This window comes from Streptomyces sp. NPDC127038, assembly GCF_042725875.1.
Taxonomy (GTDB): Bacteria; Actinomycetota; Actinomycetes; order Streptomycetales; family Streptomycetaceae; genus Streptomyces.
In genome coordinates this window covers 57672-229640 of the sequence record NZ_JBHXDQ010000005.1, presented here as the reverse complement: position 1 = coordinate 229640, position 171969 = coordinate 57672, and the positions used below count along the sequence as shown (strand labels likewise).

General features: G+C 72.9%; 149 protein-coding genes, 2 pseudogenes and 1 riboswitch (1 of these 152 cut by a window edge). Of the genes and pseudogenes, 51 read left to right on the top strand and 100 right to left on the bottom strand.

The window, feature by feature from the left end; all coding sequences use genetic code 11:
- Positions 1-17: 17 nt before the first annotated feature.
- From ACFWI4_RS06250 to ACFWI4_RS06235, 4 genes are all read right to left on the bottom strand, one after another.
- A complete protein-coding gene (locus ACFWI4_RS06250) occupies positions 18-386 on the bottom strand; it encodes a DUF6479 family protein (protein WP_385396752.1) in 369 nt (122 codons plus the stop codon).
- A gap of 112 nt (positions 387-498) precedes the next feature.
- Entirely contained in the window at positions 499-1317 is an 819-nt protein-coding gene (locus ACFWI4_RS06245; RefSeq protein ID WP_387191528.1) for a methyltransferase domain-containing protein, read from the bottom strand.
- A gap of 38 nt (positions 1318-1355) precedes the next feature.
- Positions 1356-2690, bottom strand: a complete 1335-nt coding sequence (locus ACFWI4_RS06240; RefSeq protein ID WP_387191526.1) for an MFS transporter — start codon at positions 2688-2690, stop codon at positions 1356-1358.
- A 522-nt stretch (positions 2691-3212) separates the two neighbouring features.
- Positions 3213-3824 carry a LysE/ArgO family amino acid transporter gene (locus ACFWI4_RS06235; protein WP_387191524.1) on the bottom strand — a complete coding sequence of 204 codons (612 nt, stop codon included), beginning with the start codon at positions 3822-3824 and terminating at the stop codon, positions 3213-3215.
- A gap of 66 nt (positions 3825-3890) precedes the next feature.
- On the opposite strand from ACFWI4_RS06235, the gene ACFWI4_RS06230 reads away from it, so the two are divergent.
- On the top strand, positions 3891-4811 hold the full coding sequence (locus ACFWI4_RS06230) for a LysR family transcriptional regulator ArgP (RefSeq protein ID WP_385396744.1): 921 nt from the start codon (positions 3891-3893) through the stop codon (positions 4809-4811).
- A 191-nt stretch (positions 4812-5002) separates the two neighbouring features.
- Entirely contained in the window at positions 5003-7543 is a 2541-nt protein-coding gene (locus ACFWI4_RS06225) for a SpoIIE family protein phosphatase (protein WP_387191521.1), read from the top strand.
- Between the two features lie 87 nt (positions 7544-7630).
- Here ACFWI4_RS06225 and ACFWI4_RS06220 read toward each other — a convergent pair whose 3' ends face one another.
- The gene (locus tag ACFWI4_RS06220; RefSeq protein WP_387191519.1) at positions 7631-8617 is read right to left on the bottom strand and encodes an aldo/keto reductase; all 987 of its coding nucleotides are present in this window, start codon (positions 8615-8617) and stop codon (positions 7631-7633) included.
- 72 nt (positions 8618-8689) lie between these two features.
- Positions 8690-9355 (bottom strand): NUDIX domain-containing protein, encoded by a 666-nt coding sequence (locus ACFWI4_RS06215; RefSeq protein WP_387191550.1) that lies wholly within the window; start codon positions 9353-9355, stop codon positions 8690-8692.
- 107 nt (positions 9356-9462) lie between these two features.
- Between ACFWI4_RS06215 and ACFWI4_RS06210 the strand changes: the two genes are divergently transcribed.
- Complete coding sequence (locus ACFWI4_RS06210) at positions 9463-9816, top strand: hypothetical protein (RefSeq protein ID WP_339127531.1); 354 nt, start codon at positions 9463-9465, stop codon at positions 9814-9816.
- Between the two features lie 71 nt (positions 9817-9887).
- Here the strand turns inward: ACFWI4_RS06210 and ACFWI4_RS06205 are convergent, their stop codons facing one another.
- The 5 genes from ACFWI4_RS06205 to ACFWI4_RS06185 form a co-directional block, all read right to left on the bottom strand.
- Positions 9888-10769: a universal stress protein gene (locus ACFWI4_RS06205; RefSeq protein ID WP_387191517.1), complete on the bottom strand. Its 882-nt coding sequence runs from the start codon at positions 10767-10769 to the stop codon at positions 9888-9890.
- Positions 10770-10957: 188 nt separating this feature from the next.
- The gene (locus tag ACFWI4_RS06200; protein WP_385396735.1) at positions 10958-11998 is read right to left on the bottom strand and encodes a LacI family DNA-binding transcriptional regulator; all 1041 of its coding nucleotides are present in this window, start codon (positions 11996-11998) and stop codon (positions 10958-10960) included.
- A 63-nt stretch (positions 11999-12061) separates the two neighbouring features.
- Positions 12062-14554 carry a glycoside hydrolase family 3 C-terminal domain-containing protein gene (locus ACFWI4_RS06195; RefSeq protein ID WP_387191514.1) on the bottom strand — a complete coding sequence of 831 codons (2493 nt, stop codon included), beginning with the start codon at positions 14552-14554 and terminating at the stop codon, positions 12062-12064.
- A gap of 47 nt (positions 14555-14601) precedes the next feature.
- Positions 14602-16350: a discoidin domain-containing protein gene (locus tag ACFWI4_RS06190; RefSeq protein WP_387191512.1), complete on the bottom strand. Its 1749-nt coding sequence runs from the start codon at positions 16348-16350 to the stop codon at positions 14602-14604.
- A gap of 121 nt (positions 16351-16471) precedes the next feature.
- Positions 16472-17566, bottom strand: a complete 1095-nt coding sequence (locus ACFWI4_RS06185; protein WP_387191510.1) for a DUF1996 domain-containing protein — start codon at positions 17564-17566, stop codon at positions 16472-16474.
- 427 nt (positions 17567-17993) lie between these two features.
- On the opposite strand from ACFWI4_RS06185, the gene ACFWI4_RS06180 reads away from it, so the two are divergent.
- Entirely contained in the window at positions 17994-19823 is a 1830-nt protein-coding gene (locus ACFWI4_RS06180) for a coagulation factor 5/8 type domain-containing protein (protein ID WP_387191508.1), read from the top strand.
- 66 nt (positions 19824-19889) lie between these two features.
- Here the strand turns inward: ACFWI4_RS06180 and ACFWI4_RS06175 are convergent, their stop codons facing one another.
- The 6 genes from ACFWI4_RS06175 to ACFWI4_RS06150 form a co-directional block, all read right to left on the bottom strand.
- Positions 19890-20519, bottom strand: coding sequence for a hypothetical protein (locus ACFWI4_RS06175; RefSeq protein ID WP_385396725.1), 630 nt, complete (start codon positions 20517-20519; stop codon positions 19890-19892).
- A gap of 135 nt (positions 20520-20654) precedes the next feature.
- On the bottom strand, positions 20655-22499 hold the full coding sequence (locus ACFWI4_RS06170) for a GMC family oxidoreductase N-terminal domain-containing protein (protein ID WP_387191506.1): 1845 nt from the start codon (positions 22497-22499) through the stop codon (positions 20655-20657).
- Positions 22496-23878 carry a hypothetical protein gene (locus ACFWI4_RS06165; protein WP_387191504.1) on the bottom strand — a complete coding sequence of 461 codons (1383 nt, stop codon included), beginning with the start codon at positions 23876-23878 and terminating at the stop codon, positions 22496-22498. Before ACFWI4_RS06165 ends, ACFWI4_RS06170 begins: the two co-directional genes overlap by 4 nt.
- The gene (locus ACFWI4_RS06160; protein ID WP_387191502.1) at positions 23875-24561 is read right to left on the bottom strand and encodes a FadR/GntR family transcriptional regulator; all 687 of its coding nucleotides are present in this window, start codon (positions 24559-24561) and stop codon (positions 23875-23877) included. Before ACFWI4_RS06160 ends, ACFWI4_RS06165 begins: the two co-directional genes overlap by 4 nt.
- Positions 24562-24680: 119 nt before the next feature.
- Positions 24681-25808, bottom strand: coding sequence for a sulfite oxidase (locus tag ACFWI4_RS06155; protein ID WP_387191500.1), 1128 nt, complete (start codon positions 25806-25808; stop codon positions 24681-24683).
- A gap of 33 nt (positions 25809-25841) precedes the next feature.
- Positions 25842-26504: a TetR/AcrR family transcriptional regulator gene (locus ACFWI4_RS06150; protein ID WP_387191498.1), complete on the bottom strand. Its 663-nt coding sequence runs from the start codon at positions 26502-26504 to the stop codon at positions 25842-25844.
- 126 nt (positions 26505-26630) lie between these two features.
- Between ACFWI4_RS06150 and ACFWI4_RS06145 the strand changes: the two genes are divergently transcribed.
- Together ACFWI4_RS06145 and ACFWI4_RS06140 are read left to right on the top strand one after the other, a co-directional pair.
- On the top strand, positions 26631-27194 hold the full coding sequence (locus ACFWI4_RS06145) for an NAD(P)H-dependent oxidoreductase (protein WP_387191496.1): 564 nt from the start codon (positions 26631-26633) through the stop codon (positions 27192-27194).
- A gap of 124 nt (positions 27195-27318) precedes the next feature.
- On the top strand, positions 27319-27996 hold the full coding sequence (locus tag ACFWI4_RS06140; protein ID WP_387191494.1) for an AIM24 family protein: 678 nt from the start codon (positions 27319-27321) through the stop codon (positions 27994-27996).
- Positions 27997-28061: 65 nt separating this feature from the next.
- Here ACFWI4_RS06140 and ACFWI4_RS06135 read toward each other — a convergent pair whose 3' ends face one another.
- The 3 genes from ACFWI4_RS06135 to ACFWI4_RS06125 all read right to left on the bottom strand — a co-directional run bounded on the left by ACFWI4_RS06135 (position 28062) and on the right by ACFWI4_RS06125 (position 32425).
- Positions 28062-29858 (bottom strand): M4 family metallopeptidase, encoded by a 1797-nt coding sequence (locus ACFWI4_RS06135; protein WP_387191492.1) that lies wholly within the window; start codon positions 29856-29858, stop codon positions 28062-28064.
- 294 nt (positions 29859-30152) lie between these two features.
- A complete protein-coding gene (locus tag ACFWI4_RS06130; RefSeq protein ID WP_387191548.1) occupies positions 30153-31223 on the bottom strand; it encodes a polyprenyl synthetase family protein in 1071 nt (356 codons plus the stop codon).
- Between the two features lie 122 nt (positions 31224-31345).
- Positions 31346-32425 carry a tetratricopeptide repeat protein gene (locus tag ACFWI4_RS06125; protein ID WP_387191491.1) on the bottom strand — a complete coding sequence of 360 codons (1080 nt, stop codon included), beginning with the start codon at positions 32423-32425 and terminating at the stop codon, positions 31346-31348.
- 342 nt (positions 32426-32767) lie between these two features.
- On the opposite strand from ACFWI4_RS06125, the gene ACFWI4_RS06120 reads away from it, so the two are divergent.
- The gene (locus ACFWI4_RS06120) at positions 32768-33649 is read left to right on the top strand and encodes an aminoglycoside phosphotransferase family protein (protein WP_387191490.1); all 882 of its coding nucleotides are present in this window, start codon (positions 32768-32770) and stop codon (positions 33647-33649) included.
- Between the two features lie 18 nt (positions 33650-33667).
- Here the strand turns inward: ACFWI4_RS06120 and ACFWI4_RS06115 are convergent, their stop codons facing one another.
- A complete protein-coding gene (locus ACFWI4_RS06115) occupies positions 33668-34507 on the bottom strand; it encodes a helix-turn-helix transcriptional regulator (protein WP_387191489.1) in 840 nt (279 codons plus the stop codon).
- A 102-nt stretch (positions 34508-34609) separates the two neighbouring features.
- Between ACFWI4_RS06115 and ACFWI4_RS06110 the strand changes: the two genes are divergently transcribed.
- Together ACFWI4_RS06110 and ACFWI4_RS06105 are read left to right on the top strand one after the other, a co-directional pair.
- A complete protein-coding gene (locus ACFWI4_RS06110) occupies positions 34610-35317 on the top strand; it encodes an SDR family oxidoreductase (RefSeq protein WP_387191487.1) in 708 nt (235 codons plus the stop codon).
- Positions 35318-35375: 58 nt separating this feature from the next.
- Complete coding sequence (locus ACFWI4_RS06105; RefSeq protein WP_387191485.1) at positions 35376-36002, top strand: alpha-ketoglutarate-dependent dioxygenase AlkB; 627 nt, start codon at positions 35376-35378, stop codon at positions 36000-36002.
- An 18-nt stretch (positions 36003-36020) separates the two neighbouring features.
- Here the strand turns inward: ACFWI4_RS06105 and ACFWI4_RS06100 are convergent, their stop codons facing one another.
- The 3 genes from ACFWI4_RS06100 to ACFWI4_RS06090 all read right to left on the bottom strand — a co-directional run bounded on the left by ACFWI4_RS06100 (position 36021) and on the right by ACFWI4_RS06090 (position 39414).
- Complete coding sequence (locus tag ACFWI4_RS06100; RefSeq protein WP_387191546.1) at positions 36021-36647, bottom strand: TetR family transcriptional regulator; 627 nt, start codon at positions 36645-36647, stop codon at positions 36021-36023.
- On the bottom strand, positions 36644-38089 hold the full coding sequence (locus tag ACFWI4_RS06095) for an MFS transporter (protein WP_387191544.1): 1446 nt from the start codon (positions 38087-38089) through the stop codon (positions 36644-36646). Before ACFWI4_RS06095 ends, ACFWI4_RS06100 begins: the two co-directional genes overlap by 4 nt.
- 119 nt (positions 38090-38208) lie before the next feature.
- On the bottom strand, positions 38209-39414 hold the full coding sequence (locus ACFWI4_RS06090) for an FAD-dependent monooxygenase (RefSeq protein WP_387191483.1): 1206 nt from the start codon (positions 39412-39414) through the stop codon (positions 38209-38211).
- Positions 39415-39763: 349 nt separating this feature from the next.
- Between ACFWI4_RS06090 and ACFWI4_RS06085 the strand changes: the two genes are divergently transcribed.
- Complete coding sequence (locus tag ACFWI4_RS06085) at positions 39764-40177, top strand: tyrosinase cofactor (protein ID WP_387191481.1); 414 nt, start codon at positions 39764-39766, stop codon at positions 40175-40177.
- Between the two features lie 33 nt (positions 40178-40210).
- A complete protein-coding gene (locus tag ACFWI4_RS06080; RefSeq protein WP_387191479.1) occupies positions 40211-41035 on the top strand; it encodes a tyrosinase family protein in 825 nt (274 codons plus the stop codon).
- 41 nt (positions 41036-41076) lie between these two features.
- On the opposite strand, the gene ACFWI4_RS06075 is transcribed toward ACFWI4_RS06080, so the two are convergent.
- A complete protein-coding gene (locus ACFWI4_RS06075) occupies positions 41077-41784 on the bottom strand; it encodes a ribonuclease H (protein ID WP_387191476.1) in 708 nt (235 codons plus the stop codon).
- A 68-nt stretch (positions 41785-41852) separates the two neighbouring features.
- The gene (locus ACFWI4_RS06070; protein WP_387191475.1) at positions 41853-42650 is read right to left on the bottom strand and encodes a VOC family protein; all 798 of its coding nucleotides are present in this window, start codon (positions 42648-42650) and stop codon (positions 41853-41855) included.
- Positions 42651-42809: 159 nt separating this feature from the next.
- On the opposite strand from ACFWI4_RS06070, the gene ACFWI4_RS06065 reads away from it, so the two are divergent.
- Both ACFWI4_RS06065 and ACFWI4_RS06060 read left to right on the top strand, forming a co-directional pair.
- On the top strand, positions 42810-43826 hold the full coding sequence (locus ACFWI4_RS06065; RefSeq protein WP_387191542.1) for a zinc-binding alcohol dehydrogenase family protein: 1017 nt from the start codon (positions 42810-42812) through the stop codon (positions 43824-43826).
- 175 nt (positions 43827-44001) lie between these two features.
- The gene (locus tag ACFWI4_RS06060) at positions 44002-45198 is read left to right on the top strand and encodes a PP2C family protein-serine/threonine phosphatase (protein WP_387191473.1); all 1197 of its coding nucleotides are present in this window, start codon (positions 44002-44004) and stop codon (positions 45196-45198) included.
- 31 nt (positions 45199-45229) lie between these two features.
- On the opposite strand, the gene ACFWI4_RS06055 is transcribed toward ACFWI4_RS06060, so the two are convergent.
- A complete protein-coding gene (locus ACFWI4_RS06055) occupies positions 45230-45712 on the bottom strand; it encodes a VOC family protein (RefSeq protein ID WP_387191471.1) in 483 nt (160 codons plus the stop codon).
- Positions 45713-45980: 268 nt separating this feature from the next.
- On the opposite strand from ACFWI4_RS06055, the gene ACFWI4_RS06050 reads away from it, so the two are divergent.
- On the top strand, positions 45981-46634 hold the full coding sequence (locus tag ACFWI4_RS06050) for an ATP-dependent Clp protease proteolytic subunit (RefSeq protein WP_387191469.1): 654 nt from the start codon (positions 45981-45983) through the stop codon (positions 46632-46634).
- A gap of 1 nt (position 46635) precedes the next feature.
- On the top strand, positions 46636-47238 hold the full coding sequence (locus ACFWI4_RS06045; protein ID WP_387191467.1) for a ClpP family protease: 603 nt from the start codon (positions 46636-46638) through the stop codon (positions 47236-47238).
- Positions 47239-47268: 30 nt separating this feature from the next.
- Here ACFWI4_RS06045 and ACFWI4_RS06040 read toward each other — a convergent pair whose 3' ends face one another.
- Positions 47269-47754, bottom strand: a complete 486-nt coding sequence (locus ACFWI4_RS06040) for a helix-turn-helix domain-containing protein (RefSeq protein WP_387191465.1) — start codon at positions 47752-47754, stop codon at positions 47269-47271.
- Positions 47755-47846: 92 nt separating this feature from the next.
- Positions 47847-49175, bottom strand: coding sequence for a DUF6777 domain-containing protein (locus ACFWI4_RS06035; RefSeq protein WP_387191463.1), 1329 nt, complete (start codon positions 49173-49175; stop codon positions 47847-47849).
- Between the two features lie 220 nt (positions 49176-49395).
- On the opposite strand from ACFWI4_RS06035, the gene ACFWI4_RS06030 reads away from it, so the two are divergent.
- Complete coding sequence (locus tag ACFWI4_RS06030) at positions 49396-50691, top strand: streptophobe family protein (protein ID WP_387191461.1); 1296 nt, start codon at positions 49396-49398, stop codon at positions 50689-50691.
- 129 nt (positions 50692-50820) lie between these two features.
- Here ACFWI4_RS06030 and ACFWI4_RS06025 read toward each other — a convergent pair whose 3' ends face one another.
- From ACFWI4_RS06025 to ACFWI4_RS06010, 4 genes are all read right to left on the bottom strand, one after another.
- A complete protein-coding gene (locus ACFWI4_RS06025; RefSeq protein ID WP_387191459.1) occupies positions 50821-51819 on the bottom strand; it encodes a serine/threonine-protein kinase in 999 nt (332 codons plus the stop codon).
- Between the two features lie 34 nt (positions 51820-51853).
- A complete protein-coding gene (locus tag ACFWI4_RS06020; protein ID WP_387191457.1) occupies positions 51854-52666 on the bottom strand; it encodes a hypothetical protein in 813 nt (270 codons plus the stop codon).
- 6 nt (positions 52667-52672) lie between these two features.
- Entirely contained in the window at positions 52673-55015 is a 2343-nt protein-coding gene (locus ACFWI4_RS06015; protein ID WP_387191455.1) for an FHA domain-containing protein, read from the bottom strand.
- 68 nt (positions 55016-55083) lie between these two features.
- On the bottom strand, positions 55084-55494 hold the full coding sequence (locus ACFWI4_RS06010; protein ID WP_387191453.1) for a hypothetical protein: 411 nt from the start codon (positions 55492-55494) through the stop codon (positions 55084-55086).
- A gap of 358 nt (positions 55495-55852) precedes the next feature.
- Here ACFWI4_RS06010 and ACFWI4_RS06005 point away from each other — a divergent pair, with 358 nt between their 5' ends.
- Positions 55853-56230 carry a nuclear transport factor 2 family protein gene (locus ACFWI4_RS06005; protein ID WP_387191451.1) on the top strand — a complete coding sequence of 126 codons (378 nt, stop codon included), beginning with the start codon at positions 55853-55855 and terminating at the stop codon, positions 56228-56230.
- 157 nt (positions 56231-56387) lie between these two features.
- On the opposite strand, the gene mgrA is transcribed toward ACFWI4_RS06005, so the two are convergent.
- Positions 56388-57380: an L-glyceraldehyde 3-phosphate reductase gene (gene mgrA / locus ACFWI4_RS06000; RefSeq protein WP_387191449.1), complete on the bottom strand. Its 993-nt coding sequence runs from the start codon at positions 57378-57380 to the stop codon at positions 56388-56390.
- 165 nt (positions 57381-57545) lie between these two features.
- Here mgrA and ACFWI4_RS05995 point away from each other — a divergent pair, with 165 nt between their 5' ends.
- A complete protein-coding gene (locus ACFWI4_RS05995; RefSeq protein WP_387191447.1) occupies positions 57546-58439 on the top strand; it encodes a LysR family transcriptional regulator in 894 nt (297 codons plus the stop codon).
- A gap of 45 nt (positions 58440-58484) precedes the next feature.
- Positions 58485-58994 carry a DUF664 domain-containing protein gene (locus ACFWI4_RS05990; protein ID WP_387191445.1) on the top strand — a complete coding sequence of 170 codons (510 nt, stop codon included), beginning with the start codon at positions 58485-58487 and terminating at the stop codon, positions 58992-58994.
- Here the strand turns inward: ACFWI4_RS05990 and ACFWI4_RS05985 are convergent.
- Positions 58982-60046 (bottom strand): adenosine deaminase, encoded by a 1065-nt coding sequence (locus ACFWI4_RS05985; protein WP_387191443.1) that lies wholly within the window; start codon positions 60044-60046, stop codon positions 58982-58984. The two genes, ACFWI4_RS05990 and ACFWI4_RS05985, sit on opposite strands and share 13 nt — an antisense overlap.
- Positions 60047-60137: 91 nt before the next feature.
- Entirely contained in the window at positions 60138-60530 is a 393-nt protein-coding gene (locus ACFWI4_RS05980) for a VOC family protein (protein ID WP_387191441.1), read from the bottom strand.
- Between the two features lie 296 nt (positions 60531-60826).
- Here ACFWI4_RS05980 and ACFWI4_RS05975 point away from each other — a divergent pair, with 296 nt between their 5' ends.
- Both ACFWI4_RS05975 and ACFWI4_RS05970 read left to right on the top strand, forming a co-directional pair.
- The gene (locus ACFWI4_RS05975; RefSeq protein WP_387191439.1) at positions 60827-61636 is read left to right on the top strand and encodes a phosphatase PAP2 family protein; all 810 of its coding nucleotides are present in this window, start codon (positions 60827-60829) and stop codon (positions 61634-61636) included.
- Positions 61524-62747, top strand: a complete 1224-nt coding sequence (locus tag ACFWI4_RS05970) for a sodium-dependent transporter (RefSeq protein ID WP_387191437.1) — start codon at positions 61524-61526, stop codon at positions 62745-62747. The genes ACFWI4_RS05975 and ACFWI4_RS05970 overlap by 113 nt, the downstream gene beginning before the upstream one ends.
- Before the next feature lie 141 nt (positions 62748-62888).
- Here the strand turns inward: ACFWI4_RS05970 and ACFWI4_RS05965 are convergent, their stop codons facing one another.
- The 3 genes from ACFWI4_RS05965 to ACFWI4_RS05955 form a co-directional block, all read right to left on the bottom strand.
- Positions 62889-63497, bottom strand: coding sequence for a hypothetical protein (locus tag ACFWI4_RS05965; RefSeq protein ID WP_387191435.1), 609 nt, complete (start codon positions 63495-63497; stop codon positions 62889-62891).
- Between the two features lie 62 nt (positions 63498-63559).
- The gene (locus ACFWI4_RS05960; protein ID WP_387191433.1) at positions 63560-64927 is read right to left on the bottom strand and encodes a phospholipase; all 1368 of its coding nucleotides are present in this window, start codon (positions 64925-64927) and stop codon (positions 63560-63562) included.
- Positions 64928-65038: 111 nt separating this feature from the next.
- Positions 65039-65860 carry an alpha/beta fold hydrolase gene (locus tag ACFWI4_RS05955; RefSeq protein WP_387191431.1) on the bottom strand — a complete coding sequence of 274 codons (822 nt, stop codon included), beginning with the start codon at positions 65858-65860 and terminating at the stop codon, positions 65039-65041.
- Positions 65861-66081: 221 nt separating this feature from the next.
- Positions 66082-66174, top strand: a riboswitch (TPP riboswitch).
- Between ACFWI4_RS05955 and ACFWI4_RS05950 the strand changes: the two genes are divergently transcribed.
- The 3 genes from ACFWI4_RS05950 (at position 66166) to gndA (ending at position 70126) form a co-directional block, all read left to right on the top strand.
- Positions 66166-67566 (top strand): purine-cytosine permease family protein, encoded by a 1401-nt coding sequence (locus tag ACFWI4_RS05950; protein WP_387191429.1) that lies wholly within the window; start codon positions 66166-66168, stop codon positions 67564-67566. (Overlaps the previous riboswitch by 9 nt.)
- Before the next feature lie 72 nt (positions 67567-67638).
- A complete protein-coding gene (thiD, locus tag ACFWI4_RS05945; protein ID WP_387191427.1) occupies positions 67639-68439 on the top strand; it encodes a bifunctional hydroxymethylpyrimidine kinase/phosphomethylpyrimidine kinase in 801 nt (266 codons plus the stop codon).
- A 244-nt stretch (positions 68440-68683) separates the two neighbouring features.
- Entirely contained in the window at positions 68684-70126 is a 1443-nt protein-coding gene (gene gndA / locus ACFWI4_RS05940) for an NADP-dependent phosphogluconate dehydrogenase (RefSeq protein ID WP_387191425.1), read from the top strand.
- A 100-nt stretch (positions 70127-70226) separates the two neighbouring features.
- Here gndA and ACFWI4_RS05935 read toward each other — a convergent pair whose 3' ends face one another.
- From ACFWI4_RS05935 to ACFWI4_RS05915, 5 genes are all read right to left on the bottom strand, one after another.
- On the bottom strand, positions 70227-71684 hold the full coding sequence (locus ACFWI4_RS05935) for a hypothetical protein (protein ID WP_387191423.1): 1458 nt from the start codon (positions 71682-71684) through the stop codon (positions 70227-70229).
- Between the two features lie 57 nt (positions 71685-71741).
- Positions 71742-72479 carry a pyruvate formate-lyase-activating protein gene (pflA, locus tag ACFWI4_RS05930; protein WP_387191421.1) on the bottom strand — a complete coding sequence of 246 codons (738 nt, stop codon included), beginning with the start codon at positions 72477-72479 and terminating at the stop codon, positions 71742-71744.
- The gene (gene pflB, locus ACFWI4_RS05925) at positions 72476-74734 is read right to left on the bottom strand and encodes a formate C-acetyltransferase (RefSeq protein WP_387191419.1); all 2259 of its coding nucleotides are present in this window, start codon (positions 74732-74734) and stop codon (positions 72476-72478) included. The genes pflA and pflB overlap by 4 nt, the downstream gene beginning before the upstream one ends.
- Before the next feature lie 173 nt (positions 74735-74907).
- On the bottom strand, positions 74908-75348 hold the full coding sequence (locus ACFWI4_RS05920; RefSeq protein ID WP_387191417.1) for a pyridoxamine 5'-phosphate oxidase family protein: 441 nt from the start codon (positions 75346-75348) through the stop codon (positions 74908-74910).
- A gap of 226 nt (positions 75349-75574) precedes the next feature.
- Positions 75575-76465 (bottom strand): pyridoxamine 5'-phosphate oxidase family protein, encoded by an 891-nt coding sequence (locus ACFWI4_RS05915; RefSeq protein WP_387191415.1) that lies wholly within the window; start codon positions 76463-76465, stop codon positions 75575-75577.
- 264 nt (positions 76466-76729) lie between these two features.
- Between ACFWI4_RS05915 and ACFWI4_RS05910 the strand changes: the two genes are divergently transcribed.
- Positions 76730-77323 carry a hypothetical protein gene (locus tag ACFWI4_RS05910; RefSeq protein ID WP_387191413.1) on the top strand — a complete coding sequence of 198 codons (594 nt, stop codon included), beginning with the start codon at positions 76730-76732 and terminating at the stop codon, positions 77321-77323.
- Between the two features lie 206 nt (positions 77324-77529).
- On the opposite strand, the gene ACFWI4_RS05905 is transcribed toward ACFWI4_RS05910, so the two are convergent.
- The 4 genes from ACFWI4_RS05905 to ACFWI4_RS05890 form a co-directional block, all read right to left on the bottom strand.
- Positions 77530-78414 carry a universal stress protein gene (locus tag ACFWI4_RS05905; RefSeq protein ID WP_387191411.1) on the bottom strand — a complete coding sequence of 295 codons (885 nt, stop codon included), beginning with the start codon at positions 78412-78414 and terminating at the stop codon, positions 77530-77532.
- A gap of 245 nt (positions 78415-78659) precedes the next feature.
- Positions 78660-79280 carry a hypothetical protein gene (locus ACFWI4_RS05900; RefSeq protein WP_387191409.1) on the bottom strand — a complete coding sequence of 207 codons (621 nt, stop codon included), beginning with the start codon at positions 79278-79280 and terminating at the stop codon, positions 78660-78662.
- Positions 79281-79483: 203 nt separating this feature from the next.
- Positions 79484-80305, bottom strand: coding sequence for a universal stress protein (locus ACFWI4_RS05895; RefSeq protein WP_387191407.1), 822 nt, complete (start codon positions 80303-80305; stop codon positions 79484-79486).
- 209 nt (positions 80306-80514) lie between these two features.
- Positions 80515-81363: a universal stress protein gene (locus tag ACFWI4_RS05890; RefSeq protein WP_387191405.1), complete on the bottom strand. Its 849-nt coding sequence runs from the start codon at positions 81361-81363 to the stop codon at positions 80515-80517.
- A gap of 277 nt (positions 81364-81640) precedes the next feature.
- On the opposite strand from ACFWI4_RS05890, the gene ACFWI4_RS05885 reads away from it, so the two are divergent.
- A complete protein-coding gene (locus ACFWI4_RS05885; protein ID WP_387191403.1) occupies positions 81641-82105 on the top strand; it encodes a cyclic nucleotide-binding domain-containing protein in 465 nt (154 codons plus the stop codon).
- 148 nt (positions 82106-82253) lie between these two features.
- Positions 82254-82958 carry a response regulator gene (locus ACFWI4_RS05880; RefSeq protein WP_387191401.1) on the top strand — a complete coding sequence of 235 codons (705 nt, stop codon included), beginning with the start codon at positions 82254-82256 and terminating at the stop codon, positions 82956-82958.
- Between the two features lie 36 nt (positions 82959-82994).
- Here ACFWI4_RS05880 and ACFWI4_RS05875 read toward each other — a convergent pair whose 3' ends face one another.
- Both ACFWI4_RS05875 and ACFWI4_RS05870 read right to left on the bottom strand, forming a co-directional pair.
- Positions 82995-85379, bottom strand: coding sequence for a glycoside hydrolase family 65 protein (locus ACFWI4_RS05875; protein WP_387191399.1), 2385 nt, complete (start codon positions 85377-85379; stop codon positions 82995-82997).
- Positions 85380-85509: 130 nt separating this feature from the next.
- On the bottom strand, positions 85510-87894 hold the full coding sequence (locus ACFWI4_RS05870) for a phosphoketolase (RefSeq protein ID WP_387191540.1): 2385 nt from the start codon (positions 87892-87894) through the stop codon (positions 85510-85512).
- Positions 87895-87981: 87 nt separating this feature from the next.
- Here ACFWI4_RS05870 and ppk2 point away from each other — a divergent pair, with 87 nt between their 5' ends.
- Positions 87982-88785, top strand: a complete 804-nt coding sequence (gene ppk2 / locus ACFWI4_RS05865; protein WP_385396614.1) for a polyphosphate kinase 2 — start codon at positions 87982-87984, stop codon at positions 88783-88785.
- A gap of 5 nt (positions 88786-88790) precedes the next feature.
- On the opposite strand, the gene ACFWI4_RS05860 is transcribed toward ppk2, so the two are convergent.
- The 6 genes from ACFWI4_RS05860 to ACFWI4_RS05835 all read right to left on the bottom strand — a co-directional run bounded on the left by ACFWI4_RS05860 (position 88791) and on the right by ACFWI4_RS05835 (position 93097).
- Entirely contained in the window at positions 88791-88961 is a 171-nt protein-coding gene (locus tag ACFWI4_RS05860) for a hypothetical protein (RefSeq protein ID WP_387191397.1), read from the bottom strand.
- A 5-nt stretch (positions 88962-88966) separates the two neighbouring features.
- The gene (locus tag ACFWI4_RS05855) at positions 88967-89989 is read right to left on the bottom strand and encodes a zinc-dependent alcohol dehydrogenase (protein ID WP_385396610.1); all 1023 of its coding nucleotides are present in this window, start codon (positions 89987-89989) and stop codon (positions 88967-88969) included.
- A 57-nt stretch (positions 89990-90046) separates the two neighbouring features.
- A complete protein-coding gene (locus ACFWI4_RS05850; protein ID WP_387191394.1) occupies positions 90047-90952 on the bottom strand; it encodes a universal stress protein in 906 nt (301 codons plus the stop codon).
- 139 nt (positions 90953-91091) lie between these two features.
- Entirely contained in the window at positions 91092-91433 is a 342-nt protein-coding gene (locus ACFWI4_RS05845; RefSeq protein WP_387191392.1) for a hypothetical protein, read from the bottom strand.
- 99 nt (positions 91434-91532) lie between these two features.
- Positions 91533-92744, bottom strand: a complete 1212-nt coding sequence (locus tag ACFWI4_RS05840) for an RNA polymerase sigma factor (protein WP_387191390.1) — start codon at positions 92742-92744, stop codon at positions 91533-91535.
- A complete protein-coding gene (locus ACFWI4_RS05835; RefSeq protein ID WP_387191388.1) occupies positions 92744-93097 on the bottom strand; it encodes a YciI family protein in 354 nt (117 codons plus the stop codon). Before ACFWI4_RS05835 ends, ACFWI4_RS05840 begins: the two co-directional genes overlap by 1 nt.
- A gap of 101 nt (positions 93098-93198) precedes the next feature.
- Between ACFWI4_RS05835 and ACFWI4_RS05830 the strand changes: the two genes are divergently transcribed.
- Positions 93199-94272 carry an acyl-CoA dehydrogenase family protein gene (locus tag ACFWI4_RS05830; RefSeq protein ID WP_387191386.1) on the top strand — a complete coding sequence of 358 codons (1074 nt, stop codon included), beginning with the start codon at positions 93199-93201 and terminating at the stop codon, positions 94270-94272.
- Here ACFWI4_RS05830 and ACFWI4_RS05825 read toward each other — a convergent pair.
- From ACFWI4_RS05825 to ACFWI4_RS05815, 3 genes are all read right to left on the bottom strand, one after another.
- The gene (locus ACFWI4_RS05825; protein ID WP_387191384.1) at positions 94262-95404 is read right to left on the bottom strand and encodes an LLM class flavin-dependent oxidoreductase; all 1143 of its coding nucleotides are present in this window, start codon (positions 95402-95404) and stop codon (positions 94262-94264) included. The two genes, ACFWI4_RS05830 and ACFWI4_RS05825, sit on opposite strands and share 11 nt — an antisense overlap.
- A 46-nt stretch (positions 95405-95450) precedes the next feature.
- Positions 95451-96005 (bottom strand): NADPH-dependent FMN reductase, encoded by a 555-nt coding sequence (gene ssuE, locus ACFWI4_RS05820; RefSeq protein ID WP_387191381.1) that lies wholly within the window; start codon positions 96003-96005, stop codon positions 95451-95453.
- A 735-nt stretch (positions 96006-96740) separates the two neighbouring features.
- Positions 96741-97223 carry a hypothetical protein gene (locus ACFWI4_RS05815; RefSeq protein WP_385396594.1) on the bottom strand — a complete coding sequence of 161 codons (483 nt, stop codon included), beginning with the start codon at positions 97221-97223 and terminating at the stop codon, positions 96741-96743.
- 249 nt (positions 97224-97472) lie between these two features.
- On the opposite strand from ACFWI4_RS05815, the gene ACFWI4_RS05810 reads away from it, so the two are divergent.
- On the top strand, positions 97473-97640 hold the full coding sequence (locus ACFWI4_RS05810; RefSeq protein WP_387191379.1) for a hypothetical protein: 168 nt from the start codon (positions 97473-97475) through the stop codon (positions 97638-97640).
- A gap of 39 nt (positions 97641-97679) precedes the next feature.
- Here ACFWI4_RS05810 and ACFWI4_RS05805 read toward each other — a convergent pair whose 3' ends face one another.
- The gene (locus tag ACFWI4_RS05805) at positions 97680-99821 is read right to left on the bottom strand and encodes an MMPL family transporter (RefSeq protein WP_387191377.1); all 2142 of its coding nucleotides are present in this window, start codon (positions 99819-99821) and stop codon (positions 97680-97682) included.
- Positions 99822-99957: 136 nt separating this feature from the next.
- Positions 99958-100404 (bottom strand): MarR family winged helix-turn-helix transcriptional regulator, encoded by a 447-nt coding sequence (locus tag ACFWI4_RS05800; protein ID WP_387191538.1) that lies wholly within the window; start codon positions 100402-100404, stop codon positions 99958-99960.
- Between the two features lie 344 nt (positions 100405-100748).
- Here ACFWI4_RS05800 and ACFWI4_RS05795 point away from each other — a divergent pair, with 344 nt between their 5' ends.
- The 3 genes from ACFWI4_RS05795 (at position 100749) to ACFWI4_RS05785 (ending at position 104731) form a co-directional block, all read left to right on the top strand.
- Positions 100749-102275, top strand: coding sequence for an SDR family oxidoreductase (locus tag ACFWI4_RS05795; RefSeq protein ID WP_387191375.1), 1527 nt, complete (start codon positions 100749-100751; stop codon positions 102273-102275).
- Positions 102276-102368: 93 nt separating this feature from the next.
- Positions 102369-103742 carry a cryptochrome/photolyase family protein gene (locus ACFWI4_RS05790; protein WP_387191373.1) on the top strand — a complete coding sequence of 458 codons (1374 nt, stop codon included), beginning with the start codon at positions 102369-102371 and terminating at the stop codon, positions 103740-103742.
- Positions 103743-103951: 209 nt separating this feature from the next.
- Positions 103952-104731, top strand: coding sequence for a DUF4142 domain-containing protein (locus ACFWI4_RS05785; RefSeq protein ID WP_387191371.1), 780 nt, complete (start codon positions 103952-103954; stop codon positions 104729-104731).
- Between the two features lie 164 nt (positions 104732-104895).
- On the opposite strand, the gene ACFWI4_RS05780 is transcribed toward ACFWI4_RS05785, so the two are convergent.
- The gene (locus tag ACFWI4_RS05780) at positions 104896-105942 is read right to left on the bottom strand and encodes a MerR family transcriptional regulator (protein ID WP_387191369.1); all 1047 of its coding nucleotides are present in this window, start codon (positions 105940-105942) and stop codon (positions 104896-104898) included.
- 113 nt (positions 105943-106055) lie between these two features.
- Between ACFWI4_RS05780 and ACFWI4_RS05775 the strand changes: the two genes are divergently transcribed.
- The 3 genes from ACFWI4_RS05775 (at position 106056) to ACFWI4_RS05765 (ending at position 108082) form a co-directional block, all read left to right on the top strand.
- Positions 106056-106649 (top strand): sigma-70 family RNA polymerase sigma factor, encoded by a 594-nt coding sequence (locus ACFWI4_RS05775; RefSeq protein WP_387191367.1) that lies wholly within the window; start codon positions 106056-106058, stop codon positions 106647-106649.
- Between the two features lie 99 nt (positions 106650-106748).
- Entirely contained in the window at positions 106749-107333 is a 585-nt protein-coding gene (locus tag ACFWI4_RS05770; RefSeq protein ID WP_385396578.1) for a sigma-70 family RNA polymerase sigma factor, read from the top strand.
- On the top strand, positions 107330-108082 hold the full coding sequence (locus ACFWI4_RS05765; RefSeq protein WP_387191365.1) for an anti-sigma factor domain-containing protein: 753 nt from the start codon (positions 107330-107332) through the stop codon (positions 108080-108082). Before ACFWI4_RS05770 ends, ACFWI4_RS05765 begins: the two co-directional genes overlap by 4 nt.
- 153 nt (positions 108083-108235) lie before the next feature.
- On the opposite strand, the gene ACFWI4_RS05760 is transcribed toward ACFWI4_RS05765, so the two are convergent.
- The 5 genes from ACFWI4_RS05760 to ACFWI4_RS05740 form a co-directional block, all read right to left on the bottom strand.
- Positions 108236-109042, bottom strand: coding sequence for a DUF1295 domain-containing protein (locus ACFWI4_RS05760; protein ID WP_387191363.1), 807 nt, complete (start codon positions 109040-109042; stop codon positions 108236-108238).
- Positions 109039-110307 (bottom strand): class I SAM-dependent methyltransferase, encoded by a 1269-nt coding sequence (locus ACFWI4_RS05755; protein WP_387191361.1) that lies wholly within the window; start codon positions 110305-110307, stop codon positions 109039-109041. Before ACFWI4_RS05755 ends, ACFWI4_RS05760 begins: the two co-directional genes overlap by 4 nt.
- On the bottom strand, positions 110304-111035 hold the full coding sequence (locus ACFWI4_RS05750) for a DUF1365 domain-containing protein (RefSeq protein ID WP_387191359.1): 732 nt from the start codon (positions 111033-111035) through the stop codon (positions 110304-110306). Before ACFWI4_RS05750 ends, ACFWI4_RS05755 begins: the two co-directional genes overlap by 4 nt.
- On the bottom strand, positions 111032-112357 hold the full coding sequence (locus tag ACFWI4_RS05745; protein ID WP_387191357.1) for an NAD(P)/FAD-dependent oxidoreductase: 1326 nt from the start codon (positions 112355-112357) through the stop codon (positions 111032-111034). Before ACFWI4_RS05745 ends, ACFWI4_RS05750 begins: the two co-directional genes overlap by 4 nt.
- A 189-nt stretch (positions 112358-112546) precedes the next feature.
- Positions 112547-114082 carry an AMP-binding protein gene (locus ACFWI4_RS05740; protein WP_387191355.1) on the bottom strand — a complete coding sequence of 512 codons (1536 nt, stop codon included), beginning with the start codon at positions 114080-114082 and terminating at the stop codon, positions 112547-112549.
- Positions 114083-114240: 158 nt separating this feature from the next.
- On the opposite strand from ACFWI4_RS05740, the gene ACFWI4_RS05735 reads away from it, so the two are divergent.
- Positions 114241-114813 carry a GNAT family N-acetyltransferase gene (locus tag ACFWI4_RS05735; RefSeq protein WP_387191353.1) on the top strand — a complete coding sequence of 191 codons (573 nt, stop codon included), beginning with the start codon at positions 114241-114243 and terminating at the stop codon, positions 114811-114813.
- 29 nt (positions 114814-114842) lie between these two features.
- Here the strand turns inward: ACFWI4_RS05735 and ACFWI4_RS05730 are convergent, their stop codons facing one another.
- Positions 114843-116297 carry an APC family permease gene (locus tag ACFWI4_RS05730; protein ID WP_387191351.1) on the bottom strand — a complete coding sequence of 485 codons (1455 nt, stop codon included), beginning with the start codon at positions 116295-116297 and terminating at the stop codon, positions 114843-114845.
- Positions 116298-116415: 118 nt separating this feature from the next.
- Between ACFWI4_RS05730 and ACFWI4_RS05725 the strand changes: the two genes are divergently transcribed.
- Positions 116416-117615, top strand: a complete 1200-nt coding sequence (locus ACFWI4_RS05725) for an ROK family protein (RefSeq protein ID WP_387191349.1) — start codon at positions 116416-116418, stop codon at positions 117613-117615.
- A 78-nt stretch (positions 117616-117693) separates the two neighbouring features.
- On the opposite strand, the gene ACFWI4_RS05720 is transcribed toward ACFWI4_RS05725, so the two are convergent.
- Positions 117694-119145, bottom strand: a complete 1452-nt coding sequence (locus ACFWI4_RS05720; RefSeq protein WP_387191347.1) for a hydrolase — start codon at positions 119143-119145, stop codon at positions 117694-117696.
- A gap of 217 nt (positions 119146-119362) precedes the next feature.
- Between ACFWI4_RS05720 and ACFWI4_RS05715 the strand changes: the two genes are divergently transcribed.
- Positions 119363-119626, top strand: a complete 264-nt coding sequence (locus ACFWI4_RS05715) for a GlsB/YeaQ/YmgE family stress response membrane protein (protein ID WP_385396556.1) — start codon at positions 119363-119365, stop codon at positions 119624-119626.
- Between the two features lie 467 nt (positions 119627-120093).
- On the opposite strand, the gene ACFWI4_RS05710 is transcribed toward ACFWI4_RS05715, so the two are convergent.
- The 7 genes from ACFWI4_RS05710 to ACFWI4_RS05680 form a co-directional block, all read right to left on the bottom strand.
- Positions 120094-120870 carry a GNAT family N-acetyltransferase gene (locus ACFWI4_RS05710; RefSeq protein ID WP_387191345.1) on the bottom strand — a complete coding sequence of 259 codons (777 nt, stop codon included), beginning with the start codon at positions 120868-120870 and terminating at the stop codon, positions 120094-120096.
- Positions 120871-121036: 166 nt separating this feature from the next.
- A complete protein-coding gene (locus ACFWI4_RS05705) occupies positions 121037-122365 on the bottom strand; it encodes an MFS transporter (RefSeq protein ID WP_387191343.1) in 1329 nt (442 codons plus the stop codon).
- Between the two features lie 445 nt (positions 122366-122810).
- Complete coding sequence (locus tag ACFWI4_RS05700; protein ID WP_387191341.1) at positions 122811-123761, bottom strand: catechol 2,3-dioxygenase; 951 nt, start codon at positions 123759-123761, stop codon at positions 122811-122813.
- Positions 123762-123770: 9 nt separating this feature from the next.
- Positions 123771-124859: a 4-oxalomesaconate tautomerase gene (locus ACFWI4_RS05695; protein WP_387191339.1), complete on the bottom strand. Its 1089-nt coding sequence runs from the start codon at positions 124857-124859 to the stop codon at positions 123771-123773.
- Positions 124860-124925: 66 nt separating this feature from the next.
- On the bottom strand, positions 124926-125636 hold the full coding sequence (locus ACFWI4_RS05690) for a 4-carboxy-4-hydroxy-2-oxoadipate aldolase/oxaloacetate decarboxylase (RefSeq protein ID WP_385396546.1): 711 nt from the start codon (positions 125634-125636) through the stop codon (positions 124926-124928).
- Positions 125633-126415 carry a PIG-L deacetylase family protein gene (locus ACFWI4_RS05685; protein WP_387191336.1) on the bottom strand — a complete coding sequence of 261 codons (783 nt, stop codon included), beginning with the start codon at positions 126413-126415 and terminating at the stop codon, positions 125633-125635. The genes ACFWI4_RS05690 and ACFWI4_RS05685 overlap by 4 nt, the downstream gene beginning before the upstream one ends.
- Before the next feature lie 75 nt (positions 126416-126490).
- Positions 126491-127141, bottom strand: a complete 651-nt coding sequence (locus tag ACFWI4_RS05680; protein WP_385396542.1) for a GntR family transcriptional regulator — start codon at positions 127139-127141, stop codon at positions 126491-126493.
- A gap of 249 nt (positions 127142-127390) precedes the next feature.
- Here ACFWI4_RS05680 and ACFWI4_RS05675 point away from each other — a divergent pair, with 249 nt between their 5' ends.
- Complete coding sequence (locus ACFWI4_RS05675; protein WP_387191334.1) at positions 127391-127825, top strand: cupin domain-containing protein; 435 nt, start codon at positions 127391-127393, stop codon at positions 127823-127825.
- A 129-nt stretch (positions 127826-127954) separates the two neighbouring features.
- Here ACFWI4_RS05675 and ACFWI4_RS05670 read toward each other — a convergent pair whose 3' ends face one another.
- From ACFWI4_RS05670 to ACFWI4_RS05650, 5 genes are all read right to left on the bottom strand, one after another.
- A complete protein-coding gene (locus tag ACFWI4_RS05670) occupies positions 127955-129025 on the bottom strand; it encodes an Ldh family oxidoreductase (protein ID WP_387191332.1) in 1071 nt (356 codons plus the stop codon).
- Positions 129026-129045: 20 nt separating this feature from the next.
- Entirely contained in the window at positions 129046-130779 is a 1734-nt protein-coding gene (locus ACFWI4_RS05665) for a thiamine pyrophosphate-dependent enzyme (RefSeq protein WP_387191330.1), read from the bottom strand.
- Between the two features lie 12 nt (positions 130780-130791).
- Complete coding sequence (locus tag ACFWI4_RS05660; protein WP_387191328.1) at positions 130792-131652, bottom strand: amidohydrolase family protein; 861 nt, start codon at positions 131650-131652, stop codon at positions 130792-130794.
- A 137-nt stretch (positions 131653-131789) separates the two neighbouring features.
- Positions 131790-133022: an L-2-hydroxyglutarate oxidase gene (lhgO, locus tag ACFWI4_RS05655; protein WP_387191326.1), complete on the bottom strand. Its 1233-nt coding sequence runs from the start codon at positions 133020-133022 to the stop codon at positions 131790-131792.
- Between the two features lie 43 nt (positions 133023-133065).
- Positions 133066-134520, bottom strand: coding sequence for an aldehyde dehydrogenase family protein (locus ACFWI4_RS05650; protein WP_387191324.1), 1455 nt, complete (start codon positions 134518-134520; stop codon positions 133066-133068).
- A gap of 283 nt (positions 134521-134803) precedes the next feature.
- Between ACFWI4_RS05650 and ACFWI4_RS05645 the strand changes: the two genes are divergently transcribed.
- The gene (locus ACFWI4_RS05645) at positions 134804-135091 is read left to right on the top strand and encodes a putative quinol monooxygenase (protein ID WP_387191322.1); all 288 of its coding nucleotides are present in this window, start codon (positions 134804-134806) and stop codon (positions 135089-135091) included.
- A 72-nt stretch (positions 135092-135163) separates the two neighbouring features.
- Here ACFWI4_RS05645 and ACFWI4_RS05640 read toward each other — a convergent pair whose 3' ends face one another.
- The 12 genes from ACFWI4_RS05640 to ACFWI4_RS05585 form a co-directional block, all read right to left on the bottom strand.
- Complete coding sequence (locus tag ACFWI4_RS05640) at positions 135164-136186, bottom strand: methionine synthase II (cobalamin-independent)-like protein (RefSeq protein WP_387191320.1); 1023 nt, start codon at positions 136184-136186, stop codon at positions 135164-135166.
- Between the two features lie 3 nt (positions 136187-136189).
- Positions 136190-136663 (bottom strand): heme-binding protein, encoded by a 474-nt coding sequence (locus ACFWI4_RS05635; RefSeq protein WP_387191318.1) that lies wholly within the window; start codon positions 136661-136663, stop codon positions 136190-136192.
- The gene (locus ACFWI4_RS05630) at positions 136660-137442 is read right to left on the bottom strand and encodes an alpha/beta fold hydrolase (protein ID WP_387191316.1); all 783 of its coding nucleotides are present in this window, start codon (positions 137440-137442) and stop codon (positions 136660-136662) included. Before ACFWI4_RS05630 ends, ACFWI4_RS05635 begins: the two co-directional genes overlap by 4 nt.
- A gap of 53 nt (positions 137443-137495) precedes the next feature.
- Positions 137496-137867, bottom strand: a complete 372-nt coding sequence (locus ACFWI4_RS05625; RefSeq protein ID WP_387191314.1) for a VOC family protein — start codon at positions 137865-137867, stop codon at positions 137496-137498.
- Entirely contained in the window at positions 137864-138664 is an 801-nt protein-coding gene (locus tag ACFWI4_RS05620) for a fumarylacetoacetate hydrolase family protein (protein ID WP_387191312.1), read from the bottom strand. The genes ACFWI4_RS05625 and ACFWI4_RS05620 overlap by 4 nt, the downstream gene beginning before the upstream one ends.
- Positions 138665-138669: 5 nt before the next feature.
- Positions 138670-140118, bottom strand: a complete 1449-nt coding sequence (locus ACFWI4_RS05615; protein ID WP_387191310.1) for an NAD-dependent succinate-semialdehyde dehydrogenase — start codon at positions 140116-140118, stop codon at positions 138670-138672.
- A 130-nt stretch (positions 140119-140248) separates the two neighbouring features.
- Positions 140249-141169 carry a VOC family protein gene (locus ACFWI4_RS05610; RefSeq protein WP_387191308.1) on the bottom strand — a complete coding sequence of 307 codons (921 nt, stop codon included), beginning with the start codon at positions 141167-141169 and terminating at the stop codon, positions 140249-140251.
- 111 nt (positions 141170-141280) lie between these two features.
- On the bottom strand, positions 141281-142201 hold the full coding sequence (locus tag ACFWI4_RS05605) for a LysR family transcriptional regulator (RefSeq protein ID WP_387191306.1): 921 nt from the start codon (positions 142199-142201) through the stop codon (positions 141281-141283).
- A 141-nt stretch (positions 142202-142342) separates the two neighbouring features.
- Positions 142343-143308, bottom strand: a complete 966-nt coding sequence (locus ACFWI4_RS05600; RefSeq protein ID WP_387191304.1) for a sugar ABC transporter substrate-binding protein — start codon at positions 143306-143308, stop codon at positions 142343-142345.
- A gap of 109 nt (positions 143309-143417) precedes the next feature.
- Positions 143418-144431, bottom strand: a complete 1014-nt coding sequence (locus ACFWI4_RS05595; RefSeq protein ID WP_387191302.1) for an ABC transporter permease — start codon at positions 144429-144431, stop codon at positions 143418-143420.
- Entirely contained in the window at positions 144428-146005 is a 1578-nt protein-coding gene (locus tag ACFWI4_RS05590; RefSeq protein ID WP_387191300.1) for a sugar ABC transporter ATP-binding protein, read from the bottom strand. Before ACFWI4_RS05590 ends, ACFWI4_RS05595 begins: the two co-directional genes overlap by 4 nt.
- Complete coding sequence (locus ACFWI4_RS05585; RefSeq protein WP_387191298.1) at positions 146002-146592, bottom strand: carboxymuconolactone decarboxylase family protein; 591 nt, start codon at positions 146590-146592, stop codon at positions 146002-146004. Before ACFWI4_RS05585 ends, ACFWI4_RS05590 begins: the two co-directional genes overlap by 4 nt.
- Positions 146593-146795: 203 nt before the next feature.
- Between ACFWI4_RS05585 and ACFWI4_RS05580 the strand changes: the two genes are divergently transcribed.
- Positions 146796-147200, top strand: coding sequence for a cupin domain-containing protein (locus ACFWI4_RS05580; protein ID WP_387191296.1), 405 nt, complete (start codon positions 146796-146798; stop codon positions 147198-147200).
- Positions 147201-147382: 182 nt separating this feature from the next.
- Here the strand turns inward: ACFWI4_RS05580 and fusA are convergent, their stop codons facing one another.
- Complete coding sequence (gene fusA, locus ACFWI4_RS05575) at positions 147383-149485, bottom strand: elongation factor G (RefSeq protein WP_387191294.1); 2103 nt, start codon at positions 149483-149485, stop codon at positions 147383-147385.
- Between the two features lie 485 nt (positions 149486-149970).
- On the opposite strand from fusA, the gene ACFWI4_RS05570 reads away from it, so the two are divergent.
- On the top strand, positions 149971-150720 hold the full coding sequence (locus ACFWI4_RS05570) for an MBL fold metallo-hydrolase (protein WP_387191292.1): 750 nt from the start codon (positions 149971-149973) through the stop codon (positions 150718-150720).
- A 209-nt stretch (positions 150721-150929) separates the two neighbouring features.
- Positions 150930-151985 (top strand): UDP-glucose 4-epimerase GalE, encoded by a 1056-nt coding sequence (galE, locus tag ACFWI4_RS05565; protein WP_387191290.1) that lies wholly within the window; start codon positions 150930-150932, stop codon positions 151983-151985.
- A gap of 88 nt (positions 151986-152073) precedes the next feature.
- Here galE and ACFWI4_RS05560 read toward each other — a convergent pair whose 3' ends face one another.
- Complete coding sequence (locus tag ACFWI4_RS05560) at positions 152074-153879, bottom strand: glycoside hydrolase family 15 protein (RefSeq protein ID WP_387191288.1); 1806 nt, start codon at positions 153877-153879, stop codon at positions 152074-152076.
- 191 nt (positions 153880-154070) lie between these two features.
- Between ACFWI4_RS05560 and ACFWI4_RS05555 the strand changes: the two genes are divergently transcribed.
- From ACFWI4_RS05555 to ACFWI4_RS05545, 3 genes are all read left to right on the top strand, one after another.
- Positions 154071-154820, top strand: a complete 750-nt coding sequence (locus ACFWI4_RS05555; RefSeq protein WP_387191286.1) for a TetR/AcrR family transcriptional regulator — start codon at positions 154071-154073, stop codon at positions 154818-154820.
- Positions 154821-155157: 337 nt separating this feature from the next.
- On the top strand, positions 155158-159657 hold the full coding sequence (locus ACFWI4_RS05550; RefSeq protein WP_387191536.1) for an aminotransferase class I/II-fold pyridoxal phosphate-dependent enzyme: 4500 nt from the start codon (positions 155158-155160) through the stop codon (positions 159655-159657).
- On the top strand, positions 159654-160394 hold the full coding sequence (locus tag ACFWI4_RS05545) for a class I SAM-dependent methyltransferase (protein WP_387191284.1): 741 nt from the start codon (positions 159654-159656) through the stop codon (positions 160392-160394). Before ACFWI4_RS05550 ends, ACFWI4_RS05545 begins: the two co-directional genes overlap by 4 nt.
- Positions 160395-160462: 68 nt before the next feature.
- On the opposite strand, the gene ACFWI4_RS05540 is transcribed toward ACFWI4_RS05545, so the two are convergent.
- Positions 160463-161320 (bottom strand): GNAT family N-acetyltransferase, encoded by an 858-nt coding sequence (locus tag ACFWI4_RS05540; protein ID WP_387191282.1) that lies wholly within the window; start codon positions 161318-161320, stop codon positions 160463-160465.
- A gap of 456 nt (positions 161321-161776) precedes the next feature.
- Positions 161777-162583, bottom strand: coding sequence for a chaplin (locus tag ACFWI4_RS05535; protein WP_387191280.1), 807 nt, complete (start codon positions 162581-162583; stop codon positions 161777-161779).
- A 252-nt stretch (positions 162584-162835) separates the two neighbouring features.
- On the opposite strand from ACFWI4_RS05535, the gene ACFWI4_RS05530 reads away from it, so the two are divergent.
- A complete protein-coding gene (locus tag ACFWI4_RS05530; protein ID WP_387191534.1) occupies positions 162836-164410 on the top strand; it encodes an alpha/beta hydrolase in 1575 nt (524 codons plus the stop codon).
- A 91-nt stretch (positions 164411-164501) separates the two neighbouring features.
- A pseudogene (locus ACFWI4_RS05525) lies at positions 164502-166069 on the top strand (FMN-binding glutamate synthase family protein).
- A gap of 42 nt (positions 166070-166111) precedes the next feature.
- Here the strand turns inward: ACFWI4_RS05525 and ACFWI4_RS05520 are convergent.
- Positions 166112-167374 carry an arginine deiminase gene (locus ACFWI4_RS05520; protein WP_387191278.1) on the bottom strand — a complete coding sequence of 421 codons (1263 nt, stop codon included), beginning with the start codon at positions 167372-167374 and terminating at the stop codon, positions 166112-166114.
- Positions 167375-167408: 34 nt separating this feature from the next.
- A complete protein-coding gene (locus ACFWI4_RS05515) occupies positions 167409-168827 on the bottom strand; it encodes a basic amino acid/polyamine antiporter (protein ID WP_387191276.1) in 1419 nt (472 codons plus the stop codon).
- Positions 168828-169040: 213 nt separating this feature from the next.
- Here ACFWI4_RS05515 and ACFWI4_RS05510 point away from each other — a divergent pair.
- Positions 169041-170055: pseudogene (locus ACFWI4_RS05510) on the top strand (Gfo/Idh/MocA family protein).
- Between the two features lie 346 nt (positions 170056-170401).
- A complete protein-coding gene (locus ACFWI4_RS05505) occupies positions 170402-171868 on the top strand; it encodes a PP2C family protein-serine/threonine phosphatase (RefSeq protein ID WP_387191274.1) in 1467 nt (488 codons plus the stop codon).
- Between the two features lie 93 nt (positions 171869-171961).
- Here ACFWI4_RS05505 and ACFWI4_RS05500 read toward each other — a convergent pair whose 3' ends face one another.
- Positions 171962-171969 carry the 3' portion of a hypothetical protein gene (locus tag ACFWI4_RS05500; protein ID WP_385396516.1) on the bottom strand. The gene runs 1495 nt beyond the window's last position, so the window shows 8 of its 1503 coding nt (coding positions 1496-1503); its start codon lies beyond the right edge, outside the window; its stop codon occupies positions 171962-171964.

Here is a 171969-nt window from a genome sequence, read left to right as displayed (position 1 = left end):
GCTCCCTCACGTCCCGGTCAGGTCCTGCCGGGTCCGCCGCTGCCGAAGGACCCGCTCGATCCCGGTTGCCAGCGCTTGCGGTGCTGGTCGTCGGCGTGTTTGGTTCCCGCGGAGTGAAGGTTGTACGGCATCAGCCGCTCGCTCTCGTCCGCAGCGTGCGGGACCTCGTCGGGTTCCCGCATCTCGCGCTCCTCGTGCACCGCCCCGGTCTCGGGCAGCCTCGGCTGCTCCTCGGCGGTGGGCGGGCGCGATTCCAGGTTCCGTACCCGGATGCCCATCCGGACGGCCCAGACGAGCGCGCCTGCGATGATGAGGCCGCCTATGAAGGCGGCGCCCGCGTTCAGCGATGAACTCGCTGCGATCAGATCGTGGCTCGCGGTGTACATGGTGTTCGCGTACCCCCAATACCAGGGGAAATCTGCGTACTGGCCCGTCAGCGACGGCCATTCCATTGTATTCCGGATCAATCCGGACGCTACGCCGCGAACCCGCGCCCGGTCATTCCGGGCGGTGCGCCACGGCCCCGAACATCGTCACGGACATGTGCAGGCCGCCCTGCCGAGCGGCCTCGGTGAGCTCCTCGTACAGGCGGTCGCGCTGCGACTCGACGATGAGTCCGCGGTTCAGCGCCGAGTCGCCGAGCATGCGGATCAGCGGCCAGGCGACCGACTTGTGGTCCTGGAGCAGGGCCTGCGATCCGCGGTCGTCGATCACGAGTCCGGCGGCCGTCAGACGGCCCACCAACTTGCGTCCCGAGTAGGGGTCGGCGGCCGCGGACAGCGCGCCGGTGGTGAGCGCGGCGATCGTGTCGGGGTCGCCGGGGTGCAGGATCGTGGTCGCCCAGTCGGTGTCCAGCAGGGCGACCCGGCCGCCGGGCCGCAGCACGCGCGCTATCTCGAAGACGGCCTTCTCGGGCTCCACGAGGTGCTGGAGCACCCGCTCGCACCACACGACGTCGACGGTGGCGTCGGGCAGCGGCAGGGAGAGGGCGTCGGCGTCGGCGAACCGCGCGGCGCTGCGCTCCTCGGTCCCCCGCTGTTCGGCCACGGCACGCAGCCCGGGGTTGGGTTCGATGCCGAGCACACGGCCGCGCGGGCCCACGGCCGCCGCGAGACGCCGGGTCTGCGATCCGGTGCCCGCGCCGATGTCGAGCGCCCGCTCTCCGGGTCGTACGGCCAGTGCCGCGTGCGCCCATGAACGCAGGCGCTGCACACCGTCGTTGACGTCCTGGGCATCGAGGGCGCCGACGAGACGGGATGTGCTGTCCGCGCTGACGTTCTGCGCGTGGAAGGCCGACGTTGGCCGCGTGTCCACCATGGCGGTCACTCTAGAACCACCATGGTCGTTTTTCAGATTCAGATTGTGTAACGCCTCAAGGCCGGTGTGACAAAAGCGAGCACAAGCACCGCCACGATCACCAGGAGGCCTCCGCCGGCGACCGCGGCGGGTGCTCCGAAGGCCGAACCGGCCGTCCCGTGCAGGACGTCCGCGACGCGCGGGCCGCCCACGACGACGACGGTGAAGACGCCCTGGAGCCGCCCGCGCATCTCGTCGGTGGCGGCCGAGAGCAGGATCGCGCCGCGGAACACCATGGAGACCATGTCGGCGACCCCGGCGGCGGCGAGGAACGCGACGGCGAGCCACAGGCTGCCGCTGAGGCCGAACCCGGCGACGGCCGCGCCCCAGGCCGCGACGGAGACGATGACCATCAGCCCGTGCCGGCGGGCGCGGGAGAAGGTGCCCGACAGCAGTCCGCCCAGGACCGCGCCGACGGGGACCGCCGCGAACAGCAGTCCGAGCGCGAGGCCTTCCCCGTAGGAGCCGTACGTCTCGGCGGCGAGCTGCGGGAAGAGCGCGCGGGGCATGCCGAACACCATGGCGATGATGTCCGCGAGGAAGGACAGCAGCAGCACCTTGTGCAGGGCGATGTAGCGGAAACCGGCCACCACTTCGCGCAGGCCCGCGCGCTGGGAGGCGGCCTTCGCCAGGGGCGGCAGCGCGGGGAGCCGCAGGACGGCCCACACGGTGACGCACAGGGCGAGGGCGTCGATCAGATAGAGCTCGGGCAGTCCGATCAGGGGGATCAGCGCGCCGGCGAGCATCGGCCCCGCCACCGAGCCGGTCTGCATCACGGTCGCGCCCAGCGCGTTTGCGGCGGGCAGTTCGTCCTCGGGGACGAGCCGGGCTATGGAGGCGCTGCGGGCCGGGGAGTTGAGTCCGAAGAACGCCTGCTGGAGGGCGAGCAGGATCATCAGGACGGGCACCGAGTCCAGCCCGGAGACGGCCTGGGCCCAGAAGAGCAGCGAGGTGACGGCTATGCCGGTGTTGGTGACGAGGAGCAGCTTGCGGCGGTCCATGCTGTCGGCGATCGCGCCGCCCCACAGGGCGAAGACCACCAGGGGCAGCAGGCCGGCGAGGCTCGCGTAGCCGACCCAGGCCGAGGAGCCGGTGATGTCGTAGATCTGCTTGGGCACGGCGACGGCGGTGAGCTGGCTGCCCACGGAGGTGACGGCGGTCGACGTCCACAGCCGGCGGTACGCGGGGCGGCGCAGCGGCCGGGTGTCCATGGCCCAGCGGCGCCATCCGGATCGGTCCGGCGGTTCCGCCTCCGCGTTCCCGCCGGGCGCCGCGGCGCCGCTGTCCGTGCTGCTCTGACTCGTGTCCACGCTCATCCTGGTTGCTCGATACATCTTTCGATCCGGGGATCACTATGGCCGAGCGTGGGCGGCTTGTGTCCCCCGGGGGACCGATTTGATGCACGGGGCGCGCGGGACCGCGCCTGCGGGAGGGCCGTACGACCGCTGCGGGCGGTTGGTGCACCACGCCTGCGGGAGGGTCGTACGACCGCTGCGGGCGGCCGGTGCACGGGGTCCGGCGGCGCCCGGCCTTCGCGGTCCGGTCCTCGGGGGCCGGTCTACGGGGTCCGTCCACCGGGTCCGGTCCACGGAATCCGGCCACCGGGTCCGGTCTACGGAATCCGGCCACGGGGTTCGCCTACAGGGGCCGGTGGACAGGTCCGGCGAACCGGGCGGGCCCGAGGCGGGCGCCTTGCCGTCGCTCGGGCGCCGGCGGTCAGACGCGGGCGCCCGGACGCCGGAGGCAAGGCGCGGGCGGTCAGGGGCTGGCGATCAGGCGCCAGCGATCAGGCGCGGGCGGGCCGGGGCGGGCGATCGGGCGCCAGCGATCAGGCGCGGGCGGGCCGGGGCCGGCGGTCAGGCGCCGGCGATCAGGGTGGCGCCCATCGCGATCATCGTCACGGCGACGAGGCCGTCCAGTACCCGCCAGGCGCCGGGCCGGGCCAGCAGGCGGCCGAGCAGCCGCGCGCCGAAGCCGAGGGCCGCGAACCAGCACAGGCTGGCGAGCGCCGCGCCCAGTCCGAACGTCCAGCGCAGCGACCCGCGGCCGGCGGCCAGCGAGCCGAGCAGGAACACGGTGTCGAGGTAGACGTGCGGATTGAGCCACGTCAGGGCGAGGCAGGTGAGGACGGCCCGGCGCCGGGAGCCGGGGGATCCGGTCGCCGCCCGCAGCGCCGAGGGCCTCAGCACCCGCCGGGCGGCGAGCACCCCGTAGACGACGAGGAAACCGCCGCCGACCAGTCCGACCGCGGTGAGCGCGGCGGGCCAGGCCACCACCACCGCGCCGACCCCGCCGACCCCGAGCGCGATCAGCAGCGCGTCGGACAGGGCGCAGATGCCCACCACGGCGAGGACCGCGTCCCGGCGGACGCCCTGGCGCAGGACGAAGGCGTTCTGCGCGCCGATGGCGACGATGAGGGAGAGTCCGGCACCGAACCCGGCGGCCGCCGCGGCAAGAGCTGCTGTCATGCCTTCGACCCTAGAAAGAGGATCACCGGAAATACAGCTAAAGATTCTTACGTATCATTAGCTCCCGTGATGGCGGAACTCCCCCTCGACCAGGTCCGCACCCTGCTCGCGGTGGTCGACGAAGGCACCTTCGACGCGGCGGCCACGGCCCTGCGGGTGACGCCCTCCGCGGTGAGTCAGCGGGTCAAATCACTCGAACAGCGCACCGGCAGGGTCCTGGTGACCCGCACGAAGCCGGTGCGCCCCACCGAGTCCGGCGAGATCGTGGTGCGCTTCGCGCGCCGGCTCGCCCGCCTGGAGCGCGACGCCCACGCCGAGCTCGGCATGTCCGGAACCGGTGAGCCCACCCGGCTGCCGATCGCGGTGAACGCCGACTCCCTCGCGACCTGGTTCCTGCCGGCACTCGCCCGCGTGCCCGCCGGGCTCCGGCTGTGCTTCGAACTGCGCCGCGGGGACGAGGACCACACCGCCGCCCTGCTCCGCGAGGGGTCGGTCATGGCCGCCGTCACCTCGTCGCCCGACCCGGTCACGGGCTGCTCGGTACGCGCCCTGGGGCGGATGCGCTATCTGCCCGTGGCGAGCCCCGGCTGCGCCGAGCGGTGGCTCGGGACCGCCGCCGGCACGCCCCTGCGCGAGCTGATCGGCTCCGCCCCCGTGGTGGCCTTCGACCGCGACGACGACATCCAGGACGACTTCGTCCGCTCCCTCTCGGGCGGTCCCGGGGCGAGCACGCTGCGCCACTTCGTCCCCACCTCGGAGGGCTTCGTCGACGCCGTGGCGGCCGGGATGGGCTGGGGCATGGTGCCCGAGGTCCAGGCACGGCCGCTGCTGCGCGCCGGGACGCTGGTGCGTCTCGCCCCGGAGAGCGGAATCGACGTACCGCTGTTCTGGCAGCAGTGGAAGCTCGATTTCCCGGCCCTGGCCGCGGTGGCCGAGGCGGTGGCTGCCGTCGCCGCCGAGCGGCTGCGGCCCGCGCGGGCCGCTTGAATCAACGGCTTCCGGACGGGTCCCGAACCCGGCCCGAGCCGGTATGGTCACGCCCGGCGGATTCCGGCACGGCCGGGAGGAACGGCCTCACCTCCTGGTGCCGCGGAGGACGCCGAGGTGCGGTGAACGTCCCGAGAGGCGCATTCTTGCTGTGTTGCCCCGCCTGGCGGCGGGCGGACGAGGGCAGATCGATGACAGGGAGCGCCGAGCGTGAGGGCCAGGCGCCGGACAGCCTGACCTCCTTGCTCAGTGACGCGGTGACGGACGCGATCCGGGCCGCCCGCGGTTTCGCGGGGGGCGTGTACTTGCGTTCCCGCACGCCCGGACTGCTGCGCCTGGCCGTGCTCGCGGGCCTGCCGGGCCCCCTGTTCCGGCCCTGGTCACGTATGCACGTCGACCGGCCGTTCCCGGTCGCGGACGCCCATCGGCTCGGCGTCGAGGTGCTGCTCGCGGATCCGACGGAGACGATGCGCCGCTATCCGCAGCTCGCGGCCGGGCTGCCGTTCCAGTTCGGATCGCTCTACGTTCCGGTGGTGGGCGACTCCACCTCGTACGGCGTCCTGACGGTCCTGCGCCCGCCCGCCTCGGACGCCACCGAGGTCCTGCCGGACCGCGACCGGATGACAGCGGTCGCGGCGGGCCTCGGGGCCGCCCTGGCCCGGCTCGACAAGGAGGGGAAGGACGTCCTGTGGGACGGCGATCCGCTCGGGACCAGGCCGCCGGTCGACGGCCGGTCGACGCGGTCCGTCGGGGGCTTCACCTGGGATCCGGGCAACGGCAGGCTGGTCGCGGACGACACCCTGTGGGAGCTGCTCGGCATCCCCCAGGAGGACTTCGCCGGGACGCCCGAGGCCTTCGCGGACGCCCTCGCCCACGACGAGCCCCGACTGCTGCTTGCGGCCCTGCGCGAGACCGCAGCGGGCCGTCCCCCGCCCCATCCCCTGCCGGTCCGCACCGGCGGCGGTGGACTGCGGCTCCTCGAACTGTGGACCGCGGGAGAGACGGACACCCCTCCGTTCCGGGTCAGCGGCGCCCTCGTCGACCCGGGGCCGGGGCCGGCCGCGGACGGCGCGGCCGATCAGCTCCCCGAGGGCGTCTTCGCCATCGACCGGATCGGGCTGATCACCTACGCGAACCCGCGGGCCGCCCACCTGCTCGGCCGCCCGCGCGCCGAGCTGCTGGGGCGGCTGCTGTGGGACGTGGTGCCCTGGATGGACCATCCCGCCTACGAGGATCATCTGCGCAGCGCGCTGCTCTCCCCCGACCCGGTGCACTTCCGGGCCCGCAGCCCGCTGGGAAACGGCACCTCGACGAGCCCCGGACAGCCGGCGGGCACCTGGCTGAGCTTCTCCGTCTACCCCGGACCCCGCGGGGTGACCTGCAAGATCACCCCGCTGGGGCGGGGCCCGGACGCGACCGGGACCACGGCGTTCGACGTGGAGACGACCCAGGCCGTACGGGCCGAGGTCGAGGCACCCGACACGGCGATCTCGGGCGCGGCACCGCAGTACCGGCCCATCGTCCTCGCGATCGCGCTGACCGAGGCGGTGACCGCGCGGCAGGTGTCGGAGGTGGTGATGCGCGAGCTGCTGCCCGCCTTCGGCAGCCGCCGCCTGGCCATCTACCTCCTCCAGGACCGCCGGCTGTACCTGGCCTGGGAGACCGGCTTCCCGCAGGGGTTCCTCGCCCCCTTCGACGGGGTCGGCCTGGACGTCAAGCTGCCCGGGGTCGAGACGCTCACCAGCGGGCGGGCGCTCTTCTTCGAATCGATGGAGCAACTGGCCGCCGCCTATCCCGGCGTCGCCCTCGACGCCACCGTCGGAGCCCGGGCGTTCCTCCCGCTGATCGCCTCCGGGCGCCCGGTCGGCTCCTGCATCCTCGGGTTCGACCGGCCCCGGACCTTCACCACCGAGGAACGCACCGTCCTCACCGCGCTCGCCGGACTGATCGCCCAGTCGCTGGAGCGGGCGCGGCGCTACGACAACGAGGCGGCGCTCGCCCGCGGACTCCAGGAGGCGCTGCTGCCGCACCGGCTGTCGGCGCACCCCCTCGTCCAGACGGCGGGCCGCTATCTGCCGGGCACCGTGGGCATGGACGTGGGCGGCGACTGGTACGACGTCGTCGAGGCCGGCGACGGACTCGCGCTCGTCATCGGCGACGTACAGGGCCACGGTGTCCAGGCCGCCGCGACCATGGGACAGCTCCGCAGCGCCGTCAGGGCGTTCGCCCTCGGGGACCATTCGCCTGACGAGGTGATGAGCGGCACCAACCGGCTCCTCATCGACCTCGACCCGGGCCAGTTCGCGAGCTGCTGCTACGTCCGGGTGGACCCGTCGACGGGTGCCGCGCAGGCCGCCCGGGCCGGGCATCCGCAGCCGCTGCTGCGCCATCCCGACGGCCGCACCGAGGTCCTGGACCTGCCGGGCGGTGTGGTCCTCGGCGTGGACCCGCACGCCGACTATCCCGTCACCGACCTGGTGCTGGAGCCCGACGCGGTGCTGGCGCTGTACACGGACGGGCTGGTCGAGCGGCCCGGCACGGACATCGACGAGGGGGTCGAGGCCCTGCGCGCGACCCTGGCCGAGGCGGGGCCCCCGCGGCACCTCACCGCGGGCGGTCCCTCCCTGTCCCGCGCCGCCGACCTGCTCACCGCGGAGGCCCGCAAGGCCAACGAGCGGCCCGACGACATCGCCCTGCTGCTCACCACGCTGAGGCCGCCCCGCGGGGACTGACCGGCGGGAGCCCACCGGGAGCGGACGGCGGGCCGCCCTCGGGGGCCGCGCGCGGCGACGGGCCGTCCGCGGGCCCGTCGCGATCCGTCAGTGGACCGCGTCCAGACGGGCCCGCTGCTCCGCGTCGAGCTCCAGGTCCACCGCGGCCAGGTTCTCCTCCAGCTGGGCCACCGACGAGGCACCGGCCAGCGGGATCACCGGCAGCTCGCCGCCGATCTGCCAGGCCAGCACGACCTGGTTGAGGGTCGCCCCCGTCTCCTTCGCCACGTCCCGGAGCACGGCGAGCCGGGCGGTGTTGCCCGGGTGGTCGTGGTCGGACGGCAGCGGCTTGTCCCGCCGTCCGTAGGCGCCGCCCAGCAGCGGCGAGTACGCGACGAGGACCAGTCCCGGCTCCGCCCCCATATAGCTGAGGAGCTCTCCGGTCGCGGCCCCGAGACCGCCCTCGGGGAAGAGCCCGCTGGGCACGTCGGAGCGCGGGCGCAGCAGGCTGTGGTGGTACTGGAGGACCTCGTAGCCGGGCAGTCCGGACGCGGCGGCCAGGGCGCGGGCCCGCTCCACCCGCCACACCGCGTGGTTGCTCACCCCGAGGAGCCCGACGCTGCCCTCCTCGACGAGTCCGGCGAACGCCCGCACGGTGTCGGCCGGTTCGACGGTGCGGTCCTCTATGTGCGCGTACAGAAGGTCGATCCGCTCCACCCCGAGGCGTTCCCGGCTCCGCTCGGACGCCTCACGGATCACCTTCGCGGACAGGCCCTCGGGGTTGTCGACGAAGCCGGTGCCCGGGGCCAGCGGGCGGGCGCCGAGCTTGGTGGCGATGACGATCTCGTCGCCGACGCCCCGGCTTCGCCGCCAGCGTCCGAGCAGTTCCTCGCTCTGACCGCCCTGGCCGCCGTCGGTCCAGAAGGCGTAGTTGTCGGAGGTGTCGATGAAGTTGCCGCCGGCCTCGACATAGCGGTCGAGCACGGCGAACGACGTCTTCTCGTCGGTCAGCGAGCCGAACAGCATCGCGCCGAGCGCGAGCACGCTCACCTCCCTGCGGGTCCCCGGGTCCGTGCCGATCGTGCGGGTACGCATGGTGTTCCCTCCCGTCCGGGCCCGAAGTCCCCGGGCCCGGACGGGAGTCTGGCCGTTGGAGCGCTCTTGAGGTCAAGCCTTGGCGAACGGCCCCTCCAGAGCGGCCCACTGCAACAGCATGATGGTCTTGGCGTCGGCGATCTCCCCGGTGCGGATCATCGACAGGGCTTCGCGGAAGGGCAGTTCGACCGTCTCGATGTCCTCCCCCTCCTCGTCGAGTCCGCCGCCCTCGTGGGTGCGGGTGGACGGACCGTAGGAAGCGGCGTAGAAACTCACGCGTTCGGTGACCGAACCCGGGCTCATGTAGACGTCGAAGACGTGCTCGACCTCCCCGACGGTGTGCCCGGTCTCCTCGATCACCTCGCGCCGGACGGCGTCCTCGGGATGCTCGTCGTCCTCGTCGAGGAGGCCGCCCGGTGTCTCGACCAGCATCCCGTCCGGGTGTCCGTTGACGTACACCGGATACCGGAACTGCCTGGTCAGCAGCACGGTTTCACGCTCGGTGTCGTACAGCAGGAGAGTGGCCCCGTTGCCCCGGTCGTGGGTCTCGCGCTCCTGGGTGCTCCAGGTCCCGTCGGCGAGCCGGAGGTCGAAGGTGGTGGTCCGCTCCACGTACCAGTGACAGGACAGGAGCGTGACGTCGCGGATCCTGACCCGGGGGTTGCCCGTCAGATCGAGGCCCGTCCGGTCGAGCCCGGTGCGGCCCCGGCGGTCCGGGGTGTCGATGCCGGCGGTCATCGCGCGCGGGCCGGGCGTGAGCGGGAGTTGTCGTTCATCGGCCCTGTCTACCATCCCGAGACCAAGATCCTGGTCACAGCGGGGCTTCGCCCGTTTAGGCTCACCGCATGGAACAGACGGAGATCATCCTGCGCGCCATCGGCGTGCTCACCGAGACCAACGCCATGGTGCGCAGGATCGCCCAGGACGAGGAGGCCGGGGTCGAGTCGGCCGAGAACAATCTGGGCGCGCTCGTCACCGAGGTGTTCCCGCGCGTCGAGGTGCCCGGGGACGCCGGACCCGCGGAGGCCGGACAGGCGGTCGCGGACGCCTATCTGCCCGCCGCCATCTCCCTGGTGGGCGCCTTCGCCTTCCTCTTCTCCGAACTCGCCGATCTGCACGACTCCGGACGGACCGACGTCTCGACGGCGGATCTGCTCCAGGACCTCGCGTTGCGGATGTCCCGGGCCGACAACACCTAGCCGCTGCCGGGCCCGGGGGCGGACCGTGGCGTACGAAGGCCTCTCCCCCGGGCGGCCGGCGGCCCGGCCGGTCAGACGTGGGGGACGACCGCCACCGGGCAGGGCGCGTGGTGCATCACCGCGTGGGCCACCGAACCGATCCGCGTGCCCACGCCGGAACGGTCGGCCCTGCGGCCGACGACCATCAGCTGCGCCCGGTCGGAGAGGGACAGCAGGACCTGGCCCGCGCTGCCCATCTCGATGTGCTGGGTGACGGGCACCTCCGGATACCGCTCGCGCCACGGCTGGAGCGCCTCGACGAGCGCCTTGCGTTCGTACGGCTCCAGGCCGCCGGCCTCGTCCAGCATCTTGAGCGAGCCGGGGCTGTAGGCGAACACCGGCGGCAGGTTCCAGGCCCGTACGGCCCGGAGCGACGCGCCACGGGCCGCCGCCGTCTCGAACGCGAACCGCAGCCCGGCCGCGCCGTCCTCGGGACCGCCCTGGTGGCCGACGACGATCTCACGGCCGCCCGCCTCGTCCCCTGGCCGGTCCTCCGAACGCACCAGCACGACCGGGCAGGGCGCCTCGGCGATCACCCGCTGCCCGACGGAACCGAGCAGGAAGCCGACGAACGCGCCGTATCCGCTCGATCCGAGGGCCAGGATCTCCGTGCCGGCCGCGACGTCCAGAAGGGCCCGCACCACGTCACCGCCGTCGGAGTCGATCACGTCGACCGTCACCGGCAGGCCGGCGTGCCGCTCGGTGACCGTGCGTGCCGCGTCCTCGATCATGCAGTGGGCCCAGCGCGCCTGGTCCTCCCGGTCGCCGCCGCCGACCATGTCGTGCGGCGGCCAGTGCCAGGCGTACACCACCCGCAGGGGCGCACCCCGGCGGACGGCCTCCCGGCCCGCCCAGGCCAGCGCCGCCCTGCTCTCGGGTGATCCGTCCACGCCCACGGTGATCGGGTGGGTCATCCGCCTGCCTTCCGTCGCCGTCCGCCCGGCCGGCCGGGCTCGTCCATCCTGACCGGTCCAGTGTCCGCCACCGGCGGCTGCGACGGTCGCCCGGCGGGGCGCGCCGGACGGGCCGGGCCGCCCTCCCGGACGGGGCCGGCCTCACTCCCGTACGAGCCCGGCCGCGAGCTCGGACGGGGCCGGCCGTGCTACGCCGAGGCGCGGACCACGAGTTCCGGGTCGAAGATCAGCGAGGTGGGTTCGGTGCGGTCGCCCCGGATGTGCTCGTCGAGGAGGGCGGCCATCGCCGCCGCCATCTCCTCCACCGGCTGGCGCACCGTGGTCAGGGGAGGCCGGCAGGTCACGGCCACGCTGGAGTCGTCGAAGCCGACGACCGCGACGTCGTCCGGCACCGCTCTGCCGCGTTCCCGCAGCAGCTGGCACACGCCCTGGGCCATCAGGTCGTTGGCGGCGAACACCCCGTCCACGTCCGGGTGTTCGGCCAGCAGTCCGGACATCGCCGCCATCCCGCTGTCCAGCGTGAACCCGCCCTCGGCGACCGGGACGTAGGGGTGTCCGCCGCGGGCCATCGTGTCGCGGAACCCGGCGAGGCGGTCCTGGCTCGCGGCCACGCCGAGCGGCCCGGTGACGGTGACGATCCGGCGGCACCCCCGGTTCAGCAGGTGCTCGGCCGCCAGCCGGGCGCCCTCACGGTGGGCCAGGTCGACGTAGCTGAGCCGCACCGGGCGGGAGGGCCTGGCGAAGAGGACGGCGGGCAGACCGGCGTCGGCGAGCAGCGCGGGCAGCGGGTCGTCGGCGTGGGTGGACACGACGAGGGCGCCGTCGGCACTGCCCTGCCGCAGGTCGGCCAGCACCTGGCTCCTGGTCTCGGGCGATTCGGCGAACATGAGGAGCGGGTGCATCGAGCGCGGACGCAGGTAGCCCACCACTCCGCTGACGACCCGTCCGAAGAAGGGGTCCGCGAACACCCGTGCGGCGAAGGCGTTCTGCTCCTCCTCCGGGGTGTCGCCCGCGCCGGAGACGATCAGCGCCACCGTCTGGCTGCGCCGGGTCACCAGTGATCTGGCGGCCCGGTTGGGCGCGTAGCCGGTGCGCTCGACGGCCCTGCGCACCACCTCCTGGATCCCGGGGTCGACGTTGCGGACCCCGTTGATGACCCGGGACACGGTCGCGCGGGAGACTCCTGCCACCCGCGCGACATCCTCCAGCGTGGGAGCCTGTCTGCTCATGGCGGCACCCTAACGAACCGGCGCCGCCCGGGGATAGAGCGCTCTCCCCCGGACGCCCGGTGCTCAGCCCGGGGTACGGACCACCACGGTGGCGCTCAGCGGCAGATCGCCCGCGGAGCGGCCGGCGAGCACCCGGCGGGGGCCGGGCCGTGTGTGCCAGGCGTGCTCGTCCTCGTCCCAGTGGCGCAGCGCGCGGGCCGGGATCCGCACCGGGGCCGTGACCCGTTCGCCCGGCGCGGCGCTCACCGGGGTGTACCCGGCGAGTCGGCGGTCCGGCGAGCCCGGGTGTCCGGCGAGGTACACCTGGACGACCTCGCGTCCGGGGCGCGGGCCCGTGTTGCGCACCTCGACCCACACCGTGAACGGCTCGCCGGGCGCGATGGGGGCGGGGACGGTCAGCCCCTCGTACGCCCAGGTGGTGAAGCCGAGTCCGTGCCCGAACCAGTAGGCGGGGGCGCGGTCGTGGCGGGCCCAGGCCCGGTGGCCGATGTACGGGCCCTCGGTGTAGTCGAGGTGTCCGTCCTCGGGCCGGGTGCGGGTGACCGGGGCGTCGGCGAGGGCCGCCGGCCAGGTCGTGGGAAGCCGGCCGCCGGGCTCGGTCCGGCCGAACAGGACGTCGGCGAGGCCCGTGCCGCCCTCCTGACCGGGGAACCAGGTCAGCAGCACGGCTCCGGCCCGTGCGCGCCAGGGCAGTTCGACGGGTCCGCCGCTGTTGACGACGACGACCGTGCGCGGGTCGACGGCGGTGACCGCGTGGACCAGTTCGTCCTGGCGTCCGCCGAGCCGGAGGTCGTCGCGGTCGCGTCCCTCGCACTCGCCGTGCTCGGTCGTGCCGACGACCACGATCACGGCGTCCGCCTCGCGGGCCGCCCGGACCGCTTCGGCCAGGGCCTTGGCGTCGTCGGGGCGGGGCGGCGCGGCGGTGACGACGGTGGCCCGGCCGGTCCCCGGGGCGAGTTCACGGCGCGCCACCACCCGGACCGCACGGCCCGCCGTGAGGTGCACGGGCACGTCGCGGACGGGCGGGTTCACATGGACGACCGCCGGATCGTCGGTGTCCTTGTCGAACTCCCCCTCCAGTACGAGGCGTTCGTCGACCGTGACACTCATGCGGCCGAAGCCGCCGACGCCGAGCGTCCACGGCCCGGACGTTCCCGGGAGCAGGAGCGCGGCGATCTCGACGGTGTGCGCGCCGGGTGACAGCGGCGGCTCCAACTGCCTCCCACTCAAGCGGTGTTCGGAGTGCAGCGGGCGCCCGGCCCGGTCGAGCACCCGCAGCCGGACGCCTGGGCGGCCGGAGTCCGGATCGGTGCACAGGGCCGTGGTCAGGGGTGCCGCGGGCGCGTCGGTCGAGGGGCCCGGCACGTGCAGGAGGCGTACGCCGTCGCCGAGTGCCGCCGTGATGCCGTCCAGCGGGGTGACGACCCGCTCGGGGAAGACCCCCGCGCTGCCGCCGCCCTGCACCCGCGGCAGGCCGGCGTGCGCGCCGATCACCGCGACGGTGCGCAGCCGGGCGGGATCGAGCGGGAGCACACCGCGGTCGGCCAGCAGCACGGTGCTCGCGGCAGCGGCCCGCCGCAGCAGGGCACGGTCGGCCTCGTCCGGGCCAGTAGCGGAGGCGGGGGTCCGGCCCTCCGCACCGGGCTCCGCGCCGGGCACGGCAGCCGGTCCGGCGACATCGTCCGGCTCCCCGAGCGCGCCGCACGCGGCGGCCAGGCGGAGCAGGCGTCGCACCTTGTCGTCGACGGCGGCCCGCGGGACGCGCCCCTCCTCCACGGCCCGCACCAGCGCCTCGCCCCAGGCGCCCTCGGGCCCGGGCATCACGAGGTCGAGGGCGGCCCGCGCGGACGGCTCGCCGGCCCGGACCGCGCCCCAGTCGGAGACCACCACCCCGTCGAAGCCCCACTCGCTCTTGAGCGGGTGCTCCAGCAGCGGACTGGCGGTCATCGTGGCGCCGTCGACGCCGTTGTACCCGGCCATCACGACCCTGACGCCGGCCTCGACGGCCGCCTCGAACGGCGCCAGGTACACCTCCCGGAGCGCCCGTTCGGACATCCGGACGTCGACGGTCAGCCGGTCGGTCTCGGAGTCGTTGGCCACGTAGTGCTTGGCAGTGGCGGCGACTCCGCCGGCCTGGATTCCCCGGATGAGCGCGGCACCGGTGCGGCCGGTCAGTTCGGGGTCCTCGGAGAGGCACTCGAAGTGCCGGCCGCCGAGCGGGGTCCGGTGGAGGTTGAGCGTGGGCGCGAGGACCACGTCGACCCCTTTGCGGCGCGCCTCGGCGGCGAGAAGGCCGCCGAGGCGCTCAACCAGTTCCTCGTCCCACAGGGCCCCGAGCGCGGACGCCGAGGGCAGCAGCAGGGCGGGGTCGCGCTCGTCCCAGGACTGCCCGCGCACCCCGGCCGGGCCGTCCGAGAGGACCATCTCCCGCAGCCCCAGGGCCGGTTCGGCCCGGGTGCGCCAGGTGGTGGCGCCGGTCAGCAGCCGGACCTTCTCGTGGAGGGTGAGTTTCCCGAGGAGCGCCTCGCGCTCCGCCTCGCCGTCGGTCCCGCGCACGCCTGCGGCCCCTTCCGTGGGAGAGCGCTCTCCCTCGGTGTCGTCGTTCAGTTGTAGATGCCGAACTCGTAGAGCGAGTAGCCCCAGCCGGTGCCTCGGGCCGTTCCGTCGACCCGTACGTAGCGGCCGGTGCCGGACACGTCGAGGTCGTCGACGCCGCCGTTGCCGTCGGTGACCGTGCGCACGGTGGTCCAGTTCTGCCCGTCGTCCGAGGTCTGGAGGGTGTAGGCCTTGGCGTACGAGGTCTCCCAGACCAGCTGGACATGGCGGAACGAGGTGCGGGTGCCGAGGTCGACGCTCAGCCACTGGGGATCGCTCCAGTCGCTGGCCCAGCGGGTGTTCAGGCTGCCGTCGACGGCGTTCGCGGCGGTGCAGGGACAGTCCCCGCCGCCGGTCTGGAACGAGGAGGCGGTCACGGGCCTGCCGAGGGCGATGTCCGTGCCGCTCGGCGTGGGCGGCACCACCCGCACGGAGCGGGTCTCGACGCCGACGTTGCCCCTGCCGTCCTTGACCTTGACGTAGAACTTCCACACCCCGGGCCGGTCCGGGGCGGTCACCCTGAGCCGGCCGCCGCCCAGGTCGGTGAAGGGCAGCGGGTTCAGCTGTTTGCCCTGGTCGATGTACATGCTGTTGTCCAGCACCTCGTACGTGACGGGATCGCCGTCGGGGTCGGTGGCCTTGACCGCGAGGGTGAGGTCGCGCCCGGCCGGAACCTTGCCGGCGTCCCCCTCGACGGTGAGGTCGGTGATGACCGGCGGGGTGTCGTCGTGGGAGGTGTCCCCGCCGTACGCCCGCTTCACGGCGTAGTACGAGAGGCGTTTCTCGCCCGCGGGCAGCAGGTTGAACCAGATGCCGCCGAAGTCGTACTCGGTGCCGTAGTGGAACATCGTGGCGCCGAGCGCGACGCCCTTGTGCCCGGTGACGCAGTTCCAGGCCCGGGTGTACCCGTCGGCCTTGGCCCGGTCGGTGGGTTCGACGGGGACGCCGTTCGTGTCGTCCGGGACCTCCCACTCGCCCGCGGGCCCGGTCTCGGTCACGATGTAGGGCTTGGTGTAACCGCCCTGCTCCCAGGCGGACTTCACATCGCAGACGGCGTTGTAGGCGTTCACGGCGTACAGGTCCAGGTCGGGCGCGTTCTTCTTGTAGTAGGGCCAGGCGCCGGTCCACGCGTCGGTGGAGGTGACCGGGTGGTTGGGGTCGACGGCGTGGATCTTCTTGGCGATGTCGTTCACCAGCGTGGTGTAGGCGTCCCGCTGGCGCTCCAGTTCGGCGCCGCTGTAGCAGTTCTGGAGACCGAGCACGGATTCGTTGCCGACGTCCCACATCAGGACGCCGGGGTTGTCCTTGTAGGTGGCTGCCCACTGGGGGAACTCGGTGAGCACCTGGTTCCTGTACGCGGTGTCCGTCAGGTAGTTGACACAGCCGCCGCTGCCGGGGCCGCCGCCGGGCTGGAGCCAGAAGCCGGCGATCACCCTGATGCCCTGGGCCGCCGCCGCGTCGAACAGGGGTTGGCTGGAGGCGTCGGTGCCCCAGGTGCGCACGGTGTTGACGCCCATCGACCTCAGGTCGGGCATGTACCGCGGCGCGTCGGCCACGGCGGGGCCCCAGGTGAGGCCCTTGATCCGGTACGGGCTTCCGTCGACGGTCAGTTGCCAGTTGCCCTGCGAGCCGGTGACCTCGACGACGCCGCCGGCGGCCTGGGCGCGCTGGGCGGGCAGCACGAGTGCCGCCGCGGCGAGCAGGCCCGCGGTGAGCGGCGCCATGACATGGCGCCGGGTGGTTCGGGATCCGGTCATGAGAGTCCGTCCGGGGTACGGGTGTGGGGATGCGGGTGGGGGTGGGGCCGTGACGAGGGGCGGGTGGTCCCGCCGGTCCGCGGTGCTGCGGACCGGCGGGACGCGTCGGCGTCGCCGCGCGTCAGGGAAGGCGGTAGTTCGCGTCGAGTACCGCGCCCGCCTCGGGGTGCGTCTGGTCGTAGCCGCGGGCGTCGCACTGGAGTCCTCCGACGACACAGTGGTCGACGAGCGCCTTCAGCGTCGGCGGGTCCCACGCGTCGAAGAAGTCGTAGTGGAAGGAGTAACCGGCGCCGCTCGAAAGCCTGACCTGGGACATGTCACCGTTGACCGGGAAGGCCATCTTGAACTCGATCATCGGCAGGGCGACCGGGTGGTCGTCCGGGCAGATGTTGTCGTTGGTGCCGGGGTTGACCACCGGATACGCCATGTGACTCTGGTGGTTGGGGGTGTCCAGGTACTTGCCGTCCCAGCAACTGGGCGCCTGGAAACGGATGTTGAGCTGGACGTCGGCGGTGCTCGGACACTGCTGCGGGAAGTCGACGTTGAAGTAGCTGGCGCCGCACTCCCATCCCTCGACGAACCCCCGGTGGTTGCGGAAGTCGGCCGTGGACTGCATCGGGCTGCCGACCACGAAGCGCAGTCCCTTCGGGAAGGGCCGCACGCTGGTGTAGTCGGTGACCCCGGCCTTGTAGTAGATGACCTGCGGCCCCACCGGCAGGACGGGGTTGCCGCCCTTCAGAAGCGTCGGCATCCAGTACGCGGACTTGTCGCCGGGCGCCCTGCAACTCGTCGAACCGGCGTCGAGCGAGGCGGTGGTGCTTCCCGCGTCCGTCGTGGTGTTGCCCAGGAAGGTGTGGTCGTGGGACTTGCCCGGCTGGCCCGGATAGACGATCGGGTCGTCGGGGCGGGTGCGCGTCACCGAGCAGTTGGCCTGGAACTCGTGGAAGTACCGGTGCGCGGGCTCCGCCTTGGACGGGACCACCCCGGTCACCTGCGGGTTCGCCGGGATGTAGCCGTCGCCGTCCGGGTCCTCAGGCGAGGAGAGCGTGGAGAGCGGCATCGCGTGCGCCGCGTGGACGGTCGTCGCGCCTGCCGCGGACGCCGCCGGGCCGGGCGCGGGGTCGGCGCTCATCGCCACTCCGGCCAGGCCGAGCGAGGTCAGCACCAGCGCGCCGGACATCAGCATTCCTGAGAGGATCTTCGATCTCCGTGCCATGGAGACCTCCTGCCACGTCGATGGGGACGGTGGGGGTCGGACGGCCGGGCGGCGCCGGGCACGGCGCCGCCGGACCGTCCGCGTGACGGTCCATCACATGTGCCGAGGAAATGGGAGAGCGCTCTCCCGTCGAGGAGTGTTGTGGCGGCCGTGCGCGAGTGTCAAGGGAACCGACGAAGGATCACGAAGCCGTTCCGCGCTCACCTCTTGAACACAATGACGGGGCTTCAGGAGCCGGGGAATCGAGCTGATTCCCCTACGAAATCGGGTGAACCAACGCCTGGTTGCCCTCTCCTTGCGCAACAACCTCGGGGACTCCGGTCACAACTCTTGACGCGTCGTTCACCTCGCTGAAGCATGCATCGGCGAGAGAGCGCTCCCCCGCACCTCCCACCGTTCACTTCCTGAACCAGGAGAGTCGCCCCCCATGTCTCAAACCCCCACAGACACCCCGGACTCCGGCCGTTCCCCCCTCGCGCGGCGCACCGTCCTCGGAGCGATGGCGGCCGGAGCGGCCGCGCCCGGACTGCTCGCCCTGTCGTCACCGGCGTCCGCCTCCCCCGCGGAGCCGGCCGCCCCGGCCGTGGCGTCCGCCCGGAAGGCTGCGGCACTTCCCGGCGGCGGCGATCTGGGCCCGAACGTCATCGTGTTCAGCCCGTCGACGGCGGGCATCCAGGCGAAACTCGACCAGGTCTTCCGGCAGCAGGAGTCGGCGCAGTTCGGCAACGGCCGCTACGCGTTCCTGTTCAAGCCCGGCACGTACAGCGGGCTCAACGCCCAACTGGGCTTCTACACCTCGATCGCCGGCCTCGGCCTGTCACCGGACGACACGACCATCAACGGCGACGTCACGGTCGACGCGGGCTGGTTCAACGGCAACGCCACCCAGAACTTCTGGCGTTCGGCGGAGAACCTCGCCCTCAGCCCGGTCAGCGGCACCAACCGGTGGGCGGTCGCGCAGGCCGCTCCGTTCCGTCGTATGCACGTCAAGGGCGGCCTCAACCTCGCGCCCGACGGCTACGGATGGGCCAGCGGCGGCTACATCGCCGACAGCCGGATCGACGGGTCCGTCGGACCGTACTCGCAGCAGCAGTGGTACACCCGCGACAGTTCCGTCGGCGGGTGGGTCAACGCCGTCTGGAACATGGTGTTCTCCGGCGTCCAGGGCGCGCCGGCGCAGTCCTTCCCGAACCCGCCGTACACCACGCTCGACACCACACCGGTCTCGCGCGAGAAGCCGTTCCTGTATCTCAGCGGCAGCGAGTACAGGGTGTTCCTGCCGGAGAAGCGCGTCAACGCGCGCGGCACGACCTGGGGGAACGGCACCCCGCGCGGTACGTCGCTGCCGCTCGCCCAGTTCTACGTGGCCAGGCCCGGCGTCACCGCCGCGACCCTGAACGCCGCGCTCGCGCAGGGTCTGCATCTGCTGCTGACGCCGGGGATCTACCACCTGGACCAGCCGATCCAGGTCAACCGCGCGGGAACCGTCGTCCTCGGGCTCGGCTACGCGACGCTGATCCCCGACAACGGGGTCACCGCCCTCAGGACGGCCGACGTGGACGGCGTCCGGCTGGCCGGCTTCCTGATCGACGCCGGCCCGGTCAACTCCCCCACCCTGCTGGAGATCGGACCCGCCGGGGCCTCCGCCGACCACTCGGCCGACCCGACCACCGTTCAGGACGTGTTCGTACGGATCGGCGGGGCCGGCGCGGGGAAGGCCACGACCAGCATGGTCGTCAACAGCCGCCACACGATCATCGACCACACCTGGGTGTGGCGCGCCGACCACGGCACCGGCGTCGGCTGGGAGACCAACCGGGCCGACTACGGCATCCGCGTCAACGGCTCCGACGTCCTGGCCACGGGGCTGTTCGTCGAGCACTTCAACAAGTACGACGTGCAGTGGTACGGCGAGCGGGGCCGCACGATCTTCTTCCAGAACGAGAAGGCCTACGACGCACCGAACCAGGCCGCGATCCAGAACGGGAGCGTCAAGGGGTACGCGGCCTACAAGGTCGGCGACGCGGTGACCGCCCACGAGGGCTGGGGCCTGGGCAGCTACTGCTACTACGACGTCGACCCCACGATCGTCCAGCACCACGGGTTCGCGGCGCCGAACCGGCCCGGCGTGAAGTTCCACGGCCTGCTGGTGATCTCGCTCGGCGGCAACGGGCAGTACGAACACGTCGTCAACGACACCGGGGCGCCGACCTCGGGCACCTCCACGGTGCCGTCGACCGTGGTCTCGTATCCCTGACGCGTCCCGTGAGCGGGCTTCCGGGAGATCGTTCCCTGGAGCCCGCTCACGCGGGTGCGCCGTCCGTCAGTAGCGCTGGGCCTTGACGAGCACGGGGGTGAGCTGGGGCTGCGCGGGCTGCCGGCTGATCACGACCGGCTGCGCCTTCTTGCCGGGTGCGAGGTTCTCCTTGCCGACGTACGCCGTCTCGACGACCTTGCCGTCGGGGTTCTTGAAGTCGACCTGCACGGCGTACGAGGCCGTCTTGCCGCTGTTGTTGGTGATGGTGACGAGCACCGCGCGGAGTCCGCCGGTCTCCGAGGTCGGCAGGCCGGTCATCTTGACCTCGGACGTCGCGTTGCCGCTGCCCTGGACGTTCTTCAGCTGCTTCTCCGCGGTGGCGGAGGCGCGGGCGGTGTCGGCGGAGACCGAGGCCGCGAACTCCGAGGCCCTGGCCGAGACCGAGGCGGCGGCCGAGGACGCCTGCGCGCTCGCCGACCCGATGATCGAGGAGGCCGCCGAGGCGATCGCGGACGGCGGGGTCCCGGTGAAGTTCGACGCGTTCGGCGGGGTGGGCCGCGGGGTGACGGAGGCCGTGGAACTGCCGCCGCCGTTGTCCGAGCTGCACGAGACGAGCGCGGATCCGCACGCGATCGCGGCCAGCACGACAGCGACCCGCCCGGATCCGCTCCGGCCGTGGGGAACACGTCTGCTCATGGGGCTCGCCTCTTCCTGCCGTACGGGGGCACGGGGGCTCGTCCTCTTTTTCCTGCCGTACGGACTCCCTCATGCTCCGTGCCGCGCCCGGGCACGGCGAACCACGGGGGCCCATTGGGGTGGCACGCGCCCGGATCAGCCCCCGTGGCCCGCCCCGTCGAGCCACGCGTCCGTGACCGCGAGGGCCGCGGCCATGATGCTCAGCTGCGGGTTGACCTCCGGGCAGCCCGGCAGGACCGAGCCGTCCGCGACCAGGACCCCGCGGACACCGCGGAGCCCGCCCTCGGGGTCGGCGGGTGCCCGCTGGGGATCGGCTCCCGCGGCCACCGTGCCCGTCGGGTGGAACGCGGACACATGGAGGTCGCGCGGGCCCACCGAGGTGAGCAGTTCGTCGAGCGCGTCCAGTGAGCGGGCGCGGGGGGCGCGGGGGATCCCGGTCAGGACCTCCGTCGCCCCGGCGGCGAACAGCAGCCGGGCCATGGCGCGGACGGCGGTCATCAGGCGGTCGCCGTCGCGCGGGTCGAGGTCGTAGCGGACGAGCGTGCCGTTCCGGCTGCCGACCCGCCCGGAGGGGCGGTCGGCGATCATGGCGCCGAGGGTGGCCAGATGGTCCGACGCCTCCAGTTCGGCCCGCAGTTCCCGGCCGAGGCCGGGCAGGACGAAGCTGCTCATGCCGGGCGGGCTCGCGGTCGCCTCGACGAGGATTCCCTGGGCGTGGAGTTCCTCGACGCCCACGCTCTGGAGCACGCCCCGCCAGGCCGTCACCGGTTCGGTGAAGCGTCCGGCGACGCTGGTGGCCGGGTGCACGCTGAGGTTGCGGCCCAGACGGGGGTGTCCGCCGAGGCCGGAGCGGCGCAGCAGCGGCGGGGTCCGCAGGGCGCCGGCCGCCGTCACGACGAGGGGGCTGAGGATCTCCAGCCGGCTGCCGTCGGGGCGGTGTGCCCGGACCCCGGCGGCGCGGGGCGGGCCGGGCACGTCGTGGTCGAGGAGGATGCGGTGGACCCTCGCGCCGGTGACGATCCTGGCGCCGGCGGCGCAGGCGTCGGGCAGGACGGAGAGCTGGACGCTCTGTTTGGCTCCGGTGGGGCAGCCGACGACGCACTGGCACGAGCCCTTGCAGCCGGGGGCGTTGCGGCGCAGCGGGGCGGCCCGCCAGCCGAGGCGTCCGGCGCCCGCGAGGGCGAGCAGACCGTTGCCGCCGAGGACGTCGAGGGGCTGTGGTGCCACGCGCAGGGTGCGTTCGACCTCGTCGAGGAGGGGCCCGAAACGGTCGGCGGGCCCGAAGCCGAAGGTGTCGCGCCAGCGGGCGAGGACGTGGTCCGGGGTGCGGTAGCAGGTGCCGGAGTTGACGACGGTGGTGCCGCCGACGGCCCGGCCGGTCGGCAGCAGGACCGGTGGTCTCCCGAGGGCCACGGTGGCGCCGCCGTCGCGGTAGAGCTCGGTGAACCGGTCCAGGGGAGCCCTGCGGGCGAAGGAGGCCGTCGGGTGGTGCCTGCCCTCCTCCAGGACGAGGACGCTCAGTCCGGCGCGGGCGAGGGTGCGCGCGGCCATGGCGCCGCCCGCCCCTGAGCCGACGACGACCGCGTCGGCGGTGGTACGGGCGGGCCATTCCTCGGCCGGGACGCAGTCGAGGGGCGGATCCGCGGGGGCGGGTGAGGAGGCGGGCGCGGTCCAGGTCCGTTCGGTGCCGGCGGCCAGCAGGACGGGGACCTTCAGGAGGTCGAGGAGCGGGGCGAGCCGGGGCCGGGATGCCAGTGAGCCGAGCACGGCCTCGCGTTCGTCGGGGCGGAGCGCCACCAGGCGTCGTCCGGTGCGGACCAGGGCGTACGTGTCGAGGGCGGCCGCGGCGGTGCGCACCCCGGCGCGGGCGGGGCCGGGCAGTGCGGCGAGCACGGAGTGGAGGCGATGCGGTACCCGGGCGGGCCACGCGGTGGTGCCGTCGTCGGCGAGGAGCGCGGCGACGAGCCCGTCGGCGGTCACCGTTCGCCCGCCTCGGCGTGCGCGGTGCCGTCGAGGGTCCAGGTGGCTTCGGGGCGCCAGCGGCCCCACCAGCGTTCCAGGACGACGCGGGCGTCGGCGGACTCGCTGTTGCGGCAGAGGGCGCGGGCGCCGTCCGGGTCGCGGTACTCCAGGGTGAGGGTCCGCTCGGGGGGCTGGTGGACCTCGACGCGGATGCGGCGCAGGGCCGTCCGGCCGGTGACGGTCCAGGTGGGCAGGCCGAAGGAGGCCCGGAAGCGTCCGCCTCCCAGCAGGCCGATCGCCGGGCGTTCCGGCCGCCGTGGCCAGGTGCGGCCGTCGCGGCGCAGGCGCAGGAAGACGAGCGGGGGGAGGCGGCGCAGCGCCGGCCGGGTCGAGACGGCGGCGACGATCTCCAGGACGTCTCCGTCCCCGAGGTCGGCGTGCAGCCAGGACCAGCGGTGCGCGTTGCCGTGGCCGTAGATACGGGCGGACGCTCCGGGTGCGTCGCGCAGGTGCAAGGTCGTTCCCCCGTACGAGAGTTCGCCCTCGTAGGTGGCGCGGGCGGCCGGCAGCATCTGGGCCGCGGGCAGGAGGGGGCGGCGCCAGGACCAGCGGGGGAAGGTGAACAGCGGTGGCCCTTGGGGCTGTTCGAGGAGTTTCCAGTGGAAGTCGCCGGCGCTGCCGGTGAGCCGGCCGGGCGTGTGGGTGACGTCATCGACCGTGAATCCGTCGGCCGGCCGGGTCCAGGGGACGGGTCCGAAGCGGGTGTGCCGTACCTCGCCCTCGCGGGGGAAGACGGCGGCCCAGCCATGGGCGAACGGCTCGGATCCGTCGGCGGGGGCGGTGAGTTCGTGGTGCAGCCAGACCCCGGTGCCGGTGGCCGGGTCGGTGAGGGTGGTGTACCAGACCTCGGTGCGGCCCGGGGCTCCGTTCCAGCGCGGGGCCGTGTGCTCCGCGGAGTCCTCGCGGCGCGGGAAGCGGAAGCCGAGGAGGAAGGGCAGAAGGCCGGTGGCCAGGGGGAAACGCAGCACCCCTGCGCCCACCCGCGCCCCGTCCTCGTACAGGGTGAACGGCAGCACGGTCATCGAGGTGAGCGGGCGGCGGGGGGTCACCGACTTCCAGCCGTCCAAGGTGAGTCGGCGCCCTCCGGCGGTGAACGCGAGGCGGTAGCGGATGCGTCGCCGGGCGATCGGTGACACCTCCAACTCGCCCTCGGCGCGCGGGTCGTCGGCGCGGCCGGCGATGCGTACGCGGCCGGTCAGGCGGGCCGTGGTGGTCCGGTGCGGCAGCAGCACGCGGTCGGCGGTGGCGCGCAGGTCGAGCCGGACGCGCCGCTCCCCCGGTTCCGCGTCGAGGCGGACGGTTCCGAGCATCGTCTCCGTGAACTCCGTGCCCCTCACGCGAGGCCCTCCAGCATGATGCGTTCCGTCTCCCGCAGATAGGTTCCGGCCGCCTCGCGGGCGCGGCGGGCGTCCCCGGCGGTGACGGCCTCCACGACCGGTGCGAGCCTGCGGTGGGCGGTCTCGGGGTCGGTGAAGGGGCCGTTCAGCAGGGTGCGGACCGGCAGGTAGGCGTTGAACAGCGTGTTCGTGAGCAGGACGTAGACGCGGTTGCCGGTGGCGCGGGCCAGGGCGCGGTGCACCTCGACATCGGCCAGCTGGACCGCGTCGGCGCCCTCGGCCCGTGCCACGGCCGCGAGCAGCGCGCTCAGTTCGGCGCGCTGGGCGCGGGTGGCGCGCTCGGCGGCGCGCTCGGCGATCGACGCACCGACCCCGCGCCGCACTTCGAACACCTCGTGCACCCAGGCGGAGTCGTGCCGTACGAGCATGGGCAGGAGGTCCGCTCCGCCGAGGCGGGCGAAGTCCCGTACGCGGGTGCCCACTCCGTGCCGGGTCTCCAGCAGACCGGCCTGTACGAGTCGTCCGAAGGCGTGCTTGAGCGTGGTGCGGGTGACGCCGTACCCGTCGGCGAGGCGCCGTTCCGGAGGGAGGTAACTCCCCGCCGGATGACGGCCGTCGAGGATGTCGGTGCGCAGTCGGTCCTCCAGGACGTCCACGATGGTCTCGCGGGGCAGAGCCTCCACGTTTCCCCCTCCGGGCCGATGGCTGAGTGGATGAGCCACTGAACCAGTCGCGGCCGACCGGGGTCAACCCCTTCAACCCGGCTTGCCGCAAAGCGAGTTGCCTCTCGCTCAGGGCGGCTTCAGCTCTCGCCGTCGGCATCCAGGCACAGCACGGGGACCCGTTGGACGAGGTTGTTCACGAAGCCGCCGCGGTTCCACGGCTGGTCGAGCGGCTGGGTGCGTCCGTCCGCGTCGGTGGCGCGTGCGCTCAGGACGTGCCGGCCGGGGGTCGCCGTCCAGGTGCGGTGCCAGGCGCGCCAGGCCCAGCGATGGGTGCCGGGCGGGTCCAGGCGGGCCGGGTGCCACGTGCGCCCGTCGTCGGTGCTGACCTCCACCCCGGTCACCGGCGCGCATCCCGACCAGGCCCGTCCGGTCAGGGTGACGGCGCCCGGGCGGACCGCCCGCTCCCTCGACATGAAGTCGGGGAAGCCCGGCGGGGCCAGCAGCGCGCGCGGGGCGATCCGGGTGACGGGCTCGCCCTCCTCCGCGGCCTCCTGCCGGAGCCGGTAGGCCACCGCCTGCTGGAACCCCCGGAACGGCGCGGGCGTCACCGTGATCTCGCGGAGCCACTTGACCTGCGCCATGCCGTACCAGCCCGGCACCACGAGCCGCAGGGGGTGCCCGTGCTGCGGTGGCAGCGGGGCGCCGTTCATCGCGTAGGCCACCAGGACCTCGGGCTCGTCGCCGAGCGCCACGTCCAGCGGGAGGGCGCGCTGGTAGTCCTGCTCGACCCCGCGTTCGACGCCGTGGTCGGCTCCGGTGAACACCACGTCCACCGCGTCCGGTTCGACCCCGGCCTCGGTGAGCAGCACGCGCAGCGGCACACCGGTCCACTCGGCGGTGCCCACCGCCTCCACCAGCCAGGGCTGGCTCACCGGCCGGGGCGTCAGCAGCGCCCGCCCGTTGCCCGCGCACTCCATGGTCACCCGCTGTCTGACCGCGGGACCCGCCTTCAGTTCGTCGACCCCGAGGTGCAGGGGGCGCCGTACCCGCCCGCCGATCGCGAGCCGCCAGTCGGACGCGTCCGCGTACGGGATGTCGTAGTGGGTCAGCACGTAGTGCAGCCCGGGCGGTGTGACCTCGTACCGCAGGGCCTCCAGCGGCAGTCCGTGGTTCCGGGCGGCGAGGGCCAGTTCCTGGGTGCTGATGCCCTCGTCCGGGCGGGCCAGCCGGGCGGGTGCGCTCATGTCCTCGAGGCGTTGCCCCATGGGTCCATTGTCCGCCCGCCGGGGGCCGGGCGCCTAGGCGGGAGGGGCCCCGACGCTGCGGTTCACCAGGTCGCGCCAGCCGGCCTCCAGGCGCTCGGCGGGCATGCCGCGCTGGCGGGTGAGGTGACCGATCAGCGCGGGGTCCAGGTAGCCCATGAGGATCTGGGCGACGAGCTCGATGTCCGTGTCCGGTCCCGGGTTCGTCTGCCGCAGCAGCATGCACACGTGCATGAAGCGGACGCGGTACGGCGCCGAGGCGAAGCGGCGGGTGACCTCGGGTTCGGCGGCGAGGTACAGATCGAGCCGTTCCGCGGTCAGGCGCAGGGCCTGGCATCCGAAGGCGTGCAGGCGCTCCACCGGAGGGGCTCCCGGCCCGAGCGGGGCCGGACCGCTGATGAACGCGTCCTGGAAGCTCTTCTCGGTGTGGTCGAGCAGCGCCATCAGCAGCCCGGTGCGGTCGCCGAAGCGCCGGAAGACGGTCCCCTTGCCCACGGCCGCCGCGCAGGCGACGCCTTCCATGGTGAGCCTGGCCACTCCCTGCTCCTCGACCAGCCGCGCCGCGGCCTCCAGCAGGCGCGCGCGATTACGGGCCGCGTCGGCGCGCAGCGGGGCGTCCTCGGGCGCTGTGAGCTGCATGAGGACGGGCTCGTCGAACGATTCCGGTCGCCCCGGGAACGGCGGAGATGGCTGGGACATGAAGCCAGCGTAACGGCATCCGAGGACAACTGGACTGCGGTCCGCTTGAGTGATAGACCTTAAGCGGACTTCGGTCCGTTTTATTACGGCAGTGTTTCAGCGTTTCCAGCCCCCCAGGAGATTTCCATGTCCGTACGCATCCTCGCGCTCGTCGGCAGCCTGCGCGCCGGTTCCCACAACCGCCAGCTCGCCGAGGCGGCCGTCAAGCTCGCTCCGGAGGGCGCCGAGGTCGAGATCTTCGAAGGCCTGGCCGAGGTCCCCTTCTACAACGAGGACATCGACGTCGAGGGCGACGTCCCCGCCGCCGCTGCCCGCCTTCGCGCCGCGGCCGGTTCGGCCGACGCGTTCCTGCTCTTCTCGCCCGAGTACAACGGCACCATCCCGGCCGTCCTGAAGAACGCCATCGACTGGCTGTCCCGCCCGTACGGCGCCGGCGCCTTCACCGGCAAGCCCGTCGTCGTGGTCGGCACCGCGTACGGCCAGTTCGGCGGCGTGTGGGCGCAGGACGAGGCCCGCAAGGCCGTGGGCATCGCCGGCGGCACCGTGCTGGAGGACGTCAAGCTCTCCGTCCCCGGCTCCGTGGTCCGCTTCGCCGAGACGCACCCCGCCGACGACGCCGAGGTCGCGGAGCAGCTCTCCGAGGTCCTGAACCGGCTGCACGGCCACGTCGAGGCCCCTGCCGCCGCCTGACGACCCGTTCCTGGGCCGGTCCGGTCACCCGGGCCGGCCCTCGGCGTGTCGTGACTCGGTCACCGTACGTCCCAAGATCGCCACGGCTCTGGCGGAGCGTCACCCTCCGCGACAGGATGCCCGCATGAAGAGCGATCTCTTTTCCAGCGACCACATGGTGCAGCCGGCCGTGGCGGCGGGCATGACCGTCCAGAACGCCAAGTCCATCAAGTACACAGTCCAGGGCGAGATGTTCGCGCGCCAGGGCGCGATGGTCGCCTACCGGGGCAGTCTCCAGTTCGAGCGCAAGGGCCAGGGCGTGGGCGGCATGCTCAAGCGCGCGGTCACCGGTGAGGGACTTCCGCTGATGACCGTCCGCGGGCAGGGCGAGGCCTGGTTCGCGCACGAGGCCCAGAACTGTTTCATCGTGGGCATCGAACCCGGCGACGTGTTCACCGTCAACGGCCGCAACGTGCTGTGCTTCGACGCCTCCCTGTCGTACGAGATCAAGACCGTGAAGGGCGCCGGCATCACCGGCGGAGGCCTGTTCAACAGCGTCTTCACCGGCCACGGCAGCCTGGGCCTGATATGCGAGGGCAACCCGCTCGTCATTCCCGTCTCCCACCAGCAGCCGGTGTTCGTCGACACCGACGCGGTCGTCGGCTGGACGGCGCAGCTGCGCACCTCGCTGCACCGCTCGCAGTCGATCGGCTCGATGATCCGAGGAGGCTCGGGCGAGGCGGTGCAGCTGAAGCTGGAGGGCGAGGGCTGCGTCGTCGTTCGCCCCAGCGAGGCGACGCCCCAGAAGACGCAGCAGCACTGACCCGGGAAACGCCGCAGGGGCCCCGCCGGACGGCGGGGCCCCTGTGCCGTGCTCCGGACCGGTGGTCAGTGACCGGCGGCCGGCGGGGCCGGAGGAGCCGGGGTGTTGGCCGCCGTCACGTTGACGGCGGCCCACGCCGCGTCCACCGTCCTGTACTCGGTGCTGTTCGCGCCGTACATGTCGGTGGCGGCCTTGAGCGTGGCCGTCCGGGCGTCGTGGAAGTCGGTCGTGGAGACCATGTAACGGGTGAGCGCCCGGTAGAAGATGGCGGTGGCCTTGGTACGGCCGATGCCGGTCACCCGCGAACCGTCGAACGTCGGCGAGTCGTACGTCACGCCGTTGATCGTCTTGCGTCCGCTGCCCTCGGCGAGCAGGTAGAACGCGTGCGAGGAGACGCCGGAGCCGGCGTGCACCTCGGTGTCGTACGCGGCGGGCGACCAGTAGTCGATCGTCTCCTCGAGCCGGTCGAGGGACGGGTGGTCGAGGCGGCGCAGGAACTTCTGGGCGAGGCCCAGCTTCTCCCCCACCAGGTAGTTCGGCGGGTTCTTCGGGTTGTTCGCCGAGAACTCGACGTTCGAGCCGAAGATGTCGGCCAGCGACTCGTTCAGCGCGCCGGGCTCGCCGAACTGGTTGCCGTCGTTGTCCACGCGGGTGGGTTCGAGGGCCGCGGTCGCGTCGACGACGCCGTGGGTCAGCTCGTGGCCGGTGACGTCGAGGACGACGAGCGGCTTCTTGAACAGATCGCCGTCCCCGTCGCCGTACAGCATGCAGCCGCACGTCGAGTCCCAGAACGCGTTGCCGACCTTGCTGCCGAAGTGGACCATTCCCTTGGCACCGGCGCTGTTGTTCTTGATGCCCTTGCGGCCGAAGGCCTTCTTGTAGAAGTCCAGGGTCTGGGTGATGCCGTACTGGGCGTCGACGGCGGCGGTGGTGCGGGCCGAAGTGGTGCCGGTGCCCCACTTGTTGTCGCCGTCGGTGAACGCCTTGCCCCGCGCGAAGGACTCCAGCTCCTGGCCCTTGGCGTCCCGGGTCTCGGTGTTCCACCGGGTCGGGTCCTTGAGCAGATAGCTGGTCCGCGCGGTCCGGGTGGTGGTCAGCGCCACCTTGCCCGCGAACAGGGAGGCGCCGCTGCCGGTGGCGGTGGCCGGGTAGTGGCCGGCGGCGGCGCTCGTGAGACCGGACGGCGCCGCGGCGGGGGACGTGCCGGTCTGCGGGGTCGCGCTCTCGCCGCGCTCGCGCAGCGCGGCGGCCAGGGACGGTGAGATGAACTCGTCGCTGTTCGGGGTGTTGCTGCGGATCCGGCCGGTACGGGCGTCCACGACGACCGTGCTCGACTGCCCCGCCTGCGTGGTGTCGCTGTCCGTCACGAGCACCTGGTAGGCGAGGGCGGCGGCGCCGTCGCGGGCGTCGACGACGAGCTGGGCGGTGCCCGCGTCGCCCTTCGCCACGGTCTCGGCCTTGCGCTCCGCCTGCTCGGGCGTCAGCTGCGCCTCGACGGTGGACGGCTTGACCACGTGGTCGGCGGCCCGGGTCACGCCCAGGTACTCGCCGCGCCTGCCGAGGTGGACGACCAGGTCGCCGCCGAGGACCGGGAGGCCCCGGTGGGTGCGGACGAAGCGGACGTGCTGCTTTCCGTCCGGGTCCGTCATCACGTCCTTGGCCCGCAGGGTGTCGCCGTCGGTGACACCCGTGGCCGAGGCGTGCGCGAACGCCGCCGCCCTGGCCGCGGCCACCGGCGACGCGGCCTGGACCGCGGCGAGGGCGGGGCCGCCGGGCGCGGACGCGAAGGCGGTACCGGGGATCGTGGCGGCCGTCGTCACGGCGACGGCTATCGCCACACGGCGTATGTGGGGTCTACGCACAGAGTTCCTTTGCACAGGGGCGGCCGGGGTCACCAACCGCCTTACGGCGCGATGCTGTTGCGCACCACGGGGGCTGTCGGTTCCCGACCGGACAGATGTGCGGGGGAATGGGACGGTTGCCTGAAGAGGCCGATCTTCGTACGCATGTGACCGAGGTCGCACGGATCCCGCCCGGTCCGTGGCCGGAACGGACCGTGCCGAGTGCGGGACCGGGGCGAGGGCGGGACCGTGCCGAGGACGGGAACGGGGTGCACGAGGGCTCGGGGGCGCGAACGGATCGGGGGCGCGAACGGATCAGATGGTGCGGTCGGCGAGGGCGGACAGCATCAGGTGGAGTTCCGCGGCGGGCCCGGGGGCGAGCGGCAGTCCCGCCAGGAGCGTGTCCGCCGCGGCCAGATGGCGGCGCGCCTCGCGCACGGCGGCCGCCCGGCCCCCGGCCCGCTCGACCAGGGCCGTCGCGCGGCGGACTCCCGCCTCGTCCAACTCGTCCGAGAGCTCCAGGAGTTCCTCCAGTTCGCCGTACCCGGCCCCGCCGAGCGCCGCGAGGACCGGCAGGGTCTTCTTGCCCTGCCGCAGGTCGCTGTGGACGGGCTTGCCGGTGACCGACGGATCGCCCCAGATGCCCAGCACGTCGTCGGCGATCTGGAAGGCGACACCGAGATGGCGTCCCGCGCGGTCCAGGACGGTCACCGCCCGGTCCGGCGCTCCGGCCAGCCGGGCGCCCAGAGCCAGGGCGCAGCCGAGCAGCGCTCCGGTCTTGCGCTCGGCCATCGCCTCGTACTCCGCCTGACCGACCGCGCCGGGACCGGTCCAGGGCCGGTCGGCGAACAGCAGGTCGTCCGCCTGGCCGCGGACCAGATCACCGAGCGCGGTGGTCAACTGCCGCACGGCGGAACCGGCTTGCGGGGTGAGGGCCACGGTCTCGACGGCGAGGGCGAACAGCCCGTCGCCCGCGAGGACGGCCGGGCCGGTGCCGTACGCCTTCCACACGGCCGGGCGTCCGCGGCGGAGCGCGTCACCGTCCATGATGTCGTCGTGGAGCAGGGAGAAGACGTGCACGAGTTCCACCGCGACGGCGGCGGGCACCCCCGCGCGGGCCGGACCCGAGACGATCTCCGCCCCGAGGACGGCGAGAGCCTGCCGCACTCCCTTGCCCCGGCCGTGGGCGGCAGGGGCGCCGCCGACCTCGCAGTGGCCGAGCGCGTACCGGGCCATCTCGGCCAGCCAGGGATGCAGTGTGCCGATCGCCTCCGACAGGGCGGGGGTCACGAGTTCGCGGCAGCGGCGCAGGACCTGGGCGGCGTCCGGCGCGGAGTCCGGGTCGGCCGGCGCCGTCCGGAAGTCCATGGCCTTCGGGGAGTCCATGGCCTTCGGAGAGTCCGCGTCCGTCGGGGAGTCCGCGTCCGTCGGTATCGGCGGGACGCTTCGGACGTGCGGAACCGGGGGAACCGGCGGATCGGGAAAGATGCCGAGGGCCGTCGACGTCATCACGCGGCCTCCGTCCGGCCGGTCCCGGCCGTCGCCCCGGGCTCGGTCCCCGCTCGCGCCAACCCGAGCTCCGTCCGGGCCCGTTCGACCATCCGGTGGGCGTGCCGCAGCCCGATGCCGTCCAGCAGCACAGCCAACTCGTCCAGGTCGGCGGCGGTTTCGGCGGCGTCACGGCCGAGGCGGGCGAGGGACTTGACCAGTCCGAGGCGGGACAGGGCCGTGCCGCGCGGCTCGCTCATCGCCTCGAACTCCGCGAGGGCACCCGCGTACACCTCGCGGGCCTGCTCGTAACGCCCGGCGCGGTAGAGGACGTTGCCGCGCATCTTGTGGTTGTAGGCGAGCGCGCCGGACAGGTTCATCGCGCGGCAGGAGACCTCGGCCTCGCTCAGCAAATCCAGTGCGCGGCCGGTGTCGCCGTCGCGCACGGAGACGATGTCCGCGAGTCCGCGCAGTGCCCAGGCGTGGCCACGGCGGTCCTCGGCGCCGGCGGCTATCCCGGCCGCCTCCTCGAACATCGCGTAGGCGGTGTCGTACGCGCCGGTGTTGCGGTGGATCTGGGCGATGCCCTCCAGGGCCCAGACCGTGTGCCGGGCCTCGCCGCGCTTGCGGGCCTCGGCCAGCAGCTGCTCGTGCAGCGACGTCACGGCGGCGTAGTCGCCCTGGATGCGGCCGGTCTCCGCCATGCCGGCCAGGGAGTAGCCGCGCACCACGACGTCCCCGGCCCGTCCGCCGAGTTCGGCGGCCAGCCGCAGCAGCCGCCACGCCAGCGGGAACGCTCCGCGCTGGCGGGCCAGGGTGCCGCCGCTCCACAGCGCCCACGCCATCGCGGCGCCGTCGCCGGCCTCCCGGGCGCTGCGGTAGCTCGCCTTCCAGGCACGGTCGGCGTCCGCCACCTGTCCGAGGCGCCGGTGCGCCTCGGCGACCGCGAGGCCGGAGCGGGCGGCCTCGGCGCGGGCCCCGGCGCGCTCGGCGGCGCGCAGCTGTTCGGTGCCCGCCGCGAGGACGTCGGTCAGCGAGGAGTTCACCGACAGGGTGGTCAAAGAGCCCTGGTATTCAGGGGCGAAGGCCTTGCCGTACATGAGTGCCTTTCCGTCCGCCACCGTCGGCCCGTGCGGGGGGACCGGCCCGGTGGTGATGCTGTAGTCGACTCCTTGGAGGCGGTGACGTCCGGCGATCAGCTATACACTCAGCGTATACACGGCATGTATACGCAAGGGGTATAGCGCGCCCGGCCGTCATCCGCGAAGGGATGCTCCATGGGGGACCGCGTGCCACGCGCCCGTTGCCGATCAAGACGGCGATCGGGCACGGGAGGTTGCCTGCCGGCCGCAAACACGTTGCACGGCGGCCGGGAAGGAACCCAGGATGGCGAAGACGCACCCCATCTCACGGAAGGCAGGCCCGCGTTGGCCCCACCCCTCATGCGCGCAGGTGAGAGGCGGATCGGCGGTTCGCTCGTACGGCGTCTGCTGGCCGAGCAGTTCCCCCGCTGGGCCCGACTGCCGCTGAGACGGGTGCCATCGGCCGGAACGGTCAACGCCCTCTACCGCCTCGGCGACGACCTGGTCGTCCGTCTCCCGCGGATCGCGGACGCCGCCGAGGACGCGGCCAAGGAGTTCGCGTGGCTGCCGCGGCTCGCCGCGGCGCTCCCCTTCCCGGTCCCCGAGATCGTCGGCCTCGGCACCCCCACCCCCGGCTACCCCTGGCACTGGTCCGTCCTGCGCTGGCTCGACGGCGACGCTCCGGTGCCCGACGCCCTGACCGACGCGCGGCAACTGGCCGCCGATCTGGGCGTGTTCGTCGCCGCGCTGCGCGAGATCGACCTGCCCGGCGGTCCGCCCGCCTACCGCGGCACGCCGCTGTCCGCGGTGGACGGCGGGACGCGCTCGGCGATCGCCGACCTGCGCGGCAGCGTCGACACCGGCGCCGCGACCGCGGCCTGGGAGGAGGCGCTGGCGGCACCGCGGTGGACGGGGCCGCCGCGCTGGCTCCACTCGGACCTGATGCCGATGAACCTGCTGGTCCGCGAGGGCCGTCTGGCGGCCGTCCTCGACTTCGCCACGTTCGGCACCGGAGATCCCGCCTGCGACCTCATCCCGGCCTGGAACCTCCTGCCGGCCGCGGCGAGGCCCGTCTTCCGGGACGCGGCCGGGGCCGACGACGCGGGCTGGGCACGGGGACGCGGCTGGGCCCTGTCCATGGCGCTCGTCCAACTCCCGCACTACCGCGACACGAACCCGGCGATCGCGGCCAACGCCACCCGCGTGATCCGCGAAGTGCTGGCGGAACAGCGGGACTCGTGACCGGAGGGCGCCGCGCACTCACTCCACGAGGGCCTGCGTCCCCAGGACCCCGAGCAGGGCGACGCGTTCGGCGTCCTCGGTGCCGGGCTCGGCCGTGTAGACCATGATCCGCAGGTCGCTGCCCGCGACGCTGAGCACATCGCAGTCCAGGGTCACGGCGCCGACCTGGGGATGGTCGATCGTCTTGCGGGACGCCTCGTGACGGGCCACGGACCCCGACTCCCACAGCTCGGCGAACCGCACGCTGTTCGCGCACAGCTCGTCGATGAGCTGCCCGAGGCGCCGGTCGGTCGGATATCTGCTAGCGGTCGCGCGCAGGTCGGCCACCAGCGTCGCCTCGAAGGCGCGCCGCTCCCGGGGAGTGTGCCGCACCCGGCCGGCGGGGCCGACGAAGTTGCGCCACACCCCGTTGCGCTCGTTGCCGCGCCATCCCGAGGGGTCACCCAGCAGGGCCGCGTACAGCGGGTTGGCCAGCAGCAGCGTCCAGGCCGCGTCGTACACCGCCACCGGTGTCTCGCTCAGCCGGTCGAGCAGACGGTGGACACCGGGCGTGATGTGGGCCGGCACCATGCCCCGGCCGGGCGGCACCAGTCCGGCCACCTGGAAGAGGTGCTCGCGTTCGGCCGCGGACAGCCGCAGCGCCCGGCCCAGGGCCTCGACGACCTGCTCCGAGGGGTGGGCCGCCCGCCCTTGTTCGAGGCGGGTGACGTAGTCGACCGAGATACCGGCGAGCAGGGCCAGCTCCTCGCGGCGGAGTCCGGCCGCGCGCCGGTTGCCGCCGCCGGGCAGCCCGACGGCCTCCGGCGTGACCCTGTCACGCCAGCGTCGCACCGTCCGCCCGAACTCCGTGTTCGCCATGCCACCCACTGTGCACCCCCGCGGCCGGACCTGCCTGGTACCCGCGGTCCCAGGAAGACCGGACTGCTGGCTGTGCCCGGCGGGCGGCCGGATCCTGGACCCATGACCACCACACTCATCACCGGAGCGAACAAGGGCCTCGGCTACGAGACGGCCCGCAGGCTCGTCGCGGCGGGCCACACCGTCTACGTGGGCAGCAGGGACGCGGAGCGCGGCCGGCTGGCGGCGCGGCGGCTCGGGGCGCGCGCCGTCGTCATCGACGTCACCGACGACGCGTCCGTCGCCGCCGCGGCGAAGACCATCGAGGCCGAAGGCGGGCTGGACGTCCTGGTCAACAACGCCGGCATCGAGGGACGCGGCGAGGGGAACAGCGTGATCGGCCCGGCGGACGTGTCCGCGGACATGATGCGCGAGCTGTTCGAGACGAACGTCTTCGGCGTCGTCCGCGTCACCCACGCCTTCCTGCCCCTGCTCCTGCGGTCCCCGGCCCCGGTCGTGGTGAACCTCAGCAGCGGCCTCGCCTCGCTGGCCCGGATCAGCGACCCGGCGGGCCCGACCCACTTCTACCCGGGCCTCGCCTATCCGGCGTCCAAGGTCACCGTCAACATGATCACAGTGCAGTACGCGAAGGCGTTCCCCGGCATCCGCGTCAACGCCGTCGAGCCGGGCTACACCGCCACCGACCTGAACGGGAACACGGGCACCCAGACCGTGGAGGAGGGCGCCGAGATCATCGTACGGATGGCGTCCGTCGGGCCGGACGGACCGACCGGCGGCTTCTTCGACGCGTCGGGCCCCGTGCCCTGGTGACCCCGCCACCCACCCACACAATGGAACATCTATTCGATTCTGGGAGTAGGCTGGCCCCATGGCCATGCACCTCCAGGGCTCGCTCTTCGACCAGACCGACGAACTCCGTCTGGGTTCCCTCGACGGGCTCCGCCGCACGACGCTGGGCGACGGGGCCTGGATCGACCTGCTGCCGGGCTGGGTGAGCGGGGCCGACGCGCTCTTCGCGCACCTCGCCGCCGAGGTCCCGTGGCGGGCCGAACGACGCCAGATGTACGAGCACGTGGTGGACGTTCCCCGGCTGCTCGCGTACTTCCGCGCGGACGATCCGCTGCCGCACCCGCTGCTCGACGAGGCCAGGGACGCCCTCTCGGCGCACTACGCCGGGGAACTGGGCGAGCCGTTCAGCACGGCGGGGCTCTGCTGCTACCGGGACGGCCGCGACAGCGTGGCCTGGCACGGGGACAGGATCGGCCGGGGCGCCCGCGAGGACACGATGGTCGCCATCCTGTCGGTGGGCGCCCCGCGCGATCTCCTGCTGCGGCCGCGCGGCGGCGGGGACACCGTCCGGCGGCCGCTGGGCCACGGCGACCTCATCGTGATGGGCGGCTCCTGCCAGCGCACCTGGGAACACGCGATCCCCAAGACGGCGAGGGCCACCGGACCCCGGATCAGCGTCCAGTTCCGGCCCGTCGGGGTGAGCTGACCCGCGGGGCGTGGCCGGTCACGGGGCGAGCTGGGCCTGCACGGCGGGCGCGTACCGCTCGACGATGTCGTCGACGGAGGTGCCCCGCAGATGGGGGCCCCGCGCGATCCCGTACATCACACCGAGGCCGAGCAGCGTGCTCACGGCGAGTTCGGCGCGCAGCCCCGCGTCCCGGCCGCTCAGCCGTCCGGCGAGACGGTCGCTGACCTGGGCGCGGAAGTTGGCCCGCAGGATCTCGCCCTGCTCCCCCTGGAGCGGGGCGAAGACGATCCTCAGGACGGGGTCGGCGCCGCGCTGGGTCTGCCCTTCGAGGAGGTGGCGGACCATGTGCCGGCCGAGCTCCTCCAGCGGCGCGTCCAGCAGGGCGTCGGCGTCGGACTCGAAGGACATCACGCGGGCGAACAGCGCGTCCTTGTTGCCGAAGTACTTCAGGATCAGCGGCGCGCTCACCCCGGCCCGGTCCGCGACCGCCTTGAGCGTGATGTCCGCGTGCGCGTGCCGGGCCAGCAGATAGCGGGCCGCGCGCAGGATCTCCGCCTTGCTCGCCTCGGCGTCGCGGCGGGGGGCGGGCGCGGCCTCCTGGTCACGGGGCTCGGCGGCCGGCGACGCCGTGAGACCGGAGTGCGGGGTGGTCACGGTGCTCAGGCTCCTTCGAGGGCCTCGTCGCGGGTCGCGCCGGTGGGGCGGCGGGTTCCGGGGGTCGCGCGCGAGGCGGGGTCGGCGGGAATCGACAGTGCGGCGGCACAGGCCACCAGTGCGACGGTACCCGCCATGACGAAGGCCAGCAGATAGCCGTGCAGGGTCGGCACCGGGGCGCCCGCGACGAGACTCGTGTGGTGCACGAGCACGGCGGCCACGGCGGCGCTGCACACGGCCTGCCCGATGGTGCGCATCAGGACGTTGACCCCGTTGGCCGAGGCGGTCTGCCCGGCGGGCACGGCGCGCAGGATCAGGGTGGGCAGCGCGGAGTAGGCGAAGGTCGTGCCGATCGAGCAGACCGTGGCGCCGAGGATGATCGCCCACAGGTCGCGGCTGTCGGCGATCCGCAGGACGTACCCGGAGGCGATGATCGCCGTGCCGAGGGCCAGGGTGATCCGGGGGCCGCGGGCCGCCGAGATGCGGGCCGAGACGGGCGAGAGCAGCAGCATCGTCACCCCGCCGGGCAGCAGGCACAGACCGGTGGCCACGATGGACAGGCCGAGCCCGTAGCCGGTGGCCTTGGGGGCCTGTACGAGCTGCGCGGTGACCAGCGAGTTGCCGTAGAAGGAGAAGCCGGTCAGCAGCGCGGCGATGTGGGGCAGGGCGACGCGCGGACGGGCGGCGAGCTTGAGGTCGACGAGGGGGCGCTCCGCGCGCAGCTGCTGGCGCCACCACAGCGCGAGGATCGCGGCGCAGCCGGCGAAGAGCCCGAGGATCCGCGGGCTCGACCAGCCCCAGGTGCCGCCCTCGGACACGGCGAGCAGCAGGCACACGAGACCGGCGGCCAGGCCCAGCGCGCCCAGGGTGTCGAAGCGGCCCGGCTCGCGCACGGGCGACTCGCGCACCGCCCACCAGGCCAGGGCCGTGCCGAAGACGCCGAGCGCGGTCGTCGCCCAGAACATGACGTGCCAGTTGTAGTACTGCACCACGAGGGCGGCGAGCGGCAGGCCGAGGGCGGCGCCGATGCCGACGGTGGAGCTCATCAGCGCGACGGCGGAACCCGTGCGCTCCGGCGGCAGTTCGTCGCGCAGGATGCTGATCGAGAGCGGGACCACGGCGGCGGCCGCGCCCTGAAGCGCCCGCGCCACGATCAGGACGCCGATGTCGGAGGTGAGCGCGCACATCAGCGAGCCGACCGTCATCATCCCGAGGGCCATGAGCAGCACGCGGCGCTTGCCGTACATGTCTCCGGCGCGGCCGAGGACGGGGGTGAGCACCGCTCCGGCGAGGAGGGTCGCGGTCACCATCCAGGAGACCGCGCCGGCCGAGGCGCCCGTCAGCCGGGGCAGATCGGGCAGCAGCGGGACGACCACCGTCTGCATGACGGCCATGAGGATCCCGCCGAACGCCAGGACAGGTATCGCGAGCCGCTCGCGCAGGGCCACCATCGGCACTCCAGAAGTAGACGTGAAAAAGAGGTGAATGACCATTCACCTTATCGGTGAATGGCCATTCACCCCAAGCGGAGTCCAGTTCCCGAGCGCCGTCGGCACGGCCGCCCGTACGGCTACCGCCGGTGGGCGCGGGCCTGCACCCCGCGGGCGACCTTGGGGCCGAGCCAGCGCTTGAGGCGGCGCAGCGCCTCCAGCCGGCCGGCCGCCCGGTCGACGCGGTAGTAGAGCTGCGGCGGGACGTACGGCAGCAGCGGTGAATGGCGCTGTCCGAGCAGGGCGAACATCTGGGCCGGCGGAAGCCCGATGTAGCGGGGCAGGTTCTCGTACCAGCGGGCGCTGTGGCGGGCCGCGCTCTGCACCGGAAGGAGCTCGGCCCTGCGTTCGCGCCCATAGCGGGTCAGGGCGGTGTCGAGGTCCTCGTGCTCACGCAGCGCCCGCGCCAGGGAGATCGCGTCCTCCAGGGCGAGGGTGGTGCCGGCGCCGATCGAGTAGTGCGTGGTGTGGGCCGCGTCGCCGAGCAGGACGAGGTTGCCCCGGTGCCAGGTGCGATTGGTCAGGGTGCGGAAGGTGAGCCACTGGGCGGCGCCGTCGGGCTGCGCCCGGCCGATCAGCCCGTGTCCGTCCAGCAGGTCCGCGAAGAGCTTCTCCAGCAGCGCGAGCCCCTCGGCCTCGCCCGCGGTGTCGAGCCCGAGGCCGCGCCAGGTCTCCGGGGAGCACTCGACGACCAAGGTGCTGCGGTCGTCCCCGAACCGGTAGGCGTAGCACCAGATCCAGCCGTGGTCCGTCTCCACGAAGGAGAAGGTGAACGAGTCGAAGACCTTGGCCGTGCCGAGCCAGACGTAGTGGTTGCGGCCGTGGACGATCTCGCTGCCGAAGTGGTCGGCGTGACGCTCGCGCAGGGCGCTGTTGACCCCGTCGCCCGCGACGACGAGGTCGGCGTCGGGCAGCCGGTCGGCCGTGATCTCGCTCTCGTACAGCACGCGGACCCCCAGGGTCCGGGCCCGCTCCGCGAGCAGGTCGAGCATCCGGCGGCGGCCGATGCCGAATCCCTCGTCCCCCGGGGCGACGGTCGTCCGGGCGCCGACATGGGCGACGCCTTCCGTCCAGCTCACCGAGTTCTCCCGGACGGCGAGCGCGGACGCCGGGTCGCCCTCGCGCAGCTTGTCGAGCAGGGCCGCCCAGTACGTCACGCCCCAGCCGTAGGTGGATCCGGCCGGGTTCCTCTCGTGGACGGTGATGTCATGGGACGGGTCCTGGAGCTTCATCAGGATCGAGAAGTACAGGCTTGCGGGTCCGCCACCGACGCACGCGATCTTCACGCGCACTCCCCTATGTTGCACAATGCGGTCAATTGATCACGAAGAGTAGCAGGGGGGAGGATGCGGGTGTCGCGGCGGCGGATCACGCCAGATCGCGGGCGTGAACCACGCCACCCGTCGGCGCCTTCGACAGCAAGATCATCACTACGGGACCCTCCCGCCGGAAGATCTCCTTCCGCGGGCGCGCGGCGACCACCCCCGACAGCAAGATCATCTTCGTTCAATCCTGTACGGCATATACGGGATTGTCCGGATCCCGGCCAACCGACATGCGGCGATTTCTCCTGCTGTTTGACGACCCGATAGGCATATCGGGTCATCGACACAGCTGATCACAGGAGGTCTCCGCATGCCGGAGCTCACTCGCCGCCGCGCCCTCGGGGCAGTCGGCGCCCTCGCCGCGGCCGCAGGCGCCCAGACCCTCGCCGCTTCCTCCGCGTCCGCGGCACCCGCCGGACCGGCCGCCGCGCCGCGGTCCATGGCAGGACACCATCACGACGGCCCGGAGCCCTTCGACGAGGTCTTCCAGGGGCGGCGCATAGAAGGCCGCCCGACGACCGGCGGCGGTCACCATCACATGGAGCACATGGGGGGCTACGCCGTGTTCATCGACGGCGCCGAACTGCACGTGATGAGCAACGCCGACGGCAGCTGGATCAGCGTCGTCAGCCACTACGCGCCGGTGCCCACCCCGCGCGACGCGGCCCGCGCCGCCGTCGTGGAGCTCCAGGGCGCGCCGCTCGTGCCCCTCGTCACCAACTGAACCACCCCGTAAGCAGATCGTGGAGTCCCGCACATGACCGTACGCAAGAACCAGGCGACCCTGACCGCCGACGAGAAGCGCCGATTCGTCGACGCGCTGCTGACGCTGAAGCGCAGCGGAAGGTACGACACCTTCGTCACCACGCACAACGCGTTCATCCTCGGCGACACCGACAACGGCGAGCGGACGGGCCACCGTTCACCCTCGTTCCTGCCCTGGCACCGCAGATTCCTGCTGGAGTTCGAGCGGGCGCTCCAGTCCGTCGACCCCTCGGTGGCACTGCCCTACTGGGACTGGAGCACCGACCGCACCGCGCGGGCGTCCCTGTGGGCGCCCGACTTCCTCGGCGGCACCGGACGCAGCCTGGACGGCCGGGTGATGGACGGCCCGTTCGCCGCCTCCGCGGGCAACTGGCCGATCAACGTCCGTGTCGACAGCCGCACTTACCTGCGCCGGTCACTGGGGACCGGCGTACGGGAACTGCCGACCCGGGCCGAGGTGGACTCCGTGCTCGCCATGGCGACGTACGACATGGCGCCCTGGAACAGCGGCTCGGACGGCTTCCGCAATCACCTCGAAGGCTGGCGGGGCGTCAACCTCCACAACCGGGTGCACGTCTGGGTCGGCGGCCAGATGTCCACCGGCGTCTCCCCCAACGACCCGGTGTTCTGGCTCCACCACGCCTTCATAGACCGGCTCTGGGCCCAGTGGCAGCGGCGGCACCCGGGATCCGGCTACCTCCCGCTCGCGGACACCCCGGACGTGATCGACCTCGGCGAGACGATGAAGCCGTGGAACGACACCCGCCCGTCCGATCTGCTCGACCACACCGCGTACTACACCTTCGACGCCGTGTGAGTCCGGCCGCACGGCCGTGACCGCCGGATGCGCCGGAGGTGTCAGGCCCCGCCCTGCGCCTCGGACCGGCACTCCGGGTGGCCCCAGCCCTGGGCGTTCTTCGCGATGGGCTCGCCCGCGGCATAGGAACGGCCGCACACGCAACGGCCGTTGAACTTCGCCTTGATGGTCCGGCTCGACGTGCTCTTACGGGCGGTCCCGGCCGCGGGACGACGGCGGGCGGCGCCCGCGACCGCGGGGGTGTCGGGGGAGGCGGGCGGCTCCGGGGAGCCGAGGTCACTGCCGGCAGGCCGCTGCACCACCGCGGCCTGGCTGGCGGCACGGTCGGCGAAGTCGTTCAGCCGGTCGCCGTCGACCTGGTGGGCGGGGACGTAACGGAACTCCACCGAGCGGCCGGTGAGGAGTTCGTCGATCCGGGCGACCAGTTCCTGATTGGCGACGGGCTTGCCCGCGGCCGTCTTCCAGCCCTTGCGCTTCCAGCCCGGCAGCCAGGTCGTGACGGCCTTCATCGCGTACTGGGAGTCCATCCGGATCTCCAGCGGAACGTCGGCGGCGACCGCCGTCAACAGGCGTTCCAGGGCGGTCAGTTCGGCGACGTTGTTCGTCGCCGTGCCCAGCGGTCCGGCCTCCCAGCGGGTGGGGGCCTCGTCCCCGTCGGCGACGACCCACGCCCATCCGGCGGGTCCCGGGTTTCCCTTCGAAGCCCCGTCACAGGCGGCAACAACGCGTTCAGGCATGACCCCGATCATGCCACGCCCCGGCCGGGGCCCGCGCACGGGCGCGGGCCCCGGTCACCTCCGAAGGCACCGGACGTGCGTCAGGACACGTCCGCCATCCCGGGCATCTCGCCCTGCGTCGTCTTCATGTCGATCACGGAGAACGACGCGCCCTGCGGGTCGCTCAGCGCGGCGAACCGGCCGAACGGGCTGTCCATCGGCCCGAAGCGCAGCACCGCGCCCCGGGCCGTCGCCTTGGCCACCGCGTCGTCGCAGTTCTCCACGCCGAAGTAGACGTTGACGTACGAGGGCACCTCGGGCGGGAAGTCGTCCGTCATCCGCATCCGGCCGAGGACCGGGTTGCCGCCGATGTTGAAGACGCGGAAGTCGACGGCGTCGTCCTGCACCTGCTGCGCGGTGAAGGGGAAGACGGCCGGGAAGAACGCGTCGGACTTCTCCGGATCGCGGGTGAACACCTCGGCCCACGCGTACGCGCCGGGATCGCCGATCGACTCGAAGCCCTCGTGGACCCCCGCCTGCCAGACGCCGAAGACGGCACCGCCGGGGTCACGGGCCAGCGCCATCGTGCCGAAGTCCCCGACCTGCATCGGTTCCATCAGCACCTCGCCGCCCTCACTCCTGATCTTCTCGGCGGTCGCGGCGGCGTCGGGCGAGGCGAAGTACAGACACCAGGCGGACTGGCCCTCCTGGCCGGGCATCGGCGGCACCACGGCGGCCACCGCCTTGCCGCCGGAGTAGGCCTGCGTGTAGTTCCCGTACTCCGAGGACGCCTCGCCGAACGTCCAGCCGAGCACGTCCCCGTAGAAGCTCTTGGCACCTTCGACATCGCTGAACATCGCGTCCGCCCAGCAGGGCGTTCCTTCAGGCTGTACGGCCATGACCCGGTCTTCTCCTGTCCGGTGAGCGGTTCCTGTGCGGTGAACGGTTGCGCGGTTCACGCTAACCAGCCTTCGGGCAGGCCGCGCGCCGAAGCGCCGGCCCCGCAGGACACTGGAGAGCGGGCCGATCCGGCGGACGACGGGACGGGGCACGGGATGATGCGGGCGTGGGAAGTGGTCTCACCGGGGCCGGTCGAGGACGAGCCGCTGCGCCTCGCGGAGCGACCCGTACCGGTGCCAGGACCGGACGAACTGCTGGTGCACGTCCGCGCCTGCGGGGTGTGCCGCACCGATCTGCACGTCACCGAGGGAGACCTGCCGGTGCGCCGGCCGCGCGTGACACCGGGCCACGAGGTCGTCGGTGCGGTGGCGGCGGCCGGTGACGCGGTGAGCGGCTTCGCGTCCGGTGACCGGGTCGGGGTCGCCTGGCTGCGCCGCACGGACGGTACCTGCGGGTACTGCCTGCGCGGGTCCGAGAACCTGTGCCCGGCGTCCGAGTACACCGGCTGGGACGCCGACGGCGGCTACGCGGAGTACACGACGGTGCCGGCCGCCTTCGCCCACCGGCTGCCCGAGGGCGTGGACGACGTCGCCCTGGCTCCGCTGCTGTGCGCGGGCATCATCGGCCACCGGGCGCTGCGCAGGGCCGCGCTGCCGCCGGGCGGCCGGCTCGGGCTGTACGGGTTCGGCGGCAGCGCCCATCTGTGCGCGCAGCTCGCGCTGGCCGAGGGCGCCACCGTGCACGTGCTGACCCGCGATCCGGCCGCCCGCCGGCTGGCCCTCGCGCTCGGAGCCGCGTCCGCGGGCGGGGCGTACGACGCGCCGCCCGAGCCGCTGGACAGCGCGATCCTGTTCGCGCCGGTCGGTGATCTGGTCCCGGTGGCCCTGCGGGCGCTGGACCGGGGCGGTGTCCTGGCCGTCGCCGGCATCCACCTGACCGACGTTCCGCCGCTCCGCTACGAGAGCGACCGGTTCTACGAGAAGGAGCTGCGCAGCGTCACCGCGAACACGCGCGAGGACGGTAGGGAGTTCCTCGCGCTCGCGGCCCGGTACGGCATCCGGGCCACGACCCACGCCTATCCGCTGGAGCGGGCGCCGGAGGCACTGCGGGACCTGAAGGCGGGCCGGTTCGACGGCGCGGCGGTGCTCGTGAACGACCGCGCGCCCCGGACCTGAGCATGCGGGCCGGCCACCGCCGTGCGTGGATGGAGCCAGGGTGTGCTGCGGTGGAGGTGCGATGGCGGGCCGGGGCGGCGACGGAACGACGGATCCGGCGACACCGGACCCCGGGACCCCGCGCGCGACGACACCGGGAACGGGGGCACCCGGGGCGCAGGCACATGGTTCAGATGTGGTCGGGGACAGGGTGTCGGCCCGGGTGTTCGAGGATGCCGTCGAGGCCATCGGGACCACGCTGGACGAACGCGGCACCTGCGAGGAGCTCGTGGCGTTCGTGTGCCGGCGGCTCTGCGAGGCAGCCGCCGTGGACCTGCTGCCCACGGACGTGCCGGCCGGCCGGCGCTCACCCGACGCCTTCGCCCGCGCCGCCACCGGTGGCCGCACCCGGCTGCTCACCCCGCCGGACGGCCCGCGCCCGCTGTCGGTCCGGGCCCTCGACGAGGGCCGCCCGATCGCCGCCTCGCTCGACCTGTCCGCCCGGACACCCCGGCAGGTCGCCGCCGTACCGCTGCTCGCCCACGGACGCCGTTACGGGGTGCTCCTCGCCGTCCGGCAGGGAGCGCCGTTCACCGGCACCGACCTGGCCGTCGCCCGGCACGCGGCGCGCCTCGCGGCCGTGCACCTCGGGCACTCCCGGCGGCACGCGTCCCTGCGCGGCACGGTCATGGACCTCCAGCGGGCCCTGCTCGCCTCGCCCGGCCGACCGCATCCGAACCTCGACCTGGCCACCCGCTATCTGCCCGCGGGCGGCGGCTCCCTGGTGGGCGGGGACTGGTTCGAGACCGTTCGGCTGCACTTCGGGCGGACCCTGCTGGTCGTGGGCGACGTCATGGGCCACGGTCTGGACGCGGCCGTGGACATGACCGCGTACCGCTCGATGCTGCGCTACGTCGCCTCCACGGACCTGCCGCCCCACCGGGTGCTGCGCCGGCTGGACACGGCCGTGTCCGAGGACGGCACCCGGCGTCCGGCCACGTGCCTGCTCGTCCGGGTCGATCCGGCGCGCGGCACCGCGGTGATCGCCGGTGCCGGGCATCTGCCGCCCGTCGTGTTCGCCGGTGACGGCACGGGCGAGCTGCTGCCCCTGCCGGTGGGGCCGCCCCTGGGCACGGGGCTCGGCGGCTACCAGCAGGTGGTCCGCCGGCTGTCCCCCGACGACACCCTGGTGATGTTCACCGACGGCCTCGTCGAGCGCCGGGACGAGGACATCGACGAGTCCCTCGCGCGGCTGGCCGCCCTGCGCCTGCCCCCGGGCGCCGGGGTCGACGAGCTGCTCGACGAGGTGCTCGCCAAGCTCGACGCCCGCCACGCCGAGGACGACGTGGCGGTGCTCGCGGCCCGGATCCGCTCGCGCGCCCATCCCGCCTGAACCGGCCCGGAACCCCTCTCGGAGCCGCCGCTCACTCCCCCGCGTGCGCCCGTTCCAGGGCCGCCATGTCCAGCTTCGTCATCTTGTACATCGCCTCGGCCGTACGGGTGGCCTTCTCCGTGTCCGCGTCGCCCAGCAGCTCGATCAGCCCGTCGGGGACGATCTGCCAGGACAGTCCGTACTTGTCCTTCATCCAGCCGCAGGGACCCGCCTGGCCGCCGTCCTCGATGAACTTGTCCCAGTAGTGGTCCACCTCCTCCTGGCCGTAGCAGTGGATCTGGAACGAGATCGCCTCGTCGAACGTGAACTGCGGGCCTCCGTTGACCGCGACGAACTTCTGGCCGTTGGCCGTGAACTCGATGGCCAGCACGGAACCGGGCGTCCCGGGCCCGGCCTCGGTGTAGTGGCCGATCCGGCCGATCCGGGAGTTCTTGAACATCGAGACGTAGTACTGCGCGGCCTCCTCGGCCTGGCCGTCGAACCACAGACAGGTGGCGAATCCATCGGCGGGCATGTCTACCTCCTCGGGCGGAAAGCGTCGTCTCCCCTGTCGACCGATCCTCGTCCGAAAACTCATCGGCCGCTCGCTCACGCCCCCGCCCGCGAGGAGTCGGGTCCGCCGGTCGCCTGCATCCGGGCCTTCTTCCGCCGCCTCCGCGCGGACGCCCGACCGCTCTGCCGACGGCGAATCTGCCGCGGGCCGAGAATTCCCGTCCGGCGTCCGCCCCGGAACGACAGTGGAGTCGGCGGCGACACCCGCCGCGTCACGACCAGGAGGACCCATGACACCGCTCATCACCGGCCGGTACCCGGACCGCTCGCCGCGGGCCGAGGAGGGCGACACCCCCGTGACCCGCTACGACGACCATCTGGCCGCGCAGTTGCTCGCCCAGCGGATCGTCTTCCTGGGCACCCAGGTCGACGAGGTCTCCGCGAACCGCGTGTGCGCCCAACTGCTCCTGCTCTCCGCCGAGGACGCGCGCTCCGACATCAGCCTGTACATCAACAGCCCCGGGGGTTCGGTGACCGCCGGACTCGCCATCTACGACACCATGCGGCTGATCCCCAACGACGTCTCCACCCTCGCGATGGGATTCGCCGCGAGCATGGGGCAGTTCCTGCTCAGCGTGGGGGCGGCCGGCAAGCGCTTCGCCCTGCCGAACGCGCGGATCATGATGCACCAGCCGTCCGCGGGCATCGGCGGCACCACCGCCGACATCGAGATCCAGGCGCAGAACCACGAGTTCACCAAGCGGGCCATCGAACGCATCACCGCGGAGCACACGGGCCAGAGCGAGGAGACGATCTCCAGGGACGGTGACCGGGACCGCTGGTTCACGGCGGAACAGGCCAGGGAGTACGGCATGGTCGACCGGGTCGTGGAGTCGCTCGCCGACGTCCGCCCGGCCGCGGCACGGCGACGGACGGGGCTCTGACATGGGGACGTACACGATTCCGAACGTCGTCGAGCGGACACCGCAGGGCGAGCGGTCGTACGACGTGTTCAGCCGGCTGCTGTCCGAGCGGATCATCTTCCTCGGCACCGAGATCGACGACGGGGTCGCCAACGTCGTCATCGCGCAGCTCCTCCATCTGGAGTCGTCGAGCCCGGAGAGCGAGATCGCGATCTACATCAACTCGCCCGGGGGATCGTTCACTTCGCTGATGGCCATCTACGACACGATGACCTTCGTCCAGGCGCCGGTCTCGACGTTCTGCGTCGGACAGGCCGCCTCCACGGCCGCCGTGCTGCTGGCCGGGGGCGACCCCGGGCGCCGGTTCGTGCTGGAGCACGCGCGGGTGCTGCTCGGCCAGCCCGCCAGCGGCGGCCGTCAGGGCACCGTGTCGGACCTCAGCCTCCAGGCCAAGGAGATGCTGAGGATCCGCGCGCAGGTCGAGGAGGTCCTGTCGCGGCACACCCACCACGACGTCGCGACGCTGCGCGCGGACATGGACCGCGACAAGATCTTCACCGCGCGGGAGGCGGTGGAGTACGGGCTCGCGGACGAGATCCTGAGCCGCCGGCTGGCCGTGGTCTGACCTCGGCCGCTCCCCCGGCGGCGACGGGCTTCAGGCGGCCAGGCACATCCCGTCGTACCGCGAGGCCGAGGAGGGGGCCGACCCGGCGCGGCTCCGGACGGACGGGCGGGAGCGCCGGATCAGGTCCCGCTGGGCCAGCGACAGCAGGTCACCCAGGCCGAGGCCCAGGGCGCGCGCGGCCGCGGCGAGGACCTCGGAGGACGCCTCCTTGCGGCCGCGCTCCACCTCCGAGAGGTAGGGCATGGAGATCCGGGCCGCCTCGGCCACGTCCTTGAGCGTGCGTTCCTGGGCCTGCCGTTCGCGCCGCAGGACGTCGCCGACCAGGTCGCGCCACAGCGGTTCCCGGGCCGGGGAAACGGGAGCGGGAGCGGCGGGGGCCGCGGGTCCCCGGCGCGGCGCGAGCGCCGGCGGGCGGGGCGCCCGGTCCGGGGCCTGCGGCGCCGTCGTGCGGGAGGGCCCGGCCGCGGCCGGGCGCAGGGGGATGACGCGGGCTTCGTTCGTCACGTGGTCGCTCACCCCTTCAGCCTAGGAGCGCCGCACGGCACGGCAAGGGACCGGCGTTCCGCTCTCGGTGAAGCGGACGGAACGCCGGTCGCCCCGGGGGATGTTCAGGACGCGGGGGCCTCCGCGGACGGACCCGCGGAGGACGCCGGCCCCGAGGCCGGAGGCGCCTCCGACGCGGGGGACGCGGGCTGGCTGGAGGGAGGCTCCGGAGGCGCCGAGGACGGCGGGGCGGAGGAGGGCGGTTCGGAGGAGGCGGAAGAGGTCGACGGTGACGAACTCCCGGACGACGGCGAGGTCGCGGTCGACGGGCACGGGCTTCCGGACCCCGGCTTCGAGCCGCCGGGCGAGACGCACGGTGAGGCGGAGCCCGAGACACTGGCCGAGGGCGAGGGGTTCACCGGCGGGTGGGTCTTCTTGTCCTTGTGGACGTCGTTGCCCCGGTGCCGGGCGATCCACTCGTTGTTCTCGGGGTCGTAGAGGACGAACACGTTGATGACGGTCGTCGAGGGTGCCACGACCACGACGTCCCTGGAGCGGTACCCGGGCCACGAGTCGCCCGTCGCCTTCGGGGTGCCCTTCTGCGCGACCGGCGGGAGGAGCGGGTTGCCGCAGGCGCAGCGCACCCGGGGCACACCGCGGGAGTCCACGAGCACGGCGGTGCCGGTCTGGAGGACCGACTGGAAGCTGGTGGGCGCGCCGTTGCGGTAGCCGTGGTTGGTGACCCGGGTGTCCAGGCGCAGTTGTACGGGCGTCAGCGAGCGCAGGTAGGCGGGGACCGCGTCCGGCTGGATGCCCTCGACCGACGCGAAGGCCTTGTTCTTCGCCGGGTCCGCGGTGAGCACGCTGATCTGCTTCTCCACGTCGCAGCTGGACACGTCGCGCGTGCCGCCGTAGAGGCCGGGCGCGTTGCCGCTCACGGCGACGGTGGCGTTGGCGGGTGCCGAGGTGGCCGGGGTCGCGGGGTTCGTCGGTGCGGCGGACGTGTCGTTGGCGGTCGACTCGGTGAACGGGTCGGGCCCCGCCTTGTCCGCGGACTGGAGGAAGACCTCGCTGCCGGCGTTCTTCGTCCCGCCGCCGTTGTTGGTGAAGACCAGTCCGAGGATCACGGCCGCCGCCACGACCCCGGTGATCAGCGCGACCCGCGGCGCCGAGCGCCACCAGGGCCGGTCGGGTCCCCCGCCGCCCGGCTGCCCGGGTCCGGGTGCCGCGCCGCCGGGTCCCTCGGGACCGCCCGCGCCACCGCCGCCCGTACCGCCCCCTCCGGTGCCACCGCCACCCGTGTCACCGCCTCCGGCTCCCGCGCCCGAGGCGCCGCTCGGCGGGCCGGCGGGCGGGACGTCGACGGGCTGGGTGGGGCTCGGCTGCGACGGGCCCGACAGCGGGCCCGAGGGCGGTCCGGTGGGACGGCCGGAGGACGGAGGTTCGACGCTCACGAGCTCTTCTTCCCGATGGAGGGGATGCCACGGCACCGAAGTGAAGTGCTGCTGGGCCGCAGTGCTTATGGGCCGTTTTCTTCCACAACGCACCCATTGTGTGCCCCGGTCCGCCGGTGCCCGCAAGCCGACGCGGTCGGCCGGTCGACCCGTGCCCGCATGCCGACGCGGTCGGCTCTCCCGAGGGGCGGACGCTGTCGGCGCTGCTTAGCGTGGCACCGTGAGCCCCCCGACACCGTCCGCCCACCCGGCCGACACCAGCGGCGCGCGTCCGGCCGCCCGGCACGGCTGGATCCAGGCCCTCGTGGCCGTCCTGGCCGGTCTGGTCCTCATGGGCGTGGTCGCCGCGCTCGGCCTGTGGGCGTCCGGCGCCACCGGCCTCCCCGACAACGCCTATCCACGGGTGGTCGCCGCCACCCTGGTCACGGCGGTCGGCGGCACCGTCGAGTTCACCGGCAACGCGGGAGCCATCGCCGAGACGAAGGCGGGCCTGACGGTCGTCCCGCTCTCGGTGACCCTGACCGGGGCGCTGGCGCTCGGGGCGGGCTTCCTGCGCCCGCTGCGGCACCGCGCGGTGGCCGGGGCTACGGAGCTGGCCGGCTGGGCCGGACGGATGGCCGTCCTGTGGCTGCTCGTCCTGATCGGACTGACGCTGGCGGCCCGCCAGAACTTCACCGTCGACCTGGGGAACGGCACCATCGGTGCCATCGGTGACCTGTTCGGCGCAACGCCCGAGGTGGGTTTCAAGGCGGCCGTGGCGCCGACCCTGTTCTTCGGGGTGCTCTGGCTCGCCGGTGTCTTCGTGATCGCGCTGCTGGTCTCGCGGGGCGCGGCGCTCCCGGCCCGGCTGCTGCGCTTCCAGGAGTCGGTGCGGCCGGCCGCGTACGCCATGGTGGTCCTGCTGCTGACCTGCGTGGGGCTCGGCGTGGTCATCGGACTGGTGGTGGCGGCGACCCGCGGGCATCCGGCCGAGACGTTCGCCGTGATGCTCCTCGGGCTGCCCAACGTGGTCTGGCTCGCGTTCACCATCGGGCTCGGCGCCACCTGGAACGGGCGCGTGGACGGGCCCTTCGGGCTGCCGATGCCGCATGTCCTCGACGAGGTGCTGCGCACTCCGGACGTCTCCGAGCTCAACCTCGGCTCGCTCGCCGACTACGACAGCCGGATCTGGTGGCTGGTGGCCGTCGACGCCGTCCTGCTGCTGGGGGCCGCGTTCCTGATGGCGGCCCGCTCGCCCGCCCGGACGCGGGCCTGGCAGCACGCCGTGCACATGGCGGTCGCGCTGGCGCTGACCGTGCTGATGATCTGTCTGCTCGGCCGGGTCTCCGCGCACTACGGCCTGTCGATCCTCGGTCTCGGCGACATCGGCGGGGGCCTGAAGGGCGAGCTGTTCCTGAACCCGCAGGTGTGGGGCGCCCTCGGCCTCGCCGTGCTGTGGGGGCTGGTCACCGGCTTCCTGGGCGCGCTGCTGGCCAACGGCGTCCGGCGCAAGGGAGCGGTCGGCCCGGACGCCTGACGGCGCGACGCCCCCTCACCGCAGGAACATCGCGCGACGCCCGCTCACCGCAGAACCCCCCGCGGCGCCCGCTCGGTGCCGGAACACCCCGCGGCGCCTCTCCGTGCCGGAACACCCCGCGGCGCCCGCTCAGTGCCGGAACACCGGCCTGGCCCACACCGGCGGCTCCGGTACGGGGCCCGGGCCGCCCCGGACGGCCCCGGTCTCCGTGCCCGTCCCTGTGCCGCCCCCGGTCACGGGACCGCGTGCGGCGATCCGCAGCGCGCTGACGAACGCCAGGCACGAGTCGTACCGGTCGTCGGGGCTCTTGGAGAGCGCCTTGGCGAGGACGGCGTCGACCGCGTCCGGGATGTCGGACCGTACGCTGCTCAGGGCCGGCGGCCGGTCGTACTGGTGGGCCCACAGCAGTGCCATGTCGTCGTCGCGCTGGAAGGGCGGGTGGCCGGCCATCGTCTCGTAGACGACGCAGCCGAGGCTGTAGACGTCGCAGCGGCCGTCGACCGGCTTGCCGGAGATCTGCTCCGGGGCCACGTAGTCGAGGGTGCCGACGAACTGCCCGACGCTCGTGAACCCGGTCAGCGACAGGGACTTCTTGGTGAGCCCGAAGTCCGTCAGATAGACGTGTTCGGGGTGGTCGCTGTCGGTGCCCTGGGCGACCAGGATGTTGCCGGGTTTCACGTCCCGGTGCACCAGGCCGTGGTCATGGGCGGCGTCGAGCGCGGAGGCGACCTGGATGCCGATCCGGGCGGCCACCGTGACCGTCATGGGTCCCTCGCGGTCCAGGAGATGACGCAGGTCGCGTCCGGCGACGTAGCGCATGGCGATGTAGAGGACGCCGTCCGTCTCGCCCGCCTCGAAGACGGGCACGATGTGCGGATGGTCGATCGCGGCGGCCACCCGTGACTCGTGGGTGAAGCGGCCGCGGAAGGTGTCGTTGCGGGCGAGTTCCGGGGCGAGGAGCTTGAGGGCGACGGTGCGGTCCAGGCGCAGGTCCTTGGCCTGGTAGACGACGGCCATTCCGCCGCGCCCGATCTCCCGCTCGATCCGGTAGCCCGCGATCTGCCGTCCGATCAGCTCGGAGGGCCGCCCGGAGAACGGGCTGGTGTCCGGCCCGGGCGACCCGTCCATCAGCCGTCACCCCGCCCGCGCCCCGCGCCGGACATCAGTCCTCGCCCCGGTCGTCGCCCCGGTCGTCGCCGTCGAAGGTGACCAGGCGGGTGGGCTCGTGTCCGCCCGGGGGCCCCTCCGGAGGTCCGCCGGGCGCGCCGTCCGGCGTGGACCCGCGCACGATCCGCGTCGGCTCCGCCCGGTACCCGCCCGCCGTGGCCGGCCCCCGGGTCCCGCTCGGTTCGGGCACCCGGTCCGGTTCCGGCACCCGGTCCGGCACCCGCGGCTCGTCCCGGTCCCCGGTCGCGCCGTCCTCCGGGACCGCGTCCCGGGACGGTTCCCGTTCCTCCTCCGGCCGGTTCGTCGTCTCGCGTCGCGCGGTGGAGGGGGTGCGTTCGGCGGCGAAGGTGCTCAGCCGGGTCCCGTCGCAGTACACCCACCGCTCGTGCTCGCCGTCGTACAGCCACATCGACTCGCCGTCGACCACCACCCCGATCCGGCTGCCCTGCGTACGGGCCCGGAAGTTCTCGGCCTCCAGCCGCCCGGACGCCAGTTCCTCCGCCGCCTGCCGGTAGTCGGTGAGCGCCTGCTCGACGCGGGCCAGCAGCGGGCGCGGGTCGGCCGTACGGGCGAGCGGCCGGGTCGCCACCGGGGGCACCTTCGGTACGGCGATCAGCAGCCGGCCGTCGACCCAGGCCGACCAGCCGTTGGCGCAGACGACCCGCCCCCAGTCCCCGAGCCGGTCGACGAGTTCGACCGGCAGGAGCGCGTCGAGGGGAACGGTGGGCCGGGAGGGGTCGGGCGACTCCCAGGCGGGCAGCCCGTCCTGCGGGACGACGTGCGTCGGACGGAAGCCGGGGCTCGTCATCGGCGGCTACTTCCGCATGACGGCGGGCTCGTGCCGGCGCAGCAGCAGGGCCACCAGCCAGCCGAAGACGACGGAGAGCACGACGAGCATGCCCATGTTGAGGAGCCACACGCCGGTGGAATGCCGGAACATCGGGTCGCCGGTGAGCTCGCCGGGCACGATCCGGGCGAGGCCGATGGTCCCGGCCATGGCGCCCAGGGCCCAGCGCGAGGGCACCAGCCAGGACAGCTGCTCCAGGCCGGGCACCCCGTGCAGTTTGAGCAGGGCGCCGCAGAAGACGACCTGGACGATGGCCAGCAGGACCAGCAGCGGCATCGTCACCTCCTCCTTGCGCACCACGGCCGACACGAGCAGGCCGAGCATCATCGCGGTGAAGGCGAGCAGGGCCACGGCCAGCGTGATCTCCAGGAGCGGTGGCATCAGCACGCCCTTGCCGCCCGGCGCCTTGAGGTCGACGCCGAAGAGGGCGACGAGGGTGAGCACGACGGCCTGGAGCACGGTGATGGTGCCGAGGACGACGACCTTGGACATCAGGTACGCCGATCTGGACAGGCCGACGGCCCGTTCCCGCTGGTAGATCGTGCGTTCCTTGACGAGTTCGCGCACGGCGTTGGCCGCTCCGGTCAGCACGCCGCCGACGCACAGGATGAGCAGCGCGTTCATCGCCGTGTCCTGGGTCAGTTTGCCGCCCGCCAGGGCCCGCGCCATCGCGCCCATCACGAACGGCAGGGCGATCATGATGGCGAGGAAGGTCCGGTCGGCTCCGAGGGCCGCGGCGTAACGGCGGACCAGCGTGCGCAGCTGGGAGCCCCAGCTCTGGGCCTTGGGCGGCGGTCCGACGAGCGCGCCGGTGGCCGCGTCCGGCAGCTTCGGCTGCACGGTCGACTTGTCGATGTACTGACGGTGGAACGGCGAGTCCTTGTACTCCCCCGCCCAGTCCCGGTCCGTGTCGCGCTCGAAGGCCTCGAACGCCTCGGGCCACTGCCGGTAGCCGAAGAAGGGCAGGGTGTCGTCGGGCGGTCCGTAGTAGGCGACCTTGCCGCCGGGCGCGAGGACCAGGAGCCGGTCGCAGACGTCGAGGCTGAGCACGCTGTGGGTGACGACGATGACGGTGCGGCCGTCGTCGGCGAGGCCGCGCAGCATGTGCATCACCGAGCGGTCCATGCCGGGGTCGAGTCCGGAGGTCGGTTCGTCGAGGAAGAGCAGGGACGGCTTGGTGAGCAGTTCGAGGGCGACGCTGACGCGCTTGCGCTGGCCGCCGGAGAGGCTGTGGATGGGCTGGTCGGCGCGTTGCACCAGGCCCAGCTCGCCGATCACCTCGTCCACCCTGGCCCGGCGCTCGGCCTTGGCGGTGTCCTGCGGGAAGCGCAGTTCCGCCGCGTAGGTGAGCGCGCGCCGGACGGTGAGCTGGGCGTGCAGGATGTCGTCCTGCGGGACGAGGCCGATGCGCTGGCGCAGTTCGGCGTAGTCGCGGTAGAGGTCTCGGCCGTCGTAGAGCACGGTGCCGTGATCGGCGGGCCGCTGTCCGGTGAGCGCGTTCAGGAGGGTGGACTTGCCGGCGCCGCTGGGGCCGACGACGGCGAGCAGACATTTCTCGCCGACGGGGAAGGACACCTGGTCGAGCAGGGTCTTGCGGCCCCGGTCCACCTCGACGACGAGATCCTGCACGTCGAGGGAGACCTCGCCGCTGTCGACGTACTCCTGGAGCTGGTCGCCCACGAGGCAGAACGCGGAGTGTCCGATGCCGACGATGTCACCCGGTGTGACGAGGGCGCGCTCGACGGGCTGGCCGTTGAGGAACGTGCCGTTGTGGCTGCCGAGGTCGGCGATCTCGTACGTCCCGTCGGGCCTGGCCAGCAGTTCGGCGTGGTTCCTGGAGACGATCAGGTCGTCGATGACGAGGTCGTTGTCGGGGGCGCGGCCGATGCGGACCGTGCGCGAGGGCAGGGGCCGTACGGTGGTCGGCTGCTTGAACGTGCTGGTGGCGGCCGGCATGGACACGGCCGAGGGGCGCTCGGCGGCGGGTGGGGGGCGGCGGACGAGGACGGCGCGCGGGCCGTCGGCGGGACTGCCGAAGCGGATCACGCTGCCGGGTCCGACGCCCCATTCGTGGACGCGCCGGCCGTCGGCGTACGTGCCGTTCGTGCTGTTCTCGTCCTCCAGCGTCCAGTGATCGGCCGAGGGCCGCAGCACCGCGTGGTGCCACGAGACCCGGACGTCGTCGATGACGACGTCGCACAGCGGATCGCGTCCGACGTGGTAGTCGTGGTTCGGACTCATCACCGTCGAGCCCGCCTCGGTTTCGAGGACGAGCTCGGGTGCGGTCGCCGCGACCGGCCTCTCTGCCATGCCAGAATTCTAACGATTCGCCCAGATGTGTGCCTGATCAGCGCCCGGCGGCCGGGGCGCCACGGGGGTCAGGCGGCGGAGGTGCCGAGCACGGCGGCGGTCCGGTGCATGCGCAGGGCGTCCACCGACTCCGCGAGCAGTTCGTACTCGGTGGTGTCGTCACTGGTGGATACACGGACCAGTTTTCCCGCCGCCAACTCCTCGGCCACCAGCTCCTGTTGATCCGAGTCGCCGCACCAGGCCCGCAGCATCGAGGGGACGTCCGGGACGCTCTCCCCCACCGGCGCGATGGAGTTGGGGGGAAAGGCGGGGTCCTCGGGCTGCGGATCGAGCCGTTCGGCCATCCAGGCGGCCCGGTCCCGCATCCACCACAGGGCCAGCGCGAGCGTCGGGGCGCGGTAGGTGCCCAGGGGTACGCCGACTCGCCGACCGCCGCACATGCCGTACGCGGTGACATGGCACAGGAATTCGTCGTGCACGTTTCTTCCCCCAGTGGCGTCGCTCGTCGGCGGTCCGGCCCTCGCTCTCCGTGCGGCTCATGGGCATCGCTCCGTGCAATTGCACAGGCATGGCTGAATTGCCCTACTGATTGAGTATCGCCACTACTGACACTCTGTCACCATGTGAATTCAGCCAGTCTCTTGGCATATTCACCGCGGCGGGTGGCCGAAAGGACACCGGCGGCCTCCGGGCCCCGGGGGCGTGGCATGACCCCTGAGGTAATCGACGCCCCGCGCGGTGCCCGTCACAGTGGTCACAACGCGTCCCGGAGCCGAACTCGGGGCCGGGACGCGGACCTTGACCATGGATACGTTCCCCGATGGAGGCTGGTTCACCATGTCCGCGAACACCGACCGCTACGAGACCGCCGTCGCCGCCTACTTCGAGGCCTGGAACGCGGACGGGCGGGACGCTCTGACGAAGGCGGTGGGCGCCGCCTGGGCCGCGGACGGCACGTACACCGACCCGCTCGCCGAGGCCCGCGGGCACGAGGGGATCGCGGACGTGATCGGCGCCGTGCACGAGCAGTTCCCCGGATTCGTCTTCCGTCCGCTCGGCGCCGTCGACGGGCACCACGACACGGCCCGGTTCGGCTGGGAGCTGGTCGACGCACGGGACGGCTCGGCGCCCGTCGCGGGGTTCGACGTGATCGTCCTGGACGACGAGGGCCGGATCCGCAGCGTGCTCGGCTTCCTGGACCGCGTCCCGGCCTGACGCGCCGGGGCGCCGGGTGCGGCGGGCGCCCCGCCGGCCGAACGGGGCGCGGGCTTCCGACCCGTGCCCGGCCCGACGCGCCGGGGCCCCTGACGCGCACGGGGTACGCGTCAGGGGCCCCGGTGTCCGGGCGCCGGCGCGGCCGGTCCCGTACCCGCTACGCCTTGGCCACCGCGTCGATCCGGGCGAGCTCGTCCTCGGTGAAGTCCAGGTTGCCGATGGCCTCGACGCTGTCCTCCAGCTGCCGCGGGCTGCTGGCACCGACCAGGGCCGAGGTGACCCGGCCGCCGCGCAGGACCCAGGCCAGCGCCAGCTGGGCCAGCGACTGACCGCGGCACTTGGCGATCTCGTCCAGGGTCCGCAGCCGGCCCACGAGATCCTCGGTGACCGTGTCCGCGCTCAGGAACGGGCTGTCGCTCGCGGCCCGCGAGTCCTCCGGGATGCCGTTCAGATAGCGGCCGGTGAGCAGGCCCTGCTCCAGCGGCGAGTACGCGATGGACCCCACCTGGAGCTCGTCGAGCGTGTCCAGCAGGCCCTCGTCCTCGGGGCGGCGGTCGAGCATCGAGTAGCGCGGCTGGTGGATGAGCAGCGGGGTGCCCAGGTCGGCCAGGATCCGGGCGGCCTCACGCGTCTGCTCCGCCGAGTAGTTCGAGACGCCGACGTACAGCGCCTTGCCCTGCTGGACCGCCGAGTGCAGGGCGCCCATCGTCTCCTCCAGGGGAGTCTCCGGGTCGGGGCGGTGCGAGTAGAAGATGTCGACGTGGTCGAGGCCCATCCGGCCCAGGCTCTGGTCGAGCGAGGACAGCAGGTACTTGCGCGAGCCCCATTCGCCGTAGGGGCCCGGCCACATCAGATAGCCGGCCTTGGTCGAGACGATCAGCTCGTCGCGGTGGTGCGAGAAGTCCGCCTTGAGGGCGTCGCCGAGGGCGGACTCGGCGGCGCCGGGCGGCGGGCCGTAGTTGTTCGCCAGGTCGAAGTGGGTGACGCCGAGGTCGAAGGCACGGCGCAGGATCGCCCGCTGGACGTCCACGGGCCGGTCGGGGCCGAAGTTGTGCCACAGACCGAGCGACAGCGCGGGCAGCTTCAGGCCGCTGCGTCCGGTGCGCCGGTAGGGCATGTCCGCGTAACGGTCGGGGTGCGGGGTGTACAACGCGTACTCCTGGGAGGCCGGGGAAAACAGGCTGCCTCCACTCTCGCGCGCCCCCGGGCCGGCGGTCCAACGGGAGGATCGGATGGCATTGAGCGATCCCGCTTCTCAATCGGTCCCGGTGCCCTCCGTCCGGAGCCTTCCGTCCGGCGCCTACCCTTGCGTCCCATGGAACTGCGTCATCTTCAGCACTTCGTCGCCGTCGCCGAGGACCGGCACTTCACCCGGGCGGCGGAGCGGCTCATGGTGTCGCAGTCGGGGCTCTCCTCGTCGGTCAGGGCGCTGGAGCGGGAGCTCCGGGCGCCGCTCTTCGTCCGTACGACCCGCCGGGTCACCCTCACGGAGGCCGGCCGCGCCCTGTTCGTCGAGGCCGAGCGGATCCTCGCCCAGGTGCGTTCGGCGCAGGACGCCGTGGCCGCCGTCCAGGGTGTGCTGCGCGGCACCCTCTCCCTCGGCACCGAGCAGTGCATCGCCGGGGTGCACAGCCCCCGGCTGCTGGCCGCGTTCCGGCGGCGGCATCCGGACGTGGAGATCCGGCTGCGCCAGGCGGGTTCCGAGGCGCTGGCCGAGGACGTCGCGGCGGGCCGGCTCGACCTCGCCTTCGCGGTACGGACCCGGGCCGACTCCGAGCACCTGCGGTCGGTCCCGCTGACCAGTGAGCCGATGACCGTGCTGTGCCACCCGGGGCACCGGCTCGCGACGGCCGCCGTCGTCACGCCGGGGGAACTGGGCGCGGAGGCCTTCGTCGACTTCCACCCCGACTGGGGTCCGCGGCGCACCACCGACGCGGCGTTCACGGCGGCGGGGGTGCAGCGGACGGTGGCCCTGGAGGTCAACGACGTCCACAGCCTCCTGGAGCTCGTCCACGAGGGTCTCGGGGTGGCCGTCGTACCCCGCCACTTCGGTCACAAGCCGGAGGCCCGCGATCTCACCGCGCTGCCGTTCAAGGGCGTCACGGAGACGTCGTACGAGACGGTCGCGATGCTGCCGCCGACGGCGGCCACGAGCCCGGCCGCACGGGCCCTGATGCTGCTGCTCGAATCTCCCGGGGAAGACGCCTGACCCGTTGCGGGCGCAGGGACGGCCGCGATGCGCGATGGTGGTCCCATGCTTGCCAAGGACATCATCGTCGACGGATTCGGCCGCGTCCGGGAAGAGGTCCACGCCGCTGTCGGCGGCCTCGCGCCCGAGGTCCTCAACGCCCGCCCCGCCGAGGACGCGAACTCGCTCTCCTGGCTGGTCTGGCATCTCACCCGGGTGCAGGACGACCACGTCGCCGACGCGGCCGGGACCGAGCAGGTGTGGTTCACCGGGGACTGGGGCAAGCGCTTCGGGCTCGACCTGCCACGGGCCGACACCGGGTACGGGCACACCTCGGCGCAGGTCGCCCGGGTCCGGGTGGAGTCGGGCGACCTCTTGCTCGGCTACCACGACGCCGTCCACGCGCGGACCCTCGAGTTCGTCGGCGGACTGGCCGCCCAGGACTTCGAGCGGGTCGTGGACGAGCGCTGGGACCCGCCGGTGACCCTGGGCGTGCGCCTGGTCAGCGTCCTGTCCGACGATCTCCAGCACGTCGGACAGGCCGCCTACGTACGCGGGCTGGTTCAGACGCCGTAGCCCGGGAGGACGACGTCCTCGATGAGGGCCCTGCGCTCGTCGAACGGGATGAAGGCGCTCTTGACCGCGTTCACCGTCACGGTCCGCAGGTCCTCCAGGCCCCAGCCCGCCTCCTCCACGAGCAGCGACATCTCCCGGGTCATCGTCGTCCCCGACACCAGCCGGTTGTCGGTGTTGAGGGTGACGCGGAAGCCCAGGTCGCGCAGGGCGGTGATGGGGTGTTCGGCGATGGACGTCGCCGCGCCGGTCTGGAGGTTGGACGTCGGGCACATCTCCAGGGCGATGCGGCGGTCACGCACCCAGCCCGCGAGCCGGCCCAGCTTGCCGTCCACGATGTCCTCGGTGATCCGGACGCCGTGGCCGATGCGCTGGGCGCCGCAGACCTGGAGCGCCTGGTGGATGCTGGGCAGACCGTGCGCCTCGCCGGCGTGGATGGTGAACGGGACGCTCTCGCGGCGCAGGTGCTCGAAGGCGGCCAGGTGGTCGGCGGGCGGGAAGCCGTCCTCGGCACCCGCGATGTCGAAGCCCACGACCCCGGCGTCCCGGAACGCCACCGCGAGGTCCGCGATCTCGCGGGTCCGGTCGAACATCCGCATCCCGCACAGCAGGGTCCCGACGCGTACCGGGGTCCCGGCGGCGGCCGCCTTCGCCATGCCGGCCGCGAGACCCTCCTGCACCGCCTCGACGACCTCGGGCAGGGTCAGCCCGCCGTTGACCATGAGCTCGGGCGCGTACCGCACCTCGCCGTAGACGACCCCGTCCTCGGCGAGGTCGAGGACGTACTCCTCGGCCGTGCGCAGCAGGCCCTCCCGGGACTGCATCACGGCGAGGGTGTGCTCGAAGGTGGCTATGTAGCGGACCAGGTCGCCGGAGTTGGCGGCCTCGTAGTACCAGTCGGCCAGTTCCCGCGGGTCCGTGGTGGGCAGGGTGTGGCCGACGCTCTCCGCGAGCTCGACCAGGGTGGCCGAGCGCAGGCCGCCGTCCAGGTGGTCGTGCAGGACCGCCTTGGGCAGGCGGCGGATCGTGTCGATGTCGATGCGGGGCGCGGTCATGTGCGGTGTTCCTCGGCAGACGGTTCGGATCGGGAGGGTACGAAAGGGGCCGGCACTCTCCGGGAGCGTGCCGGCCGGTGCGGGTGGACGGTCAGCCCGCGGGCTGGAGGAGGTCCCAGCGGTTGCCGTACAGGTCCTGGAAGACGGCGACCGAGCCGTACGGCTCGTGGCGCGGCTCCTCCAGGAAGGTCACGCCCGCGGCGCGCATCCGCGCGTGGTCGCGGGCGAAGTCGTCGGTGTACAGGAAGAAGCCGACGCGTCCGCCGGTCTGGTCGCCGATCCGGCCGCGCTGCGCCTCGTCCTTGGCCCGGGCGAGCAGCAGCCCGGTGCCGTTCGCGTCCGCACCCGGCTCGACCACGACCCAGCGGGAGCCGTCGGGCCGCGGGGTGTCCTCGACGAGGCGGAAGCCGAGGGCTTCGGTGTAGTGGCGGACGGCCTCGTCGTAGTCGTCGACGACGAGGGTGACCAGGGCGATGCGTCTCATCGGGCCTCCAGGGTTATACGTAACACGTAGGGTACGGCATCCCTCGTGGACCGCCCGCGTCCGCCACGCGCCCGCCCGCCGGACGAGAGGAAGCCGATCTTCTTGGGCCCCTCGGGAACGATCCCGGCCGCCAATCGTCTACAGTTGTGTAGACGAAATCGACAGGGCAAGCGATGCGGCCTGGCACCTGCGGGTGCTCCGCCGTGCGCGTGCCCGCCGTGGAAAGGGGCCACGCCCATGTCCGCCGTCCCGGGCGTCGTACCCGAGCCCGCGGCCGACGCCGTCCCGGCCCGGCCGTGAAGCGCCAGAACACCGGCGACCTCGCCGCGTCGACCGCGGTGGGGAGCCTGGTCGCCTTCGTGCTGCTGACGCTGATCGTGACCGGCCGCGACGGCGCTCCCCTGCTCCTCGACTCCCGGCTCACCTCCTGGTCGGTCGCGCACCGCCCGGACGTGGCCCTCGCCCTGGCGCGCGGTGTGACCTACACCGGCACGGGAGCCGTCCCGTACGCGCTGGCCGTCGTGGCCGGTCTCCTCCTGGGCCGGACGGCGCGGCAGCGGGCCGTCGCCGTCGCCGCCTGCGTGGGCGCCCTCGGGGCCGCGCAGGCCGTCCGGTTCACGGTGATGTCGCTGGTCGCCCGCCCCAGGCCGCCCGTGTCGGACTGGGCCACCCACGCCTCCGGCTGGTCGTTCCCCTCCGGGCACACCACCACCTCCGCCGTCACCGCCGGACTGCTGATCCTCGCGGTGACCGCCCGCGCGCCGCAGACCCGCAGGACGCTCGTCGCGCTGATCGGCTGCTGGGCCGTGCTGGTCGGCCTGTCCCGCGTCTACCTCGGCGTCCACTGGTTCTCGGACGTCGTGGGCGGCTGGCTGTTCGCCGTCTGCTGGCTGAGCCTGCTCCTGTACGTCCTCACGCGCTTCCTCCCCTCCACGTACTCCGCGATATCGGCGCCCCGTCTCCGCCCAGGTCCCCCGACGGAAGAGCGCCCCGATGAACCCCGAACACCCGGCGACCCGCACGACCCCCGCGCCCCGGACGACGCCGAAGCCGACGGCTCCGACGCCCGCGACCCGAACGAGATCCCCCCTCGCCCTGCTCCGTGACCACCTCGGCTGGGCGGTGAGCGCCGCCTATCTGGCCGCCGCGACCGTGCCCGCCCCTGGCCTGTGGCTGCGCCGCACCCACTGGCTCGGCCCCTCCTCGTTACCGGGCATCCCTTTCACCACGGCTCCGTTCCTGCTGTCCCTGGTCCTGTTCACGGCGGGCCTGCAAGTACCGCTGAGCGAACTGCGCGCGCTCGTCCGCCGCCCCACGGCACTGCTGACGGGCCTCGTGCTGCACCTGGTCGCACCGCTGCTGATCATCCCGGGCGTCGCGTTCGCCCTGCGGCAGTCGCCCGACAGCGACGGGGGAAGCGGGCTGGTCACGGCGATGATCCTCATCGTGGCGATGCCGGTGGCGGCGGGGGCCACGGTGTGGACCGGCAAGGGGGAAGGCTGCCAGCCGACGGCGGTGGGGCTCGTCCTGGCGTCGACGATCGTCAGTCCGCTCACGCTCCCGGTGACGCTCGCGGCCCTGTGCCCGCTGCTGCACGGCCCGTACGCGGGCTCGCTCGCGGACGCGGCCAGGACCGCCGGCAGCGGCTTCGCCCTCACGGGAGTCCTGCTGCCCTGCGGCGCGGGAATCCTGTGCCGTCTGGTGCTGCCGGACCGCCCGGCCGCGCTCCTGGTCGGCGCGGCCGCCCCCGCGGCGATGCTCGCCTCGCTGCTCCTGACGTACGTGAACGCGAGCGGGGCCCTCGGCCCCTTCCTGGCGCACCCGGAACCGGTCCTGTTCACGGCGGCGGTGACGGTCGCCGCCACCGTCTGCGGGCTGTCGTTCGCGCTGGGCCTGGTCACCAGCCGGGCCCTGCGCCTGGACGCACCCGCGGGCGCGTCGGTCACCCTGGCCTGCGGCATGAACAACAGCAGCGCGGGCGCCGTCCTGATCACGACGACACTGCCGGACCGGCCGCACGTCCTGCTGCCGGTGCTGGCGTACAGCCTGCTCCAGAAGGCGGCGGCCGGCCGGGTCGTACGGGCCGGACACCGCCCCCGCGCGCACGTGCTGCCGGAGCGGCGCACGCGGTGGACGTCCCGCACTCCGGCGACGGCGGACCGCGCCCCCGGCGAGGACCCCGGGAAGGCTCATGGCTCACGTACCGCCGACCCGTAATTGCCCGGCGGACAGCGCTCTCGGTGCCGTACCGGCCGTCGCCGGTGTCGCGTACCCGGTGCGGCCCGGGACACGGCTGCCACGGCTCGCGGTGACGGCGATCGCGTCCGCGGTGGGGCCGGGGTCAGCCGGCGTCCAGGGTCAGCCCGCGTCCGGGGGGAAACCGTGGATGCCGTCGACCACGGTCGTTCCGTCCGGGATGTCGAGGGGGCAGATGCCCCAGTCGCGGGCGATGGCCATGACGTGCTGCTCGTCCGGCATGGCGGCGTGCCAGTCGTCCCACTCGGCCTCGCCCCACCGCTCACGCCCTTCCTCGAGCCCCCGGAGGCCGACGCCGAGGCGGCGCTCGATCTCGGTGGGCTCGCCGAGTCGCATGAGCACATCACCGACGCAGCCGTCGTAGCAGTAGGCCCGGACGACTCGGCCGGCCTCCACTCTCGCCCAGGCGTGGCATTCGCCGACGCGGTCGGTGCTGAAGTACTGGAGTTCTCCGAAGCGCCGGCCCAGCGACCCGAGCCACGCCAGGACGGCGGGCCCGTCCCCGTCACGTCCGGCGTCGAGGTCGATCCGGCCGTGGGCGAGGGTCCAGCCGTCCACGGGGGACGCCACGAACACACCCTTCCTGTACGCCGCTTCGGTACCCGCGTCCCAGTCCATGGCCACGCGACCGGCCAGCCCGAGCGCGTCGGCGACGGCGCCGCCGCTCGCGCCGGGCACGGCCAGCCAGGACGTCTTGTATCCGATGCCCATACTGATCCCCTCCCACGTCGGTGGGGGAATCCTGCCGCAGGGCACTGACAGACGCCCTCCGACTACGGATACACGTACGTGTTCAGGGTGTTCACCGCCGACGCCGGGTCGCCCAGGTCGTAGCGGTCGACCGCAAGGTAGTTGGGCTTCTTGCGGGCGGCCGGTTCGCAGAAGCGGCGGGCCCGGTCGGCGAGTTTGGTGTTGTCCGTGCTCGCGGTCCCGGCGATGGTGGCGTCACGGAAGTGGTTCATGACGAACAGGGGGCGGAAGCCCGGCTCGGTGTCGGTCAGCGGCACGTTCGTGTCCGCGCCGTACCAGCGGCTGTAGCAGGACCAGTCGGAGGAGCCCAGGCCCGAGCCCATGGACCAGTAGTTCTCGACGGTCCACTCGCGCTGGTACATGACGCCGAAGCTGTCCCGGGTCAGTCCCGCGGACTCGTCGGCGGCACGGCTGTGGTCGGTGAAGATGAGCAGGCGGTGCCCGGCGGCGGTCAGGTCGGCGAGCTTCGGCCAGCCGTGCTCGCGCACGCCCGTCTGATCCGGGCGGTACAGGACGTCGGACAGGCCGTTCACCCGGGCGAGTTCGGAGCGCAGCACCCCGGGGTCGACGTAGTCCTCCAGGAACACGGTGACGAACTGGTCGGGGTGCTGCTTGAGGAAGTCGACCATGCGCTGGAGGTCGACCCAGAGCGCGACCGGCTTGCTGACGAGTGTGCAGCTGTCGTGACAGAGGATCGCGCCGTCGGGCGTCTGGTGCAGGTCGAGCATGAACCCTCGTACACCGTCGGCGAGTTGCTGGTTGATGCCGCGGTTCTGGTTCGGGAAGAAGTTGACGAAGGGCGGGGCGAATCCGCCGTCCACGCCGTTCGCGTAGGCGTTGTGGGCGGTGAGGAACGTGACCTGGTCCAGGGTCCGCTGGTCCTGGGCCGGCATCGGCCGGGTCTGGGGCGTGACCGGGGTGAGGTACCAGGAGGCGAGGCCGCCCGAGGAGCCGACGGCCAGCTGGGCCGGGTAGTTGGCACCGGCGGTCTTGTCTGTGACCGTCAAGTAGCTGTTCGTTCCCGGGACTTTGAGCGTGTACTGGTCGGCGCCGGCCGGCGCCACCTCCCAGGCGGCGTCGGCGCTCGTACAGGCGACGGTCCGGGCCTGGTCTCCCGAGCGGCCCAGACAACTGCCCGCGGTGTCGGCGCTTTCGAGCACGTAGGAGGATCCACTCTGGCGGAGGGTCCACTGCTGGTGGTCCTCGTTGCCCCTCGGATTGTGCTGGACGACCGCCCCCGAACTGTCGGCGGCGTTCAGTCCCGTGACGGCGCTCTGGACGTAATAGGCGCCCGGGGTGGGGACGTCGGCGGCGCGCGCGGGCGCGGGCACGGCGAAGACGGTTCCCAGTACGGCGGTGGCGGCGAGCAGGGAGCGTCGGCTCGGTCTCATGGCACGTGGTCCCTTCCTGTGGGGAGCATGAGCATGCCATGCGGAGATACGCCGGTGGGCATCGGCGGACGGCCGGGGTACAGATCGCGTCAACCGGCAGGGGCGGGGCGCCTACCGCGTGCCCGGGTGCTCGATCCGCGTGACGAACGCGGCGAGGTCGGCGACCACCCGTTCGGGCTGTTCCCAGTGGACGGAGTGCCCGGTCTCCGGGTAGGCGAGGAAGTCGGCGCCGTGGACGGCGTCCAGGATCGTCTGCTGGTCCTCGCGCGGCAGGAACTCGTCCTGTTCTCCCCAGACGACGAGCGTGGGCACCAGGATGCCGCCGAGGGTCGCGCGGAGATCGGTGTCGAGGAGCCCGCGCGCGGTGTCCTTCCAGACGTGCGCCGGAAGCTTCAGATTCTCCTCGACCATGGTCTCGACGAAACCCCGGGCGATCGGGCGGGCCACCGTGTCGGCCAGGAAGTCCTCCACGAACGCGCGCGGCACCGGATCGGACAGGGCTTCCATCGCGCTCACCAGTGCGGTGACGGCAGGCTTGTCCGCGAGGGTGCCGGGGACACCGAGCAGCACCAGGCCCGCGATGCGGTCGGGATGGCTGCCGGCCACGACCCGGGCCGGAACACCGCCGCTGGACGCCCCGACCAGCACGGCCCGGGGGATCTCGACGGCGTCCAGGAAGGCCACCAGGTCGGCGGCGAAGTCGTCGGGAGCGTAGCCCTCCGCGGGACGGTCGGCGTCGCCGTGCCCGCGCTGGGTGGGCGCGTAGCCGTGCAGGGACGCCGGCAGGCGCCGCAGCAGGGGCTCGAAGGACCACCAGGAGTCGCCCAGACCGTGCACGAAGACGACCGGTGTACCACTGGGGTACCCGGCTTCGGCGTACGGGAGGGCGAGCCCTTCCCGCACCTGCGCGGACTTCAGGGAGATCACGGTCACGGCACCCTGCCTCCTTCCGCCCGGCCACCGGTGTCCGGGAACCCGGGAGCGGAGCGCGAGCGGCGATCACTTCCGACAGTACCGAGGGGCGGCACGCGCCGCGCTGCGAACCAGTCCGCCCGCACCGTTCGAATGAACCGGAGCACGCGCGGGCGCGCGCCGGTCCGGGCGAGTGAGGACCCGCTCCCGCTCCGTCGCCGGGAACGGTTAGGGTGTCCGTCGTACCGGACACGGGGTGCCCTGCGAGGGCTGAGATCACACCCGTCGAACCTGAACCAGTTCGTACTGGCGGAGGGATGTCTTCCATGCCATTGGCGCATGTTTCCGGCGGGCTGCCCGCCGACGGCCGGCCCGCCGTCTTCGACGGGCGGATGCCCGCCGCACCCGGCGACCTGCGGGTGGAGGGGCACGGCATCGAGCCGGTCCCCGAGAGCAACCGTTACGGCGGGGCCGGGCGCCTGTTCACCGTGTGGTTCGCCCCGAACCTGACGATGACGGGCGTGTTCACCGGCACCATCGGCGTCACGCTCGGCCTGGACTTCACCACCGCCCTCGCGGCGGTCGTCCTCGGGACCGTGCTCGGCGCACTGCCCACCGCCGCCCTCAGCACCTGGGGCGGGCTCACGGGCACCGGCCAACTCCCGCTCGCACGGCTCGCGTTCGGCAGGTCGGTGGCACTGCCCGGGCTGCTCCAGTGGCTGTCCTCGGTCGCCTGGGACGCGTTGATCGGCCTGTTCGGCGGGGACGCGCTGGCCCGGCTGTGCGGCTGGCCGTTCTGGGCCGGTGTCCTGGTCATGATGGTGGCCCAGGGCGCTCTGGGCGTGCTCGGCTACGAGGCCATCCACCGCCTCCAGATCGTCATGACGTTCGTGCTCGCCGTGGCCTTCGCGGTGATCGCCTGGCGGATGCTCGGCGGGGTCCACCCCGCGACGACGGGCTCCGCGTCCGGCGCCGACCGCGCGGGCGCGTTCGTGCTCACCAGCACCATCGCGCTGAGCCTGTCGCTGTCCTGGGCCCCGTACGCGTCGGACTTCAGCCGCTATCTGCCCCGTGACACGTCCCGCCCGAAGATGTTCTGGTGCACCCTGCTCGGACTGGTCACGTCGTTCGTCGCCGTGCAGGTCCTCGGTCTGTGGGGTGCGTCGGTGCTGACCGACCAGACGGCGGCGGGCGTGGACACCCTGCTGGGCGGCGGTGCCGCGGGCGCGTTCGGGCTGCTGGCCGTGGCGCTGGCCGCGGTGTGCAGCAACGCGATGAACGACTACAGCGGTTCCCTCGCCCTCCAGACGCTGGGAGTCCGGATCCCGCGCCCGGTGGCCGCCGCGCTGGCCGCCGCGCTCGGCTTCCCGCTGGTGCTGTGGATGCACGCCGCCGACACCACGGCCCGCTTCCAGAACGTGCTGCTGTTCGTGGGCTACTGGATCCCCGGGTTCGTCGCGATCGTCGTCGTCGACTGGATCGCCCGCGGGCGGGAGCGCGGCGGAGCCCCGCTCGACATCGCCGCCGAGACGGCCCGTCCGCGTTCGGGGCGGATCTCGCTCGTGGCCTTCGCGGGGGCGTTCGGCGCGGCCGTGCCGTTCATGGACACGAGCCTGTACGTCGGTCCGGTGGCCGACGCGCTGCACGGCGCCGATCTCTCCTACTACGTGGCGTTCCTCGTCGCCCTCGCCCTCTACGCCCCGCTGCGGCTGCGCCGTCGCGTCTGAGGGACCGCCCGCCCGCCGCTCCGCCGGCCGGGGCCCTCGCGCCCGTGGCCGAACCCGAGAGGAACTCCCCGTATGACCGCACCGCCCCGCGTCCTGACGATCGCCGGATCCGACTCCGGCGGAGGCGCAGGAATCCAGGCCGACCTGAAGACCATGCTCGCGCTCGGCGCCCACGGGATGAGCGTGCTGACCGCCGTGACGGCACAGAACTCCGTGGGTGTGCAGGGGGCTTGGGAGCTGTCCGAGGACGCGGTACGGGCCCAGTACCGCAGTGTCGTCGACGACATCGGGGTCCAGGCGGTGAAGACGGGGATGCTCTCGTCGCCCGGACTCGTCACCGCTGTCGCCGAGTTGCTGTCCGACGTGGGCGCCCCGGTCGTCGTGGACCCGGTGAGCGTCTCCAAGCACGGGGACAAGCTGCTGGCCGACGACGCGCTGGAGGCCGTACGGACCCGGCTGTTGCCGCGGGCGACGGTGGCCACCCCGAATCTCGACGAGGTCGCCCAGCTCACCGGGGTGAAGGTGGGCGACGAGGCCGGCCTGCGCAGGGCCGCCGGCGCGCTGCTCTCCTTCGGCCCCCGCTGGGTGCTGGTGAAGGGGGGTCATCTGCCGGGCGAGGCCGTCGACCTGCTCACCGACGGCACTGCCGAGCACTGGCTGCGGGCGCCGCGCCTCGACAACCGGCACACGCACGGCACCGGGTGCACGCTCGCGTCGGCCATCTCGGTGGGGCTGGCCGAGGGCCTCGCGGTGCCGGAGGCCGTGCGGCGGGCCAAGGCGTACGTGACCGCCGCGATCGAGGCGGGCTTCGCGCTCGGCGCCGGAATCGGCCCGGTGGACCACGGTTGGCGGCTGCGCCGCGACAACGGCTGACCCGCCGCGGCCCGCGGGATGCGGCTCGCGGGCCGCGCCCCGGCCGTCCCTCCCCCGACACCAAGCCGGCGGCCCGGCGCCCCGCCCGACCCGGCACCCGACACCCGTACCGCGGTCCCGCGCAGCTCCTGGCGCGGACGGTGAACACCCCGGCCCCTCCCGTGCGTACTGATCGGCACAGCGACAGTCGTCTGCTCTCCCGTCAGGTACGCGGACAGGCAGATCCGGATCCAAGGAGCACACCATGAAGGCGACCGCGCAGATCGGCGTCACAGGGCTCGCGGTGATGGGCCGCAATCTGGCCCGCAACTTCGCCCGGAACGGCTACACCGTCGCCGTCCACAACCGCACCCCCGCGCGCACCAAGGCACTGGTCGAGGAGTTCGGGCACGAGGGCGCCTTCGTCGCGGCCGAGACGGCCGAGGACTTCGTGGCCGCGCTGGAGCGCCCCCGCCGCCTGATGATCATGGTGCAGGCGGGTGCGGCCACCGACGCCGTCATCGAAGAGTTCGCCCCGCTGCTCGAAGACGGCGACATGATCATCGACGGGGGCAACGCCCACTTCTCCGACACCCGCCGCCGCGAGCAGTCGCTGCGCGAGCGCGGCATCCACTTCGTCGGCGCCGGGGTGTCCGGTGGCGAGGAGGGCGCGCTGAACGGGCCGAGCATCATGCCCGGCGGCTCCCCGGAGTCGTACGCCTCGCTGGGTCCGATGTTCGAGTCGATCAGCGCCAAGGTGGACGGCGAGCCCTGTGCCACGCACATCGGCACGGACGGCGCCGGCCACTTCGTCAAGATGGTGCACAACGGCATCGAGTACGCCGACATGCAGCTCATCGGCGAGGCCTACGACCTGCTCCGCCGTGTCGGGGGCTACACCCCGCCGCAGATCGCGGAGATCTTCCGGCGCTGGAACAAGGGCCGCCTCGACTCGTACCTGATCGAGATCACCGCCGAGGTCCTGGCCCACACGGACGCCTCCACCGGGCAGCCGTTCGTCGACATCGTGGTGGACGCCGCCGGGCAGAAGGGCACCGGCCGCTGGACCGTGCAGACCGCGCTGGACCTCGGCTCCCCGGTCACCGCCATCGCGCAGGCGACCTTCGCCCGCGCCGCCTCCAGCCAGGACGGGCTGCGCGCCGCCTACCGCGGACTGCCCGGCGGCACCCACTGGGACCTGACGGGAACCGAGGCCGAGCGCTTCACCAGCCAGGTGGAACACGCCCTGTACGCCTCGAAGCTGATCGCGTACGACCAGGGCTGGAAGATGATCCTGGACGCGGCCGCCGAGTACGGCTGGGACATCGACCTCGGCGAGGTGGCGAAGATCTGGCGGGGCGGCTGCATCATCCGCGCCGCGTTCCTCGACCGGATCCGCGCCGCGTACGCAGTCGACCCGGGCCTGGTCAGTCTGCTGTCCGACGCGGGCTTCGCCACCGAGATCAAGGACGCCCAGGTCCCGTGGCGCGAGGTCGTCTCCATCGCCACCCGCAGAGGCGTCCCGGTGCCCGCGTTCTCCGCGGCCCTGTCGTACTACGACACCCTGCGCGCCGACCGGCTGCCCGCCGCCCTCACCCAGGGCCAGCGCGACTTCTTCGGCGCCCACACCTACCGGCGCACCGACCGTCAGGGCAGCTTCCACACGCTGTGGGGCGAGGCGTCCCGCGAAGAGACCGAGATGCTCTAGGACCTGACGGTCCCGCACCTCGGGCCGACTTGTGAGTGAGGAGCGGGCCGCACCCCCGGCGAGGAAGGTGCGGCCCGCTCTCGTCCGTCCGCCGGACGACTCAGCCGGACGCTCCCGCGGGCGTTTCCAGCCGGGCCACGAGATCCTCCATCACCGCGCGCGGCAGCGACGGGTTGGCGGCCGCCGCGCCCGCCACCCTCGGCTCGGGGTCGGAGAGCAACTGCACCATCACCCGCGGCGGGAGTGCGGGGTGAAGGGCGGCCGGCGGCTTCGCGTGACGGTCCGCGAGGCAGGCGATCAGGGCGTCGGCGGACGCGTTCCGGTGGCGGGCGATCTCCTTGAGCACCTTGTGCAGGGGTGGTGACCGCCGGGCCAGATGCTCCAGCAGCTCCGGAGTCGCGTCGGGGTTGGCCGCGACCTTGGCCAGGACCATCACGCCGTAGCGGTCGGCCATGGCCCGCAGCCGGCCCTCTGTCAGACCCCGGTGCGGAGCGACGGACTTGACCACCTTGGCGTCGGGGTCGCAGGCCAGCGCGTCGCGTATGGCGGGCGGCAGATCACGGCGCTGGGCCACGAGCGCGCGGACCTCTGGATCCCGCGACCGGGCGAGCTCCTCCATCTCGGCGCGGGAGGCCGCGGAGACCCGGGGCAGCCGCACGCCCCCGAGCTCGGAGGTCGCGGCCAGTTCGATGAGCACGTCGATCGGGACCCGGGGATGGTACGCGAGGCTGCGCCGCACCTGGCGGTGCCCGTCCCCCGCCAGTACGCGGATCACGTCCTCGCCGATCGTGGGGTTCTCGGCGAGGTCGGCGCGGACGCCCGGGACGGGGTCGGCCGCGAGCCGCAGACACACCTGCGGGGGCAGGTCCGGGCGGGCGGCGAGTGTCCGGCGTATCCATGTCGCGGGATGGTCCGCGAACCCGACGACCGCTTCCGTCGGCGTGGCGGGGTTGCGCAGGGCCGCGACCTGGATGCTCTCGATGCCGGACTCCTGGGAGCTCTGCCGGGAGGCGCCCGGTCCCTCGCCGGTGAGGAGGAGCGCGGCCAGCACGTGCGGGGGCGTGGCCTCGTTGGCCGCCACGGCGCGGCGGACCTCGGCGTGCGGATGGTCCGCGAGCCGGGCGGCCGCCGCCGCGGTCGTCCACAGCGCCAGCTCCACGACCACGTCCCGTTCGCTGTCGGCCGCGAGCGTCTCCACCACGTCGTCCGGGAGGCCGCGGCAGGCGGCCAGCTTCTCCCGGCGCCACGCCACCGGGTCCACCACGAGGACGCGGGCCCACTCCGGGCTGCCGCGTCCCTCGTCGAGCAGCGCGAGGGCGGTGTCCGGATCGGCCAGGGGATCGACGTCGGCGGCTGTCAGCTTCCCCATGTAGGCGAGCCGCACCCCGCTCTCGCGGGCACGCGTGAACAGGGCGACCGCCTGCGCGTGACGCAGGTCCTTCCGTCCGGCGAGCTCGTGGGCGACGTCGGCGTCGGCGTCCGCGACGGCGATGAGCCGGTCGACCAGCTCGGACGGCAGAGCGGCGTTGGCGGCGAGACCGCTCAGGACATGGTTCACAGGGGGCATCCTGCCCAAGCCCCGGTGCCGCGTGCCGGGATTTTCCCGGCGCCCGGGTCACTGGGCGGCGAGTCCGTGGGACCTGAACTGCTCGCGGACGCGCTCGGTCAGGGCGGGGCCGGGCACGGGGGTGTCCTCCAGGGGGAACGGGATGCCGAGGGCCTCGTACTTGGGAGCGCCCAGCTTGTGGAAGGGGAGGACGTCCACACGGTCGACGTTGCCGAGTCCGGAGAGGAAGGCGGCGAGGCCGTCGACGGTCTCGGGGGCGTCGGTGCGGCCGGGGACGAGGACGTAGCGGATCCACACCGGCACGCCGAGGCGGTCCAGCCTGGTGGCGAAGTTGAGCGTCGGGGCGAGTTCGCCGCCGGTGAGCGCGCGGTAGGCGGCCACGTCGAAGGACTTGACGTCGAGCAGCACCAGGTCGGTGTCCGCGAGGAGTTCGTCGCCGGCGCGGGCGCCGAGGAAACCCGAGGTGTCCAGCGCGGTGTGCAGTCCGGCCTCCTTGCAGCGGCGCAGCACCGCGCCGGTGAAGGCCGGCTGGAGCAGCGGCTCGCCGCCCGTGACGGTCACGCCTCCCCCGGCGGCCGTCACGAACGGCCGGTACCGCTCGATCTCCTTCATCACCTCGTCGACGGTGACCTCGCGTCCGTCCCGCATGTGCCAGGTGTCGGGGTTGGCGCAGTAGAGACAGCGCAGCGGGCAGCCGCTGACGAAGAGGACGAACCGGGTCCCGGGACCGTCCACGCCGGTGGACAGGTCCCAGGAGTGGATCCGGCCCGTCGTCACCGTCGTCACAGCGTTCCGTGGAAGGTACGGCTGATCACGTCGAGCTGCTGTTCACGCGTGAGGCGAACGAAGTTGACGGCGTATCCGGAGACCCGGATGGTCAGCTCCGGGTACTTGTCCGGGTTCTCCATCGCGTCCTCCAGGGTGGCCCGGTCCAGGACGTTGACGTTCATGTGGAAGCCGCCGCAGGCCATGTACGCGTCGAGGATGCCGACGAGATGGCCGGCGCGCTCGGCGGGCACGTGTCCGAGCCCCTCCGGGGTGATCGTCGTGGTCAGGGAGATGCCGTCGCGGGCGTGGTCGTAGGGCAGCTTGGCGACGGAGAGGGCCGACGCGGCGACCCCGTGCCGGTCGCGGCCGTTCATCGGGTTCGCGCCGGGCGCGAAGGGCGCCCCCGCGCGGCGGCCGTCGGGCGTGTTGCCGGTGTGCTTGCCGTAGACGACGTTCGACGTGATCGTCAGCACCGACTGGGTGTGTTCGGCGTCCCGGTAGGTGGGGTGCTCGCGCACCTTCGTCATGAAGGAGTCCACCAGCGCGACGGCGATGGCGTCGGCCCGGTCGTCGTTGTTGCCGTACGCCGGGAACTCGCCCTCCGTCTCGTAGTCGACGGCCAGCCCGGTCGCGTCGCGGATCACCCTGACCCGGGCGTACCTGACGGCGGACAGGCTGTCGGCGGCGACGGAGAGACCGGCGATGCCGCAGGCCATGAAGCGGTGCACGGGATGGTCGTGGAGCGCCATCTCGATACGCTCGTAGGCGTACTTGTCGTGCATGTAGTGGATGACGTTGAGCGCGTTGACGTACGTCTCCGCCAGCCAGTCCAGCATGACGTCGTAGGCCTTCGACAGCTCGTCGTAGTCCAGGTACTCCCCCGTCAGCGCCGGAGTCGCGGGGGCGACCCGCTCGCCGGTCATCTCGTCCCGGCCGCCGTTGACCGCGTAGAGGAGCGCCTTGGCGAGGTTGACCCGCGCGCCGAAGAACTGCATCTGCCTGCCGACCGCCATGGCGGAGACGCAGCAGGCGATCGCGGTGTCGTCGCCGGTGCGGGGCCGCATCAGTTCGTCGGACTCGTACTGGACGGCGCTGGTGTCGATGGAGACCTGGGCGCAGAACTCCTTGAAGCCGGAGGGGAGTCGGGGCGACCACAGGACCGTGAGGTTGGGCTCGGGGGCCGGTCCCAGGTTGTAGAGGGTCTGGAGGAAGCGGAACGAGGTACGGGTCACGAGGGGGCGGCCGTCCTCGCCGAGGCCGCCGATGGACTCCGTGACCCAGGTCGGGTCCCCGGAGAACAGGGCGTCGTACTCGGGGGTGCGCAGGAACCGTACGATCCGCAGCTTGATCACGAAGTCGTCGATCAGCTCCTGGGCCCCGGCCTCGTCCAAGCCGCCCGCGGTCAGGTCGCGTTGGAGGTACACGTCGAGGAAGGTCGACGTGCGGCCGAGCGACATCGCCGCGCCGTTCTGTTCCTTCACGGCGGCGAGGTAGCCGAGGTAGAGCCACTGGACGGCCTCCCGGGCGGTGGCCGCCGGACGGGAGACGTCGCACCCGTACGTCGCCGCCATCCGGGTCAGTTCACCCAACGCCTTGATCTGCTCGGCGAGTTCCTCGCGGTCGCGGATGACGTGCTCGGTGGACGGTCCGGTGTCGAGCAGGGCGCGTTCCGCGCGCTTGGCGGCGACGAGCCGGTCGGTGCCGTACAGCGCGACCCGCCGGTAGTCGCCGATGATCCGGCCCCGGCCGTAGGCGTCGGGCAGGCCGGTGATGATGCCGGCCTTGCGGGCCGCGCGCATCGCGGGGGTGTACGCGTCGAAGACACCGTCGTTGTGGGTCTTGCGGTGGGTGCCGAAGACGCGGGTGACGAACGGGTCGGGTTCGTAGCCGTACGCCTTCAGTCCGTTCTCGACCATGCGCAGACCGCCGTTGGGCATGATGGCGCGCCGCAGCGGCGCGTCGGTCTGCAGGCCGACGATCAACTCCCGTTCGCGGTCGATGTATCCGGGCGCGTGCGAGGTGATCGTCGACGGGGTCGCGGTGTCGACGTCGAGGATTCCCCTCCTGCGTTCCTCCGGGAAGAGGGCGCTGACCTTGCCCCAGACGGCCCGGGTGCGCTCGGTCGGACCTGCCAGGAAGGCGGCGTCCCCTTCGTAGGGCGTGTAGTTGGCCTGGATGAAGTCACGGACGTCGATGCGCTCGCGCCACGCCGTTCCGGCGAAGCCCTGCCATGCCTCGGCCGTCCGGCTCTCGGCCGTCACCGTTGTGGTCATCGCCGGTCTCCCTCGCACAGTGTCGGATGATCCGCGCGTCGGCGCCGTCCACGCCCTCCGCGCTCTCCACGCTGTCGATCCTTGTCCTGCGGGGCGCCGCGGGCGAGGGCCGGACAGTGCAGGCCCGGGGCACCGATGGCCCTCGTCCGGGGGCCGTTCGGCCCAGCTGGGCGTCAGGAGGGCAGGTCGACGCCGTACAGCGTGATGCCGCCGACGAGCTCGCGCCCGGTGACCAGTTCGGACGTGATCCGGATGAAGACGTCGTGGGGCGAGGCGACCCAGGAGCGGGGTCCGGTCCGGGTGAGGCGGTCGTGTTCGGCGGGATCGTCCACCACCACGGCACGGCCCGTCACGACCACGCTCCATCCCGAGTGCGCCGCCGCGTCCACGGCGTCGGCCTCGAACGCCACCACCACGCCGTCGATGGAGCGCGCCAGTTCGGAGTCGGCGGACGTCCGCAGCACGACGGCGGACTCGGCGTCCAGGCTGAAGTTGACCGGCAGGACCGCCGGGAGGGCGTCCCGTGTGTGGACGACCCGGCCGATGGCCGCGTCACCGAGCCGGTCCAGGCACTCCTGCCGGCCGAGTTCACGGAAGCCGTCGTTGGGATTCATCACCGGAGCCACCTCTCACGCGCCGGGGCGACACAGCAGTACAGCGACATACGGTTCAGGCTCCGACGAGGGACGCGGCCGGAACAGGGTCCATTGGTCCCGGGCGGCCGGAGACCGGCCGCTTCCGTGGCGCTCTCCGCCGGACCCCGTCGCCGGCGCGACGGACCGGGGCACCGCTCCACCCGCGGCCGGTCCCCGCGTCACCGGTCCCGGCCCGCTCCTGGCCTCATCGCACGACGATCCGCCGGCCGGAGATGCTCTCCTCGGCCACGCACACCCACAGGTCGCGCTCCGGGCCGCCGGCCCAGGGGGCGCTGTGGGCGAGGGCGTCGAGCCGCCGGACGGCGTCGGGGTGGGTCTCGGTCCGGGCGTGTCCCTGGACCAGCACGCTCCAGCCCTGGGAGAGGGCCTCGTCGATGTGATCCACCTCGAAGGCGACCCGGGCTCCGACCGCCGCCGCGGGTGCCGAACCGGGTGCCGTCCGGAACACGACCGACCCGTCGACGACGCTGTAGTTGACGGGAAGGACCAGGAGCCCGTCGGAGGTGTGCAGGGCGATCCTTCCGACGCCGTGCGTCGACAGCCGTGTCCGGCACTCCTCGGGGCCGAGTGCGACCAGCTCGGAGTGCGCGGCGGCCCGGCCCGCGCCCGGCGGCAGATCCGCGTCGCCGCCGTGCAGTGCCGAGACGCTGGATTCCAGGGCGTCCGCGATCCGGATCAGGGCACCCGCCCCGGGCATCGCGCTCGGCCGGCTCTCCAGGTAGCGGAGGTACTCGGGGGTGATGCCCGCGCGCGCGGCCACGGTCTCCCGGGTCAGCCCGAGTTCCGCGCGCCGTGCGGAGATGCGCCGTCCGACGTCACCCGCCCCGGCGGGTGTCGCGCCCGGACCCGAGAAAGGGCCCGCGTCAGGGGTCGAGGCCGGGGACGGACCCGCTCCCGGGGCCGGGGGCCCCGCCCAGGAGGCCGGGGGCGTCGCCAGGGTGGGGCGCCGTGGTGCCGTCCCTGGTCCGGGGTGCGCGAGGGACGGCCCGCCCGGCGGGTCCGCCCGGCCCGGCGTCCAGCCGTTCGTCGCCCGGCACACCTGGTCGACGTTCACGCTTCGTGTCTGCTCCGACATCGTCCATCACCCCTTCTCGGCGGGACGTCCCCGGTCGCCCGGAGCTTCCGGACGACCCGAACCGTTCCTGCCGCGACGGCGGGCAGTGCCTCTGCGACAGCCCGTTCAGCGTGCGTCACGGCCTCGCACATCCAGTCTGACCGGGGCAGATGCCGCGCACGAGGGCCGATCGGTCCTCTTCGCGGGACCGGACGACCTCTGCCACCGCTCGCGCGCGCCGCGATCCCCTTGCACTGTTGGGGTGTAACGAGGAGGTGCGGTGCCATGCGCGGAGCACGGGGAGCAGAGGGTGCGAGGCAGTGGTGCTGGCGCTGGCGGAGGAATCCGCTGCGTCGCCGTGACGACGTCTTCGAGGCGTGGATCGTGCTGATCGTCTGGACGGTGATGGTGCTGGGCGGCATCTTCGTCGGCCTGGTGACGGCCCATGCCGCCGACGCGTCCTTCAGCCGGCTGCGGCACGACCGGCACGCGGTCCCGGCCGTGCTGGTGGCCAGTACGGGTTCGGCCGTGCCCGCCGGGGAGAGCGCGGTGTACGACCATGTCCGGGCGATGGTGCGCTGGACGGCGGCCGACGGGACACCCCATGTCGCCAGCGCCCTGGTGGACTCCGGGCACCGGGCCGGAGAGCGCGTGATGATCTGGCTTGACACCCGCGGCCGTCCCACCACGGCACCGCCGACCGGCAGCGCCGCGGCGACCGAGTCGAGTCTGCTGGGCGTCGGCGCCGCCGTGGCCCTGGGCGGTCTGGTCTTCGGCGCCGGCGGCCTCGCCCGGTGGCGGCTCGACCAGCGGCGCTACAACCGGTGGGCGCGCGAGTGGGAACGGCTCGGACCGCAGTGGGGCCACAAGACCCCGTGACGACGGCGTCCTGGACACCCGGGACTCGACGCGAGGAAGGGCCCCGGGAGACCTTCCCGGGGCCCTTCCTCGTGTGCCGGTGACCGGCGATCCGGTGGTTGGATGACCGGTGAACCATTGTCCGGGTGACCGGTGAACCGGTGGCCGAGTGGCCGGGTGGCCGGTGAACCGGTGGCCGGTGGTCTGGTGACCCGGTGCAGGGGCCGTCAGTCGTGCGGGACCACCGCGACCGGTGCCGTGGAGTGGTGCAGGACCGCCTGGGTCACCGGCCCGACATGAGCGCCGACCGGGGACTGGCGGTTGCGCCGGCCGACGACGACCAGCGCCGCCTTCCGGGACGCCTCCACGAGATGGCGGCCGGCACCGCCGATCACGGCCTGTTCGCGCAGCCCGACGGCGGGGAACTTCTCCTGCCAGGGGGCCAGGACCTCGCTGAGCTGCTGCTGCGCCTGGGCCACCAACGCCTGGTCGGTCTCGGCGTCGGACGCTCCGCTGTAGCCGTAGTACGGCGGCAGGCTCCAGCCGTGGACGACGTGCAGGTCCGTCGCCCTGCGGGCCGCCGCCCGGAACGCGAACGCGATCACGGTGGCGTCCGGGTGCTCCAGGTCGAGCCCGAGCACGACCCCCTCACGCCCGGAGACTTCCGCGGGCCCCGCCTCGGCTCGTACGAGCACGATCGGGGTCCGGCTGCGTGCCACCATGGCCTGCGCAACGGACCCGGTCAGGAACCCGGCGACTCCGCCGAGACCCCGGGACCCGAGCACCAGCAGCTCGGCGTCCTCCGAGGCGGCCAGCAGCGCGGGGACAGGCTGCTCGGCGACCCGCTCCCCGCTGACGGACAGCCCGGGGTGGTCAGCCGCGAGCTTGGCCGCGGTGTCGCGCGGCAGACGTTCGGCCCATTCGCGCCGCGGGTCCTCCGAGGGCGGCGGAACCGCGACGCCGGCCAGCGGGCTGTACACGTAGGGATGCCACAACCAGGCGTGCACGAGATGCAGCCGGGCGTCCGTTCGCCGGGCTTCACGGGCTGCCCATTCGGCCGCGGCGAGACTCTCGGGCGAGCCGTCCAGACCGGCAACGATCGTGCTGGACATCTGAGGACCTCCTTGAGGGATGCATGATCAGTCTTGCGCCGGCGAAGGCCCGGCGGGAGGGGCCGCTGGTCCCCGGCGGGGGCCAAACGGCCCGGGCGGACCGGGACTTGGTGCCCAGCCGTACGGCGACGCCGGTGGGCCGTGCGACCTCGCGGGTGCCCCGCCGCGGCCGGAGCAACCCGCCCCCGCGACGCGGTGGGGCGCCCCCGCTTCCTCGCGGGGGCGCCCCACCGACGGGTCCGCGGTCATCGCAGCCAGGGGCTCCGGCTCACGAGGGGAAGCCGCTCCCAGAGGCGGCCCAGACCCCAGGTGGCACCGGCGCCCGCGGCGGCCAGGGCCACGAGGACCACCGCGTAGATCACGTGGTAGTCGGCGAAGGGGTTGGGCGACATGGTCGGCGAGCCGTCGGACAGATGCCGGGCGGGCGGCCATTCGGCGAGCCACATGAACGCCATCATCACGGTGCCGGACACCGCGGCGAGCCGCAGGGCGACTCCGGCGACGAGGGCGACACCGACACCCAGCAGGCCGGCCATGAACAGCCAGTCGACCCAGTCCTCGCCGGCCCAGGAGTGGAACGTCGACTTCATCGGTCCGGCGGCGACCGAGCCCAGGAAGCCCTTGGTCGGCGAGCCGCCGTCGATCCAGCCCTTGCCGGACGGGGTGGCGTAGCCGAGGCCGAAGGTCTTGTCGAGGAAGGCCCACAGGAAGACGAACCCGGTCAGCAGGCGCAGCCCCGCGAAGGCGTACGAACCGGCCGTCGCGGCCGACGCGTTCACGGCCTCGTCCGCCCTCAGCGCCGAACGGGTGCCTCGCGACGGAAGGCGGAGCCCTGTGTGCCGGTGGGGTTGCTCGTGGACTGCCATGATGCTGATCCCTCCCAGGAGTGTTAAGGGTGTACGACACGGTCGTGGGGTCGTGCCCCGGACCCGACTCGGACCGGGCTCGGACCGGGCTCGCGCTCTTCCTCGGTGCTCTTCGTTCGTGCTCTCGTCGGCATGCTCAATGTCCCGCCGCCGCAAGGGAGTTCGGAGGGGTCGCGAGGCCCTGACGGCAGGGCCGAAGGTCCCTACTCGGGGTCCCCGCCCGGGACCAGCACGACCGGGCAGTGCGCGTGACGCAGCAGGACGCGGGCGACCCGCCCGGGCCGGTGCCCGCGTCGGCGCGCGCCGACGACCACGACGACGGCCCCGCGGGTCGCCTCCACGAGCGCGTGCACGGGCCGGACCGGTCGCGGCAGACCCGGCCACGCGAACGGAGAAGTGCCCGGGAAACCCCGGTCCGTGGGCGGCAAGCCACCGGCCCCGGACGTGCGCCGCCCGTGCCGGGGCGACCGGCTGCGGCCCTCACCCGGCGCCGGGACCCGGTGACCGGCGTCCGCGGACCGGGAGGCCCCGGCGCGCAGCACCCGCAGACGGGCACCCCGGCGCTCCGCCTCCGCGAAGGCGAACGCCGCGCCGTCCAGGTCCGCCTCACCCGCCGGCCAGAACAACACCGCGCCCTCCGGAACCCCTTGAGCGCCCCCGACGACGAGCAGCGGGCCACCGGTGCGCGCGGCCAGCCGGCGGCTCACCGACCCGGCCAGGAACGTGCCGAGCACGCCGAGCCGCCGTGTGCCGACGACGGTGAGCTCGGCGTCCCGGCCGTGGTCCGCCAGAGCCCTGACCGGGCTCCCCGGCACCGCGAGGGCCGTCACCGGCAGACCGGGACAGCGCCCGCGGGCCCGTGCAACGGCCGTGGCGAGCACGGGTCCCGCGCCGTCCACGTCGGGCACGGCGTACACGATGTCCAGGGCGGCTCCGCGCAGCACCGCCTCCTCCGCGGCCCGGTCCAGCGCCCGTACGGCGGCGACGGAACCGTCGACGCCTACCGTCACCTGACGCGAGGTCATGTCCGTTCCTCCACTGTGCTGTCGGTCGGCGGGCCACCGAGCGGCGCTCCCGGACGGGTGAGCAGGGGCGCGGGCGGACCATGCCCGAGGGCGGCCCATGGCCGGGGATGGGCCACGGCCCGGGAGTGGGCCACGGCCGGTGGTGAGCCACCGCCCGGTGGTGAGCCACCGCCCGGGGGTGGGCCATGTCCCGTGCCCTGCGCGCCTGTTCAGGTGTGCGGGACCACCGCGACGGGGCAGTCGGCGTGGTGCAGCGCGGCGTGGGCGACCGGGCCGAGGTAGGTGCCGAAGCGGCTCTCCCGCTCCCTGCGTCCCACCACCACCAGGGCGGCCCCGGCCGCCGCGCGGACGAGGTCGGCGCCCGGACGGCCCTCCAGGACGGTCTCGGCGACGGGCACGTCGGGGAACTTCCCGCACCAGGGGCCGAGGGCGGCGACGACGGCCTGTTCGTGCTCGGCGAGCAGGCGCGGGCCGTCCTCCCGGGCGAGCCGGGGGGCGGTGACGGGGTCCGGGGCGCCGTAGACGTGGACGGCGTGCAGCACGGCACCGCGGAGCCGGGCGGCGTGGAAGGCGAACGCGACGACCTCGTCGTACGTCTGGCCGGTGCCGAGGCCGAGGACGACCTCGCGGTCCCGGTCCGGGGTGCCGGCGCGGACCAGGACGACGGGGACCGGCGACCTGGACACGATCCGCTGGGAGATGGACCCCAGCAGATAGCCCGTGGCGCCGCCGAGGCCACGGGACCCGAGAACCAGCAGGTCCGCCTCGTCGGCCGCGGCCAGGAGGGCGGTCACCGGTGCGTCCTCGGCGGGCCGGCCGAGGACCCGCAGTCCGGGGTGCGCCGCGCACAGCCCGTCCGCGACACCGGTCAGCAGGTCCTCGGCCCGGTCCCGCCGGGGGACGTCGGACCGCGCGGACCCGGCGGATGGCTCGTGCCACTGCCACGCGTGCACGAGACGGAGCGCCGTACCCCGGCGCAGTGCCTCACGGGCCGCCCAGTGGGCCGCGGCCAGACTCTCCGGGGAACCGTCGATCCCCGCTGCTACCGGTCGGAGCATGATCCCTACCTCCAGCGTCCCGTGCTCGGCCGGGGCGCCACGGACCGGGCGTAGGTCGCGGCTGCGGTCGCCGCCGTCCGTGGCATGTCCCCGTCCGTCGAGCGTGGTCCGGGGGCGAAGCCCGTGGGCAGGTGCCGGGCGGTCCCCTTCGGCGGGGTCCTTCGGCCCCGGACCGGGCCGTGCGGCCCGCGACCGGGGCCGGACGGCCCCTGGTGGGTGACGCGCCCCGGGCGGAGATTGGGGGCGGAAGGATCGCGCGCCAGGAAGAGGCAGGATCATGAGTGCTTCCACCACGACCACCATGCTGCGGGCGCTGCCCGCCGACCGGCGCGAACAGCTGCTGAGGGTGGCCCGCGAGGTGTCGTTCGCCGAGGGCACCCGGCTGTTCGAGGAGGGCCGCCACGCGGACCGCTTCTGGATCATCAGGACCGGCACGGTCGCCCTCGACCTGCGGGTCCCTGGCCGCCGCCCGGCGGTCATCGAGATCCTCGGCCACAACGAACTCGTCGGCTGGTCCTGGCTGTTCGCCCCGCACGTCTGGCATCTGGGCGCCGAGGCGACGAGCCCGGTGCGCGCCTACGAATTCGACGCGGAGGAGGTCCGGACGCTCTGCGCGGACGATCCGGGACTCGGCATGGCCGTGGCCCGGTGGGCGGGCGCGATCGTCGGTCACCGGCTCCAGTCCGCCCGGACCCGGCTGCTCGATCTGTACGCCCCCTACGGCAGCGGCAGCGCGCGCTGAGACCGCCGCCGGCGGCGCGACGCCGGTGGACCGGCATGGGACCGGACCGACATGGGGCCGGTCGGCCCTAGTGCGTCGGGCCCGGAGGAGTGATGATCGAACGGAGCGGACTCCTGGTCCGCCGTCCATCACTGAACAAGGGGTCGTCATGGCCGAGCCGCGTACGTTCTCCGAGCAGAACCCGATCAGGGTCTTCCTGCTGGACGACCACGAGGTGGTGCGCCGTGGTCTGACCGACCTCCTGGACGCGGAGCCCGACATCTCGGTGGTCGGCGACGCGGACAGCGTCGAGCACGCGCTGGTGCGCGGCCCGGCGCTGCGGCCCGACGTGGCGGTGCTCGACGTGAGGCTGCCGGACGGCGACGGCATCAGCGTCTGCCGTGAGCTGCGCAGCCAGATGCCCGAGCTGTCCTGTCTGATGCTGACGTCGTTCGACGACGAGGAAGCGCTGCTCGACGCGATCATGGCCGGGGCCGCGGGCTATGTGCTGAAGCAGATCAAGGGCTCCGACCTGATCTCGGCGGTCCGTACCGTGGCCTCAGGACAGTCGATGCTGGACCCGACGACGACCGCCCGGCTGATGCGCAAGCTGCGTACGGACCCGGCGGAGGAGCCGCCCCTCTCGCAGGAGCTCGCCGGCCTCTCTCCGCGCGAGCGGGACATCCTCGCGCTGATCGGGGACGGGCTCACGAACCGGGAGATCGGCAAGGAGCTCTATCTGTCCGAGAAGACGGTGAAGAACCACATCTCGCGGCTGCTGGCCAAGCTCGGCGTGCAGCGGCGCGTCCAGGCGGCGGTCCTGGCCAACCAGCTCGAACACCCGGAAGCCGCCGCCCACCACACCACGCGCTGATTCCCGCTCCGCCAGGCAGCGCCCGCGCCTCGCCCGTCAGGGCGCGTGGTCCGGCAGGGTCAGGGTGCAGGACTCGCCCGGCGCCACCGTGACGGTGCGGTCCGCCAGGGAGATGTCGATGGGCGGCTCGTCCGAGGACGGCACGCTCACGTTGAGCCTGCCGGCGCTCAGGCGCAGCTGGACACCGCGATGCCCCCGGTAGCGGATCGCGAAGCCGTACTCGGACAGCTCGGGTGGCGGGACCGGGTCGAAGCGCAGCGCTGCGCCACGGGTCTCCAGACCGGTCAGTCCGCGCTGGACGAGGTCGAGGGTGCCCGCCATCGCGCCCAGGTGGATGCCCTCCCCCGTGGTGCCGCCCTGGACGTCCGCGATGTCGCCCCGCAGCGCCTCGTGGATGTACGTCCAGGCGTCGGCGCGCCGGGCCCGGCCCAGCACCCAGCCGTGCACCAGGCTGCTCAGCGTCGAACCGTGGCTCGTGCGCCGCAGGTAGTGGTCGACGGTGCGCCGCCACTGGGCGTCGTCGACCTCGTGTCCGAGCCTGCGGAACTGGGCGCCGAGCTCGGCGGGCGAGAAGAGGTAGCCGAGCATCAGCACGTCCGCCTGCTTCGAGGCCTGGTAGCGGTTGACGCTGTCGCCCTCGGCCTCCAGGATCCGGTCGAGCCGTCTGATGTCCCCGTACCGCTCGCGGTAGCCCTCCCAGTCGAGTTCCGCGAGGTCCCCGTAACCCTCGAACTGGCTGATGACACCGTCGTGGAAGGGCACGTACAGGCGGTTCGACAGCTCGTGCCAGAGGTCGAGTTCGGCGGGGTCGAGACCGGTCCGCTCGACGAGGTCGCGGCGCAGCAGTTCGGGGAGCTCGCCCAGCACGTCGAGGGTGCGGGCGAGCGTCCAGGCGGCGGTGACGTTGGTGTACGCGTTGTCGTCGAGCCCGGGCCGGTCCGCGTCGGGGTAGGCGTCGTGGTACTCGTCGGGTCCGACGACCCCGCGGATCCGGTAGCGTCCGAGCGCGTCGTCGTGCTCGGCGGAGCCGGCCCAGAAGCGGGCGATCTGCACGAGCATCTCGATGCCCTTGGTGTGCAGGAACTCGGTGTCGCCGGTCGCCTCGCAGTACTGCCACACGTTGTACGCGATCGCCGATCCGACGTGGTGCTGAAGCCGTGAGTGGTCCGGGAGCCAGCGCCCCGACCGGGGGTTCAGGTGCAGTTCCTGGGTCTCCTCGCGGCCGTCGCTGCCGCTCTGCCAGGGATACATCGCACCGGTGCGTCCGCTGTCCCGGGCCGCCCGCAGGGCCCGCTCCAGGCGGCGGTGGCGGTAGGTGAGCAGCGAGCGGGAGACCTCGGGGAAGTGGAGGTTCAGATAGGGCAGCACGAAGAGTTCGTCCCAGAACACGTGCCCCCGGTAGGCCTCGCCGTGCAGTCCGCGCGCGGGGACGCCGACGTCGAGCTCGGCGGTGTGCGGGGAGAGGGTCTGGAGCACGTGGAAGAGGTGCAGGCGCAGGATCGGGCCGACGGTGTTGCGGACGTCCATCTCGGCGTTGCGCCACAGCTGCTGCCACGCCGTGCGGTGGGTGTCGAGGAGCGTCTCGAAGTCCGGGGCGCCGCCGGCCCGCTCGACGGCCGCGTTCAGCGGGTCCTTGATCGCCGCGTCGCGGGAGGTGTGCAGGGCCACCGTCTTGTCCACGGTCACGGTCCGGCCGTCGGTGAGGGCGATCCGGAGCACCTGGGCGGCGCGTCCCGGGCTGTGCGCGTCGCTGGTCACGGCGGGCGCGTCGGTGACGGTCCTGGCGGCCAGTCCGACGCCGATCTCCGAGGCGGTGGTGCGGCAGCTCAGCCAGACGGTGTCCGGTTCCCCGGTGCCGGTCCGGACGTCCCGCAGATGGTGGGAGGCCAGGGCGCGGTAGCGCTCGACGCCGCTGTTGGTGACCGTGCCGTCGAGGGCCGACTCGATCTCGACGGTCCCGGACCAGCCCTCGGCGGTCAGTTCCGTACGGAGCAGGGCGAGGTGGGGATCGGCCATGTGGACCAGCCGCAGCTGCCGCACGGCGAGGCGCCGGCCCTCCTCGTCCTCGTAGCGCGTGGTGCGTTCCAGGGTGCCCGCGACGAGGTCGAGGCGGAGCCGGTGGTCGAGGAGCCGGTGGGAGTCGGGGGTGAGCCAGGTCCCGGTGGCGGTCCGGACGCGCAGCGGCAGCCAGTTGGGCAGGTTGACCATGTCCTCGTTCTCGACCTGCTGTCCGGCCACCTGTGAGGTGAGGCGGTTGTAGCAGCCGGCCGCGTACGTGCCGGGGTAGTGGACGGAGTCGGCGGCGCACTCGGGGGCCGCGCCGCGGGTGGCGAAGTACCCGTTGCCGAGGGTGCACAGCGATTCGCGCAGGCGTTCCTGCGCCGGGTGGTAGCCCTCGTAGTCCCAGGTGAGGTCGTCCATTCCCCCATCCTCGGGTACGGGTGGGCCGCCGTCCTCGCGGCACGCGCGGGGCGGCGGCCCCGGTCGGCGGGCACACCGCCGGCCCGTGCGGGCCGTGCCGGCGGTGTGCCCGCTGCGGGCGTGCGGGCCGTCAGCCGGTCCAGGTCCAGTCGGCGACCTCGGGCAGGTCGGTGCCGTGTTCGCGGATCCAGACGTGGTGGCGGGAGCGGACGTCGTCCATCTTCTGGCGCAGGGCGGCGGCGCGGACGCCGAGGCCGGGGACCCGGTCGATGACGTCCATGACGAGGCGGTAGCGGTCCATGTCGTTGCGGACGACCATGTCGAAGGGGGTCGTGGTGGTGCCCATCTCCTTGTAGCCGCGTACGTGGAGGTTGCGGTGGCCGGTGCGGCGGTAGGCGAGGCGGTGGATGAGCCAGGGGTAGCCGTGGTAGGCGAAGATCACCGGCTTGTCGGTGGTGAACAGTCCGTCGTACTCGAAGTCGCTCATCCCGTGCGGGTGTTCCTCGCGCGGGAGCAGCCGGGTCATGTCGACGACGTTGACGACCCGGACGGCGAGTTCGGGCAGATGGCGGCGCAGCAGGTCGGCGGCGGCCAGGATCTCCTGGGTGGGGACGTCGCCCGCGCAGGCGAGGACGACGTCGGGTTCCCGGCCGGCGTCGGCGGTTCCGGCCCAGTCCCAGATGCCGGCGCCGCGGGCGCAGTGGGCGCGGGCCTGGTCCATGGACAGCCAGTCGAAGCAGGGCTGTTTGCCGGCGACGACGACGTTGACGTAGTCGCGGCTGCGCAGGACGTGATCGGCCACGGACAGCAGGGTGTTGGCGTCCGGCGGGAGGTAGACGCGCACGACCTCGGGGCTCTTGTTGAGGACGTGGTCGACGAAGCCGGGGTCCTGGTGCGAGAAGCCGTTGTGGTCCTGGCGCCAGACGTGCGAGGTGAGCAGGTAGTTGAGGGAGGCGATCGGCGCGCGCCAGGACAACTCCCGCGATGTCTTCAGCCACTTGATGTGCTGGTTGACCATGGAGTCGACGATGTGCACGAACGCCTCGTAGCAGGAGAACAGTCCGTGCCGCCCGGTCAGGGTGTAGCCCTCCAGCCAGCCCTGGCAGGTGTGTTCGGACAGGATCTCCATGACGCGGCCGTGCCGGTCGAGGTGTTCGTCGGCGGGCAGGGTCCGGTCCTGCCAGGCCTTGCCGCTGGCGGCGAAGACGGCGTCCAGGCGGTTGGAGGCCGTCTCGTCGGGGCCGACGAGCCGGAAGTCGCGGCGCTGTGCGGTGGCGCGCATGACGTGTTCGAGCAGGTCGCCGAGTACCCGGGTCGGCTCGTGCAGGGTCGCTCCGGGCTTGTCGACGGGGACGGCGTAGCGCTCCAGGGGCGGGAGGGGCAGGTCGCGCAGCAGGAGGCCGCCGTTGGCGTGGGGGGTGGCGCCGAGGCGCCGGGAGCCCTCGGGGACACAGGCCAGTACGTCGGCCGTGGGCCGTCCCTCGGCGTCGAAGAGTTCCTCGGGCCGGTAGGAGCGCAGCCAGGTCTCCAACTGCCGCAGGTGCTCGGGGTTCTCGCGGACCTGGGCGAGGGGGACCTGGTGGGCGCGCCAGGTGCCCTCGACGGGCAGGCCGTCGACCTCGGCCGGGCCGGTCCAGCCCTTGGGGGTGCGCAGCACGATCATCGGCCAGGGGGCGCGCTCGGTGACGCCGTCCTCGCGGGCCGCGCGCTGGAGGAGCGCGATGCGGTCCAGTGCGCGGTCGAGGGCGGCGGCCATGGCGCGGTGCACCTGGAGAGGGTCGTCGCCGGTCACGTGGATCGGTTCGTGGCCGTATCCCCGCAGCAGGTCGTCGAGTTCGGCCTCCGGGAGCCGGGACAGCACGGTCGGGTTGGCGATCTTGTAGCCGTTGAGGTGCAGGACCGGCAGGACGGCGCCGTCGTGGACCGGGTCGAGGAACTTGTTGGAGTGCCAGGACGCGGCGAGGGGTCCGGTCTCCGCCTCGCCGTCGCCGACGACGCAGGCGACCAGCAGGTCCGGGTTGTCGAAGGCCGCGCCGTACGCGTGGGACAGCGCGTACCCGAGCTCACCGCCCTCGTGGATGGAGCCGGGTGTCTCGGGGGCGACGTGGCTGGGCACCCCGCCGGGGAAGGAGAACTGCCGGAACAGCTTCTCCATGCCCTCGGCGTCGCGGGACACGGTGGGATAGGTCCGGCTGTACGTGCCCTCCAGCCAGGAGTTCGCCAGCACGGCCGGGCCGCCGTGCCCGGGGCCCCACACGCACAGCGCGTCGAGCCCGCGCGCCCTGATCACGCGGTTGAGGTGGGTGTACACGAGGTTGAGGCCGGGTGAGGTGCCCCAGTGGCCGAGCAGCCGGGGCTTGATGTGCGCGGGGGTCAGGGGCCGGGTGAGCAGCGGGTTGGCCATCAGGTAGATCTGGCCCACGGCAAGGTAGTTGGCGGCCCGCCAGTGGGCGTCCAGCGTGCGCAGTTCGTCGTCGGTCAGTACGGTGCTGTCCTGGTGTTCGGCCTTGGGCATCGTGACTCCGTAGGTGGTCGGGGGCCGGTCGGCGAGGCGGGTCATCGCGGCGCCTCACGGGAGGCGCCGGTGTGCGAAGGAGGCGGCGTGGCCGACGGGAAGACGGCGAAGGTGCCGCTCGCGGCGTACGAGCGGGAGCTGCTGCGGCTCCAGACGGAGCTGGTGAAGCTCCAGGAGTGGGTGCGGACCGAGGGGGCCCGCGTGGTGGTGGTCTTCGAGGGCCGGGACGCGGCGGGCAAGGGCGGCACGATCAAGCGGGTGGCGGAGCATCTGAACCCGCGCATCGCGCGGATCGCGGCGCTGCCCAGGCCGACCGAGCGCGAGCGCACCCAGTGGTACTTCCAGCGGTACGTGGAGCATCTGCCGGCCGCCGGGGAGATCGTGCTGTTCGACCGGAGCTGGTACAACCGCGCCGGGGTCGAGCACGTCATGGGCTTCTGCACGAAGGAGGAGCACCAGCTGTTCCTGCGGCAGTGCCCGATCTTCGAGCGGATGCTGGTGGAGGCGGGGGTGCTGCTGCGCAAGTACTGGTTCTCGGTGAGCGACGCCGAGCAGCAGAAGCGGTTCCGGCGCCGGCTGAAGGACCCCACGCGGCGCTGGAAGCTGTCCCCGATGGACCTGGAGTCGATCACCCGGTGGGAGGCGTACTCCCGGGCGAAGGACGAGATGCTGGTGCACACGGACATCGCCGAGGCGCCGTGGTTCGTGGTGGAGAGCGACGACAAGCGGCGCGCCCGGCTGAACATGATCGCCCATCTGCTGTCGACGGTGCCCTACCACGAGGTGCCGCCACCGGTTCTGGAGCTGCCCGAGCGGCCGCCGTCCACGGGGTACGTCCGTCCGCCGCGCGATCTCCAGACGTACGTCCCGGACCACGCGGCGGGCCTCTGAACCGTTCACCCTCGCTGGGGCACGACGGCGACGGGACAGGCCGCGTGGTGCAGTGCCGCGTGGGCGACCCGGCCGAGCTGCATCCCGACGCGCGGGGCGGCCTCGTCGCCGGCCCAGTCCGCCGCGCGCATGGCGGGCTCGGACCCGTCGACGCCCACGACGAGGGGCAGGTCCACGGCGGTCAGCTCCCGTCGGCGAAGTCGAAGACGATCCGGGCCTGGACGCGGCCGTGCAGGACCTCGTCGATGGACTCGTTGACCGCCTCCAGCGGCCGGGACTCCCGGATCACCCTGGTCCGGCCCGCCGCGTGCAGCTCGAACACCTCGGCCAGGTCCTGCCGGGTGCCGACGATGGAGCCGATCACCGAGGTGCCGTTCAGCACGGTCTCGAAGATCGGGACCTGGATCGTGCCGTGCGCCGGCATGGCGACCATGACGAGCTTCCCGCCGCGCCGCAGCCCGGTGTACACGGCGGAGAACGCCTCCTCGTTGACCGCGAGCGCGATCGCGGCGTGCGCCCCTCCGTGGCCGCGCAGGACCTCGCCCGGGTCCTCCTTGCGGGCGTCGATCACGATGTCGGCGCCGAGTTCCGCGGCGAGTTCGAGCTTCTCGTCGGTGACGTCGATCGCGGCCACGGTCGCGCCGGCGATCTTCGCGTACTGGAGGGCGAGGTGGCCGAGTCCGCCGACCCCGGAGATCGCGACGAGCTGGCTGGGCCGCACGTCGGCGACCTTCAGCGCCTTGTACGTGGTCACGCCGGCGCAGGTCAGGGGTGCCGCGTCGAGCGGCGGGACGCCCTCGGGCACGGGCTGGGCGAAGTCGGCCCAGGCGAGCATCTTCTCGGCGTAGCCGCCGTCGCAGCCGTAGCCCGTGTTGACCTGCTGCTCGCACAGGGTCTCCCAGCCGGAGAGGCAGTGCTCGCAGCGTCCGCAGGCCTTGCCGAGCCAGGGCACGGCGACCCGCTGCCCCACCTCCAGATGGGTGACGCCGTCGCCCAGTGCCTCGACCAGGCCGACACCCTCGTGTCCGGGGACGAACGGCGGGCTCGGCTTGACCGGCCAGTCGCCGTGGGCCGCGTGGATGTCGGTGTGGCAGAGCCCGGAGGCCTCCAGCCGGATGCGGACCTGGCCGGGTCCCGGCTCGGGGTCCGGGCGCTCCTCGATGACCAGCGGCTCACCGAACGCTCGTACGACTGCTGCTTTCATCGGATGTCTCTCCTTGCGCGATCGGGCGCGGTCAGCACCGGGGGCGGAGGGGGCTGATCACTGGTGCGGGACGACGGCGACGGGGGCGGTGGCGTGATGGAGGACGGCGTGCCCGACGGGCCCGATGTGGGCACCGAGCGCGGAGCGCCGGATCCTGCGGCCCACGACCACGAGGGAGGCCTCCCGGGAGGCGTCCACCAGGTGGTTGGCCGGCTTGCCCGAGAGCGAGTCCTCGACGATCTCGACGGACGGGTACTTCTCGCGCCAGGCCCGAAGGGCCACGGTCATGGAGGAGGCGTCCTCGGCGGCCAGCCGGGCGGTCATCTTCAGGTCCGGGGGCAGTCCGTACGCGATGTAGGGCGGCTCGTTCCAGGAGTGGACCACCCGCAGCGCCGTGGCGCGCAGGAGGGCCGCCTCGAAGGCGAAGCCGATCAGCGTGTCGTCGGGGCGGCTGGTGTCGAGTCCGAGCACGACGGGGCGGAAGGGGGCCGCGGCGGACGGGATGCCCGCCGGATCCGGCAGGTGCTCGTCCGCGGCCTGTTCACCGGCGCGTACGTACACCACGGGCCGCTCGGCGCGCGCCGCCACGGACAGGCCGACCGAGCCGACCATGAATCCGCCCGCGCCGCTGAGCCCGCGCGTGCCGAGGACCAGCATCTCGGCCTCGTCCGCGGCCTTCACCAGGGCCTCCGCGGGCCGGCCCGTGATCTGCTCGGTGGTGACGTCGACTCCCGGGTGGCGGGCCCGCAGACCTTCGGCGGCCTCGCGCGGGACCCGTTCGCTCCAGTGCTGGTGGGTCTCGGCTCCGAGGAGCGGCGCCTGGGCCATGGGCTGCGGGGCCGGTTCCCAGACGTTGACGAGCCTGACCGGCAGGGCGCGCAGCCGCGCCTCGCGGGCGGCCCACTCGGCGGCGGCGAGACTCTCGGGAGAACCGTCGAGGCCAACGGTGACAGTGCGACGCATGGTGTCCACCTCCGGGGTCAGCGATCCGTTCCGTTCCGCTCTCTGGACTCCAGCCTCGCGCCGGAACGGTGGGGCGCGGCAGGGGCCGCAGGTCCCCGGCGGGGGCCGTTCGGCCCAACCGTCCGCGGGGACCCCCCTATCACCGTGCCCGCAACCACGGCGACGCGCAGCGCGAGACCTCCGCTCCGGCGGCCAGGAGACCGCCGGAGGAACGCCAGGAAAGCACCGACCACCGTGACTGGGCGGAGAACAGCGAGCCCGTGCTCAGCCACGAGCCCGTCGAGATCAGGGACAGCGCGGATCCGATCGAACCGACCGAGAGGGCGCTTCCGATCGAACCGACGGAGAGGACGGAGCCGACGGACCCGATGGACAGCACCGACCCGACCGAGCCGATCGACAGCACGGAGTCCTGGGACCACAGCGACAGCGCCGAGACGGAGGACGTACGAGGGACCGGACGCGCGGATGGCTTCGTCATGAGTCCATCGTGCCCTCGGAACGCCCTCCGGGTCAGGACCGCCGTCCGGCCACGCTCCGCCGGGCCGGTCCGTGGTGGGGTCACCGGTCCGTGGTGGGGTCAGGGGTGGGGCCGGGCCTCCGGCAGGGCCGCCCGGCTCCGTTCGAGACGGGCGCGCTCCGGGGCGCTCGCCGTGAGGGCGATGGCGGCGTCGTACGCCCGCAGCGCCTCGGCCTCGCGCCCGAGCCTGCGCAGCAGCTCCGCCCGTACAGCGTGGAAGGCGTGGTAGCCGCCGAGGTCCAGCTCGTCCACGAGGGCGAGGGCCCTTCGCGCCCCCTGGGTCTCGGCCACGGCGACGGCCCGGTTGAGGGCGACGACGGGACTCGGGGCGAGCTCCATGAGCTGGTCGTACAGCCGCAGGATCTGGCCCCAGTCGGTGGCGGCGGCCGTCGGCGCGTCACTGTGCACCGCGTTCACCGCGGCCTGGATCTGGTAGGGCCCCGGCCGGTCGCGGCGCAGACACCGCCGTACGAGCGCCTGGCCCTCGGTGATCAGGTCCCGGTCCCACAGGGTCCGGTCCTGCTCGGCGAGGAGGACCAGATCGCCGTCCGCCGTCGTACGGGCCGGACGGCGGGCCTCGACGAGCAGCATCAGCGCGAGCAGGCCGAGCGCCTCGGGTTCGTCGGGCATGAGCTCGACGAGGAGGCGTCCGAGTCTCAGCGCCTCGGCGCAGAGGTCCTCGCGGCCGCCGTAGCCCTCGTTGAAGACCAGGTAGACGACGGCCAGGACGCCCCTGACCCGGTCCGGCAGGTCCGCGTCGCGCGGCACGCGGTAGGGGATGCCCGCGTCGCGGATCTTGGCCTTGGCGCGGACGATCCGCTGGGCCATGGTGGATTCGGGGACGAGGAAGGCCCGCGCGATCTGCGCGGTGGTCAGACCGCCCAGGAGCCGCAGGGTGAGGGCGACCCGGGCCTGCGGGGCGAGCGCGGGGTGGCAGCAGGTGAAGATCAGACGGAGCCGGTCGTCGCGCACGGGGCCCTCCTCCACGGGGTCGTCGGGGGCGTTCAGCCGGGCCGCCTCGGCGTGCCGGGCCGCACGGGTGGACTCACGGCGGAGCCGGTCGACGGCGCGGTTGCGGGCGGTCGTGATGATCCAGCCGGCCGGGCTCGGCGGGATGCCGCTCCCCGGCCACTTGGCCACGGCCGTGGTGAAGGCGTCCTGGACCGCTTCCTCGGCGAGGTCGATGTCGCCGAGGAAGCGGATCAGGACGGCGACGGCACGGCCGTACTCGGCGCGGAAGACCGCCTCGACGTCCCCGGCGCCGACGGCCATCAGTCCTCGGACTCGTGCATGAACGGGCGCACCTCGATCGGGAGCGTCGTCGCCAGGGTCGCCTTGCGCCCCCACGTCAGCGCCGCGTCGAGATCGGGCGCCTTGATCAGGCAGATCCCGCCGAGATACTCCTTGCTCTCCGCGTACGGCCCGTCGGTGACCAGGACCTCGCCGTCCTCGGCCCGCAGCACAGTGGCGGTGTCGGGACCGTGGAGTCCGCCGGCGAACACCCAGGCGCCGGCCTCGCGCAGCTCCGTGTGGAACACCTCCAGATTGTGCATGATCTCTTCCAGGACCTCGGGCGCGGGCGGTTCGCCCTGCGGCTGCATCACGCTCAGCAGGTAGTACTTCATGACGTGTCCTCCTCGCTGGTCCCTCTCGGGTTCTCCCTGACTACACGAACGGGAGAGCGCCGGATCGACACACACCACGACGACGACGGGAGATTCCCTCCATGACCGTCCCACCGCATCCGCTCCTCACCGCCGCCCGGGACCTCGCGGCCCGGGTGCTGGCGCCCCGGGCGGAGGACGTCGACCGGGACGGCGTGCCCGTGAGCAGCATCGAGGCGGTCAAGCGGTCGGGGCTGCTCGGCATCACGGCCCCGGTCGCGGACGGCGGTTCGGCGGCGCCGGCCGCGGTGGTCCGCGAGACCGCGGAGATCCTGGCCGGGGCGTGCTGCTCGACCTGGTTCGTGCAGACCCAGCACCACACCCCCGTCACGATGCTGGCGAGGAGCGGGCTGCCGGTACGGGACCGGCTGCTGGGACCGCTCGCGCGCGGGGAGCTGCTGTCCGGTGTCGCCTACGCCCAGTTGCGCGCCCATCCGCGCGTCCCGGTGCGGGTCACCCGGGAGCGGGGCGGCCGGCGCTTCGACGGGAGGGTCCCCTGGTACACCGGCTGGGGGCTGAACGACGTCATGCTGCTGGCCGGGGTGACGGACCGCGACGAGGTCCTGTTCGCGTTCACGGAGGCACGCGAGCAGCCGGGGCTGCGCCCGTCCCCGCCGATGCGGCTGGCCGCGCTGACCGCCTCCCGGACGGTCTCCCTGGAGCTGGACGGGTTCTGGCTGCCCGAGGAGGCGGTGGTGCTCCGCGCCCCGTACGAGACCTGGGCGGTCACCGACCGGCCGAAGAACACCAACGCCTCGCCCGCCGTCTTCGGGATCACGGCGGCGGCGATCGGCCTGCTGGAGGACGATCCCTCGGCCAGGGACACGGCACAGACGCTGCGGGCACGTCTCGACGAGGTGCGACGGCAGGCGTACGAACTCGCCGACCACCCGGTGCCGACCGAGCGCGTCGAGGAGCGGCTGGTGTGCAAGACGCGGGCGTACGACGTGATGCGGGCGGCCACCACGGCGGCGGTCGTGGCCGGTGGCGGGCGGGCGATGGATCTGCGCAGCCCGGCCCAACGGCTCGCGCGCGAGGGGATGTTCCTGCTGGTGCAGGGGCAGACACCCCAGGTGCGCGCCGCGCACCTGGGGTCGCTGGGTTCGCCCGGCCCCGCCTCCGCGGTCAGCCGGTGAAGGGCACCTGGACGGCGGGCGCTGCCGGCGCCGCGAACGGGTGCCGCCACAGGCCGCGCGCGGCGAGGCGGGGCAGGACGCCCTCGCCGAACCAGTAGGCCTCCTCCAGGTGCGGGTAGCCGGAGAGCACGAACTCGTCGATGCCGAGGGCGTGGTACTCCTCGATCCGCCCGACGACCTCGTCGTGGCTGCCGACCAGGGCGGTGCCCGCTCCGCCGCGCACCAGACCGATGCCGGCCCACAGATTGGGGTGGATCTCCAGTCGGTCCCGGCTGCCGCCGTGCAGCGCGAGCATCCGCCGCTGCCCCTGCGACTCGCTGCGGGCGAGCCCCTCCTGCACGGACCGTACGGTGGCCGGGTCGAAGCCGTCGAGGAGCCGGTGGGCCTCGGCCCAGGCCTGCTCGGAGGTGTCGCGGGTGATGACGTGGAGCCGGATGCCGAAGCGCAGCGTCCGCCCCTGCCCGGCGGCCAGTCCGCGGATCCAGGCGATCTTCTCGGCGACCTGGGCGGGCGGTTCGCCCCAGGTGAGGTAGACGTCGGCGTGACGGGCCGCGACCTCGCCGGCGACGGGTGAGGAGCCGCCGAAGTAGACCTCCGGGACCGGGTCGGGGACCCGGGTGAGCCGGGCGTCCTCGACCCTCAGGTGCTCACCGCTCAGATCGACGGTCTTCCCGTCCCACAACTCCCGTACGATCCGCAGGAATTCGCCGGTACGGCGATACCGGGCGTCCTTGTCGAGGAAGTCGCCGTAGGCGCGCTGCTCGTGGCTCTCCCCGCCGGTCACCACGTTGAGCAGCAGCCGTCCGCCCGTCTGGCGCTGGAAGGTGGAGGCCATCTGCGCGGCGAGGGTGGGCGACACGAAGCCGGGCCGGAAGGCCACGAGGAACTTCAGCCGCTCCGTGCGCTGGCTGACCATCGCGGTCGTCAGCCACGCGTCCTCGCACCAGGCACCGGTGGGGGTGAGGGCGCCCAGGAATCCCAGATCCTCCGCGGCGCGGGCGATCTGGCTCAGATAGGCGACGGTCGGCGGCCGGTCCCGCCCGGAGGCGGTGGCGGGACTGCCGTGGCCGCCGCCGACGACATGACGGCTGTCTCCGTTGGTGGGCAGGAACCAGTGGAAGGTCAGGGGCACGGCGGAGTTCTCCGATCGTGGGAGGAGACGTCGGCGGTCGTCCGCGTCAGGCCGTGGCGGCGAGCAGACGGGTGCGGCCGAGGGCGGCCGAGAACTGGTCCACCACCTGGGCCAGGGCCTCGGCGGAGCCCGGGGCCACGGTGACGCTTCCGTCCTGGCCCGTGACGATGTCCTTGTCGAGGGTGAACCAGCCCTGGACTATATGGGCCGCGCCCATGGAGTTGAGGACCGGGCGCAACGCGTAGTCCAGGGCGAGCACATGGGCGTTGCTGCCCCCGGTGACCAGCGGCAGCACGGTCTTCCCGGCCAGGGCGTACTGCGGGAGCAGGTCGAGCAGGGCCTTGAGGACGCCCGAGTAGGCGGCCTTGTAGACGGGGGTGCCGATGACCACGCCGTCGGCGCGGGCGAACAGTTCGGCCGCCTCGACGATGGCGGGATGCTGGAAGTCGGCGCCGAGCAACGCCTCCGCGGGGATGGTGCGGACGTCGAGGGGGATCACCTCGTGGCCCTGGGCGGTCAGCCGGGCGTCGAGGTGGCGCACCAGTCTGGCGGTGCGGGAGGAGACCGAGGGGCTGCCGGAGACGGACAGGACGATGGCCATGGGTCCTCTTTCGTGAAACGGGTTCCGGTTCCGTGATACGGATTCCGGTGGACGGTTTCCGCGTGCGTGCCGTGCGCGGGCTCGCGGACGAGCGGGCGTGACCGGCGTTCCGGTGGGGCGGGCTGCCGGGCGTGGCCGGACCACGGCGACGACGGGCCAGGCTCGCACTCCTCGCGCGCGGCCTGCTGGAAGGGGGCCTGAGTCCCGACGGACTCCCGTTCCCTGTGCGGCGGTTCGACGCGCCCGACGGCTCCGGGCGCGGCACGGCGGGCCGGACGACGGCTGCCGGGACGCGCCGGATCCGGGAACTCAGCCGTGATCAGGCCGGATTCGGGCGCCGGAGCGAGGGGCGGGGGTACGGGTCACGTGGCGGACCACAGGGGCGACGAGCCGCTGTGGGCGGACGGACCGCGCGAAGGAGACCCGGGGATCGGGGTCGTCAGACTTCGCGGCGACAGAAGGCGCTGCAGACACGCGCGAGGTCGACGTGGCGTCGCCGCGTGAGGTCCAGTCGCATCGTCATGCGGAGATCGTCGCAGCCCGGCGCGCGGGCAGTCAAGGAACGGCGGCCCGGTCTCGCATCCCGGACCGGGTCGTGGACGCGTGCCCCGCGGAAACCCGCCCGGCCGGCACCGCCCCTCGCCGCACCGGACCACAACGCACCCCCCGCCCCGGGCCGCGCCGCACCGGACGTGAACCGCTCACGCCCGGTGCGCTCGCCGTCGTTCCCGGAGTTCAGCCGCGAACCGGGATGATCCCGTGCCGCCGACGCGGTTTGGGCGCGTCCAGCATGGTGACGCCGTTGTAGCGGCGGCCCCGCAGGAGCAGCACCGGGGCGGCGACGAACGTGACGAAGACCGAGACGACGCTGATGGGGAACAGCGTCGGCAGCGACTGGCCCTCGGGCAGGGTGCGGCCGCCCTCGTGGACGGCGTAGCCGAACGCCGCGACGAACACGACGACGCTCAGGGCGGCCAGGACCAGCAGGACGGCGCTGGTCCGGCGGGTACGGGCCTCGGTGCGGACCTCGGCCAGCAGGGAGGCCTCGCACACCGGGCAGATCAGTTCCACGCTCTGCTTGCCGGACGCGGGCCGGCGCACCCGGTACAGACCGTCCTTCCAGGTGATCCTCCGGGTCCTGGTCAGGAACCCGGTCGTCCTGTCGCTCAGGATGTGGCGCACCGCGACTTCCACGGTGCCGGGTATGGATGCGTTCATGTCCTCTCAGCCCCCCGTTCGCGCGCGTCCCGGTATGGACGTGCGGGCACCACAGTGTCGGATTCGCGACGGCGGAGATCAACAGCCCGTCCCAGGCTTTGCCCCGCCTATGCCTTCCGGGCGAACGAGCCGTCCGCGCGCGGGAGTTGCCGTTCCCCTCGTACGCGTGAACCGGCGGATGCCGGGCAAGCGCACTCCACGGGACTCGGCGCTCCGGGTCCGCCGTCCGAGCTGGAGGTGTGGGCCGCCATGGGCACAAAGGTGCTGGAACGATTTCCCGCCGGGGCTCCGCGTGGATCCTGGACCGCGGAGGAGTACGCGGCCCGGCGCCGGAACGAGGGACTGAAGGCGACGGTCGTGATGGACCTGACCTCGGACGCCTTCCTCGTGGTGGTACCGGCCGGCGACGAGGACTGACCCCGGCGCCGGCCTTCGCGGACATCGGCGGACGGTCTCTCAGACCTCGACGCGCTCGTCCCCCCGGGTCCCGGGCGCGGGCGTCGGCTCGGGACCGGCGCCGGACTCGCGGCTGAGCGCCCCCGGCCACCAGGCCCGGCGGCCGATGTCACGGACGAGCGCGGGCACCAGCAGCGAGCGGACCACCAAGGTGTCGAGCAGGACGCCGAAGGCGACGATGAAGGCGATCTGCACCAGGAAGGCCAGCGGGATCACCGCGAGGGCGGCGAAGGTCGCGGCCAGCACCACACCCGCCGACGTGATCACCCCTCCGGTGGCGACGAGTCCGCGCAGGACGCCCTGGCGCACCCCGTGCCGCAGCGACTCCTCGCGGACCCGGGACATCAGGAAGATGTTGTAGTCCACCCCCAGGGCCACCAGGAACACGAAGCCGTACAGCGGCACGGACGCGTCGGTGCCCGTGAAGCCGAACCCGTGCCGGAACACCAGCGAGGAGATGCCCAGCGTGGCGAGGAAGTTGAGTGCCACCGTGGCCACCAGCAGCACCGGCATGAGCAGCGAGCGGAGCAGGACGGTCAGTATCACCAGGATGATGGCGAGGACGACCGGCACGATCAGCGTCCGGTCGTGTTCGGCGGTCTGCCGGGTGTCGTACTGCTGGGCCGCGTAGCCGCCGACGAGCGCGCCGGCGCCCGGTACGGCGTGCACCGCCGTGCGCAGGCGCGCGACCGTCGCCTTGGCCGCGTCGCTGTCCGCGGCGGACCGCAGGGTGACGTCGACCCTGACCCGGCCGTCGACGATCCGGGGCGCTCCGCCGCCGGGCCGCCCGGACGCCGTCACGGCGGCGGCCGACGCGACACCGTCCGTGGCGCGCGCCGCGGCGGTGACCCGGTCGACGCGGTCCGCGTTCGCGATGATCACGGCGGGGTTGCCCGAGCCGCCGGGGAAGTGGCGTCCCAGGGTCGCCTGCGCGGCGACCGACGGCGCGTCGTTGACGAAGGTCTCGGCGAGCGGGATGCCCTTCGCGGTCAGGGTGGGAGCGAAGGCCGCGCAGGCCAGGAGCCCGGCCAGGGCCATCGCCCAGACCTTGCGCGGGGCGCGGTCGACCAGCTCCGCGACCCGGTTCCAGATGCCGCCGCCGGTGCTGGCCGCGTCGGCGGGACGGGGCCTGGCGGGCCAGTAGGCGGCGCGGCCGAGGAGCACCAGGACGGCCGGCAGGAAGGTCAGCGCGCTCAGCGCGGCGCAGGCCACGCCGATGGCGCCCACGGGGCCGAGGGAGCGGTTGTTCGTCAGGTCGCTGAGCAGAAGGGCCAGCAGTCCGAGGGCGACGGTTCCCGCGCTCGCCACGATCGCGCCCCAGGACTGCCGCAGTGCCGCCCGCACGGCCGTGAACCGGTCGGCGCTCAGGGCGAGTTCCTCGCGGAACCGGGCGCTCATCAGGAGGGCGTAGTCGGTCGCGGCGCCGATCACGAGGATCGACAGGATGCCCTGCACCTGGCCGTCGACGCGTACGACGCCGTGGTCGGCGAGGACGTAGACGACGGCGCAGGCCAGACCGAGCGCGAAGACCGAACCGAGGATGATGAGGAAGGGCAGCAGCACACTGCGGTAGACCAGCAGCAGGATCACCAGGACGGTCGCCAGGGCCACCCCGAGGAGCAGCCCGTCGATCCCGGCGAAGGCGCCGCCGAGGTCGGCCTGGCTCGCCGCGGGTCCGGCGATCCACACGGTCGTCCCGGGGACGGCTCCGGCGGCGGTACGGACGCGGCCGACCGTGTCGGGAAGCTGCTTGCCGAGGTCGGGCCTGAGCTGGACGACGCCCTCCAGCGCCTTGCCGTCCCGCGACGGCAGCGCGGGTGAGGGCCGGCCGACAACGCCGGGGGTGCCGGCGAGGGAGGCGAGCGCGCGGGTCGCGGCGGACCGGGCGGCGGCGTTCGTCGAAGCGCCCCCGTCCGCGGTCCACACGACGATCGCGGGCAGCGTCCCGGCCTGCTGGAAGGCCTTCTGCCTGGCCACCACCTCGGTGGACTCGGCGCTGCGCGGGAGGAAGGCGGCCTGGTCGTTGGTGGAGACCTCGCCGAGGCGGCCGGCGTAGGGGCCGAGGGTGCCTCCGATGCCGAGCCAGGCGACGAGCAGGAGGACGGGGATCAGCCACAGGGCTCGTCGCGGGGTGAGGGACATCGCTCTCCAGGTGTCACGGACAGGTGTCTCAATGAATGACAATCTCAATCATTGAGATATCTCGCGGCCAGATCGTAGACCATGCCCGGACTTCCGGACCCGGCGGCCGTCCGGATGCACCCGGCGGCGGACGGCGTCAGCGCCCGGGCGACCGTACGGCCGAGAGCTGTTCGTTCATGGCCGCCAGGAACCGCAGGACCACCGACAGCTCGTCCTCGCTGAAACCGGAGCGCACGCTCGCCGTGACGTCGGCCAGCGGCCGGAAGTGGGTGCGCGCGGCCGACTTCGCGTCGGGCACGTAGTGGAGGTGGACGACCCTGCGGTCGGGGCTCTCGCGGACCCGCCGGACGTGGCCCGCGCGTTCGAGCCGGTCCAGGCAGGCGGTGACCGCGCCCGAGGTGAGCCCGAGGTGCTCGCGCAGCCGGCCCGGTGTGAGCGGCTCGGGCGCGTCGAGGATCGCCGCGAGCGCCAGCACGTCGGTGGCGTGCAGACCGTGGTCGGCGGCGAAGGCGTGGACCAGGCGGTTGATCTCGCCGTTCATCCGGCGCAGCGCCACCGCGAAGGCGTGCAGATCCGTCACCACGGGCCGCGTCGGTTCCGGCGCCGGAGGCCGTTCGGGTTCCTCCGCCGGGGTCTGTTCCCGCTCCCGCTCCCCGAGCCGTTCCCGCCCGGCCGACCGTTCCCGTTCCTGCCCGGCGGGCCGTTGCCGTTCCCGGCCCGCGTCGGGGTGCGGATCACCCGTCCGGTCGTCACGGTCGTCTCGTCTGGCCACGTGATCAGCCTATAGAAGTCCCGGCACCTCCCCCGTTCGGGCGTCCGGCACCCGGCGGCGGCCCCGTCCGGCGCATCCGCGGACGGTACCCGGGTGGAAGGGATCAGGGAGGGGCGGCGGCCCCACGGGGCGAGGCGGCGACCGAGGGAGGACCCATGAGCGACGAGGAGACCCGCACCGGCCCGAGGTGTCTGGTCACCGGTGCCACCGGCTACATCGGCGGACGGCTGGTCCCCGAACTCCTGGCCGAGGGGTACCGGGTGCGCTGTCTCGCCCGCTCGCCCGACAAGCTGCGCGACTACCCCTGGGCGGGCGAGGCGGAGGTGGTGCGCGGCGATGTCACGGACGCCGGCTCGGTCGCCGAGGCGCTGCGCGGGTGCGAGGTCGCCTACTACCTCGTGCACGCCCTCGGTACGGGCCACGACTTCGAGGCCACGGACCGCCGGGCCGCGCGGATCTTCGGCGAGCAGGCCCGCGCGGCGGGCGTGCGGCGCATCGTCTATCTCGGCGGTCTCACCCCGGCGGGCGTGCCCGAACAGGAGCTCTCGCCGCACCTGAGGTCCCGGGCCGAGGTGGGCCGCATCCTGCTGGCCTCGGGCGTCCCGACCACCGTGCTGCGGGCCGCGGTGATCATCGGCTCGGGCTCGGCCTCGTTCGAGATGCTGCGCTATCTCACCGAGCGGCTGCCGGTGATGGTGACGCCGAGCTGGGTGCACACCCGGATCCAGCCGATGGGCGTACGCGATGTGCTGCGCACCCTGGTCGGCAGCGCCGGGATGCCCCCCGAGGTCAACCGCGCCTTCGACATCGGGGGCCCGGACGTCCTCACGTACCTGGAGATGATGCGGCGCTACGCCGTCGTCGCCGGGCTGCCGCGCAGGCTCATCTTCCCGGTGCCGGTCCTCACTCCCCGGCTGTCCAGCCACTGGGTCGGACTCGTCACCCCGGTGCCCGCGTCGATCGCGCGCCCGCTGACCGAGTCGCTGCGCCACGAGGTCGTGTGCCGGGAGCACGACATCGCCCGGTACGTCCCCGATCCCCCGGGCCGGCCCATCGGCTTCGACGCGGCCGTCGCCCTGGCGCTCCAGCGGGTCCGCGACGCCCAGGTGACCACCCGGTGGTCGTCGGCGTCGTATCCCGGGACGGCCAGTGACCCCCTGCCCACGGACCCGGACTGGGCGGGCGGCAGCCTCTACACGGACGAGCGGGAGCTGACGGTGGAGGCGTCGACCGGGAGCCTGTGGCGGGTGATCGAGGGCATCGGCGGCGACAACGGCTGGTACTCCTTCCCGCTCGCCTGGGCGGTGCGCGGCTGGATGGACCGGCTGGTGGGCGGGGTGGGGCTGCGCCGGGGACGCCGGGACGCCAACCGGCTGCGGGTCGGGGACTCGCTCGACTTCTGGCGGGTGGAGGAGATCGAGCCGGGGCGGCTGCTGCGGCTGCGGGCCGAGATGAGACTGCCGGGGCTCGCGTGGCTGGAGATGTACGCCGACGTGACGGACGGCGGGCGGACGCGCTATCGGCAGCGCGCCCTGTTCCACCCGCACGGGCTGCTCGGGCATCTGTACTGGTGGAGCGTCTCGCCCTTCCACGCCGTGGTGTTCGGCGGCATGGCCCGGAACATCGCCCTGGCCGCCCGGAACACGCCCGCGGCCACCCCGGCCCCCGCGCTCACCCGCTGACCCGCCGTCCCCCGCCCGGGTCGCATCCGAGAGGGCCTCCCGGGCGGAAGCAGACCGATGCCGTCCCCGCAAGCCCCGCACCGGAGCCGTCCCATGACCGTCTCGATCGTCCTGTTCACCTCCGACCTCCGTCTGCACGACCACCCGCCGCTGCGGGCCGCCCTCGACGGCGCGGACGCGGTCGTGCCGCTCTTCGTCCGTGACGGGGCCGTGGCCGACGCCGGGTTCACCGCGCCGAACCGGATGGCGTTCCTCGCCGACTGCCTCGCGGACCTGGACGCCGGGCTCCGCGAGCGCGGGGGCCGGCTGGTGGTGCGCTCCGGCGACGTGGCCGCCGAGGTCGCCAAGGCGGCCGTCGAGACGGACGCCGCCGACGTGCACATCGCCGCGGGGGTGAGCGCCTACGCGCACCGCCGGGAGGAGCGGTTGCGCACCGCGCTGGAGGCGGACGGGCGCCGGCTGCACGTCCACGAGGCGGTGATCACCGCGCTCGCCCCCGGCGCCGTGACCCCGGCGGCCTCCGACCACTTCGCCGTGTTCACGCCGTACCACCGCCAGTGGGAGCGGCAGCCGCTGCGGGACGCGCTGGCGGCTCCCCGGACCGTCCGGGTGCCCGACGGCGTCGGTTCCGAGGAGGTGCCCTCCCGCGCGGAGGTCTCCGCGGTGTCCGAGGGACTGGCCCGGGGCGGCGAGACGGAGGCGAGGAAGCGGCTGACGGCGTGGCTGCGGGACGGGATCGGGGCGTACGAGGAGCGTCACGACGACCTGCCGGGCGACGCCACCTCCCGGCTCTCGCCCCATCTGCACTTCGGCACGCTGTCGCCCGTCGAACTGGTCCACCGGGCGCGGGGCGCGGGCGGTCCGGGCGCGGAGGCGTTCGTACGGCAGGTGGCGTGGCGGGACTTCCATCACCAGGTGCTGGCGGCCCGCCCGGACGCGTCCGCGGCCGACTACCGCACCCGGCACGACCGTTGGCGCCCCGAGTCCGAGGCGGCGGACGACATCGAGGCGTGGCGGGAGGGGAAGACCGGCTATCCGGTGGTGGACGCGGCGATGCGGCAGTTGCGCCACGAGGGCTGGATGCACAACCGGGGGCGCCTGCTGACGGCGAGCTTCCTGGCCAAGACGCTGTACGTGGACTGGCGGGTCGGGGCCCGGCACTTCCTGGATCTGCTGGTCGACGGCGACGTGGCGAACAACCAGCTCAACTGGCAGTGGATGGCGGGCACGGGCACCGACAGCCGGCCCAACCGCGTCCTGAACCCGGTGACCCAGGCCAGGCGTTACGACCCGGACGGGGCATATGTCCGGCGCTGGGTGCCCGAGTTGGCGGGAATCGCCGGGCGCGAGGTGCACGAGCCGTGGAAGCTCCGGGGCCTGGACCGGGCGGCCTGCGACTACCCGGACCCGATCGTCGAACTCTCCGAGGGGCTGGCCCGGTTCAAGAGGGCCAGGGGTCTGGACTGACGGCGGACCCGACCGCGTGCGGGGACGCACCGGGCCGAGGATAAACTGCCGGGGATTTTACCTGTTGTAGAGATTCTTCTTCGGTGCGCCGCCGTATACGTGGTCGTCCGAACCACTCGTATCGGGTCCGTGCGCACCGGATCCACCGCGCGGCCACCCCGGAGCCGACCGCCCCGGAACCGCCGTACCCGCCCCCAGGAGGCTCCTCAATGCGCATTACACGGAACGCGGGAACACTCTTCGTGACCGGTGCGTTGACGCTGACCCTGGCGGCGCTCGCCTACCCGGCCATGCTGGGGATCCAGACCACGTCGGCCACGTCGGTGGCCGTCATCGCCAACCCGTCCTCGGGTCCGCTGACGGAGGCCGACCGCGACTTCGTCGTGAAGGTGCGCGCGGCGGGTCTGTGGGAGTACCCGGTCGGGCAGCTGGCCCTCCAGAAGGGAACGACCCCGGCGGTCCGCACGGCGGGACAGCACCTGGTCTCGGGTCACGCCGCGCTCGACGACACGAGCCGCAAGGTGGCCAAGACCCTCGGGATCACGCTGCCCAACAAGCCGTCCCCGCTGCAGCAGGGCTTCATATCGACCCTGAGCGCGGACTCCGGCTCGAAGTTCGACAGCGACTTCGCCAACATCCTGCGGATCACCCACGGACAGATCTTCTCCGTGGTGGCGAAGATCCGCGCCACGACCGAGAACACCCTCGTACGGCAGCTCGCCGACCAGGCCAACGACACCGTGCTTGACCACATCACGGTGATGGAGAAGACCGGGCTGGTCGACTTCAACTACGTGATCGTCCAGGAGACCAGCATCCCGAAGGTGCCCGCGGTCAATCTGACGCCTCCGCCGCCGCAGCCCGGCGAGCCCGAGGTCGTCCTGACCCCGCCCGCGGGCGGGACCTCGCTCCCCTCGGCCGGGGCGTCGCTGCCGGCGCCCGGGGCCTCGCTGCCCGTGCAGCCCTCCCCGACGCCGACGGTGGGCTGACCCGAACGGGCCGGGAAGACGGAACAGGGGCCGCCCGAGCGGGAGTTCGCGAGGGCGGCCTCGACGTGCGAGTCGCCGACAGCCGGAGACCGGACCGGACGGCCGGGCCGAGGTGCAGCCGGACCGGACCGAGGTGCCACCGGCCCGGCGGGCTCGCGTGACCGTCAGCCGGGCGAGTTCGTGGCGCCGTCGGCCAGGCCCGCCAGCGCGGTCAATGCCTCCCTCAGGCCGGGCGGCCGGAGCATGCCCGGTTCCGCGCGGCCGGCCCACCCGGGTCCGCCGAGGAGGACGGCGGGATGGCTCCGGGCCCCTCTGACTCCCCAACTGGTGGACGCGACGTGACGGGCCAGGGGGCGGTCCGCGGTGGATCGGGTCTGCGACCACAGCACGACGGCCACCGGTCCCAGCCGCCGGACCGCCGCGGTCAGCGCTTCCGGGGGCACCGCGGCACCGAACATCCTGGTGGGCAAACCCTGTTCCACCAGCCCGGCGTGCAGCGCCTCCAGCGGGAGACAGTGCTGTTCGCCCGGCACGCAGGCCAGCAGGACGGGCCCCGCCCCGGTCGCCCGCACCCCGGTGGCCCCGGCCCCCGCGGCGCGCGCCCGGACCCCCGTCGGCACCGAAGCGCGGTGCAGCGCACGGGAGATGTGCCACGACAGCAGGTGCTCCACCTCCACGTAACGGTCACCGGCGGACTCCCACTTGCGGCCCACCGCGTGCAGGGCCGGCACCATCACCTCCTCCCAGCCGACGACCACACCGTGCCGCTCCACGAGCGAGGTCAACTGGTCGTCCACGGAAGGCGCGTCGAGGCGTACGGCGGCGCGCGCGAGGCCCTTGCACTCCTGGCGCGGGTCACCGATGGGCTCCGCGCCGGCCTCCCGTCCGCGGGATTCCGCCTCGTCGCCGGCGGTCCCCGCCCCGGGCGTCACGGGATCGGCCGAACCCTTGGCCGCCCTGGCCGCCTCGGCGGGCGGCACGCCGGCGGAGGTCAGCCGGCACATCTCCTCCAGCATCGCCACGTCCTGCGGCGTCCACCGCCGGTGCCGCCCGCCGGAACGGATCGCCGGCCCCACGCCGTACCTGCGGTCCCAGGAGCGCAGGGTGGTGGGTGAGACGCCCAGGCGGCGGGCGAGCGCACCCGTGGTGACGCCTGCCCCTGCGGATTCCGCGCCCGGCTCCCGCCCCTGATCCGACCGGATGTCACCCATACGGCGACTATACGACGCAGAAACGATGCGAGTTGTCGGCTCTGTCCCACGGTTCACACAATCGGTTTCACGGGGCCCCACACAGGGAGTCCCCGGAGCAAGGAGCCGTGGCCATGAGCGCAGATCCGACCGCCGTACAACCGGCCGAGGAGCATGGCGACACGGTCACGGACGCCGAGCTGGCCCGCGGCATCGTCGAGGGGGACGAGGCCTCGCTGGCCACCGCGTACCGCCGCTGGGCACCCCTGGTCCACGCCCTCGCCCGCCGTTCGCTGGGCGACGCCCGTGAGGCCGAGGACGTCACCCAGCAGGTGTTCCTCGCCGTGTGGCGGGGCGCGCGGGGGTACCGGCCCGAGCGCGGCACGGTCGCCGGCTGGCTCGTCTGCATCACCCGGCGCAAGATCGCCGACGCGCTGTCCGCGCGGACCCGGCGCACCGAGCTGGTGGGCGCGGCCGGCGCCCTCCTGGTCCTCGCCGACGACTCCCGGGCCCGGCCCGAGGCCGCGCTCGACCGTGTCCTCGTACGCCACGAGCTGGCCAAGCTCCCCACACCGCAGCGCCGGGTCCTGCATCTCGCGTTCTACGAGGACCTCACCCAGACGCAGATCGCCCAGCGCACCGGCTGGCCGCTGGGCACGGTCAAGAGCCACTCCCGGCGCGCCATGCACCAGCTGCGGGACTGTCTGCGCCCGGTGGCCGAGGTCTGAGCGGGACGGCCCGCACTTTTCCGGTCCGTGGGCCAATCCGCCGCCCCACCGGCTTCGGATCACATCCGAACCGTCGAAGCGTTCTGGAGGAAGCACACCGTGAAGGAAGCCGTGGAGATCGGGCGAAACCCGTCTGCGGAGCCGGACCTGCCGGATCTCATGGCCCGGGTCGCCCGAGGCGACCAGGAGGCCTTCGCCTCCCTCTACGACGTGGTGGCGGGCCCCGTGCTCGGGATCGTGCGCAGGGTGCTGCGCGACCGGGCGCAGTCCGAGGAGGTCGCCCAGGAGGTGCTGGTGGAGGTGTGGCGGACCGCCGCCCGCTACCGGCCCGAGCGCGGCTCGGTGATGAACTGGGTCCTCACCCTCACCCACCAGCGGGCCGTGGACCGGGTGCGCTCGGTCGAGGCCTCCGCCGCGCGCGAGCACAAGGCCGCGCTCCTCGACCGGACTCCAGAGTTCGACGAGGTCACCGAACAGGTCGAGGCGCGGCTGGAACGTGAGCAGGTGCGGCGCTGTCTGCGCACCCTGACGGAGCTCCAGCGCCAGTCGGTGACGCTGGCCTACTACCGCGGGCTGACCTACCGGGAGGTGGCGGAGCTGCTGGCGACGCCGCTCGGCACGGTCAAGACGCGGCTGCGCGACGGTCTGATCCGGATGCGCGACTGCTTGGGGGTGACGGTGTGACGACGGCCGACCTGCACACACTGACCGGGGCGTACGCGCTGCACGCGCTGGAGGACGACGAGCGCGAGCGTTTCGAGCGGCACACCGCGGAGTGCGGTGACTGCGCCCAGGAGGTCCGTGAATTCGGTGAGACGGCCGCGCGGCTCGGACTGGCCATGACCACCACGCCCGGCCCGGCGTTCAAGGACCAGGTCCTGCGGCGGATCATCACGGTCCGCCAGGAGTCGCCGCGCACCAGGGCCCTCACCGTTCCCCGGACCGTCGGGATCCGGCGGCGCCGGCCCGCGCGGTGGGCGCTCGCCGCCGCTCTGGCCGCCGCGGCCGCGCTGGGCGGTACGGCGGCGTGGCAGCACGAACGCGCGCAGGACGCCCAGGCGCAGGCCCGGCAGGCCGAGGCGCGTGCGGACCAGCTGGCCGCGGTTCTCGCCGCCCCCGACGCGACCTCGCGCACGACGACGCTGGCGGGCGGGGCCCACGGCACGGTCGTCGTGTCGAAGAGCCGCGACCAGGCGGTGTTCATCGCCTCCGGCATGGCGAAGCCCCCGGGCGGCAAGGTCTACCAGCTCTGGTACGACGACGCGGGCACGATGCGGTCCGCCGGTCTGATGGACCCGGGCCGCAGGACCGAGGCCGTGCTGATGGAGGGTTCCGTCGACGGCGCGTCCGGGATGGGGATCACCGTGGAGCCGGCCGGGGGTTCCCCGAAGCCGACGTCCGCGCCGGTGGCCCTGCTGGGGTTTCCCGCCTGACCCCGGGAGGGTGGCCCTGCTGGGGCTCCCCGCCTGACCCCGGAGCGGGTGGCCCGTCCGGGGCCCGGGTCCTGCCGGGGCTCCGCTCAGGGCGTTCGTCCCCTCGGTTCGGGGGAGGGGACGAACGCCCGCCGCGGGCACGGCGGGGACCGGTCAGCGGCGCGGCCTCGGGGGCAGCGGGAAGAAGCCGCTGGTCCGCGCCGCGTACTCGGTGAATCCCGGACGCCGTGCCATATGGCGCTCCAGCATCGGCTTGCCGCTCCCGTTGATCAGGAGATAGCTCATCACCAGCGGTGAGACGACGGAGACGGCCGCGGCCTGCGGGCTGTCGCAGGCGATCAGGAACAGGCCCCACCAGACGCAGAAGTCGCCGAAGTAGTTGGGGTGACGGGTCCAGCTCCACAGGCCGCGGTCCATCACCCGGCCGCGGTTCGCCGGATCGGCCTTGAAGCGGGCCAGCTGGGCGTCGCCGACCGCCTCGAAGAACAGGCCGACGGCCCACAGCGCGGTGCCGGCCCAGGCGAAGCCCGTGAGGGGCCCCGGAATGTACTGCGCGGCCTGCACAGGCAGCGACACCAGCCACACGAGTGCCCCTTGCAGCAGGTACACCATGCGCAGGGCGTACAGGTCACGGCTGCCGGGCGCCTTGGCGAGCATCGCCTCGTAGCGGGGGTCCTCGCCGTGTCCCCGGCCGCGCCGCGCGATGTGGACGGCCAGCCTCAGGCCCCACGCCGCGGTGAGGACCGTGACGAGCACACGGCGGGCCCCGTCGCCCTCGCCGGCGGACGCCAGGAGGGTGACGAGGGCCACCGCGGTGAAGCCGATCCCCCAGGCGACGTCCACGATCCGGTGCAGGCCCCTGCGGACGGCGACCGCGAACGTGACGAGCATGACGGCGAACGCCGCGCCGGCCGCGGGAGCGAGGTTCTGGGCGAACGCTCCCCAGGGGAATCCGCTCATGGGGTGGGGGCCTCCTTCTCGAACAGGTACTGCTGCACGTCCAGGTAGCCGGAGCGGAATCCGGCCTCGGAGTAGGCGAGGTAGAAGGTCCACATCCGCCGGAAGGTCTCGTCGAAGCCGAGCGCGGCGACCTCCGCGGCCCGCTCGGTGAACCGCTCGCGCCACAGCCGCAGGGTCTCCGCGTAGTGCGCGCCGAAGCCGTCCCGGCGGACGGTGCGCAGGGTCGTGTGCGCGCGGGTCACCTCGTCCACCGCCTCCACGGAGGGCAGCAGCCCGCCGGGGAAGACGTACTTCTGGATCCAGGTGAAGGTGTCGCGGGAGGCGAGCATCCGGTCGTGCGGCATGGTGATGGCCTGGAGCGCGACCCGGCCGCCGGGGGCGAGCCTGGCGTCGAGGGTGGCGAAGTAGACGGGCCAGAACTCCTCCCCGACCGCCTCGATCATCTCGACGCTGACCACGGCGTCGTACGTCCCGACGGCCTCGCGGTAGTCGCACAGCTCGATGCTCACCCGGTCCTCCAGGCCGGCCGCGCGGACCCGTTCGCGGGCCAGGATCCGCTGTTCCCGGGAGAGGGTCAGCGAGGTGACGTGGGCGCCGCGCGCGGCGGCGCGGATCGCCAGCTCGCCCCAGCCGGTGCCGATCTCCAGGAGCCGTGTGCCGGGGCCCGCTCCGACGAGGTCGAGGAGCCGGTCGATCTTGCGGTGCTGGGCGTCGGCCAGCAGGTCCCAGGAGGCGGGGAAGCCGCGGAACAGGGCCGACGAATAGCTGAGGGTGTCGTCGAGGAAGAGCGCGAACAGGTCGTTGGACAGATCGTAGTGGCGGCTGATGTTGTCGCGGGCGCCCGTGGGGGTGTTGCGCTGGACGTCGGGGCGGCGCATCGCCCAGAGGCCCCGCAGCTTCTGGAGCGGTGCCGGGATCAGCCGGGCCGCGTTGCCGGCGAGCACGCTGAGCACGGCGACCAGGTCGGGGGCGTCCCACTCCCCCGCCATGTAGGACTCGCCGAATCCGACGAGGCCATGGGTGCCGATACGGCGGTGGAAGGCGTCCGGGTCGTGGATCTCCATGACCGGCCCGCCGAGGCCGGCGCGGGTTCCGTCGGCGAACCGCGCCTGGAGCGGCAGGCGTTCGAGTGCCCGGCGCACCAGGGAGCGGGTGACGGCGGTACGCGCCCACGAGGACGGCGGCGGTGTCACGACGTCCGGCATGCGGGGCGGGTCGGTGTCCGGCCGGGACGCCTCGACGGGGCGCGACTCGGCTGTCGTCATCTCACGTTCTCCTGGGCTCGTCGACGGGGGCGGGGCTGCACGGGCAGGCCGCGCAGATAGAGGCGGACGCCGTGCAGCCGGATGGCGGCGGACACGGCGAGGGTGGACCACGGGTGGCGCAGCGCCTGCCGCAGCAGCGCGCCGGTGGTCGCCTCCCTGCGGGTCCCGCGTACGGTGGCGGTGAACGGACTGGTGCCCGCGCGATCCAGACGGACCGTCAGGTCGAGCCGCTCTCCGGGCTCGGGAAGGCGCATGCGGTAGGCGCCGTCGACCGGGAAGAACGGCGACACGTAGAACTCCTTGCGGGTGCGCGCGGTTCCGCCCCGGTCGGGGCGCAGCAGATAGGAGTGCCGTTCGCCGTAGGTGTTGTGCACCTCGGCGACGACGCACACCGCGGTGCCGTCGGGCTCGTGACACCAGTACAGGGTCAGCGGGTTGAAGACATGGCCGAGGACGCGTGCGTGGGCGAGCATCTGCACCGGTCCGCCGCGCAGGTCGACGCCGTGCGAGGCGAGGAAGCGGTCCAGGCCCGCCCGGATGCTCGGCTGGTCGCCGTCGAAGTGGTCCCGGGGATCGAAGCGGGCCAACGGGCGCAGCGGGTACGGCAGTCGGGGCGGGCGGTCGGGGTCGGTCAGCCACATGTAGGTGCGGTGGCGCAGCCGGTACCGGGTGGGTTCGGTCCGCACGTGGACGACCGTGCAGGGGTAGAGGGCGGGGGCATCCGTCACCACGCCACCCCCAGTGCCGCGGCCGCCTCGACGCCGGAGCGGCAGCCGTCCTCGTGGAAGCCCCAGCCGTGGTAGGCGCCGGCGTACGCGGTCACCGGGCTGTTCAGGGCGGGCAGTCGGCGTTGGGCGGCGACCGACTCGGGTGTGTAGACGGGGTGTTCGTACTCCATGCGGGCCAGGACCTGGGCGGGGTCGACCCGGTCCTCGCCGCCGAGCGTGACGACGTAGGTCTCGGGCGCGTCCAGGCGCTGGAGCCGGTTCATGTCGTAGCTGACCCTGACCCGGTCGGCGTCGGTCTCGCAGTCGGGCATCAGGTAGTTCCAGGAGGCCCGTGCCCCGCGGGCGCCGGGGAGCAGCGTCGTGTCGGTGTGCAGGAGGGTGGTGTTGCGCGAGTAGCGGAACGTCCCGAGCACCTCGCGCTCCGGGCCGGTGGGGTCCGCGAGCAGCCGCAGTGCCTGGCCGGGGTGGACGGCGATGACGACGGAGCCGTACGAGTCGGTGGTGCCGTCCTCGGTGGTGATGTCGACCCCGTCGGCGTGGCGGCGCACGGCCCGGACCGGGGTGGAGGTGTGCACGGCGTCGAGCTCTTTGGCCAGCCGGTCGACGTAGCTGCGGGAGCCCCCGGTGACCGTGCGCCACCGGGGTGATCCGCCCACCGAGAGCATGCCGTGGTGGTCCATGAAGCGGAACAGGTAGGCGGCGGGGTAGAGGCGGGCCGTGGCCGTGTCGCAGGACCAGACCGCGGAGACGAGCGGGGTCATGAAGTGCCGGGTGAAATAGGGCGAGAAGCGTTCCCTGGCGATGAACTCGCCGAGGGTGAGGGTGTCTTCGCCGCCCTCGGCCAGGAGGCGGCGGGCGGCGCGGTGGAACGCCGGTACTTCGGTGAGCATGCGCAGATAGGCCGGGCGCAGGGCACTGGCCGGGCGGGCGAACAGCCCGGCGGGGCCCCGGGCGCCCGCGTACTGGAGTCCGCATCCCTCGCACCGCACCGACATGCTCATCTCGGACTCCTGTGTGGCGACGCCGAGTTCGGCGAAGAGCCGCAGCAGGTGGGGGTAGGTGCGGTGGTTGTGCACGATGAAGCCCGAGTCGACGCGGTGCAGGCGTCCGTCGGACGAGGTGAGGTCGTGGGTGTGGGCGTGTCCGCCCAGCCGGTCGTCCGCTTCGTAGAGGACGACGGGCCTCTCCTGGCTCAGCACGTACGCGGCGGTGAGCCCGGCGACTCCCGCGCCGATCACGGCCGTGCGCCTCAGCGCCCCGCTCCGGTGCCCTCCGGTGGTTCCGGCGTCACCGTCCGGAGCCTCCGCCGACCTGCGCCTCATCGGTTCCTCCCGCCCGGCTCCCGTTCGGAGCCCTCGGAGGTATTCCGGAGCAGGGGCCCGTTCGGATTGGCCCGGGCACGATCTTCCGTCGGCCGGACGGGAAACGCGGGACGGCGAGCGGATCGGGGTACGGAACGTGACCGGGCCGCCGCGCCGGGTGACGGACGCGGCGGCCGGTGGCGGGAGCGGTCAGTTGACGTCCCGGTCGTGTCCTTCCCAGTACGGCCGGCGCAGTTTGTACTTCTGGAGCTTGCCGGTGGCGGTGCGGGCCAGCTCCTTCCGGAACTCGACCGAGGTCGGCGCCTTGTACCCGGCGAGGCGCTCCTTGCAGTAGCCGATCAGTTCGCTCTCGGTCGCCTCGGTGTCGGGGGCGAGGACCACCAGGGCCTTGACGGTCTCGCCCCACTTCTCGTGGGGGACGCCGATGACCGCGACCTCGGCGACGGCCGGATGGCTGAAGAGCGTGTCCTCCACCTCGATGGAGGACACGTTCTCGCCGCCGGTGATGATCACGTCCTTCTTGCGGTCGCTGATCGTCAGATAGCCGTCCTCGCCGATGGATCCGCCGTCGCCGGTGTGGAACCAGCCGTCGGCCAGGGCCCGTTCGCTCTCGGCGGGCTGTTCCCAGTAGCCCTCCAGCACGACGTTGGAGCGTGCGAGGATCTCGCCGTCGGCGGCCGTGCGCAGGGTCACGCCCAGCGCGGGGGCCCCGGCGCGCACCAGTTTCTCCGCGCGGGCCTGCGGGTCGAGTCCGTCCCATTCGGAGCGGGTGCGGTTCACAGTGAGCAGGGGCGAGGTCTCGGTGAGGCCGTAGATCTGGATGAACTCCCAGCCCAGCAGGGACTCGACGCGGGCGACGGTCCTCGTCGGCGGCGGCGCTCCGGCGACGATGATACGGACCCGGTCGCGGCCGGGGATCTCGCCGTCGAAGGACTCGGCGGCGGCCAGCACCGCGTTGACGACGGCCGGGGCCGCGCACATCACCGTGACGCCGTGTTCGGCCACCCGGCGCAGGATCTCGGCCCCGTCGACCTTGCGCAGCGCGATCTGCGGGACTCCGAGGCCCGCCATCGCGAACGGCATCCCCCACCCGTTGGCGTGGAACATCGGCAGGGTGTGCAGGTACACGTCCCGGTCGGTGACCCCGGCGTGCAGCGCGAAGGTCGTGGCGTTGACCCAGATGTTGCGGTGGGTGATCTGCACGCCCTTGGGCCGGGCCGTGGTGCCGCTGGTGTAGTTGATCGTCGCGGTGGCGTTCTCGTCGGCGTCCCAGGGGCGGGGTTCGGTGCCGAAGCGGTACAGCTCGGTGTCCGCGGCGGCGCCGAGGGTGAAGCGGTGTTCGCAGGCGACCCGGTCGAAGCGGTCGGTCAGTTCGGGGTCGACGAGCAGGACGCTCGCGCCCGAGTGCTCCACGATGTAGCTCACCTCGTCGGCCGTCAGACGGAAGTTGACCGGTACGAGGACCCGGCCGTGTCCGCTGACGCCGAAGAACGAGGTGAGGAGTCGGGCGCTGTTGGGCGAGACGACGGCCACGCGCGCGCCGTGCGGGACGCCCAGCGCGTCGAGCCCGGCGGCCTGGGCCCTGGCCAGTTCGCCGACGCGGCGGTAGGTCAGACCCTGCCAGGGCTCTGCCGGCTGGTCGGGTTCGTCGACCACGCCGAGGCGGTCGCCGTACACGGTGACGGCGCGGTCCAGGAAATCAAGGGCTCCGAAGGGGACGAGCATCACGGCCTCCCGGCGATCGGACGATGTCCCCTTTCTATCCTGGCCCGGCCCCCGCGCATCCGGGGAACACCCGATCGGTCACCGCCCGTGACGTCCGGATCCATGTGCGTGTCCTCGCCTCCTTGGTCTTCGCCCGCCCGGCACGTCACGATCGTCCGATGGACAGCCGACCGACGTTCGACTTTCCCCGGCCGCTGTGCCTCGGCGGGCTGGGGCTGCACCTGCGCGAGTGGTCCGACGACGATGTCGCGGATCTGGTCGCGCTCTACGACGATCCCGAGATCGACCGGTGGACGCCGGTCGTCTCGCCCTTCGACACGGAGGCGGCGCTCGCCTACCTCGCGGCGGCCGAGCAGAAGGCCGCCGAGAGGCGGGGCGTGCAGCTCGCCATCACCACGGACGGGGCGCGGCCCCGGGGCGAGATCCTGCTGTTCCCCGGCACCGCCGACGACCGTGACGTCGAACTGGCCTACGGCGTGGGGGCCGCTTACCGGGGCCGGGGGCTGGCGACCCGGGCGGTCCGGCTCGCCGTGGACTTCGCCCACCGCCGCGTGGGCGGCCGGCGTGTGGTGCTGTGCATCGAGGACCGGAACGCGGCCAGCGAGGCCGTCGCCCGGGCGACGGGTTTCGTGCTCACCGACGACGAGCCCGTGGTCCGTACGGCGAAGGGCCGCGAGGTGGTCCTGCGGACCTGGAACCACGTCCGTGGCGACGGCCGGCCCCCCGGCTGAGGGACCGCCCCGGCCGGGGGGACGCCCGTTCACGCGTCGGCGGGCTCGGTGTCCGGGGCCTGGTCGGTCAGGTACTCCTCGGCGACCTCCTTCGGGCCGAAGGGCCACACCTTCTCCAGCCGGGCCCAGACGACGAAGGCGATCAGGCCGAGGGCGACCCAGGCCAGCGACCACTCGATGGGGTGGCGGCCCGGTGAGTTCCGGTCCGCGTATCCGTAGATGGTGAGCCAGCCGGCGAGGGCGAGGAAGCTCGGCAGCGGGTAGAGCCACATCCGGTAGGGGCGGCGCAGCCCTGGCTGCCTGGCCCGCAGGACCGACAGGGCGACGACCTGGGCGAGCGCCTGGACGATCACCATGACGGTGGTCAGCAGCTGGATGAGGGTGGCGAGGTCGGTGTGGCGGCCGATCAGGAACCCGATCGCCGTGATGACGCCCATGGTGGCCAGACCGAGGGTCGGGAAGCGGTGCCTGGGGTGCAGTCTGGCGTAGGGGCGGAAGAACACACGCTCGCGTGCGGCGTCGTAGGGCACCCGCGAGCCGCCGAGCAGCCCGGTGAAGACCGAGGCGAACGCGGTGATCAGGATGAGGACGGTGACCGTGTCGGCGGCACCCTTGCCCCAGGTCTCCTCCATGACCGCCGAGGCCACCGAGGTCGAGGCGATGTCGCCGGGGTCGGTCATCCGCTTCCAGTCGATGACGCCGAGCGTGCCGATCTGGAGCAGCAGGTAGATCGCCATGATGCCGAGGATCGAGTAGATGATGGAGCGGGGCAGGGTGCGGCCCGGGTCCTTGATCTCGGCGCCCATGTACGCGGTGGTGTTGTAGCCGAGGTAGTCGTAGATGCCGATGGTCAGGCCCGCGGCGAAGCCGACCCAGAAGTGCCCCGTGGACAGCGCGAAGGCGTGGGCCGGGTAGGTGAAGGCGCGGGCGGCGCTGAAGTCGGTGGCAGCGGCGACGATCACGAGACCGACCGAGGCGATCATCACGGTCCACATGACGGCGGTGATGCGCGCGATGTGCTCGATCCCCCGCCACAGCAGCAGGACGACGAGGGCGACCATGCCGAGTCCCACGAGGTCGCCGGTGGTCCGGCTCATGCCGGGGGCGAGATAGCCGAGGTACTGGACGAAGCCGACCACGCCGGTGGACATGATCAGCGGGATGAAGAGCATCGCCGTCCACACGAACAGGAACGGCATCAGACGCCCGGTGCGGTACTGGAAGGCCTGGCGCAGATAGACGTAGCTGCCGCCGGAACCCGGCATGGCCGCGCCGAGTTCGGCCCACACGAGCCCGTCGGCGAGTGCCAGCAGGGCGCCCGCGACGAATCCGACGACGGCCTGCGGACCGCCGAACGCGGCGACCATGAGCGGGATCGTCACGAACGGCCCGATGCCGCACATCTGGCTCATGTTGATGGCGGTGGCCTGGAACGGGCCGACACGGCGGACGAAGCCGCCGGGGGGTGGCGGGGTACTGGACACGGATCCTCCTCGGGACGGGACGCGCGCGGAAGTACGAGGTGCCCTCGGCTCGCCCGGCGAGGCCGACTGGGCGATAAAGTTAAGGAGCCTTACTAAGCGCGTCAAGGGGGTGTCACGAATGAACGGGAAGGGCGCGGAGCCCGCGGGCGATGACAACGGGCAGCCCGAACAGCCCTGGAACCGGGGCCGGTTGCGCAGTGCCAACGAACGGCTGCTCCTCGGCCGGCTGCGCTCCGGGGGCGCCGCCTCGCGCGCCCAGCTCGCCCGCGACACGGGCCTGTCCAAGCCGACGGTCTCCAGCGCGCTCGCCGCGCTGGAGGAGGCGGGACTCGTCCACGAGGTCGGCACGCTGGCGCCCGGACGCGGCCGGGTCGCCGTCCTGTACGCCCCCGACCCCGCCGCCGGGTACGCGCTGGGCATCGACATCGGCCGCGGCTGGCTGCGCGTGGCGGTGGCCGACCTGGACGGCGCGGTGGTCGCGCGCGCGGACGTACGCAACCGGGCCCGTACCTCCGGGGCCATGGCCGAGCTGGTGGTCGCCACCGCCCGCCGGGTCGTCGCCGACTCCGGTGCCGGGGAGCACGAGGTGGCCCACGCGGTGGTGGGCACACCGGGCGTGTACGACGAGCGGGAGGGCCGGGTGCGGTACGCGATGCACCTGCCCGGCTGGGGACGGGCCGGCCTGTTCGACCGGATGCGCGAGGAGCTGGGCGTCCCGCTCGAGGTGCACAACGACGCCAATCTCGCGGCGCTCGGCGAGTACACGTACGGGGCCGGCGCCGGGAGCAGGCTGTTCGCCTACATCATGATCGGCACCGGTCTCGGCATGGGCGTCGTCAGCGAGGGACGGCTGTTCACGGGGGCGCACGGCGGGGCCGGCGAGATCGGCTTCCTGCCCTGGCCGGGCCGGCAGACGCCCGGGACCCTGGAGGACGCGGTGTCGGGCGAGGCGGTCGTCGAGGCCGCCCGGCACTTCGGCATGACCGGACCGCTGACCGCGAAGGCCGTCTTCGACGCGGCCCGGGAGGGGCGGGGTCCTGCCGTCGAGGCGGTCCGCCTGGAGGGCGAGCGGATCGCGTACACGGTGGCGGCCGCGACGGCGGTCCTCGATCCCGATCTGGTGGTCCTGGGCGGCGGGGTCGGCCACAGCGTCGACCTGCTGCTGCGGCCCGTGCGCGAGACGCTGCGCACCCTCACCCCGCTGCGCCCGAGGATCGTGCCCGGCCGTCTGGGCGAGGACGCGGTGCTGCTGGGCGCGGTGGCGACGGCCCTGGGGACGGCGCGCGAGGTGGTGTTCGAGCGCAGGTCGGCCCCGTGACGCGGGGCGGATCCCGGCGGCGGAACGGCACGAGGGGCGGACCCGTGACGCGGGCCCGCCCCTCGTCCGGAATCCGGCTCAGCTCACGTTGAGCGCGGTGTCGTCGAGCACGAACGACGTCTGGAGCGTGGAGCCCTCGACGCCGGTGAACTTGATGGTGACCGTCTGCCCGGCGTACGTGGAGCCCAGGCTGAACGAGCGCTGCGTGTACCCGGTGGCCGCGTTCAGGTTCGAGTACGTGGCCAGGGTGGACAGCACGGTGCCGCTGCTGTTGACCACCTGGGCCTTGAGGGTGTCGTACGCCGTGGTCGTGGTCGTCTCGGCCGTGTCCACGTGCAGATAGAAGCTGAGGGTGGCCGAGCAGCCCGAGGGGATGGTCACGGCCTGCGAGAGCGTGTCGGTGGTGGCCGTTCCGTAGCCGTCGAGCCAGGCCTTGTACGAACCGGTACGGGCCGCCTCGCTGGTGCTGGTGGTGATGACACCGCTGCTGGCGGTCCAGGACGTGGCGCCCGACTCGAAGCCCGGGTTGGCGAGGAGCTGGGCGGCCGTGCAGGTGCCGGTACCGCCGCCACCGCCACCGCTGCTGGTCGTGCCGGCCAGCCAGTCGGTCGCGTTGAGGGCGAGTGCGGCGTCGTTGGCGCCGGTGTCGTTCCAGCCGTCGTACAGGGTGTTGCCGGACTGGCCGGTGCCGTCGTCGATCGGTGAACTGTCGCCCCAGAAGGCGACCTTGCCGCTGCCGAAGGTGCTGGTCACGAAGAAGGCGCCGGTGTTCCCGGAGTAACCGGTGCGGTAGACCAGGCCCTTGACGGCGGAGTTGTCGGCCGGCTTCAGAGTGGCCGTGGTCCCGTCGGCGATCAGGCTCTTGGACACCGTGCCGAACGAGCCGTGCAGGACCGCGTTGGTGCTGTCGCTGATCGCGGTCGGGTAGTCCGAGCTGACGTCCAGCGTGTCGATGGAGAAGCCGAACGGGTCGGTGCTGTCGACGCTGTTGTTGGTCATCAGGTCGTTCAGGATCTCGACCGCGTCGTAGCCGTCGCTGTTGCGGTCGGCGCCGGTGTGGTCGGAGATCATGAAGAGGCCGCCGCCGTTCTTGACGAACGTCATGATGGCGGTCTTCTCGGCGGTGGTGAACAGCGTGTTGGGCTCGGGCAGCACGAGCTCGTCGAAGTTCGCCAGGTCGGTCGCGGCGCTTCCGCCGTAGGTGAGGCTGGAGCCCGAAGGCAGCGTCTTCAGGCTGTAGTTGCCGGTCTTCTGAAGGGCCACGCCCCAGGAGGACAGGGCGCCCGTCCAGGAGGTCTCCGAGGTCGGGCTGGAGTTCTGGCCGAGCGGATCGGGCTGGCTGGTGGAGATGATCCAGTCGGCGTTGCCCGCGGTCTCGGCGTGACCGTTGTCGAACAGCACGCGGTGGGTGGTGGCCGCGTGTGCGGGTGTCGCGTCCGCGGTGACGTGCAGGGCGGCTGCCGTGATCAGCAGTCCGAGACCGGCGAGTCCCGTGGTGAGTCTGTGGCGGAATCCTCTTGGACCGAGCATCCGTCAAACCTCCGTGAAAGGTGGGGAGATAGGGGGTTCGAGCGCCAACTCTGCGCGCGTAGACCGAACATGGGGGGATCTACACGCGTTGAACGATTGAAAGGTACATGGCATTTCGGTGGGGAACCATCAAGCGAAGGCAATAACCGGAAGGGACTGCACCAGGCCCCAGCGGGCAGATGCAGTACAGCGAGGGGACCGACCAGGAGGGGCGGAGATGGAGATCTCGGGCGTCATCAGTGCCATCGTCATCGGCATCGTCATCGGTGTACTGGGCCGGCTCGCCGTACCGGGGCGTCAGCGCATCGGCATCCTGTGGACGATCGTGGTCGGCATCGTGGCCGCGTTCATCGGGTCGGGGATCGCCGCCGCGTTCGGCGTCGCCGACACGAAGGGCATCGACTGGATCGAGTGGCTCATCCAGATCGGCCTCGCCGCGATCGGCGTCGCGGCACTGGACCGGACGAGGGGTCGCCACTGAGCGGCGCGCACGGGCCGGGCCCGGTTGTACGGGCGGGGCCGGACCGGCTGTGCGGGCGCAGGCAGGGCCCGGCTGTTCGGGCGGGGGCCGGACCGCCCCAACGGGCGCAAGCCCCGCTGAACGGGCGGGGCCGGGCCCTGCCGGACATGCGAGGGCTCGGGCCCGGCCGAACGGGCGGGGGCTCGCGGCTGAACGGGCGCGGCTCGCGACTGTTGGCGCGGGCCCGGCTGAAGGGCCCTGCTGAACGGCTCGGCTGAAGGACCCTCCTGAAGGGCTCGGCATCGGCCGGGCCTCGGCCGGGTCCGGTGACCTCGTGGCCCGCTTGCGTCAGGGCTCAGGGGATGTGCGGGTCGATGAATCCGCTCGCGCCCGCCGGAAGGCTCCGCCTCGTGGTCGTACCGGTACGACGGACTGGGGGCCCGCGGACATGACATGACCCCCGGCCGCGACCGCCGACCGGGCCGGCGTCACCCCTCGTAGAGGTAGGGCGTCGTCGTGGTGAGCGGCTGGAAGCCCAGGCGGGCGAGGATGGGGCGGCTCTGGGCGGAGGCGTCGACCTGCACGTAGCGGTAGCCGCGTTCGGCGGCGACCCGGGCGCGGTGGGCGACGAGCGCACGGTAGATGCCCCGGCCGCGCCAGGCCTCGATCGTCCCTCCGCCCCACAGCCCGGCGAACCGCGCCCCCGGCAGGAGTTCCATGCGGGCCGCGCTGACCGGGACGTCCCCCGCGAGCGCCACGACGGCCACGACCGTGTCCGGGTCGCCGCTGAGCTGGGCGAGCAGTTGGTGGCGCAGCAGGGTGCTGTCGCGGCCGAAGGCCTGCTCGTGGACGTCTGCGACCATCGCGACGCCCGCGCGGTCGGTGACGGGGACGAACCGCACGCCCTCCGGCGGCTGCCCGTCGAGGGCCAGGCCGCTCAGTTCCGCGACCATCACCGTCTCCTCGGGCTCGGCGGTGAAGCCCGCGGCCCGCAGCCGCTGTCCCAGGTCCACCGGCCGGTCGTGGCCGTACAGCTTCCACTCGAAGCCGCCGCCGAGCCCGGAGAAGAAGCGCACCTGTTCGGCGATCGCCGCGTCGGCGCCCGCCGCGTCCAGGCCGGACCAGAGCACCGCGTTCCAGCCCTTGTCGGCGCCGACCTGGCGCACCACCTTGCCGACGCGCTCGATCCGGGCACCGGGCGCGTCGGGGCGCGCGCCCTCCCGCATGTCCCGGTCGAACAGCGCCAGCACCGCATCGTGATCCATGGGGTCACTCCAGCACCCCGGGACGAACGGGGCAACGGGAATAAGCGGCCCCCGGCGCCGGCGGGAGACCTCACGGACCGCCCGCTCCCGCGCCCCTGGCGAACACGAGGGCGTCCGGGCGGTCCCCTGGTCGGGCCCGCCCGGACGCCGTCGCGTGCCGTCCCGGTCAGCCGGTGGCGGTCAGTTCGGGCTGGGGTGCGGGGCTCGGGGGTGCCGTCCGGACACGGGGCAGGCCGGTCAGGCCGACGAAGACCAGGGAGAAGACGCCCGCGAGGGCGAAGGCGGTGAAGCCCGCGGTCGTCGAGCCGGTGGCGAGGAGCTGCCCGCCGAGCCAGGGGCCGAACACCGCGCCGAAGCGTCCCATCCCCGAGGTCCAGCCGACCGCGGTGGCGCGGCTGTCGTCCTCGGAGCGGTGCGCCACCGTCGCGTAGATCATCGCCTGGGCGCTGAAGAGGAACAGGCCGGTCAGGAACACGACGGTGTACGTGAGGGGCAGCGGCATCTTGACGCTGAGGGAGTAGACGCCGACGGCGGTGGCGCCGAACCAGATCGCCGAGATCAGCGAGCCGCCGAACCGGTCGGTGAGCCGGCCGCCGATCAGCATGCCGACGATGCCGCCGAGGTTGATGACGATGACGAAGCCGATCGAGGAGCCGAGGTCGTAGCCGTTGGCCTTCATCAGGGAGGGCAGCCACTGCGAGACGCCGTAGACGAGCAGGAGGCCGCCGAAGCTGGCGATCCAGAAGAGCAGGGTCTGGGCCCAACGTCCGCCGCGGAACAGGGCGTTGAGGGCGCCGAAGCGGTCGGCCACGGCCTGGCGCCCGGCGGCGCGGGCGGCGAGGTCGACGCCGTAGCGGTCGGCGAGCGCGCGGGCTTCCCCGGTGCGGCCCTTGGCCTGGAGGAAGGCCATCGACTCGGGGAGGAACGCGGCCGCCAGCGGGACCCCGATGAACAGCGGTATCACGCAGATCCAGAAGGAGACGCGCCAGTCGCCCGTCCCGAGCGCGACGAATCCGGCGACGATCCCGCCCGCCTGGTGAGCGGTCATCAGGGAGCCGACGATCAGGGCTCGGTGACCCCGGGGGGCGTACTCGGTGACCATGGTGATCGCGCTCGGCAGCAGACCGCCGAGGCCGAGGCCGGCGAGGAAGCGCCCGAGGCTGAAGACGCCCAGGCTCCCCGCGGAGGCGCAGACGGCGGAGGCCAGCGAGAACACGGCGGTCGAGGTGATGATCGTCTTCTTGCGGCCGACCCAGTCGCTGACGGTGCCGGAGCACAGGGCGCCGATCAGCATGCCGAAGGTGGCGTACGAGCCGACGTCGCCGGCCTTGCCGGGATCGATGCCCAGCGCCTTCGTCTCCAGCATGTGCGGCAGCACGGAACCGTAGATGAACATGTCGAGGCCGTCGAAGAGGACGACCAGCCAGCAGAGGCCGACGACCAGCGCGGCCAGTCTGCCGCCGCCGCGAGCGGGCAGGGCGAGGGAGGAGGACATCGTTGTTTCCTCTCGTCCAGAGGTGGGGGCCCTGGAAGCGGTTCGGGGGTGCGGGCCGGGCGCGGCTCGTACGGCCGGCCCGAAGGTGCAACAGACGCTAAGAAGTGAACTCCCAGAGTGTCAACGCTTTTGTCAACAATCCAGGAAACGATCGGGCCACCCTCCGCGACCGTCGCACAGGCGGCTGAGAGGCAGGTGAAAGCACGTGCTGGCGGCAGCCTGCCGGTGCCGCCCGCACGGGTGCGCAGGCCGGATATGAGTGCTCAGCCGTTCGCCCGGGAGGGCGCCGCGGTGGCGGTCTCCCGGGAACGGTCGTCACGGGGACGGTCGTCACAAAGCCGGTCGACACGGGACGGCCGACACGGGGACGGCTGACACGAGGACGGTCGTCACAGGGTCGGTCGACAGGGAACGGCCGACACCGGGACGGCTGACACGGGGACGGTCAGCCGATGGGCGGGGTCCCGTGGGTGTGGAACGACTCGATGGTCTTCAGCCCCCAGGCCTGGCCCTTCTTCCGCTCCTCCTCGGTCCAGGTGATCAGCGGCCAGTCGGGCGCCAGGACGAGGCGGGTGAGCGGGTTGCACAACTCGACACGGTTGCCGCCGGGTTCGTACACGTACAGGAAGAACGTCTGCTGGATGGCGTGCTTGTGCGGTCCCGTCTCGATGAACACGCCGGTGTCCAGGGCGAGATCGGCCGCGCGCAGGATGTCCTCACGGGTGTCCGTGGCGAACGCGATGTGGTGCAGGCGTCCGCTCGAACCCGTCCAGTCCTCGGTGTACACGACGTCGTACGACTTGTTGCTGAAGGTCAGCCACTGGGCCGCGATCCGCCCGCTGTCCAGCCGGATCTGCTCGGTCGGGCGGGCCCCGAGCGCGTCGCGGACGAAGTCACCGTTCGCGGCGACGTCGGAGGCGAGGTAGTTGACGTGGTCCAGGCGCCGTACGCCGACCCCGTGCCCGGGTTTGGCCTGCGGCTGGTTCTTCAGCCCGGGTTTGAGGTGGTCCGGCGCCCGGTACCACTCGCTCTCCCAGTACAGGGCGAGTTCGTGGCCGTCGGGATCGGTGGTGACGTAGAGCGGACCGATCCCGGGCTCGTCGTGCACCCAGCGGCCCTCGCGGCCGGCGCCCTCGATCTCCTTGACCCGGCGGTGGAGGGCCTCCTCGCTGGAGGCGCGCAGGGCGGTGCGCCGGATGCCCGAGGTGGTGTGGGCGGTGAGGGTCAGACTGTGGTGCTCGTAGTCGTCCCAGGTCCGCAGGTGGACGGAGTCTCCGGAGCGGCCGTTCTCGGTCAGGCCGAGGTACTCCGTGAAGAACCGGACGCTGGCGTCGGGGTCGGGGGTGAGCAGTTCGACGTGCCCGAGGTGGGCGATGTCGCCGAGCGGCGGGGCCATGGGGCCTCCTCAGGGTTGGTGTGCGGCTCCGGCCGGCCGGGGGAAGACCGTGCCGTCGAAGATCTTGCGTGCGGTGCGGACGACGGCGGTGCGCCGGGCCACGGGCGGGCCGTGCCCGGGGCCGTGGTCGACGCCCGCCTCGATGTCCAGGAATCCGGTGGGGTGTTCGATACGCAGCCGGTCGCCGCGTCCGGGCAGGCGCGCCACGGCGTGCCCGACTCCCCCCTCCACGCGCAGCCCGGCGGCCACGCTCGCGGCGCCGAGGACGCCGATGGAGGTGTGGCAGCGCACCGGGATGAAGGTGCGGGTCGTGACGGCCCCGCCGTCGCGGGGCGGGGCGAGCAGGGTCAGCTTGGGCACGGTCGCGCCCTCGACGTCCCCGAGGCCCATCAGCTTCCCCGCCTCCAGACGGATCGCGCGGAGACGGCCGGCCAGGGCCGCGTCCGCCTCCAGGTCCCCGGGGGTCTCGTACCCGGTGACGTCCAGCGCGGCCGCCTCGATCAGCACGGTCGGCATGCCGTTGTCGACGCAGGTGACGGGCGTACCCGCGACCAGGTCCCTGGCACGGCCGGTGGGCAGCAACGGGGCGCTCCCCCGCGGGAATTCGATCACCACGGGCGCCGCGGTCCCGGGTACCCCGGAGATCGCGGCGTCCCCTTCGTAGACGACCCGGCCGCCCTCGGTGGGGAAGGTCGCGAGCGCGAGGTCACCCGAGTTGACCATGCGGATACGGACCGACGTGGTCCCCTCCCCCGGCTCGACGAGTCCGCGTTCGACGGCGAAGGGGCCGACCCCGGCGAGGAGGTTCCCGCAGTTCTGACGGTCCGACATCTCGGCCCGGTCGACCGCGACTTGGAGGAAGAGGTAGTCGACGTCGGCGGCCGGGTCGGCGGAGACCGAGACGACGGCCACCTTGCTGGTCAGTGGATGCGCGCCGCCCAGGCCGTCGATCTGGCGCGGGTCGGGGCTGCCCATCACCCGCAGCAGCAGCCCGTCCCGTTCGCGGGCGTCGGCTGGCAGGTCGCCGGCCAGGAAGTAGGCGCCCTTGGAGGTGCCGCCGCGCAGGAGCATGCAGCGCACCCCCTCGGGGCCCCTCACGTCGTGGCTCCCGCCGCGACGGCGGCCGGGCTCACGGCCCAGCTCCCGCCCGGACACCGGTCCCGGTCACGGCGTGGCCCCGTCCCGTACGTAGTCCTCGTACGACGTGTACGTCACCCCCAGGCGTGCCAGCGTCTCGCGCAACCCGTAGCGGTCCAGGCCGAGTTCGCCGTCGAGGAAGGCGGCCCGGGCGAGCGCCTCCTTGCGCTCGCGGGCCGCGGATGCCTCGGCGGTCTCGCGGGCCTTCTCGCGCGGCACGCGGACCACGCCGTCGTCGTCGGCGAGGATCACGTCCCCGGGGCGGACGATCTGGCCGCCGATCGCCACGGGCACGTTCACGGAACCGCCGGTCGCCTTCACGGTGCCCTGCGGGCTGACGGCGGCGGACCAGGCGGGGAAGCCCATCCCGCGCAGTTCGGCGGTGTCCCGGATGCCCGCGTCGATGACCAGTCCGCGCACACCGCGCCGGTGGAGGGCGGTGGCGAACAGTTCGCCGAACATGCCGTCGGTGGACGGCGAGGTGGTGGTGACGACCAGCAGGTCGCCCTCGCCGCACTGCTCGACGGCCGCGTGGATCATGAGGTTGTCTCCGGGCCAGGACAGCACGGTGACCGCGGTGCCCGCGACCCGGACGCCCTGCTGGATCGGGCGCAGCCCGGTGCCGAGCAGCCCGGTGCGGCCCATCGCCTCGTGCACGGTGGCGGTGCCGTACCCGGCGATCGCCTCGACGTCCTTGGCGTCCGCCCTCGGCGGGCCGGTGACGATCACGCCGCTCATGCCAGCTCCTTCGCGATCTGCGGGTAGGGACGCATGAACGCCTCGGCCATGGTCCTGTGCGGCAGGCCCAGGTTGGGGCCGGCGTTGCGCTTGAGCTGGACACCGCGGCGGACGGCGAGGTCGGTGTAGTAGTCCCACAGGTGCTGCTGGGCGCCGAGGCATTCCATCGCCTTGCGCTTGGTCGCCCACACGTCGGTGATGTCGAGCAGGACCTCGGGCCTGAAGCCGCTCATCTCGGGCTGGTGGGGCTCGAAGTAGAAGACGGGCGGGGCGCCGATGATCTCGCCCTCGCCGGGATAACCGATGGCCTGGGCGAGGACCCGGGCCTCCAGCGCCATCCGGCTGGCGGCGGGGTGGTCGCCGTTGTACGGGTCCTCCGCCGGGTGGGTGAGCACGACGTCCGGCTGGGTCTCCCGGTACACCGTCACCAGCCGGTCGGTGAGTTCGGCGGTGGGGGTCAGCGGGTAGTCGCCGGCGTCGAAGAAGCGGACGGCGGCGCCGAGCGTGGCGGCGGCCTTCTCGGCCTCCTCACGGCGTATCGCCTTGATCTCGTCGAGCCGCTTGCCCTCGCGCCAGGCCTTGGCGGACTCGCCGCGCTCGCCGAAGGTCAGGCACGCGATGGTGACCTTCTCGCCCCGGGAGGCGGCCAGGGCGATGGCTCCCCCGGCCCGCCACACGAAGTCTCCGGCGTGCGCGGTGACGACCAGCGTCGACCGGGGCGGGCGCTCCCCCGGCGGGACCGGGGGTTCGGGGGCGGCGGGCGTGTGGCCGTGCGTCATCGCGGCAATCTCCTTGGTGGACAGGTGGGCGCCCGCCCCGGCCGTCCGCCGTACCGTGCGTCGCCGCGCGGTACGTCAGTCGCGCAGCGCTTCGATCACGCTGCCGAGGTGGGCGCGGACGGCCGCTTCGGCCGCCTGCGGGTCCCTGGCCCCGATCGCCTCGATCATGGCCAGGTGTTCACTCAGGGACTGCTGGGCGCGGCCCGGGCGCAGGGCCAACTGGAAGCGGTGGCGCACCAGTTGGGCGTTGAGCCGTTCGAGGAGCTCCACGGCCGTCCGCTGGCCGGAGAACTCCCTGATCCGGGCGTGCACTTCGTGGTTGAGCTCGGAGTAGGTGACCGGTTCGCCGTCGGCGACCGCCTTGACCATGGCGTCGCCCAGGCCGGCCAGCTCGGCGAGCTGGTCATCGGTAGCCAGGACGGCCGCCTTGGCGGCGCAGAGTCCTTCGAGCGCCATGCGGCACTCGGTGATGGCGACCGCTTCCTCCACGGTCACCACCCGGACGCGTGATCCGCGGTTGCGGATCCGTTCGACCAGTCCCTCCGATTCCAGCTCGATCAGCGCCGCCCGCGCGCTGGCCCGGGTGACGCCGAACTGCTCGGCGAGTTCGTTCTCCACCAGCCGCTGGGCCGGTGCCATCTCTCCGCGCAGAATCGCCGTCCGCAGCTCCGCCAACGCGTGCTGCTTGGCCTGCTCGCCGGTGCCTGGACGGGCTTCCTTCTGCATTGCGCCCTCCCTGAGTGAGTGCCTGTCGAACGTAAATCTAGACCAACAAGATTGTCAACAATTTTGTTCGTCATGTTGCCGACCATGGCGTGGGCGGAACCCGCGGGTCCGGTGACCGGGCACGACGTGAAGCGCCGGACGGGCCCTGCCGCCAACCGCCGCACACCGCTTGTGGCGCGCCGGGGACGGCCCGACCATGAACCTCGTCCGTCACAGCCCGACTCAGCATCGGCCGAAGGGACTCACCGCATGCGCGCCTCGCTCCGCACCGGTCCGGCGGTGTTCGCCGCCCTGTGTCTGACCCTCGTCGCCGCCCCTGCCCACGCGACCCCGCCGGGCCCTGGCGTCAGCGGCAGGGTCCTCGCGCAGACCACCGTCGACGGAACGGACTACACCCTGCGGGAGATCACCGTCCCGCCCGGCCAGGCGACCGGCTGGCACTACCACGACGGCCCGCTCTACGGGTACGTGAAGGAGGGCACCCTCAGCCACTACGACGCGACGTGCGCGCGGGACGGCCTCTACCGCAAGGGCGACTCCCTCACCGAGCCGCCGGGACCCGGCAACGTCCACATCGGACGCAACCTCGGCAAAAGGCCGCTGGTCCTCGACGTCCTCTACGTACTGCCCCACGGCTCACCCTTCTCCGAGGACGCCCCGAACCCCGGCTGCGACTTCCAATAGGCCCCGCCCTCACGGGCGTTCGCCGTGCAGTACGCGCACGGCGGGGCGGCCCGGTACCGCGCCAGACGTGTCGCGCCTGCCACGGACACCGGGCCGCCCCGCCGTCCACGCCCCCGTCCGGGAGCCCTCCTAGACCACCTCGGGCACCTCCACGCCGAACCGGGCCGCGCTCCCGGCCAGTTCGCGCCACACCCCGGCCGCCACCGGCACCCCCTCCCCCGCGCGCAGCGCCGCGACCGAGGCACTGCGCTCGCCCGGGTAGAACACCCCCTGCGAACCGTCCGCGGGGGCCAGCGACTTGAGGGTGGCCAGCGTGGCGTCGACGGCGTCGGTGAAGGCCCCGGCGTCTCCGAAGGCCGCCGGGTCGATGGCGACGATCAGGGCGTTCTGGCGGTGTTCACGGCCCCCCGGGTCGTCGGAGTGGAAGGCCGCGAAGATGGGAGCGCCGACGAGCACGCTGGTCAGGAGCTCGAATGCGAGCGACATGCCCGATCCCTTGGCGCCCCCCAGCGGCAGCGGCATGACGGCACGCTCCGGGTCGGTGGTGGGGGTCCCGTCCGCGGTGGCGGCGGCGCCTTCGGGCAGCGGGGTGCCACCGGCCCTGGCCTGCCTGATCCGGCCCAGGGCGATCGTGGCGGTGGCCATGTCGAGGAGCAGCGGGGCATGGCTGCGCGCCGGTACGGCGACGGCGAGCGGGCTGGTCGCCACGGCCGCGCCCTTGGCCCCGGTGTAGCCCATGTTGGGCATGCCGGCGACGAACGCGAGTCCGATCAGGCCCTGTTCGGCGATCTTCGAGACGTAGTAGCCGATGGCCCCGGTGTGCACGGTGCGGCGCACTCCGACGGCAGCGACGCCGGTCTCCCTGGCCCGGGCGACGGCTTCCTCGGCCGCCGCGGTGAGGGCCACCGGTCCGGGCGCCCGGTCGGCGTCGAGGACGGCGACCGCCGGGGCCCCCGAGGTGACGGTGATCTCGGGACGGGCGTTGGCCACCCCTTTCGCGAGCAGTTCGAGGTACGCGGGGACGCGCGCGGTGCCGTGGGAGTCGATGCCGCGCAGCGCGGCCCAGACGAACACGTCGGCGGTGGTCCGGGCGTGCCCGGGACACAGGCCGGCCTTCTCCAGGAGCGCGGCGGCGAGGTCGCGCAGTGCGCCGGCGGGGACGAGCACCTTGCCCTGCGGGGGTGTCGGCGTGACGGTCATGGTGGCGGGTGCCTCCTGGGTCAGCGGGTGACGAGGACGTCGACGACGGCGGTGGTGCCCTCGGCCACGGCCTTGAGCGCGCGCTCCAGGGCGGGGGCGAGAGCGTCCGTCGCGTCGACGGTCTCGGTGTGCATGCCGAACGGCTCGGCGAACGCGGCGAGCCGGGGCAGCCGGCGCAGGTCCGTACCCAGCCACTCGCCGGTCTCGGCCGCCGCTCCGCCGGGGTAGAACCTGCGGTGGTTGAGGTTCATCGATTTGTAGACACGGTTGTTGAAGACCACGATCAGCAGCGGCAGACCGTAGGCGTTCGAGGCGTCGTACGAGGGGACGACCGGGTTGTACGCGAAGGCGCCGTCGCCGATCGTCAGCACCACGGGCCGCTCGGGCGCCGCCAGTTTGACGCCGAGCGCGACGGCGATGCCCTGGCCGAGTCCGCCCTGGACGTAGAAGTAGGAGTCGGGGCCGGTGGTGCGCACATGGCGTCTGACGACACGGCTGTGCGTGATGGTCTCGTCGACGACGACCGCGTCCCGGCCGTCGAGCAGCCTGCGCAGGGTGGCCGCGACGTGCACCGGGTCGACGCCCTCGGACCGCGCCGCCTTGGCCTCGGCCGCGGCGACGGCGGCCTCCTCGTCCGCATGCCGCCGCTCGTGCTCCGCCCGGCGCGCGGTGGCGGTGGCGGTGGCACCGGGACCGGGCGGCCGGGTGTGCGCCCGCTCGGTCAGCGTGCGCAGGGTGTCGGTGACGCCTCCTTCCAGGTAGTGGTCGGCGAAGAGGACCTGGTAGGCGATGTGCGGGCGGTGCGGAACCTGGTCGACGACCACGATCCGCGCCTTGGACGGGCGGCGCGAGGGCGGGTAGAAGGGGGCCCGGCAGTTGACGAGGAGGACGAGGTCGGCCTCGTCCATCCAGGGGGCGAGGTCAGAGCCGGCGTGGAGCGGGTGCGTGCGGGGGAAGTTGGCGCACACGGCCGAGTCGGGTTCGACGACCGGAATGTCCCAGGCCTCGGCGAAAGCGACCAGGGCCTCGAAGCCGCCCGCTTCCCGGCCCGCCGTCTCGGTGACGATCACGGGCGTGCTCGCGTTACGGATCAACTCGGCGACGAGGTCCGCCTCTTCGGGGGAAGCGTGGGTCGATCCGGGCGGGACGACGGGCTTGGGCTCGCGGCCGTCCCACTCCTCCAGCAGGATCTCCAGCGGGATGTTCAGGTAGGCCGGACCGGCCGGTGCCCGCCAGGCCAGTTCCGCGGCCCGGGTGACCATGGCGGGCAGGGTGTGCACCGCGGCGGCCTCGTTGGACCACTTGGTGAACGGCCGTGCGATGCCCTGCGGTCCGCCCACGACGGACAGGTTGCGGTACCACTGGCCGCCGGGGTCCTGTCCGGGTCCGTCGCCGTAGGTGGTCGACTCCGAGGAGGCGACGACCATGGGGACGCCGGCGAGCAGGGCGCCGTGGACCGCCATGGAGCCCTGGAGCAGGCCGGGGGCCGCGTGCAGGAGCACGGCCTGCGGGCGGCGGACGAGGAGGCCGTAGCCGGTGGCCATGCCGACGGCGACCGTCTCGTGGGTGAGGTCCAGATACCCCGGGGCCGGCACGCCGTCGCGGTGCCGCCGGGCCAGTGCCTCCCAGACCGGGGCCCATTCGGAACCCGACGAGCAGAAGACGTGGTCGGCGCCGACGGCGTCGAAGGCCGCCACGAGCGCTTCGCCGCCGTCCCGGCCGCCGGCGTACGGTGTGTTCTCGGTGTCCGTCATCTCCGCGCGCCCTCAGCCTTCGATCGGCCAGTCGAGGACCTCGCAGATGCCCCGGCCGAGGATCCACTCCAGTTCCTCGGGGGTGAAGTCCCAGTGCTGGGTGAACTGTTCGATGGTGTCGGTGTAGGTGACGCCGTGACCGAGGAGACGGGTGATGTCGGTGCCGTAGAAACACCGCTGGGGCCCAAGTTTGTCGACCATCTCGCGGACGTACTTCTCGATGTTCCTGTTCGGGAAGGGCTGCGTGGAGTAGCCGGGGAGCGCCGAGACCTTGACGTAGATGTTGGGGTGGACGGCCAGGTCGGCGGTCTCCTGGACCCAGTAGCCGATCGCGTCGTCCACGCAGCGGGCCATGATGCCCATGTGATCGATGATGATCTTCAGTCCTGGGTGCTTGGCGGCGATCTCGCCGAGCTCGCGCTTCCAGATCGGCGCGTGGACCATGGTGGGGACGCCGAGTTCCTCCGCGATCGGCCAGTACCAGTCGTTGGTTCCGTCGATCATCCAGTTGCGGTCCTGCGGGCGGTGGAACGTGAGCCGGGTGCCCTTGATGTACGGGTTGCGGGCGAAGTCCTTGAGCAGCGCGGTGCCTTCGACGGCGTCGTCCTGGGGGACGCGGGCCATGATGCCGAAGCGGTCGGGGTGGGCCTCGCAGGCCTCCAGGGCGTAGTCGATCCGGTTGCCCTCCCAGGACGGGGGCAGGATCAGCGCCCGGTTGACGCCGGCCTCGTCCATCAGCTCCAGCGCCTCCTCGTAGGAGAAGGGCTCCTCCCGGTGGCCGTTGAGCCGGATGCGCTCCCGGGCGCCCGGGACCCAGGGGCGGTCCGGGGTCTCTTCCTTCCAGATGTGGATCTGGGTGTCGACGACGAACATGTGACCTGCCGTTCTGTGCGGAGGGGAAGGGGGTGCCGGTGTGGTGCGGAGGGAACGCTAGGTCGGCGGGAGTGCTTTGCCGAGCGCTGGGAGCGCAAGCAGTTCTTGCGCGGAAGTCCCCCGCGCACGGCGCATGTTCAGGTTGCGCGGGTGTCGCCGAGGACGAGGTCGGCGAGGTGTTCGGCGATGGCCATCGAGGAGGTCGCGGCGGGCGAGGGCGCGTTGCGCACCGCGGTGACGCCGTCCGTCCGATGGATCACGAAGTCGTCCAGCAGCGAGCCGTCCCGGCCGAGCGCCTGGGCGCGGACGCCGGCTCCGCCGCGTACGACGTCGGCGGGGCCGAGGGCCGGGACGTACGCCCTGGCGGCCTTCATGTAGACGTCCACCGACAGGGATCCGCGCATCTCCTTGACTCCGGTGCGCCAGTGTTCCCGCGCCAGACGCCAGGTGCCGGGGAAGCGGGCGAGGCGGGCGAGTTCGCGGACGTCGACGTCGGAGCGGCGGTAGCCCTCGCGGGCGAGGGCGAGGACGGCGTTGGGCCCGACCTCCACCGAACCGTCCACGCGGCGGGTGAAGTGCACGCCCAGGAAGGGGTAACGGGGGTCGGGCACGGGGTAGATGAGGCCGCGGACCAGCGGCGCCCTGCTCGGGACGACCCTCATGTACTCGCCGCGGAAGGGCACGATCCGCGGCTCGTCCCCGTCGCCGCGGCGCCCCCGGCCGGGGGCGGCGAGCCGGGCGACGGTGTCGCTGTGCAGTCCCGCGCAGAGCACCAGGCGGTCGGCCCGCAGGGTCTCGTCGCCGGAGGCGACCTCGACGCCGCCGCCGGTGCGGCGGGTGACGCGGGTGACCGGGAACCCCAGCCGCACCTCGCCGCCGGAGTCCACGACGTCCCGGGCGAACGACCGGGCGATCGCGGTGTAGTCGGTGACAGCGGTCCGCGGCGAGTGGAGCGCCGCGAGGCCGGTCGCGTACGGCTCGATCTCGTGGATCCCGCCCGCCTCGACCCGGCGCAGCCCCGGCACCCCGTTCTCCAGCGACGTGGCGTACAGGGCTTCCAGGCGCGGCAGTTCGTCGTCCGTGACGGCCACGACGAGCTTCCCGCACGCGGCGAGGGGCAGCCGCCTGTCCTCGCAGTACTCCCGGATCATCGCCGCGCCCCGGGTGCACAGACGGGCCTTCAGGCTGCCGGGCCTGTAGTAGATCCCGGCGTGCACCACGCCCGAGTTGTGGCCGGTCTGGTGGACGGCGACCTCGCGCTCCTTGTCCAGGACCACGACACGCGTCCCGGGCCGGCGCAGCGCGATCTCCCGTGCCGTGGCCAGACCCACGATTCCCGCGCCCACGACGGCGATCGTCTCGTCAGCCATCCCTCTCCTCCTCCTGTCGCTCACGCCGTCGCCCTCCGGCCCGTCAGGCACCGAAGTGGAGGGCGACGGTCTTGACCCGGGTGTAGAAGCGCAGCCCTTCCTCGCCCTGCTCCTTGAACGGCGACCCGGAGTCACGGAAGCCGCCGAAGGGGTGGTGGACGTCCCAGCCGGAGGTCGTGGTGTTCACCGCGATCTGGCCGCACTCCACCTCGTCCGCGAACCGGTGGGCGGCGCCCAGGTCCCGGGTGAACACGGCGGCGGCGAGGCCGAAGACCGAGTCGTTGACCGCCTCGACGGCCTCGTCGAAGGAGTCCACCGCGCACAGCGCGACGACCGGCCCGAACACCTCCTCGCGCCAGATGTCCAGGTCGGGGGCCACCTCGCCGAGCACCGTCGGTTCCACGTAACAGCCGTGGGCCAGCGCCTCGTCCGCGGGCCGGCCGCCGCCGGCGAGGATCCTCGCGCCCTGCTTGACGGCGCGCTCGATCGCGGCGAGGACGTCGTCCCGCTGCCGGGCGCCGGCCAGCGGCCCCATCGTGGTCCCGGCGGCCCGTCCCGGGCCCACGCGCAGGGCGGCGGTCTCGGCGAGGAGCAGCGCGGTGAACTCCTCGTACACGGGCCGCTCGACGATCACCCGGCTGGTGGCCGTGCAGCGCTGTCCCGCCTGGGCGAAGCCGGCCGCGGCCACGGCCCGGGCGGCGGCGGGCAGGTCCGCGTCGGCGAGGACCACGGTGGCGTTCTTGCCGCCGAGTTCGCCCTGGAAGCGGACGTTCGTGTGGGCGAGCGCGGCTCGCAGGCCCTCGCCGACCTCGTTGCTGCCGGTGAAGGTGACGGCGGCCAGACGCGGATCGCCGAGCAGTGCCTCGGAGACGTCCGCGCCGCGTCCTGTGACCACGCCGAGGACTCCGGCGGGCAGGCCCGCGTCGTGCAGGGCGCGGGCCAGGTGCAGGGCGGCCTGGGGGGTGTCGGTGGCCGGCTTGAGGATGGCCGCGTTGCCCGCGGCGAGGCAGGGGGCGAGCTTGCGGGCGGGGGTGATCAGCGGGTCGTTCCAGGGGGTGATCGCGAGGACGACGCCGATGGGCTCGAGCTGGTGGTGGGTGCGGGTGTCCGGGCGTACGTCGTGCACGAGCGTGCCGTAGCCCTGGCGGGCCGGTCCCGCGTAGTACTCCAGGAAGTCGGCGGCCTTGAGGGTCTCCGCGGTCGCCTCGGCGCGGGTCTTGCCCATCTCGGTGCTGAGGTCCTCGGCGACCGCCGTCACGCGCTCGCGCAGCAGCCGGGCCGCGTCCGTCATGATCCGGGCGCGCTCGAAGGGGCTGGTGCGCTTCCAGAGCGCGAAGCCCCGTTCGGCGTGGTCGTATGCCTCGGTGACCTCGGCGGGGCCCAGCGCGGGAACGCGGGCCACGGGGGTGCGCGGATCGGCGGGGTCGTGGACGTCGATCCACGCGCCGGTCACCACCCACTCCCCGCCGAGGAGGGTCTCCAGGGTTCGCATCGGCATCACTTCTCTCGTCCGCCGCGGCGCGGGCCGCGGTCAGCGGGTGGGGCGGTCCGGGGACCGGGGGGTGATCCGGTCCGGGGACCGGGGAAGCTGGTCGGCCCCGGCACCGGCGGGCGTGCCGGGCCGGTCGCACCGACAACACACGAGCGGGGGCCCGGTCTGCCAGACCCGCGCAGGCAGACATTGCTTGCGCCGCGCGCGGGTCGCCCATCAGGGGATTCATGCTGGAATCGGCGGGCCCGACGGCCCCCACGGCCCCCACGGCCCCCTACGGAGGAAACACATGGCTTTCGCAGTCGTCGCCCACTACCGGTGCGCGCCCGCCGACGCGGACGCGGTGCGCGCCGCGCTCCTGAGGATGCGCGAACTCACTCCCGCCGAACCGGCGAACCTCGCCTACGAGGTGCACGCCGAGGTCGACCGGCCGGGCTCGTTCGTGCTCTACGAGCGGTACACGGACCGGGCGGGCTTCGAGGCGCACCGGGCGGCGGACCACTTCACGGAACTGATCGTCGGCCGGGTGCTGCCGCTGCTGACGGAGCGCACGGTCACGTTCGCCGAAGTGCTCTGAAAAGAGGCCCTGTCGTGGATCCCTCCGGCCGGGAGCCCCCCCCCGTGGCTCCCGGCCGGACCGGCGGCGGGTTCAGAACTCGTTGCCCCAGCAGTACCGGGCGAGGGTCTCCACGAGGACCAGTTTGCGGCGCTGGTGCTCGGCGCCGACGAACGGCCGTGCCGCGAGGTCGGCGAATCCCCGGGACGGCGAGAGGGCCATGTCCTCGATGTCCTTGACCTCGGCGGCGGCGTCGATGCGGACCAGCACCGTGTCGATCTCCTCCAATTCGGGAGTGGTCGCGTCGACGACGCCGAGGCACACGTCACGGTCCTCCGGCAGCGCCCTGAGCAGATCGAGTTCGGCGGCCGTGCCCCGGTCGTACGGGAGGATCCAGCGGTCGGCGGGGATGCCGCCGTACAGCCGCTCGGCGCCCGACCTGTCCACCGTGCCCGGCGCCTCCCAGCCGGGGCAGACTCCGATCCGTACCCCCTCGGGGCGTTCCTGCGCACGCACGGCCAGAGCCTCCACGGCGAGCGTGTCCTCGAAGGACAGGGCGTCGGGAACGGCCGGTTCGGCCGCGAGGTGGCCGAGCAGCAGAGGGTTGTTCAGCTGGATCAGCCGCACGCCCCGGGAGACCAGCAGTTCGATCTCCGCCTGGATGATCTCGGCCAGGGCCTCGCCGAGTTCACGGGCCGAGGCGGGACCGCCGGAGCCGGCGAGGGACGGGTCGAAGGTGGTGGCGGCGAGATAGGCCGGGGAGGGCAGGGACACCTTGGGCGCGATCACCGTCAGCCCGGCGAGCCGGGCCGCCCGGTCGGCGAGCAGCGGGGCGTCGGCCTTGGGCAGCGTCTCGGCCACCCACCGGGCCAGTCCGCCGGGTCCCGTCCCTCCCGTACGCCGGAAGCCGGAGACCCGGCCGAGCACGGCGCCGCGGAAGTCCTCGTACGGGAAGTCGCCGTCGGTGACGACGGTGGAGCGCACCCTGCGCTGGAGGGCGACCGCCTCCTCGACCGCGTCGTCCAGTGCCGCCGGATCGTCGCCCGGGCGGGTGAGGCCGGCCGGGCGGACCAGGCTGCCGTGGTGGTCGATGCGGTAGTTGAACGTGTCCGCCATGGCTCAGGCACCCTTCCTCGTCGGCTCGGTGGCCGCGACACCCCAGGCCGCGAACTCCAGTTCGTAGCCGAGGGACGCGAGGACCTCGTCGGCGACCCGCTGGTCCTCGTCCGCGGTGCCGCCCGCGATGCCGAGCCCGCCGATGATCCCGCCGTCCTTCTTGATGGTGACGCTGCCCTCGGCGGCCATGATGGGCAGTGCGGCGCCCGGCAGTTGGGAGAGCTGCGCGAAGAACACGGGCTGGCTCTCCTGCCACTTCCTCAGCATCTTCCCGGGGCGCTGCATGACGGCCGCGGTGTACGCCTTGGCACGGGCGATGTCCGGGGTCAGCGGGCGGGCGCCGTCGTCGCGGCGGACGCTGACGACGAAGCCTCCCGCGTCGACCACGGCGACGCTCACCGCCTTCCCCAGCGCCCGGGCCCGTTTCAGTGCCGCGTCCGCGATCTCCTCGGCGGCGTCGAGGGTGAGGCTGTTCATGCGGCTTCCTTCCGTCCGAGGGTGCGGCGCAGCTGTGCGACGGCCCGGTTGTAGGGACCGGGTGTCTCCCAGTACATGGAGTGCGGGGCCTCCGGCACGATCTCCAGGCGGGAGCCCGGGAGCAGTTCATGGGCGCGGGTCACGGTCTTCACGCTGAGCACCGCGTCCTTCTCGCCGAGGAGGAACGCGATCTCGACGCCCGAGTCCTCGATGGCGCGCAGCGTGGGCCCGTCGGTGTCGAGGTTGCGCAGGTCGGCCATCCTCGCGACGTTGAAGGTGCCCATCTGCCGGAAGAGGAAGGTCCGGTCGGGGTGTTCGCGCTGGAAGCGCCGGGTGAGCAGGCGGTCGACGACGGGGAGCTTGACGGCCTCGGCGCGGTCGGCGGCGGCCAGTTCGCGCAGTTCGGGGTGGCTGATGCCGCCGAGGGAGTGGCCGAGGACGACGGCCCGGACCCGGTCGGGGCGCAGCAGGCCGGCGCGCAGGGCGGCCACCGAGCCGATGGACTGGCCCACCAGCATCACATCGGTGAGGTCCTCGGCGTCCAGGACCGCGAGGACGTCGCCGGGGAAGTCCTGGCCGTCGAACTCCGGCATCGAGGAGTCGGACCTGCCGAAGCCGCGCAGGTCCATGGTGACGACGGTGAACTCGGAACGCAGTGCGGCGACCTGCTGCCACCAGGCGGCGTGGTTGCCGCCGCTGCCGTGGACGAACAGGATGGCCGGGCCGGTGCCGTGGCGCTCGTAGTAGAGGGAGGTGCCGTCGGAGTCGGCGTAGGGCATGGGAGATAACTCCTAGCGGTTCAAAGGGGGGTTGAACTTCGCCGCGTGCACGCTCAGTCGGGGCGCCTGCCGTGGAAGACCAGCTCGATCATGGTGTGGTCGGGGTCGTGGATGTAGCAGAACTTCGACTGGTTCTCGGGGCGTTCGATCGGGCGGGTGTGCCGGATGCCCAGTTCGTTCAGATGGGTGAGGAACTCGTCCCAGTCGTCGACCTCGACGGCGAAGTGGTAGGGCGCCATGCGCTCCATCTCCTCTACCGGGGTGAAGTGCAGGTCGAAGGTGCCGCGGGTCATCAGCACGACCCGGGTGTTGGACCTGGGCATGATGCGTTTCATCCCGAAGACCTTCGTGTACCACTCGGCGGTGCGGTCGGGGTCGGTGGTGGGGAAGTTGACGTGGTGGATGTAGCGCGGGGCCTTGCTCATGCGGAATTCCCTTCCGTTCGAACGGGGTTGGAGAGCACGCCGATGCCGCTGATCTCGATGTCGACGGTGTCGCCGGGCTCGATCCGGCAGGTCGACTCGGCGCCCATCCACAGCACGTCGCCGGGGCGCACGGTGATGTGCCGGGTGATCTCGACGATGTACTCGTACGGGTCGAAGACCATGTCGCCGGTCGGGAACGCGGCCCGCTCCTCGCCGTTGACCCGGAGCGTGGTCGTCTGGGCGAGCGCGTCGACGTCCGTTTCGATCCAGGGGCCCATCGGCTTGAAGGTGTCGCTGTTCTTGCTGCGCCACAGCGTGCGGTCCCGGTGCTGCCAGTCCCGGGCGCTGACGTCGTTGCCGATCGTCCAGCCGAACACCGCGGCGCGGGCCTCCTCGTACGAGGCGTGCCGAAGCGTGCGGCCGATGACGGCGACGAGTTCCGGCTCCGCCTCGAACCGGCCCTCGACACCGGCCGGCCTGACGATGGGCCGGCCGTGGCCGGTCAGCGCGCTGTTGGCCCGGTAGCCCACTTCGGGGCGCGTCGGGACCTCGGCGCCGCAGTGCGCGATGTGCCGGGGGTAGTTCAGGCCGACGGCGTAGAACACGGGCGGGACGACGGGCGGCAGCCAGACGGCGTCGGCGCGGGGTACGGTGCCGATGACGGTGGGGCCGGGGCCGCCGTCGTACGAAGGCCCGTGCATGGCCTCCAGCGGGGACCCGGACAGCAGTTCGACGTCCCGTTCCCGCACACGGCCCCAGACGGCCCGGCCACCGGCCGACACCCTGGTGTACCTCATGACGGTCAGCCCGCCAGGAGGTGGGAGACGCGCTTGGTGATCAGATAGGCGTCCAGTGCCTCGGGTCCGCCCTCCCTGCCGTAGCCGCTCTCCTTGACGCCGCCCGAGGGCGCCTCGCTGACCGAGCCGCCGCAGTGGTTGACGGAGAGGATGCCCGCCTCCAGCTCGCGCACCAGGTGTTCGGCTGTGGCGGCGGACTCGGTGAACGCGTAGGCGGCGAGGCCGTAGGGCAGTTCGTTCGCGGTGCGCAGGGCGTCGTCGAGGTCGCCGAACGCCCTGATGGGCGCGATCGGCCCGAACGGTTCCTCGCGCATGAGGTCCGCGTCCGGGGGCACGTCGGTGAGGACGGTCGGCGCGAAGAAGTAGCCGGCGCGTTCCAGGCGTTCGCCGCCGGTACGGACGGTGGCGCCCCGGCGTACGGCGTCGGCGGTCAGCCGCTCCATCGCGCGGAGCCGGCGTTCGTTGGCGAGGGGTCCCATGGTGGTGCCCTCGGCCAGGCCGTCCCCGACGACGACGGCCTCGGCCGCCTTCACGAACTCGGCGGTGAAGTCGTCGACGACGCTCTCGTGCACGAGGAAGCGGCTGGGCGAGGTGCAGACCTGGCCGGCGTTGGCGAACTTGGCCTGTGCGGCGCGGCGGGCGGCGCGGGCGGGGTCGGCGTCCGCGCACACGATCACGGGGGCGTGGCCGCCCAGCTCCATCAGGGTCGGCTTCATCACCTCGCCCGCGGCGGCGGCGAGCAGTTTGCCCACGGGGACCGAGCCGGTGAAGGCGACGAGCCGGACGACCGGCGAGGCGATCAAGTGGGCGGACACCTGGGCCGGTTCGCCGAAGACGAGGTTGAGGACACCGTCCGGCAGTCCCGCGTCCGCGAAGCAGCCGACCAGGGCGGCGGCCGTGGCCGGGGTCTCCTCGGAGGCCTTGAGGACGAGGGAGCAGCCCGCGGCGAGGGCCGAGGAGATCTTGCGCATGGGGCCGCCGGCCGGGAAGTTCCAGGGGACGAACGCGGCTACGGGGCCGACCGGTTCACGGCGTACGGACAGCAGGGTGCCGGGGTCGGAGGGGATGATGCGGCCGTAGGCGCGGCGGGCGTCGTCGGTGTGCCAGCGCAGGGTGTCGGCGACACGGCGGGCCTCTCCGGTGGCCTCGGCGAGGGGTTTGCCCTGTTCGAGGGTCATGATCCGGCCGACCTCGGCGGCCCGCTCGGTGAGCAGGTCGGCCGCGGTGTGCAGGATCGCGGTGCGCCGGGCGACGGGTGTGTCCCGCCAGGTCCTGAATCCCCGTGCGGCGGCGTCGAGGGCGCGGTCGAGGTCGGCGGCGGTGGCCAGGGGGACCTCTCCGATCACCTCCTCGGTGGCCGGGTCGACGATCGGGGCGGTGCGTCCGGTGGCGCCCGGGCACCATCGCCCCGCTATGTACAGGCGGACGGCGGGATAGCCGTGGTCGGTGGTCATGGGTGGGAGCCCTCTCAGGCCGGTGGAGAAGACGGTGGGGCCGCGGCGCGGGGCCGGGCGGCGGAGGCACCCGGCACGGGGGCCGGACGGTGGGGCGGAAGGAGGAGGGGGATGGCGGGAGGCGGACCGGTCAGGAGGCCGGGGCGTCCTGCTGGTCGCGGTTGGTGCGCAGGGCCCAGATGTGGTGCGGCGGGGCGTCCGTGTGGACGCGGGTCTCGTACGAGTCGTCGACCCGGTCCATGTCGGCGGCGTACTCGACGCGCCCGCCGCAGGGCGCGTGCACGAAACGGAAGACGTTGGAGCCGACGGTGTGGCGGCCGAGTCTGCGGGCCTCGCGCCAGCCCCGGTCGATCATGTGGTTGCCGCCTTGGACGACGTCGTCGAAGCCGGGTACCTCGTAGGCGACGTGGTTGACGCCCGCCTTGTCGGGGCGGTGGCAGAGCAGCAGGGTGTGCTGGTCGTCGTCGCCCGGTGCCCGCATGAAGACGCCCATGGGCTCGACGACGTCGGTGGGCCGGAACCCGAGGCGGTCCACGTAGAACGCGACGGCCCGCTCGCGGCCCTCCCTGGGGATGTTGAGGGCAACATGGCACATGCGCAGCGGGTGTACACGGGTGACCGGCCCCAGCGCGGTGTTCCAGCGGGTGACGCTGCCCAGCACGTTGGCGGGCCGGGGCGGGACGTCGGCCGGCCGGGGCCGGGCGAGGGTCAGTCCCGCTCCGAAGCCCGTCTCGTCGACGGTGTGGAACACGCCGGCGGCGTCCTGCCGGACGGGGCGGTCGCGTCCGGCCGCGGCCACCAGGCGTTCCAGTTCCCCGGGGGTGTCGACGCCCCAGACCACCTCCCGCAGCGTGGGCCCGGATTCCACCGGAGGCGGGAGCAGCGTGTCGGGTGCGGTGTCGAGGTGCAGGGTCTGGCCGGTGCGGGTCCCGAACACGGCGTGCTCGTCGGTCCGTTCCAGCGGGAGGAGCCCGAAGTCGTCGAAGAAACGGGCGCATTCGCCGAGGGCGTCGATGCCGTAGGTGACCGATTCGATTCTCTGGATTCCCATGGGTTCCTCGTTTCGCGGGTCGCCCGGTGAGCGTAGGTTTCGGGCGGCGGCGGGCTCAACGGCCCGGGCCCGACGGAATGCGCAATCGTTTCTTGCGGCCGGAGAGCGGTATTACGGTTTCCCGGAACGGATCTCCGGAATGGGGTTCTGGGAGAACCACGCGGTGAGGAAATCCAGGAATACGCTGACCTTGCGCGGCGCCCCCTGTCCGGGTCCGTAGATCGCGTACAAGGGGCGGTCGGGGACCGCGAGTTCGGGCAGCAGGACCCGGAGGGCGCCCGAGATCAGGTCGTCGTAGGCGGGCCGTTGCGGCAGCAGGGCGATACCGCGCCCGTGCACGGCGGCCTTCTGGAGGGCGATGTAGGAGTTCGACGAGAAGGCGATGTTGCGGATCTTGTGCAGGGTCGAGGCGTGGCCGTGGCCGATGCGCCAGACCGGGTCGTTGACGTGCACGAGGCAGTCGTGGCCGGCGATCCCGTTCGGCTCGGTGAGCGGGCCACCGCGTTCGAGGTACTTCTCGGACGCGCACAGCACGAACGGGAGCGAGGCGATCTTCTTCAGGCGGACGCTGGAGTCCCGCAGGTCCCGGGTGTGGAAGGCGACGTCGAATCCGCTGTCGAGGAAGTCGTAGGTCCGGTCGGACATGCCTCCCAGCTCGAAGCGGACCTGGATCCTGGGGTGGGCGGCGGAGAAGGCGGCTATCGCGTCGCCCAGGTCCAGGCTTCCGATCCACTTGGGGCAGATGATGCTGAGCGTTCCCTCGGCGCGGTCGTGGAGCTGGGCTATCCCGGCGTCCTCGGCCTCGATCTCGTCCAGGATGCGGGCGGCGAACTCGGCATAGCGCTGGCCGGGTTCGGTGAGGCTGACGGAGCGGGCCGTGCGGTTGACCAGCCTGACGCCCACCTGCCGCTCCAACTCGGCGACATGGCGCGACACGAGCGAGCCGGAGGACCCCAGCTTCTTGGCGGCGCCGTTGAAGCTGCCGACCTGCGCGACGGTGACGAAGCTGTGCATGAGGAGCAAGCGGTCCATGTTTCCTCCGGAGGCCCACGCGTGCCGGGGGTGGGCCCCGGCGGCGGTGCCGGTCGTTCGGGATCTGCGGGCGGCGCTTCCGTCCCGGGACGGGTCTCACGGCGGTGCGGACCCCGGCCGCGCCGGTCCGCGGGCGACGGCTTACGACGTGGGGCAGTACTGCGGGGCCTTGGTCAGGTTGTCCTTGGTGACCAAGAGAAGAGGAATGTTGGCAATCTTGTCAACCTTTTCTCTGCCCAGCAGACCGATGGCGCTCTTCACCGCGGTCCGGCCGATGACCATGGCCGAGTTGGCGACGGTGGCGGAGAACCGGCCGTCCTTCACGGCGGCCAGGCCCTCGTCGGTGCCGTTGACGGTCACGATCCTGACGTCCTCGGCGCCCGCCGCGTCGAAGGCCTTGCGGACGGCGAAGCCCATCTCCTCGTTGGCGACGAAGGCGTAGTCCAGGTCGGGGTGGGCCTGGATCATGTTCTCGGCGACCTCCTGGGCCTTGACCGGGTTGAACATGCCGGGCTGGTTCGCGACGACCTTCGCGGTGGCGGGCAGTTCGTTGGTGAACCCGCCCACCAGCAGGTCGGAGGCGGCACCGGGGGCGCCCGCGATCACCCCGACCTTCACCTCGCGTCCCGCCGCGTCCTTGACCACCCAGTCGGCGTCCAGGGCGCCCACCTTCTGGAGGTCGACCACCGTCGCGCCCAGGATGTCGTTGGCGTCGTTGGGGGCGACCGAGGTCAGATAGATCGGCACGCCGGCGGCCTTGGCCTTGGCTATGTCGCCGTCGAGCGAGTCGACGTTGACCGTCTGCACGATCAGCGCGCTGACCTTGCGGGAGATCATGTCCTCGATGTTGGACAGTTCCGTCCCCGCGTTCTGGTGGGAGTTGGCCGTGTAGACCGCGGCTCCTTCCGACTTGGCCGTCTGCTCGACGGCCTTCTGGAGACACGTGTGGAACTCGGTGTCCGCGCCGTTGACGAATCCGAGCGTGACGGCACCGGAACTCGCCCCGGCGGCACCGGCGTTGTCGTTGCCGGTACAACCGCTCAGCACCAGGGTGGTGCCGGCGGCCGCGGCGATCAGAGCGCGGCGGGAACGGACGGAGAATCTCATCGTGGTACGCCTTTCATGGCCGGTCGAGGGCAGGGCGAAGCGGCCGCGGAATTCGGGAGGAGATCGACCGCGGAATGCGGGGACGAAAGGGTGTGCGCGCCGGGCGGGGTCAGTTCCGTACGGACCGGGATTTGTGGAACTCGTTCGCGACGGCCGCGACGAGCAGGACCGCGCCGACGGACACCGGCTGGTAATTGCTGGACACCTGGAGGAGGTTGAGCGCGTTGGCGACCACACCGAGGAGCACGACGCCGAGCGCGGTGCCGGTGACGGTGCCGTGGCCGCCGGCGAGCGAGGTGCCGCCGATGACCACCGCGGCCACGGCGGTCAGCTGGAGGGACAGCCCGCCGGTGCCGGGACTGCTGGAGCCGAGCCGGGACAGCAGCATCAGGCCCGCCAGACCGGACAGGGCGCCGGTGAGCGCGTACAGCGAGAGCTTGCGCGCGGTGACGTTGATGCCGCTGAGCCGGGCCACGTGTTCGTTGCCGCCGATGGCGTAGGCGTCGCGGCCGAACACGGTGAACCGCATGACCAGGGCCGTCGCGACCAGGACCAGGACGGCCAGGACGAGCAGATAGGGGACGCCGAGGACCGCGTCGTTGCCCAGGGAGAACATCCGGGTGCCGATGGAGACGCTGACGCTGTCGAGCACCAGCAGCGCCACTCCGTCGAGCAGGGTGGCCGTGGCGAGGGTGACGACGAACGGAGCGACGTTCGTGAACGTCACGACCAGCCCGTTGACCAGGCCGATCGCGGTGGCGAGGACGATCGTGGCGGCCACGGTGAAGACGGTGGAGTGACCGTGCGACAGCAGCTGCGCGCCGAGCGCGGTCGTGACGGAGACATTGCTGCCCATGGAGAAGTCCATGCCGCCCGCGGTCATGAGCAGGGTCAGACCCGCGGCGATCACGGCGGTGACGCTCACCTGCCGCAGGATGTTGACGACGTTCGTGTCGGTGGCGAACGCGTCGGTCCGCAGCACGGTGGCCAGCACCACGACGGCCAGGACGGCCGTCAGGCCGGTGTGCGGGGCGCGGCGCAGAACGCCGAGCCGGTTCCCGGGCCGCCTCCGGGCCCGCGGTTCGCCGGTGTCCGGGGCGTCGGGACGTGTCGTGACGTTCACTGGGGCCGGCCTCCGAGTGCGGTGGCGACGAGTTCGTCGCGGGTGATGGCGGTGACGTCGTGCTCGGCGACCACCCGGCCCGCCCGGACGACGACGACCCGGTCGGCCAGTCGCATGACCTCCTCGGCGGACGAGGAGGCGAGCAGCACGGCCGTGCCGCGCGCGGCCAGGCCGTCGAGCAGGGCGTGGATGTCGGCCATGGCGGCGATGTCCACACCGTTCGTGGGGTCTTCGAGGAAGCAGGCGGCCGGTTCGGTCTGAAGCCACTTCGCGAGGAGCACCTTCTGCTGGTTGCCGCCGGACAGGGCGCTCACCGGCGGATTGCCCGCGAGCGAGACGACCCCGTAGCTGCGCCGCAACGGCCTTGCCCGGCGCGCCAGTTCACCCCGCCGGTGCAGCCGTCTGCGGGCCAGGCGGTCGCCGGCCAGCATCAGGTTCTCGTCCAGGGACAGGGCCGGGACCAGTCCGAGCGCCCTCCGGTCGCCCGTCACGCAGCGCAGACCGCCGGCGAGCGAGGCGCGCACCCGGCCGAACGGCACCGGGGAGCCGTCGACGAGGAGTTCACCGGTGTCGGGGCGGCGCCGGCCGGAGAGCAGGTCGAACAGCCGGGACTGGGCGTCGCCCGCCGGTCCGAGCACCGCGACGATCTCGCCCCTGCGCACCTGGACGTCGAGGCCCCGGACGGCCCGGCCGTCGCTGAGGGAGCGAACCGCGAGGCCGACGCCGTCCCGGGGCGCGGGGCGTTCGGAGCGCCGCGAGACGACGTCGCGGCCGACCATGGCCCGTACCAGCGCGTCCGGGTCGAGCTCGGCGGCCGGGGCGCTGTGCACCACGACTCCGTCGCGGAGCACGGTGAGCCGGTCGGCGACGGCCATGACCTCGTCGATGTAGTGCGAGATGTAGACGACGGCGACGCCCTCGTCGCGCAAGGTGCGTACCAGACGCCTGATCCGCTGGGCGGCCTCCGCGCCCAGACAGGCGGTGGGTTCGTCGAGGATCAGGATCCGGCCGCCGCGACGCACTTCGCGCGCCACCTCGACCATGGTCTGTTCGGCGACGGTCAGCGAACCCGCGGTCCGCTCCCCGTCGATGTCGATGCCGAGTCCCGAAAGTGCCTGCTCCGCTTCGGACTTGAGCTTCCTCCAGCGCACGGCGCCGCGCCGGGTGGGCAGGTCGCCGAGCAGGACGTTCTCCGCGACGGTCAGGCCCATCGCCAGTTCACGGCGCTGGGGAACCGAGGCGATGCCGAGCCGTCGGGCCCTGCGTACGGTGAGGCCGTGCTGGGTGTGTCCGTCGACCTCGACGGTGCCGGAGTCCGCCTGGTGCACCCCGGAGAGGATCTGCACCAGTGTCGACTTCCCGGCGCCGTTCATGCCCATGAGCGCGTGCACCTCGCCGGGGTACAGGTCGAGATCGACGTCGGTGAGCGCGGAGGCGCCGCCGAAGCGCTTGGTGACACCGCGGACGCGCAGCACGGGACGCGGTGCCGTCCCGGCGTCGCCCGGTGCCGTCGTCGGGGTCCGCGCGGTCACCGCGGCGCCTGCCTCCGTGTCCCGGTCCGTGCGGGCGGTCACGGCCGCGGTCCGTCGCCGGGGGCCAGACGCCCGTGGCCGCGGACGTCGGGGAAGGGGGGCTCGCGATCGGCCTGGAGGTCCACCTGGAAGGTGTTCAGGCACATCCCGAGCATGGTGAAGTTGCCGAGCGCGCCGATAGCGTCCACCAGGCCGCGGGGGCCGAAGTGGGCCAGCGCCCCGGCGAAGGTCTCGTCGCGGACGAAGTGGTCCTCCAGGACCTCCCGGCAGAACTGGTAGAAGGCCTGGTCGGCTTCGTCCTCGAAGACCGCCTCGCGCTTCTCGGCGACGGCCTTGACCGCGGCCTCCGGCACACCGGCCGCGACCGCCCGGTCCACGTGCGCGTTCCAGGAGTACTGCGCGTCCCAGTTCCGGGCGGCCATCAACAGACTGAGCTCGCGCAGGCGTTCGGGCAACGAGCAGTCGAACCGGGCGAAGGCGCCGAGGGATTCGGCGCGCTCGCACATCTCCGGGCTGTGCAGCCAGACCCGGAAGGGACCGCGGACGGCACCGCGCCGGCCGGCGATACGGGCGGCCAGTTCCCGCTGGCGCGGTTCCATGTCCTCATCGGTCAGAACGGGGAGCCTCATGTGGCTGCCACCTGCCTTTTCTTTCCGGCGTGTTTCCGGCATGTACGGGGATGCCGTGCGATGCCAGCCGACGGTACAGCCGGGTTCGGGAAGCTCACCCTTCCCGGAACGCAAGGTAAAACTGCACGCCGGACGGCACCCGTTCACGAGGGCGCGGCCTAACGTCGGTCGACGCATCACCCCCGACGGGAGAGGAATTCCGGATGACCACGATCATCGAAGCCGCGTCCGTGCCCCCGCTGGACCGGGGCGGTGCCGTGGTGACGACACCGCTCGTCACCACGGCTTCGGCGGGCGGCGAGAACCGGATCACCAGCGGGATGAGCGTGTACCCGGTCGGCTCCGGAGCCCCGTTGCACTCGCACAACTGCGACGAGCACGTGACGGTCCTGGAGGGCGAGGCGGAGGTGGTGGTGGACGGCGAGGCGACGCGGCTCGGGCGGTTCGACACCACGTACGTCCCCTCCCCCGTCCCGCACCTGTTCAGGAACGTCGGCGACCGCCCGCTGCGGATCCTGTGGGTGTACTCCTCGGGGCAGGTGACCCGTACCTTCACCGCGACCGGGAGGACGGTGGAACACCTCTCGGACGAGGACCGGATGGGCTGAGCGACCGGTGCCGGGGGCGGACCGTGCCTGGGTGCCCCGGTCCAGGTGCGCGGGCGGTCCCGGGGTGCAGGCGGTCCCGGGGTGCCACCAGTTCCGGGGTACGTACGGGCCCCGCCCGACGGTCCCCGAGGGGCGGACGGCCCCGCCCGGCCCGGGTCGGGGCTGGGCGGGGCCGTGCGCGGTCACCGGACCCGTGCCTCCCGCCCGGGGGCCGGGGCGAGGCCGGCGGGCCGGGTGGTGAAGACACCCCGGCCCTGGGTCCGGCCGCGCAACCGGGTCGCGTAGCCGAAGAGTTCGGCCAGCGGCACGGTGGCGGTGACCACCGACGCGCCGCCCCGGGCGAGCGAGCCCGAGACCCGGCCGCGACGGGCCGCGAGGTCGCCGAGGACTGCGCCCACGGCCTCCTCCGGCACCGTGACGGTGACCTCGGCCACGGGTTCCAGCAGGATCATGGCGCTGGCCCGCAGCGCCTCACGCAGCCCGAACCGGCCGGCCGCGCGGAACGCCGTCTCCGAGGAGTCCTTCACATGGGTCGCCCCGTCGGTGAGGGTGACGCGCAGCCCGGTCACCGGGTGACCGCCGAGGGGACCCTCGGTGAGGGCGTCCCGGCAGCCCGCCTCCACGGCACGGACGTACTCCTGCGGCACCCGGCCGCCGGTGACCGCCGACCGGAAGACGAAGCCCGTCGCCGCGCCCCCGGCACCGTCGGGGCCCGTCCCCAGCGGTTCCACGTCGAGGACGACCTGGGCGAACTGCCCCGCGCCGCCGTCCTGTTTGACGTGCCGGTAGACCAGACCGGACACCCCGCGGGCGACCGTCTCCCGGTAGGACACCCTCGGCCGCCCGACGGCGACGTCGAGCCCGTGGGCGAGCCGGATCTTCTCCACCGCCACCTCCAGATGCAGTTCTCCCAGGCCCGACAGCACCGTCTGTCCGGTCTCGGGGTCGGTGCAGACGACCAGCGAGGGATCCTCCTCGGCCAGCCGTGCCAGCGCCGACACCAGCCGGTCGGTCTCGGTGCTCCTGCGCGCCTCGACCGCCACGGACACCACCGGATCGGCGACGGACGGCGGTTCGAGGAGCAGCGGCGCCGCGGGGGCGCACAGGGTCGCGCCGGCCCGGGCGGACTTCGGCCCGATCACGGCGACGATGTCACCGGCCACGGCGCACTCCAGCTCCGTGTGGCGGTCGGCCCGCACCCGCAGGATGCGCGCGATCCGCTCGGTGCGTCCCGTGCCCGTGTCCAGCACCGTCCGTCCCTTCTCCACCGTGCCCGCGTAGATCCGCAGATACGTCATCCGTCCGGTCGCGGTGGCGTTCACCTTGAACACCAGGGCCGCGAAGGGCGCTTCGGGGTCCGCTGCCCGCTCCTGCTCCCTGCCGTCGTGCGTGCCGCGGACGGCGGGCACGTCGAGCGGCGAGGGCAGGTAGGCCACCATCGCGTCGAGCAGCGGCTCGACACCGCGGTTGCGGTAGGCCGAGCCGCACAGCACCACGACGCCCTCACCCGTGCGGGTCAGGTCGCGCAGCGCCGCCGACAGGGTCGCGGCGGACAGGGCGGAGCGGTCGCAGAACTCCTCCAGGGCCGCCGGATGGAGTTCGGCCACCGCCTCCTCCAGGAGCCGGCGCCGGCGCCTCGCCTCCTCAAGCAGGTCCGGCGGCACCGGGATCTCCTCGGCGGACTCGGCGCCGTCGGCCCACACGAGCGCGCGCATCCGCAGCAGATCGACGACGCCGGTGAAGGCGTCCTCCGTGCCGATGGGCAACTGGACGACCAGCGGCGCCGGATGGAGCCGTTCGCGGATCGAGTCGACGGCCCTGTCCAGGTCGGCGCCCGCGCGGTCCAGCTTGTTCACGAAGGCGATCCGCGGGACGCCGTGCCGGTCGGCCCGCCGCCACACCGACTCGCTCTGCGGCTCGACGCCGGCGACGGCGTCGAACACCGCGACGGCGCCGTCGAGGACGCGGAGCGAGCGCTCCACCTCGTCGGAGAAGTCGACGTGGCCCGGGGTGTCGAGCAGGTTGATCCGGTGGCCGTCCCAGGCGCAGGTGACGGCCGCGGCGAAGATGGTGATGCCGCGGTCGCGTTCCTGCGGGTCGAAGTCCGTGACGGTGGTGCCGTCGTGGACCTCGCCCCGTTTGTGGACGGTGCCGGTGAGATAGAGGATCCGTTCGGTCACGGTGGTCTTGCCCGCGTCCACGTGGGCGAGGATGCCCAGGTTGCGGACGGCGGCGAGAGTGCCGGTGACGGGGTCGGTGAAGTGACGGTGCAGGTCGGTACGCACGGCCGTGGGCCTTTCGGACGATCCGGAGAAGGGTCGGCGCGATTCCCGGACGACACACCTGGGTTCAGGCGGTGGCGGACCCGCGGCGGGCACGGCGCAGGGCGACCGGGCATGCGGTCGCCGCCGTACGGGCGGGGGTCAGAGAGTCGTCGCGGGCGTCCGGTTCCGGCCGCGCAGCCGGTACCGGGCCCACGAGGACACGAGGATCACCTCGTACTGCGACGCGGGGACGACGACAGCGGTGCGGTAACGCACGGCCCGGCTCCCCTCGTTCGTCGCGGCACACCCGCGCTCGGAGCGGCGGTGTGTGATTCCGTGGCGAGTGTAGGGAACGGGGAGGGGACCCGGCACGGGATTTTCCGAGCCGTTCGGCCGGCGGGTTCGGGCCGTCGGCGCCGGCGGGGCGCCGAATGGATCACGCCCGCGATACGTTCGCCCTGTCAGAGCCCCCTGGGCAGCCGCAGTTATCCAACGTCAGGATGGTCATGCGCGAGGAAGCGATCGTCGAGGCAGCCGCCGGAGTTCATCTGGTGCACGGCAGCAACACGAACTGGGTGGTGCTGGCCGAGGGCGACGCCGTCACCCTGATCGACACGGGATACCCCGGTGACCGCGAGCAGTTGCTGGCGTCGCTGAAGTCCCTCGGCCACGCGCCCGAGGCCGTGACCGCCGTGCTGATCACCCACGCGCACAGCGACCACCTCGGCTCCGCGGAGTTCCTGAACCGGACGTACGGGACGCCCGTCCAGCTGCACGAGTCCGAGGTTCCGCACGCGCGCCGCGAGTTCCTCCACCAGGTGAGCATCGGGCAGGTGATGCGGCAGGCGTGGCGCCCGGGCGTACTGCCCTGGGCCGTGCACGCCATCCGCTCGGGCGGCACGGCGGACGTGGCCATGACGAAGCCGGAGGCGTTCCCGCACGCGGGTCCGCTCGATCTGCCGGGCCGGCCCGTCCCGGTGCACACCCCCGGCCACACTCCGGGCCACTGCGTGTACCACCTGCCGGAGGCCGGGGTGCTGATCTCCGGTGACGCCCTGGTGAGCGGGCACCCCACCTCCCGGATACGGGGTCCGCAGCTGCTGCCGCGGATGTTCGACACCGAGCGCGCCGGTGCCCTGGCCTCGCTCGAACGCATCGAGGCGCTCGACGCCGACGTGCTGCTGCCTGGTCACGGTTCCCTGCACCGCGCGCCGGTCGGTGAGGCGGCCCGGCGCGCCCGGGAACTGGCGGGCTGACGACGAGGCCGCGGTGGTCGCCAGGGGTGCCGCACCGGTCACCCTTGGCGACCGCCGCGTCTTCCTGGCCCGCCACCAGGGGTGCGCGCCACCGCTTGACGCACGGGACGGACGGGGGCAGAGTTGTACATATACGTCGTAAACATACGCCGTCGTCCGTCCGCTTCGCTCAGGAGCTTCGCCCGCGCGCACACGAAGGAGCCGGGCCCATGAGTGCCCCCTCGACCATTCTCGTCACGGGCGGCGCAGGATTCATCGGAAGCCACGCCTGTGTCGAACTCCTCGACCACGGCTACGAGTTGATCGTGGTCGACGACTACTCCAACAGCAGTCCACAGGTCTTCGCCCGCGTGGAACGCATCGCGGGCCGTTTCCTCGGCACCATCTACGAACTGGACATCCGTGATCGGCGCGCACTGTCGGCCGTATTCGACCGCCACTCCGTGGACGCCGTCCTGCACTTCGCCGCGCACAAGGCCGTCGGCACGTCGACCCGGATGCCCATCGACTACTACGACACCAATGTCGGCGGGACGACCGCGCTGCTGAACACCATGCACGAACACGGCGTGCACCAGCTCGTCTTCTCCTCGTCGTGCTCCGTCTACGGCGAGGCCGGCCACGGACCGCTCGACGAGTCCACCCCGGCCCGGCCCACGAATCCGTACGCCGCCTCCAAGATGATCTGCGAACAGATCCTCGCCGACGTCTGCCGCCGCCGCCCCGAGTACACCGTGCTGTGCCTGCGGTACTTCAACCCGGCGGGCGCCCACCCCAGCGGACTGCTCGGCGAGGACCCCAGTGGTTCCCCCGAGAACCTGCTGCCGAGCCTGGCCCAGGTGGCCATCGGGCGGCGGGAACGCCTGAGCGTCTTCGGCGACGACTACCCGACGCGGGACGGGACCGCGATCCGCGACTATCTGCACGTCATGGACACCGTCGAGGCCCATCGCGTCGCGCTCGACCATCTCGCGGACGGGACCGGCATGCACGTGTACAACCTCGGCATAGGCAAGGGGAGTTCGGTCCTCGACGTGGTGTCGGCCTTCTCCGACGCGTGCGGCACGCCCGTTCCCTACACGATCGTGCCGCGCCGGCCCGGCGATGTCGCCGAGCTGGTCGCGGACGCCGACGCCGTCGCCCGTGCCTGGGGCTGGCACCCTTCGCGCGACCTCGCCGACATGTGCCGGGACGCGTGGCGGTTCCAGCAGCTCAACCCGCACGGCTACGCGGGATCCGCCCGGCGCTCCTCCGCCAAGGACTGACCGTCCGGCGCGCAAGGACCGACCTCCTGGCGCGCCGAGGAACGACCCGCTGACCTGACACGAGGAACGCCCCTGGACCACCGGCGGGCTATCCCGCCACCTCGGGCTCCGACAGCAGGAACGCGGTCTCCACCAGCGCGAGATGACTGAACGCCTGGGGAGCGTTGCCCAGTTGGCGGCCGGCGTCGGGGTCCCACTGCTCCGAGAGCAGCCCGAGGTCGTTGCGCACCGCCAGCACCCGCTCGAACACCTCCGTCGCCTCCTCCCGGTGTCCGGTCACGGCCAGCGCGTCGGCATACCAGAGGGAGCACGCCACGAACGCGCCCTCGCCGCCCGGCATCCCGTCCACCCCGTGCACGCCGTGACCGTTCGGCGCGTACCGCCGTACGAACCCGCCGTCGGACAGCCCCCGCATCGCCCGCACGGTGCCCATCACCCTCTCGTCCCCCGCGGGCAGGAAGCCCAGCCGGGGTATCAGCAGCGCGGAGGCGTCCAGGTCCGTCGAACCGTAGGACTGGACGAACGATCCCCGTCCGGCGTCCCAGCCCTCCCGGCACACCTGCCGGTGGACCTCGTCCCGAAGGGCCCGCCACTCCCGCGAGGAGCCGTTCCTGCCGAGCAGTTCACCCATGCGCAGCGCGCGGTCCGCCGCCACCCAGGTCATGACCTTGGAGTGGACGAACTGCCGTGCCGGCCCGCGCACTTGCCACAGACCCTGGTCCGGCTCGCGCCAGTGGCGGCCGAGGTGGGCCATCATGCCCTCCACCAGCCTCCACACATGGCCCGGCATGGGGATGCCCGCGCGCAACGACAGCAGGAGCGCGTCGAGCACCTCTCCGTAGACGTCGAGCTGGAACTGGCTCACCGCCGAGTTCCCGAAGCGGACCGGGCGCGAACCCTCGTAGCCGGGCAGCCACGGTGCCTCCGTCTCCGGGAGGAGCCGCTGGCCCGCGACGCCGTACACGGTCTGGAGATCGGCGGGTTCCCCCGCGATGGCCCGCACCAGCCAGCCCAGCCAGGCAGTGGCCTCGTCGCGGTAGCCGCCGCGCAGCAGACAGGACAGGGTGAGCGCGGAGTCCCGCAGCCAGCAGTAGCGGTAGTCCCAGTTGCGCTCGCCGCCGATGGAGCCGGGCAGCGAGGTGGTCGGGGCGGCGACCATGCCGCCGGTGGGCGCGTAGGTCAGCGCCTTCAGCGTGATCAGGGACCGCACCACGGCGTCGCGCCAGGGTCCCACGTACCGGCACCGGGCCGTCCAGCGCCGCCAGAAGTCGCCGGTCTCCTTGAGCACCGTCTCCGCCGGGACGGCCAGCGGGGCGGGCGGTTCGGTCCGGTAGGAGGGCGCCCACACGAACGTCAGCGTCGTCCTGCGTCCGGCCCGAACGGTGAACTCGTGGACGGTGGAACCGTCTTCGCCGGGTTCCGCCTCCAGGCCCTCGGCGTTCAGCCAGACGGCGTCGGGACCGGCTACCGCGACCGTACAGACCTCACCGGTCTGGATCCACGGCACCACCCGGCCCTGGTGGAAGCGCAGCCGCAGTTCGCTGCGCATGGACACGGACCCCCACAGGCCCTCCACCACGCGGACGACGCAGGGCAGTTGACTGCGCGGCGGCATGAAGTCGATGACCCGGGCGGCGCCCGTGTCCGTCTCCCAGCGCGATTCGAGGATCAGGGTGTCCGGCCGGTACGCCCGGCTCGCACAGTGCGCCCGCTCCGCCCGCGAGACCGGCGCGATCCGCCAGAACCCGTTGTCCGGTGTCCCCAGCATCGCGGCCAGACAGGCCGGCGAATCGAACCGGGGAAGACACAGCCAGTCGAGGGAACCGTCCCTGCCGACCATGGCAGCGGTTTCCAGATCGCTGATGAGGGCGTAGTCCTCGATGGGTGCGTTCATGATCGAAGCCACGCCGCCGTGTTCTTTGCCGCTTCTCCAGGATAAGGCCGTGTCCCGGATCCGCACGCTGACCAGGTGATTTTCCTCCGGAGGGCTTGCATTTACGCTGTATACATACACTTTCGCCCCGCAGGTGCATAGAGTCGGAGGAAACGGGGATTTCGGGCGGGCGGGCCGTACGGAGGCATGACATGGCCAGGGAACGGGCGCGGGACAAGGACGGCGAGGCCGCCGAGCCGGCACGGCGGGCCAGCGACCGGGGTCACTACGGCCGGCTGAGCCGCGAACGCGTGCTCGCCGCCGCCCTGGACCTGGTGGACGAGGAAGGCCTCTCCGCGCTGAGCATGCGCCGCCTGGGCGCCCGGCTCGGCGTGGAGGCCATGGCGCTCTACCGCTACGCGGACGGCAAGGACGCCCTGCTGGACGGGCTGGTCGAGGCCCTGTACCTGGAACTGGTGGAACGGCTGTCCGCCGGTTCCCCGCCCGAGGGCTCCGCGGCGCCCGACCCGGCCGCGTGGCGCGCCGAACTCCACCGGATCGCCCGGGCGACGTACGAGGTCTGCCTCGCCCATCCCCAGGCGGTACCGCTGCTGGCCACCCGGATGCTCGCCGTCCCGCTGGCCAGGAGACCGCTCGCCGTGCTCAAGGAGCACGAGCGCGTCCTGGCCCTGCTGCGGGACGCGGGACTCGACGTGGAACGCTCCGCGGCGGTCTTCCGCGCCTTCACCGGCTGGGTGCTCGGCTATGTCTCCGTGGAACTGCGCGCCATGGTGGACAACCCCGAGGAGGTGGACCCCGCCTTCCGTCTGGGGCTGCACCGGATGCCGCCCCAGGAACTGCCCCGGCTCCGCGAGATCGCCGCGACCCTCGCCGAGCGCGGCGGCCCGGACGGCCTGGACGCGGGCCTGGACGCGCTGTTGGACCGATTCGCGGGGGACTGACCACGGGACCCGGGACGGTACCCGACACGAGGCCGGGCACGGGGCGGGCGCAAGGCCGGGCACGGGGCGGGGCACGGAGCAGGGCGGTGCAGGGCGCAGGGAAGGGCGGTACGGGCGAAAAGGCAGAAGATGCACCCGTCCTTCCCCCGTGCCTACGATCAACAATGCCCCTTAACCCGGCGAACGGTCCTGTGCCGTCCGATGCGACGGTCAGGTGCCGTCCGACGTAGGGAGGCGGTTCGGCTTGCTGCGGGCACTTCGCCTCAAAGGCGTCCTGCCGCGGCCACGGCGCCTCGGTGTGTACGCCGTCCTGGTCACGGCCACGACCGTCGTCTACATGGCCGTCCCGGTGACCCGGACCCCGCTCTGGGCCGTCATCGGACTCGGTGGAGTGGCGGCCATGCTCACCGGGATCGTCGTCAACCGCCCGGCCCACCGCTGGCCGTGGCTGCTGCTGGCCGCCGGGCTGCTGGCGTTCTCCGCGGGCGACACCTCGTACAACGTCATGGAGTCGTACTTCCACTTCAACAACCCGTTCCCCTCCCCCGCGGACGCCTGTTACCTCGCCACCTATCCGCTGTTCGCCGCCGGTCTCTACGGCCTCGTCCGCTACCGCTGGCCGGGACACGACCTGCCGAGCCTGCTCGACGCGCTGATCTTCGCGCTGGGGCTGGCCCTGCCCGTCTGGGTCTTCCTGGTGCAGCCGCTCACCCACGTTCCCGGCATGACCTGGCAGCAGCGCGCCATCAGCATCGCCTACCCGCTCGGCGACGTGCTCGTGCTCGCGATGCTGACCCGGCTGCTGGTGGCGAGCCCCGGCTCCGGCCGCATCCCCGCCCTGCGGCTCCTCGTGCTCGGAACCGCGACCCTGCTCACCTTCGACATCGCGTACGGGATCCTCCAGCTCAACGACCTGTGGCACACGGGAACGCTGCTGGACTCCGGCTGGATCGTGTTCTACACGGCCTGGGGGCTCGCCGGACTGCACCCCTCGATGGTGGAACTGACCCTGCCCGTGGTGCGGCGGGAGTCCCTGCGGCCCACCCGCCGGCGGCTGCTCGCGCTCGCCGCGGCCACCCTGGTCGCGCCCGCGATCCTGCTCTACGAGGGGCGCCGCGGGAACGCGCAGGACGCTGCCGTGATCGCGGTCTTCTCCGCGGCGCTGTTCCTTCTGGTGCTCCTGCGGCTGTCCGGGATGGTGGTGGCCCACCGCAACGCCGTGGCCCGCGAACTGGCCCTGCGCACCGCGGCCACCTCCCTCGTCGCGGCGACCCGGCCGCAGGACGTGGAGCTCACGTGCGACACCACGGTCAGCACGCTGTTCGGTCCCACGGTCGCGCACCGCAGCCTCGTCCTGCCCGCCGAGTACGCCAACGGACTGGTGACCCGCCTCTCCCATTTCGTGCCCACGGAGGAGCTCGGGGTCGACATCGCGATCCGGCTCGGCGAGCTGCCCGTCACCCTGGTGTGCCCCATGATCCCGCCGGACGAACCGACCGGACACCTGCCGGGCGTGCTGATGGCGGCGGGGCCCGAGCAGCAGCTCCGCGAGATCCAGAGCTCGCTGGAGATCCTCGCCTCGCACGCCGGTCTTGCCGTGGAACGCATCGCGCTGCGCCAGGAGATCATCCGCAAGGAGAGCGAGGCGTACTTCCGCACCCTGGTGCGCAACGCCTCGGACGTCATCCTCATCGTCGAGGACGACAACACGGTCCGGTACGCGAGCCCGTCCGCGAGCGCCGTGTTCGGCCAGGTGGAACTGACCGGAGCACCCCTGCCCGAACTCGTGGACTCCAGGGACCGGACACGGGTCGTCAAGGGACTCACCGCCCTGCGCAACGGCGGCGGCTCCGACAACCACGACCACTGGTGGGTGCTGCGCGACGGCAACCGCATCGAGGTGGAGGTGCGGTGCAGCGACCTGCGCGAGGACCCCACCGTGGCCGGGCTCGTCGTCACCCTGCGGGACGTCACCGAGCAGCGGCGGCTGGAACACGAGCTGACCGAGCGCGCGTTCCACGATCCGCTGACCGGCCTGCCCAACCGGACCCTGCTCCTGGAGCGGATCGAGCGCGCCCTGCTGCGCAGCCGCCGCGGGGCGTCGCTCACCTGTCTGCTCTTCATCGACCTCGACGACTTCAAGATGGTCAACGACACGATGGGGCACTCCACCGGCGACCATCTGCTGACCGCCGTCGGCGAACGGCTCTCGGGCGCCCTGCGCCGCACGGACACCGCCGCCCGGCTCGGGGGCGACGAGTTCGCGGTGCTGATGGAGGACGCCAAGAAGCCGCTCGACGCCGAACTGCTGGCGGCGCAGGTGATCCAGGCGCTGAGCAGACCGTTCAGCCTGCGCGAGGGCTCGGTGAGCGTGTCCGCGAGCGTCGGCGTGGCCACCGCCAGGGACAGCACGGACGCCGAGGAACTCCTCGGCCACGCCGACCTGGCCCTGTACGCGGCCAAGGCGGCGGGCAAACGGCAGTGGCGCCGGTTCCTGCCGCGGCTGCGGGTGCGGATGGTGGAACGGCACGACCTCCAGGCGCGTCTCGACGGCGCGGTGGCCCGGTCCGAGTTCACCCTGCGCTACCAGCCCGTCGTCGACATCGCCGCGGGCGAGGTCGTCGGCTTCGAGGCCCTGGCCCGCTGGCCCCATCCGGAGCACGAACCGGTTCCGCCTGACCAGTTCATCGCCCTCGCCGAGGAGACGGGGCACATCACCCCGCTGGGCGCGTGGGTCCTGTCGAACGCCACGACCGACATCGCCGGACTCCAGCGGTCCGCCGACGGGGCCGACCCGCCGTACGTCAGCGTGAACGTCTCCCCGCGCCAGTTCCGCGACACGGGTTTCCTCGCCGAGGTGCGCAAGGCGCTTGAGACACCGGGGCTGGCCCCGGGGTCGCTTCAGCTCGAGCTCACCGAGACGGTGCTGATGCGCCGGGACGCGCAGATCCAGGCGGTGCTGTACTCGCTCAAGGATCTCGGGGTCCACATAGCCGTCGACGACTTCGGCAGCGGCTACTCGTCGCTGCGCTATCTGCGGGACTTCCCCGTCGACGTACTGAAAATCGACAAGACGTTCATCGACGACATCGCGCTGGACACTCGACAGGTCGCTCTCGTCGAGGGAATAGTCGGTCTCGCCGACACCTTGGGTATCCAGGTGATCGCGGAGGGTATCGAGGATCCGGTGCAGCGGGACCTCCTGGCCGGCATGGGCTGCCGGTTCGGACAGGGGTTCCTCTTCGCCCGGCCGATGACGGTGCAGCAGAGCGAGTTCCTGCTGCGTCAGCGCGACGGGGTTCGCAACCCGGTACGGCCCACCGCCGTGACGGCGGAAACGAGGTACGGAATGGGACAGACGGAGCCGGCACCAGCCGACCCCCGCAAGGAGTCACCGCCCCCGCCCGGGGCGGCGGACACCGACGGCGGCCCGACCGAGGGCGCACGGCCCGTCGGCGAGGAGAGCGAGAGCCCACGGTCCGGGGACCACGAGAGGGGGGACCCACGGTCCGGGGCCCCGGAGAGAGGGACCCCACCGTCCGGGGACCCGGAGGGCGAGCACGGACGGGGTGACGGCGCGCGGAGCGACAGCACACGCCGTTCCCGGCGCTGGCGCGACCTGGAGCACCTGCGGCAGACCAGCCCCATGAGCGACGCCGTGCTGGACGAGGTGCGCGGCCGGCACATCCGCAGCGGCGACCACTGGATGATCGACTTCGCCTCCTGCAACTACCTCGGCTTCGACTGCGATCCGGAGATCATCCAGGCGATCGAACCGGCCGTACGGCGCTGGGGCACCCACCCCAGCTGGTCACGGCTGATCGGCAGTCCCCGGCTGTACCCCGACATCGAGGAGCGGCTCGCCGACCTGCTCGGCGCGCCGGACACGCTGCTGCTGCCGACGGCGACCCTGATCCACGCCTCGGTGATCCCGGCCCTGGCCGGACACGGCCATGTCTTCGTCGAGGCCACGGCGCACCGGACCGTGTTCGACGGCTGCGTGGGGGCCCGCGGGCAGGGAGCCACACTGCACCGCTTCCACGCCGAACGCCTCGACGAACTGGCCACGATGCTGGACGAGGTCCCCGCCGGACTGCCCCGGCTCGTCTGCCTGGACGGCGTGAACAGCATGAGCGGGAACATCCCGGACCTGCCGGGACTGGCCGCGGTGTGCCGGCCGCGGAACGCCCTGATGTACATCGACGACGCGCACGGCTTCGGCGTCATCGGGGAGCGCGGCCCGCAGGAGTCGTGTCCGTACGGAGACCGCGGCAACAGCGTCGTACGGCACACCGGCGAGTCGTACGAGGGGATCGTGCTCGTCGGCGGGTTCTCCAAGGCCTACTCGTCGCTGCTGGCCTTCCTCGCGCTGCCCAGCTCGCTCAAGGACCGCCTCAAGACGTCCGCGGCCCCCTACCTCTACTCGGGCCCGTCGCCCACCGCCTCCCTCGCCACGGCGCTGGCCGGCCTCGACGTGAACGACAGCCGCGGGAACGCCATCCGCGCCGACCTGTACCGCAAGACCGGGCGGGTCCTCGACCATCTGGAGGCGCTCGGTGCGGGCACGCTCAACACCGACCGGCTGCCGATCATCGAGATCCCCCTCGCGGACGCGGACGACCTGGACGGGGTCGGCGGGTTCCTCTGGGACAACGGCATCTATGTGACCCTGGCCGCCTATCCCCTCGTACCGCGCGACCGGGTCGGGTTTCGGGTCCAGCTGACCGCGCTCAACTCCGACGAGGACGTCGACCGGCTGAACGAGACGCTCACGCGGCTCACCGAGCGCTACCGGCTGCGGCCCAGGGACGCGGTCCACGAGGGCGGTTCCTCATGAGCACGCTCAACGACGACGTGAACTGGGACAGTTGGCCGGTCGAGGACTATCTGGCGGAGAACTACCGCGAGCTGCACCCCTCGGACGCGGCGGTCATCACCCACCACAGCGCGTTCTACCGGCAGTTCGCGCCGGGCTCCGTCGCCCGGTCGGTGGAGATCGGGGCGGGTCCCAACCTCTATCCGCTGATCCTGGCGTCCGCCGCCAGCCGCCGGATCGACGCCGTGGAAGCGGGTGCCTCCAACGCCGCTTATCTGCGGCGGCAGTTGGGCGGGACGCCGGACCAGAGCTGGCTGCCCTTCCACGCGCTGTGCCGCGATCTCGACCCCGGCGTGCCCGCGACCCTGGAGGAGTCGCTGGCCCGGGTGCGGCTCGTGCACGGCGACCTGAGGTCCGTCGAACCGGGGAGCTACGAGCTCGTCTCCATGCACTTCGTCGCCGAGGGCGCCACCGAGGACTTCGAGGAGTTCAAGGAGTTCTGCCGCCGGTTCGTCGCGTGCGCCGAGCCGGGCGGGCACCTGGTCGCCGCCTTCATGGAGAACATGCCGACCTACCGGATCGGCGCCGACTCGCACTGGCCCGGCTGCCCGGTGGACACGGACGTGATCACCGAGGTGTTCACGCCGCTCACCGACCGGCTGACGGTCGACCGCATCCCGTCGGACCCGACCCTGCCGGACTACGGGGACTCCGGGATGATCATGCTCACCGGGGCGGCGGCCGCCGTACCCGGGTGAGCCGTCGTCCGCCTGCCACCCCTGCCCCGCCCCGGGCAGGGCAGGGCAGGGCCGTACTCCCGTACGGATCAGCCGAGTTCGAGTGACGTCACCCCGTGGACGCGTTCCCGCGCCGACTCCCTGACGGGCCCGGTGTACATGCGGGCGGTCTCGAAGGAGGGGGCCAGGCCGAGCTCCTCCACCAGGGCCACGGCCGCGGTGTTCGAACCGGGCACGTCCACGGCGAGCGCCCGGCCGGCCGCCTCGGCGGCGAGCGCGCCGAACAGGGCGCGGGCGTCGTCGGCGGTGTCCGCGAACAGCGGGCCGACCCGCAGCGAGTCACGCGCCGGACGGATCACGGCATACCCGCTCAGCCGGCCGCCGTCGGCGTGCCGGACGAAGGTGCGGTGTCCGGGAGCTGCCAGCCACGACTCCAGGAACACCGGCCGGTCGGCGGGCTGGCAGGCGCTGTCGTACGCCGTGATCGCCGCGTGGTCCGCGGCGCCGGCCGCGCGTACGCCCGACGGTGTCGGGCCCACCGGGACCACGCCGGTGAACCGGGCTGTCCTGTAGGCGAGTTCGAAGCCGGACTTGCGGTAGTTGTCCTGCTGCGCGACCACGCCGTCGAGGCCGACGGTCCGGTCGCCCGCGTGGGCGAGGGCCGTCTCCCAGGTGGCGAGGCCGTATCCCTTGCCGCGCAGATCGGGGCGTACGAGGTAGAAGCCCAGGAAGGCGTAGTCGGCGCTGTAGTTGACCACCGAGATGGCCGAGACCGGCTCCCCGCCGACGCGTCCGATGAAGAAGCCGCCGGGATCCTGCGCGAAGAAGCTCACGCTGTCGGACAGGCCGGGATTCCATCCCTCGTCCGCCGCCCAGTCCCCGACGACCTTCCAGTCGTCGAGCGTGGCCTGGCCGACGACGAGGCCGTCCGGTCCCGGAGAGGTCATGGGGGCTCCAATGCGTACGGTTCGGGTGTGCGCCGGGCATCCGGCCCCGCGGAGCGCACCGGCCGGCCGCCCGCGAAGCATCCTCGCCGATCTCCACGCCCCCCGCAGCGACGCCCCCGCCCCCCACGACCGAATCCGGCCACTTCCCCGAACTCGGCACGGGGGCCGCACGAACGCGGGGTCGCACGGACCCTGGGCGGCCGGACCCGGAGGCGGCACGGACATGGAAGCCGCACGAGCGCGGGAGCAGCCGGACCGGGGGGCGGCACGAACACCCGGGAGCCGCAGGACCGGCCGGGGCGGCACGAACACGGAAGCGGCGCGGACGCCGGAGCCGGCAGGACGCGGACGGGCACAGGGACACGGAGGCGGCCGGAAGCGGCGTGGGCGCGTGGACGTGGAGGAGGCTCCACCGGTCACCCGTCCGATGGAGCCTCCGGTCGTGATCGCCGCGGGTCAGCGCACCGCGGCGGGCCGGAACCTGCGGTACAGCACGGCGCCGCCGAGCAGCATCGCCGCGCTCGCCGCGACGGCGGACATCGTGCCGTCCGCGCCCGTGTGCGCGAGGGTCGCCGCGGTCCCGCCCGGCGGCAGTGCCTTCTCCGGCGTTCCCGCGGCGGGGACCACCGCGGGCGGGACGGACGGCTTCGGGGCGGGCTTCGCGGGGTGGTGCGCCCGCACCGGCCCGGTGGCCGGGGTGTTGACCGACTCGTTCCCGACGGCCGGGTTGCCGAGGCCGACGACCGTCACCGAGTTGCCGCTGACGTTGACCGGGAGGTCCACCGGAAGCTGGAGGCCGTTGCCCGAGAGGACACCCGCCGAATCCTTTCCGCTCCCGTGCGCGACCGCGCCCCCGCCGACACCGCCACCACGGCTGCCACCGCCGTCACGGCCGTGACCTCCGCCGACCGCACCTCCGTACCCCGCGGCGCCACCGTGCGGCCCCGCGCCTCCGTGCCGGCCACCGCCGTGCGCTCCGGCTCCTCCGTGGCGTCCGCCGCCTGCCACGGCGGACCCTCCGCCTCCCCCGTTGGCGCAGCGGTTGCCCGCGGCGGGGTTGAGCAGCCCGACCACGTTCACCGTGTTCCCGCACAGGTTCACGGGGACGTTCACGGGAAGCTGGACGGTGTTGCCTGAGATCAGACCGGGCGAGCCTGCCGCCGCGCCCTCGGCCGCGGAGTCGGCGTGTGCCGGCACCACCGCGGCCAGCGCGCCCGAGGCGGCGGCCGCGGCGATCAGACCATTTCGGGTCACCCGTTTCATACGTTCACTGCCTTCCTGACAACGCCGTGGGCGTTCGCCCACAGTGCCAAGAACGCCGGTGAACGGTCCGAGTTATGGCTTATCGGCCTTTCACCCCTTCGAGCGTCATCCCGTTCGAACGGTTTCCGCGGCCCCCCAGGACATCCGGGCGGGCCGGGAGGCGGCCGGTGGTCCGGCCCGGAGGCGGGTCCCCGGGGCCGCGATTATCGTGATCCGGGAGGTATGGCCGGTCCACCGCAGCTGGAGGCAGGCATGCTGTCCGTGCACCAACGCTTCGCGGTCGTGGGGGCCGCGACCGCGACGCTGACCCTGCTGGCCGCCGGTCTGCCGACGGCGGCGACCGCGGGCGACGAACCCGGCCTGTCCCGCTTCTACCGCCAGAAGGTCGCGTGGTCGGCGTGCGAGGGCGACGGCATGCCCAAGGACCTGCAGTGCGGCAAGGTCACCGTCCCGCTGGACTACGCGCACCCGGATCGGGGCTCGCTCGACCTGGCGCTGGCCCGCTACCGGGCGACGGGCCGTTCCCGGGGCTCGGTGCTGCTGAACTTCGGCGGCCCGGGCGGCGCGGGGATACCCGGGCTCGCCGCGGGCGGCAAGGACTTCATGGGTCTGACCAACGGCTACGACGTGGTCACCTTCGACCCGCGCGGTGTCGGCCGGTCCTCGCCCGTCACCTGCGGCGACGGCGCGGACGAGATATTCGGCGCGACGGCCACGGGCTCCGACGTCCGGGCGGCGCTCAAGGCGGTCAAGAAGGCCGCCGACACCTGCGCGAGGCACTCGGGGGCCGTCCTCCCCCACATCGGCACGGTCAACGCCGCCCGCGACCTGGACGTGATGCGCCAGGCGCTCGGCGACAAGAAGCTCAACTACCTCGGCTTCTCCTACGGAACGCGGCTCGGCGCGGTGTACGCGGCCCAGTTCCCGAAGAAGACGGGACGGATGGTCCTCGACGGCGTCGACACCCTCACCGAGCCGATCACCGAGCAGGGCCTGACCGGCGCGGAGGGCCAGCAGACCGCGCTGGACGACTTCGTCACCTGGTGCGCTAAGAACATGGCCTGCCCGTTCGGCCAGGACGCGCGCAGCGCCGGCGAACAGGTCGTCCAGCTCGTGAAGTCGCTCGACGAGGAGCCGGTGCCCTCGGACTACGGCCAGGACTTCACCGGACAGGACCTGGTGGGGGTGATCGGCCAGGCGCTGTACAGCAAGGCGATGTGGCCCGTCCTCGAACAGGCCCTCAGCCTGCTGGTCCAGGACGGCGACACCCACGGACTCACCCAGCTGTACGGGGGCGCCTCCCTGCCCGCCACCTCCACGCCCGTGCGCGGGCGGCCGAAGCACAGCGGGCTGGTCGACGCGGAGGACGTCCCGCTCGACAACCTCCCCGCCGCCCTGATGGCCGTCAACTGCGCCGACGACCCCGACCGGCCCAGCGCGGACCAGGTCGCCAGGCAGGTGGCGGGACTGCGAGCCGCCTACGAGGAGGCCTCGCCCGTCTTCGGCCGGTACCGCCTCGCCCAGGTGCTGATGTGCTACGGCCGTCCGAAGGGCACCGACTACATCCGCGAGAAGGTCCGCCACGTCCCCACCGCGAAGATGCTGCTCGTCGGCACGCGGGGGGACCCGGCGACCCCGTACCGCTGGACCGAGGAGACCGCCAGGCGCCTGGGTTCGTCCGCCGTGGTGCTCGACAACAAGGGCGAGGGGCACACCGGGTACGCGTCCTCGAAGTGCGTGCACCGCAAGGTCGACGACTTCCTGCTCTACGGGTCGCTGCCGGCGAACGGCAGCTCCTGCGCCCCGGAGAACACGGACGGTTTCTGACGGGCACCCCACGGGGTGAGCTCGACCGCCCGCGCGGGTGTCCCGATCAGCGGCTTTCGTCCCCATGGGTTTGACTCATGGGGTGCGCCGGATGCTTCCACTGCTGCTCGTCGCCCTCGCTGCCGCCGGGGCGCTGCTCCTCGCGGGCACCGTCTCGGCCCGGTGGTGGTGCGCGGCGGGCCCGCTGCTGGCGCTGACCGCGCTCGGCGGGGCCGACCTGACGCAGCGCCGCGATTCCGTGCTGCGCAACTATCCGCTGACCGGCCGTCTGCGCTTCCTCCTGCAGCGCCGCGGCCGAGCCTGCGGGGGTACGTCGTCGAGCGCGGCCTCGACGGACGGCCCTTCGACCGGAACGTGCGCGCCCTCGTGCGCGAGCGGGCCGAGGGGCGCGCGGTGGAGGAGCCGTTCGGCACGGAGCGTGACGTGTACGGGGACGGCCACGAGTTCCTGGAGCCGTCGATGCGCCCGGTCGAGGTCCCGGACGAGCCGCCGGTGGTCCGGGTGGGCGGCCCCGACTGCACCCAGCCGTACGACATGTCCCTCCTGAACGTCTCGGCGTTGAGTTTCGGGGCCCTGTCCCCGAACGCGATCCTGGCGCTCAACAGGGGTGCGGCGATGGGGGGTTTCGCGCACGACACGGGCGAGGGCGGTCTGTCGGACCACCATCTGCGGGGCGGCGGCGACCTCGTGTGGGAGATCGGCACGGGGTACTTCGGCTGCCGCACTCCCGAAGGGGACTTCGAGCAGCGGGAGTTCGCGGACAAGGCGGCACTGCCCGAGGTGAAGTGCGTGTCCCTGAAGCTCTCCCAGGGGGCGAGGCCGGGGTCGGGCGGGGTGCTGCCCGGGGCGAAGGTGAACGCGGAGATCGCGCGGGCGCGCGGGGTGCCCGAGGGTACGACGGTGGTGTCGCCTCCGGGGCACCGGGTGTTCTCGACGCCGAGGGAGCTGGTGCTGTTCATCGCGCGGATGCGGGAGCTGGCGGGCGGCAAGCCGACCGGCTTCAAGCTCTGTGTGGGCTCGCGGCGGCAGTTCCTGGCGGTGTGCAAGGCGATGCTCGCCGAGGGGGTGACCCCCGACTTCGTCGTCGTGGACGGCTCGGAGGGCGGTACGGGCGCGGCGCCCCCCGAGTTCGCGGACGGCGTCGGCACGCCGCTGACCGAAGGCCTGATCACGGTGCACAACGCGCTGGTCGGCGCCGGGCTGCGCGACCGGGTCCGGATCGGCGCGAGCGGCAAGGTCGTGACCGGCGCTGACATCGTCAAACGGCTGCTCCAGGGCGCCGACTACACCAACGCGGCCCGCGCGATGATGTTCGCCGTCGGCTGCGTCCAGGCACGGCGATGCCATACGAACACCTGCCCGACCGGGGTGGCGACCCAGGATCCGCGCCGGGTCCGCGCGCTGGACGTGGCCGACAAGGCGGAGCGGGTACGGCTCTACCACCGAGCCACCGTGCACGGCGCGAGCCAGATCATGGCGGCGATGGGCGTGCGCGGCCCCGGCGAACTCACGCCCCACCGGCTGCTGCTGCGGACCGGGCCGACGACGGTGAGGTCGTACGCGGAGCTCCACGAGTGGCTCGCGCCCGGGGCGTTGCTCGCCGAGCCGCCGCGGGCCTGGGCGGCGGACTGGGCGGCCGCCGATCCGGACTCCTTCTGAGCCGCCGTGCCACCGGGGGGTGTTCGCGCGGCGCGCCGGGCGTCAGAAGTCCACGGGGTCCCGCACGATCGGGCAGGTCATGCAGTGGCCGCCGCCGCGCCCTCGCCCGAGCTCGGAGCCGACGATGGTGATGACCTCGACGCCGGCCTTGCGCAGCAGGGTGTTGGTCTGGGTGTTGCGGTCGTAGGTGAACACCACACCGGGCTCCAGGGCGACCGCGTTGTTGCCGCTGTCCCACTGCTGGCGCTCGGAGGCGTACACGTCACCGCCCGTCTCGACGATCCGCAGCCGGGGCAGTCCCAGCGCCTCGGCGACGACGTCGGTGAAGGCGCGTGAGCCCTCGTCGGTGATCTCGATCCCGGGGGCCTTGTCCCCGGGCCGCAGGGAGAACGTGTGCACCGAGTCCATGATGGCCGGGTACAGGGTGACGAGGTCGCGGTCGGCGAAGGTGAAGACGGTGTCGAGGTGCATCGCGGAGCGCAGCCGGGGCATGCCCGCGACGACGACGCGCTCGGCCGCGCCGTTGCGGAAGAGGGCGTCCGCGACCTGGCTGATGGCCTGCCGCGAGGTGCGCTCGCTCATGCCCATGAGGACGACGCCGTTGCCGACCGGCATGATGTCGCCGCCCTCGAACGTGGCCTGGCCCCAGCTCAGTTCGGGGTCGCCCCACCACACGGTGGAGCCCGCGAAGTCGGGGTGGAAGGTGTAGACGGCCTTCATCAGGAGGGTCTCGTCGTGCCGGGCGGGCCAGTAGAGCGGGTTCAGGGTCAGACCGCCGTAGAGCCAGCAGGTGGTGTCGCGGGTGTAGAGGGTGTTGGGCAGCGGTGGCATGAGGTACTCGCGCGGGCCGGCCGACTCGCGGGCCAGCGAGAGATAGCCCGTGCGGAACTCGTCGGGCAGGTCGGCGGTGGAGAGTCCGCCGATCAGGTACTCGGCGAGGGCGGCCGGTTCGAGGGACTCCAGGAAGGCGCGGGTGCCGTCGACGAGTCCGAGACCGACCTCGTTCGGGGTGATCTTCCGGTCGAGGAGCCAGTCCCTCGCCACGGGCAGGGCCATCGTCCGGGCGAGCAGGTCGTGCAGTTCCACGACCTCCACTCCTCGCCCGCGCAGCTTGTTGACGAAGTCGGCGTGGTCGCGCTGGGCGTTCTCCACCCACATCACGTCGTCGAAGAGGAGGTCGTCGGCGTTGGTGGGGGTGAGCCGGCGATGGGCGAGGCCGGGTGCGCAGACCAGGACCTTGCGCAGCCTGCCGACCTCGGAGTGGACGCCGTACGCCGGGCGGCCGGCCGTGTCCTGACGGGTCATGGTGTGCCTTTCTCCGGGCCGGGGGCCAGCGCGGTCACAGACTGATCCAGCCCAGTGCGAGGGCCACGATCCCGGTGACGGCACCGGCGACCGAGACGACGAGGATGACCAGTTCGCGGGGCGAGAACGGGGTCCTGCCCTGCTCGCGGCGCGCCATGACGAACAGCACGGTGGCGGGCGCGTAGATGATGAAGGAGACGAGGAGGTACTTCAGTCCGGCCGCGTACAGCAGGAAGGCCGTGTAGACGGTGGCGGCCGCCGCGACGACGAGGTCGCCGCCGAACCGGCGCCGGGCGAGCTTCAGCGCGAAGGCCGCCGCCAGCAGGAACGGGATCAGGGTCAGGGCGCTGGTCAGGTCGAGCGCGAAGTTGAACGCGTCGTCCGAGAAGAGGGTGACGACCAGGACCACCTGGGTGAGCAGGGTGGTCAGCAGCAGGGCGGGGACCGGGACGTCGGCCCGGGTGGAGCGGGACAGGAAGCGGGGCATGTCCTCGTCCTTGGCGGCGACGAACAGCACCTCGGCGGCCATCAGGGTCCAGGCGAGGTAGGCGCCGAGCACCGAGACGATGAGGCCGACGCTGACGAAGACCTGGCCCCAGGTGCCGACCGCGCTCTCCAGGACCCCGGCCATGGAGGGCTGCCTGAGCTCGGCGATCTCGCCCATGGGCAGCAGCCCGTACGACACGATCGTGACCGAGGCGAAGATCGCGAAGACGCTGAGGAAGCCGAGGACGGTGGCCCGGCCGACGTCCTCGCGGCGCCTGGCGTGCCGGGAGTAGACGCTCGCCCCCTCCACGCCGAGGAACACGAACACGGTGGCGAGCATGGTGCCCTTGACCTGTTCGAACAGGGAGCCCGCGTAGGCGGCGCCGCCCCAGTTCTCGGCGAAGACGTGGGGCTTGAGGTAGAAGAGCGCGAGCACGACGAAGACGAGGATCGGGACGACCTTGGCAACGGTGACGATCCGGTTGATGGCCGCCGCTTCCTTGACCCCGCGCCGGATGAGGAGGAAGAAGGCCCACAGGCCGACCGAGGAGAGCACCACCGCGAGGACGGTGTCCCCGTCGCCGAGCGCGGGCGCGATCGCCCCGATCGTCGACATGATGAGCACCCAGTAGGTGACGTTGCCGACGCAGGCGCTGGCCCAGTAGCCGAAGGCCGAGAAGAAGCCGAGGTACTCGCCGAAGCCCGCCTTGGCGTAGGCGTAGACGCCCGCGTCGAGGTCGGGCCTGCTGATCGCGAGCCGCTGGAACACGAAGGCGAGCATCAGCATGCCGGTGCCGGCGACGGCCCAGGCGATGAGCGCGCCGGCCACCCCCGTCTCCTGGGCGAACCGCCGCGGAAGGGAGAACACCCCGGCTCCGACCATGGAGCCGACGACCATCATGGTGAGGGTGACCAGGGTCAGCTTGGCGGCGGGCGCCGTCCCGGGTTCGGTGTCTGCCTGCGTCATGGGTGTCCCGCGGTGAGGGCATCGTCGTGGGCGAGAACGATGCGGGCGACGCCGTCCGGCGACTTGAGCGAGATTAACAATGAATTGCCCGTAATGCCCTTCGGGGGCGGCGACGGGGTCCTGCCCGGGGTGCTGCGTCGACGATCTCCACGGCCGACAATCGGGTCACCGGGACAGAGCTGTCCCGGCAGTCGTCGGAGAGGTGTGCACCGCGTGAGCGAGTTGCTGGGTGTGGCGGTACTGGGTGTCGGACACATGGGAGCCGACCATGTACGCCGCTTGGATCAGGTGGTGAGCGGCGCCAGGGTCGCGGCCGTGGCGGATCCCGACACCGATCGCGCCGGGCGCGCGGTGGCGGGCGTCGACGGTGTGTCGGTCCACGCCGAGGCGGTGGCCGCGCTCGACGCGCCCGGGGTGGAGGCCGTACTGATCGCCTCCCCCGGTCCCGCGCACGAGGAGGCCCTGCTCGCGGCGTTCGCCCGGGGTCTGCCGGTGCTGTGCGAGAAGCCGCTGGTGCCGGAGTCCGCCGGGGCGCTGCGGGTGGTGGAGGCGGAGGCGAGGCTCGGGAGGCGGCTGGCGCAGGTCGGGTTCATGCGGCGGTACGACGCCGAGTACCTGCGTCTGAAGTCCCTGCTGGACGGCGGCCGGCTGGGCCGCCCGCTGATGCTGCACTGCACGCACCGCAATGTCTCCTCCCCGCCCGGTTTCACCTCCGCGATGCTGGTCAACAGCTCGGTCTCGCACGAGATCGACGCGGCGCGCTGGCTGCTGGGGCAGGAGCTCACGGCGGTCACCGTGCTGCGCCCCCGGTCCTCCTCCACCGCCCCCGAGGGCCTGGTCGACCCCCAGTTCGTCCTGTTCGAGACGGCCGGCGGCGCGCTGGTCGACGTCGAGGTGTTCGTGAACTCGGGGTTCGGCTACCAGGTGGGGTGCGAGGCGGTGTGCGAGGCGGGGACCGCCCGGATCGGGGACGAGCACGCCCTGACCGTGACGACGGCGGGCGGCAGGCACGAGGAGGTGGCGCGGGACTACCTCGTGCGCTTCGCGGGCGCCTACGACCGTGAGGTGCAGACCTGGGTGGACGCCACCCCGGGCCGGCCGCGTCACCGGGCCGTCCGTCTGGGACGGTTACGCGGCGTCCGCCGTCGCCGAGGCGGGAGTCGGGGCACTGGAGAGCGGCACCCGGACGACCGTCGAACTGGCCCCGCGCCCGGCCCTCTACGGCTGACCGGACCGCCGCCCGGCGCCCGCCGCGCACCCGCGGGCGCCGGGACGTCGCACGCTCCCTCCGGACACTCCCCTCACCCTCGCACACCTGCCCGTCGAACAGCAGAATGAGGGCACCGCACGGGGTCCCCCGAGCCCCTCAAGTCACGTACGGTGTCTACGACTTGCCCCCGAACGGCGACTACCGCATCGGGACCGGTCGCCCACTCCGGGAGGACTGCGGCATATACCAGAAGCACGACCGTATCGGGTGTTGCCAAATCCCTTACAGCGCGTCGTGGGCTGTGCGACAGTCGTAGCGGTCCTTCCCTCACCGAGGTCGTACCGTCCCCGCATCGGAGTACGTCATGCCACCCCATCTCTCTGCGGACCGTCCAGCCGCTCAGCCGCCACGGCGCGGCACGGTCGACGCGCTCATCTCGCAGACGCGCCGCCTGCGCGGCGAGGTGGACGCCGTACGGCGCGAGGCACCCGGGGACGAGGAGGACGCGCAGGGACGCTGGCAGCGCGCGCTGTGCACGCTGGCGCTGCACCAACTGAACGACCTGGACGCGCACCTGGCCGAGCTCCGGGACGGCCCTCCGGAGGTCCCCGCGCCGCCCCCGGCCCCCGCCGCCGCCCGGACCGCGCCGGCCGCCCCCCGGACGGGCTCACTGCTGAGCCGGGTGGGCAGCGCCGAGTGGAACCTGCTGACGGACGAGGCCAGTTGGTCCGGCGAGCTCTACCAGATCCTGGGCCGTGACGCGGCCGCTCCGCCGCTCACCCTCGACGAACTGCCCTCGCTTGTCCTCGACGAGGACCGGCCGATGCTCACCGCGATGGTCACCGACTGTCTCATCGACGCCAAGCCCATCGACGGCGAGTTCCGGGTCGTGCGCCCCGACGGCACGGTGCGGACCGTGCACATGATGGGTGAACCCGTGCTCGACCCCGACGGCAGCACCGCCTCGATGTGGGCCGTGCTCCGCGACGTCAGCGAACTGCGCCGCAGCCAGCGGGTGGTGGGCGAGACCCGCGAGTCCTTCCAGCGCGAGCGGCACGTCGCACAGACCGAGCACCGGCTGGCCATCGAACTCCAGGAGTCCGTGGTACCGCCCTGGCGCGGCTCCCTGCGCCTTCCGCGCACCGGACCCCGGGCACTGGACGTCGCGGCCCACTACCTCCCCTCGTCGGCCGGCGCCCCGATCGGCGGAAACTGGTACGACGCCCTCGAACTCCCCGGCGGGGAGACCCTGTTGAGCGTCGGCGACCTCACCGGCCACGGGGTCAGCGTGACCTCGGGCATGGCGATGCTGCTCGGCGCCCTGCGCGGCATGGCGGTTGCGGGCACCCGGCCGGGCCAACTCCTCTCCTGGCTCAACCAGTTGATCGACACCACCGTCCAGCCGGCGCTGGGCAGCGCCGTCTGCTGCCGCTACCTGCCGGCGACCCGCACGCTCAGCTGGGCACAGGCCGGACACCCCGCCCCGCTGCTGTACCGCGACGGGACGGGGCGCGCGCTGACCGCACCGGACGGCGTCCTGCTCGGAGCCACCTCCGGTGCCGTCTACGGGCAGGCCGAGGAAAGCCTCCGCGTGGGCGACCTGCTGCTGCTGCACACCGAGGGCCTGATCCCCCGGAACGCGGCGGCCCCCCACCCGGGCGAGGCCGGAGGCGAGGCGGGAACGGCGGCCGTCCAGAGGCTGCTCGGCCTGGCCCCACGCTTCGGCGAGGCCCGTACGGCCCAGGACTGTGTGCGGATGGTCGTCGAGGAGTTCGGCGGAGCGGAGCGCGAGGACGACGCCTGCGTACTCGTCGCCCGCGTCGGGTCCTGACCCCCGGACCGGATCACGACCTCCGGGACCGGACCCTGATCACCGCGATCGGTCCCGACCGCCCGGACCTGATCGTGACGTCGGCGCCCTCCGTCAGACGC

What these genes read in the sequence shown, in the direction of transcription:
- ACFWI4_RS06130 (WP_387191548.1), bottom strand. Translation starts at nt 31,223, where the DNA reads ATGGACTCCCCGAAGGCCATGGACTTCCGGACGGCGCCGGCCGACCCG.
- ACFWI4_RS05690 (WP_385396546.1), bottom strand. Translation starts at nt 125,636, where the DNA reads ATGAGCGGCGTGATCGTCACCGGCCCGCCGAGGGCGGACGCCAAGGAC.
- ACFWI4_RS05530 (WP_387191534.1), top strand. Translation starts at nt 162,836, where the DNA reads ATGCTGTCCGTGCACCAACGCTTCGCGGTCGTGGGGGCCGCGACCGCG.
- galE (WP_387191290.1), top strand. Translation starts at nt 150,930, where the DNA reads ATGAGTGCCCCCTCGACCATTCTCGTCACGGGCGGCGCAGGATTCATC.
- ACFWI4_RS05780 (WP_387191369.1), bottom strand. Translation starts at nt 105,942, where the DNA reads ATGGGTGACATCCGGTCGGATCAGGGGCGGGAGCCGGGCGCGGAATCC.
- ACFWI4_RS06050 (WP_387191469.1), top strand. Translation starts at nt 45,981, where the DNA reads ATGACACCGCTCATCACCGGCCGGTACCCGGACCGCTCGCCGCGGGCC.
- ACFWI4_RS05625 (WP_387191314.1), bottom strand. Translation starts at nt 137,867, where the DNA reads ATGAGCAAGGCCCCGCGCTACATCCACCACGTCAACTTCCCCACCACC.
- ACFWI4_RS06045 (WP_387191467.1), top strand. Translation starts at nt 46,636, where the DNA reads ATGGGGACGTACACGATTCCGAACGTCGTCGAGCGGACACCGCAGGGC.
- ACFWI4_RS05550 (WP_387191536.1), top strand. Translation starts at nt 155,158, where the DNA reads ATGGCCGTCCCGGTGACCCGGACCCCGCTCTGGGCCGTCATCGGACTC.
- ACFWI4_RS05795 (WP_387191375.1), top strand. Translation starts at nt 100,749, where the DNA reads ATGAGCGACGAGGAGACCCGCACCGGCCCGAGGTGTCTGGTCACCGGT.
- ACFWI4_RS05710 (WP_387191345.1), bottom strand. Translation starts at nt 120,870, where the DNA reads ATGGATCACGATGCGGTGCTGGCGCTGTTCGACCGGGACATGCGGGAG.
- ACFWI4_RS06085 (WP_387191481.1), top strand. Translation starts at nt 39,764, where the DNA reads ATGCCGGAGCTCACTCGCCGCCGCGCCCTCGGGGCAGTCGGCGCCCTC.
- ACFWI4_RS05790 (WP_387191373.1), top strand. Translation starts at nt 102,369, where the DNA reads ATGACCGTCTCGATCGTCCTGTTCACCTCCGACCTCCGTCTGCACGAC.
- ACFWI4_RS05890 (WP_387191405.1), bottom strand. Translation starts at nt 81,363, where the DNA reads ATGCTCCGACCGGTAGCAGCGGGGATCGACGGTTCCCCGGAGAGTCTG.
- ACFWI4_RS05605 (WP_387191306.1), bottom strand. Translation starts at nt 142,201, where the DNA reads ATGGACCGCTTGCTCCTCATGCACAGCTTCGTCACCGTCGCGCAGGTC.
- ACFWI4_RS06075 (WP_387191476.1), bottom strand. Translation starts at nt 41,784, where the DNA reads ATGATCGGGGTCATGCCTGAACGCGTTGTTGCCGCCTGTGACGGGGCT.
- ACFWI4_RS06225 (WP_387191521.1), top strand. Translation starts at nt 5,003, where the DNA reads ATGACAGGGAGCGCCGAGCGTGAGGGCCAGGCGCCGGACAGCCTGACC.
- ACFWI4_RS05775 (WP_387191367.1), top strand. Translation starts at nt 106,056, where the DNA reads ATGAGCGCAGATCCGACCGCCGTACAACCGGCCGAGGAGCATGGCGAC.
- ACFWI4_RS05745 (WP_387191357.1), bottom strand. Translation starts at nt 112,357, where the DNA reads ATGAGGCGCAGGTCGGCGGAGGCTCCGGACGGTGACGCCGGAACCACC.
- gndA (WP_387191425.1), top strand. Translation starts at nt 68,684, where the DNA reads ATGAAGGCGACCGCGCAGATCGGCGTCACAGGGCTCGCGGTGATGGGC.
- ACFWI4_RS05810 (WP_387191379.1), top strand. Translation starts at nt 97,473, where the DNA reads ATGGGCACAAAGGTGCTGGAACGATTTCCCGCCGGGGCTCCGCGTGGA.
- ACFWI4_RS05835 (WP_387191388.1), bottom strand. Translation starts at nt 93,097, where the DNA reads ATGAAGTACTACCTGCTGAGCGTGATGCAGCCGCAGGGCGAACCGCCC.
- ACFWI4_RS05880 (WP_387191401.1), top strand. Translation starts at nt 82,254, where the DNA reads ATGGCCGAGCCGCGTACGTTCTCCGAGCAGAACCCGATCAGGGTCTTC.
- ACFWI4_RS05920 (WP_387191417.1), bottom strand. Translation starts at nt 75,348, where the DNA reads ATGAATCCCAACGACGGCTTCCGTGAACTCGGCCGGCAGGAGTGCCTG.
- ACFWI4_RS05715 (WP_385396556.1), top strand. Translation starts at nt 119,363, where the DNA reads ATGGAGATCTCGGGCGTCATCAGTGCCATCGTCATCGGCATCGTCATC.
- ACFWI4_RS05970 (WP_387191437.1), top strand. Translation starts at nt 61,524, where the DNA reads ATGAACCCCGAACACCCGGCGACCCGCACGACCCCCGCGCCCCGGACG.
- pflB (WP_387191419.1), bottom strand. Translation starts at nt 74,734, where the DNA reads ATGACCACAACGGTGACGGCCGAGAGCCGGACGGCCGAGGCATGGCAG.
- ACFWI4_RS05965 (WP_387191435.1), bottom strand. Translation starts at nt 63,497, where the DNA reads ATGGGCATCGGATACAAGACGTCCTGGCTGGCCGTGCCCGGCGCGAGC.
- ACFWI4_RS05560 (WP_387191288.1), bottom strand. Translation starts at nt 153,879, where the DNA reads ATGAACGCACCCATCGAGGACTACGCCCTCATCAGCGATCTGGAAACC.
- ACFWI4_RS06180 (WP_387191508.1), top strand. Translation starts at nt 17,994, where the DNA reads ATGTCTCAAACCCCCACAGACACCCCGGACTCCGGCCGTTCCCCCCTC.
- ACFWI4_RS06105 (WP_387191485.1), top strand. Translation starts at nt 35,376, where the DNA reads ATGGCCATGCACCTCCAGGGCTCGCTCTTCGACCAGACCGACGAACTC.
- ACFWI4_RS06025 (WP_387191459.1), bottom strand. Translation starts at nt 51,819, where the DNA reads ATGGACGGGTCGCCCGGGCCGGACACCAGCCCGTTCTCCGGGCGGCCC.
- ACFWI4_RS05905 (WP_387191411.1), bottom strand. Translation starts at nt 78,414, where the DNA reads ATGTCCAGCACGATCGTTGCCGGTCTGGACGGCTCGCCCGAGAGTCTC.
- ACFWI4_RS05785 (WP_387191371.1), top strand. Translation starts at nt 103,952, where the DNA reads ATGCGCATTACACGGAACGCGGGAACACTCTTCGTGACCGGTGCGTTG.
- ACFWI4_RS05535 (WP_387191280.1), bottom strand. Translation starts at nt 162,583, where the DNA reads ATGAAACGGGTGACCCGAAATGGTCTGATCGCCGCGGCCGCCGCCTCG.
- ACFWI4_RS05520 (WP_387191278.1), bottom strand. Translation starts at nt 167,374, where the DNA reads ATGACCCGTCAGGACACGGCCGGCCGCCCGGCGTACGGCGTCCACTCC.
- ACFWI4_RS06120 (WP_387191490.1), top strand. Translation starts at nt 32,768, where the DNA reads ATGCGCGCAGGTGAGAGGCGGATCGGCGGTTCGCTCGTACGGCGTCTG.
- ACFWI4_RS05675 (WP_387191334.1), top strand. Translation starts at nt 127,391, where the DNA reads ATGCGCGCCTCGCTCCGCACCGGTCCGGCGGTGTTCGCCGCCCTGTGT.
- ACFWI4_RS05620 (WP_387191312.1), bottom strand. Translation starts at nt 138,664, where the DNA reads ATGAGGTACACCAGGGTGTCGGCCGGTGGCCGGGCCGTCTGGGGCCGT.
- ACFWI4_RS05700 (WP_387191341.1), bottom strand. Translation starts at nt 123,761, where the DNA reads ATGGCCCCGCCGCTCGGCGACATCGCCCACCTCGGGCACGTCGAACTG.
- ACFWI4_RS06185 (WP_387191510.1), bottom strand. Translation starts at nt 17,566, where the DNA reads ATGGCACGGAGATCGAAGATCCTCTCAGGAATGCTGATGTCCGGCGCG.
- ACFWI4_RS06125 (WP_387191491.1), bottom strand. Translation starts at nt 32,425, where the DNA reads ATGTACGGCAAGGCCTTCGCCCCTGAATACCAGGGCTCTTTGACCACC.
- ACFWI4_RS05610 (WP_387191308.1), bottom strand. Translation starts at nt 141,169, where the DNA reads ATGGGAATCCAGAGAATCGAATCGGTCACCTACGGCATCGACGCCCTC.
- ACFWI4_RS05670 (WP_387191332.1), bottom strand. Translation starts at nt 129,025, where the DNA reads ATGACCGTCACGCCGACACCCCCGCAGGGCAAGGTGCTCGTCCCCGCC.
- ACFWI4_RS06155 (WP_387191500.1), bottom strand. Translation starts at nt 25,808, where the DNA reads ATGGGGCAACGCCTCGAGGACATGAGCGCACCCGCCCGGCTGGCCCGC.
- ACFWI4_RS06215 (WP_387191550.1), bottom strand. Translation starts at nt 9,355, where the DNA reads ATGACCGCCGGCATCGACACCCCGGACCGCCGGGGCCGCACCGGGCTC.
- ACFWI4_RS05735 (WP_387191353.1), top strand. Translation starts at nt 114,241, where the DNA reads ATGGACAGCCGACCGACGTTCGACTTTCCCCGGCCGCTGTGCCTCGGC.
- ACFWI4_RS05980 (WP_387191441.1), bottom strand. Translation starts at nt 60,530, where the DNA reads ATGAGACGCATCGCCCTGGTCACCCTCGTCGTCGACGACTACGACGAG.
- ACFWI4_RS05540 (WP_387191282.1), bottom strand. Translation starts at nt 161,320, where the DNA reads ATGACCTCTCCGGGACCGGACGGCCTCGTCGTCGGCCAGGCCACGCTC.
- ACFWI4_RS05910 (WP_387191413.1), top strand. Translation starts at nt 76,730, where the DNA reads ATGCGCGGAGCACGGGGAGCAGAGGGTGCGAGGCAGTGGTGCTGGCGC.
- ACFWI4_RS06140 (WP_387191494.1), top strand. Translation starts at nt 27,319, where the DNA reads ATGAAGAGCGATCTCTTTTCCAGCGACCACATGGTGCAGCCGGCCGTG.
- ACFWI4_RS05760 (WP_387191363.1), bottom strand. Translation starts at nt 109,042, where the DNA reads ATGAGCGGATTCCCCTGGGGAGCGTTCGCCCAGAACCTCGCTCCCGCG.
- ACFWI4_RS06065 (WP_387191542.1), top strand. Translation starts at nt 42,810, where the DNA reads ATGCGGGCGTGGGAAGTGGTCTCACCGGGGCCGGTCGAGGACGAGCCG.
- ACFWI4_RS06080 (WP_387191479.1), top strand. Translation starts at nt 40,211, where the DNA reads ATGACCGTACGCAAGAACCAGGCGACCCTGACCGCCGACGAGAAGCGC.
- ACFWI4_RS05885 (WP_387191403.1), top strand. Translation starts at nt 81,641, where the DNA reads ATGAGTGCTTCCACCACGACCACCATGCTGCGGGCGCTGCCCGCCGAC.
- ACFWI4_RS06055 (WP_387191471.1), bottom strand. Translation starts at nt 45,712, where the DNA reads ATGCCCGCCGATGGATTCGCCACCTGTCTGTGGTTCGACGGCCAGGCC.
- ACFWI4_RS06245 (WP_387191528.1), bottom strand. Translation starts at nt 1,317, where the DNA reads ATGGTGGACACGCGGCCAACGTCGGCCTTCCACGCGCAGAACGTCAGC.
- ACFWI4_RS06210 (WP_339127531.1), top strand. Translation starts at nt 9,463, where the DNA reads ATGGAACAGACGGAGATCATCCTGCGCGCCATCGGCGTGCTCACCGAG.
- ACFWI4_RS05895 (WP_387191407.1), bottom strand. Translation starts at nt 80,305, where the DNA reads ATGACCTCGCGTCAGGTGACGGTAGGCGTCGACGGTTCCGTCGCCGCC.
- ACFWI4_RS06020 (WP_387191457.1), bottom strand. Translation starts at nt 52,666, where the DNA reads ATGACGAGCCCCGGCTTCCGTCCGACGCACGTCGTCCCGCAGGACGGG.
- ACFWI4_RS05585 (WP_387191298.1), bottom strand. Translation starts at nt 146,592, where the DNA reads ATGAGGCTCCCCGTTCTGACCGATGAGGACATGGAACCGCGCCAGCGG.
- ACFWI4_RS05985 (WP_387191443.1), bottom strand. Translation starts at nt 60,046, where the DNA reads ATGACCGCGCCCCGCATCGACATCGACACGATCCGCCGCCTGCCCAAG.
- ACFWI4_RS06235 (WP_387191524.1), bottom strand. Translation starts at nt 3,824, where the DNA reads ATGACAGCAGCTCTTGCCGCGGCGGCCGCCGGGTTCGGTGCCGGACTC.
- ACFWI4_RS06200 (WP_385396735.1), bottom strand. Translation starts at nt 11,998, where the DNA reads ATGAGCAGACAGGCTCCCACGCTGGAGGATGTCGCGCGGGTGGCAGGA.
- ACFWI4_RS05960 (WP_387191433.1), bottom strand. Translation starts at nt 64,927, where the DNA reads ATGAGACCGAGCCGACGCTCCCTGCTCGCCGCCACCGCCGTACTGGGA.
- ACFWI4_RS05515 (WP_387191276.1), bottom strand. Translation starts at nt 168,827, where the DNA reads ATGACGCAGGCAGACACCGAACCCGGGACGGCGCCCGCCGCCAAGCTG.
- ACFWI4_RS05555 (WP_387191286.1), top strand. Translation starts at nt 154,071, where the DNA reads ATGGCCAGGGAACGGGCGCGGGACAAGGACGGCGAGGCCGCCGAGCCG.
- ACFWI4_RS05830 (WP_387191386.1), top strand. Translation starts at nt 93,199, where the DNA reads ATGACCGTCCCACCGCATCCGCTCCTCACCGCCGCCCGGGACCTCGCG.
- thiD (WP_387191427.1), top strand. Translation starts at nt 67,639, where the DNA reads ATGACCGCACCGCCCCGCGTCCTGACGATCGCCGGATCCGACTCCGGC.
- ACFWI4_RS06005 (WP_387191451.1), top strand. Translation starts at nt 55,853, where the DNA reads ATGTCCGCGAACACCGACCGCTACGAGACCGCCGTCGCCGCCTACTTC.
- ACFWI4_RS05840 (WP_387191390.1), bottom strand. Translation starts at nt 92,744, where the DNA reads ATGGCCGTCGGCGCCGGGGACGTCGAGGCGGTCTTCCGCGCCGAGTAC.
- ACFWI4_RS06070 (WP_387191475.1), bottom strand. Translation starts at nt 42,650, where the DNA reads ATGGCCGTACAGCCTGAAGGAACGCCCTGCTGGGCGGACGCGATGTTC.
- ACFWI4_RS05740 (WP_387191355.1), bottom strand. Translation starts at nt 114,082, where the DNA reads ATGCTCGTCCCCTTCGGAGCCCTTGATTTCCTGGACCGCGCCGTCACC.
- ACFWI4_RS06015 (WP_387191455.1), bottom strand. Translation starts at nt 55,015, where the DNA reads ATGGCAGAGAGGCCGGTCGCGGCGACCGCACCCGAGCTCGTCCTCGAA.
- ssuE (WP_387191381.1), bottom strand. Translation starts at nt 96,005, where the DNA reads ATGGCCATCGTCCTGTCCGTCTCCGGCAGCCCCTCGGTCTCCTCCCGC.
- ACFWI4_RS05995 (WP_387191447.1), top strand. Translation starts at nt 57,546, where the DNA reads ATGGAACTGCGTCATCTTCAGCACTTCGTCGCCGTCGCCGAGGACCGG.
- ACFWI4_RS05805 (WP_387191377.1), bottom strand. Translation starts at nt 99,821, where the DNA reads ATGTCCCTCACCCCGCGACGAGCCCTGTGGCTGATCCCCGTCCTCCTG.
- ACFWI4_RS05705 (WP_387191343.1), bottom strand. Translation starts at nt 122,365, where the DNA reads ATGTCCTCCTCCCTCGCCCTGCCCGCTCGCGGCGGCGGCAGACTGGCC.
- ACFWI4_RS05850 (WP_387191394.1), bottom strand. Translation starts at nt 90,952, where the DNA reads ATGCGTCGCACTGTCACCGTTGGCCTCGACGGTTCTCCCGAGAGTCTC.
- ACFWI4_RS05875 (WP_387191399.1), bottom strand. Translation starts at nt 85,379, where the DNA reads ATGGACGACCTCACCTGGGACTACGAGGGCTACCACCCGGCGCAGGAA.
- ACFWI4_RS05855 (WP_385396610.1), bottom strand. Translation starts at nt 89,989, where the DNA reads ATGAAAGCAGCAGTCGTACGAGCGTTCGGTGAGCCGCTGGTCATCGAG.
- ACFWI4_RS05950 (WP_387191429.1), top strand. Translation starts at nt 66,166, where the DNA reads ATGCCATTGGCGCATGTTTCCGGCGGGCTGCCCGCCGACGGCCGGCCC.
- ACFWI4_RS06150 (WP_387191498.1), bottom strand. Translation starts at nt 26,504, where the DNA reads ATGTCCCAGCCATCTCCGCCGTTCCCGGGGCGACCGGAATCGTTCGAC.
- ACFWI4_RS05990 (WP_387191445.1), top strand. Translation starts at nt 58,485, where the DNA reads ATGCTTGCCAAGGACATCATCGTCGACGGATTCGGCCGCGTCCGGGAA.
- ACFWI4_RS06175 (WP_385396725.1), bottom strand. Translation starts at nt 20,519, where the DNA reads ATGAGCAGACGTGTTCCCCACGGCCGGAGCGGATCCGGGCGGGTCGCT.
- ACFWI4_RS06250 (WP_385396752.1), bottom strand. Translation starts at nt 386, where the DNA reads ATGTACACCGCGAGCCACGATCTGATCGCAGCGAGTTCATCGCTGAAC.
- ACFWI4_RS06145 (WP_387191496.1), top strand. Translation starts at nt 26,631, where the DNA reads ATGTCCGTACGCATCCTCGCGCTCGTCGGCAGCCTGCGCGCCGGTTCC.
- ACFWI4_RS05570 (WP_387191292.1), top strand. Translation starts at nt 149,971, where the DNA reads ATGCGCGAGGAAGCGATCGTCGAGGCAGCCGCCGGAGTTCATCTGGTG.
- ACFWI4_RS06115 (WP_387191489.1), bottom strand. Translation starts at nt 34,507, where the DNA reads ATGGCGAACACGGAGTTCGGGCGGACGGTGCGACGCTGGCGTGACAGG.
- ACFWI4_RS05545 (WP_387191284.1), top strand. Translation starts at nt 159,654, where the DNA reads ATGAGCACGCTCAACGACGACGTGAACTGGGACAGTTGGCCGGTCGAG.
- ACFWI4_RS05685 (WP_387191336.1), bottom strand. Translation starts at nt 126,415, where the DNA reads ATGACGCACGGCCACACGCCCGCCGCCCCCGAACCCCCGGTCCCGCCG.
- ACFWI4_RS06205 (WP_387191517.1), bottom strand. Translation starts at nt 10,769, where the DNA reads ATGACCCACCCGATCACCGTGGGCGTGGACGGATCACCCGAGAGCAGG.
- ACFWI4_RS05665 (WP_387191330.1), bottom strand. Translation starts at nt 130,779, where the DNA reads ATGACGGACACCGAGAACACACCGTACGCCGGCGGCCGGGACGGCGGC.
- ACFWI4_RS05915 (WP_387191415.1), bottom strand. Translation starts at nt 76,465, where the DNA reads ATGTCGGAGCAGACACGAAGCGTGAACGTCGACCAGGTGTGCCGGGCG.
- ACFWI4_RS05645 (WP_387191322.1), top strand. Translation starts at nt 134,804, where the DNA reads ATGGCTTTCGCAGTCGTCGCCCACTACCGGTGCGCGCCCGCCGACGCG.
- ACFWI4_RS05580 (WP_387191296.1), top strand. Translation starts at nt 146,796, where the DNA reads ATGACCACGATCATCGAAGCCGCGTCCGTGCCCCCGCTGGACCGGGGC.
- ACFWI4_RS06110 (WP_387191487.1), top strand. Translation starts at nt 34,610, where the DNA reads ATGACCACCACACTCATCACCGGAGCGAACAAGGGCCTCGGCTACGAG.
- ACFWI4_RS06095 (WP_387191544.1), bottom strand. Translation starts at nt 38,089, where the DNA reads ATGGTGGCCCTGCGCGAGCGGCTCGCGATACCTGTCCTGGCGTTCGGC.
- ACFWI4_RS05725 (WP_387191349.1), top strand. Translation starts at nt 116,416, where the DNA reads ATGAACGGGAAGGGCGCGGAGCCCGCGGGCGATGACAACGGGCAGCCC.
- ACFWI4_RS05815 (WP_385396594.1), bottom strand. Translation starts at nt 97,223, where the DNA reads ATGAACGCATCCATACCCGGCACCGTGGAAGTCGCGGTGCGCCACATC.
- ACFWI4_RS06240 (WP_387191526.1), bottom strand. Translation starts at nt 2,690, where the DNA reads ATGTATCGAGCAACCAGGATGAGCGTGGACACGAGTCAGAGCAGCACG.
- ACFWI4_RS05660 (WP_387191328.1), bottom strand. Translation starts at nt 131,652, where the DNA reads ATGTTCGTCGTCGACACCCAGATCCACATCTGGAAGGAAGAGACCCCG.
- ACFWI4_RS06190 (WP_387191512.1), bottom strand. Translation starts at nt 16,350, where the DNA reads ATGACCGGATCCCGAACCACCCGGCGCCATGTCATGGCGCCGCTCACC.
- ACFWI4_RS06220 (WP_387191519.1), bottom strand. Translation starts at nt 8,617, where the DNA reads ATGCGTACCCGCACGATCGGCACGGACCCGGGGACCCGCAGGGAGGTG.
- ACFWI4_RS05900 (WP_387191409.1), bottom strand. Translation starts at nt 79,280, where the DNA reads ATGGCAGTCCACGAGCAACCCCACCGGCACACAGGGCTCCGCCTTCCG.
- ACFWI4_RS05650 (WP_387191324.1), bottom strand. Translation starts at nt 134,520, where the DNA reads ATGCCGATGCGAACCCTGGAGACCCTCCTCGGCGGGGAGTGGGTGGTG.
- ACFWI4_RS05720 (WP_387191347.1), bottom strand. Translation starts at nt 119,145, where the DNA reads ATGCTCGGTCCAAGAGGATTCCGCCACAGACTCACCACGGGACTCGCC.
- ACFWI4_RS05640 (WP_387191320.1), bottom strand. Translation starts at nt 136,186, where the DNA reads ATGGCGGACACGTTCAACTACCGCATCGACCACCACGGCAGCCTGGTC.
- lhgO (WP_387191326.1), bottom strand. Translation starts at nt 133,022, where the DNA reads ATGGCTGACGAGACGATCGCCGTCGTGGGCGCGGGAATCGTGGGTCTG.
- ACFWI4_RS05600 (WP_387191304.1), bottom strand. Translation starts at nt 143,308, where the DNA reads ATGAGATTCTCCGTCCGTTCCCGCCGCGCTCTGATCGCCGCGGCCGCC.
- ACFWI4_RS05505 (WP_387191274.1), top strand. Translation starts at nt 170,402, where the DNA reads ATGCCACCCCATCTCTCTGCGGACCGTCCAGCCGCTCAGCCGCCACGG.
- ACFWI4_RS05635 (WP_387191318.1), bottom strand. Translation starts at nt 136,663, where the DNA reads ATGAACAGCCTCACCCTCGACGCCGCCGAGGAGATCGCGGACGCGGCA.
- ACFWI4_RS05845 (WP_387191392.1), bottom strand. Translation starts at nt 91,433, where the DNA reads ATGACGAAGCCATCCGCGCGTCCGGTCCCTCGTACGTCCTCCGTCTCG.
- ACFWI4_RS05680 (WP_385396542.1), bottom strand. Translation starts at nt 127,141, where the DNA reads ATGCAGAAGGAAGCCCGTCCAGGCACCGGCGAGCAGGCCAAGCAGCAC.
- ACFWI4_RS05755 (WP_387191361.1), bottom strand. Translation starts at nt 110,307, where the DNA reads ATGACGACAGCCGAGTCGCGCCCCGTCGAGGCGTCCCGGCCGGACACC.
- ACFWI4_RS05870 (WP_387191540.1), bottom strand. Translation starts at nt 87,894, where the DNA reads ATGCCCAAGGCCGAACACCAGGACAGCACCGTACTGACCGACGACGAA.
- ACFWI4_RS05615 (WP_387191310.1), bottom strand. Translation starts at nt 140,118, where the DNA reads ATGACCACCGACCACGGCTATCCCGCCGTCCGCCTGTACATAGCGGGG.
- ACFWI4_RS05630 (WP_387191316.1), bottom strand. Translation starts at nt 137,442, where the DNA reads ATGCCCTACGCCGACTCCGACGGCACCTCCCTCTACTACGAGCGCCAC.